This window comes from Sphingomonas panni, from assembly GCF_022664435.1.
Taxonomy (GTDB): Bacteria; Pseudomonadota; Alphaproteobacteria; order Sphingomonadales; family Sphingomonadaceae; genus Sphingomonas; species Sphingomonas panni.
This window is the reverse complement of the sequence record NZ_JAKREU010000004.1, coordinates 57,672-283,278: the sequence shown is the minus strand read 5'-3', so window position 1 is coordinate 283,278 and position 225,607 is coordinate 57,672. Positions and strand designations below refer to the sequence as shown.

The 225,607-nt window shown below is 66.8% G+C and carries 213 protein-coding genes, 3 tRNA genes, 1 other RNA gene and 1 pseudogene (1 of these 218 running past the window's edge); 94 read left to right on the top strand and 124 right to left on the bottom strand.

Annotation, left to right across the window (positions count from 1 at the left end; genetic code table 11):
• The first annotated feature begins 107 nt into the window (after positions 1 to 107).
• On the top strand, positions 108 to 650 hold the full coding sequence (locus MF609_RS10505) for a GNAT family N-acetyltransferase (RefSeq protein WP_242416263.1): 543 nt from the start codon (positions 108 to 110) through the stop codon (positions 648 to 650).
• 395 nt (positions 651 to 1,045) lie between these two features.
• Here MF609_RS10505 and MF609_RS10500 read toward each other — a convergent pair whose 3' ends face one another.
• The gene (locus MF609_RS10500; RefSeq protein ID WP_242416262.1) at positions 1,046 to 1,243 is read right to left on the bottom strand and encodes a hypothetical protein; all 198 of its coding nucleotides are present in this window, start codon (positions 1,241 to 1,243) and stop codon (positions 1,046 to 1,048) included.
• A gap of 39 nt (positions 1,244 to 1,282) precedes the next feature.
• Positions 1,283 to 2,146 carry a metal-dependent hydrolase gene (locus MF609_RS10495; RefSeq protein ID WP_419723094.1) on the bottom strand — a complete coding sequence of 288 codons (864 nt, stop codon included), beginning with the start codon at positions 2,144 to 2,146 and terminating at the stop codon, positions 1,283 to 1,285.
• A gap of 32 nt (positions 2,147 to 2,178) precedes the next feature.
• Here MF609_RS10495 and MF609_RS10490 point away from each other — a divergent pair, with 32 nt between their 5' ends.
• From MF609_RS10490 to MF609_RS10440, 11 genes are all read left to right on the top strand, one after another.
• Complete coding sequence (locus MF609_RS10490) at positions 2,179 to 2,769, top strand: TetR/AcrR family transcriptional regulator (protein ID WP_242416260.1); 591 nt, start codon at positions 2,179 to 2,181, stop codon at positions 2,767 to 2,769.
• Positions 2,763 to 3,245 carry a GNAT family N-acetyltransferase gene (locus MF609_RS10485; protein WP_242416259.1) on the top strand — a complete coding sequence of 161 codons (483 nt, stop codon included), beginning with the start codon at positions 2,763 to 2,765 and terminating at the stop codon, positions 3,243 to 3,245. The genes MF609_RS10490 and MF609_RS10485 overlap by 7 nt, the downstream gene beginning before the upstream one ends.
• A 45-nt stretch (positions 3,246 to 3,290) precedes the next feature.
• Positions 3,291 to 4,337, top strand: coding sequence for a GTPase ObgE (gene obgE, locus MF609_RS10480; RefSeq protein WP_242416258.1), 1,047 nt, complete (start codon positions 3,291 to 3,293; stop codon positions 4,335 to 4,337).
• On the top strand, positions 4,322 to 5,461 hold the full coding sequence (gene proB / locus MF609_RS10475; RefSeq protein WP_242416257.1) for a glutamate 5-kinase: 1,140 nt from the start codon (positions 4,322 to 4,324) through the stop codon (positions 5,459 to 5,461). The genes obgE and proB overlap by 16 nt, the downstream gene beginning before the upstream one ends.
• 5 nt (positions 5,462 to 5,466) lie before the next feature.
• Positions 5,467 to 6,357 carry an NAD-dependent epimerase/dehydratase family protein gene (locus MF609_RS10470; protein WP_242416323.1) on the top strand — a complete coding sequence of 297 codons (891 nt, stop codon included), beginning with the start codon at positions 5,467 to 5,469 and terminating at the stop codon, positions 6,355 to 6,357.
• Between the two features lie 33 nt (positions 6,358 to 6,390).
• Positions 6,391 to 6,636 carry an acyl carrier protein gene (locus tag MF609_RS10465; protein ID WP_242416256.1) on the top strand — a complete coding sequence of 82 codons (246 nt, stop codon included), beginning with the start codon at positions 6,391 to 6,393 and terminating at the stop codon, positions 6,634 to 6,636.
• Between the two features lie 31 nt (positions 6,637 to 6,667).
• A complete protein-coding gene (gene spt, locus MF609_RS10460) occupies positions 6,668 to 7,927 on the top strand; it encodes a serine palmitoyltransferase (protein ID WP_242416255.1) in 1,260 nt (419 codons plus the stop codon).
• 182 nt (positions 7,928 to 8,109) lie between these two features.
• The gene (gene lptF / locus MF609_RS10455; protein WP_242416254.1) at positions 8,110 to 9,303 is read left to right on the top strand and encodes an LPS export ABC transporter permease LptF; all 1,194 of its coding nucleotides are present in this window, start codon (positions 8,110 to 8,112) and stop codon (positions 9,301 to 9,303) included.
• Positions 9,303 to 10,394 (top strand): LPS export ABC transporter permease LptG, encoded by a 1,092-nt coding sequence (gene lptG / locus MF609_RS10450; RefSeq protein ID WP_242416253.1) that lies wholly within the window; start codon positions 9,303 to 9,305, stop codon positions 10,392 to 10,394. The genes lptF and lptG overlap by 1 nt, the downstream gene beginning before the upstream one ends.
• A 96-nt stretch (positions 10,395 to 10,490) precedes the next feature.
• Positions 10,491 to 11,249 (top strand): sterol desaturase family protein, encoded by a 759-nt coding sequence (locus tag MF609_RS10445; RefSeq protein WP_242416252.1) that lies wholly within the window; start codon positions 10,491 to 10,493, stop codon positions 11,247 to 11,249.
• Between the two features lie 76 nt (positions 11,250 to 11,325).
• Entirely contained in the window at positions 11,326 to 12,474 is a 1,149-nt protein-coding gene (locus tag MF609_RS10440) for an N-acetyltransferase (RefSeq protein ID WP_242416251.1), read from the top strand.
• A 40-nt stretch (positions 12,475 to 12,514) separates the two neighbouring features.
• Here the strand turns inward: MF609_RS10440 and MF609_RS10435 are convergent, their stop codons facing one another.
• From MF609_RS10435 to MF609_RS10405, 7 genes are all read right to left on the bottom strand, one after another.
• A complete protein-coding gene (locus MF609_RS10435; protein WP_242416250.1) occupies positions 12,515 to 12,769 on the bottom strand; it encodes a hypothetical protein in 255 nt (84 codons plus the stop codon).
• 185 nt (positions 12,770 to 12,954) lie between these two features.
• Positions 12,955 to 13,713, bottom strand: coding sequence for a transporter (locus MF609_RS10430; RefSeq protein ID WP_242416249.1), 759 nt, complete (start codon positions 13,711 to 13,713; stop codon positions 12,955 to 12,957).
• Positions 13,710 to 14,480 (bottom strand): exodeoxyribonuclease III, encoded by a 771-nt coding sequence (xth, locus tag MF609_RS10425; RefSeq protein ID WP_242416248.1) that lies wholly within the window; start codon positions 14,478 to 14,480, stop codon positions 13,710 to 13,712. The genes MF609_RS10430 and xth overlap by 4 nt, the downstream gene beginning before the upstream one ends.
• 1 nt (position 14,481) lies before the next feature.
• Positions 14,482 to 14,808 carry a HesB/IscA family protein gene (locus tag MF609_RS10420; protein ID WP_242416247.1) on the bottom strand — a complete coding sequence of 109 codons (327 nt, stop codon included), beginning with the start codon at positions 14,806 to 14,808 and terminating at the stop codon, positions 14,482 to 14,484.
• 62 nt (positions 14,809 to 14,870) lie between these two features.
• Positions 14,871 to 16,055, bottom strand: a complete 1,185-nt coding sequence (locus MF609_RS10415; RefSeq protein ID WP_242416246.1) for a M23 family metallopeptidase — start codon at positions 16,053 to 16,055, stop codon at positions 14,871 to 14,873.
• A 257-nt stretch (positions 16,056 to 16,312) separates the two neighbouring features.
• On the bottom strand, positions 16,313 to 16,768 hold the full coding sequence (locus tag MF609_RS10410) for a peroxiredoxin (protein WP_242416245.1): 456 nt from the start codon (positions 16,766 to 16,768) through the stop codon (positions 16,313 to 16,315).
• The gene (locus tag MF609_RS10405) at positions 16,755 to 19,433 is read right to left on the bottom strand and encodes a bifunctional [glutamine synthetase] adenylyltransferase/[glutamine synthetase]-adenylyl-L-tyrosine phosphorylase (protein ID WP_242416244.1); all 2,679 of its coding nucleotides are present in this window, start codon (positions 19,431 to 19,433) and stop codon (positions 16,755 to 16,757) included. Before MF609_RS10405 ends, MF609_RS10410 begins: the two co-directional genes overlap by 14 nt.
• A gap of 88 nt (positions 19,434 to 19,521) precedes the next feature.
• On the opposite strand from MF609_RS10405, the gene MF609_RS10400 reads away from it, so the two are divergent.
• Entirely contained in the window at positions 19,522 to 19,698 is a 177-nt protein-coding gene (locus MF609_RS10400; protein ID WP_242416243.1) for a hypothetical protein, read from the top strand.
• A 6-nt stretch (positions 19,699 to 19,704) separates the two neighbouring features.
• Here the strand turns inward: MF609_RS10400 and MF609_RS10395 are convergent, their stop codons facing one another.
• The 3 genes from MF609_RS10395 to MF609_RS10385 form a co-directional block, all read right to left on the bottom strand.
• Complete coding sequence (locus MF609_RS10395; RefSeq protein ID WP_242416242.1) at positions 19,705 to 20,340, bottom strand: sigma-70 family RNA polymerase sigma factor; 636 nt, start codon at positions 20,338 to 20,340, stop codon at positions 19,705 to 19,707.
• Positions 20,341 to 20,449: 109 nt separating this feature from the next.
• Entirely contained in the window at positions 20,450 to 20,587 is a 138-nt protein-coding gene (locus MF609_RS10390; protein WP_242416241.1) for a hypothetical protein, read from the bottom strand.
• A gap of 39 nt (positions 20,588 to 20,626) precedes the next feature.
• Positions 20,627 to 21,433, bottom strand: a complete 807-nt coding sequence (locus MF609_RS10385) for a response regulator (protein ID WP_242416322.1) — start codon at positions 21,431 to 21,433, stop codon at positions 20,627 to 20,629.
• Between the two features lie 245 nt (positions 21,434 to 21,678).
• Here MF609_RS10385 and MF609_RS19980 point away from each other — a divergent pair, with 245 nt between their 5' ends.
• Together MF609_RS19980 and MF609_RS10375 are read left to right on the top strand one after the other, a co-directional pair.
• Positions 21,679 to 21,852: a NepR family anti-sigma factor gene (locus tag MF609_RS19980; protein WP_242416240.1), complete on the top strand. Its 174-nt coding sequence runs from the start codon at positions 21,679 to 21,681 to the stop codon at positions 21,850 to 21,852.
• A gap of 91 nt (positions 21,853 to 21,943) precedes the next feature.
• On the top strand, positions 21,944 to 23,443 hold the full coding sequence (locus MF609_RS10375) for a sensor histidine kinase (protein WP_242416239.1): 1,500 nt from the start codon (positions 21,944 to 21,946) through the stop codon (positions 23,441 to 23,443).
• Between the two features lie 6 nt (positions 23,444 to 23,449).
• Here the strand turns inward: MF609_RS10375 and queE are convergent, their stop codons facing one another.
• From queE to MF609_RS10340, 7 genes and pseudogenes are all read right to left on the bottom strand, one after another.
• The gene (queE, locus tag MF609_RS10370) at positions 23,450 to 24,085 is read right to left on the bottom strand and encodes a 7-carboxy-7-deazaguanine synthase (RefSeq protein ID WP_242416238.1); all 636 of its coding nucleotides are present in this window, start codon (positions 24,083 to 24,085) and stop codon (positions 23,450 to 23,452) included.
• Positions 24,082 to 24,792 (bottom strand): annotated as a pseudogene (gene queC, locus MF609_RS10365) (7-cyano-7-deazaguanine synthase QueC); the annotation flags it as partial. The gene queE and the pseudogene queC, both read right to left, overlap by 4 nt.
• Before the next feature lie 144 nt (positions 24,793 to 24,936).
• Positions 24,937 to 25,353 (bottom strand): hypothetical protein, encoded by a 417-nt coding sequence (locus MF609_RS10360; RefSeq protein ID WP_242416236.1) that lies wholly within the window; start codon positions 25,351 to 25,353, stop codon positions 24,937 to 24,939.
• A 23-nt stretch (positions 25,354 to 25,376) separates the two neighbouring features.
• Entirely contained in the window at positions 25,377 to 26,306 is a 930-nt protein-coding gene (hslO, locus tag MF609_RS10355) for an Hsp33 family molecular chaperone HslO (protein ID WP_242416235.1), read from the bottom strand.
• 165 nt (positions 26,307 to 26,471) lie between these two features.
• Positions 26,472 to 27,389 carry an ornithine carbamoyltransferase gene (argF, locus tag MF609_RS10350; protein WP_242416234.1) on the bottom strand — a complete coding sequence of 306 codons (918 nt, stop codon included), beginning with the start codon at positions 27,387 to 27,389 and terminating at the stop codon, positions 26,472 to 26,474.
• 142 nt (positions 27,390 to 27,531) lie between these two features.
• Entirely contained in the window at positions 27,532 to 28,722 is a 1,191-nt protein-coding gene (locus tag MF609_RS10345; RefSeq protein ID WP_242416233.1) for an aspartate aminotransferase family protein, read from the bottom strand.
• A 99-nt stretch (positions 28,723 to 28,821) separates the two neighbouring features.
• Positions 28,822 to 29,658: an ABC transporter permease gene (locus tag MF609_RS10340; protein ID WP_242416232.1), complete on the bottom strand. Its 837-nt coding sequence runs from the start codon at positions 29,656 to 29,658 to the stop codon at positions 28,822 to 28,824.
• 85 nt (positions 29,659 to 29,743) lie between these two features.
• Here MF609_RS10340 and MF609_RS10335 point away from each other — a divergent pair, with 85 nt between their 5' ends.
• Complete coding sequence (locus MF609_RS10335; RefSeq protein WP_242416231.1) at positions 29,744 to 30,493, top strand: GcrA family cell cycle regulator; 750 nt, start codon at positions 29,744 to 29,746, stop codon at positions 30,491 to 30,493.
• A 104-nt stretch (positions 30,494 to 30,597) separates the two neighbouring features.
• On the opposite strand, the gene MF609_RS10330 is transcribed toward MF609_RS10335, so the two are convergent.
• Positions 30,598 to 31,422, bottom strand: coding sequence for an outer membrane protein (locus MF609_RS10330; RefSeq protein WP_242416230.1), 825 nt, complete (start codon positions 31,420 to 31,422; stop codon positions 30,598 to 30,600).
• Positions 31,423 to 31,577: 155 nt separating this feature from the next.
• On the opposite strand from MF609_RS10330, the gene parE reads away from it, so the two are divergent.
• The 3 genes from parE (at position 31,578) to MF609_RS10315 (ending at position 36,167) form a co-directional block, all read left to right on the top strand.
• Positions 31,578 to 33,557, top strand: a complete 1,980-nt coding sequence (gene parE, locus MF609_RS10325; protein WP_242416229.1) for a DNA topoisomerase IV subunit B — start codon at positions 31,578 to 31,580, stop codon at positions 33,555 to 33,557.
• Between the two features lie 56 nt (positions 33,558 to 33,613).
• The gene (locus tag MF609_RS10320; RefSeq protein WP_242416228.1) at positions 33,614 to 34,840 is read left to right on the top strand and encodes a hypothetical protein; all 1,227 of its coding nucleotides are present in this window, start codon (positions 33,614 to 33,616) and stop codon (positions 34,838 to 34,840) included.
• Positions 34,841 to 34,958: 118 nt separating this feature from the next.
• Positions 34,959 to 36,167, top strand: a complete 1,209-nt coding sequence (locus MF609_RS10315) for a serine hydrolase (RefSeq protein WP_242416227.1) — start codon at positions 34,959 to 34,961, stop codon at positions 36,165 to 36,167.
• On the opposite strand, the gene ffs is transcribed toward MF609_RS10315, so the two are convergent.
• From ffs to tpiA, 3 genes are all read right to left on the bottom strand, one after another.
• Positions 36,167 to 36,261: signal recognition particle sRNA small type (ffs, locus tag MF609_RS10310), an RNA gene on the bottom strand. The genes MF609_RS10315 and ffs overlap by 1 nt on opposite strands.
• Positions 36,262 to 36,299: 38 nt before the next feature.
• Positions 36,300 to 36,716: a hypothetical protein gene (locus MF609_RS10305; RefSeq protein WP_242416226.1), complete on the bottom strand. Its 417-nt coding sequence runs from the start codon at positions 36,714 to 36,716 to the stop codon at positions 36,300 to 36,302.
• Between the two features lie 86 nt (positions 36,717 to 36,802).
• The gene (gene tpiA, locus MF609_RS10300) at positions 36,803 to 37,549 is read right to left on the bottom strand and encodes a triose-phosphate isomerase (protein WP_242416225.1); all 747 of its coding nucleotides are present in this window, start codon (positions 37,547 to 37,549) and stop codon (positions 36,803 to 36,805) included.
• Between the two features lie 55 nt (positions 37,550 to 37,604).
• Between tpiA and MF609_RS10295 the strand changes: the two genes are divergently transcribed.
• The 3 genes from MF609_RS10295 (at position 37,605) to MF609_RS10285 (ending at position 41,724) form a co-directional block, all read left to right on the top strand.
• A complete protein-coding gene (locus MF609_RS10295; RefSeq protein WP_336944608.1) occupies positions 37,605 to 39,632 on the top strand; it encodes a peptidylprolyl isomerase in 2,028 nt (675 codons plus the stop codon).
• Complete coding sequence (gene trpE, locus MF609_RS10290) at positions 39,629 to 41,125, top strand: anthranilate synthase component I (protein WP_242416223.1); 1,497 nt, start codon at positions 39,629 to 39,631, stop codon at positions 41,123 to 41,125. Before MF609_RS10295 ends, trpE begins: the two co-directional genes overlap by 4 nt.
• 161 nt (positions 41,126 to 41,286) lie before the next feature.
• Entirely contained in the window at positions 41,287 to 41,724 is a 438-nt protein-coding gene (locus MF609_RS10285) for a GNAT family N-acetyltransferase (protein ID WP_242416222.1), read from the top strand.
• Positions 41,725 to 41,854: 130 nt separating this feature from the next.
• On the opposite strand, the gene MF609_RS10280 is transcribed toward MF609_RS10285, so the two are convergent.
• The 7 genes from MF609_RS10280 to MF609_RS10250 all read right to left on the bottom strand — a co-directional run bounded on the left by MF609_RS10280 (position 41,855) and on the right by MF609_RS10250 (position 48,525).
• On the bottom strand, positions 41,855 to 42,190 hold the full coding sequence (locus MF609_RS10280) for a DUF423 domain-containing protein (RefSeq protein WP_242416221.1): 336 nt from the start codon (positions 42,188 to 42,190) through the stop codon (positions 41,855 to 41,857).
• A 315-nt stretch (positions 42,191 to 42,505) separates the two neighbouring features.
• Positions 42,506 to 44,290: a cation:proton antiporter domain-containing protein gene (locus tag MF609_RS10275; RefSeq protein WP_242416220.1), complete on the bottom strand. Its 1,785-nt coding sequence runs from the start codon at positions 44,288 to 44,290 to the stop codon at positions 42,506 to 42,508.
• Positions 44,290 to 44,727 (bottom strand): iron-sulfur cluster assembly scaffold protein, encoded by a 438-nt coding sequence (locus tag MF609_RS10270; RefSeq protein ID WP_242416219.1) that lies wholly within the window; start codon positions 44,725 to 44,727, stop codon positions 44,290 to 44,292. The genes MF609_RS10275 and MF609_RS10270 overlap by 1 nt, the downstream gene beginning before the upstream one ends.
• A 52-nt stretch (positions 44,728 to 44,779) precedes the next feature.
• Positions 44,780 to 45,301 carry a CvpA family protein gene (locus MF609_RS10265; RefSeq protein ID WP_242416218.1) on the bottom strand — a complete coding sequence of 174 codons (522 nt, stop codon included), beginning with the start codon at positions 45,299 to 45,301 and terminating at the stop codon, positions 44,780 to 44,782.
• A 213-nt stretch (positions 45,302 to 45,514) separates the two neighbouring features.
• Entirely contained in the window at positions 45,515 to 46,882 is a 1,368-nt protein-coding gene (gene radA, locus MF609_RS10260) for a DNA repair protein RadA (protein ID WP_242416217.1), read from the bottom strand.
• Positions 46,883 to 47,019: 137 nt separating this feature from the next.
• Positions 47,020 to 48,120: an acyltransferase family protein gene (locus MF609_RS10255; protein ID WP_277991165.1), complete on the bottom strand. Its 1,101-nt coding sequence runs from the start codon at positions 48,118 to 48,120 to the stop codon at positions 47,020 to 47,022.
• A gap of 192 nt (positions 48,121 to 48,312) precedes the next feature.
• Entirely contained in the window at positions 48,313 to 48,525 is a 213-nt protein-coding gene (locus MF609_RS10250) for a hypervirulence associated TUDOR domain-containing protein (protein ID WP_242416215.1), read from the bottom strand.
• Positions 48,526 to 48,619: 94 nt separating this feature from the next.
• Between MF609_RS10250 and MF609_RS10245 the strand changes: the two genes are divergently transcribed.
• The 4 genes from MF609_RS10245 to MF609_RS10230 all read left to right on the top strand — a co-directional run bounded on the left by MF609_RS10245 (position 48,620) and on the right by MF609_RS10230 (position 52,695).
• Complete coding sequence (locus MF609_RS10245) at positions 48,620 to 49,762, top strand: glycosyltransferase family 4 protein (protein ID WP_242416214.1); 1,143 nt, start codon at positions 48,620 to 48,622, stop codon at positions 49,760 to 49,762.
• Between the two features lie 392 nt (positions 49,763 to 50,154).
• On the top strand, positions 50,155 to 50,295 hold the full coding sequence (locus MF609_RS10240) for a hypothetical protein (RefSeq protein WP_242416213.1): 141 nt from the start codon (positions 50,155 to 50,157) through the stop codon (positions 50,293 to 50,295).
• The gene (locus MF609_RS10235; RefSeq protein WP_242416212.1) at positions 50,288 to 51,643 is read left to right on the top strand and encodes a DUF5935 domain-containing protein; all 1,356 of its coding nucleotides are present in this window, start codon (positions 50,288 to 50,290) and stop codon (positions 51,641 to 51,643) included. Before MF609_RS10240 ends, MF609_RS10235 begins: the two co-directional genes overlap by 8 nt.
• A complete protein-coding gene (locus MF609_RS10230; RefSeq protein WP_242416211.1) occupies positions 51,640 to 52,695 on the top strand; it encodes an acyltransferase family protein in 1,056 nt (351 codons plus the stop codon). The genes MF609_RS10235 and MF609_RS10230 overlap by 4 nt, the downstream gene beginning before the upstream one ends.
• A gap of 139 nt (positions 52,696 to 52,834) precedes the next feature.
• Here MF609_RS10230 and MF609_RS10225 read toward each other — a convergent pair whose 3' ends face one another.
• The gene (locus MF609_RS10225; RefSeq protein WP_242416210.1) at positions 52,835 to 53,389 is read right to left on the bottom strand and encodes a type 1 glutamine amidotransferase domain-containing protein; all 555 of its coding nucleotides are present in this window, start codon (positions 53,387 to 53,389) and stop codon (positions 52,835 to 52,837) included.
• Positions 53,390 to 53,579: 190 nt separating this feature from the next.
• Between MF609_RS10225 and MF609_RS10220 the strand changes: the two genes are divergently transcribed.
• The 4 genes from MF609_RS10220 (at position 53,580) to MF609_RS10205 (ending at position 57,489) form a co-directional block, all read left to right on the top strand.
• Positions 53,580 to 54,548: a DNA topoisomerase IB gene (locus tag MF609_RS10220; protein ID WP_242416321.1), complete on the top strand. Its 969-nt coding sequence runs from the start codon at positions 53,580 to 53,582 to the stop codon at positions 54,546 to 54,548.
• 9 nt (positions 54,549 to 54,557) lie between these two features.
• Positions 54,558 to 55,712 carry a mechanosensitive ion channel family protein gene (locus MF609_RS10215; RefSeq protein ID WP_242416209.1) on the top strand — a complete coding sequence of 385 codons (1,155 nt, stop codon included), beginning with the start codon at positions 54,558 to 54,560 and terminating at the stop codon, positions 55,710 to 55,712.
• A 124-nt stretch (positions 55,713 to 55,836) separates the two neighbouring features.
• Positions 55,837 to 56,292: a MaoC family dehydratase gene (locus MF609_RS10210; RefSeq protein WP_419723092.1), complete on the top strand. Its 456-nt coding sequence runs from the start codon at positions 55,837 to 55,839 to the stop codon at positions 56,290 to 56,292.
• An 18-nt stretch (positions 56,293 to 56,310) separates the two neighbouring features.
• Complete coding sequence (locus tag MF609_RS10205) at positions 56,311 to 57,489, top strand: acetyl-CoA C-acyltransferase (RefSeq protein ID WP_242416208.1); 1,179 nt, start codon at positions 56,311 to 56,313, stop codon at positions 57,487 to 57,489.
• 468 nt (positions 57,490 to 57,957) lie between these two features.
• Here the strand turns inward: MF609_RS10205 and MF609_RS10200 are convergent, their stop codons facing one another.
• The gene (locus MF609_RS10200; RefSeq protein ID WP_242416207.1) at positions 57,958 to 59,046 is read right to left on the bottom strand and encodes a branched-chain amino acid aminotransferase; all 1,089 of its coding nucleotides are present in this window, start codon (positions 59,044 to 59,046) and stop codon (positions 57,958 to 57,960) included.
• A gap of 58 nt (positions 59,047 to 59,104) precedes the next feature.
• Between MF609_RS10200 and MF609_RS10195 the strand changes: the two genes are divergently transcribed.
• Positions 59,105 to 59,605, top strand: coding sequence for a MarR family winged helix-turn-helix transcriptional regulator (locus tag MF609_RS10195; protein WP_242416206.1), 501 nt, complete (start codon positions 59,105 to 59,107; stop codon positions 59,603 to 59,605).
• 314 nt (positions 59,606 to 59,919) lie between these two features.
• Here MF609_RS10195 and proC read toward each other — a convergent pair whose 3' ends face one another.
• The 5 genes from proC to MF609_RS10170 form a co-directional block, all read right to left on the bottom strand.
• Positions 59,920 to 60,726, bottom strand: coding sequence for a pyrroline-5-carboxylate reductase (gene proC / locus MF609_RS10190; protein ID WP_242416205.1), 807 nt, complete (start codon positions 60,724 to 60,726; stop codon positions 59,920 to 59,922).
• On the bottom strand, positions 60,723 to 61,223 hold the full coding sequence (locus MF609_RS10185; protein WP_242416204.1) for a type III secretion system chaperone family protein: 501 nt from the start codon (positions 61,221 to 61,223) through the stop codon (positions 60,723 to 60,725). Before MF609_RS10185 ends, proC begins: the two co-directional genes overlap by 4 nt.
• Positions 61,224 to 61,288: 65 nt before the next feature.
• Positions 61,289 to 61,585, bottom strand: a complete 297-nt coding sequence (locus MF609_RS10180; RefSeq protein ID WP_242416203.1) for an accessory factor UbiK family protein — start codon at positions 61,583 to 61,585, stop codon at positions 61,289 to 61,291.
• Between the two features lie 46 nt (positions 61,586 to 61,631).
• Entirely contained in the window at positions 61,632 to 62,186 is a 555-nt protein-coding gene (locus MF609_RS10175; RefSeq protein WP_242416319.1) for a TspO/MBR family protein, read from the bottom strand.
• A gap of 39 nt (positions 62,187 to 62,225) precedes the next feature.
• A complete protein-coding gene (locus MF609_RS10170; protein ID WP_242416202.1) occupies positions 62,226 to 63,014 on the bottom strand; it encodes a TlyA family RNA methyltransferase in 789 nt (262 codons plus the stop codon).
• A 179-nt stretch (positions 63,015 to 63,193) separates the two neighbouring features.
• Between MF609_RS10170 and MF609_RS10165 the strand changes: the two genes are divergently transcribed.
• Positions 63,194 to 63,862 carry an RBBP9/YdeN family alpha/beta hydrolase gene (locus tag MF609_RS10165; RefSeq protein ID WP_242416201.1) on the top strand — a complete coding sequence of 223 codons (669 nt, stop codon included), beginning with the start codon at positions 63,194 to 63,196 and terminating at the stop codon, positions 63,860 to 63,862.
• Here MF609_RS10165 and MF609_RS10160 read toward each other — a convergent pair whose 3' ends face one another.
• From MF609_RS10160 to MF609_RS10120, 9 genes are all read right to left on the bottom strand, one after another.
• The gene (locus MF609_RS10160; RefSeq protein WP_242416200.1) at positions 63,863 to 64,261 is read right to left on the bottom strand and encodes a PIN domain-containing protein; all 399 of its coding nucleotides are present in this window, start codon (positions 64,259 to 64,261) and stop codon (positions 63,863 to 63,865) included. It abuts the gene before it with no gap.
• Complete coding sequence (locus tag MF609_RS10155) at positions 64,258 to 64,473, bottom strand: AbrB/MazE/SpoVT family DNA-binding domain-containing protein (protein ID WP_242416199.1); 216 nt, start codon at positions 64,471 to 64,473, stop codon at positions 64,258 to 64,260. The genes MF609_RS10160 and MF609_RS10155 overlap by 4 nt, the downstream gene beginning before the upstream one ends.
• Before the next feature lie 24 nt (positions 64,474 to 64,497).
• Positions 64,498 to 64,917 (bottom strand): hypothetical protein, encoded by a 420-nt coding sequence (locus MF609_RS10150; protein ID WP_242416198.1) that lies wholly within the window; start codon positions 64,915 to 64,917, stop codon positions 64,498 to 64,500.
• On the bottom strand, positions 64,914 to 66,836 hold the full coding sequence (gene dxs / locus MF609_RS10145; RefSeq protein ID WP_242416197.1) for a 1-deoxy-D-xylulose-5-phosphate synthase: 1,923 nt from the start codon (positions 66,834 to 66,836) through the stop codon (positions 64,914 to 64,916). Before dxs ends, MF609_RS10150 begins: the two co-directional genes overlap by 4 nt.
• 86 nt (positions 66,837 to 66,922) lie before the next feature.
• Positions 66,923 to 67,384, bottom strand: a complete 462-nt coding sequence (locus tag MF609_RS10140) for a Fur family transcriptional regulator (protein WP_242416196.1) — start codon at positions 67,382 to 67,384, stop codon at positions 66,923 to 66,925.
• A gap of 40 nt (positions 67,385 to 67,424) precedes the next feature.
• Positions 67,425 to 67,805 carry a MerC domain-containing protein gene (locus MF609_RS10135; RefSeq protein WP_242416195.1) on the bottom strand — a complete coding sequence of 127 codons (381 nt, stop codon included), beginning with the start codon at positions 67,803 to 67,805 and terminating at the stop codon, positions 67,425 to 67,427.
• A 105-nt stretch (positions 67,806 to 67,910) separates the two neighbouring features.
• A complete protein-coding gene (locus MF609_RS10130; RefSeq protein WP_242416194.1) occupies positions 67,911 to 68,177 on the bottom strand; it encodes a UvrB/UvrC motif-containing protein in 267 nt (88 codons plus the stop codon).
• 31 nt (positions 68,178 to 68,208) lie between these two features.
• Positions 68,209 to 68,526: a DUF2218 domain-containing protein gene (locus MF609_RS10125; RefSeq protein ID WP_242416193.1), complete on the bottom strand. Its 318-nt coding sequence runs from the start codon at positions 68,524 to 68,526 to the stop codon at positions 68,209 to 68,211.
• On the bottom strand, positions 68,523 to 69,053 hold the full coding sequence (locus MF609_RS10120) for a PadR family transcriptional regulator (RefSeq protein WP_242416192.1): 531 nt from the start codon (positions 69,051 to 69,053) through the stop codon (positions 68,523 to 68,525). The genes MF609_RS10125 and MF609_RS10120 overlap by 4 nt, the downstream gene beginning before the upstream one ends.
• Before the next feature lie 109 nt (positions 69,054 to 69,162).
• Between MF609_RS10120 and MF609_RS10115 the strand changes: the two genes are divergently transcribed.
• From MF609_RS10115 to MF609_RS10105, 3 genes are all read left to right on the top strand, one after another.
• Positions 69,163 to 70,470 (top strand): replication-associated recombination protein A, encoded by a 1,308-nt coding sequence (locus tag MF609_RS10115; RefSeq protein ID WP_242416191.1) that lies wholly within the window; start codon positions 69,163 to 69,165, stop codon positions 70,468 to 70,470.
• A complete protein-coding gene (locus MF609_RS10110) occupies positions 70,470 to 71,333 on the top strand; it encodes a hypothetical protein (RefSeq protein ID WP_242416190.1) in 864 nt (287 codons plus the stop codon). The genes MF609_RS10115 and MF609_RS10110 overlap by 1 nt, the downstream gene beginning before the upstream one ends.
• Before the next feature lie 42 nt (positions 71,334 to 71,375).
• Positions 71,376 to 71,449: transfer RNA gene (locus MF609_RS10105), tRNA-Thr, on the top strand.
• Positions 71,450 to 71,505: 56 nt separating this feature from the next.
• Here the strand turns inward: MF609_RS10105 and MF609_RS10100 are convergent.
• The 14 genes from MF609_RS10100 to MF609_RS10035 form a co-directional block, all read right to left on the bottom strand.
• On the bottom strand, positions 71,506 to 73,581 hold the full coding sequence (locus tag MF609_RS10100) for a TonB-dependent siderophore receptor (protein WP_242416189.1): 2,076 nt from the start codon (positions 73,579 to 73,581) through the stop codon (positions 71,506 to 71,508).
• 192 nt (positions 73,582 to 73,773) lie between these two features.
• Positions 73,774 to 74,835 carry a LacI family DNA-binding transcriptional regulator gene (locus tag MF609_RS10095; protein ID WP_242416188.1) on the bottom strand — a complete coding sequence of 354 codons (1,062 nt, stop codon included), beginning with the start codon at positions 74,833 to 74,835 and terminating at the stop codon, positions 73,774 to 73,776.
• The gene (locus tag MF609_RS10090; RefSeq protein ID WP_242416187.1) at positions 74,835 to 76,316 is read right to left on the bottom strand and encodes a tryptophan halogenase family protein; all 1,482 of its coding nucleotides are present in this window, start codon (positions 76,314 to 76,316) and stop codon (positions 74,835 to 74,837) included. Before MF609_RS10090 ends, MF609_RS10095 begins: the two co-directional genes overlap by 1 nt.
• Positions 76,313 to 77,320, bottom strand: a complete 1,008-nt coding sequence (locus tag MF609_RS10085; RefSeq protein WP_242416186.1) for a cupin-like domain-containing protein — start codon at positions 77,318 to 77,320, stop codon at positions 76,313 to 76,315. Before MF609_RS10085 ends, MF609_RS10090 begins: the two co-directional genes overlap by 4 nt.
• Entirely contained in the window at positions 77,313 to 78,020 is a 708-nt protein-coding gene (locus tag MF609_RS10080; protein ID WP_242416185.1) for a SapC family protein, read from the bottom strand. The genes MF609_RS10085 and MF609_RS10080 overlap by 8 nt, the downstream gene beginning before the upstream one ends.
• The gene (locus MF609_RS10075; protein WP_242416184.1) at positions 78,013 to 79,548 is read right to left on the bottom strand and encodes a tryptophan halogenase family protein; all 1,536 of its coding nucleotides are present in this window, start codon (positions 79,546 to 79,548) and stop codon (positions 78,013 to 78,015) included. Before MF609_RS10075 ends, MF609_RS10080 begins: the two co-directional genes overlap by 8 nt.
• A 70-nt stretch (positions 79,549 to 79,618) precedes the next feature.
• Positions 79,619 to 82,627: a TonB-dependent receptor gene (locus tag MF609_RS10070; RefSeq protein ID WP_242416183.1), complete on the bottom strand. Its 3,009-nt coding sequence runs from the start codon at positions 82,625 to 82,627 to the stop codon at positions 79,619 to 79,621.
• A 298-nt stretch (positions 82,628 to 82,925) separates the two neighbouring features.
• Positions 82,926 to 83,777, bottom strand: coding sequence for an archaetidylserine decarboxylase (gene asd, locus MF609_RS10065; protein ID WP_242416182.1), 852 nt, complete (start codon positions 83,775 to 83,777; stop codon positions 82,926 to 82,928).
• A gap of 115 nt (positions 83,778 to 83,892) precedes the next feature.
• Positions 83,893 to 86,112 (bottom strand): TonB-dependent siderophore receptor, encoded by a 2,220-nt coding sequence (locus MF609_RS10060; protein ID WP_242416181.1) that lies wholly within the window; start codon positions 86,110 to 86,112, stop codon positions 83,893 to 83,895.
• A gap of 386 nt (positions 86,113 to 86,498) precedes the next feature.
• Positions 86,499 to 86,993 carry an Lrp/AsnC family transcriptional regulator gene (locus MF609_RS10055; protein WP_242416180.1) on the bottom strand — a complete coding sequence of 165 codons (495 nt, stop codon included), beginning with the start codon at positions 86,991 to 86,993 and terminating at the stop codon, positions 86,499 to 86,501.
• Between the two features lie 41 nt (positions 86,994 to 87,034).
• The gene (locus MF609_RS10050) at positions 87,035 to 88,411 is read right to left on the bottom strand and encodes an aminotransferase class III-fold pyridoxal phosphate-dependent enzyme (protein ID WP_242416179.1); all 1,377 of its coding nucleotides are present in this window, start codon (positions 88,409 to 88,411) and stop codon (positions 87,035 to 87,037) included.
• A 137-nt stretch (positions 88,412 to 88,548) separates the two neighbouring features.
• Entirely contained in the window at positions 88,549 to 89,616 is a 1,068-nt protein-coding gene (locus MF609_RS10045) for a tartrate dehydrogenase (protein ID WP_242416178.1), read from the bottom strand.
• On the bottom strand, positions 89,613 to 91,079 hold the full coding sequence (locus MF609_RS10040; protein WP_277991164.1) for an NAD-dependent succinate-semialdehyde dehydrogenase: 1,467 nt from the start codon (positions 91,077 to 91,079) through the stop codon (positions 89,613 to 89,615). Before MF609_RS10040 ends, MF609_RS10045 begins: the two co-directional genes overlap by 4 nt.
• A complete protein-coding gene (locus MF609_RS10035; protein WP_242416177.1) occupies positions 91,079 to 91,927 on the bottom strand; it encodes a GNAT family N-acetyltransferase in 849 nt (282 codons plus the stop codon). Before MF609_RS10035 ends, MF609_RS10040 begins: the two co-directional genes overlap by 1 nt.
• 392 nt (positions 91,928 to 92,319) lie before the next feature.
• Here MF609_RS10035 and MF609_RS10030 point away from each other — a divergent pair, with 392 nt between their 5' ends.
• The 5 genes from MF609_RS10030 to MF609_RS10010 are packed head-to-tail and all read left to right on the top strand — an operon-like array spanning position 92,320 to position 98,660.
• Positions 92,320 to 93,600 carry an NAD(P)/FAD-dependent oxidoreductase gene (locus MF609_RS10030; RefSeq protein ID WP_242416176.1) on the top strand — a complete coding sequence of 427 codons (1,281 nt, stop codon included), beginning with the start codon at positions 92,320 to 92,322 and terminating at the stop codon, positions 93,598 to 93,600.
• A complete protein-coding gene (locus MF609_RS10025; RefSeq protein WP_242416175.1) occupies positions 93,597 to 95,123 on the top strand; it encodes an ABC transporter substrate-binding protein in 1,527 nt (508 codons plus the stop codon). Before MF609_RS10030 ends, MF609_RS10025 begins: the two co-directional genes overlap by 4 nt.
• Positions 95,120 to 96,079, top strand: coding sequence for an ABC transporter permease (locus tag MF609_RS10020; protein ID WP_242416174.1), 960 nt, complete (start codon positions 95,120 to 95,122; stop codon positions 96,077 to 96,079). The genes MF609_RS10025 and MF609_RS10020 overlap by 4 nt, the downstream gene beginning before the upstream one ends.
• A 5-nt stretch (positions 96,080 to 96,084) precedes the next feature.
• Positions 96,085 to 96,873 carry an ABC transporter permease gene (locus tag MF609_RS10015; protein WP_242416317.1) on the top strand — a complete coding sequence of 263 codons (789 nt, stop codon included), beginning with the start codon at positions 96,085 to 96,087 and terminating at the stop codon, positions 96,871 to 96,873.
• Positions 96,870 to 98,660 (top strand): ABC transporter ATP-binding protein, encoded by a 1,791-nt coding sequence (locus MF609_RS10010; protein ID WP_242416173.1) that lies wholly within the window; start codon positions 96,870 to 96,872, stop codon positions 98,658 to 98,660. Before MF609_RS10015 ends, MF609_RS10010 begins: the two co-directional genes overlap by 4 nt.
• 58 nt (positions 98,661 to 98,718) lie before the next feature.
• Here the strand turns inward: MF609_RS10010 and MF609_RS10005 are convergent, their stop codons facing one another.
• Both MF609_RS10005 and MF609_RS10000 read right to left on the bottom strand, forming a co-directional pair.
• Positions 98,719 to 99,417, bottom strand: a complete 699-nt coding sequence (locus MF609_RS10005) for a cupin domain-containing protein (RefSeq protein ID WP_242416172.1) — start codon at positions 99,415 to 99,417, stop codon at positions 98,719 to 98,721.
• A 2-nt stretch (positions 99,418 to 99,419) separates the two neighbouring features.
• Positions 99,420 to 100,082 carry a haloacid dehalogenase type II gene (locus MF609_RS10000; RefSeq protein ID WP_242416171.1) on the bottom strand — a complete coding sequence of 221 codons (663 nt, stop codon included), beginning with the start codon at positions 100,080 to 100,082 and terminating at the stop codon, positions 99,420 to 99,422.
• Positions 100,083 to 100,390: 308 nt separating this feature from the next.
• Here MF609_RS10000 and MF609_RS09995 point away from each other — a divergent pair, with 308 nt between their 5' ends.
• From MF609_RS09995 to MF609_RS09975, 5 genes are read left to right on the top strand one after another with little or no spacing between them, the layout of a single operon-like run.
• On the top strand, positions 100,391 to 101,818 hold the full coding sequence (locus MF609_RS09995; protein WP_242416170.1) for an aldehyde dehydrogenase family protein: 1,428 nt from the start codon (positions 100,391 to 100,393) through the stop codon (positions 101,816 to 101,818).
• A 19-nt stretch (positions 101,819 to 101,837) separates the two neighbouring features.
• The gene (locus tag MF609_RS09990; protein ID WP_242416169.1) at positions 101,838 to 103,019 is read left to right on the top strand and encodes a DSD1 family PLP-dependent enzyme; all 1,182 of its coding nucleotides are present in this window, start codon (positions 101,838 to 101,840) and stop codon (positions 103,017 to 103,019) included.
• Positions 103,019 to 103,417, top strand: a complete 399-nt coding sequence (locus MF609_RS09985; RefSeq protein ID WP_242416168.1) for a RidA family protein — start codon at positions 103,019 to 103,021, stop codon at positions 103,415 to 103,417. Before MF609_RS09990 ends, MF609_RS09985 begins: the two co-directional genes overlap by 1 nt.
• Before the next feature lie 30 nt (positions 103,418 to 103,447).
• Positions 103,448 to 104,656: an acetyltransferase domain-containing protein gene (locus MF609_RS09980; RefSeq protein WP_242416167.1), complete on the top strand. Its 1,209-nt coding sequence runs from the start codon at positions 103,448 to 103,450 to the stop codon at positions 104,654 to 104,656.
• A gap of 51 nt (positions 104,657 to 104,707) precedes the next feature.
• Positions 104,708 to 106,033 carry an NAD(P)/FAD-dependent oxidoreductase gene (locus tag MF609_RS09975; RefSeq protein WP_242416166.1) on the top strand — a complete coding sequence of 442 codons (1,326 nt, stop codon included), beginning with the start codon at positions 104,708 to 104,710 and terminating at the stop codon, positions 106,031 to 106,033.
• 317 nt (positions 106,034 to 106,350) lie between these two features.
• Here MF609_RS09975 and MF609_RS09970 read toward each other — a convergent pair whose 3' ends face one another.
• From MF609_RS09970 to MF609_RS09910, 13 genes are all read right to left on the bottom strand, one after another.
• Complete coding sequence (locus MF609_RS09970; protein WP_242416165.1) at positions 106,351 to 109,554, bottom strand: efflux RND transporter permease subunit; 3,204 nt, start codon at positions 109,552 to 109,554, stop codon at positions 106,351 to 106,353.
• Between the two features lie 3 nt (positions 109,555 to 109,557).
• The gene (locus tag MF609_RS09965) at positions 109,558 to 110,721 is read right to left on the bottom strand and encodes an efflux RND transporter periplasmic adaptor subunit (RefSeq protein WP_473829127.1); all 1,164 of its coding nucleotides are present in this window, start codon (positions 110,719 to 110,721) and stop codon (positions 109,558 to 109,560) included.
• Positions 110,718 to 111,980, bottom strand: coding sequence for a TolC family protein (locus MF609_RS09960; RefSeq protein ID WP_242416164.1), 1,263 nt, complete (start codon positions 111,978 to 111,980; stop codon positions 110,718 to 110,720). Before MF609_RS09960 ends, MF609_RS09965 begins: the two co-directional genes overlap by 4 nt.
• 56 nt (positions 111,981 to 112,036) lie before the next feature.
• The gene (locus tag MF609_RS09955) at positions 112,037 to 112,366 is read right to left on the bottom strand and encodes a hypothetical protein (protein ID WP_242416163.1); all 330 of its coding nucleotides are present in this window, start codon (positions 112,364 to 112,366) and stop codon (positions 112,037 to 112,039) included.
• A 45-nt stretch (positions 112,367 to 112,411) separates the two neighbouring features.
• The gene (locus tag MF609_RS09950) at positions 112,412 to 112,819 is read right to left on the bottom strand and encodes a hypothetical protein (protein ID WP_242416162.1); all 408 of its coding nucleotides are present in this window, start codon (positions 112,817 to 112,819) and stop codon (positions 112,412 to 112,414) included.
• 332 nt (positions 112,820 to 113,151) lie between these two features.
• Positions 113,152 to 113,763: a TetR/AcrR family transcriptional regulator gene (locus MF609_RS09945; protein WP_242416161.1), complete on the bottom strand. Its 612-nt coding sequence runs from the start codon at positions 113,761 to 113,763 to the stop codon at positions 113,152 to 113,154.
• Positions 113,764 to 113,806: 43 nt separating this feature from the next.
• Positions 113,807 to 115,273: a glycoside hydrolase family 125 protein gene (locus MF609_RS09940; protein ID WP_419723091.1), complete on the bottom strand. Its 1,467-nt coding sequence runs from the start codon at positions 115,271 to 115,273 to the stop codon at positions 113,807 to 113,809.
• Positions 115,274 to 115,310: 37 nt separating this feature from the next.
• The gene (locus MF609_RS09935) at positions 115,311 to 116,819 is read right to left on the bottom strand and encodes a tryptophan halogenase family protein (protein ID WP_242416160.1); all 1,509 of its coding nucleotides are present in this window, start codon (positions 116,817 to 116,819) and stop codon (positions 115,311 to 115,313) included.
• A gap of 100 nt (positions 116,820 to 116,919) precedes the next feature.
• Complete coding sequence (locus MF609_RS09930) at positions 116,920 to 119,982, bottom strand: TonB-dependent receptor (RefSeq protein ID WP_242416159.1); 3,063 nt, start codon at positions 119,980 to 119,982, stop codon at positions 116,920 to 116,922.
• Between the two features lie 141 nt (positions 119,983 to 120,123).
• Positions 120,124 to 121,758, bottom strand: a complete 1,635-nt coding sequence (locus MF609_RS09925; protein WP_242416158.1) for an endo-beta-N-acetylglucosaminidase — start codon at positions 121,756 to 121,758, stop codon at positions 120,124 to 120,126.
• Positions 121,755 to 124,160 carry a beta-mannosidase gene (locus tag MF609_RS09920; protein WP_242416157.1) on the bottom strand — a complete coding sequence of 802 codons (2,406 nt, stop codon included), beginning with the start codon at positions 124,158 to 124,160 and terminating at the stop codon, positions 121,755 to 121,757. Before MF609_RS09920 ends, MF609_RS09925 begins: the two co-directional genes overlap by 4 nt.
• A complete protein-coding gene (locus MF609_RS09915) occupies positions 124,157 to 127,156 on the bottom strand; it encodes a GH92 family glycosyl hydrolase (RefSeq protein ID WP_242416156.1) in 3,000 nt (999 codons plus the stop codon). The genes MF609_RS09920 and MF609_RS09915 overlap by 4 nt, the downstream gene beginning before the upstream one ends.
• On the bottom strand, positions 127,153 to 129,039 hold the full coding sequence (locus MF609_RS09910) for a sodium:solute symporter family protein (RefSeq protein ID WP_242416155.1): 1,887 nt from the start codon (positions 129,037 to 129,039) through the stop codon (positions 127,153 to 127,155). Before MF609_RS09910 ends, MF609_RS09915 begins: the two co-directional genes overlap by 4 nt.
• A gap of 190 nt (positions 129,040 to 129,229) precedes the next feature.
• On the opposite strand from MF609_RS09910, the gene MF609_RS09905 reads away from it, so the two are divergent.
• The 3 genes from MF609_RS09905 to MF609_RS09895 all read left to right on the top strand — a co-directional run bounded on the left by MF609_RS09905 (position 129,230) and on the right by MF609_RS09895 (position 133,540).
• Complete coding sequence (locus tag MF609_RS09905) at positions 129,230 to 130,222, top strand: LacI family DNA-binding transcriptional regulator (RefSeq protein WP_242416154.1); 993 nt, start codon at positions 129,230 to 129,232, stop codon at positions 130,220 to 130,222.
• Between the two features lie 79 nt (positions 130,223 to 130,301).
• Positions 130,302 to 131,192 carry an ROK family protein gene (locus tag MF609_RS09900; RefSeq protein WP_242416153.1) on the top strand — a complete coding sequence of 297 codons (891 nt, stop codon included), beginning with the start codon at positions 130,302 to 130,304 and terminating at the stop codon, positions 131,190 to 131,192.
• A 14-nt stretch (positions 131,193 to 131,206) separates the two neighbouring features.
• Positions 131,207 to 133,540, top strand: coding sequence for a GH92 family glycosyl hydrolase (locus tag MF609_RS09895; protein ID WP_242416152.1), 2,334 nt, complete (start codon positions 131,207 to 131,209; stop codon positions 133,538 to 133,540).
• A gap of 10 nt (positions 133,541 to 133,550) precedes the next feature.
• On the opposite strand, the gene MF609_RS09890 is transcribed toward MF609_RS09895, so the two are convergent.
• From MF609_RS09890 to glmM, 7 genes are all read right to left on the bottom strand, one after another.
• Positions 133,551 to 135,890, bottom strand: coding sequence for a hypothetical protein (locus MF609_RS09890; RefSeq protein WP_242416151.1), 2,340 nt, complete (start codon positions 135,888 to 135,890; stop codon positions 133,551 to 133,553).
• Positions 135,891 to 136,062: 172 nt separating this feature from the next.
• Positions 136,063 to 137,139 (bottom strand): dihydropteroate synthase, encoded by a 1,077-nt coding sequence (folP, locus tag MF609_RS09885; protein ID WP_242416150.1) that lies wholly within the window; start codon positions 137,137 to 137,139, stop codon positions 136,063 to 136,065.
• Complete coding sequence (locus tag MF609_RS09880) at positions 137,139 to 138,272, bottom strand: site-specific DNA-methyltransferase (protein WP_419723090.1); 1,134 nt, start codon at positions 138,270 to 138,272, stop codon at positions 137,139 to 137,141. Before MF609_RS09880 ends, folP begins: the two co-directional genes overlap by 1 nt.
• A 198-nt stretch (positions 138,273 to 138,470) precedes the next feature.
• Positions 138,471 to 139,064: a ribonuclease HII gene (locus tag MF609_RS09875; RefSeq protein ID WP_242416149.1), complete on the bottom strand. Its 594-nt coding sequence runs from the start codon at positions 139,062 to 139,064 to the stop codon at positions 138,471 to 138,473.
• Positions 139,057 to 140,211, bottom strand: a complete 1,155-nt coding sequence (thiD, locus tag MF609_RS09870) for a bifunctional hydroxymethylpyrimidine kinase/phosphomethylpyrimidine kinase (protein ID WP_242416148.1) — start codon at positions 140,209 to 140,211, stop codon at positions 139,057 to 139,059. The genes MF609_RS09875 and thiD overlap by 8 nt, the downstream gene beginning before the upstream one ends.
• Positions 140,212 to 140,389: 178 nt before the next feature.
• Positions 140,390 to 140,566, bottom strand: a complete 177-nt coding sequence (locus tag MF609_RS09865; RefSeq protein ID WP_242416147.1) for a DUF1272 domain-containing protein — start codon at positions 140,564 to 140,566, stop codon at positions 140,390 to 140,392.
• Entirely contained in the window at positions 140,566 to 141,906 is a 1,341-nt protein-coding gene (gene glmM / locus MF609_RS09860; RefSeq protein WP_242416146.1) for a phosphoglucosamine mutase, read from the bottom strand. Before glmM ends, MF609_RS09865 begins: the two co-directional genes overlap by 1 nt.
• Positions 141,907 to 141,977: 71 nt before the next feature.
• Here glmM and MF609_RS09855 point away from each other — a divergent pair, with 71 nt between their 5' ends.
• Entirely contained in the window at positions 141,978 to 143,243 is a 1,266-nt protein-coding gene (locus tag MF609_RS09855; RefSeq protein WP_242416145.1) for a dicarboxylate/amino acid:cation symporter, read from the top strand.
• Positions 143,244 to 143,386: 143 nt separating this feature from the next.
• On the opposite strand, the gene gorA is transcribed toward MF609_RS09855, so the two are convergent.
• Positions 143,387 to 144,736 carry a glutathione-disulfide reductase gene (gene gorA / locus MF609_RS09850; protein ID WP_242416144.1) on the bottom strand — a complete coding sequence of 450 codons (1,350 nt, stop codon included), beginning with the start codon at positions 144,734 to 144,736 and terminating at the stop codon, positions 143,387 to 143,389.
• On the bottom strand, positions 144,733 to 146,223 hold the full coding sequence (pgi, locus tag MF609_RS09845) for a glucose-6-phosphate isomerase (protein WP_242416143.1): 1,491 nt from the start codon (positions 146,221 to 146,223) through the stop codon (positions 144,733 to 144,735). Before pgi ends, gorA begins: the two co-directional genes overlap by 4 nt.
• Positions 146,224 to 146,389: 166 nt before the next feature.
• Between pgi and MF609_RS09840 the strand changes: the two genes are divergently transcribed.
• From MF609_RS09840 to rnc, 3 genes are all read left to right on the top strand, one after another.
• Positions 146,390 to 146,677, top strand: coding sequence for a GIY-YIG nuclease family protein (locus tag MF609_RS09840; protein WP_242416142.1), 288 nt, complete (start codon positions 146,390 to 146,392; stop codon positions 146,675 to 146,677).
• Between the two features lie 239 nt (positions 146,678 to 146,916).
• Entirely contained in the window at positions 146,917 to 147,756 is an 840-nt protein-coding gene (gene lepB, locus MF609_RS09835) for a signal peptidase I (RefSeq protein WP_419723089.1), read from the top strand.
• Complete coding sequence (rnc, locus tag MF609_RS09830) at positions 147,705 to 148,421, top strand: ribonuclease III (protein ID WP_242416141.1); 717 nt, start codon at positions 147,705 to 147,707, stop codon at positions 148,419 to 148,421. The genes lepB and rnc overlap by 52 nt, the downstream gene beginning before the upstream one ends.
• 261 nt (positions 148,422 to 148,682) lie before the next feature.
• Here rnc and MF609_RS09825 read toward each other — a convergent pair whose 3' ends face one another.
• Together MF609_RS09825 and MF609_RS09820 are read right to left on the bottom strand one after the other, a co-directional pair.
• The gene (locus MF609_RS09825; protein WP_242416140.1) at positions 148,683 to 149,132 is read right to left on the bottom strand and encodes a hypothetical protein; all 450 of its coding nucleotides are present in this window, start codon (positions 149,130 to 149,132) and stop codon (positions 148,683 to 148,685) included.
• A gap of 71 nt (positions 149,133 to 149,203) precedes the next feature.
• The gene (locus MF609_RS09820; protein WP_242416139.1) at positions 149,204 to 149,887 is read right to left on the bottom strand and encodes a phosphatase PAP2 family protein; all 684 of its coding nucleotides are present in this window, start codon (positions 149,885 to 149,887) and stop codon (positions 149,204 to 149,206) included.
• Between the two features lie 62 nt (positions 149,888 to 149,949).
• Between MF609_RS09820 and MF609_RS09815 the strand changes: the two genes are divergently transcribed.
• Positions 149,950 to 150,483 (top strand): DUF3617 family protein, encoded by a 534-nt coding sequence (locus MF609_RS09815; RefSeq protein ID WP_242416138.1) that lies wholly within the window; start codon positions 149,950 to 149,952, stop codon positions 150,481 to 150,483.
• Positions 150,484 to 150,517: 34 nt separating this feature from the next.
• Here the strand turns inward: MF609_RS09815 and MF609_RS09810 are convergent.
• Positions 150,518 to 150,593 (bottom strand) — tRNA-Lys (locus MF609_RS09810).
• A gap of 15 nt (positions 150,594 to 150,608) precedes the next feature.
• Complete coding sequence (gene folK / locus MF609_RS09805; protein WP_242416137.1) at positions 150,609 to 151,085, bottom strand: 2-amino-4-hydroxy-6-hydroxymethyldihydropteridine diphosphokinase; 477 nt, start codon at positions 151,083 to 151,085, stop codon at positions 150,609 to 150,611.
• A 22-nt stretch (positions 151,086 to 151,107) separates the two neighbouring features.
• On the opposite strand from folK, the gene MF609_RS09800 reads away from it, so the two are divergent.
• Together MF609_RS09800 and MF609_RS09795 are read left to right on the top strand one after the other, a co-directional pair.
• A complete protein-coding gene (locus tag MF609_RS09800) occupies positions 151,108 to 151,782 on the top strand; it encodes a uracil-DNA glycosylase (RefSeq protein ID WP_242416136.1) in 675 nt (224 codons plus the stop codon).
• A 62-nt stretch (positions 151,783 to 151,844) separates the two neighbouring features.
• Entirely contained in the window at positions 151,845 to 153,614 is a 1,770-nt protein-coding gene (locus MF609_RS09795; RefSeq protein ID WP_242416135.1) for a DUF885 domain-containing protein, read from the top strand.
• A gap of 25 nt (positions 153,615 to 153,639) precedes the next feature.
• Here the strand turns inward: MF609_RS09795 and MF609_RS09790 are convergent, their stop codons facing one another.
• The 5 genes from MF609_RS09790 to MF609_RS09770 form a co-directional block, all read right to left on the bottom strand.
• Positions 153,640 to 154,356, bottom strand: coding sequence for a DUF4163 domain-containing protein (locus MF609_RS09790; protein WP_242416134.1), 717 nt, complete (start codon positions 154,354 to 154,356; stop codon positions 153,640 to 153,642).
• A gap of 63 nt (positions 154,357 to 154,419) precedes the next feature.
• Positions 154,420 to 155,649 (bottom strand): dihydrolipoamide acetyltransferase family protein, encoded by a 1,230-nt coding sequence (locus MF609_RS09785; protein ID WP_242416133.1) that lies wholly within the window; start codon positions 155,647 to 155,649, stop codon positions 154,420 to 154,422.
• 5 nt (positions 155,650 to 155,654) lie between these two features.
• Positions 155,655 to 156,659, bottom strand: coding sequence for an alpha-ketoacid dehydrogenase subunit beta (locus tag MF609_RS09780; protein WP_277991176.1), 1,005 nt, complete (start codon positions 156,657 to 156,659; stop codon positions 155,655 to 155,657).
• A 10-nt stretch (positions 156,660 to 156,669) separates the two neighbouring features.
• Entirely contained in the window at positions 156,670 to 157,962 is a 1,293-nt protein-coding gene (locus MF609_RS09775) for a 3-methyl-2-oxobutanoate dehydrogenase (2-methylpropanoyl-transferring) subunit alpha (RefSeq protein ID WP_242416131.1), read from the bottom strand.
• Between the two features lie 140 nt (positions 157,963 to 158,102).
• Positions 158,103 to 160,235: a M3 family metallopeptidase gene (locus MF609_RS09770; protein WP_242416130.1), complete on the bottom strand. Its 2,133-nt coding sequence runs from the start codon at positions 160,233 to 160,235 to the stop codon at positions 158,103 to 158,105.
• Positions 160,236 to 160,336: 101 nt separating this feature from the next.
• Between MF609_RS09770 and MF609_RS09765 the strand changes: the two genes are divergently transcribed.
• Positions 160,337 to 160,798 (top strand): hypothetical protein, encoded by a 462-nt coding sequence (locus MF609_RS09765; protein WP_242416129.1) that lies wholly within the window; start codon positions 160,337 to 160,339, stop codon positions 160,796 to 160,798.
• A 108-nt stretch (positions 160,799 to 160,906) separates the two neighbouring features.
• Here MF609_RS09765 and MF609_RS09760 read toward each other — a convergent pair whose 3' ends face one another.
• Genes MF609_RS09760 through MF609_RS09750 form a run of 3 tightly spaced genes read right to left on the bottom strand, consistent with a single transcriptional unit; the run spans position 160,907 to position 163,511 of the window.
• On the bottom strand, positions 160,907 to 161,554 hold the full coding sequence (locus tag MF609_RS09760; RefSeq protein WP_242416128.1) for a DUF4893 domain-containing protein: 648 nt from the start codon (positions 161,552 to 161,554) through the stop codon (positions 160,907 to 160,909).
• Positions 161,555 to 161,561: 7 nt separating this feature from the next.
• Positions 161,562 to 162,347, bottom strand: coding sequence for a 3-hydroxybutyrate dehydrogenase (locus MF609_RS09755; protein ID WP_242416127.1), 786 nt, complete (start codon positions 162,345 to 162,347; stop codon positions 161,562 to 161,564).
• Positions 162,348 to 162,350: 3 nt separating this feature from the next.
• The gene (locus tag MF609_RS09750; protein WP_242416126.1) at positions 162,351 to 163,511 is read right to left on the bottom strand and encodes a patatin-like phospholipase family protein; all 1,161 of its coding nucleotides are present in this window, start codon (positions 163,509 to 163,511) and stop codon (positions 162,351 to 162,353) included.
• A 128-nt stretch (positions 163,512 to 163,639) separates the two neighbouring features.
• On the opposite strand from MF609_RS09750, the gene ypfJ reads away from it, so the two are divergent.
• Genes ypfJ through MF609_RS09730 form a run of 4 tightly spaced genes read left to right on the top strand, consistent with a single transcriptional unit; the run spans position 163,640 to position 165,621 of the window.
• Positions 163,640 to 164,515: a KPN_02809 family neutral zinc metallopeptidase gene (ypfJ, locus tag MF609_RS09745; RefSeq protein WP_242416125.1), complete on the top strand. Its 876-nt coding sequence runs from the start codon at positions 163,640 to 163,642 to the stop codon at positions 164,513 to 164,515.
• Complete coding sequence (locus tag MF609_RS09740; protein WP_242416124.1) at positions 164,515 to 164,982, top strand: GreA/GreB family elongation factor; 468 nt, start codon at positions 164,515 to 164,517, stop codon at positions 164,980 to 164,982. Before ypfJ ends, MF609_RS09740 begins: the two co-directional genes overlap by 1 nt.
• Positions 164,979 to 165,431, top strand: a complete 453-nt coding sequence (locus MF609_RS09735) for a YaiI/YqxD family protein (RefSeq protein WP_242416123.1) — start codon at positions 164,979 to 164,981, stop codon at positions 165,429 to 165,431. Before MF609_RS09740 ends, MF609_RS09735 begins: the two co-directional genes overlap by 4 nt.
• 10 nt (positions 165,432 to 165,441) lie before the next feature.
• Positions 165,442 to 165,621 (top strand): hypothetical protein, encoded by a 180-nt coding sequence (locus tag MF609_RS09730; RefSeq protein ID WP_242416122.1) that lies wholly within the window; start codon positions 165,442 to 165,444, stop codon positions 165,619 to 165,621.
• A gap of 142 nt (positions 165,622 to 165,763) precedes the next feature.
• Here MF609_RS09730 and MF609_RS09725 read toward each other — a convergent pair whose 3' ends face one another.
• Together MF609_RS09725 and MF609_RS09720 are read right to left on the bottom strand one after the other, a co-directional pair.
• Positions 165,764 to 166,753 (bottom strand): NADP-dependent oxidoreductase, encoded by a 990-nt coding sequence (locus tag MF609_RS09725; protein ID WP_242416121.1) that lies wholly within the window; start codon positions 166,751 to 166,753, stop codon positions 165,764 to 165,766.
• A 106-nt stretch (positions 166,754 to 166,859) separates the two neighbouring features.
• On the bottom strand, positions 166,860 to 168,074 hold the full coding sequence (locus MF609_RS09720; protein WP_242416120.1) for a DUF2171 domain-containing protein: 1,215 nt from the start codon (positions 168,072 to 168,074) through the stop codon (positions 166,860 to 166,862).
• A 219-nt stretch (positions 168,075 to 168,293) separates the two neighbouring features.
• On the opposite strand from MF609_RS09720, the gene MF609_RS09715 reads away from it, so the two are divergent.
• From MF609_RS09715 to pyrF, 7 genes are all read left to right on the top strand, one after another.
• Positions 168,294 to 168,369 (top strand) — tRNA-Ala (locus tag MF609_RS09715).
• A 195-nt stretch (positions 168,370 to 168,564) separates the two neighbouring features.
• A complete protein-coding gene (locus MF609_RS09710; protein ID WP_242416119.1) occupies positions 168,565 to 168,813 on the top strand; it encodes a hypothetical protein in 249 nt (82 codons plus the stop codon).
• A 111-nt stretch (positions 168,814 to 168,924) separates the two neighbouring features.
• Complete coding sequence (gene epsC / locus MF609_RS09705) at positions 168,925 to 169,842, top strand: serine O-acetyltransferase EpsC (protein ID WP_242416118.1); 918 nt, start codon at positions 168,925 to 168,927, stop codon at positions 169,840 to 169,842.
• A gap of 66 nt (positions 169,843 to 169,908) precedes the next feature.
• Positions 169,909 to 170,604 (top strand): endonuclease/exonuclease/phosphatase family protein, encoded by a 696-nt coding sequence (locus tag MF609_RS09700; RefSeq protein ID WP_242416117.1) that lies wholly within the window; start codon positions 169,909 to 169,911, stop codon positions 170,602 to 170,604.
• Positions 170,601 to 172,904 carry a patatin-like protein gene (locus MF609_RS09695; RefSeq protein ID WP_242416116.1) on the top strand — a complete coding sequence of 768 codons (2,304 nt, stop codon included), beginning with the start codon at positions 170,601 to 170,603 and terminating at the stop codon, positions 172,902 to 172,904. The genes MF609_RS09700 and MF609_RS09695 overlap by 4 nt, the downstream gene beginning before the upstream one ends.
• Positions 172,905 to 172,982: 78 nt before the next feature.
• Complete coding sequence (locus tag MF609_RS09690; protein ID WP_242416115.1) at positions 172,983 to 173,303, top strand: lipopolysaccharide assembly protein LapA domain-containing protein; 321 nt, start codon at positions 172,983 to 172,985, stop codon at positions 173,301 to 173,303.
• Complete coding sequence (gene pyrF, locus MF609_RS09685; protein ID WP_242416114.1) at positions 173,300 to 173,977, top strand: orotidine-5'-phosphate decarboxylase; 678 nt, start codon at positions 173,300 to 173,302, stop codon at positions 173,975 to 173,977. The genes MF609_RS09690 and pyrF overlap by 4 nt, the downstream gene beginning before the upstream one ends.
• Here pyrF and MF609_RS09680 read toward each other — a convergent pair.
• Complete coding sequence (locus MF609_RS09680; protein ID WP_242416113.1) at positions 173,944 to 174,240, bottom strand: hypothetical protein; 297 nt, start codon at positions 174,238 to 174,240, stop codon at positions 173,944 to 173,946. The genes pyrF and MF609_RS09680 overlap by 34 nt on opposite strands.
• Positions 174,241 to 174,443: 203 nt before the next feature.
• On the opposite strand from MF609_RS09680, the gene MF609_RS09675 reads away from it, so the two are divergent.
• The 8 genes from MF609_RS09675 (at position 174,444) to MF609_RS09640 (ending at position 181,771) form a co-directional block, all read left to right on the top strand.
• Positions 174,444 to 175,211, top strand: a complete 768-nt coding sequence (locus MF609_RS09675; RefSeq protein ID WP_242416112.1) for an SDR family NAD(P)-dependent oxidoreductase — start codon at positions 174,444 to 174,446, stop codon at positions 175,209 to 175,211.
• Positions 175,208 to 176,164: a glycoside hydrolase family 130 protein gene (locus MF609_RS09670; protein WP_242416111.1), complete on the top strand. Its 957-nt coding sequence runs from the start codon at positions 175,208 to 175,210 to the stop codon at positions 176,162 to 176,164. Before MF609_RS09675 ends, MF609_RS09670 begins: the two co-directional genes overlap by 4 nt.
• A gap of 160 nt (positions 176,165 to 176,324) precedes the next feature.
• Complete coding sequence (locus MF609_RS09665; protein WP_242416110.1) at positions 176,325 to 176,960, top strand: phosphoribosylanthranilate isomerase; 636 nt, start codon at positions 176,325 to 176,327, stop codon at positions 176,958 to 176,960.
• Positions 176,961 to 177,000: 40 nt separating this feature from the next.
• Positions 177,001 to 178,230: a tryptophan synthase subunit beta gene (gene trpB / locus MF609_RS09660; RefSeq protein ID WP_242416109.1), complete on the top strand. Its 1,230-nt coding sequence runs from the start codon at positions 177,001 to 177,003 to the stop codon at positions 178,228 to 178,230.
• A gap of 59 nt (positions 178,231 to 178,289) precedes the next feature.
• The gene (locus tag MF609_RS09655) at positions 178,290 to 178,670 is read left to right on the top strand and encodes an endonuclease domain-containing protein (RefSeq protein ID WP_242416108.1); all 381 of its coding nucleotides are present in this window, start codon (positions 178,290 to 178,292) and stop codon (positions 178,668 to 178,670) included.
• Positions 178,667 to 179,467, top strand: a complete 801-nt coding sequence (gene trpA, locus MF609_RS09650) for a tryptophan synthase subunit alpha (protein ID WP_242416107.1) — start codon at positions 178,667 to 178,669, stop codon at positions 179,465 to 179,467. Before MF609_RS09655 ends, trpA begins: the two co-directional genes overlap by 4 nt.
• A complete protein-coding gene (accD, locus tag MF609_RS09645) occupies positions 179,464 to 180,315 on the top strand; it encodes an acetyl-CoA carboxylase, carboxyltransferase subunit beta (protein WP_242416106.1) in 852 nt (283 codons plus the stop codon). The genes trpA and accD overlap by 4 nt, the downstream gene beginning before the upstream one ends.
• 151 nt (positions 180,316 to 180,466) lie before the next feature.
• The gene (locus MF609_RS09640) at positions 180,467 to 181,771 is read left to right on the top strand and encodes a bifunctional folylpolyglutamate synthase/dihydrofolate synthase (RefSeq protein WP_242416105.1); all 1,305 of its coding nucleotides are present in this window, start codon (positions 180,467 to 180,469) and stop codon (positions 181,769 to 181,771) included.
• A gap of 228 nt (positions 181,772 to 181,999) precedes the next feature.
• Here the strand turns inward: MF609_RS09640 and MF609_RS09635 are convergent, their stop codons facing one another.
• Positions 182,000 to 183,631 carry an AmpG family muropeptide MFS transporter gene (locus tag MF609_RS09635; RefSeq protein ID WP_242416104.1) on the bottom strand — a complete coding sequence of 544 codons (1,632 nt, stop codon included), beginning with the start codon at positions 183,629 to 183,631 and terminating at the stop codon, positions 182,000 to 182,002.
• 129 nt (positions 183,632 to 183,760) lie between these two features.
• On the opposite strand from MF609_RS09635, the gene lnt reads away from it, so the two are divergent.
• From lnt to MF609_RS09620, 3 genes are all read left to right on the top strand, one after another.
• Positions 183,761 to 185,278, top strand: a complete 1,518-nt coding sequence (gene lnt, locus MF609_RS09630; RefSeq protein WP_242416103.1) for an apolipoprotein N-acyltransferase — start codon at positions 183,761 to 183,763, stop codon at positions 185,276 to 185,278.
• Between the two features lie 74 nt (positions 185,279 to 185,352).
• Positions 185,353 to 186,564 carry a methionine adenosyltransferase gene (gene metK, locus MF609_RS09625; RefSeq protein WP_242416102.1) on the top strand — a complete coding sequence of 404 codons (1,212 nt, stop codon included), beginning with the start codon at positions 185,353 to 185,355 and terminating at the stop codon, positions 186,562 to 186,564.
• 99 nt (positions 186,565 to 186,663) lie between these two features.
• On the top strand, positions 186,664 to 187,743 hold the full coding sequence (locus MF609_RS09620; protein WP_242416101.1) for a hypothetical protein: 1,080 nt from the start codon (positions 186,664 to 186,666) through the stop codon (positions 187,741 to 187,743).
• A 295-nt stretch (positions 187,744 to 188,038) separates the two neighbouring features.
• Here MF609_RS09620 and MF609_RS09615 read toward each other — a convergent pair whose 3' ends face one another.
• Positions 188,039 to 188,632, bottom strand: coding sequence for a phosphatase PAP2 family protein (locus MF609_RS09615; RefSeq protein WP_242416100.1), 594 nt, complete (start codon positions 188,630 to 188,632; stop codon positions 188,039 to 188,041).
• An 83-nt stretch (positions 188,633 to 188,715) separates the two neighbouring features.
• Between MF609_RS09615 and trmB the strand changes: the two genes are divergently transcribed.
• Entirely contained in the window at positions 188,716 to 189,396 is a 681-nt protein-coding gene (gene trmB, locus MF609_RS09610; protein ID WP_242416099.1) for a tRNA (guanine(46)-N(7))-methyltransferase TrmB, read from the top strand.
• A 6-nt stretch (positions 189,397 to 189,402) separates the two neighbouring features.
• Here the strand turns inward: trmB and MF609_RS09605 are convergent, their stop codons facing one another.
• From MF609_RS09605 to MF609_RS09595, 3 genes are read right to left on the bottom strand one after another with little or no spacing between them, the layout of a single operon-like run.
• Positions 189,403 to 189,558, bottom strand: a complete 156-nt coding sequence (locus MF609_RS09605) for a hypothetical protein (protein ID WP_242416098.1) — start codon at positions 189,556 to 189,558, stop codon at positions 189,403 to 189,405.
• Between the two features lie 55 nt (positions 189,559 to 189,613).
• Complete coding sequence (pncB, locus tag MF609_RS09600; RefSeq protein ID WP_242416097.1) at positions 189,614 to 190,918, bottom strand: nicotinate phosphoribosyltransferase; 1,305 nt, start codon at positions 190,916 to 190,918, stop codon at positions 189,614 to 189,616.
• Between the two features lie 3 nt (positions 190,919 to 190,921).
• Positions 190,922 to 191,611: an NUDIX hydrolase gene (locus MF609_RS09595; RefSeq protein WP_242416096.1), complete on the bottom strand. Its 690-nt coding sequence runs from the start codon at positions 191,609 to 191,611 to the stop codon at positions 190,922 to 190,924.
• A gap of 56 nt (positions 191,612 to 191,667) precedes the next feature.
• On the opposite strand from MF609_RS09595, the gene MF609_RS09590 reads away from it, so the two are divergent.
• On the top strand, positions 191,668 to 192,255 hold the full coding sequence (locus MF609_RS09590) for an isochorismatase family protein (RefSeq protein ID WP_242416095.1): 588 nt from the start codon (positions 191,668 to 191,670) through the stop codon (positions 192,253 to 192,255).
• 103 nt (positions 192,256 to 192,358) lie between these two features.
• Positions 192,359 to 192,988: a response regulator transcription factor gene (locus tag MF609_RS09585; RefSeq protein ID WP_242416094.1), complete on the top strand. Its 630-nt coding sequence runs from the start codon at positions 192,359 to 192,361 to the stop codon at positions 192,986 to 192,988.
• Between the two features lie 6 nt (positions 192,989 to 192,994).
• Here the strand turns inward: MF609_RS09585 and MF609_RS09580 are convergent, their stop codons facing one another.
• Complete coding sequence (locus tag MF609_RS09580) at positions 192,995 to 196,237, bottom strand: ATP-binding protein (protein ID WP_242416093.1); 3,243 nt, start codon at positions 196,235 to 196,237, stop codon at positions 192,995 to 192,997.
• 64 nt (positions 196,238 to 196,301) lie between these two features.
• Positions 196,302 to 197,405: a GNAT family N-acetyltransferase gene (locus MF609_RS09575; RefSeq protein WP_242416092.1), complete on the bottom strand. Its 1,104-nt coding sequence runs from the start codon at positions 197,403 to 197,405 to the stop codon at positions 196,302 to 196,304.
• 113 nt (positions 197,406 to 197,518) lie between these two features.
• Between MF609_RS09575 and MF609_RS09570 the strand changes: the two genes are divergently transcribed.
• The 3 genes from MF609_RS09570 (at position 197,519) to MF609_RS09560 (ending at position 200,635) form a co-directional block, all read left to right on the top strand.
• Positions 197,519 to 197,980 carry a DUF2721 domain-containing protein gene (locus MF609_RS09570; protein ID WP_242416091.1) on the top strand — a complete coding sequence of 154 codons (462 nt, stop codon included), beginning with the start codon at positions 197,519 to 197,521 and terminating at the stop codon, positions 197,978 to 197,980.
• The gene (locus MF609_RS09565; protein ID WP_242416090.1) at positions 197,977 to 198,396 is read left to right on the top strand and encodes a DUF4345 domain-containing protein; all 420 of its coding nucleotides are present in this window, start codon (positions 197,977 to 197,979) and stop codon (positions 198,394 to 198,396) included. The genes MF609_RS09570 and MF609_RS09565 overlap by 4 nt, the downstream gene beginning before the upstream one ends.
• A 340-nt stretch (positions 198,397 to 198,736) precedes the next feature.
• On the top strand, positions 198,737 to 200,635 hold the full coding sequence (locus tag MF609_RS09560) for a ribonucleoside-diphosphate reductase subunit alpha (protein WP_242416089.1): 1,899 nt from the start codon (positions 198,737 to 198,739) through the stop codon (positions 200,633 to 200,635).
• Between the two features lie 157 nt (positions 200,636 to 200,792).
• Here MF609_RS09560 and MF609_RS09555 read toward each other — a convergent pair whose 3' ends face one another.
• Positions 200,793 to 201,068 (bottom strand): DUF2171 domain-containing protein, encoded by a 276-nt coding sequence (locus MF609_RS09555; RefSeq protein ID WP_242416088.1) that lies wholly within the window; start codon positions 201,066 to 201,068, stop codon positions 200,793 to 200,795.
• A gap of 53 nt (positions 201,069 to 201,121) precedes the next feature.
• On the opposite strand from MF609_RS09555, the gene MF609_RS09550 reads away from it, so the two are divergent.
• The gene (locus MF609_RS09550; RefSeq protein WP_242416087.1) at positions 201,122 to 201,322 is read left to right on the top strand and encodes a hypothetical protein; all 201 of its coding nucleotides are present in this window, start codon (positions 201,122 to 201,124) and stop codon (positions 201,320 to 201,322) included.
• A 132-nt stretch (positions 201,323 to 201,454) separates the two neighbouring features.
• Positions 201,455 to 202,504, top strand: a complete 1,050-nt coding sequence (locus MF609_RS09545) for a ribonucleotide-diphosphate reductase subunit beta (RefSeq protein ID WP_066689483.1) — start codon at positions 201,455 to 201,457, stop codon at positions 202,502 to 202,504.
• Positions 202,505 to 202,952: 448 nt separating this feature from the next.
• Here MF609_RS09545 and MF609_RS09540 read toward each other — a convergent pair whose 3' ends face one another.
• A complete protein-coding gene (locus MF609_RS09540) occupies positions 202,953 to 203,288 on the bottom strand; it encodes an HNH endonuclease family protein (RefSeq protein WP_242416086.1) in 336 nt (111 codons plus the stop codon).
• A gap of 126 nt (positions 203,289 to 203,414) precedes the next feature.
• On the opposite strand from MF609_RS09540, the gene MF609_RS09535 reads away from it, so the two are divergent.
• A complete protein-coding gene (locus tag MF609_RS09535; RefSeq protein ID WP_242416085.1) occupies positions 203,415 to 203,726 on the top strand; it encodes a hypothetical protein in 312 nt (103 codons plus the stop codon).
• A gap of 57 nt (positions 203,727 to 203,783) precedes the next feature.
• Here MF609_RS09535 and MF609_RS09530 read toward each other — a convergent pair whose 3' ends face one another.
• Positions 203,784 to 204,245, bottom strand: coding sequence for a hypothetical protein (locus tag MF609_RS09530; RefSeq protein WP_242416084.1), 462 nt, complete (start codon positions 204,243 to 204,245; stop codon positions 203,784 to 203,786).
• A gap of 111 nt (positions 204,246 to 204,356) precedes the next feature.
• The gene (locus MF609_RS09525; protein ID WP_242416083.1) at positions 204,357 to 204,986 is read right to left on the bottom strand and encodes an outer membrane protein; all 630 of its coding nucleotides are present in this window, start codon (positions 204,984 to 204,986) and stop codon (positions 204,357 to 204,359) included.
• A 305-nt stretch (positions 204,987 to 205,291) separates the two neighbouring features.
• Between MF609_RS09525 and MF609_RS09520 the strand changes: the two genes are divergently transcribed.
• Complete coding sequence (locus MF609_RS09520; protein WP_242416082.1) at positions 205,292 to 206,596, top strand: NAD(P)/FAD-dependent oxidoreductase; 1,305 nt, start codon at positions 205,292 to 205,294, stop codon at positions 206,594 to 206,596.
• Positions 206,597 to 206,875: 279 nt separating this feature from the next.
• Here the strand turns inward: MF609_RS09520 and MF609_RS09515 are convergent, their stop codons facing one another.
• Both MF609_RS09515 and MF609_RS09510 read right to left on the bottom strand, forming a co-directional pair.
• A complete protein-coding gene (locus MF609_RS09515) occupies positions 206,876 to 207,178 on the bottom strand; it encodes a hypothetical protein (protein ID WP_242416081.1) in 303 nt (100 codons plus the stop codon).
• An 11-nt stretch (positions 207,179 to 207,189) separates the two neighbouring features.
• Positions 207,190 to 210,039 carry a M16 family metallopeptidase gene (locus MF609_RS09510; RefSeq protein WP_242416080.1) on the bottom strand — a complete coding sequence of 950 codons (2,850 nt, stop codon included), beginning with the start codon at positions 210,037 to 210,039 and terminating at the stop codon, positions 207,190 to 207,192.
• 150 nt (positions 210,040 to 210,189) lie between these two features.
• Here MF609_RS09510 and MF609_RS09505 point away from each other — a divergent pair, with 150 nt between their 5' ends.
• Both MF609_RS09505 and MF609_RS09500 read left to right on the top strand, forming a co-directional pair.
• Complete coding sequence (locus MF609_RS09505) at positions 210,190 to 210,378, top strand: hypothetical protein (RefSeq protein WP_242416079.1); 189 nt, start codon at positions 210,190 to 210,192, stop codon at positions 210,376 to 210,378.
• A gap of 74 nt (positions 210,379 to 210,452) precedes the next feature.
• The gene (locus MF609_RS09500; protein WP_242416078.1) at positions 210,453 to 210,911 is read left to right on the top strand and encodes a hypothetical protein; all 459 of its coding nucleotides are present in this window, start codon (positions 210,453 to 210,455) and stop codon (positions 210,909 to 210,911) included.
• A gap of 4 nt (positions 210,912 to 210,915) precedes the next feature.
• Here MF609_RS09500 and MF609_RS09495 read toward each other — a convergent pair whose 3' ends face one another.
• A complete protein-coding gene (locus MF609_RS09495; protein WP_242416077.1) occupies positions 210,916 to 211,914 on the bottom strand; it encodes a hypothetical protein in 999 nt (332 codons plus the stop codon).
• Positions 211,911 to 212,687: a glycosyltransferase family A protein gene (locus MF609_RS09490; RefSeq protein WP_242416076.1), complete on the bottom strand. Its 777-nt coding sequence runs from the start codon at positions 212,685 to 212,687 to the stop codon at positions 211,911 to 211,913. The genes MF609_RS09495 and MF609_RS09490 overlap by 4 nt, the downstream gene beginning before the upstream one ends.
• Before the next feature lie 78 nt (positions 212,688 to 212,765).
• Here MF609_RS09490 and MF609_RS09485 point away from each other — a divergent pair, with 78 nt between their 5' ends.
• Both MF609_RS09485 and MF609_RS09480 read left to right on the top strand, forming a co-directional pair.
• Positions 212,766 to 213,821, top strand: a complete 1,056-nt coding sequence (locus MF609_RS09485) for a glycosyltransferase (protein WP_242416075.1) — start codon at positions 212,766 to 212,768, stop codon at positions 213,819 to 213,821.
• Complete coding sequence (locus MF609_RS09480; protein ID WP_242416074.1) at positions 213,818 to 214,588, top strand: glycosyltransferase family 2 protein; 771 nt, start codon at positions 213,818 to 213,820, stop codon at positions 214,586 to 214,588. The genes MF609_RS09485 and MF609_RS09480 overlap by 4 nt, the downstream gene beginning before the upstream one ends.
• A gap of 263 nt (positions 214,589 to 214,851) precedes the next feature.
• On the opposite strand, the gene MF609_RS09475 is transcribed toward MF609_RS09480, so the two are convergent.
• The 9 genes from MF609_RS09475 to MF609_RS09435 all read right to left on the bottom strand — a co-directional run bounded on the left by MF609_RS09475 (position 214,852) and on the right by MF609_RS09435 (position 222,972).
• Positions 214,852 to 215,334 (bottom strand): HEAT repeat domain-containing protein, encoded by a 483-nt coding sequence (locus MF609_RS09475; protein WP_242416073.1) that lies wholly within the window; start codon positions 215,332 to 215,334, stop codon positions 214,852 to 214,854.
• A 7-nt stretch (positions 215,335 to 215,341) separates the two neighbouring features.
• The gene (locus MF609_RS09470; RefSeq protein WP_288413033.1) at positions 215,342 to 215,539 is read right to left on the bottom strand and encodes a sulfurtransferase TusA family protein; all 198 of its coding nucleotides are present in this window, start codon (positions 215,537 to 215,539) and stop codon (positions 215,342 to 215,344) included.
• Complete coding sequence (der, locus tag MF609_RS09465) at positions 215,536 to 216,909, bottom strand: ribosome biogenesis GTPase Der (protein ID WP_242416071.1); 1,374 nt, start codon at positions 216,907 to 216,909, stop codon at positions 215,536 to 215,538. The genes MF609_RS09470 and der overlap by 4 nt, the downstream gene beginning before the upstream one ends.
• A gap of 179 nt (positions 216,910 to 217,088) precedes the next feature.
• Entirely contained in the window at positions 217,089 to 218,420 is a 1,332-nt protein-coding gene (locus tag MF609_RS09460; protein ID WP_242416070.1) for an outer membrane protein assembly factor BamB family protein, read from the bottom strand.
• 28 nt (positions 218,421 to 218,448) lie between these two features.
• Positions 218,449 to 219,147 (bottom strand): tetratricopeptide repeat protein, encoded by a 699-nt coding sequence (locus tag MF609_RS09455; protein ID WP_242416069.1) that lies wholly within the window; start codon positions 219,145 to 219,147, stop codon positions 218,449 to 218,451.
• A gap of 252 nt (positions 219,148 to 219,399) precedes the next feature.
• Positions 219,400 to 220,260, bottom strand: a complete 861-nt coding sequence (gene panB / locus MF609_RS09450; RefSeq protein WP_242416312.1) for a 3-methyl-2-oxobutanoate hydroxymethyltransferase — start codon at positions 220,258 to 220,260, stop codon at positions 219,400 to 219,402.
• Between the two features lie 23 nt (positions 220,261 to 220,283).
• Positions 220,284 to 220,724, bottom strand: coding sequence for a hypothetical protein (locus MF609_RS09445; RefSeq protein ID WP_242416068.1), 441 nt, complete (start codon positions 220,722 to 220,724; stop codon positions 220,284 to 220,286).
• 65 nt (positions 220,725 to 220,789) lie between these two features.
• Positions 220,790 to 221,143 carry an ArsC family reductase gene (locus tag MF609_RS09440; protein ID WP_242416067.1) on the bottom strand — a complete coding sequence of 118 codons (354 nt, stop codon included), beginning with the start codon at positions 221,141 to 221,143 and terminating at the stop codon, positions 220,790 to 220,792.
• An 80-nt stretch (positions 221,144 to 221,223) separates the two neighbouring features.
• Positions 221,224 to 222,972 carry a methyl-accepting chemotaxis protein gene (locus MF609_RS09435; protein ID WP_242416066.1) on the bottom strand — a complete coding sequence of 583 codons (1,749 nt, stop codon included), beginning with the start codon at positions 222,970 to 222,972 and terminating at the stop codon, positions 221,224 to 221,226.
• Positions 222,973 to 223,152: 180 nt separating this feature from the next.
• Between MF609_RS09435 and MF609_RS09430 the strand changes: the two genes are divergently transcribed.
• Both MF609_RS09430 and MF609_RS09425 read left to right on the top strand, forming a co-directional pair.
• Entirely contained in the window at positions 223,153 to 223,581 is a 429-nt protein-coding gene (locus tag MF609_RS09430; RefSeq protein ID WP_242416065.1) for a hypothetical protein, read from the top strand.
• Between the two features lie 9 nt (positions 223,582 to 223,590).
• Positions 223,591 to 224,409, top strand: a complete 819-nt coding sequence (locus tag MF609_RS09425) for a ferredoxin--NADP reductase (protein ID WP_242416064.1) — start codon at positions 223,591 to 223,593, stop codon at positions 224,407 to 224,409.
• A 189-nt stretch (positions 224,410 to 224,598) separates the two neighbouring features.
• On the opposite strand, the gene MF609_RS09420 is transcribed toward MF609_RS09425, so the two are convergent.
• A protein-coding gene (locus tag MF609_RS09420; RefSeq protein ID WP_242416063.1) for a TonB-dependent siderophore receptor crosses the window boundary here: on the bottom strand, positions 224,599 to 225,607 show its final stretch. The gene runs 1,106 nt beyond the window's last position; the window shows 1,009 of its 2,115 coding nt (coding positions 1,107-2,115); its start codon lies beyond the right edge, outside the window — the gene reads right to left on this strand; it ends in the stop codon at positions 224,599 to 224,601.

Genomic DNA, 225,607 nt, shown 5'->3' with positions numbered 1-225,607 from the left:
GAACCAGCCAACAAGAGGGAGGCGGGTCACCCCGGCTCCCTTTTTTATTGCTCTCTCCGGCCCCTGCCCGCTTCTTCGCGGAGGCGTGGCGCATTGGAGAGACGCTGATGTTCGCCCGTACCGAACGCCTGACGCTGCGCCCCGGCTGGTCCGAGGACGCCCCCGCATTGCTCGCCGCGATCGGCCATGAAGTGGTCGCGCGCAACCTGTCGCGCGTGCCGTGGCCGTACACGCTGGCCGATGCCGAGGCGTTCCTGACCAACTGGCAGGGCGACGCTAGGCCAACCTTCCTGATCTTCGCCCATGATGGTGGGCGTTGCGCGCTGATCGGCGGGATCGGAATCGGGCCGCTGCGTGATGTGCCGCACATGCTGGGATATTGGCTGACACCCTCCGCATGGGGTCGCGGCTATGCGACCGAAGCAGGGCGTGCCGCGCTCGACATCGCCGCGACACTCGGCATCGGCCGGGTCGAGGCCGGCCATTATATCGACAATCCTGCATCGGGCGCGGTGTTGCGGCGGCTGGGCTTTGCACCGACCGGCACACGCAGCACGATCCATTCGCGCGGGCGGGGCATGACGGTCGAGACGATCGACTATGCCATCGACCTATCGGCTCGCCGGCTCGCACCGAGGCTTGCGGCCTGAGGCACGCGGGAACGCGGCGCCCGTCCGGCTGGTTACAGCCGGACGGCGCTGCTGCCGTGCGAAAGGATGCCCCCGATGATCGATCCCGAAACGCCCGCCGAGCAGGAAGAGATGGAAGAAGTACAGGAAGAGGCCGCCGAGGAACGCGAGGAAGAAGGCGGCTATCAATAATATGGTCGGGGCGGATGCCCGGCACTACGGCGCATCCGCCTCGATCTGGCAGAGGGCCACCCGACGACTGGTCATATGTTGCGGCCGATGTAGCTGACCGGGAAAATAGTCCGAGCAGAGGCTGTGAGACGTCCGGGGAATGAGATGCCCCCAGCTTACAGCAGCACGTGCGCTGTCACCGTCGCCGATGAAGGTTGGATACGCCGCAAGTCCCCCGGGATTCCCTATCCATCCAGCAAGTCGAGATAGCCGACCACGTCATTGCTGGTCTGTAGATACAGTCCGGCCTGTACCTCCTCCGGCTCCCGCGCCGCCGCCGCCATCGCTTCGGTCAGCGTGCCGTAGAGGATCGTCGTTGCCACCCCGCCCTCGTCGTCGAGGTGGTAGAGCCGGACCGACGCGTCTTCCGATACCGTTCGCATCGCAACCTCCTGCCCCGCGCCAACGCGCGGGGCAAGGTGTCAGGCACCGGCCAGCCGGGCGGCTTCAAACTCGCTGTCGACCAGCCCGATCAATGCGCGATCGTCATGATTCCACGGGTGGAAGCCGGGCAGGAAGAAGGCGAGCCACAGCCCCAGGACCTTGCGCGCCATACCCGGCCGGCCAAAGGCATAGGCGAACAACCGCCATTTGACGCCCGGCCCCCGCAACCCGTCCTGCGCCAACAGGTCGAGCATCCCCGCCGTCCGCCCGCGAAAGAATTTGGCGGTGACGATCAGCATCACCAGCGCCTTCACCCGCCAGCGCTTGAAGCGGCCCCAGTGGCGAGTCGCGTGGAGCCAGGTGTCATAAGCGACGCCCTTGTGCTCGATCTCCTCGATCGCGTGCCAGCGCCACAGATCGGCGGCGGCCTGGTCGCCGCCCGCCAGATGCGCCGGGTTCGCGACCAGTTCATGGGCGAGAATGGCGGTAAAATGCTCGAGGCACATCGTAGCCGCCAGATTGGCGATCGGCGGTTTTCCCCGCGTGATCGCCAATTCGTGATCGACCCGCGCCTCCAGCCGGGACGTGTCATAGCCCTGGTCGGCGACATGGCGATTGAACGCGACATGTTCGCGGGTGTGAATCACTTCCTGCTTGATGAAGGCGCGGATTTCGGCGGCGAGGCGCGGCGGCGCGCCGTCGCGAAACTGACGCACGCTGTCGATGAAAAAGCCTTCGCCCTTCGGAAAGGTCACCGACAGCGCGTTGTAGAAGGCGGTCGCAATCGGATCGTCATTCAGCCAATAGCGCCGATATCGCCCGTTCCGCCCGAACCGCAGGTCGCGCGGCGTGATGGTCAGATCGGCGGGAGTCTTTGCTTTCGACACGGTTCTGCTCCACATCATCCCATGCAAGCTGCGAATTACTTACACAAATGTCAATAGCCCGCCGCCGCCTTTCCCCCGAAGCGTCGCGCGATGCCGCGCTCGATGCCGCGCGCGAATTGCTGATCGAAGCGGGGCCGCAGGCGGTCACGTTGAAGGCGGTGGCGACGCGGATCGGGCGGACCCATGCAAATCTGCTCCATCATTTCGGCTCGGCCGCAGGGCTGCAAAAGGCGCTGGCGGAGCGGATGGCGACATCGATCACCGCGACGATCGGTGCAGCGGTGCTGCGCGCGCGCGACGGCGACCATGATCCGCGCGAGATCGTCGACCTGACCTTCGACGCATTCGATCGCGAAGGCGCGGGCGCGCTGGCCAGCTGGATGATCCTGTCGGGCAATGACGATGCGCTCGACCCGATCCTCGATGCGATCCACGCATTGGTCGACCGACTGGGCAGCGAGAACAGCCTCAGCGGGATGCCGCTGGCGGACGAGACGCTGCAACTGGTACTGATGGCGCTGGGCGATGCGCTGCTGGGCGGTGCGATGGCGAAGGCCCTGCGACTACCGCGCGAACGGGCGCGCGAACTGGCGATGCGCAGCCTGATCGCGGTGCGCGACGAAGCGCCGCCATGCTGATCCGCGCGGCGACGCCCGCCGATGGCGCGGCGATCGCCGACATCCTGCTGCCGGTGATCCGCGCGGGCGAGGCCTATGCGCTCGACCGCGACATGACCGCCGAACAGGCGCTGGCCTATTGGTTCGGCGCCGGCCATTCGGTGTTCGTCGCCGAGGTCGAAGGGCGGGTGCTGGGCAGCTATTACTGCCGTGCGAACCAGGCGGGCGGCGGCGGCCATGTCGCCAATTGCGGCTATGCGACCCACGAAGCGGCAACCGGACGGGGCATCGCGCGGGCGATGGGACTGCATTCGTTCGACCATGCCCGCGCCGCCGGATTCCGGGCGATGCAGTTTAATTTCGTCATCGCGACCAATGTCCGCGCGGTGCGGCTGTGGCTCTCGCTCGGCTTCGAACAGGTCGGGCGGCTGCCGGGTGCGTTCGACCATCCGACGCTGGGCGAGGTCGATGCACTGGTGCTGCACCGCCGACTATAGCATAATCCCCTTCCCCCTTGGGGCGACTCCGACTAAGCGCACGCAATGCATTTTCTCGATCAAGCCAAGATCTTCGTCCGTTCGGGCGGGGGCGGCCCCGGCGCCGTCAGCTTTCGCCGTGAAAAATTCATGGAATATGGCGGTCCCGACGGCGGCAATGGCGGCAAGGGCGGCGACATCATTTTCGAAGCCGTGCCGGGCCTGAATACGCTCATCGATTTTCGCTATACGCAGCATTTCCGTGCCCCGCGCGGTTCCGGCGGCGCGGGCGCGAACCGTACCGGTCCCGGCGGCCGCGACCTCGTCATCCGCGTACCGGTCGGGACGCAGGTGCTGTCGGAGGACAAGGAAACCGTCCTCGCCGACTTCACGCGTGCTGGCCAGCGCGAGGTGTTCCTGCGCGGCGGCGACGGCGGGCGCGGCAATGCCAGTTACAAGACGTCGACCAACCGCGCGCCGCGCCAGCACGGCACCGGCTGGCCGGGCGACGAGGCTTGGGTATGGCTGCGGCTGAAGCTGCTGGCCGATGCCGGGCTGGTCGGGCTGCCCAATGCCGGCAAATCGACCTTCATCAACGCGGTGACCAACACCAATGCCAAGGTCGGCGCCTATGCCTTCACCACCACCCGGCCGCAGCTGGGCGTGGTCAGCCACAAGCAGCGCGAGTTCGTGGTCGCGGACATTCCCGGCCTGATCGAAGGCGCGGCGGACGGGGCCGGGATCGGCGACCGGTTCCTAGGGCATATCGAACGGTGCCGGGTGCTGCTGCACCTGATCGACAGCCATGCCGACGATCCGGTCGCGGCCTATCGCATCGTCCGCGGCGAGCTGGAGGCGTACGGCGCCGACCTCGCCGAAAAGCCCGAGGTGATCGCGCTCAACAAGGCCGACCTGCTCGACGACGAACTGACCGAGGCGCTGATCGCCGAACTGGAAGCCGAAAGCGGGGCGAAGGTGCTGCCGCTGTCGGGCGCGACCGGTCAGGGGCTGGAGGCGGTGCTCGACCGGCTGATCGAGGCGATCGGGCCGAGCGAGATGCACGCGCAGGACACGGGCGAGGACGAGGAACCGCGCGAATGGTCGCCGATCTAGGGGCGAATGACCTGTTCAGCCCGGCCGCCTGCCCGCGCCTGATCGTGAAGGTCGGGTCGGCGCTGCTGGTCGCGCCCGATGGACAGGCCCGGCGGGAATGGCTGGCGTCGCTGGTCGCGGACATTGCCGTGCGCGTGGCGGCCGGGCAGCAGGTCGTCATCGTCTCGTCCGGTGCGATCGCACTGGGTGCGCGACGGCTGGGCTTGTCCAAAGGCGGGCGAGCGAGCCTCGAGGATGCGCAGGCGGCGGCGGCGACCGGACAGATCGCACTGTCGAGCATCTGGGCCGAACTGCTCGGGCGACACGGCCTGACCGCCGCGCAGCTGCTGGTGACGCTGGACGATCTGGAGGATCGGCGGCGCTACCTCAACGTGTCGGCGACGCTTGGACGGCTGCTGAAGCTGGGCGTCGTGCCGGTCTTCAACGAGAATGACAGCGTCGCGACCGAGGAAATCCGCTTCGGCGACAACGACCGGCTGGCCGCGCGGGTCGGGGCGGCGGCGCGCGCCAACGGCGTGGTGCTGCTGTCCGATATCGACGGGCTGTACGATTCGAACCCGCACGGCAACCCGAATGCCCGGCTGATCCCGCACGTGGCGCAGATCGATGCCGTGATCATGGGCATGGCCGATGGCAAGTCGTCGTCCGGCATGGGGTCGGGCGGGATGGTGTCGAAGGTGGAGGCGGCACGGATCGCCACCGCCGCCGGCGCGAACCTCGCCATTGCAACCGGACGGATCGACCATCCGCTCGCCCGGTTCGGCGATACCGGTCATGGCACGGTGTTCGCCACCGCCGGTCAGGCGCCCGCGCGCAAGGCGTGGCTGTCGGGCGGGCTGACCGATCGCGGATCGATCCGCATCGATGCGGGCGCGGCCCATGCGCTGTCGACCGGACGCAGCCTGCTGCCCGCCGGAGCGACCGAGATCGCGGGCGATTTCGCACGCGGCGACCTCGTGCGGATCATCGATGGCGCGGACCGCGTGGTCGCACGAGGCCTGGCCGAATATGACGCCGCCGATGCCGCGCGGATCGTCGGGCGACGCAGCGAGGAACTGGCCGACCTACTGGGCTATGCCCCCCGCTCGGCGCTGGTCCATCGCAACCATATGGCCTTGCTGTGAGGACGATGGCGCTGACCGGCGGGACCGGTTTCGTCGGTCGCCGGGTGATCGCGCAGGCGGTCGGCCATGACTGGCACACCCGCGCGCTGACCCGCCGCGCGCAACCGGTCGAACCCAACGTGAACTGGGTACGCGGCGCGCTCGACAAGCCGGACAGCCTCGTTGAGCTGATGGCGGGCGCCGATGTCGTGCTGCACGTCGCCGGTGTCGTGAGCGCGCCCGACGTCGCGGGCTTCGCCGCCGGCAATGTCGCGGGGACGCAGGCGGTGCTGGACGCGGCACGGGCGGCCGGGGTGCGGCGCTTCGTCCATGTCTCCTCGCTGTCGGCGCGCGAGCCGCAGCTTTCGGCCTATGGTGCGTCGAAGCGGGCGGGCGAAGATCTGGTGCGGGCAAGCGATCGCGACTGGACCATCGTCCGGCCGAGCGGCGTCTATGGCCCCGGCGATACCGAGATGCGCGACATGTTCCGCATGGCGCAGATGGGCCTCGCCCTTCTCCCTCCGCCGGGCAAGGTCGCGCTGGTTGCGGTCGACGACCTCGCCCGGCTGCTGCTGGCGCTGGCCGAACGCGATGGTCCGCGCGATGTGCTGGAGGTCGACGACGGCAATCCGCTGAGCCATGCCGACCTCGCCCGGTTGATCGGCAATGCGGTAGGGCGGCGGGTAATGCCGATGCATCTGCCCGCCGGCCTCTTGCGGCTGGGCGCACGGATCGACCGCAAGCTACGCGGTGCAGGCGCGAAGCTCACACCCGACCGGGCCAGCTATCTTGCCCACCCCGACTGGACCGCCGATCCCGCACGGCGTCCACCGTCCGACCTGTGGGAGCCACGGATCGACACGGCGCGCGGCCTTGCCGACACCGCGGCGTGGTATCGCGCGCATCGTCTGCTATAGCGCCGCGCAACAACGTATTTTGGAAAGACCCGCATGAGCGACCGCGCCGCCACCCTCGCCACGATCACCGACCTGATCGAACCGTTCAACAAGAAGGGCGTCGAACTGACCGAGACGACGACCTTTGCCGGCGATCTCGAATGGGACAGCCTGACCGTGATGGATTTCGTCGCGGCGGTCGAGGACGAATTCGACATCGTCATCACCATGAACATGCAGGCGGACATCGAAACCGTCGGCCAGCTGGCCGATGCCGTCGAGAAGCTGAAGACCGCCTGATCCCCCTGCCCGGCCCCGAAAGACCGACATCATGACCGAAGCCGCCGCCACCCCCCACGCCCTGCCCGCATCGCCGGAAACGGTCGCGCCCGAACGCGACCTGTTCAGCAAGTTCGATGCGCTGATCGCCGAACGCGAGGCCTTGCTGGCGACGGGCGTGCGCGATCCCTTCGCGATCGTGATGGACAAGGTGACGTCGCCGACCCAGGCGGTAATCCGCGGCAAGGACACGATCCTGCTCGGCACCTACAACTATATGGGGATGACCTTCGACCCCGACGTCGTCGCGGCGGGCAAGAAGGCGCTGGACGAATTTGGTGCGGGCACGACCGGCAGCCGGGTGCTGAACGGCACCTATGATCCGCACAAGGATTGCGAAGCTGCGCTGCGCGAATTCTACGGCACCGACCATGCCATGGTGTTCTCGACCGGGTATCAGGCCAATCTCGGCATCATCTCGACGCTGGCCGGCAAGGGCGAATATATCATCCTCGACGCCGACAGCCATGCGTCGATCTATGACGGCTGCTCGCTCGGCAATGCCGAAATCGTCCGCTTCCGCCACAATTCGGTCGAGGATCTCGACAAGCGGCTGGGCCGTCTGCCCAAGGACCCGGGCAAGCTGGTCGTGCTGGAGGGCGTTTATTCGATGCTCGGCGACATTGCCCCGCTGCCGGAAATGGTCGCGGTCGCGAAGAAGCACGGCGCGATGGTGCTGGTCGACGAAGCGCATGGCATGGGTTTCTTCGGACCCAATGGCCGTGGCGTCTATGAGGAACAGGGTGTCGAGAAGGACGTCGATTTCGTCGTCGGCACCTTCTCCAAATCGGTCGGCACGGTCGGCGGCTTCTGCGTGTCGAACCATCCGAAGTTCAACGTGATGCGGCTGGTATGCCGTCCGTACGTCTTCACCGCGTCGCTGCCGCCCTCGGTCGTCGCGACCGCCGCGACGTCGATCCGCAAGCTCCGCTACGCCGGCGACAAGCGCGCCCATCTGTGGCGCAATTCGAAGCGGTTGCATGGTGGCCTCAAGGACCTCGGCTTCAAGCTCGGCACCGACACCCCGCAATCGGCGATCATCGCGGTGATCCTCGAGGATCAGCAACAGGCGGTGCTGATGTGGCAGGCGCTGCTGGAGGGCGGCCTGTACGTCAACATGGCCCGCCCGCCCGCGACGCCGGCCGGCACCTTCCTGCTGCGCTGCTCGCTGTGCGCGGAACATACCGCCGAGCAGGTCGAGACGATCCTCGGCATGTTCGAAGCCGCCGGCAGGGCGGTGAGGGTTATCTGAAGCTCCTCCCCGCTTGCGGGGAGGGGGACCGCCACGCAGCGGTGGTGGAGGGGGCTGGCCGCGCAACGCAACGGTCCCGCATGCCGCCCGCCCCCTCCACCAGCTTCGCTGGTCCCCCTCCCCGTGCCGGGGAGGAGTGTAAGGGCTAGCTTCGGGCGTATCCTTCGCTATAGCCTTGGCCCATGCCATCGATCGATCGCTACATGGCCCGGCTGATCGCGGTGCCGCTGTTCTCCACGCTGCTGATTTCGGCGATGCTGCTCGTCCTCGACCGGATGCTGCGGCTGTTCGATTTCGTCGCGGCGGAAGGCGGACCGGTCAGCGTCGTGTGGCGGATGCTCGCCAACCTGCTGCCCGAATATCTGGGGCTTGGCATCCCGATCGGGTTGATGCTCGGCATTCTGCTGGCGTTCCGCAAGCTGGCGACCAGTTCCGAACTCGACGTGATGCTGGGCGTCGGCATGAGCTATTGGCGGCTACTGCGCGTGCCGTTCATCTATGCGACGGTGCTGGCGGCGGCGAACCTGGCGATCGTCGGCTTCGTGCAGCCCCTTGCCCGCTATAATTACGAAGCGTTGCGCTTCGAACTGCGCACCGGTGCGCTGGGCGCTTCGATCAAGGTCGGTGAATTCACGAAGCTCGGCGAACGCATGACGCTGCGCATCGAGGAAAGCCGCGATTCGGGTGCCGATCTGCGCGGCATTTTCGTGCAGGCAAGCCGCCCGAACGGCCAGTGGCTGGGCGTCACGGCGGAGCGCGGACAGTTCCTGCGCACCGACGATCCCAACACAATCATCTTCCGCCTGACCAACGGCACGCTGATCCACAACGCGCCCGATTTCCGGGTGCCTCGCACTCTGACCTTCACCGCCCACGACCTGCCGATCGACCTGCCGAAATTCGGTAGCTTCCGTCCACGTGGCGGGCGCGACCTCGAACAGACGTTGCCGCAGCTGGCGATCACCGGCCGTAACCCCAATGTCAGCGAAGAGGATCGCGACGCGGCGCGCGCGAACTTCCACTTCCGCCTGGCGGAGGTGGCGACGATGTTCCTGCTGCCGATGCTGGCGCTCGCACTGGGCGTGCCGCCGAAACGCTCGTCCTCCGCGCTCGGCGTGTTCCTGTCGATCGTGATCATCGTGACCTATCACAAGGTCAATGAATATGGCGAAGCGGTCGGCGGGCTTGGACGGATCGACCCGATCATCGCGCTCTGGGGGCCGTTCCTGCTGTTCACTGCGCTGGTGCTGCGGTTGTACTGGGTGATCGCTCGGGTGCCCGGCGGCGAGCCGATCGGCGGGCTGGAACGCGGCGCGGCGAAGATCGGCAAGTTCATCGGCCGCTACCTGCCCGGCCGGCGCAAGGCGGCGGCGTGATGCGCGGCTTCTTCCCCTCCTCGACCGTTGCCATCTACATGGCACGGCTGTTCCTCGTCCGCACCTTCGCGATCCTGTTCGCGCTCGTGCTGGTCCTACAGGCGCTCGACCTGTTGAGCGAAAGCGGCAAGATTCTCGCTGTACCGGGCAACGGGCAGGCGGAAATCCTGCGCTACGTCTCGCTGCGCACGCCGCAGATTATCGCGCGGTTCCTGCCCTTCTCGGTCCTACTCGGCACGATCCTGACGCTGACCCAACTGAACCAGAACAGCGAGATCATCAGCCTGAAAGCGGCTGGTCTGTCGGCGCACCAGGTGCTGGCGCCGCTGATCCTCGCCAGCTTCGGCGTGGCGGCACTGTCATTCGCGTTCAACGAACGGGTCGTCGCGCGGGCGACCGCGACGCTAAGCATCTGGGACAATGTCGATTACGGCCCGCTGCCGGTTGATCGGGGAGAGCGGACCAATGTGTGGGTGCGCGACGGCGACAATCTGATCCAGGTCGCTCGGGTCGCCGGTCGCGGAGAGGCGACGCGGCTGCGCGGCATCACGGTCTATAACCGCGAGGGGAGTTCGTTGCGCGAACTCGTCACCGCCAGCAGCGGCTGGCGCGAGGGCGGCGCGTGGCGGATCGACAATGCCGAGCGCTTCACCGTGGCGACCGGCGTTCGCGAACGTCTGGGATCGCTCAAGATCGCGGGCGGGGTTCGTCCGGACCAGTTCACGCTGCAGAATGTCGACCCCGACGGCCTGTCCTTCGGCCAATTATCGACCGCGATCGGCGACCTGACCGAAGCCGGTCGCCCGACCAAGGCGCTGGAAGGCGCGCTGTGGCACAAGCTGTCGGGGCCGTTATCGGCGGTGCTGATGCCACTGCTCGCGGCGGTCGCGGCGTTCGGCGTTGCCCGTTCGGGCAAGTTGTTTGTACGTGCGGTCATTGGCATGGCGCTGGGGTTCACCTATTTCGTGGCGGACAATTTCGCTCTCGCGATGGGCAACCTTGGGGCCTATCCGCCGTTCCTTGCGGCATGGGCACCGTTCCTGCTGTTCTTCCTGATCGGCGAGGCGGTGCTGATCCGGACCGAGGAATAGCCCAAGGATCGTCGCACTTTGGCCGCAAAGCGCGGGCAGAGCGGGAAAGATGGGCGAATCGTCCGGTTGAAGGAATGGATTAAGGAAGCTAGGCCGATGAACGCGATCACCGAGAAGCAGGGCTTCTGGAAAAAGTCGCACCATCTCGACAAGATGACCTTCAAGCAGCTTGTCGTTGCGTATTTTCAGTATCCGGCGATCATCGCCTATATCGCGCTGTCGTTCGTCGCGATCGGCCTGTTCGCGTGGCGTCCGGCGCCGCTGGTCCCGACCCTGGCGTCGGTCGGCGTCGCGGTCCTGGCCTATCCGTTCGTGTGGTATGTGCTGCATCGCTGGGTGCTGCATTCCAACTGGATGTTCAAGTTCGCGCCGCTCGCCGCGACGTGGAAGCGTATCCATTACGATCATCATCAGGACCCCAATCACCTGGAGGTGCTGTTCGGCGCGCTGCACACGACCCTGCCCGCGATCGCCGTTGCGACCGCTCCGGTTGGATATCTGATCGGTGGCTTCGGCGGGGCGATGGCCGCGCTGGCGACGGGTCTGCTGACGACCTGTTTCTACGAATTCTGCCATTGCATCCAGCATTTGGCGTACAAGCCCAAGAACAAGCTGCTGGTCGAATGGAAGCGCAAGCACATGGCGCACCATTTCCATGACGAGCATGGTAATTTCGGCATCACCAACTTCTTCTGGGACAAGATTTTCGGCACCCATTACGAGCGTTCGGAACGCCCGGAAAAGAGCCCGACCGTCTTCAACCTCGGCTATACCGAAGAGGTCGCCAAGAAATATCCGAAGGTCGCCGAACTTTCGGGTGGTGTCGCGAAGGGGCATCCCCGTTATCGCGGATGATGGGATGACCGATTTGTCATTTGAAGTTTGACACGGGGCGGCGCATTGCCGCCCCGTTGCTGTTTGGGGGATAGCCATGTCGATCACCGTCCGTCCGGTCCTGACCGCTGCCGACCGCAAGGCGTTCATCGCCCTGCCCTATCGGCTGTACGCCAACGACCCGCACTGGGTCCCGCCGCTGAAGAGCGAGGTCGCCGCGCAGATCGATCCCAAGAAGAATGGCTGGTTCAGCCATGCCGAAGCGCAACTGTACATCGCCGAGCGCAACGGCGCGGTCGTTGGCCGGATATCGGCGCATCTCGACACCCTCGCGCTGACCATGCCGACAGACAAAGGCTTCGGCCCGGGCGTCGGCTTTTGGGGCATGTTCGAAGCAGCGGACGAGGCAACAGGCAAGGCACTGATCGCGCAGGCCGAGCAATGGTTGCGCGGCAAGGGCATGATCCGCGCCATCGGCCCGTGCAGTCTGTCGGTGTGGGAAGAGCCTGGACTGTTGATAGAGGGTCATGACCACAGCCCGACCGTGCTGATGGGCCATCACCTCCCCGCCTATCGTGGCTGGATCGAGGGGGCGGGCTACGCCCCGGCCAAGCAGATGATCACTTACGAGCTGGACATCACCAAGGATTTCCCCCCGATCGTCCAGCGGATCGTGGCGGCGGGCGAGAAGAACCAGCGCATCCATATCCGCCGGGTCAACAAGGCGAAGTTCGCCGACGAAGCCGAGATCATCCTGCGCATCCTGAACGATGCCTGGTCCGATAATTGGGGCTTCGTACCGTTGACCCAGCCCGAAGTCGACGATGTCGGCAAGAAGCTGAAACCGCTGGTGTTCGAGGACCTGATCCGCATCGCCGAACTGGACGGCGAGCCGGTGGCGTTCATGATTACCCTGCCGGACATGAACGAACCACTGAAGCCGATGGGCGGATCGTTGCTGCCCTTCAACTGGCTGAAGCTGCTGCTGTGGCTGCGTGCGCCGAAGGCGCGGACGATGCGCGTGCCGCTGATGGGCGTGGTCAAGAAGCTGCAGGCATCGCGCATGGCGAGCCAGCTGGCCTTCATGATGATCGAATATATCCGCCGCGATGCGGTTGCGAAGTTCGGCGCGTCGCGCGGCGAGATCGGTTGGGTGCTGGACGATAATCAGGGCATGAACGCCATCGCCACCACGATCGATAGCAAGGTCAACCGCGTCTATCAGATGTACGAACGCACCCTGTAACCGATACCGCCGGGCCGGGACCCGGCGGTAACCCGGCAGGTCAGAGTTGGCCGATCGCGACCAGCGGATCGAATCCCCGCGCGCGCCAGTCATCGCGGGTCCGGCAGATTTTCGGGCGACGCGGCGCACCTTCGCGGCGGTCGCTGATGCAATAGCGGCGGAGACGTACGGGTGCTGCCGGTTGCGCCTGTTCGATGGCGGCGATTGCGGGGATCGGCGAAACCGTGACCGGGTCGGATGCTTGAACCGCCGATGCGGCGACGATGCCCAAGGCCGCGAAGAGAATGGTCGTCATGGTAGGAGCTCCCTGTGGTGTCCGGCGATGATCGCGGACTTGTCAGAGACTCTGCAGCGACCGTGCCAAACCGCCGATCGACCGGAAATCAACACCTTAGCGCGACAGCCCCCCCGAACATTGTGTTATACACTACTAACACACTGCACATTGCGCCACATATTGGCGTTCGATGAAGCCGGATGTCAGAACCGCCGGGACAGACCACTATAGAGGCGCAAGCCGGGCGTATGGTCGTCCAGCCCAGCAACGCCGCCAGCATCGATGAAGAAATCGTCCGACACTTGCCAAGCAACCGCGAGGGCCAGTCGATGCTCGGCAGCATGGTCCGCCCGCTGCCACTGAAGCTCACTAGTCAACTGGCACGCCTTGCTTAGCAGGAAGCCCAGCCCCAGCGTACCGGTCGCGACCACGGCATTACCGCCCCGATCCTCACGCGGCATCCAGGCAAGTTCGGGCGAGAATTGCAGGTTGATCGTATCGCTCAGGTCGTAGCTGACCGGTGCCACCATCGCTGCGCCCCAGCCGCCCTGCCCGATCGGCGTCCGCCCGACCGGCACGACGATCGAGGGCTGCACGCCATAGGACAGTCCCTTGCCATCGGGATTGCGCAACGCGATGCGGGTGCCGATCTGCACATCGCCAGTCCGCGCGTCGTTTTGACCGCCGGGGCGATCGCGTGCGATGCCGAGCGGCGTCCATTCGACCTGCAACTCGGTCGCGTCGGTCAATCCCAGCCGGAGGAGCGTGTCACCGAACAGCACGGTGTCGCTGTCGCTCGACCGCTCCCAATCGGACAGCGCCGTCTCGAGCGCGAAACGCCCCGGCTCGATCGTACAGGCCGACTGGCCGAGGCTTGGTCGGGTCGGACAATAGTCACGCGCGTGCGCGACGCCCGGTGCCAGTAGCGCCATGCCGACCATGGCCATCGCGAGGCGGTTCAACGCAGGCGGACCCAGGTGGGCGCGTGATCGCTGGCCTTTTCGCGGCCGCGATGCGCCTTGTCGACGCCGGCATCGACGAACCGGTCAGCCGCCACCGGACTGAGCAGCAGATGGTCGATCCGGAACCCCGCGTCGCGTTGCCATGCGCCGGCCTGATAGTCCCAGAAGGTCCACACCCCGCCCTTCGGAAACCGCGTGCGCAGCGAGTCCGTCCAGCCCTGCGCCAGCAACGCACGATAGCCCGCGCGTGATTCGGGCTGCATCAGGGCGTCGTCCTGCATCGCGCGAACCGAAAAGACATCGTCGTCGTTGGGAATGACGTTATAGTCACCGGCGAGCACCACCGCGCGCTCCTCCGTCAGCAGTTCGGCAGCGCGTGCGCGCAAGCGGTCGATCCAGCGCAGCTTGTAGTCGAATTTCGGCCCTGGCCGGGGATTGCCGTTGGGCAGATAGATCGAGGCGATAACGACACCATCGACCTCCGCCTCCAGATAGCGGCTATGCTCGTCCTCCGGTTCGCCCGCCAGGCCGCGCTGACGCTCGACCGGTTCAGCCCCGCGTGCCAGGACAGCGACGCCGTTGAACCCCTTCTGGCCGTGCCATACGGCACCATAGCCTGCCGCGCGGATATCCGCCTCGGGGAACGTGTCGTCACTCGACTTCAGTTCCTGAAGGCAGACCACATCGGGCTGCTCCTCGGTCAGATACTCGATCAATCGCGGCAGACGCGCCTTGATACCGTTGACGTTGTAGGAGACGATCCGCACGTCAGACCGCGAAGCTGGTGCCGCAGCCGCAGCCGGACGCCGCCTGCGGATTGGTCACCCGGAATGCCGCGCCACCGAGCGATTCGACGAAATCGACCTCGCTGCCGCGCACCAGATCGATGCTGACCGAGTCCACGACCAGCTTGACGCCGTCGGTTTCCGCGATGCTGTCATCGGGTTCGATCCCTTCGGCCAGGCCGAAGCGGTATTGGAAGCCGGAGCAACCGCCCCCCTCGACCGACAGGCGCAAGATGGCGGGCTTCGCCTGCTTTGCGGCAATGGCGGCAACGCGCGCCGCCGCCGCGGCGGACAGGGTGACATCGGTCATGGTCGTATCCATCCCGACCAGATAGGCGCAGCGTCGCCCCACGGCAACGGCGCCCGAGCAGCTTACTCGGCGACGGCGGGGCCACCCATCGCCAGACGCTGGCGCTGTGCACGGTCGGCAGCCAATGCCAGCTGCCCCGCCTGCAAATACGGCGCAGGATTCACGGCCGATCCATCGATGCGGACTTCGTAGTGGAGGTGGCTGCCGGTCGAACGGCCGGTCGATCCCATCAGGCCGATCAGCTGACCGCGCTTCACGCGTTCATGGTCGCGCACCAGGATTTTCGACAGGTGGCCATAGCGGGTCGCGATGCCCTTGCCGTGGTTGACCTCGATCAGGTTGCCATAGCCACCGGCGCGCTCGGCGCGCGAGATGATGCCGTCGGCAGTCGCATAGATCGGCGTGCCGATCGGACCGGGAATGTCTACGCCGGCATGCATCGCGGCGGTACCGCGGAACGGGTCGGAACGGACGCCGAAATTGCTGGTGAAGGACAGGCTCTGCACCGGTTGATAGGACGGGATCGAGATCGCGGCCTGTTCGATGGTGTCGAGCTTCTTCCAGCTCATGAACAGTGCGCGGAACTGGGCATCAGCCTGTGCATCCGCCGTCGCGGCACCGGCAGCCGCCGCAGCGGCGGTAGCCGCATCGACCGGTTCATAGGGACCACCCATAGCCGGCAGCACCCGGCGCGGGTTCAGGCCCAGCTTGCGGAGCGAACCGGCGGTCTGGGCATAACGGGCATCGGCGATCGCCTTTGCCTGTGCGGCCATCGCCGCCTGCTGCCGCGCAACGCGATCGAACGGACGCGTCACGCTGTTGGTGGCACCGGCAGGCTTCTGATCGAGGGCGGCGAGCGCAAGGGTCTTCGCGTCTTCCGATCCGGTGAGCACGGCGGCGAGCGCCGCCTGTCGCTTGTCGAGCCGTTCGGCATGGGCGCGGGCGTCGGCGTGCAGACGGGCGACATCGGCGCGCATCGCGTTGACCTGCTGCTGCATCACCGCAACCTTGTCATCATCGGCGACCCCGCCCGCCATCGCGGTGCCGATGGTCGCCTGGCCCATGCCATAGGCGGAAAACGCGATGGTGATGGCGGCGAGACCGGCGGCAGTAGCCTGATTCCGGCCGGAAATAGTGTGACGGCGCAGTTGCTTGCCATCGTGCAGGATAAAATGGCGGGTCCGAAAGATCGAACGGAACCCCGTGATCGGAGCGACGTTATTTTTCCATACGGAGGTAATCGACATTATGTCCCGCTATCCGAGCGTTATGCGCGCCGGACGAGCCGACACGAACGATGAACCCCAATGTCTTGACGGTATGCCCCACCGCGTTGACCGAGGCCGCACTTGCCGGAAATTTGTTATGCCATGCAAGGGCTGGCCCCGTCGGCCGCGTTAAACCGTCGTACAGGTACGGCGAGCCGTTTAACCACATAACGCTACTGGGAAAATGAAACCGGCCCTTGCCTGTCGATGAAAGGACTGCAACCGATTCGGTGAGGTCAGGACGGCAGCGCCGACAGGACGGCGGCCGCGTGCCCCGCCACCTTCACCTTGCGCCACTGGCTGACCAACGTTCCGCCGGCGTCGAACAGGAAGGTCGCCCGCTCGATCCCCATGTAACTGCGGCCATACATCTGCTTTTCCACCCACACGCCGAACGCCTCGCACACCGATCCGTCCTCGTCGCTGGCGAGGTCGACACACAGCGCATGTTTCTGGGCAAAGCGCAGCAGCTTCGCCGGCGTATCGCGCGAGACGCCGATCACCGCCGCGCCGCGCGCGCGGAATTGCTCAGCCAGTGCCGAAAAATCCTGTGCCTCACGGGTGCAGCCGGTCGTGTCGGCCTTGGGATAGAAATATAGCACCAGCGGCTGGCCGGCGAGGTCCGCCAGCGCGAAGGGTGTGCCGTCCGCCGCCGTCAGCGTGCCCGCCGGCAGCGTATCACCGATCTCCATCCTGTTCTCCCGTCGCAATGGCGGCCCAAGTCGTGGCGACGATCTGCCGCACCTCGTCCAGCCGGGCAAGCGCCGCCGGCCAGTCGGCACAGCCAAGCGCAGCGGCAAGGATCGGCTGGGTCGCATCGGAGGGAACCTGCCCGTCCGGCGCGACCAGCCGCATCGTCACCAGCAACCGTGTGAGGAAGTCGTGCGCCGGCCGCAGCGTGTCGGGCAACAGCCCCTCCCCAGCCAACACATCAATTGCGGCCCCCAGTTGCGGTGCCAGCCCGCGCCCGGTCGCCAATTGCGTGACATGTACCGCGAACTCGAGGTCGACTAGGCCACCGGGTGCCAGCTTTGCATCGAGCGGACCCGATGGCGGCTTGTGACGGGCCATGTCCGCCCGCATCGTCGCCGCCTCCGCCGCGATGTCGCGCGGGGGACGGTCGCCGCCCAGCACACGCGCGATGATCTCGGCCGCCTCGGCCTGACCCGTGGCGGATCCGACGATCGGCCGTGCGCGCGCCAGTGCCATATGCTCCCACGTCCACGCGTCCTCGCGCTGATAGCGTTCGAACCCTGCGAGCGAGACGACCAGCGGCCCCTGCGCGCCGGAGGGACGCAGCCGCGTGTCGACTTCGTAGAGCGGCCCCGATGCGGTCTGCACCGACAGCGCCGCGGTCAATCGTTGTGCCAGACGGTTATAGTAGAGGACGGCGCCCAACGGCTTCTCGCCATCCGATTCCGCCGCGAAATCGCCGGTAAAGCAATAGATCAGATCGAGGTCGGACGCATGGGTCAGCGCGCCCCCGCCCAGTCGCCCGAGCGCAAGGACGATCAGTTCGCTGCCAGGTACGTGACCGTGGCGCTGGGCGAATTCGTCGACCGTAGCGGCCGCCAAGACACGAACCGCCGCTTCCGCCACCCGCGCATAGCCCGCCGCGACCGCCAGCGGATCGCTGGTGCCCGCCACGATCTGAACGCCCAGCATGAAGCGCTTTTCGTTGACGACATCGCGGACGTGATCGAGCAGGCGTTCATAGCCATCGCCTGCGCGTTCGCGCATCTCGGCAACCAGTTCGTCGACGCTGCCGACCGGTTCGAGGGCGCGGGCATCGATCAGCGCGTCGAGCAGCACCGCGCGCCGCGCCAGCGCCTCGGCAAGGGTCGGCGCATGGCACAGAATCGTGCTGAGAAGACGTGCCAGGGCCGGCTGTGCCTCCAACAGGCGGAACAGGTTGATCGCGCTCGGCAGGCGGGCCAGCATCGCATCCAGCCGCATCAGCGCCGCGTGCGGATCGGCTGCGGTGGCGAGACCCGCGACCAGTCCGGGCAGGCTGTCCTCCAGCGCCGCGCGCGCCGCCGGGCTGCGCAGTGCCGGATACGCCCCGCCCCGCCAGTCGGCAATCCGCCGGGCACCCTGTTCGCCCGAGGCGAAGCCCATCGCCTCCAGCCGGTCCGCCAGCGATTGCGGATCGACCGGCAACCGCGAGGTCTGCGCGCCGTCCAGCCGGTCATAGATCGCACCGACCGCGGCGACATGCGGTGCCAGCAGGTCGAGCAGCGCGCCACCGTCCTCGACGCCGTGGAGCCGGGCGACCCGGTCGAGCGCCTCACCATGGTCCGGCAGGCTGTGAGTCTGCCGGTCGTCGACCATCTGCAACCGATGTTCGATGGTGCGGAACAGCGTGTAGGCCGCGTCCATCAAGGCTGCTTCTTCCGCCGCGATGCGACCACCGGCCGCGAGCGCCGCCAGCGCGTCGCGGGTGGCGGGTGCACGCAGATCGGCATCGCGGCCGCCATGGACCAGTTGATGCACCTGCGCGAAGAATTCGACCTCGCGGATGCCGCCTCGCCCGCGTTTCAGGTCGTATCCCGGGCCGAACGCCTGCCCCTGCGCATAATGTTCGCGAATGCGGCGGGTAATATCGCGGATTTCACCGATCGCACCGTAATCGAGCGCGCGGCGCCACACGAACGGCCGGATGGCGTCGAGGAAACGCCGGCCTAGCGCGACATCACCAGCGACCGCACGCGCGCGGATGAAAGCGGCGCGCTCCCATGGCAGCGCGGCGGACTCGTAATAGGAAACCGCGGCATCGACCGGCAGCGCGATCGGCGTGGCCTCCGGTGAAGGGCGCAGCCGCAGGTCGACCCGCAGGACATAGCCGTCGCCATCGCGCGCCTGCAGCAGCTCGACCGCCCGCTTGCCGATCCGCACTGCCGCCTCGGCCGGCGAATCCTTCTCACGACGGGGCAGGATCGCCGGATCGTAGAGCAAAATCGGATCGATATCGGATGAATAGTTGAGTTCGTGACTGCCCTGCTTGCCCAGCGCGATAGCGGCAAATCCGACCGGCTCCGCGCCCGGCGTCCGCTCCTCAATCGCCTGCAAGATCGCGCGGTGCAGCGCGTGATCGGCAAAGTCGCTGAGCGTTCGCGTAACCCGGGTCAGGTCATAGGCGCCCGCCAAGTCACCGAGGGCGACGAGCAGCGCGACCCGCCGCCGCTCGATCCGCAACCGGCGAGCGAGCGGCATGTCGGGGTCGGCGACCGCTGCGGCCAGCACATCGATGTCGAAGCTATCGATGCGGTTCAGGCAATCCGCCTCGCGATCGATCAAGGTCGACAGGAATGGCGACCCGGCACGCACCCGTTCCAGGAAATCAGGCAAAAACTGCATCATATCCCCCGAGCTATCCACGCGACCGAGCGTGACACCTATCGCTTGGGGAAATGAAACGAAACTCCGATGCGCTCGTTGGACGAATATGGCACCCCATATTCCCTCTCGCGGCGAACGCACTTTTGCCGGGCAGGTCGTGCGGCCGCCCAGCCCTGCCGAAGGTGTGGGTCAGGCGTTGCGTCGGGTGTTCGATCGTGATGCAGCATTGCCACGCGACTGGGACGATTATCTCCGGTCGCTCGACGATCTGCCGAAGCAGTAAGCGACCTCAGCGTTCCCGGCTGAGGTCGTCGACTTCGCCCATGATCGTGTCCAGTACAGTCTGCCCATTATTGTCGGGCTGTTCGGCGCGCGATGGCAGCTTGCCCTCCGACATGAGCGCTTCCAACGCGACACGACCGCGTGCGACGCGGCTTTTGATCGTGCCGACTGCGACGTTACAGATTTCCGCCGCTTCCTCATAAGCGAACCCGCCAGCACCAACGAGGATCAACGCCTCGCGCTGCGGCTGCGGCAGGTGAAGCAGCGCGCGCTGCATGTCGGCCAGTTCGACGTGGCGGTCCTGACTTGCCGGGGCGGCGAGAATCCGGTCGGCGACCAAGTCGTCCCACTCGCCCTTGAACCGGGCGCGGCGCATCTGCGACAGATACAGGTTGCGCAGGATGATGAAGGTCCATGCCCGCATGTTCGTGCCGGCCTGGAACCGCTGACGCGCAGCCCATGCCTTCAACAGGGTTTCCTGCACCAGATCATCGGCCAGATCGCGACTGCCCGATAGCGAACGGCCAAAGGCGCGCAGGTGCGGAATGACCTGTGCCAGCTGCTTCTTGAACTCGGGATCCGGCAGCGCGACATGCTCCTGCACCTCGCCTGCCACATCCTCGCTGATATCGGATTCAGTCATTCTTATCCGTTCGATACGTGGCCGACCCGGTGTGGGACGGCCCCGAACATAGGGTTGCCTATGGCCGATTGCCAGTGACGGTACGCCCGCGTCGGGCGCACCGTCCGCTTTAGGTGAGGAGGATATAAGCCATGACCGCGATCGCCGCGATCAGGGACACCATAAGCACATAACGGGTAACCCCGGGCGTTGCGCCGGCCCGCGCCTCGGTGGCGCTGACATGGATGCGTTCGTTATCGTCTGCCATCGCCTATCAACCCCCGAAGTTCGTTTTGGGTCCGTACCGTTATGCCACCGTTTCCGGCACGGTAGCTTCGTCGAAGAACAGCGCCTGGCTGATTGCGGCCTTCACGGTCGACCGCTGGAACGGCTTGGTGATGAGGAAGGTCGGTTCCGGTCGTTCGCCGGTCAGCAACCGCTCCGGGAAGGCAGTGATGAAGATCACCGGCACGTTGAATTCCGACAGGATGTCCTTGACCGCATCGATGCCCGAGCTGTCGTCCGCCAGCTGGATATCGGCCAGCACCAGCCCCGGCCGGTCCTGCATCGCCAGGGCGACGGCCTCGTCCCGGGTCACCGCCACGCCGGTCACGTCATGCCCCAGGTCGCGAACGATCTGTTCGAGGTCCATGGCGATCAGCGGTTCGTCTTCGATGATCATCACGCGCGAACGGGTCTGCTGCTCGATCTCCCGCAGGGCCTCGGCAACCAGTTCCTCGACCTCGTCCGGGCTGGCCTCGATCAGATAGGCCGCATCCTCGGTGGTGAAGCCTTCCATCGCGGTGAGCAAAAGCGCCTGACGCGACAGCGGCGCGATGCGGGCAAGCCGGGCCTGCGCGATCGCTTCGTTTTCGGTACCCGACGCGCTGGCGGCGCCGAACGCCTCAGGCTGCGACGACGCCCAGATCGCCTGGAAGGTGCGATAGAGGCCGAGCCGGGGATCGACGTCGCGCGGAAATTCTTCCGGCGCGGCGACGATGGCTTCCAGCGTCGCGCGAACATATTGGTCGCCCTCGGTCTGGCTGCCGGTAAGCGCCCGGGCATAGCGCCGGAGGAAGGGAAGGTGCGGCGCAAGCTGCTGTCCGAGCGACATGGTCAGGTAATTCTCCTTCGGTGCGCCGACGGTGTGGCCGGCGGCGCGAATCTCAAAATGTCCACGATGCACTGAGGGAAACGACGCCTCCCCCGAGTTCGCGTCAGGTCATGGAACCAACGAGCGCGTCTTTAGTTTCATGTGCGCCCGACGTGCTGTCGCAAGGTCGTCTTGCACGCGTCGGCACAGGTTTTTCAGTTTCGTACCGGCGATCTGGTCCGGGTATCGGGGGAAGGCATTGCTTCGTGAAGGATGGTGAACAGGCGGCCCGGCAGTCGAGTGCGAAACAAGCGGTGACGCCTGCATCGGACAAGAAGGATTCGTCTAACCTCGGCAATGCTCTGCGCGCGGTCTATCATGACGCCGCCAGCGAAGCGGTGCCCGATGAGATGCTCGACTTGCTTAGCAAGTTGAAATAGCTCGCACGGTGTGACGACACCCTTCCCCGTTCGACGGACATCGCCAAACCCTGCCGCCGTACTGCGGCGCGCGCCTACCGGCGCGAAGGTCATGCTGATCCTGAGTGCCGCGTTGCTGCCGCTGGCGCTGATCGCGCTGTTCGCGACGTTGCAGACGTCGCGCATCGCCGATGTCGACCTGCGCGCGCGGTTGCGCGTGGCGGCGACCGAGGCTTCGCGCGCGCTGGCGATTGAGCTGGTCGGCGACATGACCGCGCTCCGCGTCGCGATGACCGCCATGTCGGCCGATCCTGCGAACGCGCCAAGCTGTGCCCGCGTCGAGGGGGTATTCGCCCAGCAGACGTCGATCGGCGCGCGCTTTGGCATTTATTCCGCCGATGGCCGCCTCGTATGCGGAACGGCGATTCCGGTTCGCATGGTCGGTGCCCCCGATGCCGGCGGTATACGGGCACAGGTCGTGCCGAACGGTGGTTTGGTGCTGGACATCAGCGGGGTCGGCTCGGCCCGGGCCGTCGCCTTCTTTCCGGTCACCATGTTGCGCGAACTTGCCCAACCCAGCGGGTTCGCCACGCCGTTCGAAGGTGGCGTGCTGCACGGTTCCGAATCCGAACTGACGCTGACGCAGTTGCCGGCGCAGGGCGGGATCGACCGGCTGGAGCGGGTCGATATCCCGCTGGGGATCGACGACCTGACGTTCAGCATGGCGGTGCGCCGTGCCCCCTTCACCTCCTCGGCGATCATCGCGATGCTGTTGCCGCTGGTGATGTGGATCGCGGCGACCGGCATCGGCTGGTTCGTCGTCGACCGACTGTTGATCCGGCCCCTGCGGCGGCTGCGCGACGATATCGAACGCTATCGCCCTGGGCACCCGATGGCCGACGTCAACCTGGGCGCGATACCCGCACAGGAAATCGCCGATCTGGGTGAGACGTTCCAGGAACTGACCCACACGGTCGAGCGGCACGAACAATCGATGGCGGACGGACTGGTCCGACAGACCAAGCTGACCCGCGAAGTGCATCACCGCGTGAAGAACAACCTGCAGGTCATCGCCAGTCTCATTAATTTCCACGCCCGCAGCGCCCATGGCGCAGCGGCCACCGATGCCTATGCCACGATCCAGCGACGCGTGGACGCGCTAGCCGTCGTCCATCGCCATCATTATGCGGAGATGGAGGAAAATCGCGGTCTGGAACTCAAATCCGTGATCGGCGAACTGGCGTCGAACATCCGGGCGACGGCATCCGGTTCCGCGACCAAGCTCGGCATAACGCTGCATGTCGAGCCGGTGCTGGTGACGCAGGACGTGGCGGTTGCGGTATCGTTCCTGCTGACCGAGCTGATCGAACTGGCCGTGTCGGTGAACCCGGACGCGCAGATCGGCGTCTCGCTCCGCCAGGTCGCGGGCACCGATACCGCGGTTCTGCGAGCAACCTCACCCGCGCTCGTCGAGAGCGAAAACCTCGAGTCGCTGGTCGCCAGCCGCTATGGGCGCATCATCCTCGGCCTGTCGCGGCAGCTGCGCGCGCCGCTGCATCACGATCCGCTGACCGGAGCCTATGAGATAACGATCGCAGCCCGCGCCGCGTGAAACGGGTCAGCGCAGGCCGAGCAGCTTGTGCGTCTGGAGCGACAGACGCCATTTCGGACGGGCCATCGCGAAGTCGATTGCGGCGTCGCGGTGGATCGCTTCCATGCCGATCGCGTCCATCGGCTGGACCAAATGATGGGCGAAATCCCATTGCTCGACCGCATCGACATCGATGCCGTCCTGCGGCCAGACCAGCTTCAGTTCATCCCCGGAACGTTGCATGACCTCACTGCCCGCCTTGGGGCTGATACAGATCCAGTCGATACCGGGATGGGCGGCGATGGTGCCATTGCTTTCGATCGCGATCATGAAGCCAGCATCGTGGAGTGCGGCAACCAGCGCGTCATCGATCTGGAGCATCGGCTCGCCACCGGTCAGCACCACGAAGCGGCGGGTGCGATCACCGTCCCACAATGCCGTTACCTCCTCCGCCAGCGCGGCTGCGTCCGCAAACTTGCCGCCGCCCACGCCATCGGTGCCGACAAAGTCGGTGTCGCAAAATTGGCAGACCGCCGTCGCGCGATCCTGTTCGCGTCCGGTCCACAAATTGCACCCGGCAAAGCGGACGAACACCGCACGCCGGCCGGCATGAACCCCTTCCCCCTGCAGGGTCAGGAACATTTCCTTGACCGAATAGGTCATCGGCCGGTGTCGGGCTGTTCCGCATAGCGGGTGGGGTCGGGCAAGCCTGCCTCGACAAAACCGCGCGCGCGCAGCCGGCAGCTGTCGCATTTGCCGCAATGCAGTTCGCCGACCGGGTCGTAGCACGACCAGCTCATGCCGGCATCGATGCCCAGCCGATGCGCCTCGCGGGCGATGTCGGCCTTGGTCATGTGCTGCAGCGGGGCATGGATGCGGAACCGCTCGCCCTCGACGCCTGCGCGGGTGGCCAGTTCCGCCAATCCTTCGAAGCCGGCGATGAATTCCGGGCGACAGTCGGGATAGCCCGAATAATCGAGCGCGTTGACGCCGATCCACAGGTCGCGCGCCCCCGCCGCCTCTGCCCAGCCGAGCGCGAGGCTGAGGAAGATGGTGTTGCGCGCCGGGACATAGGTGACCGGGATCACATCTTCCTCGACGCCGTCCTTCGGCACTGCGATCGCCGTATCGGTCAGCGCCGAACCGCCAAAGGCCGATAGGTCGAGCGGCAGGACGACATGGCGTTCCGCGCCCAACGCCTGCGCGATCCGCCGCGCCGACGCCAGTTCGACCAGATGCCGCTGGTTGTAATCGATCGAGAGCGCCAGCAGCCGGTGGCCTGCCTCTCGCGCCAGCGCCGCCGACACCATCGAGTCCAGTCCACCCGACACCAGCACCACGCTGAGGGGAGTATTCGTCATGCTGCGCTCGCTAAGGCTTTCGCGGGATCAGGGCAACCGCCCGACAAAGAACGGGCCGCACAGGGGCGGCCCGAGGGGTTTCATGCTCAGGGATAACATGCATGTCCCGCAAGGACATGCCCCCTGCCTACCCCGGTTTCGTTAAACAGGCGCTTAACGGCCGCGCCCCGTGCAGTTGCGCAGCCGGCGCGCCTCATACGCATCGGCAAAGGGCATTCCGTCGACGATGCCCTCGCTCTCGATGCGCAGCGCGCGCGGCGTATCGACATGGATCGTCGTGCGGACATGGCCAGCACCGGGACAGGTATAGTGGACCGTCGCGATGCGCGGGGTATCCTCGATCACGAAGCGGCTGCATTCCGCCGCGCGCAACCGCAGTCGGAACAGCACCGCGGTATCCGCAACGCAACTATCGCGCGCCGCTTCCGGCGAACCGGTGGAGCGCAACGCCCAGACCCCGGGGGCAACACTGCGCATCGCCTGCAACGTCGGCGCGCCGGCCGGTTGCGCGACCGCCGCCGACCCGACGACCAGCGCGACCGCCGTCGCCCATTGCCACAGTCCCCCCATGTCGTATCCCCCTTCGGCGCGCGTCAGGCCGCGATATCGGCCAGCGCGAGCCGAAATTTCGTTGCGCAGAATGCGCAGTCGACCGTGATAATCCCCTGCTCATCCGCCATCGCTGCACGCTCTTCTTCCGGAAAGCGGGAGATCACGCCCGCAATATAGTCCCGGTCGCAGCGGCAGCCGCGGGTCAGCATGGTCGTTGCGAGGACGCGGACTTCGCGCTCCTCGTTGAACAGGCGCCACACCAAAGTTTCCAGCGGCAACATCGGGTCGGCAAGCTCATCCGCGCCCATGGTCGCGCCCAGTGCCTCGACATGGTGCCATTCGGGATGGTCGAGCCGCGTGTGCAGCCGCTCGCGCCCCTCCTCGCCTTCGGGAAGATGCTGGAGGAAGATGCCGCCGGCGATACGATTGCCATTGTCATCGACACCAATCCCCAGCCGGACCAGCGACGGAATCTGTTCGGACTGCAGGAAATAGCTCTCCGCCGCCTGCGCAATCGATTCCCCGTCGAGCGGCACGATGCCCTGATAGCGCTCGCCCGAGGTCACCTGATCGAAGGTGATCGCGAGATAGCCTTGCCCGAACAGCGCGAACAGTGACGGGTCTTCGCCCAGTTCGGCCAGCCGGTCGGCGTCGTAATCGACATAACCGCGCAGTTCGCCATTCTTGTAATCGCACACCATCAGGCGGATGATTCCGCCTTGCGTCTGCGCCTGCAGCGTCAGCTGGCCTTCGGCCTCTTTCAGCGTCGATCCGAGTAGCGCGGTCAGCGCCAGCGATTCGGCCAGCAGCTTCTCGATCGGTGCCGGATAGGCATGGGCCGCCAGGATCGACTGGGCGACCGGCCCCAGCCGTACGACACGGCCGCGCGCGTGATGGTCGGGCAGCGTGAACCCGATCGCGCGATCGAGGTCGGGCAGGCGGACGGTATCGGACAAACGAAAGCTCCTCATGCCCCGCGCGGGGGCAAACTGTGATCGATCACTCACATGGTAGCGCGCGACAGATTCCGCAAGCGCTTTGCGTCGGCCAGCGTTCGCACATGCAAAAACCGGGCGGCCTGCATCCCGATACGGAACGCAGGCCACCCGGCCGCTTTGCCAGACGTGATTGCGGGATCAGCCGATCAGGCCGAAGCACCAGCGCAATACCGCCTTCTGTGCGTGGAGGCGGTTCTCCGCCTCCGGCCAGATCAGCGACTGCGGCCCGTCGATGACGTCGGGCGTAACTTCCTCGCCGCGATGCGCCGGCAGGCAGTGGAGGAATACCGCGTCCGGCTTCGCATGGCCCATTAGCGCCGCGTCGACCTGATAAGGGGCCATCGCCGCCAGCTTCTGCTCGGCATGCGCCTGCCCCATCGAAATCCAGGTGTCCGTGACGATCACATCGGCATCGCGCACCGTCGCGACCGGATCGCGGGTGATCGTCGCACGACCGCCGGTTGCCTCGATCACCTTCGGGTCGGGATCATAACCTTCCGGGCAGGCCGCGACGACATCGAAGCCCATCAGCGCGCCCGCCTCGACGATCGAATGCAGCACGTTGTTGCCATCGCCGAGCCATGCCCATTTCAGGCCCGGCAAAGCCTTACCCGCCTCGATCACGGTCAGCAGGTCGGCGACGATCTGGCAGGGATGCGATTGGTCGGTCAGGCCGTTGATGACCGGAACCGATGCATAGCGCGCCATTTCGTCCAGCTTGGCCGGATCGTCGGTGCGCACCATGATCGCATCGCAATAGCCCGACAGGACGCGGGCGGTATCGGCGACCGTCTCGCCCCGCCCCAGCTGCGACGTGCCGGCATCCAGCACGAGGGCCGATCCGCCCAGCTGGCGCATCGCCATGTCGAACGACACGCGCGTGCGGGTCGATGATTTTTCGAACACGCAGGCGAGCGTATGTCCGGCGAGCGACGCGTCGGCGTCGGCGCGGCCCTTCGGCCAGCCCTTACGCGCGGCCTTGGCGTCGAGCGCGTCGTTCAGGATGGCGGCGATGCCATCGGCTCCGGCCGAGGCGAGATCGAGGAAATGGCGCATTCTAGGTAAATCCTCCCCTGCAAGGGGAGGGGGACCGTCCGCAGGACGGTGGAGGGGGTTCTCCACCGGCGCTGCGTTCCGGGGCGGGCCCCCTCCACCATGCTTCGCATGGTCCCCCTCCCCGTATCGGGGAGGAAATCAATCAATCGTCGGCGACCGGGACGTAGACCCGTGCCGCCGCCGACAGCTTCTCCACCGCTTCCGCGATATGGCTCTCGTCGATCACCAGCGGCGGCAGAACGCGGACGACATTGTCGCCGGCCGCCACCGTCAGCAGATTGTGATGATCGCGCAGATGCGCCACGAAGCGGCGGCTGTCCGACTTGAGCTTGAGGCCCAGCATCAGCCCCATGCCCCGAACCTCCTGAAACAGGTGGTCGTGGTTCGGAATCATCTGTTCGAGGCTGGAGCGCAGGCGGTCGCCCATCGTCTTCACATGCTCGAAGAAGCCGGGCTCAAGCATGACGTCCAGCACCGCCTGCCCCGCCGCCATGGCGAGCGGGTTGCCGCCATAGGTCGAACCATGGGTGCCGAACACCATGCCCTTGGCCGCTTCCTCGGTCGCGAGGCACGCGCCGAACGGAAAGCCGCCACCGATGCCCTTTGCCGCCGACACGATGTCGGGCTTCACGCCATATTGCTCATGCGCGAACAGCGTGCCGGTCCGGCCGTAACCGCACTGCACCTCGTCCAGCACCAGCAACAGACCGCGTTCGTCACATGCCTTACGCAGGCCGGTCAGGAATTCGGGCGTCGCCGTGCGCAGACCGCCTTCGCCCTGCACCGGTTCGACCAGAAAGCCGGCAGTGTTGTCGTCGATCAGCGCCAACGCGCCTTCGAGATCGTTGAACTCGGCATATTTGAAGCCCGGCAGCAGCGGCTCGAAGCCGTCGCGCATCTTGGCCTGATTGGTGGCCGAAATGGTGCCGAGCGTCCGCCCGTGGAACGCCTGGTTGAAGGTAATCAGCGTATGCCGTTCGGGGTTGCCGTTGGCGAAGTGGAAGCGGCGCGCGGTCTTGATCGCGCACTCGACCGCTTCGGCACCCGAATTGGTGAAGAACACGGTATCGGCGAAGCTGTGATCGACGATCCGCTGCGCCAGCGCCTCACCCTGCGGCGAGCCGTAGAGGTTGCTGACATGCATCAGCGTCGCGGCCTGCTCCTGGATCGCCTTGGTCAAATGCGGGTGGCCATGGCCCAGCGCATTGACGGCGATGCCGGCGGCGAAGTCGAGATATTGCGTGCCGTCTTCACCATAAAGATAGCAGCCCTCGCCTCGGACCGGACGCACGCCGCACCGTGGATAGACGGGCATGAGCGCGGGGGTCGTCATCGAACTGCTCCTTCATGAGAAATATCGGCGTTCAAAACGCAAAAGGGCGGCCAACCCGGCCGCCCGGAGCGGCGCTGTACCGCCCCTTGGACGGATTCGTCAATTCTTGAGCTTCCACCCCGACCGCAGCAGTGCGTAGCAGCCGATCGCCATCGCGACATCGACCGCGAGGATCACCGCGCCGCCGAGCAGCACCGGCGAGTCGGCGCGCTCGAGAAATCCGTAGCGGAACCCCGAAATGATGTAGAAGAACGGGTTCAGGTGGCTGATCGAGCGAAAGGCCGGGGTCAGCGCCTCGACCGAATAGAAGGTGCCCGACAGCAGCGTCAGCGGCCCGATTACGAAATTGGTGATCGCGGCGGCATGATCGAACTTCTCCGCCCAGATCGAGGTCATGACCCCGGCGAGCGCGAGGAAGGTCGATCCGAACAGCCCGAACCATAGCACGGCTCCGGGATGACGGGGCATCACATGGACGCCGGGATAGAGCAGCATCGCGCCCCACAGCACCAGCCCGACGAGGAACGCACGCGTCACCGCGCCGCCGACGAGTGCCGCAAGCAGCTCGCCGGTCGACAGCGGCGGCATCAGGTAATCGACCACCGTCCCCTGAATCTTGCCGACCAGCAGCGCGAAGCTGGAATTGGCGAAGGCGTTGTTCAGCATCGCCATCGCGATCAGGCCCGGCGCGACGAAATCGGGGAAGGGCACGCCGAGCACGGTGCGCCCCGCGCCGCCCATCGCGACCGAAAAGATCACGAGGAACAGCAGCGTCGTGACCGCCGGTGCCCAGATGGTCTGAAGCTGCACCTTGAAGAAACGGCGCACCTCCTTGATATAGAGCGTGCGCAGCCCGCCCCAGTTGACGTTTCGGATGACCGGCACGCCGGGGTCGGCGATGATGATTTTTGCGCGCGACGGGGATTGTTCCTGCATGGCTGTGTCGCCTAATCGCTGGCGCGCGCGGCGGCAAGGATCATGGTCGTCGGCGCACGTGACGAAGCGAAGGACGAAGACGGGCATGAGTTGGACCGAAGAACGCATCGCGACATTGGCCAAGATGTGGGAATCGGGGATGACCGCCAGCCAGATCGCCGAGGAGCTGGGCGGGATCAGCCGCAATGCGGTGATCGGCAAGGCGCATCGCCTGGGCCTGCAGTCGCGCCCGTCGCCGGTGAAGTCGAACGACGCGGCCAAGGCGGCGGCACCCGCGCCGAAGCCCGCAGCGCCGGAGCCGGCACCGGTCGTCGCCGCACCGCCGCCGCCTCCCCCGCCCGCTCCGAAGCCGGCACCCGCGCCCGAACCGAAGCCCGAACCTGTCGCGGCCGCCCCGGTCGAGAACGACCCGTTCACACCGCTTCCCGAAGAGGATCAGGCGGACGACGAGGAAGAAGAGGACGACGACGCACCGGTCGCCGCCCCGCGTCGGGCCGAGCCGGTCATGCGCTCGGTCGGCCCCGGTGGCTTCCTGCGGCAGAATCCGGGTGAACAGAGCGCGCCGCTGACCCCCGCCCCGCCCCGCCGCCTGGTGCCGGCGCGGCCGAGCGACGCGATCGCGGGCAAGACGACGTTGCTCGACCTGAACGACCGCATCTGCAAATGGCCGATCGGCCATCCCGGCGAGCCGGACTTCCATTTCTGTGGTGAGAAGGTGAACCCCGGCTTCCCCTACTGCGTCGACCATTGCGGCCATGCCTATCAGGCGCAGCTGCCGCGTCGCGATCGCCGCCCGCCGCCCCCGCTGCCCTATGGCGGCCCGCGCGTCCGCTGATACGAAAAGAGCCGCATCGGTCGCCCGATGCGGCTCTTTTGCTGTCGGAACGGTGATCCGACACGGTGCCGGCCCTCCATCGAGCCGACACCATCCACCCTGTCTTAGAAGCGGAAGCTCGCACGAACGCGGGCACTGTGCCAGTCGAACCGGTCGTCGCTGCGACGCATATCGGTTCCGTTGGCATTGACCAGCAGGAACGGGTTGTTCGCCAATGCCGTGCCTGGTCCGACACGAACCGTCGGCGAACGGTCGTTGACGCTGGTATAGGTGTACAGCACGCCGATCGAGAAGTTGTCCGACACGCGCTGTTCGACACCGCCGCCCGCCGTGTAACCCCAAGCATTGCGCTTGTCGCGATCCTGGGTGAAGCTGTTGGCACCGTTGCTGGTTTCGAACCCGTGATCGATGCGCGCCAACGCGGCACCACCCGTCACATAGGGCAGCGTATCGCCGATCGCATAGCCGGCACGCAGGCGTCCCTGCGCATTCCAGTCCATCGTCCGCACGAACGCGTACCGCGCTGGCGTGGTGCTGTAGGCGCTGGATGAATCGACAATGTTGCTCTTGCCGAATTCCCCGACCGCACCGACGACGATGTTGCCGAACTGAACGTCATACCCGACATGGCCGGCATAGCCCAGGCGATCGCTGTCGCGCTGACATCCGGTGGGGTTCGGACCGAGTGCCCGGCCGCCGCAGAAACCACGCGAGAACGCGTCGGCATTGGCGGTGGTGCGCACCGTATCCCCGAACGTCCCGTCAAGGTTCGTGTCGAATTCGATCGGCGCATTGCTGTCGCGCCCCTGGAAATCCAGCCCCGCGCTGATCCCGGCATAGCCGCCGTTCCACGTCCGCCCCTCCTGCGCTGCAGCGGGTACCGCCGCCATCGCCGCCACCCCGGTCATCACGAACATCGAAAAACGCATATGCTATACTCCAACACGCTGTACGCCCCTGCCCAACGGTCGGTGGATCGGGTCGCTCCCGCGATGCAGCGTAACATTTCGTTGCCGGTAACCGACGCTGCGATCGACACGCGACGCGCTTTGCGGATGACCCCGTTTCGTTCTATACGCCAGCCATGGCCGAAAATCTGTTCGAAGCGAACATTCCTACCCCGCCCGCCTATGACGCATCCTCGATCGAGGTGCTGGAGGGACTGGAGCCGGTCCGCCGCCGGCCGGGCATGTATATCGGCGGTACCGACGAACGTGCGCTCCATCACCTCGCCGCCGAAGTCCTCGACAATGCGATGGACGAGGCGGTCGCGGGTCACGCGACCCGGATCGAAGTACAGCTGGATGTCGGCAACCGGCTGACCATCATCGACAACGGGCGCGGCATTCCGGTCGATCCGCACCCGAAATTTCCCGACAAGTCCGCGCTGGAGGTCATCCTTTCGACATTGCACTCCGGCGGCAAGTTCGCCGGCAAGGCCTATGCGACGTCGGGCGGGTTGCACGGCGTCGGCATCTCGGTCGTCAACGCATTGTCGGTCGATACGGTGGTCGAGGTGGCGCGCGACCGGCAACTCTATCGCCAGCGTTTTTCGCAGGGACAGACCATCGGCCCGCTGGAACATGTCGGCGCGGCACCCAACCGGCGCGGCACGCTGGTCGCGTTCACGCCCGATACCGAAATCTTTGCGGACCTGCAATTCAAGCCGGCGCGGCTGCACAAGCTGGTGCGGTCGAAGGCGTATCTGTTCGCTGGCGTCGAAATCCGCTGGAAATGCGCGTCCGCACTGGTCGAAGGCACCGACGTTCCGGCCGAAGCCGTGTTCCAGTTTCCCGGCGGCCTGGCCGACCATCTGCGCGAACAGGTCGGCGGCCGCGAATGCGCGACGGCCGACTTCTTCACGGGAACGCAGGATTTTCCGGGCGAGGCAGGCCGGGTCGAATGGGCGGTCGCCTGGCCGCTATGGAGCGACGGCAGCTACAGCTATTATTGCAATACCATCCCGACGCCCGACGGCGGCACCCACGAACAGGGATTGCGGCAGGCGCTGGTGCGGGGCCTGCGCGGCTTTGCCGATCTGGTCGGCAACAAGCGCGCGAAGGACATGACCGCCGACGATGTGACGGTCGGCAGCGAATTGATGCTGTCGGTCTTCATCCGCGACCCGCAGTTCCAGAGCCAGACGAAGGACCGGCTGACCAGCGTCGAGGCCGCCAGCCTCGTCGAAAAGGCGGTGCGCGACCATTTCGACCATTTCCTCAGCCATAATATGGACCGGGGCAAGGCGCTGCTCGGCCTCGTCCTCGACCGGATGGACGAACGGCTGCGGCGCAAGGCGGAGCGCGAGGTCAAGCGCAAGACCGCGACGTCGTCGCGCAAGCTGCGCCTGCCGGGCAAGCTGACCGACTGTGCGTCGGACGATCCCGCCGGCACCGAACTCTTCATCGTCGAGGGCGACTCGGCGGGCGGGTCGGCGAAGCAGGCGCGCGACCGCAAGACGCAGGCGATCCTGCCGATCCGCGGCAAGATCCTGAACGTCGCCTCGGCGACCAGTGCGAAGATTCTGGCGAATCAGGAGATCGCCGATTTGATCCTCGCCATGGGTTGCGGCACGCGCAAGGACTGCCAACCCGATGCGCTGCGCTACGAACGCATCGTTATCATGACCGATGCCGACGTCGACGGGGCGCATATCGCGACGCTGCTGATGACCTTCTTCTTTCAGGAGATGCCGGAGATCGTCCGGCGCGGGCACCTCTATCTGGCGCAGCCGCCGCTCTACCGCCTGACGGTGGGCGCGAAATCGCTCTACGCGCGGGACGACGCCCACCGTGCCGAGCTGGAACGGACCGCGTTCAAGGGCAAGAAGGTGGAAGTCGCACGCTTCAAGGGGCTGGGCGAGATGAACCCCGGCCAGCTGCGAGAGACGACGATGGACCCCAATTCGCGCAGCATGATCCGCATCACCCTGCCCAAGGAATATGAAGAGCGCGCGGCGGTAAAGGACCTCGTCGACCGGTTGATGGGCACCAATCCGGCGCACCGCTTCGCCTTCATCCAGGAAAATGCCGCGCGACTGGATGACGAGGTCATTGACGCCTGACGAAAGCGAGCGCAGCATCGGATGTGGGGACGGAAACCGGAAAAGGGTCCGCAAAGATGCAGTCGATGTTCACCGCGTTACTGGCGCTCGTCGCGCCGGTCCCGCCGCAGGAACCAGCGGCTAAGCCAGCTCCCGAAATTGTTGTTACGGGTACTCGCCTGAGTGACTCGGAAAAGGCATTGAGCGCCTGTATTGCGCGTCATTGCCCGCCGAAGGAAGATATTGCCGCCACGTTGGCACATGCCGAAAACCTGTTCGTCGCCGGTAAGTATGAGAACGCGCAGAACACTGCGGCGGCAGGCATCCGGCGCAATCGCGGTTATGCCGCCGAGCTACCCCGGGAAGTCGCCAGCCTGTTCCGTGCCCATGCCCGACTGTCCGCGCATCTGGGCGAAGTCGCGCTAGAGCGTTCGAGCACTATCGATATGGTATCCTCGTTGCGTGCCGGCCTTGGCAATGACAACCCGGATGTGTTGGTCGGGCAGATCGAACTTGCCGACGTTTATGCCAAAGTTTTCAATGTCAGGATCGCCGAGAGTAATTATCGGGAGATCGAAAAGGCTGCGCTGGCGATCGGCAATCGTAAGGTTGAAGGCTACGCCCGCTTTCGCCGGGGAATCCTGCTCGCCTCACTCGCCAAGCCCGATTATGCCTACACCTTCCGGGCGCGGCAGGTGTTCCGCGAGCTGGCTGCTAGTCCCGTGCCCGAACATGCAGCCTTCGCGGCGGCCGCACGGCAAGGTCTCGAGCGGATGTCGCTGCGCGGTGCATCGCCCGAACGAATTAACCAAATGCTGGCATCAATCCGCTCAGCTCCGCCGACCGCGCGACCGACCTTGCTATACGGTGAGCCGGTCGATCTGAACAACGCCCGCACTGCGACCAACGCTCAGTCGGAGGGGGCAGTAATGTCAGGCACATCGATGATGTCAGCCGATCTGGTTGAAGATCAATGGATCGACGTTGCGTTCTACATTGATGCCAACGGCTTGCCGCAGGAAATAGAAACGATCCGAACCAGCGACCATTACAGCGGCGATTGGGCCAAGGCGGTTGCCAAATCCATCGCCACGCGGCGGTATGCCCCGCTGACAATCGTGAACGGTGAACCAGGTGTGTTTCGGGTCGAGCGCTATACAAAGACTGCGTCGCTGCAGGTAACGACTGGATCACGACTGGCTACGCGGTCGCCGATAGCGCGGATCGAGATGACGGACCTGTCGGTGGAGCCTACCGCTTCCGCTGGCGCGGGTTCCGCGAACGTTCCCCGTCCGATAGTATGAAGCCTTGTTGCTTCTAATCTCATTACAGGCGGCGGCACCGCTCGTGTCGCCGCAGCCGTCTGTCACCGTACAACTTCCAACCGCAGTTACACCCGAACTCAGCGATCGTGCGCACCAGGTGGTACGACTGCTAGGCGGAGACGGCAATTACGCAACGCTGTTTTCGCCCGCATTCAAGGCAGCGGCGTCCGAAGCAAAGCTGATTGCGATCAACGCGCAACTGGCGAACGCACTGGGCAAGCCGACCGGGATCGAAGCGATCAAGGCCATCACGCCATGGACCGCGCAGCTTCGCATCGGGTTCGAGCGCGGAACGCTAAACGCCGAAATTGCGGTGGATCCGGCGGGACCGCACACCGTCACCGGGCTGCGCCTGCTCGGCGCGGTCCCATCGCGCAACACCGCCGGTTCGATCGCGATGGTCGTCGAGCAATTGAAGGCGTTTCCTGGCTCGACCGGTTTTGCCATTGCCCGGCTGAGCGCTAAAGCACCGGTTACGACGAATTCGCACGACGCCACCACCCCCATCGCTATCGGATCGGCCTTCAAGCTCGTCATCCTAGCCGAACTGGTGCGATCGATCGAGGCGGGGGAGCGCAAGTGGAACGACGTGGTGACGCTTGATGGATCGGCGCTGCCCGGCGGTGGCTATGCGCAACAGCCGAAGGGCACACGCATAGCGCTGAAGGAGCTGGCGGAGCGGATGATATCGGTCAGCGACAATAGTGCGACCGATATCCTGCTCTTCCACCTTGGCCGGAAAAAGGTGGAGGCGATGCTGCCGGTCGTTGGCTTCACCGATGGCGGCGCGCGCAATGTCCCGTTCCTCGGCGCGCTGGAGCTGTTCAAACTGAAAGGTGTCGACGGTGGTGCGCTCGGCAGCCGGTATCTGGCGCTCGACGCCAAGGGGCGGCGGGCGCTGGTCGACGGGACCGTGCTCGAAACGCCGATCGCCGCGATCCCGCGCGACCTGTTCCAGAACGGCAAGCCGTTGCGCATCGCCGAACTGGAATGGTTCGCCAGCCCGAACGACCTGATCCGTGCGATGGACTGGCTACGGCGGCACATGGACGGCCCGGCGGGTGCGGAACTGCGTGCGGTCCTGTCGAAGAACCCGGGCATTCCCGACGCCACCAAACACTGGCGCTATGTCGGCTATAAGGGCGGCTCGGAACCCGGCGTTCTGACCATGGCGTTCCTGCTACAGGCACAGGACGGCAGCTGGTACGCGATGGCAGCAGGCATCAACGACCCCGCAAGGGAGGTCGACACGCTGCAATTCACCGGGTTGATGACCCGCGCGCTGGAGCTTGCCGCGCCGCGATAGAGGTGGGAGCCGGACGACCCGCTGCGAAATCGTTGCGGCTGCTTCCTTCCGGACCTGACCGGGTTGGCGACGGCATCGTCCGCCCGACTCCCGAGCGCCATATGGGCGAAGCCGCGCCCGGGCGCAAGGGGATCAGTTGCGCGGTGGCAGCTTCGAATAGGGTACGAAATCCCCAAGCGAAACCGACCCGCTGGTCATCCGTGAATTGCGGTCGAGCAGGTTGACGATATCGATCCGGCACAAACGCGTGCCGATGGTCCGCGTGACCAGAATGTCGTCATAATCCAGAAACGCCCCGCCCTGCGGCCGGTTCACGAACAGCGTACCGTTGTTCATGCGATAGACGATGGCGGTATTCGGCACGATCTCGCTCGATCGGATATCGCGCAGGTTGATGCAATCGACCGGCTTGCCGGCATCGCGCCGCTCGGTGATGCGGGATAATGCCGCCTCCCCGGCCGCATTGTCGCGTTCGCGGGCGATCGACGGGGTCGCGCTCAGGGCGACCAGGGCAATCGGCAACAGGCTTGATAGACGCATGATCGTCATCCCGGTTGGAGCAATATGCCGCCATACCACATCCAGGATGAACCGACACTGACGCGGGCTGTTCCACCTGCTTCGGCGGCGGGCGGTCACAGGCCGGCTGCGGCTTCGATGATCGGTACGAACTTCTCGGCGGTCAGGCTCGCTCCGCCGACCAGTGCGCCGTCGACATCGTCGATCGACAGGATCGATGCGGCATTGGCCCCGGTGACCGACCCGCCGTAGAGGATGCGGATGCCATCGGCGGCATCGCCGACCATCTGGCGCAGTTTGGCGCGGGCAATCGCATGGACCTGCGCGATTTCGTCGGCGGACGGCGTGCGACCGGTGCCGATCGCCCAGCGCGGCTCATAAGCGAGCGTGAACCAGTCGCCGCTCGCCCTCTCCGGCACCGACTTTTCGATCTGGGCCTGTACGACGCGTTCGGCGCGACCGGCATCACGCTCCGCCTCGGTCTCACCGCAGCACAGGATGACGTTCAGCCCGTGACGGCGCGCAGCGGCGGCCTTGGCCCAGGCGTCGTGGCTGGTTTCGTTCTGGTCGGCGCGGCGCTCGCTATGGCCGACGATCACGATGGTCGCTCCCGATTCGACCAACATCTCGGCCGAGACGCAACCGGTATGGGCGCCGCGATCATTGGCGTGGACATCCTGTCCGCCGATCTGCATCGTCGTCGCGATCTCCGACGCCGGGTGGACCAGCGTGGCCGGGACGCAGAGCGCCACGTCGACGCCGGGCGCGGCCGCGGCGGCGGCATCGATCGCGGCCACCTCGGCCAATTGCCCGCGCAGCCCGTGCATCTTCCAATTGCCGGCCACCAGCTTGCGACGACTCATACCCACGGCTCCCCGAAGCGTTTTACATGTTCTACAGCCGATAGCGCATGTGGCGATGCGCGCAACCTTGAAGCGGGCGCGACCGCCTTCTAAAGCGGCATCCTTTCATTCCTTTCGATCGGTTGCACGGATGCTCGGTTTCTTCAGGCGCATGACCAAGTCGAAGGTCGGCATCTTCGTCGGCCTGCTGTTGCTGGCGGTCATCGCCATCGGGTTCGCCATGGCCGATCTCAACGGCCTGCGTCCGTCGTCGCTCGGCGGCAGCGGCGCGACCGTGGCGACGGTCGGCGACGACAAGATCACCGACACCGCGCTGACCGAACGTATCCGGGGCGACGTGCAACAGGCCGCGCAGCAGCAGCCGGGGCTGGACACCGCGCAGTATATCGCGCGCGGCGGGTTCGAAGGGTCGCTGAACCGCGCCATTTCCGACGCCGCGCTGCGCCAGTTCGCGCAGGATCACGGGCTGGTCGTGTCCGACCGCTATGTCGATGGCCAGATCGCCAGCCTGCCCGCGTTCCAGGGGCTGGACGGCAAGTTCGACCAGCGGACCTTCGAACAGGCGCTGGCCCGCGCGCGCATCACCCCGCAGCAGCTGCGCGACGATATTCGCCGGGCGACCCTCACCCGGCTGATGCTCGCCCGCACGCTGGAGAGCAGCTACATGCCCGCGCAGCTGGCGCTGCCCTATGCATCGCTCGCCAAGGAAGCGCGCAGCGGGCAGGTCGCGATCGTGCCGACCGCCGCGTTCCCGGCGCCGGCCGCCCCGACCGACCAGCAGCTTCAGGCCTATTACAACGCCAACCGTGCGCGCTACACCGTGCCGGAACGCCGGGTGATCCGCTACGCCATCGTCACCCCGGCCAGCGTCGCGGCGCAGTCGGCCCCGACCGATGCCGAACTCCAGGCCGCCTATCGCAGCAACGCCGCCCGCTTCGCCCCGTCGCAGACGCGCAGCGTGTCGCAGGTCGTCGTCGCCGATCAGGCCGCGGCGAACAAGCTGGCGCAGGCGGTTCGTGGCGGGCAGGCGCTGAACGCCGCCGCCAGCGCGATCGGCCTTGAAGCGACCAGCTTCGCCGGGCAGACGAAGGGGCAGCTGGCAGGCAAGACATCGGCCGCCGTCGCAGATGCCGCCTTCGCCGCACAGCAGGGCGCGGTCGTCGGCCCGGTCCAGTCACCGCTGGGCTTCGTCGTGCTGAAGGTCGACGCCGTCACCCAGATTCCGGGCAAGACGCTGGCACAGGCACGTCCCGAACTGGTCGCCGAACTGAGCAAGACCAAGGGTGCGACCGCGCTCGGCGCGATCCAGGAAAAGATCGACGGCGGCATCACCGATGGCGCGACGTTCGACGAGATCGTCAAGGATGCCAACCTGTCGGCGCAGGCGACCGCGCCGGTCACCGCACAGGGCATCGATCCGCTGAAGCCTGCCCAGCCCGATCCGACGCTGGCCCCGGTCATCGAAGCAGGCTTTGCCGCCGAGGCAGGCGACGCGCCGCAGATCGTGCAGACTGCAGCCGACGGCACCTTCGCCCTGGTTTCGACCGGCGACGTCACCCGCGCCGCACCGCGCCCGCTGGCCGAGATCCGCGAACAGGTGATCGGCCAGTACAAGCAGGACCAGGCGCTGAAGGCGGCGCGGGCGATCGCCCAGCATATCCTGAACAAGGTCAATGGCGGCACGCCGCTCGGCACCGCCGTCGCCCAGTCGGGTGCTCGCCTGCCGGCTCCGCGTCCGGTCACCGCGTCGCGCGCGCAGCTGTCGCAGCTGGGCGCGCAGGTTCCCGCCGCGCTGCAGCTGATGTTCTCGATGGCTCCCAAGAAGGCCCGGCTGACCGCCGCGCCCAATGGCGAGGGCTGGCTGATCGTCTATCTCGACAATATCCAGCGTGGCGATGCGACCAACGACAAGGCCGCCATCACCGGCGTCGGTCGCGAGCTGGGTCGCCTGAGCGGCAGCGAATATGCCGAACAGTTCGTCGAGGCGGTCCGTCGTCAGGTCGGCGTGAAGCGCAACGAACAGACCATCAACCGCGTCCGCAACGAGCTGGTCGGCGGGGCCGTGCCCGCACCGGCACAATGAACGGTATCGAGGGGGTAGACGCCGCCCGCACCGCGCTGGCCGAGGGCCGGCCGGCCTTGCTGTGGACCACACGCGTTGCCGATACCGAGACGCCGGTCGCCGCTGCGCTGAAACTGATCCAGCCGGGCCGCGGCGACTTCCTGCTCGAATCGGTCGAGGGCGGGTCGGTGCGCGGTCGCTACAGCCTGTTGGGGCTGGCTCCCGATCTGGTGTTTCGGGCGCAGGGGCATGATGCCGCGATCAATGCGCGTTGGCTGACCGATCGCGACGCGTTCCAGCCCTGCGGCGAACCGACGCTTGCCGCGCTGCGGACGCTGGTCGGCCAATGCCGGATGGACGTGCCGGCCGCGCTCCCCCGCGCCCTCGCCTGCCTTGTCGGCTATTTCGGCTATGAGACGGTCGGGCTGGTCGAGACGCTGCCGCGGGCGGCGGAGGATGCGCTGGGCCTGCCCGACATGATGTTCGTGCGGCCGACGGTGCTGCTGGTGTTCGACCGGCTGTCCGATACGCTGTTCGTCGTCGCGCCGGTGTGGCCCGGTGCGAGCGTCGAAACGGCGGCAGACCGGATCGAGGCGACGGCCGCCGCGCTGGACGCCGCGACGCTGCCGGCCGCCGCCCGACTGGCGGAGGTGCCCGAACTGGCGCTGACCCCCACCCTGCCCGCCGGCCGCTATGGCGAGATGGTCGCGGCGGCCAAGGAATATATCGCGGCGGGCGATATCTTTCAGGTCGTGCTGGCGCAGCGTTTCACCGCGCCCTTCCCGCTGGAACCGTTCGAACTCTATCGCGCGTTGCGGCGAATCAACCCGTCGCCGTTCCTCTATCATCTCGACCTGCCGGGCTTCGCGCTGACCGGGTCCAGCCCGGAAATCCTGGTCCGGCTGCGCGATGGCGAGGTCACGATCCGCCCGATCGCGGGCACGCGCCCGCGTGGCGCGACGGCGGCGGAGGATGAAGCGAACCGGACCAGCCTGCTCGCCGACCCGAAGGAACGCGCCGAGCATCTCATGCTGCTCGACCTGGGCCGCAACGATGTCGGACGGGTCGCATCTGCCGGCAGCGTGCGGGTGACCGACAGCTATACCGTCGAGCTATACAGCCACGTCATGCACATCGTGTCGAACGTGGTCGGCGGGCTGCGGCCCGACGCCGACGCACTGGACGCGCTGTTCGCCGGTTTCCCGGCCGGCACGGTATCGGGCGCGCCCAAGGTGCGGGCGTGCCAGATCATCGCCGAACTGGAGCGGGAACGGCGCGGAGCCTATGCCGGCGGCGTCGGCTATTTCAGCCCGGACGGATCGATGGATTCGTGCATCGTGCTGCGCACCGCCGTGGTCAAGGACGGCATGATGCATGTCCAGGCGGGCGCGGGCATCGTCGCCGACAGCGATCCCGCCTATGAGCAGCGCGAGTGCGAGGCGAAGGCCGGCGCGCTGCTGGCCGCCGCGCGCGAGGCGGTGGCACAGGCCGGAACGGTTCGTTTCGGACAATAGCGCGGAAGTTGGCGAAGTTTGCGGTAGGTTCATGTTGCAGCGTTAGGATGTTTGGCGGCGATCGGCGGCCAAGCATTTGAACCCGCATGATTCGTCCAGAGTGGATGGTTGTCACGGACGCGCGGAAGTTGGCACCGTCGTCCCGATGCGCGAGGAAGGCCATGGTGCAGATTTGCCGTGCGACGTTGCAGCATATCGACCGGATCGTTCCGTTGTTCGACGCCTATCGCCAATTCTATGGGCAAGACAGTGACCTAGACGGTGCGCGCGCGTTCCTGACCGAGCGGATCGCACGCGAGGAATCGGTGATCCTGCTGGCCGGCGACGGCGCGGGCTTCACGCAACTTTATCCGTGCTTCTCGTCGGTGCGGATGCGGATGACGCTGATCCTGAACGACCTGTTCGTGGCCCCGGAGGCACGGTGCCAAGGGGTCGGCGAGGCGTTGCTGGCGGCTGCACGGGACCATGCGCGATCGGTGGGCGCGGCGCGGATGACGCTGTCGACCGCGGTCGACAACAGCGCGGCCCATGCGCTGTATGTGCGGGCGGGATGGGAACGCGATGCGCAGTTCCATACCTATACCATCGCGGTCGATTGAGGCGGTTCACCGGGGGAAAGAGCGGTGGCAGGCTATGGCGTGGGACCGCTGTAGGAAAGGCTTTCGTGGTGCCGGCGCGGGGAAGAAGGAAGAAGCGGGACCCCGGATCGAGTCCGGGGTGACGATGGGATCAGCGGCGGAGCGCGATCCAGCCGAGCCAGAGCCAGCCGATAATCATCGCGAGGCCGCCGAGCGGCGTGATCGGCCCCAGCACCCCGCGCGGACCGCCGAGCGCCATCGCGTAGAGCGACCCGCCGAACAGCAGCCCGCCGGCGACGAACAGCCAGCCCGGCCCCCGCGCGCCGAGGTTCAGCGCGACCAGCGCCGCGATGGCGTGGGCAAGCTGATATTGGCCGCCGGTCTTGAGCCATTCGGCCGCCGGACCCGAGGCTCCGTGCGCGCCGAACGCTCCGGCAGCGACCGCCATGGCGCCGGAGAGGGCCGCGGCGAGGAGGAGGACGTTCATCGGGTTGGCTCCGTGGTTCGACGGCGTGAGGGGAATGTACCGATCGGGGTTTGCGCTGGTTCGCTTGCGATTTTTGGGTCGTCGGTGGGAGGCTGATATTCGTCCCTGTCTTCGTCACCCCGGACTTGATCCGGGGTCCCGCTTTCTCCCCGACCTGACAGAAGAAGCGGGACCCCGGATCAAGTCCGGGGTGACGTGGGAGGCGGGACGTTACCGGCAAATGCTCCCATAATGTCCTTCAGGACGATCGTAGCGGCGTGACGGTCACTCGTGGCGTACCGCAGATGCGATGTTACGGCTGTCCACACCGCCCCTTCACCCCGCATCGTCCGCGACGGTGCCCGATGCTGCACTGACACGGGCATGGGTGAAGATCATGTCGCGCCCCTGCCGCAGGTCGCCGGTTTCCGACTGCTGCGACAACCGCTTGGCGTCGGTCTTGCGGTACAGATCCTCGGTCCGGTCGATCTCGCCATCGTCCACGCCGACACAGGTCATCGCCGCGCGGGCCATGGTGACGGCGGAATCGAGGACTTCGCGGAACACCCCCTCGACCGGGGCACCGGCCAGCTTGACCACCGAGCGCCGGTCATAGGCGCGCACGAAGATGCCCGGATCGGGAAAGGCCTGGTGGATCGCCTCGATCATCTCCGCATCGAACGGGTCACCATCGGTACAGAACAACAGCAGTTCGGCATCCTGCGCGCCCGCGAGACGCAGCATGTCGATCCGCGTGCCGTCGCCATAATAGACCTTCATGCCGAAGCCGCCGGCGATCTCGATCATCTCGACGTCGATGTCGATGACGGTGACGCTGATCCCCTGCGCCAGCAGCATCTGCGCGACGGTCTGTCCGAAGCGGCCATAGCCGACGACGACCGCGCTGGCGCCGTCGTGGCGCGGGCCTTCGGGGGTCTTGCCGTCTTTCTTCTCCGGTTCGGCGCGGAATTTGCGCGTCGCCATCATCAGGAACGGGGTGGTGGCCATCGACAGGGTGACGATCGCGCCGAACACGCTGGCCGCTTCCGGCGCGATCAGCAGCGCGTTCTGCGCCTGCGCGAACAGGACGAAGCCGAATTCGCCACCCTGGCTGAGCAACAGGCCGAGCGCGAGTGCGCCGCGCCACGGCATCCCGAACAGCCTGCCGAGACCGAAGATCACCAGCCCCTTGGTCGCGATCAGCGCGATCGCCATGCCGATCACGAACACCGGCCGTTCGACGATCGCCCCCAGGTCGAGCATCATGCCGACCGCGAGGAAGAACAGCCCGAGCAGGATCGAGCGGAACGGCTCGACATCGGCCTCCAGTTCGTGGCGATACGGACTGTCGGCCAGCATCACGCCGGCGATGAACGCGCCCAGTGCGGTCGACAGGCCCAGCGACTGCATCACCGCCGCGCTGGCGATCACGGTGAACAGGCCGGCGAACACGAACATCTCGCGCTCGCCCATATTGCCGATCAGCCGGAACAGCGGACGCAGCAGGAAGCGCCCGGCAAGGATCAGCCCGACGACCGCGCCGACGGTCCACAGCGCCAGTTGCCAGCCCGGCGGCCCACCGGCATCGGCCGGATTGCGCGACAGCGCGGCGACGATGGTGATGAGCGGGACGATCGACAGATCCTGAAACAGCAGGATCGCAAAGGCGCGCTCGCCGAACGGCGTCTTCATGCGACCGGCCGATTGCAGCATCGGCAGCACCTGCGCGGTCGACGACAGCGCCAGCGGCAGGCCGAGTGCGATGGCGGCGGCCCAGCTGAAATGTGTGGCGAGCCAGACGACGCCGGTGATCGCGACACCGCACAGCACGACCTGCATCAGGCCGAGGCCGAAGATATCGCGCTTCATCCGCCACAGGCGCGACGGGCTGAGTTCGAGGCCGACGAGGAACAGCAGCAGCGTGATGCCGAGTTCGGCGATGGCGAGCTTGGATTCGGCGTTGCCGACCAGCCCCAGCACCTGAGGCCCGACCACCGAGCCGGCGACGAGATAGCCGAGCGTGGCACCCAGCCCCAGTTTGCGGAAGATCAGCACGAATATCAGCGCCGCGCCCAGCAGCGGCGCGAAATCGTGGAGGAGCGACGCGGTACCGTGTTCCATCAGGCGGCGGCCCCCTGATCGGCGGCCTGCGCGGCGGCCTCGGCAGCGGCTTCGAAGGCGAGGCGGATCGAAGCATGGCGGGCGCTGTGCGGGCGGGCCGGTTCGAACAAGGTCAGGCCGGGCCAGTCGGGCAGGCCGCCCTCCCCCGCCAGCCATGCGGTGAGCATGTCACGGGCGGCGGCAAGCTCGGCGGGAGTTTTGCCGACGATCTCGCGCGCCAGCAGCGCCGACGACGCCTGCCCCAGCGCACAGGCCCGGACCAGCATCCCGACGGCCCCGACCCGGCCATCGTCGCCGAGCGCGATATCGACCGTCACGCGGCTGCCGCAGATGGGCGAGCGTTTTTCGATGGAGGCTTGCGGGTCGGAAAGACGGACGGCCTGCGCGGTTTCGGCGGCAAGGCGGAGGATTTCGGTGTTGTACAGGTTTGCGCTCACCGGCCCGATGTAGGGCGGGTTCGTGACGGTGGCGAGTCGGCGCCGGGAATTTCTATTCGCCGAACACCGGTTCGCCCCGGCGGCGGCGATCGATGAAGTCCACCGCGCTGGTGCTGGTCGCATTGAGCAGCGGATAGGTGCGCGCGTCCTTGATCCATGCCGGTCGACGCGTCGGGCCGCCGCCGATGAAGTCGGCCGCGAGCAGCAGGAGGAGGAAGGCGAGGCTGACGAGGATCAGGCCCTTGAGCGCACCGAAGCCGAAGCCCAGCGCACGGTCGACCGGCCCCAGCACCGATGCGCGGGTGCGCGCGCCGATGCCGTTGGCGACCAGCCGCCCGGCGAAATAGCCGATGCCTGCGATCAGTGCGAAGGCGAGCGTCGCCGCGCCGCCCGCCGTACCGGTCGGCCCGACCAGCGCTGCGGCGACCGGGGTGTGGAACAGCTTCAGCAGCAATACGACCAGCGCCCATGCCGCGAGCGAGAGCACCTCGGTCACGAATCCGCGCAGGAAACCCAGCACGGCCGCGCCGCCGACGGTGATGAGAACGGCGATGTCGAGCGAGGTCAGGCCCATGGGCCGGCTATGCCGGGCGGCGGGGGGATTGTCGAGACGGCGGGGTGGCGCCTTATCCTCACCATGGCGGACAGATGAGTCGTTTGATCGATCTCGCGAAGAACGTCGCCCCAGCGAAGGCTGGGGCCTCAAGCGGCTCTTGTCCCGTGCTATCATCGAGAGATCCCAGCCTTCGCTGGGATGACGCCTCGTTCAAGCGGCGTGGATCGGAATCTAGCGGCCGAGCATATAGTCGACGAACCTCGGCAGGTCCTTGAACCCGGACAGTTTCACCGCCCCGCCCTCCGCCTGTGCCGCCGGGGCCAGTGCGCGCGAGAAGCCGAGCTTGCCCGCTTCCTTCAGCCGCAATGCGCCGTGGGCGACGGGGCGAACCTCGCCAGACAGTGCAATCTCGCCGAAGACGATGGCGTCGGACGGCACCGGGCGTTCGGACAGCGCCGAGACCAGCGCCGCCGCGACGGCGAGATCGGCGGCGGGATCGGTCACGCGGTAGCCGCCGGCGATGTTGAGATAGACTTCGGCAGTGGCGAAGGCCAATCCGCACCGCGCCTCCAGCACGGCGAGGATCATCGCGAGGCGGCCGGAATCCCAGCCGACGACCGCGCGCCGCGGGGTCGCGCCGGACGCCAAGCGGACGGTCAGCGCCTGCACCTCGACCAGTACCGGGCGGGTCCCCTCCAGCGCGGGGAAGACGACCGTGCCGGTAACGTTCTCGTCACGGCTTGTGAGGAATAGCGACGAAGGATTTGACACTTCGGACAATCCTTCGCTTTCCATCGCGAAGACGCCGATTTCGTCGGTGCCGCCGAAGCGGTTCTTCACGGCGCGCAGGATGCGATACTGGTGGCTGCGCTCGCCCTCGAACGCCAGCACCGTATCGACCATATGTTCGAGGACGCGCGGGCCGGCGATCGACCCGTCCTTGGTGACATGGCCGACCAGCACGACGGCGGTGCCGCGTTCCTTGGCGAAGCGGATCAGTTCGCCCGACGACGCGCGCACCTGGCTGACGGTGCCGGGCGCCCCTTCGATCAGGTCGCTGTGCATCGTCTGGATCGAATCGATGATGAGCAGGTCGGGCGCGGCCGATCCGCCGAAGGTCGTCAGGATGTCGCGGACCGAGGTCGCGGCAGCGAGTTGCACCGGGGCGTTGCCCAGCCCCAGGCGGCGGGCACGCAGGCGGACCTGATCGGCGGCTTCCTCGCCCGAGACATAGGCGACGCTCTTGCCGGCGAGCGCGAGCTTGGCCGCCGCCTGCAACAGGAGCGTCGATTTGCCGATGCCGGGATCGCCACCGATCAGCGTCGCCGATCCCTCGACAAAGCCGCCCCCCAGCGCGCGATCCAGTTCGGCGATCTCGGTCTTCAGCCGTTCGGGCAGCGCGATGTCGGTGTCCAACCCAGACAACAGGATCGGCCGCCCCCCGCTCTGCAGATTATGCCGCGCCGAAAAGGGCGTGACGACCGCGCCGGCATCCTCGACCAGCGTGTTCCAGTCGCCGCAATCGGCGCATTGCCCCGCCCATTTCGAGGAAACCGATCCGCATTGCTGACAGACGTAGCGCTTCTGGGGTTTTGCCATGGCGCCCGCCTAGCAGATGCGGAACGAAAGGGGAATATTTCAGATCATGCGAGGTTCTCAACATTCCAGTGGCATGCAACGGAGCAGAACTGCAAGGCGTCGTACGATCTGCACAGTGTTCCTGCCGGACCTTTCGCTCAACGAACCGGCAGGCTTCCGCGATCCACCTCTTCGTGATTGGGTTGTAGCGTTGCAGTCAGCGCTGCGCCGGCGGAGATGCACGGCTTCTCGACGAAGAGATACGTCACAAGCGACAGGACATAAGTGACTATGATTGTCGAAATAGCGATCATAAAATGCGATATCACTCCGTCAAACCCATTCACCAAGCAGAGATAGGCCGTTCCATAGAGCGGAATCATATGCAGTAGGTAAACAGAGTAAGATATTTCACCCAAATGATACGGAATTTTTGCAGCCAGAACACGGGCGAGAACGTGTCCTGCGCTATGCAATGGACAGATCGAAGAGATGACAACAAGCGACCAAATTCCCAGAGGAACTAGCTGGTAGAAGCCATCTACAAGGATGGTCAGCCCACCGCACAGTAGAGCGACTACCAAATATATTCTTGAACCGTGATAGTGAACGCTAAGGTATGATCCGATACCTACCAAAAAAAGTAGTATTTTTGAACCAATAAACGCGTCACCAAACCAGCGTGACAAAAAGGAAAGTAACAATACCAATATTATAACGAACAGCCACTTTCTATGGATTAAAAGTGATAGAACGAGCGGAGCAATCAGGTAGAATTGCCATTCCAAAGATATGCTCCAAGCTTGGCCAATTACGGTGTAAGCCGCGCCCTGCCCGAGACGATTCGGAACTAGTCCCTGCAACAGGGGAATGTGGGTCGCCAAATGAAACGGTAGGTTCGCCAAAGCCTCATTCGCCAACGTTATCCTTACGCTATTGGTGGCATTGGCCGGCAGACTCCGCCACGCATCCAATTGAACAGGAAGCAGTAGAACAGATATCGCCAAGGTAAGCAAATATAGCGGAAAAATACGAAATCCGCGTCGGATTAAATAGGCTACGTACGACTCACCCTTACGAACGACGAGCAAAGCTATTACGAATCCAGACAATATGATGAAAACATCAACAGCCAACTTGTTGTTGTCTATGATCGGCAATTTCCAGCCGAGCGCCAGCGAGAGATGGCCGATCACGACCCACCACGCCATTAGTCCCCGTAGACCATGAAAGGAACGGATCTTGGCGGTGACTGGCATAGGCTGCATTCACTATTTTCATTCACCCTAAGAAAATATACTATCATCCTTTTGTATGAAGGCTACCTGGATTGATGTCGCCCGAAGGTTGATTTCAGCAGAGTTCCCGTACCGGTCGAACTTGGCTCGGCCCGTACTGGAAGATATTATTTTTGCACCAGAATCTTGCCAATTAATAATAGCGCTCATTCGCTATTCCAGTTCGCTGCCGCGCTTCAGAACCTTGGTGCCGTCGTCCTGTTCGATCAGATAGGCTGGGTTGTCCTTGGTGCCGTTCTTGGTGATCTTGCTGCCCTTGATCGTGCGCTGCACGCGGCGGTCGAAGCGTTCCTCAACCTTGCCCTCCGCCGTACCGTTGCCCCACGACCATTTGACGGTCTGGCCCTTCTTGTAGCTGTCGCTCATGGTGTCCGCTCCTGTTTTACCGGCGGGGTCAACCCGTTGGAGCGGGCAAGCGTTCCGGTGGCGTACGGAGCGTTCCGGCGCTATGGGCACGCGGATGAGGCCTTCCCAGCTCCGCGTCGCGATGTTCAGCGGAAACTATAATTATGTCCGCGATGGCGCCAACCAGGCGCTCAATCGTCTGGCGCGTCACCTGCTCGACCATGGCGTGACGCTGCGCGTCTATTCGCCGACGACCGACAAGCCGGCCTTTCCGCCGACCGGCGATCTGGTCAGCGTGCCCGCCTATGGGATGCCCGGCGGGCGGGGCGAGTATAAGCTGGCGCGCGGGCTGACCGCGAAGACGCGGGCCGACCTGACGGCGTTCGCGCCGAATATCGTCCATGTTTCCGCACCGGATATTCTCGGGCATCGCGCCTTGAGCTGGGGCCGGGACAAGGGGATCGCGACCCTCGCCTCGCTGCACACGCGGTTCGAAACCTATCCGCAATATTATGGCATCGGGTTTCTGGAGCCGGTCGCGGTCGCGCTGTCGAAGCGGTTCTACAATCGCGCCGATCAGGTGATGGTGCCCGGACGCGGCATGGCCGATCTGCTGCGCGAATGGGGCGTCACCTCCCCCATCGGCATCTGGTCGCGCGGGGTCGATCACCAGCGGTTCAGCCCGGCGATGCGCGATCTCGACTGGCGGCGCTCGCTGGGCATCGGCGATGACGAGGTAGCGGTCAGCTTTCTCGGGCGGCTGGTGCTGGAAAAGGGGCTGGACGTCTTTTCGGACGTCGCGACCGAATTGCAGCGGCGCGGGGTCAAGCATCGCATCCTCGTGATCGGCGAAGGCCCTGCGCGCGACTGGTTCGCCGAACGCGTGCCGCACGCGGTGTTCGCCGGGTTCCAGGCGGGCGACGATCTGGGCCGTGCGGTCGCGTCGATGGACGTGTTCTTCAACCCGTCGATCACCGAGACGTTCGGCAACGTCACGCTGGAGGCGATGGCGGCGGGCGTGCCGGTGGTCGCCGCGCGTGCGACCGGAGCGGTCGGCATGGTCGAGGATCGCACGACCGGCTTCCTGGTGCCGCCGCGCGACGTGGCCGCCTATGCCGATGCGATCGCGCGGCTGTGCGAGGATGCCGACCTGCGCTGGCGCATGGGTCTGGCGGGCCATGAGGCGGCGAAGGGCTATCGCTGGGATACGGCGAACCAGTCGGTGCTGGATGCGTATCTGGGGATCGTTCGGGGGTAAGTCCACGCTCCGTTGAAGCGTCGCCCCAGCATAGGCCGGGGCATCCCGCGGAGAGGAGCGCGCTCCGTTACCGGGAGATCCCAGCCTTCGCTGGGATGACGTTTTTGGCGTGCGATGTTGGCGGTAAGCCTGGGCTTCGTTCAAGCGTTGCCCCAGCGTAGGCTGGGGCATCCCGCGGCGAGGAGCGCGTTCCCTTACCGGGAGATCCCAGCCTTCGCTGGGATGACGTTTTTGGCGAGGGACGCGGGTGGCGCGCGACGTTGGTGGCGACGGACGTTAGCGGGCAACCGCTACCGGATCGTACCGCGCTCGACCCCTGCCCCGCCAATCGCTTAACGTCGCATCAACCGGTGTCCGCTATCGCTGCGGAAGACGTTAGGGGCCCCACGCCGATGATCGACAATTTCTCGCTGGGGCTGACCCACCTCCTGATGCTGATCGCGGCGTGGCGATTGTTGCGGCGGCCGGACCTCGACGACGAGCGGGTGCGCGACGATAGCCCGCGTAAAGGCCGGGATCGCTTCGGTGCGTGACCTCGTCTTCGTCGCATTCCTGGGTTTGTTGTTCGCGGCAGGGTTTCGCAAGCCGTTCGTGTTCGTGCTGACCTATGTCTATATCGACATCGTGTCGCCGCAGCGGCTGACCTATCTGCTGCTCAATTCGGTGCCGATCTCGCTGATCGCCTGCGGCCTTGCCGTGCTGGCATGGGTCGCGGTGGACGACAAGCGCGACACGCGGATGGCACCGCGCCAGTTCCTGATGCTCGCGCTGCTGCTCTATTGTTTCTGGACGACCAAGACCGCCGATTTCCCGGTCGAGGCGCAGTTCAAATGGGAATGGGTGTGGAAGGCGCTGGCCTTCGCCATCTTCCTCCCGCTGACGCTCAGGACCAAGCTGCGCATCGAATCGCTGCTGCTGTTCATGGTGCTGTCGGCGGCGTCGATCATCATCGTCGGGGGCATCAAGACGCTGGGATCGGGCGGCGGATATGGCGAGCTGAACCTGATGGTGTCGAACAATGCCGGCCTGTACGAAGGGTCGACGATCTCGACGGTTGCCATCGCGATCATCCCGCTGATCCTGTGGTTCAGCAGGTTCGGCACGGTGTTCGCCCCCGACTGGCGGGTGCGAGCATTTTGCTACGCGCTGGTCTTTTCCTGCCTGCTGATCCCGGTCGGCACGTCGACGCGGACCGGGCTGTTGTGCATCGTGCTGCTCGGCGTGCTGATGCTGCGCGACGTGAAGCGGCGGCTGACCTATCTCGCGCTGGCGGGCGCGGCGGGGTTGATGGCGGTGCCGTTCCTGCCGTCGGCCTTTACCCAGCGGATGGAGACGATCGGCACCTACCAGTCCGACGCATCGGCATCGACCCGCCTCGCGGTGTGGATGTGGACGCTCGACTATGTGAAGCAGAACCCGTTCGGCGGAGGCTTCGTCGCCTATCTTCAGAACCGCATCCGCTATGAAAAGGTCGCGGTGGTCGGCGAGGCGGGCAACCAGACGGTCGAGCGCAGCCTGGAGGTCGATGCCGGGCGTGCCTATCACTCGGCCTATTTCGAGATGCTGGGCGAACAGGGCTATCCCGGGCTGCTGATGTGGCTGGCGATCAATCTGGGCGGGCTGTTCCGTATGGAGGTGCTGCGCCGACGCTATGCCAAGGCGGCGGAGGGCGAGGCGTGGGTCGTCCCGCTGGCCGCCGCGCTGCAGAACGGGCATATCGTCTATCTGTTCGGCGCGAATTTCGTCGCCATCGCCTTCCAGCCGTTCGTCTTCATGCTGATCGGCGCGCAGATCGGCCTCGACACCTATCTGGCGCGCAAACGGGCCGATCAGGCCTGGGCTCCGATCCAGCGGCGCAAGAAGGGGGCGGTGACCGCATGAACGAATTGAAGGCGCTGACCGGTGCGCGCGGCCTTGCCGCATGGTGGGTCGTGCTGTTCCACCTGCGCGGATCGATGGCGGAGATGCATCCGGCGGTCGAATCCGCCATCGCCAAGGGCTATCTGGCGGTCGATTTCTTCTTCCTGCTATCGGGTTTCGTCATCTGGCTATCGTGGGGCCGGCGCTTTGCGGAGGGCGGCTTTCCGGTCGCGGGGCGGTTCCTGTGGAAACGGATGGCGCGCATCTGGCCGCTACATCTGTTCGTGCTGGCCTGTGCGGTGATGCTGGCGAGCGTGCTGGCGGCGACCGGGCGCAATATCGACCGCTTTCCCTTTGCCGAACTGCCGCTGCATATCGTGCTGCTGCAAAGCTGGGGGTTCGTCGATCCGCTGAAATGGAACGATCCGGCATGGTCGATCTCCGCCGAATCCGCCGCCTATCTGCTGTTCCCCCTGCTGGCGGTGGCGGTCGATTGGCGGAAGGTGCCGAGCGTGGTGCTGATCGGGTTCGTCGCGGTGCTGTTGTTCGGCCTGCTGCCGATGGCCGGACAGGACGGGCTGGGTAGCGACCTGCAACGCTTCGCCGTCATCCGCTGCGTCATACAGTTCGCCGCCGGCACCGCGATCGGCGCGCTGTGGCTGCGCTGGCAGGGGCGGGACGGAATTGCGGTCGTCGCGGTGGTGATCGCGCTGGGGCTGGCGGCCTGCTGGGGGCTGAAGCTCTTGTCGGAAGGACATTCGCTGCCGGCCGCGCTGGCGTGCCTGTTGCTGGCCGCCGGGATCACGTCGAACCGGCGCGGCAACCCGCTGGAATGGCGGCCGATCTATCGGCTGGGCGAGATCAGCTATGCGACCTATCTCGGCCATTTCCTGCTGTGGTTCGTGTTCAAGCTGCTGCTGGTGCAGGATGCGACCGATGCGCCCTTGTGGGTGCTGGCGCTGTATGTCGTGGCGGTGATCGCTTCGTCGGAGCTGCTGTATCGGGGGGTCGAGCGGCCGGCGCAGACATGGTTGAACCGGATGGGGGATCGGCGGCGGGTGGCGGTGGCGTAAGTCAGAGTCGTCGCCCCAGCGAAGGCTGGGGCCTCGTGCGGCGAGGAGGGCGCTCCATTACCGGGAGATCCCAGCCTTCGCTGGGATGACCATTTCGGTGGGGCGAACGGGGCGGGTCTGGACCCGCCCCGCCCTCAGCTCACGCTTCGGCGAGTTCGCTCTGCAGCGCCTCGATCACCGCTTTCGAAAAGGCGGGGATGTCGTCGGGCTTGCGGCTGGTGATGAGGTTGCCGTCGATCACGACCTCTTCGTCGACCACATCGGCCCCGGCATTCTCTAGGTCGGTGCGTACCGACGGCCAGCTCGTGACGCGGCGGCCGTCGACGACGTCCGCTTCGACCAGCAGCCACGGGGCGTGGCAGATGGCGGCGACGATCTTGTCGTCGTCCATGAATTCGCTGACGATCTCGACCGCGCGTTCCTGAATACGCAGGGCATCCGGGTTGCCGACGCCGCCGGGCAGCAGCAGCATGTCGAATTCTTCGGTATCGACCGCATCGAGCGTCAGGTCGGGGGTGATCGTCCGCGCCTTTTCGCTGTCGTTGACGACGCCCTGGATCGGGTCGGTCTTGATCGATGCCAGCGTCACGGTGGCACCGGCGTCCAGCAGCGCCTGACGCGGATCGAACAGTTCGGATTCCTCGAACCCGTCGGTGGCGAGGATCAGCACGCGGGCATTGGCGAGGTCGGCCATGGGGGATTCTCCTGTGCGGGGTGGTCCCGTCGTAACCGGCTCGACCCATGTCGGTTCCGCTGGCCACGGACGGTTGCCGGAACGAAGCGACGAGCCGAACATTGATCGGGACATGCGCAGGGACAGCCCGACCGAGTCCGCCGACGACGACCTCCCCTGCCCCGCCGGCTGCGTGTTTTCGGACTGCGAGATGCCCGGCATCACGCGGCGCAAGCTGACCAACGGCTGGGGCTATTACGACCCCGACGGCGACCGGATCACCGACAAGGAAGAAATCGAGCGGCTGAATGCCATCGGCCTGCCGCCGGCCTATCGCGATGCATGGTTCTGCCCCGATCCCGCCGGCCATATCCAGGCAATCGGCTGGGACGAAAAGGGCCGCAAGCAATATCGCTATCACGCCGATTTCCGCGCCGCGCAGGAAAGCGCGAAGTATGACCGCTGCGCCGCCTTCGGCCATGCGCTGCCGAAACTGCGTGCGCAGGTCGAACGCGACCTCGCCAAGCGTGCACTGTCGCGCGACCGGGCGGTGGCGGCGGTGGTGCGGCTGCTCGATCTCGGCCGGGTGCGGGTCGGGAACGAAGGCTATGCCCGCGTCAACAAGAGCTTCGGCGCGACGACGCTGCGCAAGCGGCACGCCAAGCTGACCGGTACCCGCCTCAAGCTGCAATATCGCGCCAAGTCGGGCAAGATGCGCGTGCTGACCATCACCGACCGGTCGCTCGCCAGTTTCGTGCGGAAATGCCAGGACCTGCCCGGACAGCATCTGTTCCGCTGGGTCGATGCCGAGGGGGAAACGCATCCGGTCACCTCCAGCGACGTCAACGCCTATATCCGCGAGGCGATGGGCGGCGACTTCACCGCCAAGCATTTCCGCACCTGGGGCGCGAGCGTGCTGGCCTTTGCGACGCTGGCCGAGGCGGACGAGGATATCAGCCTGAAGACGATGCTCGGCCCGGTGGTCGATGCGCTAGGCAATACGCCGGCGATCGCGCGTAAATCCTATGTCCATCCGCTACTGATCGATCTGGTCAAGGACGGACAAGGCGCGTTTCGCGATACGCTGCGCCTGCCGCGTTCGGCGAAATATCTCAGCCGCCACGAACGCGGGCTGATCGCGCTGCTGGAGGCGCAGGACGGCGTCGCTGCCGCAGCCTGAAAGGACGTCATGAGTGTAAAGAACAGCGCATCGCCCGCCGCGACGGTCGAACAGGGATTCAATGCCGGACAGGCGCAGGCCCAGGCCCGCTTGCTGCTGCAGGACAGCGCGCGGTGGATCGCCGAGAACTGGCTGCAGGTGCTGATCGCGCTGGGCGTCGGCGCACTGATCGTCGTCGTTCTGCTGGTGCTTCGTCGCTGGGCGATGAAACTGGCGCAGGACGAGCGCGCCGGCTGGGGCAGCGTGGTCGGTCGTGCCATCGGGCGGACCGGACTGTTCTTCATGGTGATGCTCGCGGCCAAGCTGGTCGACGGCTATGCCAGCGCGCCGCCGATGGTGACGGCGACGATCGAGTTTTTGTTCACCGTCGCTGCGGTGTTCCAGGCGGCGATCTGGGCGCGCGAGGTCATCCTGGGCGCGGTCGAGCGGCGGACGGCGAGCAACAGCTATCATGGCGAGGCGCTGGCGTCCGCCATGGGGCTGATCCGGCTGCTGGTGACGTTCGCGCTGTTCGCCATCGCGCTGATCGTGGTGCTGGACAATCTGGGCGTGAACGTCACCGGCCTCGTCGCGGGGCTGGGGGTCGGCGGCATCGCGATCGGTCTGGCGGCGCAGGGCATCTTCGCCGACCTGTTCGCCGCGCTGTCGATCATCTTCGACAAGCCGTTCCGGCGCGGGGACAATGTCAGCTACGACCAGACCAACGGCGCGATCGCCGAAATCGGGTTGAAGTCGACCCGCATCCGCTCGGTGACCGGCGAGGAGCGGATTATTTCGAACAAGAACCTGCTCGACAAGGAAATCACCAACAACACCCGCCGCGCCCATCGCCGGGCGTCTTTCGTGATCGGCGTCACCTATCAGACCGATGCCGAAACCTGCGCGCGCATTCCGGCGATGCTGCGCGAGGTGGTCGAGGCGGAGGACCGGGTGTTCGTGCGCTGCGGCCTGATCGGCTTCGGCGCGTCGAGCATCGATTTCGAGCTGCTGTTCGATTCCGCCGGTGCGGATTACGTCGCCTTCTATGACGGGCGGACCGCGGTCGGCGTCGCAATCCTGCGCCGCTTCGCCGCCGAGGGAATCGAGATCGCCTATCCGACCCAGGTGAATCTGAACGCACGGGCGGATGGCACGATCGTCGATCCGGTCGAAGCCCATCCCTGATTTCGAAGATCAGGTTTGCCTTACCAATCCCGATATACGGCACTTTTAGATTTTCCGGTGCGTCACGCCTTGCGGGGCGTCGCCGCTACGCTATGATCGCCCGAAAGATCGGGAGAGGATCGTGGTGGCCGAGATTACGGCAACGGAGATGGCGGCGCAGGTCGGTGGCGTATGGCGGTCGGACTGGATCGTGCTGGACCAGGCGATGATCGACGCCTTTGCCGACGCGACCGGCGATCGCCAGTTCATCCATGTCGACCCGGTCGCCGCCGCCGCGACTCCGTTCGGCGGCACCATCGCGCATGGCTTCCTGCTGCTGTCGCTCATGCCCCGGCTGGCAGCGACGACCGACCTGCCGCGTGTCACCGACGCGCGGATGGAGGTCAATTATGGCGGCAACCGTACCCGCTTCCTCAGCCCAGTCCGTTCGGGATCGCGCATTCGTGGCCGCTTCACGCTGCTGGAGCTGGACGAGAAGCGTCCCGGACAATGGCAGCGGACGACCGAATATGCCGTCGAGGTCGACGGCACCGACAAGCCCGCGCTGATCGCCGAATGGATCAGCCAGTTCTTCACCTGAAGCCGTCAAGGAATTTCCATGCGCTCTGCCGTCATCGTATCGACCGCCCGTACGCCCATCGGCCGCGCCTATCGCGGGGCATTCAACAACCTGCCGGCACCGACGCTGGCCGCCCATTCGATCCGCGCCGCCGTCGAACGCGCCGGAATCGATGGCGCGGAGGTCGACGACGCGCTGCTGGGGGCGGCGATGCAGCAGGGGCATCAGGCGAACAACGTCGCCCGCAACGCGTCACTGCGCGCCGGACTGCCGATCAGCGTGTCGGGCATGTCGATCGACCGGCAATGCGCGAGCGGACTGATGGCGATCGCCACCGCCGCCAAGCAGATCGTCCATGACCGGATGGACATCTGCGTCGCGGGCGGCGTGGAGTCGATCAGCCTGGTGCAGACGCCGCAGATGCGCATTGCGCCCGACCCGGAACTGCTGGCGATGCATGGCGACATCTACATGCCGATGCTGCAGACCGCCGAGATCGTCGCCCAGCGCTACGGCATCTCGCGCGAGCGGCAGGACGCCTATGCGCTCCAGTCGCAGCAGCGCACTGCCGCGGCGCAGGCGGCCGGGCTGTTCGATGCCGAACTAGTGCCCGTGACCGCGACGATGAACGTCGTCGACAAGGCGACGAAAGAAGTGTCGAGCCGTGAGGTCACAATGACCAAGGACGAGGGCAACCGCGCCGATACGACGCTGGAGGGGCTGCAATCGCTGAAGCCGGTGCTGGGCGAACAGGCGGTCATCACCGCGGGCAATGCCAGCCAGTTGTCCGACGGATCGTCGGCCTGTGTGGTAATGGAGGAAACGGTCGCGGCGGCGCGCGGGTTGCAGCCGCTCGGCCGCTATGTCGGCATGGCGGTGGCGGGCACCAAGCCGGACGAGATGGGCATCGGCCCGGTCTATGCGGTGCCCAAGCTGCTCGAACGCTTCGGGCTGAAGACCGACGATATCGGCCTGTGGGAATTGAACGAGGCATTCGCGGTGCAGGTGCTGCATTGCCAGGACGTGCTGGGCATTCCGAACGACCGGCTGAACGTCAATGGCGGTGCGATTTCCATCGGCCATCCTTATGGCATGTCGGGTGCGCGGATGACCGGCCACGCGCTGATCGAGGGCAAGCGGCGTGGGGTGAAATATGTCGTCATCACCATGTGCGTCGGTGGCGGCATGGGTGCCGCGGGGTTGTTCGAGGTGTTGTAAAGCGGTCAATCCGTCATCCCGGCGCAGGCTGGAATGCGATTTGGCGGGTGCTGGCGATGGAACCGCGACGGTGCCGCGTCCATGGATTCCGGCCTGCGCCGGGATGACGGGTTCGGTGGGACGGACAGCGCCCTAAACGTCCGAGGAAGCGCGCCTTACCCACCCCGTTCGGTTCGAGCAGCTTCGAGCTTGTCGAGAAGCGGCCGTCGAGAACTTCGGCGTTTGAGGCACCGCCTTCTCGACTGCGGTTCTCGACAGGCTCGAACCTGCGCTCGAAGCAAACGGGGGGGGGTAAAGAACCGAGCGGGTGCGAGATGAGGCGCGATCAGCGCTCGCCTTGCCCATCAGCCGCATACCACCACAGCCCCCTCTCCCAACCCGTTTCGGGTCGCTTATGCCCCCGGCATGGGCCGAACAGTGCGGGGCACTGTTCACCCGAAACGCCCCGGAAGGGGGAGAGCTTTGGGATCACCCGATACGCTGCATCCAGCCATGCGGATCGTTGCTGCGACCGCGCTGGATATCGGTCAGCTGCTTGAGCAGCGCCTGCGTCCGCTCGCCGGGCTGGCCGTCGCCGATCTGGAAGCTGAAGTCCGCCGACGACACCTTCCCGATCGGGGTCACGACGGCGGCGGTGCCGCAGGCGAACGCCTCGACCAGGCGACCGCTGGCGGCGTCGGCCTGCCACTGGTCGATCGAATAGCGTTCCTCGCGGACCTCGATCCCCTGATCGCGTGCCAGCGTCAGGATCGAATCGCGGGTGATACCGGGCAGGATCGTGCCGGTCAGCGGCGGGGTCAGCATCGTGCCGTCGTCGAACACGAAGAAGATGTTCATGCCGCCCAGTTCCTCGACCCAGCGACGTTCGGTCGCATCGAGGAACACGACCTGGTCGCAGCCCTGCCGGATCGCTTCCGACTGGGCGAGCAGGCTGGCGGCATAGTTGCCGCCGCACTTGGCGTCGCCGGTGCCGCCCGGCGCGGCGCGGGTGAATTCCTTCGACACCCACAGCGACACGCTCTTCGCGCCGCCCGGCCAGTAATTGCCGACCGCCGAGGCGATGACGCAATAGAGATATTCGGCCGAGGGCTTCACGCCGAGGAACGTCTCGCTCGCGATCATGAACGGGCGGAGATAGAGCGCGCTGCCCTCGCCCGCCGGAATCCAGTCACGCTCGGTCAGCGTCAGTTCGCGGCAGGATGCGACGAACAGCTCCTCGGGCAGTTCGGCCATGGCGAGGCGCTTTGCCGAGCGACGGAAGCGCGCTGCGTTCTGTTCGGCGCGGAACAGCGAGACACCGCCATCGGGCAGCGCATAAGCCTTCAGCCCCTCGAAGATTTCCTGCGCATAGTGAAGGACGGCGGCGGCCGGGTCCATGACGATCGGTGCGCGCGCGGTGATCTTCGCGTCGTGCCAGCCCTTGTCCTCCGACCAGCGCATTGTCGCCATATGGTCGGTGAAGACGCGGCCGAAGCCCGGATTGACGATCCGTGCGGCCCGCTCGCTCGCCGCGACCGGAGTCGCATGGGGTTCGAAGGCGAAGCTCGGCTGCGTCATGGCGTCCTCTTGGATGAATGCTTGCGGTGGCGTAGGCCGGATGGCACAAATGGTCAACATGACTGCCCCATCTTCCGCCCAGCCGATGACCGCCTCCGCCCTGTTCCTGCGCGAGGCCGAGGTGCGGCGCGGGATCGAGCTGCTCTATTTCGGCTATAGCCATCTGACGCGCAGCATCGACGAGGAGCTGGCGGCGCAGAGCCTTGGCCGGGCGCATCACCGTGCGCTGTATTTCATCGCGCGGCGGCCCGACCTGTCGGTCAGCGAGCTGTTGCGGTTGCTGGCGATCACCAAACAGTCGCTCGGGCGCGTGCTGAACGACCTGTCGGGACGTGGCCTGGTCGAAAGCCGCGCCGGCGACCGCGATGCGCGGCAACGGCTGCTGAAGCTGACGCCCGAAGGGCAGACGCTGGAGGCGCGGCTGTACGAGATGCTGAACGCTAAACTGTCGCGGGCCTATTCGGGCGCGGGGCAGGATGCGGTCAGCGGCTTCTGGGCGGTGCTGGAGGGGCTGATCCCGGCGGGGGACAAGGCGGCCGTGGCGGCGCTGGGGCGATAGTTCGCGCCAAAACACCGTCGTCACCCCGGACTTGATCCGGGGTCCCGCTTTTGTTGGCGATCGAAGAAGAAGCAGGACCCCGGATCAAGCCGAAGGTGACGATGCTGGCTGGAGCGGATCGACAATCAGCGACAATCGTGGATGTTCGTCACTCCCGCGCAGCCGGGAATCCATAAGCGCTGACGTCTCAGCTGGATTCGCGACCTTGGCGCATATGGACTCCCGCCTGCGCGGGAGTGACGATAGGGGATAGAGCAGTCGGCCGGCATCCAGCGAACTGCATGTCGATCGGACCTGGGCTCGATCAAGACGAGCTACCCCCGCGCCGCGGCCGCCATTTCCGCGTTGCGCCGTTCCGACGCCGCCAGCGTTGCCGCCAGCAGGCGCTTGAGCGCATCGCCTTCGTCCAGCACGTTCAGCCCCTGCCGCGTCGAACCGCCGGGACTCGCCACCCGGTCCGCCAGAGTTGCGGGCGATGCGTCCGACCCGGCTGCCATCATTGCCGACCCCTGTACCGTAGCGATAGCGAGACGCTGGGCCTGATCGGCGGGCAGGCCGAGTGCGGTGCCGGCAGCGGCCATGGCGTCGATGAAGCGGAACACGAAGCCCGGCCCGCAGCCGGACAGCGCCGTGACCGCATCGAACAGCGCGGCATCGTCGATCCATTCCACCAGCCCGAGCGGGGCCATCAACGCTTCGGCAGTCGCGCGGGCAGCATCGTCGCGCCCGTGCGAATGGAGCGCGACCACCCCCTGCCCGATCGCAACCGGCAGGTTGGGCATCGCGCGGACGATGGTGGCAGCATCGAAGCGCTGGGCCAGCGCCGCCTCTTCGACCCCGGCGAGGATCGAGACCAGCAGCGGCACGCTGGCGATCCGCGGAGCGAGATCGGGCGCGACGGTATCGAGCTGCTGCGGCTTGATCGCCAGAACGACGACGGCCGGCGGACCGTCCTGCGGGATCGCGGTCGCATGGGTCACGCCGGCCGGCACGTCGCGGGGCGAGCGAGTGACGACGGTGATCGCCGCCGGATCGATGCCGTCGGCGATCCACCGATCGAGCATCGCGCCGCCCATATTGCCGCAACCGATCAGCCACAACGGTCCGGGCAGTGCGCTCATGCCTCGCCCTGCGTCTCGATCATGGAGGCGGCGATCGCTTCCTTGGGGCTTTTGCCGCCCCACAACACGAACTGGAACACCGGGTAGAAGCGCTCGCATTCGTCGATCGCGGCATCGATCATCATCTCGGCCTGATCGATCGTCAGCACAGGCTCTTCCGGCAGCATCGCGGCATGGCGATAGAGCAGGATGCCGCTCGACGACCACAGTTCGAAATGGCCGATCCACAGCTGTTCGTTGATGAGACCGATGGTTTCGTAGATCGCCGCGCGCCGTTCGTCGGCGACGCGGACGTCGGGCAGCGCCAGGAATTGCAGTACGCCGTCCTCGCCGCGCCAGATCGCGCGCAGTTCGAACTCGGTCCAGCTTCCCTTCACATGCGCGACGATCTCGTCGCCGTCGCGCTCATGCTTCCAGCCGTGCGCCGCGAAATAGCGCTCCAGCGTATCGATCGGCACGGCGTCGTCGCCGTCCTCTTCCACTTCGTCCAACATCATCCCCAGTGCTGTAGCCGCTTGCGTGCCCTACGTCACGCATCGCGGCGCAGGACACGGGCGTCGGATCAGAGCGCGCCTTCGCCCGCGCCGGTGCTGTCGATCGGCGGCGCGGCGGTCGTCACGGCCTTGCCCTCCAGCGCATCGAGGCGCGCGCGCAGGGCGTCGGCCTCGTCGCGTGCGGCGACGGCCATCGCCTTCACCACTTCGAATTCGTCGCGGCTGACGAAGTCCATCCCGCCGAGGAAGGTCTTGGCCCGCTCGCGCGCCGCAGCCTCGCCCTCGCGGGCCATGCCGGCGAGGGTGCCGGCGGCCCCGTTCACGAACTTGGCGAAATCGTCGAACAGGCGGTTGTCGGACTGCATGGGAAATCCTTCCGGTTGGCCGCGCGACCGTCGCGCCGACCCGATTCTAAAGCGTGATTTGGGTGGAATGGGCCGGCGGCACAAGGGCTTCCGCATTCGGGTTGCGCCGGTCGATCTGCCAGTTGAGCGCCGAGGCGATCACCAGCCACACCAGATAGGGCACCAGCAGCCACGCGGCGAGCGGCCGGATGCGGTCGAAGGCGAAGGTCGTGGCCAGCGCGGTCAGGAACAGCGCGACGATCAGATAGAGCGCCAGCGTCACCTGATGCGCGCCGAAGAACAGCGGCGACCAGACGAGGTTCATCGCCAGCTGCACGACGAACAGCGCGACGGCGATCCCCCGCCCCCGCGCACCACGCGCATTCAACACCACCGCCAGCGCGACACCCAGCAGGACGTAGAGGATCGTCCAGACGACCGGGAACGCCCAGTTGGGCGGGCGGATCGCCGGCAGGTCCAGCAACCGGTACCAGCCGTTCGCATCCCCAGCGACGACCAGCTGTCCCGACGTAAATCCCAGCAGTAGGATTAACGGCACGCACACCACTGCACGCCGCAGAAATCCTGATCGCAACTGCCACTTCGACGCGATCTCGTTCATCCCGCACCCCAGCCCCGACAGCGCCCGTTGCGCCACCGTTCAGGGCGCATTGCTTGCTGTGTGCAGTGCATCATTGCAAGCCAAACCGCTCGATTCCGGTGCGTGGGCACCGATCAGGAACTCGATATTGCCCTCCGGCCCGGTAATCGGGCTGGGATCGACCCCCTCGACCCGCCAGCCGAGGCCGGTGAGCCAGTCGGCCACGTCTTTACATACGCGCGTATGGACCGCGGCATCGCGCACCACGCCGCCCTTGCCCACTTCCTCGCGCCCCGCCTCGAACTGCGGCTTGATGAGCGCGAGCAACCGCCCGCCGGGCTTCACGAAGGTCAACGGCACTGCCAGCACCTTGGCCAGCGCGATGAAGCTGGCGTCGCACACCACCAGATCGATCGGCTCGGGAATATGGGCTTCGGTCAGCAGGCGGGCGCTGAGTTGTTCGTGGACGATGACGCGCGGGTCCTGCCGCAGTTTCCACGCGAGCTGGTTGGTACCGCTGTCGACCGCATAGACACGGGCCGCGCCGCGCGTCAGCAACACGTCGGTAAAGCCGCCAGTCGACGACCCGACGTCGATCGCCACCATATCGCGCACGTCCCAGCCGAAATGGTCGAGGCCATGCGCCAGCTTGATCCCGCCGCGCGATACCCAGGGATGATCGCGCCCGCGCACGTCGAGCGCGGCATCGGGTGCGAGCTGCTGCCCCGGCTTATCGACCTTGCGATCGCCGACGAACACCAGTCCCGCCATGATGAGCGCCTGTGCCCGCGTCCGGCTTTCGGCCAGGCCGCGATCGACGAGCATCTGGTCCGCACGTTGCTTTGCCATGGCCCCGCATGGCGCGGCTTTCGACCAGTCGCAACCCTTGATCGACTGGTCGATTGGCTATTGCCTATCTTTTAAGTAGGAATAGATTGGTCGCAGGAAGCCGCCTGGACCCGATCCCTGTCCCTGAGCCTGGCCAGCGGCTTCCGACCCGTTGAACACCCATGAGCAGGAGCGTGACGATGGCACAGTTTTCGACACCCCAGAATGGCCTGCCCACGGTGTTGACCGTGCCCGGCCTGAACGGTTCCGGCCCGTCGCACTGGCAGACGCTGTGGGAGCAATCGCGTCCCGACACCGCGCGGGTCGAACTGGGCCTGTGGTCCCGACCCTTGCGCAATGCATGGGTGACGAAGCTCGACCAGGCGATCCGGCAGGCACAGGCACCGGTGGTGCTGGCGGCGCATTCGCTCGGCTGCCTTGCCGTCGCATGGTGGGCGCAGCTGTCGGGGCAGCCCTATGGCTGGCCGGTGGCGGGTGCGCTGCTCGTCGCGCCGGCGGATGTCGATCGCCCCGGCGCACCCGCCGAGTTGCAGGGCTTCGCCCCCACGCCGCGCTTCGCCCTGCCCTTCCCCTCGCTGGTCGTCGCGTCGACCGACGATCCGTGGGTGTCGATCGAACGCGCGCATTCGATGGCGGTCGATTGGGGCAGTCACTTCGTCGATGCCGGCACGCAGGGGCATCTCAATGCCGCCAGCGGCATCGGCTGGTGGGAGGAAGGGCAGGAACTGCTCGACCGGGTGATCGCGGCGTCGGGCGACGGCCATGGCCATGTCCGCCCGCCGTCCGAAGCGCGATCGGTGCTGGCGGTGAACGCTACGGACGCGGCGCAGGGGCAGTTCCTGCGCTAGTCAGCGGAACGGGTTGGCGACCTCCAGCCGGGCGTCGATGACCAGTCCGTGATGGAGGTCCTCGCTCCATAGCCGATCGCAGCCGGCCGAAAGCGCGGCGGCAACGATCATGCTGTCATAGATCGACAGGCGGTAGCGCTCCGCAATGCGCAGCCCGTCGCGGTGGATGGCGTCGGTTAGCGGAACGATGTGCGGACACAGGACGCGCAACGCAGCAAGCGCTTCGTGGAGTGCCGGCCAATCGTAGCGCAGCTTGCGCCGGGTAACGGTCGCAAACTCGTTGAGCGACTGCACGCTGATGAAACCGCCGTCCGCCAAAAGCGACTGCGCGCGTATCGCCTTGTCATCCACGCCCAGCGCATAGATGAGAATGTTCGTGTCGAAGAACGCGACGCTCAACGCGCGTTCGCCTCCTCGCGCTCGAATTTGTATCCGGGCGGAAGTGGACGTGCCAAAGCGCGGATCGCGGCAATCGCTTCCGTACGGGTCATTGGCGCAGGATCGCTACGCCGCCGCACTTCGACGCTATCCCCTTCATGCAAACCGAGGGTTTCGGCCACATCCTGCGGGATGACGATAGCGAGCTGGTCACCGATCTTTTCGACCTTCACCACGCTTCTCCTTCGCCGCGCAAATTACGCCAGCGTGCGGTGGCTGACAACCGACTGCAGATACACCGCAAGGTCGCGGACATCCTTCATCGGCGGGAGGTCGACCGGATGGGCCGGGGTTGGCGGTACCAGCTCCAGCCGGCCCCAAGCCGTCTCGACCAGATCGGCGGCTTCCTCCTCATCGATCATCAGAAAGCGGGCGAAGTCGTCGTCGGGATGCGGGACGACGCCCTGCCCGTAACAGGGCGCGACCAGTTCGCGGGTCAGTGCGGCGATGGCGGGCGACACGCCGTTATCCGCCACCATCGCGTCGAAATCCGCCTCGCTCCAACCGGCGCGATAGGCCTTGGCGGCGCTGAATTGCCGCCACATCCGCCAATTGAACCAGGCAAGCGCGACCACCGCGAGCGCGATGATCGCCGCCGCCTTCTGTCCGCCGGTCATGCGCGGACTTCGGTCGCTCCGCTCTCGTTCCAGCGAAGCGCCTGCAACACCGTATCGACGATCTGCGGCGCATTGAGGCCGGCTTCGTCATATTGCTTCTGCGGGCTGTCCTGATCCTGGAACGTATCGGGCAGACGCATCGTGCGCAGCTTCAGCCCGGCGTCGATCAGGCCGGTATCGCTGGCGAAGGTCAGGACGTGGGCGCCGAGGCCGCCGACCGAGCCTTCCTCGACGGTCACGGCGACCTCATGCGTCGTCAGCAGGCGGCGGATCAGTGCCTCGTCGAGCGGCTTGGCGAAGCGCAGATCGGCGACCGTGGTCGACAGCCCCTTCGCCTCCAGCGCATCGGCGGCCTTCAGCGCTTCTTCCAGCCGGGTGCCGAGCGACAGGATCGCGATCTTGCTGCCTTCGCGGACCAGGCGCCCCTTGCCGATCTCCAGCTTCTGCGGAACCTCCGGCAGGGCGACGCCGACGCCATTGCCGCGCGGATAGCGGATCGCGATCGGCCCGGCGTCATATTCGGCGGCGGTATAGGTCATGTGGACCAGCTCCGCCTCGTCCGCCGCCGCCATGACGACCATGTTCGGCAGCGTGGCCAGATAGGTCACGTCGAAGCTGCCGGCATGGGTCGCGCCGTCCGCACCGACCAGCCCGGCGCGGTCGATCGCGAAGCGGACCGGCAGGTTCTGGATACAGACGTCGTGCACGACCTGATCGTAAGCGCGTTGCAGGAAGGTCGAATAGATTGCGCAGAACGGCCGCATCCCCTGCGCGGCGAGGCCGGCGGCGAAGGTGACGGCATGTTGTTCGGCAATGCCGACATCGAAGAAGCGGTCGGCATGTTCCTTGGCAAAACGGTCCAGCCCGGTGCCCGACGGCATCGCAGCAGTGATCGCGCAGAGCCGGGTGTCGCTATCGGCCAGCTTGCTCAGCGTATGGCCGAACACGTTCTGATATTGCGGCGGGCCGGCGGGCGCCTTGACCTGCGTACCAGTGATGACGTCGAATTTCTGGACGCCATGATATTTGTCGGCCGCCGCCTCCGCCGGAGCATAGCCCTTGCCCTTCTTGGTCACGACATGGACCAGGATCGGACCTTCGGCGGCGTCGCGGACATTTTCGAGGACTGGGATCAGATGGTCGAGATTGTGACCGTCGATCGGGCCGACATAATAGAAGCCCAGTTCCTCGAACAGCGTTCCGCCGGTCGCCATGCCGCGAGCGAATTCGTCGGTCTTGCGCGCGGCGGTGTGCAGCGGACGCGGCAGTTTGCGCGCCAGCTTCTTCAGCGCATCGCGAATCCCCAGGAATTCACGGCTCGACACGATCCGCGAGAGATAGGCCGACAGGCCTCCGACCGGCGGCGCGATCGACATGTCGTTGTCGTTGAGGATGACGACGAGGCGATTGCCGGCCTGTTCGGCGTTGTTCATCGCCTCATAGGCCATGCCGGCCGACATCGCGCCGTCACCGATCACGGCGATACCCTTGCCCGGCGTGCCGGCGATCTTGTTGGCGACGGCAAAGCCCAGCGCCGCCGAGATCGAGGTCGAACTGTGCGCCGCGCCGAACGGGTCGTATTCGCTCTCCGACCGCTTGGTGAAACCCGACAGCCCGCCGCCCTGACGCAGGGTGCGGATACGGTCGCGGCGGCCGGTCAGGATCTTGTGCGGATAGCATTGGTGGCCGACGTCCCACACCAGCCGGTCGGACGGCGTGTCGAAGACATAGTGGATCGCGACGGTCAGTTCGACGACGCCCAACCCCGACCCCAGATGGCCGCCGGTGGTGCCGACCGCGCTGATCGTTTCCTGCCGCAGTTCGTCGGCGAGTTGCCGCAGGTCGCCCGGGGCGAGCTTGCGAAGGTCGGCGGGCGTCTGAACGGTGTCGAGCAGCGGCGTGCTAAGTGGATCGGCCATCGGGCCTGACTAGCGCAGGCGGAACCCAGTGTCGATTGCCGGCGCGCGCAAGTACCGACAAACCCTGCATATGGTTCAGTTCAGGTTCAATCCTGCGCACAATCTGCACAGGTTCCGCGCACTTCGATGACTGGGCGCACCGGCTTGAACCCCGCCCCCGACGCCGCGGCACGCACGGTTCCGGTGATCTTGTCGTCGTCGATATGCGTCGTCTGTCCGCATTTGTCGCAGACGAGGAAGATGCAGTCATGCACGCAATCGGGATGGGTGTTCGCCAGATAGGCGTTGGCGCTCTCGACCCGCCGGGCGAGGTTCGCGTTCACGAACAGGTCGAGGATGCGATAGACGCTGTTGGGCGCGACCCGACGCCCCTGCGCCTTCGACACGGCATCCGCGATGTCATAGGCGGAAGCGGGTTTGTCGAACGATGCCAGCACGTCGAAGATGCTGGCGCGCATCGCGGTCCATTGTTCGCCGGCGCGGATCAGCGCGGCTTCGGCCGCCTTGTTCCAGGCGGCCCCGTGATGTTCGTGATGTTCGTGCGGCATGTCAGCGAGATAAGCGCAGCACGGCCCAGCGGCAAGCCGGTCAGCAACCCGCCCGGCGGTTCAGGTGATGACCGAACGCCAGCAATCCGACACCGCTGAGCGTCGCGATCGCCTCCGGCACGCCATGTGGCAGGGTCAGCGCCAGCGCCATGATAGCGAGGCCGGCCCCGCCGATCAGCGTCGGCAGCTTGCGGCCATGGCGCAGATACCCCGCCCCTAGAGCAACGATGCCCAGCAGTACGGCCAGCCCCAGGCCGATCTCGTGGATCGCGGGATGCAGTAACGTGCCGCCGACCGATGCCAGCAGCGCCATCACCGCAATCGTCGTGACGCAATGCACCGCGCACAGCCCGGACAGGATGATCCCGGCGCGGTCGAGTCGGCCTTCATGCAACCAGGAACGGGCGGCGGTACTGCGCATCGCCATCCTATGCCCGGTTTCGCGCGAAGTTACAACATATCGCTTCATGGAAGGTGAAACACCGCGCGCGCCATCCGGTTCGCCGGCCGCGAAAATATCGCGATATCAGCGTTTGCGCGTGACCATCAGATCGGGTTTCCTGGGCGGGGTCCAGCCGGGCGGCGGTTCGACGCGCTGCCGGCTGGTGCCAAGCCCCATCGCGCCCGGCCGCTGCCGGGTCAGCCCGCCGGTATCCGCCGCCTGTGCCGCGTCCGGCTCCGCACCGCCGCGCAACAGGTTGATCCGGTCGCGCAGTCGCGATGCGGTTTCGAAGTCCATCGCCGCAGCGGCGGCCTCCATCTGGGCGCGCAGGGTCTCGATCGTATCGGTCATGTCAGCCGAACGCACGACACCCTCGGACGGATCATTGCCAGTCGAACGTCAGCGGTGCCTCGCGAAACGCAAACCGGTCGAGGTGCCGCGCGACTGCACCTTTCAGCCCGTCGAGCTGTTCGGCGGACGTGGCGTCGATCCGTACGTTGAGCGCTTCCCCCGCCGCATCGAACGTAACCAGCGCATCGCCGGGATGGCTGGCACCGCGCCCGTCGCGCGGAAAGACGACCGTGCCATGGTCGGCGTCGAACTCGACGGTCAGATTGTGCTGCCAGTGCTTGCACAGTTGCTGGAGATAGCGGCTGGCGTTGGCGGTCGGCACCGCGGCATTGCTCGTGAAATCGCTCATAGACGTTCTACCTTCTGGGCGGCTTCATCTAGGATCGCGGCGATGGCGTGGAGGGTGTCGGGTTCGACGTCCGGCCCGGCAAGCCGGTGGTGGAGCGCGGCGCGCAAGTTAGCGCGGGCGCGGTGGATCGGACCGGCATCGGTCCGGGCGCGATGTTCGCCCAGTGCCGCCAGCCGCGCGAACAGGTCGCTTACCTGTTCGGCATCCTGCGCCAGCTGCGCAGTGCCCGCTTCGGTCACGGCGAAGAGCTTGCGCGTGCCTTCGCTCGCCTGCTCCTTGATCAACCCCATGTCGGTCAGCAGCGTCAGCGTCGGATAGACGACGCCGGGGCTGGGCGCATAGGCACCGCCGGTCTTCGCCTCGACTGCACGGATCAGGTCGTAACCGTGGCGCGGCGCTTCGGCGATCAGGGCCAGCAGCACCAGCTTCAGTTCGTCGCCGCCCAGCACCCGGCCGCGCGGCCCCCCGCCATGGCGACCACCGCGACCGCCCGAACCCGGTCCGCCGGTCCATGATGCATATCCCATTCCAAATCGCATTCTCATTCTCCGATATATCTTGACCCACTAGATATATCTTGGAACGATTCGCGCAAGAGGTGTTTGGCGGTTTTTTGCGAGAGCCTATATTCGCCCCATGTCCGACCTGTTCGCCGACTTCGCACCGCCCGCGCCCCAGACCCCGACCGGCGGACCGCTGGCCGACCGACTGCGCCCGACCACGCTTTCCGACGTCGTCGGACAGGGCCACCTGACCGGTCCCGAAGGGGCGATCGGGCGGATGGTCGCGGCGGGGAAATTATCGTCGATGATCCTGTGGGGGCCGCCCGGCACCGGCAAGACGACCATCGCTCGGCTGCTCGCCGACGCGGTCGGCCTGCGCTATGCCCAGATTTCGGCGGTCTTTTCCGGGGTCGCCGATCTGAAAAAGGTGTTTGCCGAAGCGCGCGAACATGGCCGGCTGGGTCGCCGGACGCTGTTGTTCGTCGACGAGATTCATCGCTTCAATCGCGCCCAGCAGGACGGCTTCCTCCCCTATGTCGAGGACGGCACCGTCACCTTGGTCGGCGCGACGACCGAGAACCCCTCGTTCGAACTGAACGCGGCGTTGCTCAGCCGGTCGCAGGTGCTGATCCTGCACCGGCTGGGGGCGGAGGCGCTGGACGAATTGCTGTCGCGCGGCGAAGCGCTGGAGGGCCGCCCCCTGCCCCTGACCGACGCGGCACGGGCGGCACTGGTCGCCAGCGCCGATGGCGATGGCCGCTTCCTGCTGAACCAGGCGGAGACGCTGTTTTCGATCGACCTGCCCGAACCGCTCGATCCGGCCGGGCTGTCGGCGCTGCTGCAACGCCGCGTCGCGGTGTATGACAAGGACCGGGAGGGGCATTACAACCTCATCTCCGCGTTGCATAAATCGCTGCGTGGATCGGACCCGCAGGCCGCGCTCTATTATATGGCGCGGATGCTGACGGCGGGTGAGGAACCGCTGTACGTCCTGCGCCGGCTGACCCGCTTCGCCAGCGAGGATATCGGCCTCGCCGATCCGCAGGCGCTGGTCCAGTGCCTCGCCGCCAAGGACGCGTACGAGTTTCTGGGTAGTCCGGAGGGTGAACTGGCGATCGTGCAGGCGTGCCTCTACCTCGCCACCGCGCCCAAATCGAACGCGGCGTACAAGGCGCAGAAGGCCGCGTTCCGATCGGCGCGCGAGACGGGGTCGCTGATGCCGCCGCCCTCGATCCTGAACGCGCCGACCCGGCTGATGAAGGATATCGGCTATGGCAAGGGCTATGCCTATGACCATGACCGGGAGGACGGGTTTTCGGGCGCGAACTATTGGCCGGAGGAGATGCCGCCCGCGCGCTTCTACGAACCGACCGGGCGCGGCTTCGAACAGCGGATCGCGGAACGCATGGCGTGGTGGGACGAACGACGGCAGACGTCGTGATGCGGCGCTTCACCCGGTTCGCGGCGATCGACTGGTCGGGACAGGCGGTGGCGCGGCCGGCGGGACTGGCGGTGGCCGAGGCACGCGACGATGGTCCGGCGCTGGTCACACGGGACGGCGGGTGGTCGCGCGAGGCCATTCTGGAATGGCTGACGATGCTCGCCGACGATGGCGCCGACATGCTGATCGGGCTGGACCTGTCGCCCGCCCTGCCCTTTGCCGATGCCGGCAGCTATTTCCCCGGCTGGGCGCAGTCGCCCAACGATGCGCGCGCGCTTTGGGGGATGGTCGAGAATATGGCGGCGGACGACCCGCATCTGGCCGCGACCTCGGTGGTGAACGAGCCGGAACTGTCGCGCCATTTCCGCCGGCACCGGGCGCTGGGCGACCGGTTCGGGCAAGGGCGCGGGCGGCTGCGGCTGTGCGAGGAGCGACAACGGGCGGCCGGCTTTTCACCGACCAGCTGCTTCAATCTGGTCGGCGCGGCACAGGTCGGCAAGTCGAGCCTGACCGGAATGCGCGTCCTGCACCGGCTGGCGGGCCGGATACCGGTCTGGCCGTTCGATCCGCTGCCGGCATCCGGTCCGGCGATCGTCGAAATCTACACCACCATCGCCGCGCGGGCCGCCGGGGTGCGTGCCGGGCGGAGCAAGCTGCGCGACGCGGAACAGCTGGATGCGGCACTGGCGGCACTGGGCAGCCCGCCCCATGCCCCCTCACCGCGCTATGACGACCACGCCACCGATGCGCTGCTGAGCGCGGCATGGCTCCGTCACGTGGCGCACGACCCTGCGCTTTGGTCCCCGCCCATGCTGACAGCGCACATCGCCCGGACCGAAGGCTGGACCTTCGGCGTGGTTTGAGATTGTGGTTCGACACGCCGCTTGATAGACGGCTGACAGCGTGCCCCGTTACGTTAATGGTAAACGGCTTCCTTTGTAACGAAGAGACGCGGGTTCGATTCCTGCACGGGGCACCACTTCCTCTCTGACGGGACGTGCGACAGCGTTTCGTCGCTTCGCGTGCCGAACCTCGTCAAATGTCCAGCCGGAGTGACGCGCGGACCGTCCGCGGCGCACCGGGATAGATCCACAAGGCGCTGTAGGAGCTGGCGGCATAACGCTGGTCGAGCAGATTGTCCGCTTCGAGGCGAAAGCGCAGCCCGTCGACCAGCGGCGTTTCGATCGCCGCCTTCACCTTCGCATAGGCCGGCAGCACCACCGGCCGCGCCGTCAGCGATCCGGCCCGGTCGCCGACATAGGCGACGCCGCCGCTGAACTGCCAGTCGCCGCGTGCGGTCGGAATGCGATGCACGACCAGCAGCGTGCCCGAATGCTCCGGCACGTTGAGCACGTCGGGCGTCGGAAAGGCCGCATCGTCAGCCTTCGCATCGACCCAGGCATAGTTGGCGACGACCTGCCACCGGTTGCCGAGCCGCGCCGATGCGTCGAATTCGATGCCGCGGCTGACCATGCTGCCTACCGGCGCGAGGAAATTGGCATCGACCGGGTCGGTCGTCAGGATATCCTGCTTGCGAATGTCGAACCAGGTCGCGGCGAGGTCGATGCCGGGCAGCTTCGCTGCGATCCCCACTTCATAGCCGCGTCCCGTTTCCGGGCCGAAGCCGGCACCGGTACGATCGGTGCCGGTATTGAGCGAGAAATTCTCACCCCAATTGGCGTGGACCGCGATGGCATCGGTCACACGGTAGCGCGCGCCGACCCGGAAGTTGACCGGCTCGGCGATGTTGCGGCCGATGCCGCCGGTATTGTTGTTCACGATCTTCTGCCGGTACGGATCGATCCGGGCACCGCCGACCAGGGTCAGCCGGTCCGTGACGTCCCACATATCCTGGACATAGAAGGTGCCCGCCCATCGGCTTTCGTCATTATTGGTGAAGGGGCGGAGCGCGGCAGCCACCGCGCCATAGGCCGGGTCGTACAGATCGATCGCATAGGGTGCGGCGGCCGACGGATTGATCCGCATCCAGCGCTCGCCATAGAAGAAGCGATAGCCCTTCACGCCCATGCTGACGCGGTGCCGCCCGACCTGTCCGGCGAGTTCGAGGCGGGCGGACAGGTCGTCGACGCTGAAATCGCGCGAGCGACGCTGCCGCCACAGTGCGTTGCCGACGATACGCGACTGGTCGGCGGACAGGCCCTTCAGCGTTCCCGTGCGCCAGACCACGCCCCCGTTCAAGGTCCAGCCGGCACCCAGTTCGGCAAGGCCGGTCAGCTGGTGCTGGTCTTGGCGCGACCGGGTGATGCCGTTCGACGGCTCGCCATAATAGTTCGACCTTGGCAGGGCGTTGGCATCGCCGTTGATCGCCGGGATGCCGCGATCGAACGGGGTATCGAACTGGCTGAATTCGCCGGCATAGGTCAGGCGCAGCGCATCGCTCGGCTGCCAGGTGAGCGATGGCGAGACGATACGCCGCCGCAGGGTGACGGTATCGCGCCACCCGTCGCTGTCCTCACCCGCAACGACGATCCGCGCGGCCAGCGTGCGCGACAGCGGGCCGGTGGCGTCGAGTTCGACACGCCGGGTATCGAACGACCCATAGCTGACCATGGCCGTCGCATGCGGCGCGAAGCGCGGCGTCTTCGTCACGATATTGACCCGCCCGCCGGGATCGACATCGCCGAACAGCGCGCCCGCCGGCCCTTTCAGCACCTCGATCCGTTCGGTCGTGGCCGGATCGCGCGGCGGTGCCATACCGCGATTGGCGAGGAAGCCGTTCAGATAATATTCCGCGCCGCCATCGGGCGTGCCGAGGAACCCGCGCACCGCGAAATTATCGATCACCCCGCCACGATTATTCTGCTGGCTGAACCCGCTGACCAGCTCGAGCGCGTCGCTGAGCCGATAGGTCCCCGCCGCGTCCAGAATGTCGCGCTCGATCGACCGGCTCGACTGCGACATGCGTTCGGTCACCCGATCCGACGACTGTGTGCGATCGACCGTGTTGCGGGTGCCGAGAACGACGATGTCGCCGGTTTCCTCGGTTGCTTCCACCTCCTGTGCGTCGGCGGCAACGGGCATCAGGCCGATCGCGAGGGTATAAAGGACGGCGGACGTGAACAGTCGTGAACGCAGGGCGGGAACAGGCATTGCAACTCCGGAATGAGGGACGCCGACAGGCTTCATTAGCCATGGTATGTTGCAACGTCTCATACGGGTATTATGCTGTAGTGCAACCGCTACCGCGCGTTCGGGAACCGCGCGCGGCTTGCCCCTGTCATTAGCGGTGATGAGGCCGATGCCGGATTCCCGAACCCCGTTCGGGAGGACCGTGCCGCCGGCTTACCCCCGATTACGCTCCGGCGGCGGGGCGGTCGATGCGCGCAGCGTCAGTTCGGCGGCGACCGATTGCGGCTCGGCAGGCTGCCCGCCATCGGCCTGCTCGGCGATGATCCGCTCGACCGCCAGCGCGGCGACCGCGGCGATCGGCTGCGTCACTGCGGTCAGCGGCGGCTGGGCGAAGCGGACGATCGGCGTGTCGTCGAAGCTGATGATCGACAGGTCGTCGGGCACCGACACCCCCCGCTCGCGCGCGAGTTCGAGCGTGGCGATCGCCATCTGGTCGCTGCTGGCGATGATCGCGGTCGGCGGGTCGCCCGCCGCCAGCAGGGCAGCCGCCGCCGCCCGCCCCGATTCATAGTCGAACTGGCCCGGTGCCAGCAGGTCGTCGGCCAATCCCGCGTCCGCCAGCGCCGCGCGCCACCCGGTCACGCGCCAGCCGCTGAGTTCGTAATCGCTGGCCCCGGCGATAAAGCCGATCCGGCGATGGCCGAGCGCGATCAGATGCTCGGTCGCGCGGCGCGCGGCGTCCTCGTCGCCCATGGTCAGCGAGAATCCCGGCCCCGGCGTCAGCGACCCGATCCGCGCGATGCTGATCCCCTGCCGTTCGAGCAGGTCGAGGATGGCCGGGTCCTGCGAATGCGGCGGGGTCAGGATGACGCCATCGGGCCGCAGCGCACCGATCGCGCTCAACAGTTCGCGCTCGATATGATCGCTATGCGTGTCGACCAGTTCGAGGATCAGGCGATAGCCGTGCCGCCCGCAGGTCAGCATCCCGCCCAGCAGCATCTGGTCGACCCAGTCGGTGCCTTCGCGATTCTGCCAGCCGGCGATGGTGCGGTCGCGGTCGTTCAGCGACAGGATCAGGCGCGACTTCGACCCGCCCATGCGCTGCGCCGCGATCAGGGGGACATAGCCCAGGCGGTTGATCGAGCTGCGTACCCGCTCCGCCATTTCGGGGCGGACATTGGGTTCGTTGTTGATGACGCGGCTGACCGTCTGCAACGACACGCCGGCATCGGCCGCGACATGCTTGATCGTCACCGCCTGACGACGGCGTGGCATCAGGGACGATCCGCAGGGCAGTAGCGCGCGACATAATCGCCATGCGGCGGCATCGTCGCGATGGTGTCGGCCACCTGCCGCCGGATCATCGACAACAGCCGGTCGAGTTCGCCGTCGCTCAGCTTGCCGGCGATCGGATGATGCCCCTCCGGTACGATCCCCTGCCCCATCATCACCTGCACCCAGCTATTCTCGCCGAACAATTCCTCGTTCCGGCGGAATACCCGTCCGCTCTGGCGGAACAAGTCGATTTTCTGTTGCAGGCTGTCGGGCACGTCCATCGCCGCGCATTGCCGCCAGAACGGGGAATCGCGGCGGTCGGTGACCTTGTAGTGCAGGATCAGGAAGTCGCGAATCTGCTCCATGTCCTGCAATTGCTGGTCGTTGAACTCCGCCACGTCGGCCGGCTTCACACCCCCTTGCGGGAACAGGCGGAGCAGGCGCAGCACGGCGCGCTGGATCAGGTGGATGCTGGTCGATTCCAGCGGCTCCATGAAACCACCCGACAGGCCGATGGCGAGGCAGTTGCGATGCCACTGTTTCCGCCGCGCGCCGGTCGTGAAGCGCAGGAAATTCGGCTCGGTCCGCACCGCCCCCTCGACATTGCCGAGCAGCCGGTCGAGCGCGGCGTCGCGCTCCAGATAGCGGCTGCAATAGACGATGCCGTTGCCGACCCGGTGCTGCAGCGGGATGCGCCATTGCCACCCCGCATCATGCGCCATCGCGCGGGTATAGGGCAAAGGCGGGCCGACGCTCTCCGTCTGCACCGCGATCGCCGCGTCGCAGGGAAGCCAATGGGTCCAGTCGTCATAGCCGGCGTGCAGCGCCCCTTCGATCAACAGCGCGCGAAAGCCGGTACAGTCGAGGAACAGGTCGCCCTCCACCCGCCGATCGCCGTCGAGCGTCAGCGCGGCGATGTCGCCGGTCTCGCCGTTCAGCTCGACTCGGGCGATCCGCCCCTCGATCCGCTTTGTGCCGTCACGCTCGGCCATGGTGCGCAGGAATTGGGCGTACCGGCCGGAATCGAGCTGATAGGCATAGTTGGTCGCGTCGTTCGGCAGATGCGCGAACCTGCCCTGCAACGCCGCGACCAGTTCGGTGCAATAATCGTCATAGGGCTGGTCGTGCCCACGCGTGCGCCCGTTCAGCCAGTAATGCTGAAACCCCGCCGCCCAGTGATCGCGCCCTGTGGTGCCGAACGAATGGAAATAGCGGCTGTCGGGGGTGTGCCAGCCATCGAACAGGATACCCAGTTTGAAGGTTGCGGCGGTCGCGGCCATGAACTCGGCCTCGTTGATGCCGAGCAGCCGATTATAGGTGACGAGCGGCGGGATGGTCGACTCACCGACGCCGACCGTGCCGATCGCTTCGGATTCGACCAAAGTCACCTCGACCATGGCACCCATCGTCCGGGCGATGGCGGCGGCGGCCATCCATCCGGCGGTGCCGCCGCCGGCGATCACGACACGGGTGACGCTCATTTCGCCAGCTGCCGCAGCAGGAAGTTGCGCAGCCGCCCGGCGCTCTCGGCGGTCAGCGGGTCGAGCACGCCCCGCCCGCCCTCCGGGATATGCGCGGTCACCGCGTCGTCATTGGTAAAGACATAATGGTCGAACACCGCGCGCCAATGCGCCTTCTGATCGTCGGGCAGGTCACGGATGGCAAGGATCGCATGGTGCAGCGCGTCCTGCGGCTGGCCCAGCCAGCGCGGCTGATCACGCCACCAATAGTTGACCAGGATGTTGAACGGCGCCAGCCCCTCGACATGATGCCACCACAAAGACGGGATGTGGATCGCATCGCCGGGGCCGAGTTCGGCGACCTGCGCATGGGCCAGCGCCTCGGCGAAGCGCGGATGGCGATCGACGTCGGGCGCGCTGAAATCGACCATCGAAACCGCCCGTCCGGCCGGCGTGTTGTCGAGCGGCCCGAGGTGGAGATTGGCGAACTGGTCGGGCGGGAACAGCGTGAAGCGCCGCCGCCCCGCCGCGACACAGGCGAGGTTCGCCGGCAGGTCGTTATGCGCGGCGATACGGGTGCGCGTACCGATCCAGATGCTGGCCAGCGGTTCGCGCGTGCCGAGGTCGACGCGGTTGGCTTCATCCAGCCCTTCGAAAAATCCTCGCATGTCGATCGAGGCGAGATAGATCGGACGTGGATCGGCGGATTGTTCGACCCGACCCATTTCGCCAAGGATGTCGGGCAACTTGGCACGGACGGTCGCGAAGTTCATCGCCATCGCTTCGTCGTAGAACAGCCGCCCGCCGCTACCCGACTGGCCGACCGATACGGTGAAGGGGATGTCGCGGTGATGCCGCACCAGATAGTCGCGTGCCGCCTGCGACGACTGCTGCGCCGCCTGTACCAGCGGCCAGTCGGACACCAGCCCGCGCACCACGAACGGCGCGTTGGCTTCGCAAAGCAGCCGGTCGAGCGTGGCGGCGTCGGCCGCCTCGACCTCGGCGATGGGGGGCAGATCAGCCATGCCGGTTCTTGCGCGCGATCAAAGCCGGCAGGTTCGCCAGCGACGCGATCGCCATATAGATCGGCAGCAGATGCCCGTCGGCATTCAGTCGGCCGAGCGTCGCGGCATCCAGTTCGGCGACCCGTTCCTCGGCGATGGTGTCGAACCCGACCAGCCGATTGGTCGATCCGTCATCCAGCGTCACTTCCAGGGTGAACGGTTCGAGCAGGCCGTAGCGATCGAGCGCCTCCAGGAACGCGGCCGATCCGCGATAGCCGGCGTCGAGCGCCCCCAGCCGTTCGAGGATCACGTCGAGATAGGGCGACGGCCGCCCTTCCCGATCGAAGATGCGGACACCGTCGTCGGTCGAGATGCGCGGGCTGGCGAGGTCGATCACCGCCTTGGGCGTCGCGTCGGCACCCGGCGCGCCGCCGATCAGGAACGGCTGGATATCGATCGACAGCGGGAGATAGGGTGCGTCCCAGCGGCCATCGGCGAGGAACAGATTCTCGCCCGCATCGAACCCGAACAGGGCGAGCGCGACGAAGCCGTCGCGTTCGCGGTTCTGCCGGAACAGGATCGGGTAGCTTCCCTGCACCTGCCGGAACTCGTCGGGCACGATCAGCGCGGTCATCACCCCGTCGCCCAGTTCGACCGATCGTTCGCGGCGGACCCGCAGGTCGCGGTGCGCGGCGACGTTCAGCAGTTGATGGTCAGACATGGGCAATCCCGGCAGGAGGGGTCAGCGCGCGCAGACAGGCGCGGTTGGTCGGCAGGCTGGCGGCGAGCGTACGGGCGCGCTGCCGCATCTGATGCAGGGTGGCCTCCGCACCGGGCACGGCACGCAACGGTCCGGGCGGCGGCGGTGAAAACCCCATGCCGTACAGCACATATTGGTGGCTGGCGGCCGGGAACACTTCGTCGGCGTAGGCGAAGTCGGCCGGCGATGGCGGTTGCGTCCGCCACAATTCCAGCCGTTCGTGCAGCGACGCGGGCCAACTCGCCGGGTCGCGATGCGCCTGCCAATAGGGGGCGCCGCGTTCGCTCGGCACATAATGCAGCTTGAGGAAATCGACGATCCGGTCCCAGCGATAGCGGAACAGCGCGTTGAACCGCCGGGCATGGTGCGCCATCGCACTCCGGTCCGCCGGAAAACCGTCCAGCAGGGCATCGATCGACAATTCGATCAGGACGATCGCCGATGCTTCGAGCGGTTCGAGGAAACCGGCGGACAGGCCGATGGCGAGGCAATTGCCCTGCCAGAACCGCTCGCGATGGGCGGAGCGGAACCGAAGCTGCCGGAACGACAGGCTGTCGGGATCGATGCCCGGCGCGGTGCGCGCCAGATAGCCACGCAGCGTCGCCGCCGCCGCATCGTCGCTCAGAAAGGTGGACGCATAGACGCAGCCGATCCCGCGCCGGCTCGGCAGGCCGATGTCCCAAATCCAGCCGGCATCGTGCGCAGTCGCATTGGTCTGCGACGCGATCGGGCTGTCGGGGGCGACAGGCACCTGCACCGCCAGCGCCCGGTCGTTGAACAGGATCGGCGTGCGGTCGACCGTCCCGACCCCCAAATGACCGCCGATCAGCAACCCGGCATGTCCGGTGCAGTCGAGAAACAGGTCGCCCGCGATCCGCCCGGAATCGCGCGTGACGACAGCGGCGATATCGCCATTCTCCGCCGCCTCGACCGCGGTCACATGGTCGCGGACATGGGCGACGCCCAGCCGGTTGCAGGCGGTCTGGCGCAGCAGTTCGGCGAACTTGCCGGCGTCGAGGTGGTAGCCATAGTTGAGCGCCCCGGCATAGGGCGGCATCGCCGGCTGGCGCGGGGCGAGATCATCGGCACAGACCGCCGGTTGTGCGCAGACGGCTTCGGCGAAACGCCCTGCCGTCCATGCCCGCATCAGATCGGCCGCAGGCAGGTCGGCGGGCGCGGTGAAGGGATGGTAATAGATGTCATTGGGCGCGCCGCTACGCCATCCGTCGAAGCGCGATCCCTGTTTGAACGACGCATCCGCCGCTTGCAGGAAGACCGCCTCATCGATCCCGATGCGTGCCAGCGTGCCGCGCATCGTCGGCCACGTCCCCTCGCCCACGCCGATCGTCGCGACATCGGGGGATTCGACCAGGGTAACCGACAAGGGGGCATCGGCGGACGGGTCGGCCGCAGCGGCGATGCGACACGCCGCCAGCCAGCCGGCGGTCCCCCCGCCGACGACCACGATCCGTCTCACCCGCTGCGTCACGCGATACTGGTCCCGTATTCGGTGGCCGGGCGGCACATTGCCATGCGCCGCCCCGCCCCTTCCCGTGCGATCAGAAGGTGAAGCGCACGCCGCCGGTATAGCGCGCGAAGCCCGGCTGCGCGAACGTCACGAAGTTTTCGTTGCGGCGATGGCCGCGACGCCCTTCGCCGGTCAGGTTGATCGCTTCGGCGAACAGCGTCAGCCCCTGGCGGAACTCGTAGCTGACGCTGGCATCGATCTGGCCGTACGCTTCGACATAGGTCGGGTTCGGGTTGCCCCCGGCGTAGAATTTGTCACGCCAGTTATACGCGACACGCCCCTGCAGCCCGGCCTTGTCATAGAACAGCACCGCATTGGCGCTGTCGCTCAACCCTGCCAGCGCAAACTGGCCGATATTGGGATCGAGCGCGTTGTTGAACTTCGCGTCGCCGCGCACGATCGTATAGTTCAGGATCGTGCCGAAGCCGGTGTTCCAGAAGCTGTGCTGGATCGCGAATTCGAACCCGTCCAGCGTTGCCGTCTGGTCCGAATTGAACGGCGTGCCGACCCGGAAGTCGACCAGCCCGTCCTCCGGTAACCCGAGGATACGGCCGGTATAATAGCCGTTCACATCGAGGATCGGCTGACCCGCCGCATTACGGGCGACCTCCACGCCCTGGGTGAAGTTGCGCAGGATATAGTCGCGGATGCGCCCGGTATCGGTGGTGCCGCCCAGCGCCGCCTGTGCCGCGCGGAAGCGGGGACCATCGGCCGGATCGCGCAGGTCGAACGCCGAACGCTGCACTTCCTGCGAATTGATGAAGTTGCTGACCTTCTTGCGGAAATAGCCGGCCGACACATAGCTGGTCGGGGCGTAATACCATTCCGCCGACACATCGATATTCTTCGACAGGAACGGCACCAGGTTCGGATTGCCCTGCAAGCCGCCGCCGCCGGCGATGCCGAACTGGCGGTTCAGCGTCAGGCCACCCTGCAGGCTGTTATAGTCCGCGCGGGTGATGGTGTGGCTGTAGGATGCACGCAGCTTGACGTTGTCGAGCGCTTCGATGTCGAAATCGATCGCCGGCAACCAGTTGTCGTAGCTGCCCTTGCTGGTCAGGAAGTTGCTCTGTGCAGAATAGAGGACGTTGAACTCGCCCTGCGCGACCCAGGCGGTCCCGATGGGGATCGGGGTCAGCGACGACGAGCTGACCGTCGTCTGGTCATAGCGGACGCCCGCGATCAGGTGCGAACGGCGGCCGAGCAGGTCGAAGGTGTTGTTGACCTGAACGAACGGCGAGATCGTCTTTTCGGTGATGCGGCGATCGGCCTCGAACGGGGCCAGGCAGTTGCCGTCGCCGCCGCAGATGCCGAACTTCTGGTCGAGCAGGTCGACCATCCGTTCGAAATCGAACTTGTAATAGGCCGGGATGATCCCGTCCTTCGCGCCGCTGACGCCGCGGAACTTGTCGGGCAGCGACACGCGGGTGAACAGGTCGTCGGGCAGGTCCGCCGGGGTGCCGACGCCGCCCCAGGTATCGTTCTGCACGAAACCATAGGCCGAGCGGACCTTGTTGTTGACGTAGGAGAATCCGAAGTCGATCGAATCGAGGAAGTCGCCGTCATGGTCGTAATGACCGTTCAGCTGCACCTGATTGATCTCGTCGCGGAAATACGCGTTGCGGAACGAATTGCCGGTCGCGTTGATGTTCGCGGGGTTCAGCGCGTCGATCCCCGGCTGCATCACATAGGAGATGACCGGCAGGTCCTTGGTGAAGTCCACCGTCTGCGACGCGACGCCGAAGATCGCCGAGCCGACCGAGGTGCTCGAGCCGAAGCGGTTCGTCGGCTTCGATTCCGCGGTCGAATGATGCGCGTCGAGCGTCACGGTGACGCCGCCCGGCGCCTCCCACTTCAGGTTACCGCCCAGCGACTTGTTCTCGCTGACGTTCGCGGTCAGCGATCCGCTGTACGACAGGTCCTTACCCGGGCCGAATCGTTCGGTGTAGAAGACCGGGCCGGCGGCGGGGCCATCGGTCCATTCGCTCGACGTGTCGCCGAAGTTGAACCAGATGCCGACGCTGCTGTCGCGTGCCTCCACCTTGTTGCGCGAATAGGTGAAGTCGACCGTCGCGGTCAGCGATTCGACCGGGCGGTACTGCAGCACGACCTGCCCGTTGATCCGTTCACGACGAATGTCGGTCAGGTTGTAGGCCGCGCTCTGCGGAACTTCGTAGACGTCGGTCGGACCCGGACGGTTGATGACGTTCGGCCCTTCGGCGCCCAGCGTCCCCCAGTCATTCTCGGTGCCGAGGAACGAGTTGCCGAACCCGACCGATCCGGTGTTCACGCTGGCGTTGCGCTTCTGATAGCTGCCCGACACCAGGAACCCGAACTGGTCGTCGCTGCCGAAGGTGCTGCTGAACACGCCCGACAGTTCCGGCGTGATCTGATCCTTGCCGTTCTGCGAGGTGTCGATCATGCCCTTGGCCGCGACCGATCCGCGGATGCCGGGACGGTCGAGCGGACGCGGCGTCTTGATGTTGATCGTCGAGCCGATGCCGCCCGACGGCACGGCGGCTCGGCCAGTCTTGTAGACCTCGACCCCGGCGATGCCTTCCGATGCGATGTTGGCGAAGTCGTACGAACGCGAGGCCGGCGCGCTGGCCCCGTCGCCCAGCGTCGAGGTCGGCAGCTGGCGGCCGTTCAGCACGACGAGGTTATATTCGGGACCGAAGCCGCGCACGGTGACGGTCGAGCCTTCGCCGTTCTGGCGGTCGATCGAGACGCCCGTGATGCGCTGGAGCGATTCGGCGAGGTTGGTGTCGGGGAACTTGCCGATATCCTCGGCGCTGATCGCGTCGACCACGCCCTGCGCGTTGCGCTTGATGTTCAGCGCGTCGCGAAGGCTGGCGCGGATACCGGTGACGAGGATTTCGTCGCCCTCGCCTTCCATGGCGGCGGTCGCGCCCTGTCCATCGGCGGCGATGGGCGTTGCGGTCGGGTCCTGCGCGAACGCGGGTGCCGATACGGCGGCCAGAGCGCCGGCCGATGCTCCGATCATCCAACGCGAAACGGTGCGAGTGGCGGTGCCACGCATGTCTTTCCTCCCCTTTAAGCCTGCGCATCCCTAATTGTGCGCATATTGATAACGTTCACTCAAACAGGGGGTGGAACGAGTCAAGTCAAACGCAAGGATTCATGTGAACATTCTCAAAGGTGATGCCGGAAGGCCACGTTGACCGCGTTGTCAGACGGTTAGCCCATCCGGGCGTCGTGCGAATCGTGGACAGGTCCGACGTAAACCGCTCGTCCGGCGAGACCGAGGATGCCCGTAAACGCTCCGCGTTACGCGAGGCGGCATGAGCCGACGTCGCGCAACCTGGAAACCGCTGACGTCAGTTCGGCCGGTCGCCCATCCGCTCACCCAGCCGCACGGTGCGCTCCGGCACCCAGTCGGGCGTGAAGGCGATGCGGTCGCGTTCGAACAGCATCACGACGGTCGACCCCAGCAGGAAGCGGCCCATCTCCTCCCCCTTGGCAAGGGTGATATCGCGATCGGCATAGTGCCATTCCGTCAGTTTGCCGGTGCGCTTCGCGTTGACGACGCCATGCCACGGGGTGACGATGCTGCCGACGATGGTCGCCCCCACCAGTACCATCACGAACTGGCCATGTTCGGCGGAATCGAACACGCACACCGCGCGCTCGTTGCGGGCGAACAGGTTCGGCACGCCGCGCGCGGTGACCGGGTTCACCGAAAACAGCGCGCCCGGCACATGGATCATCCGCAGCAGCCGTCCCGTGCAGGGCATGTGCAGCCGGTGATAATCCTTGGGACTGAGATAGAGATTGGCGAAGCTGCCATGGCGGAACCGTTCGGCCAGCGCGGCATCGCCGCCGACCAGATCGGTCGTGGTGAAGCGATGCCCCTTCGCCTGCACCATATGGTGATCGTCGATCGCCCCCAGCTGGCTGATCGCGCCATCGACCGGGCAGATGAAATCCGCCGTCGCCATCGGCCGGACCCCGGCCTTTAGCGGGCGGGTGAAGAAGTCGTTGAAGCTGGCATAGCTGGCGATATCCGGGTTCGCCGCCTCGCCCATGTCGACGCCGTAGCGGGCGACGAACCAGCGGATCAGCCGCGTGGTCAGCGCGCCGCCCCGCGCCCCTGCGACCCGACCGGCAAGGACGGTCAGCCCCTGCTTGGGCAGTATGTGCTGGAGCATCACCTTCAGGGTATCGGACATCAACTTCTCAACGAAAACGGGCGGATAATCACCCTTGTACGGGGATTATCCGCCACGTCGATCCTTTCGGATCGCGGCCGCCCCCTCCGACGGGGAGGAGGCAGCCGCCGGTCGATCAGTAGGAATAGCCGAGGCGCACCATGAACTGCCGCGGCGCGCCGGGCAGCGTCCACAGCCGCGAATAGGAGCTGGGGAAGTAATCGACGTCGAACAGGTTGGTGACCTCGCCCGAGATGCGCAACCGGTCGCTCGCCTCGAACGCCACCGTCACGCGGGTCAGCGTATAGGCGGGCAGGTAATAGAAGCTGCCATTGCCGAAGCGGAAACCGGTCTCGCCCAGCCGCTTGCCGACATAATTGACGCCGGCCCCCAACGTCAGGCGCTGGTCGCCGATATCGAAGTCCTTGAACACCAAGGCACTGCCGCTGTTCTTGGCGATGTTGAGCAGCGGATCGCCCTCGCGCAGGCCGAACCCGAAATTCGGATCGAGCGCGTCCTGCGCGACTTCGGCATCGATATAGGCATAGTTCAGCTGGACCCGGAACCCGGCGGGCAGGTTGCCCGACAGTTCGGCCTCGACGCCCTTGCTGCGCGCCTTGCCGACCGCCAGCGAGAAGTTGGCATTGATCGGGTCGGCGGTCAGCACGTTGTTCTTGGTCGTCTTGAAGGCGGCGAGCGTACCGGTCAGCCGGTTGCGGAACAGCGAAACCTTGGTGCCCGCTTCGTATGAGACGGTGCGTTCCGGCTCGAACGCATTGTTGTTGGCATCGGTGCCGTTGTTCGGGCGGAAACCGCGGCCGTAATTGGCGTAGATCGAGACATGGTCGCCGAACACATAGGTCGCGCCGACCGACGGGCTGAACGCCGTCTTGGACTGCATCGTCCGGCGCTTCGCGATGCGATCGTCGACAATCTGTTCGAACTGGTCGTAGCGGCCACCGAACCGGACCTTCAGCGCATCGGTCAGGTCGACCTGATCCTGCAGATACACGCCATAGCTGTTCTGCCGCTCCAGATAGCTCTGGAACACGCCGGGCGTCGGCAGCTTGCCATAGACGGGTTCGAAGATGTTGATCCGGTTGCCCGCGACCAGATTGCCGGCGGTCTGCGACGCGACGGCAGGCGGGCGATAGCGGTTCTGGATCACGTCGAGCGCGTAATCGTCCCAGTCCGCGCCGATAATCATGTGATGCCCGACCGGACCGGTCGCGAACTCGCCGCTCAATTCGCCGCGGAAGGTCAGGTCGGTCGTCGAATAGTCGCGATCGCGGCGCTGGCGCGACAGCGTCGTGCCGTCGGTATAGAGCCGCTGACGACCGGCCGCGAGTTCCGCCTCGGTCGACACGCCGCGGAAGAAGGTGTCACGATAGCCGACGCCCAGCACCAGCGACCAGTCGGGGCTGAAGTCATGCTGCAGCTGCGCCTGATGCCCCATGGCGCGGACATGGACCGGGCCGTCGCCGGGTTCACCGAAGAAACGGGTCTTGGGGACCAGCTTCAGGTCGCCGGTCGGGGCGATGATGCCGCGGTCGAACACCACCTTCTGGTCGATGAATTCGAATTCATAGCTGATCGAGCTGTCCTGCCCGAGCTTGGCGAGGAACGACGGGGTGACGGTCACCTTCTCGCTCGACCCGAAGTCGCGGAAGCTGTCGGCCGATTCCGCCGCGCCGGTCACGCGTACTGCGACCCGGTCCGACAGCGGCACGTTGATGTCGCCTTCGCTGCGGAAATTCTTGTAGCTGCCCGCCGACAGGATCGCGCCGCCGTGCAGGAGGAAGCCCGGCTTCTTGGTAATGATGTTGACGGTACAGCCCGGTTCGCCGCGCCCGAAGAGCGAGGAGTTGGGACCTTTCAGTACCTGTACCTGCTGCACGTTGGACGTGTCGCGCGCGCCGCCATAGCCGCGCGCGGCGTTGAAGCCGTTGACCAGATAATTGCTGCCCGCGCCTTCGTCGCCGCTGAACCCGCGACAGGCGAACACGTCGAACAGCCCGCCGAAGTTGTTCTGCCGCGCGATGCCGGTCGCGAAGTCAAGCGCATTGTCGAGCCGGGTGATTCCGGCATCCTTCAGCGTCTCCATCGACAAAACCTGGATGCTCTGCGGCACCTCGATCGTCGGCACATTCGCGACATATTGCTGGCGGACGCCCTGAACGACGATCTCGGACTGCTGGGCATCGCCGGCCTGCGCATCCGCTGTGGGATCAGCCGTCGGGTCGATCGCCCCGCCTGCGACCTCCATCGCCACCGGCACGGTCTGTGCCCCGGCACCGGCAGCGGCCGTGACGGCCAGCCCGGCGACACTCAACGATAGCAGATGTCGGTAGCGCATAGGATCCCCCAAGAATGTAAAGGTTGTCGCGTCGCCCTCTGTCGAACGGCGTCCTGGCCTTCGTTCCGGTCGCTCTCGACCGGCGGGTCCATGTGACGCCCTCTCTGCGGTGGATGCATGATGGGGGGTGGCCGGAAGCATTTTATTGCGAAGCCATGACAGGATCGGAACGAAATGCGGATTTGCGCGTGTCGGACCGACACGATCTTGCCGGACGGCCTTGCCGATGGTCCGCCGCGTCGGACGGCACAGGACGGGCGCAACGGACGCCAGTCCCGTCGTCGGAGCGGCAACGCGTTCAGGCCGGCAGGACGCCGGTCGCGAACGTCTTCGGTGAAAGGGAAAAATGACGGCGGGCGACCCGGCCCGCCCGCCCCGCTACGGCGTCAGCCGCGATCCTCGAACAGGGTCTCGATCGGGTCGTACCGCTTCACGATCGGCGATTTCAGCACGATGTAGCTGAAATATTTCTCGATCCCGAAATCGCTGTCGAGAATCGACTCGATCAGTTCCTGATATTGCGACACGTTGCGCGTGATGAACTTGATGAGATAGTCGTATCCGCCGCTTACCAGATGGCATTCGACGATTTCCGGCACGTTGCGCGCGCGCTGTTCGAACCGGGAAAAGTCGCCGGTGCGGTGATCCTTCAACGTGACTTCGGTAAAGACGGTCAGCGTCTCACCCAGCTTGGCGAGCGCGACATGCGCGCCATAGCCGGTGATATAGCCGGCCTTTTCCAGCCGCTTCACGCGCGACAGGCACGGGCTGGGCGACAGGCCGACGGCATCGGCCAGATCGACATTGGTGATCCGCCCGTTGCGCTGCAGTTGCGCCAGGATGCGGAAGTCCAGTCGATCCAGTTTCGGCGCTGACGTCATGGCGGCGGCCCTACCCCTTCCTTCCCCGTGCGCACAAACGATTATCGCAGTGCGGCACGCACGTCCGGCTGCGCGGCGACATCATCCAACGTGGCGGTCAGCCGCGCAAGCAATGTCGCCATGTCCTCCTCGTCGCAGCTGATCGCCGGAGCAAGGCCCACCGTGCCATCGGCAAAGGCGCGGAAGATGATGCCGTTGGCATATCCGGTGCGCGACAGGCGGTCGGGCAGACCCAGCGCAGGATCGAACCGCGCCTTGGTCGCCTTGTCCGCGACCAGTTCGATCCCGGCGAGCATCCCGGCCTGTCGCACGTCGCCGACCAGCGGATGGTCGGCAATCTTGGCCAGCCCGGCCGCCAGTTGCGGCGTGCGTGCGATGCCGTTGGCCATGATGCCACCCTCGTACAGATCCAGCACGGCCAGGCCGACGGCTGCTGCCACCGGATGCCCGGAATAGGTCGCGCCATGTCCGATCGGCAGGTGATTGTCGGGACCATCGGCGATGCCGGCATAGATCTCCGCCGACATCAGCACTGCACCCATCGGCACATAGCCGGCGGTCAGCCCCTTCGCCAACGTCATCAGGTCGGGTGTAACGCCTTCATGCTCGCACGCGAACATCGGGCCGGTCCGGCCGAAGCCGGTAATGACCTCATCGACGACCAGCAGGATGCCGAGCTCGGTGCAGGTGGTGCGCATCGCTGCCAGCCAGCCACGCGGCGGCACGATCACGCCGGCCGACCCCTGCACCGGTTCGGCAAAGAAGGCCGCGACATTGTCCGCACCCAGTTCGGCGACCTTGTCCTTCAGCGCGGCGACGCTGGCGGCGATCACCGCCTGCGGATCGTCGCCGACCGCATGGCGATAGGGATAGGGTGCCGGAATATGATGCTGCCAGCTGTGCGGCAGATCGAACAACCGGTGGAACGCCGGCAGGCCGGTGATGCCCGCGCCGTTCGACGACGATCCGTGATAGCCCTTGTCGAGCGCAATCACGTGCTTCTTGGTCGGCCGCCCCTGGGCATTCCAGTAGTTGACGATGAAGCGCAGCGCGGAATCGACCGAATCCGACCCCCCTTGGGTGAAATAGACCCGCTCCAGCCCCCTGGGCGCGAGGCCCGCCAGCCGCTCGGCCAGCCGGATCGCGGGTTCGCTGGCATAGGAGAAATAGCCGGTGGCATAGGGTAGCCGCCGCATCTGTTCGGCGGCGGCTTCCACCACGCTGTCATGGCCATAGCCGATATTGACGCACCACAGCCCGGCAAAGGCGTCGAGCAGGCGATTGCCCTCGCTGTCGGTCAGGTACATGCCCAGCCCATGGGTCAGCACGGTCGCGCCGCGCGCCTCATGCCCGCGCCACGCCGACACCGGGTGGATGAGGTGGCGACGATCCGCCTCGATCAGCGAATTGGAAAACATGACACGCCCTGTCTGCTGGTGATGCCGCTATCGTAGCGGCGACGGGCGGCGGGGAAGCATGATGCCATCCCGATCGGCCGCCCCAAGCTGCCGAACTTTACGGCCGAGCAGCAGATTATGCCGCACGGCCGCTCGCGCTATCCGATGGCGGCGGCGACCGCCTTGCCGCATTGTTCGGTATCGGCAGACCCTTTGAGGTCGCGGGTGCGGCCGGTATCGCTGGCCAGCACGGTCTCGATCGCCTTCACGATCGACGCGGCGGCGGCATGTTCGCCGAAATGGTCGAGCATCATCGCCGCGCACCATATCTGGCCGGCAGGATTGGCGATCCCCTGCCCCGCGATATCGGGCGCGGAGCCGTGGACCGGTTCGAACAGCGACGGCACGCTGCGGTCGGGGTTGATGTTGCCACACGGTGCGATGCCGATCGTGCCGGTGCAGGCCGGCCCCAGGTCGGACAGGATGTCGCCGAACAGGTTGGAGGCGACCACCACGTCGAACCGGTCGGGGTTCATGACGAACTGCGCGGCCAGAATATCGATGTGGTATTTGTCGGTCCGCACGTCCGGGTAGTTCTTCGCCATCTCGGCAACCCGGCCGTCCCACCATGGCATGGTGATCGCGATGCCGTTCGACTTGGTGGCCGAGGTCAGGTGCCGGGCGGGCCGTTTCTGCGCGAGGTCGAAGGCATAGCGCAGGATGCGATCGGTGCCGGTGCGGGTCATAATCGTTTCCTGCAGCACCACCTCGCGGTCGGTGCCGGGAAAGGCGGTGCCGCCGATGGCGGAATATTCGCCCTCGGTATTTTCCCGCACGATCATCATGTCGATATCGCCCGGCTGCCGACCGGCCAGCGGGCACGGCACGCCCGGCATAAGCCGTGCGGGCCGCAGGTTGACATATTGGTCGTATTCCCGCCGGAACTGGATCAGCGAATCCCACAGCGAGATATGATCGGGCACCGTGTCGGGCCAGCCGACCGCGCCGAAGAAGATCGCATCGACATTGCCGATCCGCGCCTTCCAATCCTCCGGCATCATCCGGCCGTGGCGGAGATAATAGTCGCAGGAGGCGAAATCATGCCATTGCTGCTCGACGGTGAAGCCGAACGCCGATGCCGCGGCCTCCAGCGCGCGGATACCCTCGGGCACCACTTCCTTGCCGATCCCGTCGCCGGGGATCACCGCGATCCGATATTTTGTCACAGGCCCTGCAATCCCCCCCAATGGAACGCCTTCGTTTCCAGATATTCCTCGATGCCCTCGCGCCCGCCTTCGCGGCCGAGGCCCGATGCCTTGATCCCGCCGAACGGGGCCATCTCCATCGCCAGCGCGCCGGTGTTCAGCCCGACCATGCCGAATTCCAGCGCCTCGCCCACCCGCCACGCTCGGTGCAGGTCGTCGGTGTAGAAATAGCTGGCGAGACCGAACGGCGTGGCGTTCGCAAGCGCGACCGCCTCCGCCTCGTCGCGAAAGCGGAAGACCGGGGCGACGGGGCCGAAGGTTTCCTCCGACGCCAGCCGCATCCCGGCGGTCGCACCGGTCAGCACCACCGGTCGTGCGAAGCGCGCGTCGTCCGGCGCACCGTCCGGCGCGGCGGCGATCCGTGCACCCTGCCCAAGCGCATCGGCGACATGCTCGGCCACCTTGGTCGTGGCGGCGGCGTTGATGAGCGGACCGATGGTCACCCCCTCCGCCCGGCCGTCGCCAACCCGGAGCGCACGCACCGCCTCGCCCAGCTTCGCGACGAAGCGGTCATGGATGCCGTCCTGCACCAGCAGGCGGTTGGCACAGACGCAGGTCTGTCCGGCGTTGCGGAATTTCGACACCATCGCGCCGGCCACCGCCGCATCGACATCGGCATCGTCGAACACGATGAACGGCGCATTGCCGCCGAGTTCGAGGCTCAGGCGCTTCAGCGTATCCGCCGATTGCCGCATCAGCAGCGACCCGACCCGGGTCGATCCGGTGAAGGACAGTTTGCGCACCACCGGCGATGCGGTCAGCGTCTCGCCGATCGCCTGCGGCAGGCCGGTGACGATGTTCACGACCCCGGCCGGCATCCCGGCCTGCTGCGCCAGCTTGCCGATCGCCAGCGCGGTATAGGGGGTCAGCTCCGACGGCTTGATGACCACGGTGCAGCCGGCCGCCAGCGCCGGCGCGACCTTGCGGGTGATCATCGCCGCCGGAAAATTCCACGGCGTGATCGCGGCGCACACCCCGACCGGCTCGCGCGTCACCAGCACGCGACGGTCGGCGGTCGGTGCGGGGATAGTGTGGCCGGCAACCCGCCGCCCCTCACCCGCGAACCATTTCACGAAGCTGGCGGCATAGGCGATTTCGCCCTTCGCCTCGGCCAGCGGCTTGCCCTGTTCGGCAGTCATGATCGCGGCCAGCGCATCGGCATGGTCGAGAATCAGCCGGTGCCACGCCTCCAGGAGGTTGGCGCGATCATCGGCGGTGCGCCGTCGCCATCCGGGCAGTGCGGCGGCGGCGGCGGCGATCGCCGCCTCGGTATCCGCCGCGCCCGCCGCCGGGATCGTCCCGATCGTCTCTCCGGTGGCGGGATCGGTGACGTCGAGCGTCGCACCGTCCGCCGCGCCGGTCCACGCCCCGTCGATCAGCATGGTTTCGACCAGCAGCCCGGTCGCGCGCAGGTCGATGTGCATCAGCACAGCGCCTGGCTGACGATGGCGAAGCCGGTGCCCGGCGCGGTGGCGGGCGGTTCTTCTCCGCGCACCATCGTCACCACCCGTCCGACCCGGACCAGCCCCAGCTCCTCCAGCCACGAGCCCAACCCGCTATTGCCATGGATGTCGAGCCGGATGAATTCGCCGCTGCGCGACCCGATCCACTGCGCGATCAGTGCCTTGGCGCGGGTCGCATCGGGCGCGATCACCGGCCCCACGACATAGCCGCGCCCGAACCGGCGGAACAGCGCCACGCCGGTGATATCGTCGCCATGGGTCAGCATGACGCCGTGCGCCTTTTCGCGCAGCAGTGCCATAACCGGCGGACGGTCCAGCCCCGTCGCGCCGAGGACCAGCGCGTCGACGGCTTCCCCGTCGCGGTCCCCCATCGGCCGGATGCGCTCGCCCGCCTCCAACGGTACCAGTGGCGCCTGAAAGGCGGCACCTTGATGCTGGAGGATTTCGCCGACCCCGCGAAAGCCGAGCTTGCGATAGAGCGGAAGCCCCTCCTCGGTCGCGTTCAGCATGATCGCGGCATTGGGGCCAAGCTCGGCCGTAATCTGTTCCAGCACCGCGTCCATCACGATCCGGCCGATGCCCGCGCCCCGGTGACGGCGGGAGACGATGACCATGCCGAGCGTCGCGGTAGCCGGCCCCGCGCGCCACCACATCGTCGTACCGACGATCTCGCCTGCCAGGTCGGCAACCGTCCCGGTCCCGACCGCCAGCATGTCGGCCAGATCCTCCGGCCGGTGCGGCCATTGTTCCGCCTTGGCCAATGCGTGCAGCGCGCCGATGTCATCAGGCGTCATGGGACGCAGGCGCATCGTGCGGGCCTCGGTCCCGGCGGGGGGCGTAACAACACTCGTCGGCATGGTCTGGCGTTCCATCGAAATCCTCTCAACCCATTCTACCGTTCGATATGGCGCAGGAGGTGCCGCACCCGATGGCCGGAGACGGCATTCGCGCCCGATTTACCGGTCGACGCAGAATATCCTGCTGTTGTGGCAACCGGGCCATTTGCCGTTCCCCCTTCGCAGGACACCCCTGCGGCCCGCCCTCAATCGACCCAGACACGGTATGCTGTGCGGTCATTCGGGGACGGATCGGCACATATGACCGGCGGATGACACAACTAAAGCGAGACGATGCCGACGCCGCGTAGCATTCTATGCTGCATCGGGACGGTCAGACGCCCGGGGGGACACGAAACCGCATCATGATGCTCGAATCCTATTGGCTCGATAGCGGCGAACGCTTTGCGCAGGACGGGACGGCCCCGCTTCCTGCACGCGCCAGCGTCGTGGTCGTCGGCGGCGGCTTCACCGGCCTTGCCGCCGCGCGCCAGCTGGCGATGGCCGGAACCGACGTCGTGGTGATCGAGGCGGGTCGCATCGCGGGCGAGGCATCGGGACGCAATGGCGGCCAGTGCAACAACGGCATCGCCGGGGATTTCGCCGCGCTCTCCAACCGTTTCGGCTGCGAACGGGCGACGGCGATGTACCGCGCCTTCGACACCGGCGTCGACCGGGTCGAAGCGATCGTGGCGGAGGAAGCGATCGACTGCGACTTCACCCGCAACGGCAAGCTCAAGCTGGCCGACAAGCCCGAACATGTCGCCAAGCTCGCCCGCGCCGCCGACCTGCTGTCGAAGACGGTCGAACCGGACATCCGCCTGCTCGACCGGGATCAACTGGCCGGCGAAATCCGGTCGGACGCGTTCCACGGCGGGCTGGTCTTCCCGCGCAGCGCCTCGCTGCATATGGGCCGCTTCGCCGCCGGGCTGGCGCGGGCGGCGGTGCGGCATGGGGCCAGCCTGCACGAACAGACGCCGCTGACCGGACATAGCCGCATGGTGGACGGCCGGCACAAGCTGGTCACCCCGCGCGGCACGATCGTGGCGGATGCGGTACTGCTGGCGACGGGCGCATCGATGCGCGGGCCGTTCGGCTGGCTGCGGCGGCGGATCGTGCCGATCGGCAGCTTCATCATCGCGACCGAGCCGCTGGGCGACCTGGCGAACCGGATCATGCCGGGCCGGCGCAACGGGACGACCACGCGCAACATCGGCAATTATTTCCGCCTGACCGCCGACAATCGCCTGATCTTCGGCGGTCGCGCCCGCTTCGCCCTGTCCAGCCCGCGCAACGACATGCGCGGCGGCGAGGTGTTGCAGGCGCGGATGCTGGAAATCTTCCCCGAACTGGCCGGCGTCCGCATCGCGCACAACTGGGGCGGGGTCGTCGACCTGACCGCCGACCGCCTGCCCCGCGCCGGGGTCCGCGACGGGGTTCATTACACCATGGGCTATAGCGGTCACGGCACGCAGATATCAGTGCTGATGGGCGAGGTCATGGCCCGGATCATGACCGGCGCCGACCCGGTCGAGGCCAATCCGTTCCACGGCATCGACTGGCCCGCCGTGCCGGGGCATTTCGGACCGCCGTGGTTCCTGCCGTTCGTCGGTGCCTATTACCGCTATCAGGACTGGCGGCATTGATCGGGCGGCGCGATGCGATCCGCCTGATCGGCGGCGGCGGGCTTTCGCTCGGGCTGGGTGCGTGCGGCTTCACCCCGGCGCGGCCCGAGCCGGAGGGCGGCCGGTTGCGGGTCGCGGTGGCGGTCAGCTCGACCGCCGACACGATGGACCCGGCGCGCCAGACGGTAGTGTCGGATTTCTGCCGCTGCGCGATGGTCTATGACGGGCTGACCCGGCTGGATGCCCGGTCCCGCCCGCAGCCGGCGCTGGCGGAGGCGATCGAGAGCCAGGATGCGCGCGACTGGTCGGTCCGGCTGCGGCGCGGGGTGCGCTTTCACGACGGAACGCCGCTGACGGTCGCCGATGTGGTCTATTCGCTCAACCGCCATCTCGACCCGGCGGTCGGATCGAAGGCCCGCGTATTCGCCGACCAGTTCGCCTCGGTCCGCGCCGATGGGCCGGATCATGTGCGCATCGTCCTGAAAAGCCCGAATTCCGACCTGCCGACGATCCTCGGCATCCCGCAGTTCCAGATCGTCCGCGACGGCACCCGCGACTTCAGCCAGCCGATCGGCACCGGGCCGATGCGCATGGTCGAATTCATGCCGGGCGTACAATCGATCGCGGCGCGCTGGGGCGATTACTGGCGGCGCAAGGTGCGGCTGGGCGAGGTCGAGCTGTTCGCCATTTCCGACGACAGCGCACGAATCAACGCGTTGCTGTCGGGCGATGTCGACCTGATCCATGCGATCAACCCGCGCATCGCCCGCCACCTCACCGCCGCCGGCTTCGACCTGCTGGTGACCAAATCGGGCGGCTATACCAACCTGATCGCGCGGATGGATCAGACGCCGACGAACAATCCCGATTTCGTGGCGGGACTGAAGTTGCTGCTTGACCGGGAGACGATGCGCAACGCCATCTTCCGCGGCTATGCGACGATCGGCAACGATCAGCCGATCGCACCGACCAACCCCTATTTCGACCCGAGCGTGCAGCAACGCCCCTTCGATCCCGACCGTGCGCGCCATCATTTCGAGCGCGCCGGAATGATCGGCGCGCGCCTGCCCATCGTCACTTCGACGGCGGCCGACAAGTCGGACGACATGGCGGTCCTGATCCAGAATGCCGGGCGTCGCGCGGGCGTCCATTTCGACATTCGCCGCGTGCCGGCGGACGGCTATTGGACCAACAGCTGGATGAAGGTGCCGCTCGGCTTCGGCAACATCAACCCGCGCCCGACCGCCGACATCATTTTTACCCAGTTCTTCGCCTCCAACGCACCGTGGAACGAAAGCGCGTGGAAGAACCCGCGCTTCGACAGGCTGCTGGTCGAGGCGCGCGGCGAAACGGACGAGGCACGCCGCAAGTCGCTGTACGGCGAGATGCAGCATCTGGTGCATGACCATTCGGGCATCGGCATCCCGCTGTTCCTCAGCCTGCTCGACGCGCACAGCCCCCGGCTGAAGGGGCTGCAACCCATGCCGCAGGGGGGATTGATGGGGTTCGATTTCGCCGCCGACGCATGGCTGGAGGGCGCATGACCGTCCCTCCCCTGCTCCTGCTGATCGGCCGCCGGGTCGGGGCGGCGCTCATCACGCTGGTCTGCGTCTCGCTCGCGGTGTTCGCCATCGCGCAGCTGATGGAAGGCGACGTGGCCGAGGCGATCCTGGGCCAGAGCGCCACGCCGGAGGCACTGGCCGGCCTGCGCAAGGCGATGCACCTCGATCAGCCTGCCTGGGAACGCTATGTCGACTGGGCGGGCGGCGTGCTGACCGGCGACCTCGGCCGGTCGCTCATTACCGGGCTGCCGATGCGGGAGATGATCGGCGCGCGGCTGGGCAATTCGCTGACGCTGGCCGGGCTGACCGCCCTGGTGTCCGTGCCGCTGGCGCTGACGCTCGGCATCGTCGCGGCGGTCAAGCGGGGCACGCGGTTCGACCGGGCGATCAGCATCGCGACGATCGGCATCGTGTCGGTCCCCGAATTCCTGATCGCGACGCTGGCGGTCATGCTGTTCGCGGTCACGCTGCGCTGGCTGCCGGCGCTGTCGTCGACGCGCGACATTCATTCGGGCTGGGACATGGTGCGCGTGTTCGCGCTGCCGGTGTTCAGCCTCGCCTGTTTCGTGATGGCGCAGATGGTGCGGATGACCCGCGCGGCGGTGATCGACGCGCTCGACACCTCCTATTGCGAGGCCGCGCGGCTGAAGGGCTGTTCGCCCGCCCGCGTGGTGCTGCGCCATGCGCTGCCCAATGCCATCGGGCCGATCGCCAATGCGATCGCGCTCAGCCTGTCGACCTTGCTGGGGGGCGTCATCGTGGTCGAGATCATCTTCAACTATCCCGGCGTCGCGCGACTGATGGTCGACGCGGTCGCCACCCGCGACCTGCCGCTGGTACAGGCGGTCGCGATCATCTTCTGCACCGCGTACCTGATCCTGGTCACGACCGCCGACATCGTCGCGATCCTGTCCAACCCACGACTGCGCCACCGGTGAAGGCGATGGCGCTCAGCGGCCGGATCGGCCTTTCGCTGGTGGTGGCGTGGATCGTCGTCGCGCTGCTCGGCCCCAGCGTCGCACCGCATGGCGTCGGCGATGTCGTCAATCTCGACGTGTTCGATCCGGTCAGTGCCCGCTTCCCGCTCGGCACCGACTATCTCGGCCGCGACATGCTCAGCCGCGTGCTGTACGGCGCGCGCTACACCGTCCTGATCGCCTTCGTCGCGACGAGCATTGCGGCGGTGTCGGGCATCCTGCTGGGCCTCGCCGCAGCGGCCGGCGGGTGGGTCGACATCGCCCTGTCGCGCACGTTCGATATTGTGATCGCGATCCCCAGCCTGATGCTGGCGCTGGTGGTGATCGCGGCGACCGGCGCGTCGATCCCGGTGCTGATCGGGACGCTGGCGGTGATCTATACGCCCGGCGCGTTCCGTACCGCCCGCGCGCTGGCGATGGGGGTGATGGCGCTGGATTTCGTCGCCGCCGCCCGCGCGCGTGGCGAGCGCCTGCCCTATGTCGTGGTGCGCGAGGTGCTGCCCAACGTTACCGGGCCGCTGGCCGCCGATTTCGGCCTCCGCTTCGTCTTCGTCGTCCTGCTGCTCAGCGGCCTGTCGTTCCTGGGTCTGGGCGTCCAGCCGCCGGATGCCGATCTGGGCGCGCTGGTCCGCGAGAATATCGCCGGCCTCGGTTTCGGTGCGCCGGCAGTGCTGTTCCCGGCGGTGGCGATCGCTTCCCTCACGATCGGAATGAATCTGGTGATCGACTCCCTTCCCGGACGGCGGCGGCGATGACCGGCGCACCGCTTGCCCGTATCGAGCATCTGCGCATCACCGCCACTGGCGAGGACGGGCGCGAGATCGTCATCGTGCCCGACGTCAGCCTGTCGGTCGCCAAGGGCGAGGTGCTGGCCCTGATCGGCGAGTCCGGGTCGGGCAAGACGACGATCGCGCTGGCGCTGCTCGGCTATGCCCGGCCGGGATGCCGGATCACGGGCGGCACGATCGAGGTCGCGGGCCAGCGGCTCGACGGCGCTACGCCCGAGCAGCTGCGTCAGGTGCGCGGTCGGACCGTCGCCTATGTCGCGCAAAGCGCCGCCGCTGCGTTCAATCCGTCGCTGACGATCATGGCGCAGGTCATCGAACCGGCGCTGATCCACGGCACGCTCGACCGTGTCGCTGCGGAGGAAAAGGCGAAGGCGCTGTTCCGCCGCCTCGCTCTGCCCGATCCCGAGGGGGTCGGCGCGCGCTATCCGCATCAGGTGTCGGGCGGGCAGCTCCAGCGATTGATGGCGGCGATGGCGCTCATCACCGATCCGGCGCTGGTGATCTTCGACGAACCGACCACCGCATTGGACGTGACGACCCAGATCGAGGTGCTGAAGGCGTTCAAGGACGCGGTGCGCGATCTGGGTACCACGGCCGTCTACGTCACGCACGACCTGTCGGTCGTCGCGCAGATCGCCGACCGGATCGCGGTGCTACGCGGTGGCGAGGTGCAGGAACTGGGCACGACGCCGCAAATCCTGTTCACGCCGAAGCATCCCTATGCGCGGGCGCTGGTCGCCGCCGCCGCACCGCGTTCGCCCGCCATCGCTCCGCCCGGCGACGATGCGCCGCTGCTCGACATGTGGGGCATCGTTGCGGGCTATGGCGGGATCGGGCCGGACGGCGGCCCCCGTACGCGAATCCTCGACGGGATCGACGTTTCGATCCGCCGGGGGCAGGTGCTGGGCGTGATCGGTGAATCCGGCTGCGGCAAGAGTACGCTGGCGCGCGTCGCTGCCGGGCTGCACGCGCCGTCGTCCGGGCGTATCCTGCTGAACGGCAATCCGCTGGCCCCGCTGGTCCGCCACCGGTCGCGCGACGAACTGCGCCGGGTGCAGATGGTGTTTCAGAGCGCCGATACCGCACTCAATCCGTCGGTCAGCATCGGTGCCGCCATCGCCCGCCCCCTCGCCTTCTACCACGGCATGGACCGGCGCTCGGCGCGAGCGGAGGTGACCCGCCTGCTCGACCTCGTCCGCCTGCCCGCGGCGCTGGCCGACCGGCTGCCCGGCGAATTGTCGGGCGGACAGAAGCAGCGCGCCAACCTCGCCCGCGCATTGGCGGCGCGGCCCGACCTGCTGCTGTGCGACGAGGTGACCTCGGCGCTCGACCCGGTGGTGGCGGAGGCGGTGCTCGACCTGCTGATCGAGCTGCGCCGCGAACTCGGTCTCGCCTATATGTTCATCACCCACGACCTGGAGATCGTGCGCGCGATCGCCGACGATGTGCTGGTCCTCTATGCCGGGCGCGTCGCCGAAGAGGTGACGCGCGACGGCCTGCGCCACGGCGCGCACCATCCTTATACCCGGCTGCTGACCGCGTCGGTCCCCGAACTGCGGCCGGGCTGGCTGGAGGAGACGCCCGCGCGCGAAGCCGGGGCGACCGGCGCGCGGATGTCGGCGACCGGTTGCAGCTTCCACCCGCGCTGCATCCATGCGCAGCCCGTCTGCCGCGAATCGATGCCACCGCGCCTGCTGGAGGATGACCGGCAGATCTTCTGCCATCGGTCGCTCGACCTGCTGGCGATCCCTTGAACGACAAAGGGGCGATACCGCTGCCGGTATCGCCCCTTCACCGGATCAGGCGACGGGATCAGGCGACTGCCGGCCGCCAGATCGCATAGACCTTCTTCACATGTTCCTGGCTGTCCCACGAACATTGCGCGGCATGTTCGAGCAGGAAGATGTCGCCCTTGCGGAACGTGCGGCTGGCCCCCGCCTCGTCCTCAAACGTCACGCTGCCGTCGAGCAGATGCATCAGTTCATGATGGCGATAGCGCATCGCGGTGCGGTGATAGGGCGTCGAATCCCACGTCCCGCAGATGAATACCCCGTCGCTCGACAGATAGTCGGTATGGTTGCGGCACGCCGGCGTCGGCCCGACCAGCAGCTCGGCAAGCGGCGGATTGGAGGGGGTGAGTTCGGCGCTCTCGTCGATCGGCACGATCCGGTCGGCGGCGGGCGTGTCGATGACATAGCGCATCGCCAGCGCGCGGGTGCCGGGTGCGGCCTGCCAGTCGAACGCGACGCCGCGCGGGATCACCGCGCACGCATCCGCCGCCAGCGTGACCTCACCCAGTTGCAGCGACCCCGCCAGGACGATGACGAACTCGTCGCCCGGCAGGCCACCGTCCGACCCGACCCCGCCGTCGAGCGCGAGCAGGTCGACGCTGCACGGCCCCTCGGCCAGCGGCAATGCCGTGCGCGCGGTGCGATAGTCGCCGGCCGCCGGCACCTTCGCCGATGCGGCAAAATCTCGCAGGTCGATGAACGACCGCACGTCGCTTGCCACGTTCACAGCCCCACCAGCCCCGGCAGACCCGCGATGCTCGGGATATCATGCACCTGATAATAGCTGTTGAGCGGTTCGTGCCCGCGATTGACGAACGCCTTGTTCTTGATGCCCATGTCATAGGCGGTCATCAGGTCGTAGCGGAAGCTGGACGAGACGTGCAGCACGTCCTCCGGCCCGCAGCCGAGCTGGTCGAACATATATTCGAACGCCTGCATCCGCGGCTTGTAGGCCTGTGCCTCCTCGGCGGTATAGGCGGCGTGGAACGGCGCTTCGAGGTTGCGGACGCTGTGCGGGATCAGGTCGACCATCGAATTGGACAGGATCACCAGCGGATATTCCGCCGCGACGCGCTTGAGCGGTTCGACCACGTCTGGGTGCGGCCCCCAGGTCGGCACGGCGGCATAGACGTCGGCGGTGTCGCTGTCGCGATACTCGATGCCCCATTTGGCGCAGGTCCGGCGCAGCGATCCCTCGACCACGTCGCGATAAGGTTTCCATGCGCCGAGCACCTCGTCGAGGCGATAGGCGGAGAAATCGTCGCAGAACCGGTCCATGTCCTCGGCCGCGATACGGTCGGCGTAGAGGCGGCGCGCGACCGGCGCCATCTCGAAATAGATCAGCGTGCCATAACAATCGAACGTGATGTACTTTGGACGAAGCACGATCGGCCCCCTTGCTGTAGTGATATTGCCGGACATGGTGATAGCCCCCGACCGGCGGCAGAATTGCTCGTTGCGCCGGTGCCGATGGGGCGCGGCGCGCGACCTTTGCGTCGTTGCAGCATAATATGCCGCCCGTTTCGCGCCCCGAAACGGTGTTGTCGGCCCCAGAGCGGGTGAAATCGCTTGCCGCGACCGCCGCATCGCTCCGGGAATGCCGTTTACGACCCCGTTTTCGGAAGCGTCTGCCGACATGCCGTCGCTAGAATGGCGCAAGAGCCGATGACGCATCGGTACCGGGACGGGTGGATATGACGAACGACAAGGCGGGATATTTCTACATCGATGGCGACTGGTGCCTGCCGGTGGCGTCGTCTCCCGCCATCACCGTGATCGACCCGGCGACCGAGAGCGAGATCGGCACTATCGCGGCAGGGTCTGCCGCCGATGTCGACCGCGCGGTTGCCGCCGCCGCCCGCGCCTTCCCAACCTTTGCCGTCAGCCCGGTCGCCGACCGGATCGCGCTGCTCGGCCGGATCGTCGCGCTGCTGGAGGAACGCGCCGAAGCCTTCGCTCAGGCGATCGCGACCGAAATGGGCGCGGCGATCGGCTTCGCCCGCGCGTCGCAGGTGCCCTTCGCCATCGCCCATGTCCGGGCGCAAATGGAGGTGCTGGCCGACTACCGCTTCGAACGGCCGGACGCCGGGTTCACCTTGCACAAGGAGGCAATCGGCGTCTGTGCGCTCATCACCCCGTGGAACTGGCCGCTCTATCAGATCACCGCGAAGGTCGCGCCGGCTATCGCCGCCGGTTGCCCGGTCGTGCTGAAGCCCAGCGAATTGTCGCCCTATAGCGCGCTGCTGTTCGCACAGGTGATGCATGACGCCGGTACGCCGGCGGGTGTCTTCAACCTCGTCGGCGGAACCGGCGAAGTCGTCGGCGCGGCGCTGGCGGCGCATCCCGATGTCGCGATGATCTCGATCACCGGATCGACCCGCGCCGGCGTGCTGGTGGCACAGGCGGCGGCGGTCAGCGTGAAGCGCGTGGTGCAGGAACTGGGCGGCAAGTCACCCAACATCCTGCTGCCCGATGCCGATTTCGCGCTGGCCGTCACGCGCGGCGTCATGGCCGGGATGCGCAATGTCGGCCAGTCGTGCAGCGCCCCCACTCGGATGCTGGTCCCTGACGACCGTCTGGCGGAGGTCGAGGCACTGGCGGCGGCCGCCGCCGACGATTGGTGCGTCGGCTCGCCTATGGACGAGGCGACGACGATGGGTCCGATCGCCAATGCCGCGCAGCACGCCCGCGTCCAGGACATGATCGCGGCGGGGCTGTCGGACGGCGCACGGCTGATCGCGGGTGGCCCCGGCCGTCCCGCCGGGCTGAACCGCGGTTTCTATGTCCGCCCGACCGTCTTTTCCGGCGTGACCCGCGACATGCGTATCGCACGCGAGGAGATTTTCGGCCCTGTCCTCTGCATCATGCCCTATGCAGATGAGGAAGAGGCGGTATCGATCGCCAACGACACCGTCTATGGACTTGGCGCGCATGTGCAGTCGGGCGATCCGGCCCGCGCAAGGGCCGTCGCCCGGCGCATCCGGTCGGGACAGGTGCATATCAACTACCCCGCATGGACCGCGCACGCGCCGTTCGGCGGATACAAGCAATCGGGCAATGGCCGGGAATATGGCGTCCACGGGTTCGAGGAATATCTCGAAACCAAGGCGATCCTGGCCTGACCCCGGCATGGAGACCAAGATGACATATGCCGACACGCTCACCGCCCCGGTGACGGCCCCCGCGACGGAGACGCTGGCCACGGTCGAGACCCCGTGCCTCGTCCTCGACGCCGACCGGATGGATCGCAACATCGCCCGGCTGAAGGCGCATCTGGCGCCGATGGGCGTGACGCTGCGCCCGCATCTGAAGACGGGCAAGTCGGTCGAGGTCGCGGCGCGACTGATGGAAAGCCCGGCGGGGCCGGCGACCGTCTCGACGCTGCGCGAGGCCGAACAGTTCGCCGATGCTGGCGTGCGCGACATGATCTATGCGGTCGGCATCGCGCCCGACAAGCTGCCCCGCGTGCTGGCACTGCGCGCCCGCGGCGTCGACCTGGCGGTGATCCTCGATACCGTCGAACAGGCGGAAGCGGTCGCGGCGGCCTCGCGCGAAGCGGGCACCGCGATCCCCGCGCTGATCGAGATCGATTGCGACGGCCATCGGTCGGGCGTCCTACCGGGCGACACCGCCCAACTGCTGGCGATCGGCCGGGCGCTGGCGAAGGGCGGCGAACTGCGCGGCGTGCTGACCCATGCCGGTGGCAGCTATGCCGCGCGGACCCCGGAAGAACTGCGCCATTATGCCGAGATCGAGCGCAAGAGCGTGGTCGACGTCGCCGAGGTGCTGCGCGCCGATGGCCATGCCTGTCCGGTCGTCAGTGTCGGATCGACCCCGACCGCGCATTTCGCGACCGACCTGACCGGCGTGACCGAAGTGCGTGCCGGCGTGTTCGTATTCTTCGATCTGGTGATGCACGGCATCGGCGTCTGCGCGATCGATGATATCGCGCTGTCGGTGCTGGGCACGGTCATCGGGTTCCAGCGGGAAAAGGGCTGGATCCTGATCGACGCCGGCTGGATGGCGATGTCGCGCGATCGCGGGACGGCCAAGCAACCGGTCGACCAGGGCTATGGCGTCGTCTGCACGCTGGACGGCACGCCCTATCCCGACCTGATCCTGGCCGATGCCAATCAGGAACACGGCATCATCACCGTGCGGCCGGGTTCGGGCGGCACCCTGCCCCCGCTCGCGATCGGCGACCGGGTCCGCGTCCTGCCCAACCATGCCTGTTCGACCGGCGCGCAGCATCCCGCCTATCACGTCGTCCACGGCAAGGAGCCGCAGGTCGCCGCGACGTGGCAGCGTTTCGGAGGATGGTAATGACCGACACCCGCATCGACCCCGTGCTGACCCACGACGCGCCGCTCCCCGCCGGGCATTATTCGCAGGCCGTACGCGCGGGCGACCAGCTCTACATCTCCGGCCAGTTACCGATCCGCGCCGATGGCGCGCCGCTCGACGACATGGCGTTCGAGGCGCAGGCGGCACAGGCGATCGACAATATGCTGGCGATCCTGACGGCGGCGGGCGGCACGCCCGACCGGCTGGCGCGGGTTACCGCCTATATCGTCGGCGTGGACAACTGGCCGCGCTTCAACACCGTCTATGCCGCCCGGCTGGGCGATGCCCGGCCGGCGCGGACGGTCGTGCCGGTGCCCGAGCTGCATTATGGCTATCTGGTCGAAATCGACGCCGTCGCGCACCTGACACGCGACTGATTTCCTTCTTATCCGGCGGAGTCCATCATCATGGCGAGCATTACGACGGCGGGCTTCCAACCGGATCGCACCGCATCCCCGCCAGGGGCAGCCGGCGCGGTCCCGCGCGCCGCCGCCCGGCTGGTCAGCATCGACGCGTTGCGCGGCTTCGTGATGGTGCTGATGCTGCTCGACCATATTCGCGAAGCGTTCCTGCTATGGGTGCCGATCGGCGACCCGGTGGACGCGCTGACGGTCGATCCGTCGTCGTTCTTCAGCCGGCTGACCAGCACGGTCTGTGCGCCGGTATTCGTCGCGCTGACCGGGCTTGGCGCCTATCTTTACGGGCAGAAGCACAGCCGGGCGGAAACCAGCGCGTTCCTGTTCAAGCGTGGCGCGCTGCTCGTCCTGCTCGAACTGACCGTCGTCAACTTCGTGTGGCGCGCCGAATTCCCGCCGACGATCCTGTATCTGCAGGTCATCTGGGCGATCGGGCTGAGCATGATCGTGCTGTCGGCACTGATCCGCCTGCCCCATGCCGCGATCCTGGCGATCGGCGTCGCCATCGTCGCCGGGCATAACCTGCTCAGCCCGATCGACATTCCCGAAGGTGCGCCGTTCCACACCCTCTGGGCGTTCCTGCACGATCGCGGCACGGTCAGCTTCGGCGGCTTCCCGGTGCGCTTCAGCTATCCGCTGCTGCCGTGGATCGGCGTGATCTGTCTTGGCTGGGCGATCGGCCCGTGGTTCGCCGGTGGCGATCCCGCCACGCGCCAGCGGCGGCTGCTACAGGCCGGTGCGGCGATGCTGATCGGCTTCGTCGTCCTGCGCGCGATCAACGTCTATGGCGACACGCCGTGGTTCGTCGTCCCCGGATCGCCGATCCGCACCGTCATGAGCTTCCTCGCGCTCACCAAATATCCGCCCTCGCTGCTGTTCGTGCTGGCGACGCTTGGCGTCGGCCTGCTGCTGCTGGCATGGTTCGACCGTGTGCAGGACAGCCGGGCGATCGGCTGGCTGGCGATATTCGGTGGCGCGCCGATGTTCTTCTACCTGTTCCACCTCTACGTCCTGCGCGTGATGTATCTCGCCGCCGTCGCGATCTGGGGCATCAATCACGACACGGTGTTCGGCTTCCCCTCGATCCAGTGGATCTGGCTGATGTGGATCGCGATGATCGTGCCGCTCTATTTCCCGACGCGCTGGTTCTCGAACCTGAAGAAGCGCCGCAAGGACATTGGCTGGCTCAAATATTTCTGAGCCGGCCTGCCCACCCCACGCCTGTCAACCCGGACCCGCTGGAGCCCCGGAATGCCCGCACCGCTTACCCTTGTCGATTCTAGCCCCGCCCTGCCCGAAAGTGCCGATGTCGTCGTGATCGGCGGCGGCATCGTCGGCAGCTTCACCGCTTATTATCTGGCGAAACGCGGGTTGAAGGTGGCGCTGATCGAAAAAGGCCGCGTCGGCGCGGAACAGTCCAGCCGCAACTGGGGCTGGTGCCGGCAGCAGAACCGCGACGCGCGCGAATTGCCGATGGCGACCAAGGCGCTCGACCTGTGGGAGCAATTCGCCGCCGACACGGGGGAAGCGACGGGTTTCAGCCGCTGCGGCCTGCTCTATCTGAGCGATAACGAGGCGGAGATCGAAGGCTGGGCCCGGTGGCGCGACTTCGCGCAGACGGCCGGCGTCACCACCCATATGCTCTCCGCAGCCGAGGCCAGCGAACGCGGCCGGTTCAGCAACAAGGCGTGGAAGGGCGGCGTCTTTTCTCCCACCGACGGCACCGCCGATCCGTCGCGCGCCGCTCCTGCCGCCTCGCGCGCGATCATGGCTCTGGGGGGCACGGTGCATCAGAATTGCGCGGTACGCGGGCTGGAGACGGAGGGCGGTCGCCTGTCGGCGGTCGTCACCGAACAGGGCACGATCCGCACGCGGATCGCGGTACTGTCGGCCGGGGCGTGGGCATCGTCCTTCTGCTACCAATATGGCATCCGCTTTCCACAGGCGACGATCCGTCAGACGGTGATGGCGGTGGCACCGGGCGAGGATATCTTCCCGGCTGCGATGCACAGCGACTATATCTCGATGACCCGGCGCGGCGATGGCGGCTATACCCTGTCGATCAGCGGTAGCGGCAAGGTCGATCCGACCCCGCAATTCCTGCGTTTCTCGACCCAGTTCCTGCCGATGTTCCTGCGGCGCTGGCGCAAGCTGTCGCCCGGCGGGCTGGAGGGCGTGCGCTCGGGCCACGAACAGGTCGGTCGCTGGAAGCTCGACCAGCCGACGCCGATGGAGGCGATGCGCATCCTCGATCCCACACCCGACCCCGCGACCGTCAAGCGCACCCATGCCCGCGCGCTGGAGCTGATGCCGCGCCTGGCCGAACGCGCCGTGACCGGGGCATGGGCCGGCTATGTCGACAGCACGCCCGACGGCGTGCCCGGCATCGGCGAGACGGAAGAAGTTCCCGGCCTGGTGTTGGCGGCGGGGTTCAGCGGTCACGGCTTCGGCATCGGACCCGGCGCGGGCCATCTGATCGCCGATATCGTCAGCGGCGCCGCACCGATCGTCGATCCCAAACCCTATCACCCGAGCCGCTTCCGCAGCTCGTCCTGGGGCAAGGTCGCCGAGTTCTGAGGCGGGTTGAGGGGTAACGATGGCGAACTCCCCGCCGTGACGAGAGGCGGATGGCCTTCAATGACCGCAACGGCATGTACGCCCGCCCGTAGCCGACCCATCCCCGCCCCCCAATTGTCACGGAGGGGGCGGGCAGCGCCGGTCCCGCGACCTCTTCCATCGCGACCAAACCGTCGCCCCAGCGAAGGCTGGGGCCTAAAGCGGCTCTGGTCCCGCCCTTGTAGGGGGAGACCCCAGCCTTCGCTGGGGTGACGATCGGTTGATATAAGCGTCCGACGCCCGCCCGGCCCGAACCCATGTTCGGGCCGGACCTCGTTTCAGGCCAGCTGCGGCAACTCCCCTTTCCCCGCCACCGCGCGCTGCCCGAACCGCGCATACAGCGTCGGCAGAACGAACAGCGTCAGCAGCGTCGCGGAGATCAGCCCGCCGATCACCACCGTGGCAAGCGGCTTCTGCACCTCCGCCCCCGCCCCTTGCGAGAACGCCATAGGCACGAAGCCGAGGCTGGCGACCAGCGCCGTCATCACCACCGGGCGCAGGCGCTGCATCGCGCCGATCCGCGCCGCCTCCGCCCGGTCCATGCCGCTGCGGACCAGCGCCTGGATCGAACTGACCATCACCAGCCCGTTCAGCACGGCGATCCCCGACAGGGCGATGAACCCGACCGCCGCCGACACCGAAAAGTCCATGCCGCGCACGAACAGCAGCAGCACGCCGCCCACCAGTGCGAACGGCACGCCGGTAAAGACGATCGCCGCATCGCGGACCGCACCCAATGCACCGTAGAGCAGCAGCAGGATCAGCACGAAACAGACCGGGATCACCAGTTGCAACCGCGCACTGGCCGAAGCCAGATTTTCGAACTGCCCGCCCCATTCCAGATAGGTGCCCGCCGGCAGCCGGATGTCGCGGGCGATCGCCGCCTGCGCCTCCGCCACGACCGAGCCGACATCGCGGCCGCGCACATTGGCCTGGACGACGACGCGACGCTTGCCGTTCTCGCGGCTGATCTGGTTCGGACCGTCGGTCACGCGGATTTCGGCCACGCTGGCGAGCGGCACATAGCCGCCGCCCGCCACCGGGACCTGCACCTGCCGCAGCACGCCCATGTCCGCGCGCTGGTCGTCCGACAGGCGGATGACGACCGGGAAGCGGCGATCCCCTTCGAAGATCATCCCCGCCTCGCGCCCGCCGATCGTGGCGGTAATCGTGTCCTGCACATCCTGCGCGGTGATGCCCAGCCGCGCCATCGCGTCGCGATCGACGCGAATGTCCAGCATCGGCAAGCCGGTCGTCTGCTCCACCTTCACATCGACCGCACCCGACGTGCGGCGCAGGACCCCGGCGATCTGCTCCGCCGTGCGGTTCATCGCCGCGAAGTCGTCGCCGAACACCTTCACCGCGATATCGCCGCGCACGCCCGCGATCAGTTCGTTGAAGCGCATCTGGATCGGCTGCGTGATCTCATAGGCATTGCCGGGGATGGTAGCGAGCTGCCCCTCGATCCGCTCCACCAGCGCTTCCTTGGACAATGCGGGGTCCGGCCAGTCGGCGCGTGGCTTCAGGATGACGAACATGTCGGTCGCGTTGGGCGGCATCGGGTCCGATGCCAGTTCCGCCGTGCCCGTCTTGGAAAAGACGAACTTCACCTCCCCTTGCCGCGACATCATCCGTTCGATCGGGACCTGCATCGCCTGGCTCTGCTGGACCGAGGTCGCCGGGATGCGCAGCGCCTGGATCAACAGGTCACCCTCGTCCAGCTGCGGCAGAAACACCGAGCCCAGCGAGGCGAATGCCAGCGCCGCGACGCCGAAGCTGGCCACGCCCGCGCCGATGGTCAGCGTCGGCCGCCGCATCGCCCGGTCGAGGCCGGGGGCATAGCGGCGCTTCAGCCATGCGACGATCAGCCCGTCCTTTTCCTCGACCCGGTTCGACAGCCAGATCGCGATCAGCGCGGGGACGAAGGTCAACGACAGGACGAAGGCGAAGGCGAGCGCGATGATGACCGTCAACGCCATCGGCACGAACGTCTTGCCCTCGACGCCGGTCAGGGTCAGCAGCGGCACATAGACGAGGATGATGATCGCCTGTCCATAGACCGATGGCCGCGCCATCTCCTGCGTGGCGGCGGTGACCGTCGCCAGCCGCTCCTGCACGGTCAGCAACCGCCCCTCGCGATGCTGATATTCGGCGATGCGGCGCAGGGCGTTCTCGACGATGATGACCGCGCCGTCGACGATCAGCCCGAAATCCAGCGCGCCCAGACTCATCAGATTCGCCGAAACCCCGGCGCGCAACATGCCGAACCCGGTCAGCATCATCGTGATCGGAATGACCAGCGCCGCGATCAGCGCCGCCCGGATGTTGCCGAGCAGCAGGAACAGCACGGCGATGACCAGCAACGCGCCTTCGGTCAGGTTCTGCGCCACCGTGCGGATCGTCGAATTGACCAGGTCGGTGCGGTTCAGCACCGGCTGGATGATGACGTCGGGCGGCAGCGACGCGTTGATCTCGCCCAGCCGTCGTTCGACGTCGCTTGCCACGGTACGGCTGTTCTCGCCGACGCGCATGACCGCCGTGCCGACCACGACCTCGGTCCCGTTCTCCGATGCCGATCCCATGCGGATCGCCTGTCCGGTGCGAACGGTCGCGACCTGGTCCAGCGTGATCGGCACCCCTTCGCGGGTCGCGATCACCGTCCGTCCCAGTTCCGCCGCATTGCGGATCAGCGCGTCGGACCGCACGGCCAGCCCCTCGCCATTGCGGTTCACGAACCCGCCGCCGACACTGGTGTTGTTGCGCTCCAGCGCGGTGGCGAGATCGGTCAGCGTCAGGCGCAGCGCCGCAAGCTTGGCGACGTCGGGCACCACCAGGAACTGCTTCACATAGCCGCCGATCGAATCGATCCCGGCCAGTCCCGGCGTATTCTTCAGCAGCGGGGCGACGATCCAGTCCTGTGCTGTCCGCAGATAGGTCGCCTTGTCCTCCTCGCTGGTCAGCCGCTCGCCCTCGGGCGTGATATAGCTGCCGTCGGGCTGCTGCCCCGGCTCGCCCGGCTTGTGCCGGTCGTCGGCGCGATGTTCGAGATGGACGGTGTACATATACACCTCGCCCAAGCCGGTCGCGATCGGTCCCATTTCGGGGTTAACCCCGGCGGGCAGGTTTTCGCGTACGCCCTGCAACCGTTCGCCGACCTGCTGGCGCGCGAAGTAGATGTCGGTCGCATCGGTGAAGACGGCGGTGATCTGCGCGAAACCGTTGCGGCTGAGCGAGCGGGTATATTCGAGGCCCGGCACGCCCGCGAGCGCGGTTTCGATCGGGAACGAGACCTGTTTCTCGACCAGTTCGGGCGACAGCGCGGGCGCGCGGACGTTGATCTGCACCTGATTGTTGGTGATGTCGGGCACCGCATCGATCGGCAGCTGATAGAGCGAATAGGCGCCGATAGTGGCGGCGATGGCGGTGAGCAGCAGGACGAGCCAGCGCTGCGCGACCGCCCAGGAGACGATACGGGCGATCATGGCTCAATCCTCATGCGTCGCTTCGCCCTTGCCGAGTTCGGCCTTGAGCGTGAAGCTGCCGGTGGTGGCGATCTGTTCGGTGCCGGTCAGGCCGGAGCGAACGATCACGGTGTCGCCCGATGCGTCGCCCAGCGTGACCGGCGTTACCCGGAACCCCTTTGGCGTCCGCACGAACACGACCGATTTGCCGTCGTTCGTCTGGACCGCGGTCGTCGGCACGCGGACCGATGCCGCCCCGCCGCCGCCGGCCAGCTGCACCGCCGCCGTGACGCTCTCCCCCACGCGCCAGAGGCCGCCGCGATTGTCGAGCGTCGCCAGCACCGGGACCAGCCGCGTCTCTGGATCGAGGACCGGCGACACGAAGTCGATCCGCGCCGTCGCCTGTCGCCCGGCCGCCGTCACCGTAACGCCCCCGCCCGGCGCAACCCGGCCGGCATCGGCGGGCTGGAGGTTCAGCGACAGCGCGACCCGACCGAGATTGGCGATGCGGTAGAGTTCGGCATCCGCCGCCACCGTCTGCCCCAGCATCACCGGCCGGGCGATCACCTGCCCGCCGATCGGAGCGACGATGCCCAGCCGGTTGAGGCCGCCGCCGCTCACCCCCGCCGCCGACACCTGACTCTGCGCCTGGGCCAGCGCGATCCGCGCCTCGGTCGCGGCGGTCCGCGCCGCGACCAGATCCTGTTCGGGCGAGACGCGCTGCGCGAACAGCCGCTGTTCACGCGCGAGATTGGTGTTGGCGAGGTGCAGCCGGGCGCGCGCCGCCTCGACCTCGCCCTTGATCTGCGCCGCCTCGCGGCTTTCGACGACCGCCAGCACCTGCCCGCGCCCGACCGACTGGCCGAGATTGCGATGGAGCGCGACGACCCGGCCGGCGATCGCCGCCGACACGACCTGCGTCCCCTGCGGATCGCCCGCAATCGTCGCGGGAAGCTCGATCGTCCCGGCCCCGCCCACGATCGGTCGAGCCAGCTGGACCCCGGCGGCGCGGATCTGGTCCGGCGTCAGCGTCACCATATCCTCTGCGCCATGCCCGCCCTCGGTATGCCCGCCCTCGGCATGGCCCGCCTCACCGGCCTCCGCCCCGTTGCCGCCATCGCTGCCACCGCACGCGGTCAGCAGCAGCGCGAGCGCGCCTGCGCCCGCCCAATGAACGTTCCGCATCATCGAATTTCCCCCGTCATGGGTGCAGGCACCGGGGCGGTCAGCCGCGCCAGTCGTGCCCGTGCAGTGTGATAGTCGGCCAGCGCGTCGATCGCGGCCAGCCGCGTGTCCGCCAGCGTGCGTTCGGCATCGAGCAGGTCGATCTGCCCGAACTTCCCCTCGCGATAGCCGATCCGCGCGATCCGCGCCGCCTCCTGCGCGGCAGCCAGGGCGGGAACGGTCGTCCGCGCCGCCGTATCGGCATTGGCCAGGTCGGCCTGCGCATCGGTGATCGCCTGTTCGAGGTCGAGCGCGGTCATCCGCCGCTGGGCATCAGCCTGCAACCGCTCAGCCTGCGCCCGCGCCACGGCGGCGCGGCCATTGTCGAACAGCGGGATGGGGATCGACACGCTGAACACCGCCGCCATGTCGCGCGTCGCCTCCAGCCGGCGCAGCGCCGGCCCGATATTGAGGTCGGGCACGCGGTTCGCTCGCGCCAATCGCACGCCGCCCTCGGCAATCGCGAGATCGGCATCGGCCGCCGCCAGCGCCAGCATCGCTGTCGGCGCTTCCGCTGCCGTACCATCGACAGGCGGCAGCCGGTCGAGCATCGCCATATCGAGCGCGCCGATCGTCGGCATCGCGATCCGCCGGGCGAGATTGGCGCGCGAGGCCTCTGCCAGCCGCATGAAGCGTTCGACCGTCGCATCGGCGGTCAGACGGGCGACCTGTGCCCGCTGCTCCTCCAGCGGCGATGCCCGCCCCGCCTGCACCCGCACCGTCGCCGCGCGCAGCACATCGGCGGCGATGCGCGCCTGATCGCGCGCGGTCGCCAGCCGCCGTTCGGCAGCGACGGCGGCGACATAGAGTTGCGTCACCTGCAACCGGATATCCGCCGCGACGACCGCCGCCTGCACTTCCGCCCGCGACAGCTGCGCCTGTGCGACCGCCAGCCGCGCGCTGCGCTTGCCGCCCAGTTCGATGGGGATGGCGACGCCGAGCGTCGTCTCCGCGCTGTTCAGCCCGCTATACGGCCCGGTGCCGACGACATTCTCGATCTGTCCCTGTGCGACGGGATTGGGGCGGAGGCCCGCAACGGTACGGGCGGCCTGCGCCGCTTCGATCGCCGCGCCGGCAGCGTCCGCCGCCGGCGCGGCACCACCCGCCGCGACGACCGCCTGTTCGAGCGAAAGCACGGGCGTGGACGCCGGTGCCCCGCTTTGCGCCTGCGCCACACCGGCACAGGACGCCGCAGCCACGCAGGCTGCAAAAATCATCTTCATGGAATGGGGTTCCTGACCTGGTTCCGAGTGCCGGGATCACCGGCGGGCGGACAGGATCAGGCGCGTGGCGGGCGCGGCAGGACGCGGGCGAGGATACCCGCACGGTCGTCGGCGCGCCGGTCGATGCGGAGTCGCAGGTCGGTGCCTGACACCATACCCCCGACATTGGTCGCGGGCGTGCCGACATCATGGCCGTGACAGGTTGCGTGATGATGCGGCAGGGCGTTGTCATCGTCGCCCACCACTTCGTCGGCATCGCCCCGCGTATGAATACCGAACTCGATCCCGGCGATGCTGCCGCCCGCTGCCTCGGCCGCATGAGCCATGCTCGCCCAGCCGGTCAGGACCAGCATCAGGCAGGCAAGAAAGGGCAGCAGGTGACGCATCGCCGCAACCCTATCAGCTGCGGGCCGCCCTGTAACCCCTTCGGATCAATGACGCTCCGGTCGCGTCGGACGGGCTGCGCCGATGCTCGCCTGCATCGTTTCATATTGTTCGATCGTGAAGCCCGCCCGCAGGAACGCGGTCAGTTCGTGCGTCGGGACCGCGAAGCCGCGATGCCAGGCGTGTACCGCCATGCGGCGCAGCGCCTCCAGCCGGGGATCGGCGAGGGTCGGCGACCGCCCGCCCCGCCCGAATACCTTGCCCAGCGCGATCGACAGCGGCGACGGTTCGCGCAGCGACGACATCCGGTCGCCCTGCGCCAGCGCGACGACCGACCATTCCAGTGCGGTCAGCCCGGTCGCCGCGGCCTGCTTGGGCGTCGCATCGGGTGCGACGACGTCCGCGCCGATGAACGGCGACAGGATCGGATCGCTCGAAAAGTGAAGATAGGCCATGGAATTCCTCCCTGTTTTACAGCCGCGCCCGACCGTCGGCGGACACGATGGTGCCGCCGCCAAACCCTGTTCGGGGCCGTGCCGCTTGATTGGATGACGCGGATCGACGCTCGCCCGTGCGCGATCGCCGGGCGGATATCGGTCTGCCGGTAATGATTAGCTTGTGGTTGCGCGCCGCCGGTTACGGACGCGGCGGGCGGAAAGCGGGTTCGGGCATGGCGGCATCCTTGCGAAGGCCGGGAGCAACCCCCTTGGCCACCCCTTCTATACTGACTGGTATATTAATGCCGAAACGAGTCGTCAACGACTTTTGTACCGATCGGTAATTTATACTATCGCCCCGGCCACATCATCAGCCCGGTCGCGACCACCCGCTCCAGATCGGCGCGGGTCGCGCCCGATCCGGCCTGCACCGCCATTCCCTGCAGCATCGCGAACAGATAGCCGGTCAGGCCCGCGATATCGACATGGTCGGGCAGGTCGCCGTCGCGCTTGGCCTGTTCGAACCGCTCGACCAGTGCCGCATGGGACGATGCCCGGCGCTGCATCACATCGGCCTTGATCGATGCCGCCTCTGCGCCGCACGCGGTCATGCTGATGACGCCCAGGCACCCTTTGGGATCGCAGTTGCTGGTCTGCGCATCGATCGCGCCGCGCAGGATGTGTTCGGCGACGCCGCGCGCCGTCGGCTGCTGCAACGCCTGCCGCATATATTCCAGCTTCTCGGCCTCATAGAGGTCGAGCGCCTTGTGGAACAGCGCCTCCTTGTTGCCGAACGCCGCGTACAGGCTGGGCTTGGTAATGCCCATCGCCTCGGTCAGGTCCGCCATCGAGGCGCCTTCATAGCCTTTCGACCAAAAGACGCCGAGCGCCGCCGCCAGCGCTTGCGCGGTGCAGAATTCCCTGGGGCGGCCCTTGGCAGCAGTCGCAATGGTCTTTTCCATAACGACTGGTACATATTGCTTTCGGCGGCGGGTACAACCCCGCTTAGACGACGATGCGGTCCAGCGGTGCCTTCAACAGCTGGGGCCGGGCGGCCGCCAGATGCAGGATGAACTCGCCGAACAGGCCGTTGGCCCAGGCGAACCAGTCGCGGGTGAACTTCGCCGGATCGTCCTTTTCGAACGCCTCATGCATGAAACCGGTACCGGCATGGGTGCGCTTCAGTGTCGCCAGGCACTTCAGGATCGTGGCGTCGTCGGTCGCGGTCAGGCCGCGCACGATCAGCGACATCGGCCAGATATAGTCCATGCCCTGATGCGGACCGCCGATCCCCTCACCTGCCTTGCCCCTGAAGAACCACGGGTTCGCCTCGCTCCATGCCGCCGCCGCGGTGCGCCGCCACCGGGCGTCGGTAGGCGACACGCAGCCGAGCCACGCGAGGCTGGACAACGAGGGCACGTTCGCATCGTCCATGAAGATGGCATTGCCATAGCCGTCGACCTCATAGGCCCACACGTCGCTGCCATCGGGCAGACGCATCGTCCCGTGCTGCGCCACGGCGGCGGCGACTTCGTCGGCGAGCGCGGTGGCATCGTTGGCGAGCGCGCTGTCCTTACGGGCTTCGTTCGCGACCTGCGCCATTTCGCGCAACGTCGTGATCGCGAACATATTGGCCGGCACGAACAGCGGATATTGGCAGGCGTCGTCGGACGGGCGGAAACCCGAATGGATCATGCCATTCTTGCGCGTCGGTGCGCCATAGCCGGCGAGCAGCGTCTCGGTCGGCTGGCGGCTCGCGCGCTGGAATTTATAGGGTCCCGGCCCTTCCTTGCGCTGCTGCTCGCGGAAGGTGCGTACGATCGCGCGCATCGCCTCCGCCCAGGTCGCATCGAACGGCGCAGCATCACGGGTCGTCGTCCAATAGCCATGGCTCAACCGCATGACGTAGCAGAGCGAATCGATCTCCCACTTCCGTTCCGCGACACCCGGCTTCATCTCGGTCTCGTCGACCTTCGCCCATTCGAGCGAGGTCTTCGCCGTCGGGTCCTCCATGAAGGCATTGGCATAGGGATCGATCAGGACCGAGCGGGCGTGGCGCGCGATCAGCCCGCGGAACAGCTCGCGTAGCTTCGCGTCCTTGGGGGCGAGATGGAGGTAGGACTTCACCTGCGCCGCCGAATCGCGCAGCCACAGGCAGGGTATGTCGCCGGTAATGACGAAGCTGTCAGCCTTGCCGTCAACCATCCCCATCCGCACCGTGGTGTCGAGCGTGTTGGGATAGGCATTGGCGAACAGCCAGGCGAGTTCGGGATCGGCGATCATCCGGCTGACGCGGGCGATCTCCTGCTCGACGGCCTTGCTGACGAAGCGGCGGTCGGCCGGTGCGGGGCGCTTGCTGGGGAAGGCGGTCGCCTTGCCCTGCGCCATCGCCAGCGGGGCAACGCCGCCCATCGCCAGTCCCGCGCCCAGCAGCGCGCCCTGCGTCATCAACGTGCGGCGGTCGGTCGGCATCGGGCAATCTCCATGGATAAGCGGATCGGGTAACACATCAGGCGGCCATCGCCTTGCAATGGCGGTCGATGAACTGGTGGTGCGGCGGCATCGTGGCGACGGCGGCGGCAATGTCGCCCCGCACGCGTGCCAGATACTGGTCGAGATGCCCCTCCGGCATCGCATCGACGATCGGGTGGTAATCGGCGGGCAGGATCCCCTGCCCCACCATCACCTGTACCCAGCTGGGCAGTGCGAAGAAATCCTCGCCGTTGCGGAAATAGCGGCCATCGGCGCGAAACAGCTCCATCGCCTCGCGCAGGGGATCGGGTACGTCCATGGTGCGGCAATAGCGCCAGAACGGCGTGTCGTCGCGCGTCGTCGCCTTGTAATGCAGCACCAGGAAATCGCGGGTCCGCTCATATTCGAACGCGGTCTCGCGGTTGAACCGGTCGGCCAGCGCCGGGTCGAAATCGCGACCTGGAAACAGGCCCAGCAACCGGCGGATACCCGCCTGCGCCAGATAGATGCCGGTCGATTCCAGCGGTTCGAGGAACCCGGCGGCAAGGCCCAGCGCCACGACATTGCCGTTCCACGCCTTGACCCGCCGCCCCGCGGTGAAGCGCAGCTGGCGCGGCACGTCCAGTGCCTGCCCCTGTACCGTGCCGAGCAGGGTCGCAATCGCCTGCTCGTCGCTCTCATAGGCGCTGGAATAGACATGGCCGTTGCCGACCCGATGCTGCAACGGGATACGCCATTGCCAGCCGGACGGGCGCGCCGCCGCTTCGGTATAGGGCATGGCCGGACCGACCGATTCGGACGGCACCGCGAACGCCCGGTCGCACGGCAGCCAGTGCCGCCAGTCGAGATAGCCGGTCTTCAGCGTCTGTTCGATCAGCAGCCCGCGAAAGCCCGAACAGTCGATGAAGAACTCCCCCTCGACCCGCCGGCCATCGGCGAGGGTCAGGGCGGTGACATGACCTGTCTCGCCCTGCTGATGCACCTCGACGACCTTGCCCTCGATCCGCTCCACGCCGCGCCGCTCGGCCAGTTCGCGCAGGAACCGGGCATAGAGGACGGCGTCGAGATGATAGGCATAGGCGATGTCGGACAGCGGCGTGCCCGGCGGGCCGTCCCATTGAAACCGGCCGGCGGGCGCCGCTACCGTCTGCAGCGAATAGTCACCCAGCGGCGCGGCCTTGCCGGCAAGGAACCGGCGGAGCCACAGCTGGTGGAACGGCAGCGGCCCCAGCCCCTGTCCGATCGTGCCGAAACCGTGGATGTAGCTGTCGCCGACCCGGCCCCAGTCGGTGAAGCGGATGCCGAGCTTGAACGTGGCGTTGGTGCGCATCACGAACTCGCGTTCGTCGATGCCCAGCGTCTCGCTGTTGAACGTCTTCATATGGGGGACGCTCGATTCCCCCACCCCGACGATGCCGACCTCTTCGGATTCGACCAGCTGCACCGCCACGCCGCGGCCGAGATAGGTGGCGAGCGCCGCCGCCGCCATCCAGCCCGCACTGCCGCCACCCAGCACGACGATCGAACGGATGCGGTTGTCGGTCATGCGGATCAGGCTCCGTTACGCGCGTCGGGCGAAGGTCGTGGCGCGCGTCCTATCGGCGAATTCGGTCCCGTGCGCGAGGGGGCACACGGGACCGGACCGTTCAGAATTTGAAGGTCGCGCCGGCGAACAGGATGCGTCCCGAATAGCCGTTGGTCCAGAACCGGGCCTTGGTATCGTCGCCCAGATGCTGGCGCAGTTCCGATTTGGTCAGGTTCAGCACCGATGCCGACAGCACCAGCTGCGGCGTCAGGTTGTACGCGACGTTCAAATCCACCTGTTCATAGGGTTCGGTATAGATGGTCAGCTGGTTGTGCGTCCCGTTCACCACCTCGCCCCGGCGGTTGTACGATGCACGGGCCAGGAACGTGTCGTTTTCATAGAACAGCGTGAAGTTCGCCTGATTCTCCGCGCTGCCGACCAGCGGAGAGCGGGCGACCTCCCGCCCGTTCAGCACCACGGCGGCAAGGTTCGTATCGTTGAAGGTCAGGTTGGCCTGATAGCCCACACCGAAGTCGAACGTATGCTGGGCATAGAATTCGATACCCTGCGACACGCCGTCACGCCCATTGGCCTGGGTCGAGAAGTTGCGGACGTTGACCGTCTCTCCGCCGATCGTGACCGCCTGATCCTGCGACACCGGCACGACGAAGTTCTTCACGTCCTTGCGGAACAGGCCGACGCCGATCACCGACCCGCGATGATAATACCATTCGAGGCCGATGTCGTACTGCCATGCCTGGAACGCCTCGAGGTCCTTGTTCGACCCGCTGCCGGTCCAGCCGGGCTGGCTGGTGCCGCCGCCGGCCACGCGGTCGCTGCTATATTCCTCCGACACGAAGTTCAGCGCGCCGGGGAAGGCGAGATTGGTGAAGGCCGGCCGCGCGATCACCTTCGCCACCGCGCCGCGCGCGACGAGGTTCGGGGTCACGTCGAACGCGACGTTCAGGCTGGGCAGGACGTCGGTATAGGTCTTTTCCAGCGTGTTCAGCTCGAACGTCTTCTGCCGCACCTCGGCCCGGACGAAGCCGCTTTCGCAAATCTGGTTCGCAGCCCCCGGGGTACAGGCGAGCGGACGGCCATCGGGACCATCGGCGAAATAGTCGAGGAAGCGTTCGACCGCATCGGTCGATTCCGCGCGCTGCTTGGTATGGACGACCCGCACGCCCCAGTTACCGCGCAGGCGGTCGCTCTTCACATTGGCCTGCAGGTAGCCCGACCAGATTTTCTCACCCACATTGTAGATGAAGTCCGGCTCCTCGAACCGCACCGATCCGCCATAGCGATCGTCGAGATAGCTCAGATAATTGGTGAAGTTGATGCCGGGGAACACGTTCGCCGCGAAACCACCGGGAATGTTGGTGATCGGGTTCGACAGGAAGAACTCCGGCCGCGCGGTGCTGGCCGTCGTATCGCACTGCTGATAGCGGGTGGTCGTGCCCGGGCAGTTCCAGATGGTGTTGCCGGTGTTGCGATGCACGCTACCGTCACGATATTTCACGCCGAACTGCAGGGAGTCGAACGCGCCGTTCGACACCAGCCAGGTGCCGTCGGCCTGACCGTAATATTGCGAGATGCGGGTGTTGATCCACGACGAATCCGTCGATCCCACGTCGATCTCGGCAAGGCCGCCCAGAATGCGATCCTGCAGGTCGGGCGAGAAGGTCATGGTCGGCGTGCCGGTCAGGTCCCATGCGCTGAAGCGGTTGCCGGGCTGATAGGCACCGTTCACCGCCACGCGCGGCTTGGCCGACATGCGGAAGTTGATCGACGGCCCGCCTTCCGACCAGGTCCGGCCGAGCTTCACGACCCCGACGAAATTGTCGCTCTTATATTCGGCCTCGAAATCGGCGGTCTGCGACAGCGCTTCCTCGCGGCTGTAGCCGCCGGTCAGCTGCGGGGTGGGCACGGTGCAGTCGTCGGGACCCCAGCCGCCGGGCCGCTGGCCACCGGCCGCCGCCTCGGCCTCGCTGCAATAATATTTCTTGCCGTTGACCAGGCTGAACTGCGCGCCGGTCACGATGGTCCCGCTCGGGTCGAAGGTCAGCTTGTCGAGCAGACGCCCGCCCGCCCAGTTGCCGTCGCCATTATAGCGGGCGATGTTCCACTCGGGGATCTTCAGCGAATTGTTGACGTAATCGCCGGTCAGGTTGAACCGGAAATAGTTCGCGGTCAGCGTCAGCCCGTCGGTCGGCCGCCATTGTGCCGTCGCCTGGATGCCCAGCCGTTCGCGATTTTCGTCACGGATGCCGAAATTGACGGCGGTCGGCATGAAGAAGCCCGAATAGAGCCGGCCATTCTGGTCGTTGAAGCCCGACTGCCCCCACCATTCGCTCGGCTGCGGGGAAAAGGGCGTGCCATTGACGTCGACGCCGCTGCGCGACGGGTTCTGATCGTACCACAGCCAGTCCTCGGTCGTGGCGCTCATTGTGCGCGTCTGGCGCTTCTGCCACGTCGCGCTGACCAGCACGCCGAACGTCTCGTCCTTGTTCTTCCACGACAGCTGGCCCGACAGTTGCGGGTCGACGCCCTTGGTCGTGTCGGCATAGGTACCCTCGGCGGTCAGGAAGCCCGACCATGCCGGCAGGTCGAGCGGACGGCGGGTGTGCAGGATTACCGTGCCGCCGATGCCGCCTTCGTCGATGCGCGCCTCGGAGGACTTGAACAGCTCTGCCTTGCCCAGCAGGTTGGAGGGCATCAGCAGGAAGTTGAACGAGCGGGTCGCCTCGCTGTTCGTCTCCGACGTTGCGATATAATTGCCGTTGAGCAGCGTGAGCGTCAGGTCGGGCTGAAGCCCGCGCACGCTGACCGTGCGCCCTTCGCCGCCGTCGCGGGTGATGACCACGCCGGGCACACGCTGCAAGGCGTCGGCGACGTTGCGGTCCGGGAACTTGCTGATGTCCTCGGCGGTGATGACCTCGACCACCGCAGCCGAATTGCGCTTGTCGCGCAGGTTGCGATCGATCGACGAGCGATAGCCGCTGACGACGATCTCACCCTCGGCCTGTGCATCGTCGCTGCTGGTGATCGGTGCGTCGGTCCCGACCGGATCGGCACCGACCGTCGCCTGCGCCTGCGCGATTCCGGCGAACCCGATCATCCCGGCAACCGCGACACCGGTCATCAGCCCGGCCCGAACGCCACGCCCCATGCGAAACTTCTTCATCCCGTCCTCCCCTTTTGCAAGGGCGACCCTGGCCGCCCGCTTCGCTCCGGCGCGCTCGATCGGTCTGCTGCCGATTCGAGCTACCGTTAATGATGTAATCGATTACATGCATCGCGCATGGTGATTATGTCAAGCGTCTTTCTAATTTCTGCAGCCGGCCTCGATCGTCAGCTGGCCAAGGTTCAGCGGCAGGCGGGCGGCGGGACGTACCGCGACCGACAGGCGCACGTCGCCCGTCCCCGGTCGCACGCACCAGCGTGTCTGCTGCCAGCCGCTACTGGCGGCAATCGACCGACCCGACCGTCCGACACGAAGGGCATAGCCCGTCCCACCCCGCGTGATCGCCGTCACCGTGACCGCCTGGTTCAGTCGCAGGCTGTAGAGCGGCACCTCCGCGCGCCGGCCCGCCCCCTGCGGGGCGATGCGCAGCGACGACCCGCCTTCGAAAGGTGCGTCGAAATCATAGTCGACGACGACCTGCCGCGTGCCGATCGTCGCGAATTGCCATGTCGGCAGCGCATCCTGTCGGGCCATGTCGTGCCACGGCCCGCCGACCACGGTCCCCTTACGCGCTTCGACCCGCCCATGGCCGGTGTTGAAGCTGGTGGCGAAGGGCAAGGCGGGGATCAGTCCTCTGGTCGGCGCGAGCGACGCGACGCCCGGCCAGCCCGCTCCGCCTGCCGTCGCCAGATCGCGCCCGTCGCCCGCGAACAACCGGCGCTCCGCATCGTAGAAGCGGGCGACGTCCCCGGCATCGCGGTCGAAATTGCTGAAGCGCGGCGTGCGGGCGTCGCCGGGCCAGCTGTAATTGAAATGCGGCGCGAACAGCGCGATCGATCCGAACGCCGGTCCGCCGGGCCGCTCGCGCAGCGCGTCCAGCCAATGGCTATTGCGAAACGCCGGCTGCGCATCGCGCGCGGGCCACAGATCGGCACCGACGAACACGTCGTACCGGTTGCGCCCCATCCGCTCGGCCAGTGCCGCGCCCTCGGCCAGCCCCGCCCTAGTCCAGTCGTAATTGAGGAACATCGCGTCCGCCGTGCGCCGCGTTCCATCCTGCAGGAACCGGGCATTGGCCGGGGTCAGCGCATTCTGCCAGCGGACGCGGCCATCGGGCAGCAGCGCGTCATACCAGTGGATCGTCATGCCCGCCGGCGCGATGGCGCGCAGTTCGGCCATGAACTCGATCATCGCCACGCCGTCGGCACCGGCGGTTTCGGCGTTCACGAACCAGCCGTCGAAGCCGTAAAACTGCGCGATCCGCACCAGCTGCCGTGCCACCGGGAAATGCCCCTGCGCATCGCGCCGCAGGACGGACGCGACCGTCTTCGGCGATCCGCCCCAGGCGACAGGTGCGAAGAACAGCGTGCCGATCACCTCGACGCCGTTGCGATGCGCCGCCTCCACCCAGTCGCGCGAGGGCAGGTTGACGCCGCGATCCGCCGTGCCGGCGAACCAGGCAAGCGTGTCGATCTGCGGCCAATGGGTGAAGACATAGCCGTTGAACCGCGCCAATCGCCCCCGCCGCCCGCCCAGATCGTTCATCCCGTCCGGGGCATAGAGAACGCGGACCTTCGGATCGATCGCCGCCCCCCGCCGCAGCGGCCGGGCGATGAAGCGCCGCGCCCTCGCCACCCGCGCGACATTGCCGGCGTCTGCCGTCGCCCCGTCCGGGGTCCAGCGCAGCAGTTCGTCGATGGTCAGCGATAGCGGCGCGCCCTGCGCCATTGCCGGTGCGGACGCAAGCAGCGCAGCGGCGACAGCGACGCCCCTCATGCGATCCAGTCCGCCAGACTGGCAACCGCGACCGGTGCATCCTCCCCCAGTCGCCCTTCGCGCAGTGTCAGGCGCCGTTCCTCACCCGGCAGCAGGTCGAAATAATTGTCGGAAAAGTTACCTGTATCGACCACGATCTTCACTGCCCGCGCGAAGTTGTCCGCACGCACGACCACGGCACCATCTTCGATCCGCGCCGACAGCCCCGGATCGGGCAAGCGGCGCGCGGTGGCATCGCCTACCATCCGCACGTCGCGGGCCATGTCTCCGGCCGCGCCGACGATCCGGCTGACCAGCACGTCGCCGGCCGCCACCGGCACCTGCGCCACGATGGCGGCGGTGTTGGCAGCGACCGTGACCTGCTCCACCGACCGCCAGCGCACCGCGCCGTCGAAGTCGATCAACTCGACCACCAACTCACCCTCGACCGGATCGCGCAGGTCCGACACGGCATGGATCGCAAAACCGTCCTCGACCGGTTCCGCCGACAGGATCAGCGGCGCGAACGACCGTGCCGCCTGATAATGCAACGCCTTCCAGCGGCCATAATAATCGATGCTCGACCACGAGATCGCGGGGAAACAGTCGTTGAACTGCCAGTAGAGCGAGCCCATGCAGCGCGGCATCGCCCGGCGATGCGCCTCGAAAGCGATGCGCAGGCCATCCGCCTGGGTCAGCTGGCTGAGCGTGCAGAAAGCGGCGAAATCGCGGGGTTCGCCATAATGGTGCCGCAGGAAGCGTCCGATGATCGCATCGCCGCGCGGATGCTTCTGGTGCAGCGCCAGCACTGCCGATCCCACCACCCGGTCGGCCGGATCGGTAAAGCGTTCGACCGAGGCGATGTCGGGATAGGACTGGAACCCATATTCGCTCATGAAGCGCGGCACCCGTTCGGCATAGGCGCTGAGCGGCTCCTCGCCATGCCACACGCCCCAGTAATGATTGTCGCCGCGGGCGTCGTCGGCAGGATCGTTCCAGAAACCGATCGGGGAGGACGGCAGGTAGAAACGGTCCGGGTCATGCTCCGCCACCAGATCGCGCAGCACTCGTTCGAACAGGTCGCGATTGGCCGCAACCAGCCGCTCGAACAGTTCGGGCGGGTAGCCGAAGGTCGTCGGCCAGTTCCAGTGCGCGATGCCCAGCGACACCTCGTTATTGCCGCACCAGAGCGCCAGCGAAGGATGCCGCCGCAACCGCCGTATCTGCTGCCGCGCCTCCTGCGCGACATTCGCCAGAAACGCCGGGTCGGACGGGTAGAGCGTGCAGCTGAACATGAAATCCTGCCAGATCAGGATGCCATGTTCGTCGGCCAGATCGTGGAACAGGTCGCTTTCGTACGTCCCGCCGCCCCACACCCGCAGCATGTTCATGTTCGCGTCGACCGCGTCGCGGAAGAGCTGGCGGTAGCGTTCCGGCGTCACCCGTTCGAGGAAGCTGTCCGATGGGATATAGTTCGCGCCCTTCATGAAGGTGCGCCGCCCGTTGACCTCGATCTCGAAACATTCGCCGATCGCGTCGGGTTCGTTGCGCACGCGGATGGTGCGCAGGCCGACCCGCGTCGTCGCCCGATCGATGACACCGGCATCGTCGCGGAGCGTCGCGGTGAAAGGGTATAGGAACGCCTCGCCGAGGCCATTCGGCCACCACAGGCGCGGATTGTCGATCACCGCACGCTCCGTCGCGCCAAGCACCGGTGCGATGCCAGGAACGTCGCATGTGATCTCGACCTCGCCCGCCCCCTCAATCTCGACATCGAACGCGACGACTGCCTGCGCCTCGCTCAGCGCCTCGATCCGATACTGCACGTCGACGATCCGGCCGCGCCGCACCACGTCGAGCCACACCGGCCGCCACACGCCCGACGGCACATATTTCGGCCCCCAGTCCCAGCCAAAATGATAGGGCGCCTTGCGGACATAAACGCTGGCATGGGCGTCGGTCTTGTCGTTCTCCGCCGGATAGGTGAAGCCGTCCGCCGCCTGACGCGCCTCTCCGTACAGGACGGGCGAGCGGAAATGGAGCGCCAGTTCGTTGGCACCGACACGCAGCCGGTCCTTGACCTCGACCCGGTGCGACCGGAACATGTTGTCGCTCGACAACAGGTCCGCACCGTTCAGCCGCACGTCGCACAGCGTGTCCAGCCCGTCGAACACCAGCGCCACGCTATCGCCCGCAAGTTCCTCGGCGGTCACGTCGAAGGTACAGCGATATTCCCAGTCCGCCCGCTCGATCCATTGCAGGCGCGGTTCGGCGTCGCCGAAATACGGGTCCTCGATCCGCCCGGCGCGCCAAAGGTCGGTGAAGTTCGACCCCGGCACCTGCGCCGGCAGCCAGTCCTCTTGCCCGAACTCGCGAAAGGTCCAGCCGCTGTCGAGTTCGCGGCGGGTCGTAGCAGGCATCATTGCAGGTTGATCTCGTCGAGGAACAGCCAGGCCGGCTTGCCCGGCGGCTTGAGGGAGGCGGGCATGTCGCCCCATGCGACCGCGCGAGCGCGGTAATAACGGTACGGACGACCGGGCAGCGGGATGGCGATCCGCTCGACCTGGCGCGTCACGCCCCGCCAAGCGCCAATGTCGCGCGTCGCGATCGGGGTCAGGCGGGCGGGATCGTCACCGGCCAGCACCTCGAACCGGCGCGGCGGCATGATGCCGTTCATCGCATCGTCGAGATAGCCGATGGTCAGCATCCGCGCGGGCTTCGGTGTGCCGAGGTCTATGGTCGCGGTGATGTCGCCGACCCGCCCGGTCCAGCGTTTGTCGCCATAGGCCTGCCCGCCGGTGATGCCGTCGATCAGCATCGCGCCGTCCTTCGCGCCATAGCCGATGCCGTCCTCCGCCACCGCGATGCGCGGGAAACCCGGGGCCAGCCCCTTCAGCAGACTGCGGACATAGCGCCGCTCCAGCGTCACGCTCCGCCCAAGCGACGGATCGAACGCCGCCGCGCGGATGACGGTATCGCGGTCGATCCGCAGCGGCGCGGCATAGCGGGTGGAAGCCGGCGTAGGCTCCCCACCATCCCGCGTATAGCGGATGGTGCCACCCGCAGCGCGCAACGTGACGTCGCGCGTCACCGCGAAACGCGGATCGTCGACCGGGTCATAGGGTGCCCACGGCGCCCGCTGGGTGACCCGCACCGGCGCCCGGTCGTCGAACGCGCCGAGGCTGGCATCCTCCGGCTTGGTGCCCCAGCGCGACGGCTGCGCCCCCATCACGAACCGCAGCGTACCGCCCGCCAGCAGTTGCGCGTGCGTCAGATAGCTCTTGGTCAGCGGACGTCCGTCCAGTGTCGCCGACTGCACATAGATGTTACGCGGCGACAGTCCCTCCGCCTCGACGGTAAAGGTCCGCCCGCCGGGCAGCGTCAATGTCGCCCGGCGGTGATAGGGCGCACCGATCTGATAGGTCAGGTCACCCGGCGCGACCGGATAGAAGCCCAGCGTGCTGAACACATACCAGGCCGACATCTGCCCCAGATCGTCATTGTTGACCAATCCGCCGGGCCGGTCCGCATACATTTCGCGCACCACGCGGTTCACATAATATTGCGTCCGCGCCGGCTGTCCGGCGAGGTTGAAGAGGTACGGCATCTGGTGCCCCGGCTCATCGCCATGACCATAGCGCCCGACAAAGCCCGACAGGTCGACATGCTGTTCGCCCCCGATCGGGGTCGTGTCGCGAAAGATCCGGTCGAGCCAGTTGCCATAGGCCGCCCGCCCACCATGCAGCCGGATCGCCGCCGCCATGTCATGCGGGGTATAGGCCGAATAGGCCCAGATATTGCCCGACACATAATGGCGGTTCAGGTCACCCCAATCGTCCCGCCGCATCGGCGCGAACCGCCCGTCGGCCAGCCGCGGCAACAGCCAGCCACTGGCCGGATCGTACAATTGCCGCCACCCGGTCGCCCGCTCGACGAACAGCCTGGCATCGTCGGCCCGGCCAAGCTTCGCCGCGACCTGCCCGATGGTCCAGTCCTCGTAATTCTGCTCGGTCGTCTTCGCCACCGAACTGGCGACGTCGGCGGGCACGAAACCATAGCGCAGATAGCCGTCCATGCCGTTCAGGTCATAGACGTTGCTGTGCTTGGTCCGGTCGAACGCGCTCGCCCGGATCGCGGCATAGGCGCTGGCCGGATCGACCCCCGGCAGCCCCTTGATGACCGCATCGGCGATGATCGACACGATCGGATAGCCGATCATCACCCGGTTATCATGCCCGACCGCTTCCCAGCTGGGCAGGATCAGCCCGGCATCGCGGTGGCGCGACACCATGCTGGCGACGATGCCGCCTGCCTTCACCGGATCGACGATCGTCAGCAGCGGATGGACCGCGCGGTACGTGTCCCAGTTCGAAAAATTGCTGAACTGCGGGATGGTCGAGCGCAGCACGCGGCCCTCGACGCGATACGCTCCGGTCACGTCCGACACCAGGTTCGGCGCGATCGCGGCATGATAGCTGGCGGTGTAGAAGATGCGCTTCTTCGCGGCATCCGGCTCCTCGATACGGATCGCCGACAGCCGCTGTGCCCACGCCGCCTGCGCCGCGCGGCGCACCGTGTCGAAGTCCTTGCCCTCCGCCTCCGCCCGGAAATTGGCCAGTGCGCCCTCTGCCGAAGCGTGGGAGATCGCCACCGCAACCTCGACCTGCCCGACATCCTTGCCGAAGCGGACATAGGTTCGCCGCGCCGCGCCCGTGCCGCTGCGCCCGGCGACCGGCCGATCGGCTTCGGTCAACTGCGCCGTTTCGAACGGTTGCGAGAAGCGCGCCACGAAGTAGACGGTGCGCCCGCCGGCCGACGACCCGATGGTCCGCCGCCAGCCACGGATTTCGCGGTCCGACACCACCTCGATCCCGCTTTCCAGCGCATGGTCGTCGCCGACCGCATGGATCGGATCGACCACGACATAGCGATCGCCCGCCCCGTTGAAGCGATAGCGGTGGAAGCCGGTCCGCAGCGTCGCGGTCAGCTCGACATCGACATCGGCATCGTCGAGATGGACGCGGTAATAGCCCGCCTGCGCCTTTTCCCGATCATGCGAGAAGCGCGAGCGATAGCCGCTGCCGGGCCGGTCGAGCGCGCCCATCGCCGTGCCAGCGACCCGCGTCGGCATCAGCAATATGTCGCCCAGCGCGCCCAGTCCCGCGCCACTGATATGGGTATGCGCGAACCCGTCGATGACGGTGTCGCTGTAATGATAGCCCGAGGTCCATTTCCACCCGTCGCGGCTGTTCGACGGGCTGAGCTGCACCATCCCGAACGGCAGTGTGGCACCCGGAAAGACATGACCGTCGCCATCGGTGCCGATCATCGGATCGACCCACGCCACCGGATCGTCCGCCTGCTGCGCGACGGCCGGAACCGCCAGCGCCAGCAGCATCGCCCCTGCGAACGGCCTCACGCCGCGCGCTCCACCGGCCCGCCGCTCAGATCCTCGGGCCAGTCGGCCAGTCGCCGATACCAGGTCCGCCACAAAATCCCTCCGCATACCAGCACGACGACCAGACACGCAGCCATCGCGGCAAAATTCTTGACCACCAGGAACACCGGCGTCGCCACCAGCGCGGTCTGCATCAGCGTGCCGACCACGATGTTGAAGGCGTTGCGCGGCAGCTCGCGATTGGGCTGCGCTGCCGGGTTCTCCGCCTGCAACAGTGCCTGCACCGGCCCCCAGAAGCCCCAGGGCCGCACCTGCCGATAGAAACCGAGCAATACCGCCGGATCGGTCGGCTTCGTCATCAGGCTGGCCCCGATCGCCACCGCGCCTGACACGAGGATGATGAGCGGAAACAGGTACAGCGGCAGGATCGCCCCCGCCTGCGGCAGCAGCGGGCCGAACACGAACGGGAAGCTGAGCGAACAGGCGATGCCCGCCACCATGCCGGCGAAATAGCCCTCGCCGTTGAAGCGCCACCAATACCATTTGATGACGTTCGACACGGTGTATCCGCCCCACAGGCCCGACACGATCCATTGCAGCGCATCGTTGATCGACGCGACGAACAGCCCGATCCCCATCGCCAGCAGCACGACCGCGATCGAGACCGCATAGCTCAACCGCACCAGCAGCCGCTGCGACGCTTGCGGGTTGACGTACCGGCGGTACACATCGTTGACGATGTAGAGCGGCGCGGCATTCAGGCTGGAGGCGAACGTCGCCATGAACGCCGCCAATAGCCCGGTGACGATGACCCCGCGCACACCCGCGGGCATGAACGCCTGGATCGCGGCGGGCAGCAGGTTCTCGAAATCGACCTTGCCGCCCGAGGCCAGGTCCAGCCGGTCGGCGAACACCAGCGCCAACACGGTGAACCCGGCGATCATCAGGTACCGGATCGGCATCAGCACGACCGAAACGAAGCCGGTCACCTTCGCCGCATCGCGCGGGGATCGCGTCGCCAGCACGCGCTGCATGTCGTAACTCGGTGCCGGCCCCGCCGCGCTCTTCAGGATGCCGGAGAACAGCATCATCATCATCAGCGCGGTGAACAGTTCGTACCCGTCGCCCGCGATCTTCGGCGCCGCCTCCGGCCGGATCGCGCTCCAGTCGAGTCCCAGATGCCAGCCGAAGCCCGGACTCATCCACCCGTCGGGCGTGGCGGCGGCGATCTGCGCCGGGGTCACCATCGTCATCGCCATGCCCGCGACGAAGAACGCGGCCAGCGTCATGATCCCGAATTGCAGCACGTCGGTCCACACGATGCCCGGCAACCCGCCCAGCACGACATAGATCGTCACCAGCGTCGTGAAGAACACCGCATAGGCGACCGGCACCTGCGCGGGGCTGAGCGTCAGCCCAAGCGCCGGGCCGATCGATTCCCATGGCAGGAACAATTCCATAAACTTGCCGATGCCGACGAACGCATAGACGAGGAACCCGACGACGCAGATGACCGAGAACAGCACGACCGACAGATGCGACAGCCGGCTGCCGCGATTGTCGCCGAAGCGGAACAATATCCACTCCGCCCCCGACCGCACGTTCGACCGCCGCAGCCAGACGGCGAGATACGCCATCAGGAACACCTGGTTGAACACCGGCCACAGCCATGGCAGCCAGATGCTCTTCATCCCGTACAGGAACAACAGGGTCGACAGCCACATCGTCCCCGAAATGTCGAACATGCCGGACGCATCGGACAGGCACAGCAGATACCAGGGCATCTTCTTGTTGCCGAGATAATAGCTGTCGATGCTCTCCGCCGCCCGCGCCCGCACCTTCAGCGCGATCGCCAGTGTCGCCACCAGATATGCGAGGACGATCAGCCCGTCGATCGGCGCCACGCCGCATTCCCCCCTTGCCGGGTCCGCGTCGGGACCGCTTCGTTGGCCGCAAGCCTAGGCAGCACGACGCAAGCCCGCAAGCGAATAATGTAATGGATTACATAACCCGTTCGCGCTATCGCCGCGTCCTGCCCGCCCGCTTGACTCGCGGCCGACGCTTGGCAGAGTCCGGCGCGGGGAGCATCACGCCATGAGCAGTATCATCGATGTCGCGAAGGCGGCGGGCCTGTCGACCGCGACCGTGTCGCGCACGCTGCGCACCCCCGAGAAGGTGACCGAGGCGACGCGCGCCCGGGTGATGGCCGCGGTGGAGGCGGTCGATTATCGCCCCAACCTGCTGGCGCGCAACCTCCGCTCCGACCGGTCCTTTTCGGTGCTGGTGCTGGTGCCCGGCATCGCCAACCCCTTTTTCGCCAACGTCACTGCCGGCATCGAATCGATCGCGTGGCGGCGCGGTTATTCGGTGTTCCTCGGCGACACCCGCGACTCCCGCGACCGGGAGGCGCATTATGAACAGCTGGTCGAAACCCGCCTTGCCGATGGCGTGATCCAGCTGTCGCCCGATTACGGCTTCAACGCGCGGCAACGGGCGGCGACCTATCCGATCGTCCATGCCTGTGGCTGCGAACTGACCCAGGCCCCCTCGGTTCGCATCGACAATGCCGGTGCGGCCCGTGAGATGGCCGACCATCTGATCGCCGCCGGCCATCGCCGCATCGCCACGATCAGCGGTCCGGCGGCCAACCCGCACGCGGTCGACCGGATGAAGGGCTATCGCGCCGCGCTCGACGCAGCCGGCATCGCGTTCGATCCGGCGCTGTTGCGCTTCGGTGACTGGTCGATGGGGTCGGGACAGGCGGCGGCCAACGAGTTTCTTGCCCTGCCCGACCGACCGACCGCAATCTTCAGCATGAACGACGAAATGGCGATCGGCGCGATCCAGGCGGCGACCGCGCACGGGCTGCGCGTGCCGCACGACCTCGCCATCACCGGCTTCGACGATATCAGCTTCGCCGCCCATTCCACCCCCTCGCTGACCACCATCGCCCAGCCTGCCGAAGCGATGGGCGCCAAGGCCTGCGAAATCCTGATCGACCGGATCGAGGGCAAGGGCGATGACGACACGGTCCATATTCTCCCTCACGAACTGATCGTCCGCCAAAGCAGCGCACCGCCAAATTAAGCTTGGTTTTGGCCGATGTAATGGATTACACGGCCGATACAGGCGATGACAAATCCGTCGCGTCGGACAGGGAGGGCGGATGCCGATGATCGTCGGAGTCGACATTGGCGGGCATCACGTCGCAGCCGCTGCGGTCACACAAGGCGCGCTCGTCCCCGACAGCTATCGTCACGTCGCCTGCACCCCGGCGGATGAACGCGCCACGCTGATCGCGGCATGGGCCGGGGCGATCGACGCGGTCACCGACCATGCCGGCCCCGAACGGGTAGCAGGCATCGGGATCGCCATGCCTGGCCCGTTCGACTATGCCGCCGGTATCGCCCATTTCGCGGGCAACGCAAAGTTCACCGCGCTGTACGGCGTCGACGTCGCACAGGCACTGACCGAAGCGCTGCGCCATCCCCGCCCGATCCGCTTCCTCAACGACGCCACCGCCTTTGCGATCGGAGCGGTTCCGGTACGGGGCAACGTCGTCGGCGTAACGCTCGGCACCGGGCTGGGGTCGGCGTTCCTGCGCGACGGCATTCCCGCGATCGATGGCGACGACGTACCGCCGCATGGTTCGCTATGGCACCTGCCCTTTCGCGAGGGCATCGCCGACGACCATGTCTCCGCCCGCTGGCTGACCGCGCGTATCGCCCGGCGGCTGGACGGTATCGCCACGGTCGTCGCCGCCGCCGAAGCGGCCCGCGCCGGTAACGGAACCGCCGTCACGATCTTCGCCGATTATGGCGACAATCTCGGCACTATCCTCTCGCCTTGGGTCGAGTGCTTCGGTGCCGGAACCGTGATGCTCGGCGGTCGCATCTGCGGCGCGTTCGACCTGTTCGGCCCGGCGCTCCGCCGGCACCTGCCCGCCACCCATATCGCGGTCCATCCCGATACCGAACGCGCCGCGATCCTCGGCGCCGCTCGCACCTTCGACGCGTCCTTCTGGGACCGCGCCCGCCACCACCTGCCGACCCGTTGAGAGAGGACCGCCGCATGGCCCTGCCCCGCCTGACCGCCACCGCCACTGCAATGGCGCTGATCCTTTCGGCCGTGACGCCGGGCATCGCGCAGGAACGGCGTGCCGATCCGGTCGATCTGGTCAACCCGCTGATGGGCACCGATTCGACCTATGAGCTGTCCTACGGCAACACCTATCCGGCGATCGCGCTGCCCTGGGGCATGAATTTCTGGACGCCGACCACCAACAAGGCCGGCGACGGCTGGGCGTACCGCTATCGCGACACCAAGCTGTGGGGGTTCAAACAGACCCATCAGCCCAGCCCGTGGATGAACGACTATGGCGCCTTCTCGCTGATGGCGATGACCGGCGCGCCGAAACTGGCCGAGGCCGATCGCGCGTCGTGGTTCTCGCACAAGGCGGAGGTGGCCCACCCCTATTATTACAGCGCCTATCTCGCCGATTATGACACCACCGTCGAAATCGCCCCGACCGAACGCGCCGCGCAGTTCCGCTTCACCTTCCCTGACAGCGACCAGAGCTGGATCCTGCTCGACGCGTTCGACAAGGGGTCGGCGGTCACGATCCTGCCGAAACAGCGCCGCATCATCGGCTATGCCAGCAACAACAGCGGCGGCGTGCCTGCCAATTTCCGCAACTGGTTCGTGCTGGAATTCGACCACGACTTCACCGTCGCCGACACGATCGGCGACGGCTTCAAGCGCCAGAGCGGCGTCACGCAGGCGCAGGGCAAGCGCGTCGGTGCGCTGGTCGGGTTCCGCACGCGCAAGGGCGAACAGGTGAACGTCCGCGTCGCCTCCTCCTTCATCAGCGCGGAGCAGGCGCAGCTGAACCTCGACCGCGAACTCGGTCGCGACGATTTCGACACGACCAGGGCCAAGGCCCGCGCCGCATGGTCCGCACTGATGGGCCGCTACAAGGTCGACGATCCCGACCTCGACAATGTCCGCACCTTCTATTCCGCGCTCTACCGCACGCAGCTCTTTCCCCGGCGCTTCCACGAATATGATCGCGCGGGGCGGATGGTCCATTACAGCCCGTATAACGGGAAAGTTCTTCCCGGACCCATGTTCACCGACAACGGCTTCTGGGACACCTTCCGCGCCGTATTTCCGCTATTCACGATCATGGAGCGCAAGCTCGATGGCGAAATCATGGAGGGGTTGGCCAACACCTATCGTGAATCGGGCTGGCTGCCCGAATGGGCCAGCCCCGGCCACCGCGACGTGATGATCGGGTCGAACTCGGCAGTGAACATCGCCGATGCGTATCTGAAGGGCATTCGCGGCTACGACATCGAAACGCTGTACGAGGCGATCAAGAAGAACGCGACGACCAGCGTCGGCCGTCCCAAATCGGCGGAGGGCAAGACGATCAGCGCGGTCGGGCGTGAAGGCGTCGAATATTACAACCGCCTCGGCTACGTCCCCTATGACGTCGGCATCAAGGAGAACGCCGCCCGTTCCCTCGAATATGCCTATGCCGATTTCACCATCGCGCGGCTGGCGGAAGCATTGGGCAAGAAGGACGACGCCGCGATGTTCCGCGCACGGGCGCAGAATTATCGCAAGCTGTTCGACCCGACGGTCGGCTGGATGCGCGGCCGGAATCAGGACGGGACGTTCCAGACGCCGTTCAACCCGCTGAAATGGGGCGATGCCTTCACGGAAGGCAATTCGATGCATTACAGCTGGTCGGTATTTCAGGACGTACGCGGCCTGATCGACCTGATGGGCGGCGACCGTGCCTTCGTTGCCAAGATCGACCAAGTATTCGACAGCCCGCCCAAGTTCGACGAAAGCTATTACGGGCAGGTCATCCACGAAATCCGCGAGATGCAGATCGTGAACATGGGCAATTACGCCCATGGCAACCAGCCGATCCAGCATATGATCTATCTCTACGACTATGCCGGCGCGCCATGGAAAACCCAGTGGCACGTTCGCAACGTCATGCGCCGCCTCTATGCCGCGCAGCCCGACGGCTATCCGGGCGACGAGGATAACGGTCAGACCTCGGCATGGTATGTGTTCAGCGCGCTGGGATTCTATCCGGTCACCCCCGGCGCGAACCAGTATGTCATCGGATCGCCGCTGTTCCGCCGCAGCGAAATGGCGCTCGAAAACGGCAGGCGTTTCGTGGTCGAGGCGCCGGGCAACAGCGCGGCCAATGTCTATATCCAGTCGGCGACGCTCAACGGGCGCAAGCTGGATCGCACCTGGATTTCGCAGGACGAGATCATGGCCGGCGGCACGCTGCGCTTCGTGATGGGGCCGACCCCGAACAAGGCCTGGGCGACCGGCCCCGCCGCCGCGCCCTATTCGATGAGCCAGCCCGCGGCGCGGTGATCCGGGCGGGTCACTTCACCCGCAGCACTGCGTCGCCGGCATCGTGGAGCTTGAGGTAGAGCGTCCCGTCGCTGCCGCGCGGGACCGAAACCGACGTGCCGACGAACCCGCCGGGCAGCGTGACCGCCCCGGCCATGTCGCGGGACGTCCCGATCGCCGCGATCAGGAACAGGTCGCGGCCGGTCACGGTGCAGCTGTCGCGACACTCGATTCCGGTCAGCACCGGCAGCCGCACCAGCCTCGCCAGCGTCTGCCAGTCGCCCGCCGCACCGCCGCGCCACGCCCGGACGCGCAGGTCGCCCGACACGGCCGGCCCGAACGCAGCCTGCGGCGCGATGCTCGTCACCAGCACATCGTCACCGACCCGCTGCACCGCGCCCGACGCGATGGTCAGCCGCTTGGTCGCAGCGCCCGCCGCGATCTCGATCCCGTCCTCTGCCCCACGCACCCCGTCCGCGATCCTTGCCGAGAAGGTCAAGGTGGCGGTCGTCGGCACCAGCCCGTCGGGCAGTTCGATCGGTCGCGCGCCAGCCGGCGGGTCATACGCCACCCGCCGGTCGAGTAACTGCACCACCGGCCGCGCCGGCGCGACCGTCGCGGGTACGCTGGCGCTGCGCCCGTCACGCAGTTGCACGCTGGCGGTCGTATCGGCCATCTCACCCAGCGGCGCGTCGGTTGTCAGGACCAGCCGGTCACCCTCGCCGACCCGCGTCAGCGCGCCGGCGGCAAAGCGGGTGCCGCCCAGCGTCAGTCCGGCCACCTGATCCAGCCGCGCGCCCTCCAGCACGCCGTCCTTGTCCCCCCGATGGACGGTGAACCGGTCGAGCCGGCTCGGCTCCGCCCGCCCGGTCAGCGCGATCTGATCCGGGGCGACCGCCCCGTGGCGCACGACCGTCAGCGTCAGCGGCCCCGGTCGCGTCTTGCCCAGCGGCAAGGTCGCTTCGATCCCGTCCGCGCCCGCCGCCTTCCAGCTGAGCGACCGGCTCAACCCCCCCGCATCGCGCAGCGTCAGCCCGGACACGCAGGCTGATGCCCCGCCGCGCAGCACCAGTGGATGATCGCGCCCGACGATCACGTTCGCATCGGGCTGCGGAGTCCATGCGCCGGGTCCGTCGATCTGCGCCGGCACGCGCGGCCCGCTGAACCGGTCGAAGCCCCAGTTGCCCTGAACCACCGCGTCACGGATCGGCCCGGCGACCGCAGCCCCACCGCCCAGCACCAGCCCGCCGCGTTCGGCATCCGGGGTCAGCTTCAGCAGCGACACCTCGCCATCCGCCGCCGTGACCTTCAGCGTCAGGTCGCGGGCATAATCGGTCGCGAACAACAGCGCCGCATCGTCCAACGGCAGCACGAGATCGGGCTTGGCAAGGCACAGCGCCCCCTGTGCGGCCGACCGCCACAGAGGCGGCGGCGCGTCGCCGATCGGCGGCAACGGCGCGACCAGCACCGATCGCGGGTTCTGGAACGACGGCGCGCTGTTGAGTTGCAGGTGGATCGCCTTGCCCTGCCCCAGCGCCAGAGCCGGAAGGTACTGATATTGCGCGCTGCGAAACGCACCGAACAACCGGGCAAGGTCGCGTGCCAGCCCGATATAGGGGCTGTAATAGCCCGCCCCGCCCTCGCGCGTCGCCGCCACGCGGTACGCGATGTCGACCGGCGCACCGGTCAGCGTCTCCGTCAGCGTCGCACCGCGCTGCGCCTGCAACACCAATGCGTCGCGCTGCTGTGTCAGGCACGCGGCCTGCAGTGCGCGCTGCTTCAGCAGGCAGTCGGCATTGAGTTTGATGCGGAGCGCCTCGGCCAGCACCGGTGCGGCGGTGGCCAGTCGTTCGGGCGCGGCGTCGCCGATCCGTCCGATGGCTCCCACGAACGCGTCCAATCGCTGCCGGTCGAGCGATGCCTGGTACAAGTCCTGTGCCGCGCGGACGAACACGCCCGGCCGCCCGCGCACCGCGCCACGGACGGCGGAAAAGCCACCGCCGGCTTCGGGCGCAAGGAACAGGATCGCCTGTTCCGCACCCTCCGGCACGGTGACGGTCAGCACGTCCTTCTTCGGCTTCCAGGTCTCGACCGAGAAGAACCAGTTCTTGGGCGGCGGATTGGTCGCCCCGCGCAGGAACGCGACGACCAGCAGGTAGCGTGCCGACTGGTCCGCCGGCAGCAGCGCGCGGGCGGTCAGCCGGTCTCCGCCCCTGAGCGACGGCACCGTCGCGACCGGCAGTTCGACCTCGCCCCGCGTGACGCTGACCGCGACTTCCGGTCCGTCGAGATCGAACCCGTTCTGCTGGGCAAGCGCCGGACCGGCGAACAGCGCCGACAGCGCGGCGAGGAACAGGAATACGCGAACCATGGCGGGCGCTATAGCGGATGGGCAGCGGGTTGATCCACCGGCTTCCCCACCTCCCGAAACGGCTATGGTCGTCATTCCCGCGAAGGCGGGAATCCATAGCCGCCAGCATTTCGATCAAGCCGGCGCAGTTGCGTGTATGGACTCCCGCCTGCGCGGGCGTGACGAGTGTCGCCTACCCCGCCACCAACGCCGCATCCCGCAAGCCCCGCCACACGCGGATCGCCTGCACCGTCTCCGCCACGTCATGCACCCGCACGATCTGCGCCCCGCGCTCGACCCCGGCCAGCGCCAGCGCGACCGACCCGCCCAGCCGCTGGTCCGCCGGTGCCTCGTTCGACAGCGCACCGATGATCCGCTTGCGACTAGCCCCCAGCAGCACCGGGCACCCCAGCCCGTGGAACAGCGCCAGCCCGTTCACCAACGCCAGATTGTCCGACAGCGCCTTGCCAAAGCCGATGCCCGGATCGACCACGATCTTCGCCCGGTCGACTCCGCCCGCGACCACCGCCTCGACCCGCGCCTCCAGCCAGTCGAACACGTCGAGCAGCGGATCGCCATAGCCCTCCCCCCCATGCGGCCCCTGCGCGGGCGCGGGCGAATGCATCAGCACCACCGGACACCCGCTCGCCGCGACCACGGCGATCGCGCGCGGGTCGTACGCCAGCGCCGCGACGTCGTTGACGATCTGCGCCCCGGCGTTCAGCGCCGCGTCCATCACCGCCGCCTTGCGCGTGTCGACCGACACCGCAACCCCGGCCGCCGCCAGCCGCTCGGCCACCGGCACGACGCGCGCGATCTCGTCGCCTTCCCACACGGTGGCGGCACCGGGCTTGGTGGACTCACCGCCCAGGTCGATCAGCGCCGCGCCTGCCGCCGCCATCGCGACGCCCGCTGCTGCCGCGCCCGCCGGATCGCCGACATGAGCGCCGCCATCCGAAAAACTGTCGGGCGTGACGTTGAGTATCCCCATCACCTGCGGCTGATCGAACCGCACCACCCGCTCGCCCAGCGTCAGCGGCGGACGGGCGCTCGTGATCCGCTCATGGAGCAGCCGCGCCCGATCGGCACCGTCCGCCGACAGGGTGGCGACCCACGCGTCAATGCGCTCGACCGGCACCGTGACGCGCAACCCGGCCCGGTTGCGCACCTCATAGGCCGCGAACCACAGCATCCCCCCCGCCAGCCGCGCGACACTGCCATCGGGCAGCCCGACCGGCGTATCGACGAAGCGGACCGGGCGAAGGTACATCAGGGCTGGGTCGCGAGCAGCCATTGCTGGCGCAGCGCATCGATCTGCACCAGCCCCTTCGCCCCTTCGGTATGCCAGAAGGTCCAGCCATTGCACGACGGCGCGTTCTGCAGCGTCGACCCCAGCTTGTGGATCGACCCCGCCGCCCCGCAATCGGACAGCAGCGACCCGTCGGCCAGCACCGTCGCGCGGAAGCGCCGCTTGCTGTCCGTCACCACCGACCCCGGCGGCAACAGGCCGTTTTCGACCAGCACGCCGAACGCCACGCGCGGCGGCTTGGTCGGCGCCCGCATCGCGCGGATCGCCGATTCATCCAGCGGCAGCGCCGCCTCAATCCGTGCGGTCGCCGCCTCGACATAGGTCGCGTCGCGTTCGATCCCGATGAAGTGCCGCCCCAGCCGCTTGGCGACCGCGCCGGTCGTGCCGGTGCCGAAGAACGGGTCGAGCACGACATCGCCCGGCTTGGTCGACGCCAGCAGCACCCGGTACAGCAGTGCCTCGGGCTTCTGGGTCGGATGGACCTTCGTCCCGTCCTTGCGCAGCCGCTCCTGCCCGCCGCAGATCGGGAATTCCCAGTCCGACCGCATCTGCAATTCGTCGTTCAGCGTCTTCATCTGGCGATAGTTGAAGGTGTAGCGCGCCTTCTCCCCCATCGACGCCCAGATCATGGTCTCATGCGCATTGGTGAAGCGCGTGCCCTTGAAGTTCGGCATCGGGTTCGACTTGCGCCACACGATATCGTTCAGGATCCAGAACCCCTGGTCCTGCACGATCGACCCGACGCGGTAGATATTGTGGTAGCTGCCGATGACCCAGAGCGTGCCGTCGGGCTTCAGGATGCGGCGTGCTTCCTTCAGCCACGCCTTGGTGAAGCGGTCATAGGCGGCGAAACTGTCGAACTTGTCCCAGTCGTCGTCGACCGCATCGACCTGGCTGCCATCGGGCCGCAACAGGTCGCCACCCAGCTGTAGATTATAGGGCGGGTCGGCAAAGATACAGTCGATCGACTTGGCCGGCAGCGACCGCATCGCTTCGATGCAATCGTCCATCAGGATCCGGTCGAGCGGCAACGCAACCGTCTTGGTCGTCGTCGCCCTTTTCCGCCGGGTTTTCACTGCCACCATCGTCGTCATTCCCCTTGCATTGCCGCCATCTCGCGGAATCCACGAGTCGCGGTCAAGCGGAAATGCTTGACTCTGGTGAAGAGGCAGATTCGTTGCGACGACGAATCGAGTCGGGACAGGGCAGATATTGAGTTCCCGGTGCCGGCACGGACTCCATATCTGGTAGCACTCAACTCACCGCAAATCCCCTCCGCACCGGCAAGGAATTTAACGAAGCAGTGCTTTCGCGACCGGCGCGAAGCTTCGCCGGTGCAGCGGCGTCACGCCCAGCGTGCGCAACCCCTCCATATGCACCTTCGCGCCATAGCCCTTGTTCGACGCCCAGCCATAGCCGGGATAGGCCCGGTCCGCATCGACCATCATCGCATCGCGCGTCTCCTTGGCGACGATCGACGCGGCGGCGATCGACAGGCTGATCGCGTCACCACCGACCACCGCGACGCTCGGATAGCGCCAGTTCGGGCAGCGATTGCCATCGACCAGCACCATGGCCGGCGCGATCCCCAGCGCGTCGACCGCACGCTCCATTGCCAGCATCGTCGCCCACAGGATGTTCAGCCGGTCGATCTCCTCGACGCTGGCGATCCCGACACCGACCGTCGCGCATTCCAGCAGCTGGCCATGCAGCGCCGCGCGCCGTTTCGCACTCAACTGCTTGGAATCGTTCAACCCGTCCGGCACGCAATCGCGGTCGAGGATCACGGCGGCGGCGACCACCGGCCCGGCGAGCGGTCCGCGCCCCGCCTCGTCCACCCCCGCCACCGGCCCGGCATGGCGAGCCTCGTGGCTGAAATCAGGCATCGGCGATGCGCCACGGCGGGAAGCGCCGCATCTCGCCCGCCTGATACAGACACACTTCGTTGCCCGCCGGATCGAACAGCCGCGCCTCGCGCCAGCCCCATGGCCGGTCGATCGGCTCCTGCGCAAAGGACAGCCCCTGCCCCTTCAGATAAGGGACCACGACGTTCAGGTCGCCGACCTCGAAATAGACAGCCGGGACCTTGCGCTCCTCGGTCATCTCGATCGAGAAGGTCGCACCGCCCTCGCTCTCGAACCGGGCATAGCGGCGACTGGAGCGGACGATCGCCTTGAGGCCGAGCAGGCGGTAGAAATGCTCGCTGGCCGGGACGTCGGTTGCCGGCACGGTCACCTGGTTCAGCATCGGCGACCAGCGCGACTGGTTCAGGTCGAGCCGGACGCCCTGCTGCGCCATCGGCCCCGCGCCGCGCCCCAGTTCCTCGGCATCCAGCATCGCGATCCGCACGAAGCTGCGCGCCCGGCCGATCGCCTCGACCAGCGTCCATTCCTTGGCCAGTTCGCACGCGATCGCGGTCGACAGGGTGCAGCCGGTGCCGTGCGTCGCCATGCCGTCGATACGCGGGGACGACCATTCGACCCGCGGGGCCGCGCCGCTTCCGCGCTGGTGCAGCCGGTCGACCAGCACCTCGCCCTCACCATGGCCGCCCTTTTCCAGCACGGCGCAACCGCGCGACAGCACCTCGCCGACGCCCCCTAGTGCGGCCAGTTCGGGCAGGTTTGGCGTTGCGACGGTAGCCACCGCCATCAACCGCTCGAACGCCGCGACCGTCGCTTCATCGGCCAGCAGCGCGCCGCTGGTCGAGATCATCACCGGATCGAACACCACCGGGACGCCTGGCAGGTCGCGCAACCGGTCGGCCAGCGCGTGGGCGGTGCGCGCCGATCCGATCATCCCGATCTTCACCGCATCGACGCCGATATCGCGCACGACCGCATCGATCTGCGCCATCACCATGTCGGTCGGGATCGGGTGGACCGCATCGACGCCCAGCGTGTTCTGCGCGGTGACCGCCGTGATCGCCGTCATCGCATGGGCGCCCAGCATCGTCGCGGTCTTGATATCCGCCTGGATACCGGCGCCCCCGCCGGAATCGGAACCGGCGACGATCAGGATACGGGATATGGTCATGGGCCGGGGTTAGCCGTGCGATGCGAACGCTACAAGCTCCTCCCCATATCATGGGGAGGGGGACCGTCCGCGCAGCGGATGGTGGAGGGGGCTGACCACGCAACGAAACGGTTCCGTATGCGGACGCCCCCCTCCACCAGCTACGCTGGTCCCCCTCCCCGCGGAGCGGGGAGGATCGTTACTTGCGTCTGGTCGGCCGATCCACCAGCTCACCCCGACAGTTCGGGCAAACTTCGTCCAGCTCGTCCGCACAATCCGCGCAGAAGGTGCATTCGTGCGAACAGATGAACGCCCCATGCGCCGCCGCGGGCAGCGATGCGTCGCACCGTTCGCACGCCGGTTTCATGGCAAGCATCAGCCCGCCGCCTGCCGCACGGCGTCGCAGATGCGGTCGACGACCTGTTCGACATGGGCGGCATCGTCGCCCTCCGCCATCACGCGGATCACCGGCTCGGTACCCGATGCGCGCAGCACCAGCCGCCCGCGCCCGGCCAGTTCCGCCTCGACGCCGGCAACCACGTCCTTGACCCGCGGGTCGTCAAGCGGCTTGCCCCCGGCGAAGCGGACATTCTTGAGCAGCTGCGGCAGCGGATCGAAGCGGTGCAGCACCTCGCTCGCCGGAGCGCCCGCGCGCTGGATTTCGGCCAACACCTGCAACGCCGCGACCAGCCCGTCGCCGGTCGTCGCATAATCGGACAGGATGATATGCCCCGACTGTTCGCCGCCGACATTATAGCCGGCGCTGCGCATCTTCTCGAGGACGTGGCGGTCCCCCACAGCGGTCCGCACCAGCCCCAGCCCCTGCGCCGCCAGATGCCGCTCCAGCCCCAGGTTCGACATTACCGTCGCGACCAACCCGCCGCCCTTCAGCCGTCCGGCGCGCGCCCAGCTGGCGGCGATCGTCGCCATCAACTGATCGCCATCGATCACCTTGCCTGCCTCGTCGACGACGATCAGCCGGTCGGCGTCGCCGTCCAGCGCGATGCCGACCTGCGCGCCCGATGCCACCACCGTCTCCGACAGCGTTTGCGGTGCGGTGGATCCGACGCGGTCGTTGATGTTCTTGCCATTGGGGGTCACGCCGATCGCGATGACCTCCGCGCCCAGCTCCCACAATGCCGAAGGGGCGACGTTGTACGCGGCACCGTTCGCGCAATCGACGACCAGCTTCATCCCGTCGAGCCGCAGATTTTCCGGGAAGGTCGACTTGGCGAAGTGGATATAGCGCCCGCGCGCATCCTCGATCCGGTTGGCGCGGCCGATATCGCCCGGCGCCGACAGCTCGATCTCGCTGTCGATCAGTTCCTCGATCGCCAGTTCGTCGGCATCGGATAGCTTGTATCCGTCCGGCCCGAACAGCTTGATGCCATTGTCCTGATACGGATTATGGCTGGCGGAGATCATCACCCCCATGTCGGCGCGCATCGAATGGGTCAGCATCGCCACCGCCGGGGTGGGCAACGGGCCGACCAGCACCACGTCCATGCCGACCGAGGTGAAGCCCGCGACCATCGCATTTTCGAGCATATAGCCCGACAGGCGCGTGTCCTTGCCGATCACCACGCGGTGACGATGGTCGCCCCGGCGGAAGTGCGCGCCCGCCGCCATGCCGATGCGCATCGCCATCTCGGCGGTCATCGGCTTGGTGTTGGTCAGCCCGCGTATACCGTCGGTACCAAAATATTTCCTTGCCATCGTCACATACGCCTTCAGGTTGAGCGTTCGGTTGGGCGGGGTATTACCGCCACTTTATCAAAAGGGCGAGCATGTCGCAGGCGACACGAATTTTGGCGGGATTGGGTGCGGGGCTGGCACTGGGCGTGGTGCTGGCGGGGCAGTCACCCGACACCGCCGTTTCGGGGATTGCCATCGCCGAACCGATCGGCACCGCGTGGCTCAACGCCCTGCGCATGACCATCGTCCCGCTAGTGGTGTCGCTGCTGATCACCGGCATCGCCCAGACGGCGGAGGCCGCACGCGCCGGGCGGATCGCCACCCGATCGCTTTTACTGTTCATCGTCATTTTGTGGACGTCGTCGGCGCTGGGGGCATTGTTCACCCTGACGCTGCTCGACCTGTTCCCGCTGGGCAATACGGCGGCTGAGGCGTTGCGATCGACCTTCGGCACCGCCGCCCCGGTCGACAAGGTGCCGCCCTTCACCGACTTCCTCGTCGCGATCGTGCCGACCAATCCGGTCTCGGCGGCGGCGAACGACCAGTTTTTGCCACTGATCCTGTTCACCCTCGTCTTCGGCTTTGCGCTCACCCGCCTGCCGCAGGACAATCGCGGCGTGCTGGTGCGGCTGTTCCAGGCGATTGCCGACACGATGCTGATCGTCATCAACTGGGTCTTGTGGCTTGGCCCGATCGGCGTGTTCGCATTGGGCTATGTCGTCGGCGCACGCGCGGGCACGGCGGCGTTCGGCGCGCTGATCCATTATGTGCTGGTGCTGATGAGCGTCGGGCTGGGCATCTGGCTGCTCGCCTATCCGCTGGCCCGCTTCGGCGGTCGCGTACCGATCGGTCGCTTCCTGAAGGCGACGGCGCCGGCACAGGCGGTCGCGATCTCGACGCAAAGCTCGCTCGCCTCGCTGCCCGCGATGCTGAAGGGCGCGGGCGATGTCGGGGTGCCGGTGGCGACGTCGGGCGTGGTGCTGCCGATGGCGGTGGCGCTGTTCCGCGCGACGGGACCGGCGATGAACGTCGGCGTCGCGCTGTACGTCGCGCATGTCTTCGGCGTGCCGCTGGGCGCCGGGCAGATTGCGGCGGGGATCGCGGCAGGCGCGATCACGACGATGGGCGCGGCCAGCCTGCCGGGGCAGATCAGCTTCGTCTCCTCCATCGCGCCGATCGCAGTGGCGATGGGTGTGCCGGTCGAGCCGCTGGCACTGCTGGTGGCGGTGGAAACGCTGCCGGATATCGTGCGGACGCTGGGTAACGTCACGATGAACGTCGCGGTCACGGCAACGATCGGCGAACGGGTCGGCGGGGCAGCGACCAGCGAGGCGGATGCGATCCTGGCGGAGGGCTGAAGATCCTCCCCGCTCCGCGGGGAGGGGGACCAGCGAAGCTGGTGGAGGGGGATCGCTGCGCAACGCAACGGTTCCGTATGCGGCCCACCCCCTCCACCATGCTGCGCATGGTCCCCCTCCCCATGAATGGGGAGGAGCGGGAATTACTTCATCAGCACCAGTTCTTCGGCCATCGTCGGGTGTAGCGCGACCGTCTGGTCGAACTGCTCCTTGGTCAACCCGGCCTTCACCGCGATCGCCGCCGCCTGCAAGATCTCCGGCGCGTCCGGACCGATCATATGCAGGCCCACGATCCGCCCGGTCGTCTCCTCGCAGATCATTTTGTACAGCGCGCGTTCGTTGCGGCCGGCCAGCACGTTCTTCATCGGGCGGAAATCGGACAGATACACCTTGACCGACCCGAGCTTGGTCTTCGCCTCGCCCTCGGTCATGCCGACGCCCGCCATCGGCGGATGGCTGAACACCGCGCTCGGAATGCAGTCGTAATCGAGCGTCACATCCTTGCCCCCATAGGTCCGGTCGGCAAAGGCCTGCCCCTCGCGGATCGCGACCGGGGTCAGCTGCACGCGGTTGGTGACGTCGCCCACCGCGAAGATCGACGGGCAGGTCGACTGCGCCTTGTCGTCGACCTTCACCGCGCCCTTGTCGTCCAGTTCGACGCCGGCACTCTCCAGCCCCAGCCCTTCGGTATTGGGCACGCGGCCGGTCGCGAACATCACCATGTCGACCGTCACCGGCTCATGCCCCGACATCTTGACGGTCAGGCAGCCGTCGTCGCCCTTCTCGATTCCCTCGAACTCGGCATGGAAGCGGAACTCGATGCCCTTGGTCATCGAAATCTGCAGCAGCCGGTCGCGGATCGATTCATCATAGCCGCGCAGGATGACGTCGGTGCGGTTGATGAGGATGACGTGCGCGCCGAACTGGTGGAACACCCCGGCAAACTCGTTGGCGATATAGCCCGCGCCGGCGATCAGGATGCGCTTGGGGATCGCGTCGAGATGGAACGCCTCGTTCGAGGTGATGCCGAACTCCGCGCCCGGGCACGACGGCACCGCCGGCTTTGCCCCGACCGCGATCAGGATGCGCTCGGCCGTCACTTCACGCCCGCCCGACAGCTTCACCGAATGCGGACCCGTGACGGTCGCGCGCTCGTGAATGATATCCACGCCATGGTTTTCGAGCGTGCTGGTATAGGCACCGTTGATCCGGTCGACCTCGCTCAGCACATTGTCGCGCAGCCGCGGCCAGCTGAAGTCGCATTGCGGCGGCACGTCCCAGCCGAACGCGTTCGCGTCGCGCAGGTCCTCGGCGAAGTGCGCGCCGTACACCAACAGCTTCTTGGGCACGCAGCCACGGATGACGCAGGTCCCGCCGACGCGATATTCCTCCGCCACCGCCACCTTCGCGCCATGCGCCGCCGATACGCGGGCGGCACGGGTGCCGCCCGATCCCGCGCCGATGACGAAAAGGTCGTAATCATAATCGCTCATGCAAGTCCTGCCCGTGCCAGAAGGTCGTTGGTCGACGCATCGAACGTCTGACCGCCCGCATCGGCTGCCTTCGCCATTTCTTTTCCAAGCTCGACCCCGAACTGGTCGAACGGATTGATGCCCAGCAGCGCCGCATTCACGAACACCCGCGCCTCATAGAAAGCGATCAGCGCGCCCAGTGTGCGCGGGTCGAGGTCCTTGAGCAGGATCGTCGACGACGGCCGGTCGCCGGCATAGGCCCGTGCCGGATCGGCATTGGTCTTGCCCGCCATCAGCGCCGCCCCCTGCGCAAAGGCGTTCAGCAGCAGCTGCCGGTGATGCGACGGGTCGAGCGTATCGCCCGCCTCGATCACTGCGACGAATTCCAGCGGCACGATGCGCGTGCCCTGATGCAGCAGCTGGAACACCGCGTGCTGCGCATCGGTGCCGACGCCGCCCCAGGTGATCGCCGCCGAATTGCGCCCCAGCGGTTCACCCGCCGCCGTCACCGACTTGCCGTTCGATTCCATCTCCAGCTGCTGGAGATAGGAGGGCAGCAACCGCAGCCGCTCGTCATAGGCAAAGGTCGCCCGCGTCTCGCAACCCTTCACCTGCGAATAATAGAGGTCGGCAAAGGCGGCCAACACCGGCGCATTCTTCGCAGGGTCAGTCAGGCGGAAATGCCGGTCCATCTCGGCCGCACCTTCCAGCAACTCCTCATAGGCCTGGAACCCCAGCGCCAGCGCGAACGGGAACCCCAACGTCGACCATAGGGAATAGCGTCCACCGACCGACTCGGCGAAGGGCAGCACGCGGGTTTCGTCGACGCCCCATTCGACCGCCTTGTCCGGCGACGCGGTCAGCGCAATCACGCGGCCGAACGGGTCCTCGACCCCGCCCTCGCGCATCCACGCCATCGCCGACTCGGCGTTCAGCATCGTCTCGGTCGTGGTGAAGGTTTTCGACGCGACGACCAGCAATGTGGCGGCGGGATCGAACCCCTTCACCGCCTCTTCCATCGCCACGCCGTCGACGTTCGACACGATCGCCACGTCGTACTTGTCCTCGTCACGCCCGAGCGCGTCGAAGATCAGGTCGGGGCCGAGCGCCGACCCGCCGATGCCGACATGCAGGATGTGGCGGACCGGACCGAACGCATCCGCCTCGATCGCGTCGATCACCTGCCGCATCCGCGACTGGAACGCGCGCGCCTGCGCCACGTCGTCCGGGCTGCCCTCGCCGCGCTCGGCGGTATGGGTCGCGGCGCGACCTTCGGTGACGTTGACCACCGCGCCGGAAAACAGCGCATCGCGCTTCGCGGCCAGTTCCATGGTGGTGGCAAGACCGGTGAACGCGGCGATCGCGGCATCGTCGAGATGCGTCTTGGCGAAATCGAAATGCAGTCCGCCGACATCGACGGTCAGCTTGGCCAGCCGGTCGGGATCATTTGCGAACAATTCGGTCAGCTTCGTGCTGCCAAGCCCTTCGATCGCGGACCAGTCCTGCATCGCCATATCGTCCCTCGTGCTGTCGTCGGTTAGGATGCGCGCAGCCCTAGAGCGGGGACCGGGGGGAGGTCCACTGTCTTCTACCCTGCTCTGCCTACCGCCGTTCCAAAGAACGTCATGCCAGCGCAGGCTGGCATCTCCCCCCGCAGCACGATACGCCCGTCACATGCGCGGGGGCTGGACCTACATCATGGCAAATCGCCCGTTCGGCATGACCTATGTCGGCGTGACGGCCAACCTTGCTGCACGGGTGTGGCAGCACCGCCGCGACGAAGGCTCTGCCTACTGCCGGAAATACGGGATCAGGACGCTTGTTCTGGCCGAACGACACGACGACATCGAGAGCGCGATCCGTCGCGAAAAGGCGCTGAAGGCATGGCGTACCGAATGGAAACACCGGTTGATTGCTGAGTCGAACCCGGAATGGCGGGATCTGTTCAACGACATCGTTTGAGCCGAGAGAGACCCCAGCCTTCGCTGGGGTGACGTGCTTGGCTGTGACGCGACGGGACCCATTATCCCCTCTACAAGCACGTCACCCCAGCGCAGGCTGGGGTCTCCCCGTGGGACCCGCAACGCCCGCCCCAAGGATGCTTCAGCCTGCGTTGAAGCGACACGGTTGGCGAAGGAGCGAAGGACCCACCTACCCCAACCCGCTTGACGCCTCGCCCCGGCGCAAGCATGGCTCGTTCCATGGCTCTCGACCCCGTACCGGCAACTCCGACGCCGACTCCGCCCGCGCCCGCCCCCAAGCCGAAGCGTTCGGAAGGGGCCGACCTGATGGTCTTCCTGCTGAAGCTCGCCATCGTGGTGTTCATCATCCGGTCGTTCCTGTTCTCGCCCTTCTCGATTCCCTCGGGGTCGATGCAGCCGCGGCTGATGATCGGCGACTATCTGTTCATCACCAAATGGAACTACGGCTATTCGCGCTATTCGCTGCCATGGGGTATCCCGCTGATCCCTGGCCGCATCCTGCCCAGCACGCCCGCCCGCGGCGACGTGGTGGTGTTCAAGGCACCACCGACGGCAAAGCAGGACTATATCAAGCGCGTGATCGGCATCCCCGGCGACACGGTGCAGATGCGCGGTGGCCAGTTGTTCCTGAACGGCAAGGCGATTCCGAAGCAGCGTATCGCCGACTGGATCGCGCCGGTCTCGCCCAACACCGACTGCGACTACAGCTTCCAGAAGGTCGTCGCCGACAAACCGGTCTGCGCCTATCCGCAGTTCCGTGAGACGCTGCCGAACGGCAAGAGCTATAACGTCCTCGACCTCGGCACGACCGAGGCGGACGATACCGGCGTGTTCACCGTGCCGGCCGGCCATGCCTTCCTGATGGGCGACAATCGCGACGACAGCGCCGACAGCCGCTTCCCGGCACGCGAAGGCGGCGGCATCGGCATCGTCCCGCTGGAGAATATCGAGGGCAAGGCCGTCGTGAACTTCTTCTCGACCGATGGCTCGGCGCAGTGGCTGCTGCCATGGACCTGGGTGTCGGCGGCGCGCTGGAACCGGATCGGGGAAGGCTTCTGAGCGACGCACTGGAGGGCTGGGTCGCGCAGGCGCTGGGCCGCGCACCGACCCGGATCGACGACTATGCCCGCGCGCTGACCCATGGCAGCACGGCGAGGGCAACCTATGAGCGGCTCGAATTTCTCGGCGACCGCGTGCTGGGCCTTGCCGTCGCCGAATGGCTCTACGAACGCTTCCCTTCGGAAAGCGAAGGCGCGCTGTCGAAACGGTTCAACGCACTGGTGACCGGCGCGGTCTGTGCGGAGATCGCGCGCGACATCGGCGTGGTGCCGCACCTGAAGCTCGGCAAGCAGGCGCGCGACGATGGCGCGGGCGACAGCGACAATGTGCTGGGCGACGTGATGGAGGCGCTGATCGGGGCCTTCTATCTCGACCATGGCCATGACGCCGCGCGGGCGTTGGTGCGCGCGCTCTGGGGCACCCGGATCGATGCGCAGCTGCGCGTGCCGCGCCATCCCAAGTCGGCGTTGCAGGAATGGGCCGCCGCGAACAACCGCCGCCCGCCCGAATATGCCATCGTCGACAAGAGCGGCCCCGGCCACGCCCCGCGCTTCACCGTCCGCGTGACCATCGGCAAACTTGCGGCGGCCGAAGCCACCGGCACGTCGAAGCAGGAGGCCGAGACGCTCGCGGCCAAGACGTTGCTGGCGCAACTGGGCGGGTAGAAGCGCTGGCCTGTGCGCATATCCCCGCGAAGGCGGGGATTCAGAGCCACGAACGCCGTACTGCCGTTACTCTGCCCCTTTGCCTGCGCAAGGGTACGCAGCTCTTGGCTTGCGTGCGAAACCGCTCACCGGATCTCGCCAAGCCGCCGGCACCGCCAGCCCCGCAGTTGCCGCCCAAGCGAGGGTTCGCGCCTCACGCAGCTCTTCCGGCATACCGTCCTTGCAGGAACCCACCCTTCGCCGGCACGACATCCGGGTAAATCAGCGTGCGCCGCCGGTCTGCTGCACGAACTCCGCCTTCGTCACGTTCAGCACCAGCTGTCCGCGAATCTTGCCGAACACATCCGCCGGCACCATCGCCCGCGAACTGCCCGCCAGCAGTTGCACGCCGTCCGGCTTGACCGCCTCGATCGTGCCCAGCGGCGCGCCGGTCTTGTCGAACACCGAAGCGCCGACGGTCAGGTCGGCGGCGGTCGCGGCGACGATCGTCTTGGAACTGCGGCGCGATGCGCGGGCGTCGACCGTGGTCCCCGCCTCGTCGCGAATGCGGTCGAGCGCGAATTGCTGGTCGCGGTCGCTGCCGACGCCGCGCGTCGTATCCTCGGCATTGGGGACGGAACTTGGCGGGCCGCCGGTCGGCGCGACCTGCGCCTGCGCGCTGCCTGCGCTCACGAGCAACGATGCCAATACCAGGGCGAGCCGCTTCGTCATCCATCCCTCCATCATGTCGTTGTTTGCGCTAACGTACCTCGCCGGACCGACGCTCGCAAAGGTTTCCGTCGTTACCGCCCGCCCAGCACGCGCAGTTCGATCCGCCACCAGCCGATCGCCCACAGCGCGCCGAACAGCCACCCGGCCAGCACGTCGCTCGGCCAATGCACGCCCAGATAGACCCGGCTCATCCCGATCGCGACGACCAGCAGCGCGGCCGCGGCCATCGCGAACGCCCGCGCGGCAGGCTGGCGGAGCAGCGGCCAGGCAAGCGTCGCCAGCGTCAGATACACGATCGCCGAATTTGCGGCGTGGCCGCTGGGAAAACTGTTCGACGTCTCCGCCATCAGGTGCGGGACCAGATCGGGACGCGTGCGGGCAACGGCGTGCTTGAACAGGACATTGGCCCAGCTGCCGCTGGCGCACGCGGCCGCCACCAGCGCGCCGGTCCGCCACCGCCCGGTACTGGCCAGCAGCAGCGCGACGAAGACGACGACCAGCGTCAGGACCGTCGTGCTGCCCAGCGCCGTGACGTCGCGGACCATCGAGCTGAATTTCTCCGACGCGACCGGCGCGCCGTCGGTCCCGCGCAGCGCCAGCAACAATCGCCGGTCGAACGCGAAGCTGCTCCCCTGCACCACCCGGTCGGCGAGGAAGAACAGCGCCAGCAGGACGAATCCGGCGGAGGCGATGCCGATGATGCTCCACGGGACGCGGCGGGATGGGCGGGGTTCGGGACGAAATGTGTCGCTCATGGCGCTTGCAACGCAGGACGGGGCTAAACTGTTACTCGCAAATCATAGCAGGAGAGCGATGCGTGCAGAAACTGATCCCGTTCGTGGCGCTGGGTGCGCTGGCACTGTCGGCCTGTGGCGACCAGAAGACCGGTTCGACCACGCTGACCAGCAATTCGGCCACCGGTGAGGTGGTGTCGTCCGAAACCGGATCGGGTGCGGAAGCGCCGAAGCTGCAGCCAGGCAAATGGGAAGTGCGGACGCAGGTCAGCGACCTGAAGATGGAGAACATGCCCGCCGGCACGCCCGCCAACCCGCCCGCACAGACCGCCACCGTCTGCATCACGCCCGAACAGGCGGCGAAGGGACCGGAGGAAATGCTTAAGCAGTCGGGCGCGGACTGCAACGTCACCAACAACAGCTTTACCGGCGGCAAGATCGAGAGCGAAGTGAGCTGCAAATTGCCCGGCGACACGCAGATGACCGGCAAGACAACCGGCACCTTCACCCCGACGAGCTTCACGACCGATCAGCAGATGGAGATGACCGGCAAGACGACCATGTCGCAAAAGGTCCATGTCGAGGGCAAACGCATCGGCGAGTGCGACGCCAAGTAACGGCGAACGCTGATGAATCCCGGCGGTGCGGATGTGGTGAGCCCGTCGGGATTCGAACCCGAGACCTACAGATTAAAAGTCCGTTGCTCTACCAACTGAGCTACGGGCCCACGAAGCCCCCGCCCCTAATCCCGCGGGCGGGCGCGGTCAACCAGTTGGTGCAGCTGGCGCACCGTGCGTCCCGTCACCGGATCGCGCCAGTCCGGCGCGACCTGCCGCAGCGGCCGCAGGACGAACGACCGCTCGCGAAACGCGATATGCGGCACGCACAGGTTCGGGCCGTGCCAGCAGCCCCCCGACCACAGGATGATGTCCAGGTCGATCACCCGCGATCCCCAGCGTCGCCCGCGCCGCCGGCCGAAAGCCCGCTCGATTTCCTTCAACTGCGCGAGCATATCGGGCGGCGACAGTGACGTATCCAACAAAAGCACGCTGTTGGCGTAACGCCTGAGCGACGGCCCCAGCGGTGCGCTGGCGATGATCGGAGCGACCGCGCGCACCCCGTCCAGCGCGGCGATTGCGGCGCGTATTTCGGCCGCCGGGCCACCATGCCGGCCCCAGCGGTTCGATCCGAGCGCAATCGCATAGGTTGAGGTCGCCATCGGCTGCGCCTATCGGCTGGCGATGGAAATCGCTACCCCCACCGCCGCCGCCCCGTCCGACACCGCCGAGCCCTCGCGCGATTGCCCGCGCTGCCCGCGCCTCGTCGGCGTACGCGAAAGCCTCCGGATCGAACATCCCGCGTGGTGGAATGCGCCCGTGGCGCCCCTGGCCGATGCCGATCCCTGGCTGGCGATCATCGGCCTCGCTCCCGGCTTGCAAGGCGCCAACCGTACCGGACGACCGTTCACCGGCGACCGGTCCGGCCCGCTATTCTGGGATACGCTGATCGCCGCGGGCCTGGCCGACGGTTCCTACACCGGAAAAGTCGACGACGCCCCCGCGCCGAAGGGGATCGCGATCATCAACGCCGTCCGCTGCCTGCCGCCCGAAAACAAGCCGACGCCCGAGGAACTCCGCACCTGCCGCCCGTTCCTCGACGCCGATCTGGCCGCGATGCCTTCGCTGCGGGTCGTGGTCGCGCTGGGCGCGCTCGCGCATCAGTCGGCGGTGAAGGTACTGGGCGGTCGCCTGCCCAAGGCGCGGTTCGCCCATCTGGCCGAACATGTCATGCCGAGCGGCATCACGCTGATCGATAGCTATCATTGTTCGCGCTACAACCAGAATACCGGGCGACTGACGCCCGAAATGTTCGCGGCGGTGTTCGCCCGCGCGATCGAACTGCGCGACGCCGCCTGAATCCGCTTGTACCGCGCCACGCGCGCGATAGCCTGCGCCAACGACCTTGGGGGAATTTTACGATGTATCGTCGCCATTTCGTCGCGCTGATGGCGCTTGTCCCGCTCGCGGGCAGTTTTCCGGCGCTGGCGCAGAGCGGGCCGGCGGGCGACTTCGCGCGGCTGGCGAAGCGCTACCTCGACGGCATGGCGCGGCTGCATCCGGGCTATGCCACCGCGCTCGGCAACCATAGCTATGACGATCAGGTCGAGGATCTGTCCGCCGCAGGGCGCGAGCGCGATGCGGCCTTCCTGCGCGCGACGCTGACCGAACTGGAAGCGATCCCCCGCGCATCGTTGTCGCGCGACGATCAGGTCGATGCCGCGCTGCTCGACAACGAATTGCGCTATCAGCTGTGGACGCTGGAGGTGCTGCAACCCTTTGCGTGGGACCCGCAGGGCGCGGCCGGCACCATTTCGGGCGGGCTCTATGCGCTCGCCGCCCGCGACTTCGCGCCGTGGCCGCAGCGGCTGCGCAACGCGACGAAACGGATGGAGCAGGTGCCGACGATGTTCGCCCAGATGCGCGAAAGCATCGTGCCCGAGCGGGTGCCGGCCATCTATGCCACGACCGTCGCCAAGCAGAATGCCGGCGTGCTGCAGATCGTCGACACCATGCTGGCCCCGCACCGCACGACGCTCGGCCGCGCCGATCGCGCCCGCTTCGACCGTGCCGTCGCCACGCTGAAGGCTGCGACGGCGGAGCAGCAGCGCTGGCTCGACACCGTGCTGGTCCCGGCAGCCAAGGGCGACTTCCGTCTTGGCTCCGAACTGTACGATCAGAAGGTGAAGTTCGCCCTCCTCTCCCCCCTCTCGCGGACCGAGATCAAGGCGCGCGCCGTCAAGGCCGCCGCCGAGACGCGGGCGGAGATGTACGACCTCGCGCGCCTCGTCCTGCGCGGCCGGCCCAAGGCCCCGGCAACGCCCGCCAGGCCGACCCCGGCGCAGCAGCAAAAGGCGATCGAGGCAGCGCTGGAGATGAGCTACGCCCGCCGTCCGACCCGGTCGCAGGTGATGGGCAAGGCCCGCGCGACGCTGGAGACCGCAACCGCCTTCGTCCGCGAAAAGAAGCTGGTGCGCGTGCCGACCACGCCGGTCCAGATCATCGAGATGCCCAAGTTCCAACAGGGCGTGTCGGTCGCCTATTGCGACAGCCCGGGGCCGCTGGAGAAGCATCTCGGCACCTTCTACGCCGTGTCGCCGATCCCGGCGGACTGGACCGAGGCGCAGACGACCTCGTTCCTGCGCGAATATAACGACTATATGATCCACGACCTGTCGATCCATGAAGCGATGCCGGGCCATTACCTCCAGATCGCGCACAGCAACGAGAACAAGTCGGTACTGCGCGCGGTGCTGTCGTCAGGTCCGTTCGTCGAAGGATGGGCGGTCTATGCCGAGCGGCTGATGGCGGACGCCGATTATCTGGACGGCGACCCCCTGTTCAAGCTGACCGTGTTGAAGATGCGGATGCGGTCGATCACCAACACGCTGCTCGACATCGGCATCCATACCGAGGGCCTGACCGAGGCACAGGCGATGAAGCTGATGATGGAAGGCGCGTTCCAGCAGGAGCGCGAGGCGGCGGGCAAGTGGACCCGCGCCCGGCTGGGCTCGACACAGTTGCTCAGCTATTTCGTCGGTTACAGCGAGCATATGGACATGCGCCGGGAAGCCGAACGGCGGGCGGGCGCGAAGTTCGACCTGATGCGCTATAACGACGCGGCAATCTCGCACGGATCGCCGCCGGTGCGGTTCGTTCGCGCGCTGATGTTCGGGGAAGCGATCGTCTGAAACTCCTCCCCGTGCCGGGGAGGATTCAGCGCACCGCGAACGCCCCGCGATATTCGGGCTTCACCGCGCGCAGCAGGGCGGGCGTTACCGGCAGCGTCACCTCATACGGCCCCTCGGCATAGGAGCCGGCAACATATTGGTCGGCGATCAGGCCGATCCGGTCGAACGCCTTGCCGGTCGACGACCCCAGCAGAACCGTCAGTTCCTTCACCCGCGGACACTGACCGAAAATATCGTCGGTCTCGATCGGAGCGCCCAGCCGCCGCACCCGCTCGCGCTTCAACCAGTCGCACCATGGCTTGCGCAGCGCCGCGTCCAGCCCGGCGAGGGATACGAACACCGCCTTCGGCTCGACCCGCTGTGCTGCGCGCTTGTCCCACAACAGCCCGCCGGACGCGCCATAGCCATGCGCCCCGCCCGAATAGCCATAGGTGGTAACCGACAGGCTCAGGAAACGCGGCGTGTCCGCGACGACCTCCCAATCCTTCGACGCTTCATATTTGCGGAAGGGCGATCCGTCGCGCTGCGTCTGGCGTCGGAATTCCGCCGCTTCGCCCGCAACCTTGGCCCGCAGCTTCGCCTTGTCCGTGTCGAGCCACGCCTTCAGCGGCGCGATGCGGGCGGCCTGTTGCGGGTAGGAATAGGTGAAATCATAATTCGCCGATCCCCGTGGCGCCTGCGCCGGCACCGCCGACGCCGCACCCACCGTCAGCACCAGCCCCACCAAAATCCCTCGCATCATCCGTACAGCCTCCCGTTCCGGCAATCCTGACGCCGGAAGGCTGTACGGGCGATGACCAGAGGGTCAGTCGGCGAACAGCAGCACCGGCGTTTCGATCAGCCGCTTCAACGCCTGAACATAGCTGGCGGCGTCATGGCCGTCGACGACGCGGTGGTCGCAGCTGATCGACAGGTTCATCAGCTTGGCCTTGACGATCTCCTCGCCGCCGCCGGCGCACGCGCGGAATACCGGGCGTTCGACGATGCGGTTCGGGCCGATGATCGCGACTTCGGGACGGTTGATGACCGGCGTGGTCGCGATGCCGCCCAGCGGACCGAGCGAGGTGACGGTGATCGTGCCGCCCGACAGTTCCTCCGACTTCGCCTTGCCGGTCCGCGCGGCTTCGGCGAGGCGGGTGATCTCGCCGGCCAGCTGCCACGGGTTCATGTCCTGCGCGTCGCGGATGACCGGCACCATCAGCCCGGCATCGGTCTGTGCCGCCATGCCCAGATGGACGCTGCCGAAGCGCGTCACCACGCCCGCTTCATCGTCATAGCGGGCGTTGAGCATCGGGAAATCGGGCAGCGTGCGACAGACCGCGACGATCAGCAGCGGCAGCATGGTCAGCTTCGGCCGAGACCCACGCGCCGCATTCAGGTCGGCGCGCATCGCCTCCAGCGCCGTCACGTCGATTTCCTCGACATAGGTGAAGTGCGGGATGTGGCGCTTGGCCGCCGCCATGTTCTCGGCGATGCGGCGGCGCATTCCGATGACCTTGACGGTTTCGTCCGGGCGGGCGCGGCTGGCATGCGGCGCACGATAGCCCTGCGCGCTGCCATAGCGGAGATAGGCGTCGAGGTCGGCATGGCGGATGTGCGGGCCGTCGTGGTGGACGGCCGAGAGGTCGATGCCGAGGTCCTTGGCGCGAGCACGCACCGCAGGCGAGGCAAGCACCTTATCCTCCCCGTGCCGGGGAGGATCTTCGCGTTCCGTCTGCGGCGAGGATGCTACCTCCTCGACCCCTGGATTCTCCACCTCGACCCGCTCCGGTTCGGCCGGCTGCACGACCTCGCCTTCAGTCTCGATCACGACCAGCGTCGCGCCGATCGCGACCTGGTCGCCCGGCTCGCCCGCCAGTTCGACAACGGTACCCGCGACCGGGCTTTCCATTTCGACCGTTGCCTTGTCGGTCATCATGTCGGCCAGCCGGCCGTCTTCCTCGACGCGGTCGCCCACGGCGACGTGCCACGCGACGATCTCGGCCTCGGAAATGCCTTCGCCGATGTCGGGCAGGCGGAAAGAGAAACGTGCCATGGCGGTCAGTCCTGCATGATCTTCTTGAGCGCCTGTCCGATGCGGACCGGCCCTGGGAAATACGCCCATTCGAGGCTGTGCGGATACGGCGTGTCAAAGCCGGTCACGCGCTCGATCGGCGCTTCGAGATGGTGGAAGCAGCGTTCCTGCACCAGCGCCGACAGCTCGGCACCGAAGCCGCCGGTGCGGGTCGCTTCGTGCACGATCATGCAGCGGCCGGTCTTCTTCACCGACGCCTCGATCGCGTCGATATCGAGCGGGACCAGCGTGCGCAGGTCGAGAATTTCGGCATCGATCCCGGCCGCTTCCACGGTCGCCTGCGCGACATGGACCATCGTGCCATAGGCAAGGATGGTCAGGTCGCTGCCCTCGCGCACGACCTTCGCCTTGCCCAGCTCGATCCGGTAATAGCCCTCGGGCACTTCGCCGCCGGGGTGTTTCGACCAGTTCTGCGCCGGCTTGTCCCAATTGCCGTCGAACGGGCCGTTGTAGATGCGCTTGGGTTCGAAGAAGAGGACCGGGTCGTTATCCTCGATCGCGGCGATCAGCAGCCCCTTGGCGTCGTACGGCGTCGACGGGATCACCGTCTTGATGCCGCTGACGTGCGTGAAGATGCCCTCGGGCGACTGGCTGTGCGTCTGCCCGCCGAAGATACCGCCGCCAAATGGCGAGCGCACGGTGATCGGCGCGGTGAAGTCGCCGGCCGAGCGATAGCGCAGCCGTGCGGCCTCGCTGACCAGCTGGTCGAGCGCGGGGTAGATGTAATCGGCGAACTGGATTTCCGGGACCGGACGCAGGCCATAGGCACCCATGCCGACCGCGACGCCGATGATGCCGCATTCGGTGATCGGCGTGTCGAACACGCGCGTCTTGCCATATTTGGACTGGAGTCCGGCAGTCGCGCGGAACACGCCGCCGAAATAGCCGACATCTTCCCCCATCACGATCACGCTGGGGTCGCGGTCCATCACCACGTCCATCGCGGAATTGATCGCCTGGATCATGTTCATCCGCGCCATGTCAGTGGCCCTCCTTGCGTGCCCAGGGGCGGCCGGAGGCTTCCTCCTCGGCCATCATCTGCGCCCGTTGTTCGCGAAGGTGCCACGGCATGTCCTCGAACACGCCGTCGAACAGCGTGTCGAGTGGTTGGTGGAGGCCATGGCCGAGGATGCCGTTGGCCTCCGCCGCCTTCTGTGCGGCGCGGACCTGTTCGGCGACGTCGCGGTCCATTTGCGCGTGGCGATCGTCATCCCACTCGCCGATGTTGACGAGGTGTGCCTTCAACCGTGCGATCGGGTCGCCCATCGGCCATGCGGTCGGTTCCCCGGCCGAGCGATATTGCGAGGGGTCGTCGGAGGTCGAATGCCCCTCCGCACGATAGGTGAAATGTTCGATCAGCGTCGGCCCCTGATTGGTCCGCGCGCGTTCGGCGGCCCAGGCGGTGGCGGCATAGACCGCCAGTGCGTCATTGCCGTCGACCCGCAGCCCGGCGATGCCATAGCCGATGGCGCGCGCGGCAAAGGTCGTCGCCTCCGCCCCCGCAAAGCCCGAAAAGCTGCTGATCGCCCACTGGTTGTTGACGACATTGAAGATCACCGGCGCACGATAGACGGTGGCGAAGGTGAGGGCGGAGTGGAAGTCACCCTCCGCGGTACTCCCCTCCCCGCACCAGGTCGCCGCGATGCGGGTATCGCCCTTCGACGCCGACGCCATCGCCCAGCCGACCGCCTGCGGATATTGCGTGGTCAGGTTGCCGGAGATGGAGAAGAAGCCATAGTCCTTCGACGAATACATGATCGGCAACTGCTTGCCCTGCAGCTTGTCGGCCGTGTTCGAGTAGATCTGGTTCATCATCTCGATCAGCGGATAGTCACGCGTGATGAGGATGCCCTGCTGGCGATAGCTGGGAAAGGTCATGTCGTCGCGGTCGAGCGCCATGGTGCCGGCAACCGCGATCGCCTCTTCGCCGGTGCATTTCATGTAGAAGCTGGTCTTGCCCTGCCGCTGGGCGCGGAACATGCGTTCGTCGAACGCACGCACCGTCGCCATCTTGAGCAGCATCCGGCGCAGCATGTCCGGGTCGAGCCGCGGGTTCCACGGGCCGACCGCCTGCCCCTGTTCGTCCAGCACGCGGACCAACGTGTAGCTGAGGTCGTGAAAGCTGTCGGGCGCGGCGGCGGTGTCGGGTCGCGCCTGCGCACCGGCCGGCGGCACCGCGACGTCGGCGAAATCCACCGCGTCGCCGGGACGGAATTTGGGTTCGGGCACGTGCAGCGCGAGGCGCGGCAGATTCGTGCGGCTGTCGCCGGTCATGCACTCTCCATGTCCGCTGCGTCGACCGATCGGCCGCGCAGACTCGTTACAAACGCTTGTTATATAATTTCAACGCGCTTGGCGAGAGGCTGGTAGCAATTGATACGAGTTTTCCCCCGGCATTCGCCGGGGGAAAAAGGTCACTTCGTCGGAAAGCCGCGCCGCTTGAACAGCGCGGTCACGTCCGGATCGCGGCCCCGGAAGGCACGATAGGCATCCTTGCGATCCGTTTCGTTGCCGGTCGACAGCAACGTCTTGCGGAAGCGATCCGCCGTCGCCTTGTCCCACACATTCCCCGTGGCCGTGAACGCGGCCCAGGTATCAGCATCCATCGTTTCCGACCAGAGATAGGAATAATAGCCCGCCGAATAGGCGTCCGAGGAGAACAGGTGATTGAACTGCGGCAGGCGGTGCCGCATCACGATCTCCTTCGGCATACCGAGCTTCGCCAGCGTGTCGCGTTCGAATGCCGCGACATCGGTCACCGGCGTCTCGCGGTCGTGCAATTCCATGTCGACGATCGCCGAGGATAGATATTCGACGGTGTCGAAGCCCTGGTTGAAGGTCGACGACTTCTCGATCTTGTCGACCAGCGCCTGCGGCATCGCCTGTCCGGTCTGGTAATGCTTGGCATAGCGATCCAGCACGTCGCGGGTCAGCAGCCAGTTCTCGTTTACCTGGCTCGGATATTCCACGAAGTCGCGCGGCGTGCCGGCAAGGCCGGGATAGGTCACGTCCTGCAGCAGCGAATGGATCGCGTGGCCGAATTCGTGGAACAGCGTCGACGCGTCGTCGATGCTGATAAGCGTCGGCTGCCCGGCCGCGCCCTTCACGAAATTATTGTTGTTCGACGCCAGCACGTTCGTCTCGCCGCCCAGCTTCTGCTGCCCGCGATAGCGCGTCGCCCATGCGCCCGACCGCTTGCCGCTGCGGGCGAAGCCGTCGAAATAGAACACGCCGACATTCCTGCCGGTACGCCCGTCGGTCACGACGAAGGTGCGGACATTCTTTTCGAACACCGGAATCTGCCCGGTATTCTCGGTGAACTTCAGGTCGTACAGACGCCCGGCCGCATAGAAGGCACCGGCGAGGATGTTGTCGAGCTGGAGATACGGCTTCACCTCGCTTTCATCGAGGTCGTATTTCGCCTTGCGCACCTTCTCCGCATAGAAGCGATAGTCCCACGGCTCGATGGTGAGGTTCGCGCCGTCCTTGGCGGCAAGCGCCTGCATATCCGCCACTTCCTCGCGCACGCGCGCCACGGCGGCGGGCCAGACGCGCATCATCAGCGCCTTCGCATTGGCCGGCGTGCCGGCCATCGTGTCGTCCATGCGCAAGTACGCATGGTTGCGGAAGCCGAGCAGCTTCGCCCGTTCCTGCCGCAGCTTCAGGATGGTGGCGATCGTCGCCTTGGTATCGTTGGCATTGCCATTGTCGCCGCGCATGACGAACGCGCGCCAGACCTTCTCCCGCAAGGCGCGGTCGGTGGCATAGGTCAGTACGGGCGCGACCGACGAACGCGTGTTCACGATTGCCCATTTGCCAGTCAAGCCCCGCTCGTCCGCCGCCGCCTTCAGCGAGGCGACGAAGCTGTCGGGCAAGCCGGCCAGCTGCCTCGCATCGTCGACGACGATCCACGTCTCCTCGTCCGCCAGCACCTTGCGGCTGAAGTCGTTATAGGCGACCGACAATTGCTGGTTGAGACCGGTGACCTGCTGACGCTGCGCGTCGGTCAGCAGGCTCCCGCGCCGGACGAAGCTGCGATAGGTCCGCTCCAGCAGGCGCAGCTGCTGCGGGTTCAGCTTCTGCGTGGCGCGCGTGTCGTACGCCGCCTTCACCCGCGCGAACAATTTGGGATCGAGGAACAGTTCGTCGTTGAACGCCGACAGCTTCGGCGACCATTCGCGGTCGATCGCCTGCACCTCTTTCGTCGCGAGGTTGCTGGTATAGACGCCCCACATCGACCCGACCCGGTCCATCATGTCCCCGGCCAGCTGCAGCGGTTCGATGACGGTCTTGAAGGTCGCGGGTCGTTTGTCGTCGCGGATCGCGTGGATTTCGCGGCGCATCTCGGCCATCGCCACCGGGAAGGCGGCGGGGAACATCGCCGGCGTCACCTTGTCCCACGGCGGCACCCCCTGATACGGCCCGGGCCATTTCGCGGTCAGCGGGGTCGCATCCACGGCGGCGACGGGTGCCTGCGGCATCGACGCCGCCTGTGCCAGGGGAACGAACATCGTGGTGGCGAGCAGCGAGCCGATACGCAGGATCATGCAACTATCCGTTTTCTAGGCAGATTCGTAACTAGCGTAACCATCGGGAGCCGCTTGGCAAGATCGGCGTTGATGCGGCAACGAAACGATACGGGGCTTCCATGAAGATCACTTCGCTGACCGAACTCGACCGCGTGCGCGACGAAGCGCGCAAGCTGGTAACCAAGCGCGCACTGGTATCGGCGGGGGCGTCCGCCGTGCCGGTACCCGGTGCGGACCTGGTCGTCGACGCCAATATCCTGACCAAGCTGCTGCCGGAGATCAGCAACCGGTTCGGGCTGGACGAGAAACAGGTCAACGCGCTGGAGCCGGATCGGGCGAAGCAGATATTGTTGATCGCCGCCAATCTGGGGAACGGCGTGATCGGCCGGTCGATCACCAGACGCATCGTAACGATGCTGATCCGCAAGGTCGGCGCACGCTATGCCAGCAAGTCGCTGCTGCGCTTCGTGCCCTTCGCCGGACAGATCGCCGCAGCAGGCATCAGCTTCGGTGCGATGAAGCTGGTCGGCAATTCGCATATCGACGATTGCTACGAAACGGTGCGGCGGACGCTGGCGTAATCTTTTCCAACAGCGTCACCCCAGCGCAGTCTGGGGTCTCCCGCGGCTCCTGCTGCGCGCTATCACGACGAGATCCCAGCCTGCGCTGGGATGACGTGCGTGGCCAAGCTACTCCGCCGGCACCAGTTCGATCACGTCCAGCATCGATTCGAACCGGGGATAGGGCAGTACGAGCCGCCAGCGGCGCTCCCCTACCCGTTCCAGCACGCCCGCCATATCGCGGTCGCGGTCCTGGCCATATTGCAGCGCCGCCCGTTCGTTGCCCAGCAGCAGCGTGCCGAGGAACACCGTCCGGTCGCCATCGGGGAACAGCAGCCCGACCGGCCGCTGCGACCCGCTTTCCTTGTAGAAGCTGCGGACCCGGCCTTCGTCGGCGATCCGGCAGTCGAACGCGGGATAGGCGGTAAAGTCGCGCATCGCGCTGCCAAGCCCGCCCAGCTTGAACACCCGGCAATGATAGCGACCGGCGGGCGCTGCCGGGCCGGCCAGTGCCGCGTCGGGCGCGAACAGGGCGCCCTCCGCCGCCACGCCCTTCGCATCGGCCGCCCGCGCCCGGGGCAGTGCCGCCAGCCACGCATCGCGCCAGCGCCGCAACCGGTCGCGGTCGGCCGGGGTGGCTACCCGCCGCCAATCGTCCGCACCGGCGACAGGCGTCGTCGCAGATGCCTTCGACGCCGAGGACGCGACCCGCACCCCGCCACAGGCCGCGAGCGCGCAGCCGGCGAACACCGTCGCCAGCGACAACAGGCGGATCATGCCGCGATCACGCTGCGGTCCAGCCGCCGTCGATCGACAGGTTCGCACCCGTGATCGCCTTCGCCTCGTCCCGGCACAGATACAGCGCGAGGCTGGCGACCTGTTCGGCGGTGACGAACTCCTTGGTCGGCTGTGCCGACAGCAGGACGTCGTTCATCACCTGCTCGCGCGTCAGGCCGCGCGACGCCATCGTATCGGGAATCTGCTTCTCGACCAGCGGCGTCCACACATAGCCGGGCGAGATGCAGTTGGCGGTGATGCCGCAGGTCGCGACTTCCAGCGCGACCGTCTTGGTCAGGCCCGCAAGGCCGTGCTTGGCGGTAACATAGGCCGATTTGTTGGGGCTGGCGACCAGGCTGTGCGCCGAAGCGGTATTGATGATCCGGCCCCAACCCGCCTTCTTCATATGTGGCACGGCGGCGCGGATCATGTGGAACGCCGACGACAGGTTGATCGCGAGGATCGCGTCCCATTTGTCGATCGGGAATTCCTCGATCTTCGCGACATGCTGGATACCGGCATTGTTGACGATGATATCGACCGATCCGAACTCGGCCGCCGCCTTGTCGACCATCGCCGCGATCTGGTCCGGCTTGGTCATGTCGGCGGCGTCGTAGCGCGCCTCGGCACCGCTCGCCTCGGCCAGTGCGGCGCGTTCCTTCTCGATCGCGTCCGCGTCGCCGAAGCCGTTGATGACGACGCAAGCACCCTCGGCCGCGAACGCCTTTGCATAAGCGAGGCCGATGCCGGACGTGGAGCCGGTGACGATCGCGGTCTTGCCTTTGAGGAACATCGATTATCCTTGGCGTTGATGAAGGTGATGGGTGAGGTCGAACGCGGCGGTGCGCCCATCCAGAATGTTCTCGGCGACGACGCGGGCATTGGCCATGGTCTCGGCAATGGCGGCACGGCCGGCGGCCCAATGCTCCTCCATCGCGCGCGCCGAAAATTCGAAATCGCGCGCGCCGCCTTCCCAGCGGTTCGCGCGGTAGATGAGATGGACCAGGCTCAAGGGATGTTCGTCCGCCAGCGCCTCCAGCGCGCGGACATCGGCATCGTCGCGCAGCTCGACCGGCAGCTTGGCGACCAGTCGGCGGATCAGTTCGCGTTCCTGGCGCAGGCGCAGCCGTTCGGCGGTCACCTGTCGCGTGCGACTGGAAAAGCGGATTTCCTTTTCGCGCGCCACGACGTCGCCGATGGTGCGCGGCAACTCGGCCTCGGCGGAAAACAGGTCGACCTGGAACACCAGCATCGGATCGCGCTGATGGTCGAGGATATGGGTCAGCGGCGTATTGCTGACGAGGCCACCGTCCCAATACCAGCGGCCGTCGATCTCGACCGGGGGCAGGCCGGGTGGCAGCGCGCCCGACGCCATGACGTGCCGCGCGTCGATCCGTTCGCGGGCGCTGTCGAAATAGGCGAAATTGCCGCTCTGAATATCGACCGCGCCGACCGACAGCCGCACCGGGCCGTCATTGACCAAGTCCCAGTCGACCAGCGCGTCCAGCGTCTCGCGCAGCGGTTCGGTATCGTAATAGCTGAGCGCGCCCGGCGTCCCCGGTGCGGCGAATTGCGGTGCGATCCCGCGCGGGCGGAAGAAGCCGGGCACCCCGGTCGCCAGCACGACGCCGGCCGACCATTCATGCACCCATTCGCGCACCCGGTCGTCGGGCAGGATCGGGAACCACGGCAGCACGCCCGCCGCCGTCTGCCAGAAGTGTCGCAGCCGTTCGATCCGTCGTTCGGGCGGGTTGCCGGCAAAGATCGCGGCGTTGATCGCGCCGATCGAGATGCCGGCGACCCAGTCGACCTCGATCTGCGATTCCCCCAGGCGTTCGATGACGCCGGCCTGATAGCTGCCCAATGCGCCGCCGCCCTGCAGCACCAGCGCGACACAGTCCGGCAGGGGCAGGCCGGCGGGCGATTGTCGGCGCAAACGGGGATCAGCTTCGGCCATCGACGATACTTTGCGGATTATACGGACCGGGTTCAACGCCCCTTCAACCGATTTCCTGCATCGTAGTTGCAACATCGTGACCGTTTCGCGCATTTCAGTACGCAGCTTCAACGATTGGACCGCCGCCCATGCGCCTCGACGATCTCGATCCATCCAGCAATGTCGACGATCTCGGCCGCGGCGGCGGCGGACTGGGCGGCGGCGGGTTCAACCTGCTCGGCCTCCTGCCGCTGCTGCTCGGGCGCGGCCTGGGCTGTGGGACCATCGGCATCATCGCGATCATCGGCGTCGCCTTCCTGATGTTTTCGGGCGGTGGCGGACTGGTCGGTGGCGGATCGCAGGCACCGACGACGCAGCAGGGTTCGGCGCAGAACGTACCGTGCGACACTGCCGAGGAGTTGTTCGCCTGTCGCGTGCTGAAATCGACCGAACAGGTCTGGGGACAGATCTATGCAGAACAGGGCGCGCGCTACACCCCGCCGCGCCTGCGCTTCTATCAGGACCAGAACCAGTCCGGCTGCGGCGTGGCGCAGGCGGCGATGGGACCGTTCTATTGCCCGCCCGATCGCGGCGTGTACCTCGACACGAACTTCTTCCGCGAACTGTCGCAGCGTTTCGGTGCCGGTGGCGACTTCGCGCAGGCCTATGTCGTGGCGCACGAGGTGGGCCATCACATCCAGAACCTGACCGGACAGGCCGAAGCTGTCAGCCGTGCGCAGCAGACGCTACCCAAGGCGGAGGGCAATGCCCAGTCGGTGCGGCTGGAGTTGCAGGCCGACTGTTATGCCGGCGTGTGGGCCAAGCGCAGCGGCCGGATGGAACCGGGCGATATCGAGGAAGGGCTTCGCGCCGCCGAAGCGATCGGCGACGACCGGTTGCAGGGTAATCGCGCTTCGCCGGAAAGCTTTACCCATGGCACTTCGGCCCAGCGCGCCTATTGGCTCAAGCGCGGCTATGAGACGGGCGACCCCGCCCGCTGCGATACGTTTTCAGGGACGATTTGATGAGTGTTGCGTTTCGAAGAGAGGATGACGACGAGCATAAGGAGCCGCGGTTCGAACTGCCCTTACCCCCCGGCCCGAACCTGGTGACCCGGCGCGGGCTGGCGGCGATGGCGGAGCAGGTCGCGCGGCTGGAAGGCGAGCTGGACGCGGCGGGCGAGGATGCAGAGCGGGTAACGGCAATCAAGCGCGACCTGCGATACTGGCGGACCCGGCATTCGACGGCCGAGATCGCCCCCGCCCCGACCGACGAGGTCGCGTTCGGATCGCGCGTTACCTACACGCTGAACGGGCAGCGCAAGACGATCGAGCTGGTCGGCAGCGACGAGGCCGATCCGGCGGAGGGCCGCGTTCCGTTCACCGCGCCGCTCGCGCTGGCGATGACCGGGCTGATGGCGGGCGAAACCGCCGATTTCGGCGGGCGCAGCGACGCGATCGAGGTGATCGAGACCGGCCCGATCGAACCATGACGCGAATCCTGGTCGATGCCGACGCCTGCCCGGTCAAGGACGAGGTGTACCGTGTCGCCGAGCGGCACGGCGCGAAAGTATCGATCGTCAGCAACAGCCATTTCCGCGTGCCCGTGCTGCCATGGGTCGAGCGGATCGTCGTGTCGGACGGGTTCGATGCCGCCGACGACTGGATCGCCGACGCCGCCGGAGCGGATTGCGTGGTCGTCACCGCCGACATTCTGCTGGCGGATCGCTGCCTGAAGGCTGGCGCGACCGTCCTTGCCCCCAATGGCAAGCCCTTCACCGGCGCGTCGATCGGCGGCGCGATCGCGACCCGCGCGATCATGGCCGATTTGCGGGCAGGCGGCGAGCAGCTGGGCGGGCCGCCGCCGTTCGCCAAGGCGGACCGGTCGAAGTTCCTGCAGGCGCTGGACACGGCGCTAGTCCGACTTGCCCGTCATCGATAGGAGAAGCGCCATGGCCGAAAAATTCGAACGTCACCGCCAACCGTGGCGGCCCGATGAAATCCAGAAGCTCCACCAGCTGGCCGGCAAGGGCATTGCGTTGAAGGCGCTCGCCAAGGCGCTCACCCGCAGCGAAGAGTCGATCAAGGACCGTGCGAAGGAAGACGGGCTGAAGATCGCGAAGTTGCGGTAGTTTGTTCCTCCCCGGCACGGGGAGGGGGACCAGCGAAGCTGGTGGAGGGGGCGGGCCGCTGACGCCACGATTGCGTATGCGGACAGCCCCCTCCACCGTCCTGCGGACGGTCCCCCTCCCCGCGCAGCGGGGAGGATGCTGGTTACAGCTTCACCAGCATCTTGCCACGATTCTGGCCGCTGAACAGGCCGAGGAACGCGTCGAGCGTGTTCTCCAGCCCCTCGACGATGGTCTCCTCGCGCTGGAAATTGCCGCTGGCGACGATCTCGCCCATGCCCTGCTGGAATTCGGCGATCTTTCCGAGATAATCGCTGACGATGAAGCCCTGGATGCGGATGCGCGCAGCGATGACGCGCATCAGATAGCGCAGGCTGGTCGGCTGCGACGCGTTATAACCGTCGATCATGCCGCAGATGGCGAAGCGCGCATTCTGGTTGGCATGGGCCAGCGCCGCATCGAGATGGTCGCCGCCGACATTGTCGAAATACACGTCGATCCCGTTCGGGGCCGCCGCGCCCAACGCCTTCGCCAACGGCACGTCGCCCTTGTAATCGATGACCTGATCGGCACCGAGCGACCGAACCCATTCGACCTTTTCCGCACCGCCGGCCGAACCGATCACGGTCATGCCCTTGACCTTCGCGATCTGTACCACGACCGACCCGACCGCCCCGGCCGCCGCCGACACGAACACCGTGTCACCGGGCTTTGCTTCGGCCACGGTCAGCAGGCCGAACCATGCGGTCATGCCGGTCAGGCCCAGCGCGCCGAGAAATGCCTGTTCGGGCACGTCGATGTCGGGAATCTTGTTCACGCCCTTGGCGGGCACGATCGCCTCGTCGCGCCACCCGGCCATATGCTGCACGCGGGTGCCGACCGGCAGGTCTGCCGCGCGGCTCTCGATCACTTCCCCGACCGCGCCACCGTCCATCGGCGCGTCCAGCTGGAACGGCGGGACATAGCTTTTCACGTCGTTCATCCGCCCGCGCATATAGGGGTCGACCGACAGCCAGCGATTGGCGATACGGACTTCCCCGTCGGCCAATTCGCGCCGGGGCAGGTCTCGAAACGCGAAATCCTCCATCACCGGCATTCCCTGCGGCCGCCGTACCAGATGCCACGCCTTTGCCATGCTACATGCTCCATATCAGTTTCGGACCGCAACCTAGTATGCCGTCCCCCAAAAGCAAAGGGGCCCGGTTTCCCGAGCCCCTCCGCCTGTCGCCGCTGCGAACCGATCAATAGGTTCCGGGAAAGCTGCGATTGAGATTGGTGTCGTTGTCGGTCGTGCTGCCCGACACACCGGTCCCGGCCGTGGTCGAGGTGCCGGCACCCAGCGACTGGCCGGTCGTGGTCGACGCGCCATAGCGGTTCGCTTCACGAGTGCGGTCGTCGTTGTTGCCCTGGCTGCCGAAGCGGTCGCTGCCGTAACGCTGTTGCGACTGGTTGCCGAACATCGCCTGCTTCTCTTCCTCGTCGCGCCATGCCTGCTTGGCTTCGGCGGCGGACTTGCGCAGCTTCACCTTGTCATCGACCGACGATACCCAGCGCGACGGGATCGAGTGGTGATGGCCACCGGCGTCGGGATCGTTCTTGGTCAGGATGATGCGGTCGCCGCGCACCTTGTCGACCGTGCCGACATGTTCGTCGTCCGACCCGACGACTTCCATATGTTCGGTCACGCGGGTCAGGCTGTCGCGCTGGGTCTGCCGTTCGGTGCGAAATGCGCTGAATTCGCTCTGGAAACGCTGCGAGTTTTCCTGGCGATATTCGTCATAGTCGCGGTCGAACGCGCTGACCTGCGTATCGCGCCACGACCGATAGGCATGGTCGCTGTGGCGGTCGTCATAGCGCGCCATCTGTTCGTCATAGCGCTGGTCGCGCTCGCGGCGGCGCTCGGCATCCTCGTCACCGAACCACGAACGGACCTCGTCCCCTGCGCGGGCGAGGAAGCCGCGATCGGCGGCGTCATAGTCCCGGTCGTCGCGCGAGCGGTCGCGATCGTTGCGGAAGCGGTCGCCACGGTAACGATCGTTACCGTAGCGCGCGTCGCGCTCGCCCTGGTCGGCGAAGCGGTGGCCATCGCTCGCATAGCTGCCGCGATACGTGCCGCCCTGCCCGCCATAGGCGCTGGAACCCCGGTCGTTATGGTCGAAATCGCGGCTGCCATAGCTCCGGTCGCGGTCCGCGCCATAGCTGCTGCCATAGCCGCGGTCGCGGTCCACGCCATAGCTGGAGCCGTAGGAAGACTGTCCGCCATAATAGTCGCGATTGCCGCGATCGTCGCGCTGCTGCGACCCGCTGCCATAACCCCGTGCACCATAGCCATAGGCGCCCCGTCCGCGATCGTCCCGGTCGCGCGAGCTGCCATCGTCGTTCCGGCTGTTGCGCGACCAGTCATCGTCACGCGAATAGCGATCATAGGCCATGAAAATCTCCTGCAGATGGTTCATGTTTTTCGCGGCGCAGCAGCGGCTTGCTGCCATGTCGTACCCAGAGAAGCACCGACCCGAAGGATGGTTCCGACCCATTCGCACCGCGCACGACGAAGGGGCGTGGCGCAGCGACCGGTTGCGGCAAAAGGATTTTGATGGCGAAAAGCGCCGAGACCCGTTGCATCCGCATTTTCGGGCCGCTAAGGGAACGGCCCCGGCACTGTCCGGGAACGGGGCGGGGCTGTAGCTCAGATGGGAGAGCGCTGCAATCGCACTGCAGAGGTCAGGGGTTCGATTCCCCTCAGCTCCACCACCCCGCCGCCACCCTCGACATCGTTGGCCTGACAAGCTGGGTACGCCCCGGCCGACGCACGTGCGCCCGGCCCTCGTTGATAGCGGAACAATACCCCACTAAAGTAATGGGATTATTCCCAGTCCCCGCCGATGCCCTACAACGGCGTTCGACACCGCCGATCGCGGCGGTTTTCGGAAACGGGGGAGACCGGGTTTGAAGTCATATCTTGCACCGCTGGCGGCCGTCGCCTTGCTGGGCCTTGCGGCATGTTCGGGCAACACGCCCGCCGAGAACGCCGCTGCCGAAAATGCCGTCATCGAAACGAACCTGACCTCGCTCGACGAGCCGCTGGCGAACGACGTGACGCTCGGCAACGATGTCGCGCTGCCCGGCGACAATGTCGTCCTGAACGAAACGGCGTCGAACGCGGCCGACCCGGCGACGAACGCCACGGCATACTGAGTTTCGCCGCGCCCCGGCGCGGCATCCGCAACGCTTTGGTTAGCTCCCTAAGCGCAACTCGGGCCGGTCGGCAGCTGCCGCCCGGCCCCTTTCATGTTCGGAGCATGTTGCATGACCCAGCCCGATGACGACCGCCGCCGGGCGATTGACCATGCCACCCGCGCGCTCTCGACCGCCCGGCTCGCATGGCGGCAGGCGCAGCCGAGCCGGCGACACCCCGCCGACTTTCCGCGCCGCGCCGAACTCGCGCGCGCCGTCGCGCTGCTGGCGGAGGCGCTGTTTCCGGCGCGCATCGGCGGCTTTGGCGGGGACGCGGCGACCGAGGACGGCTTCGTCGCCGGACGGCTGACCGAGGCTTTCGCGCTGCTCGATGCGGCGATCGTCGCCGAATTCGCCTATTGGCGCGATGCGGCGGGGATCGAGGCGGCGCCCGACCGTCCGGCGGAGATCGTGCGCCTGTTCGCCGGCACCCTGTCGCGGGTGCGCGCGTTGATCGATACCGATGTCGCGGCGATCTTTCGCGGCGATCCGGCGGCACGCAGCGTCGACGAGATCCTGATCTGTTATCCCGGCGCGACCGCGATCCTGCACCATCGCCTGGCGCATGAGCTGGATTCGCTTGGCGCACCGATCGTCGCGCGGATCGTGTCGGAGATCGCCAACGAACGCACCGGGATCGACATCCATCCCGGCGCCACCATCGGGCCGGGCTTCTTCATCGACCATGGCACGGGCGTCGTCATCGGCGAGACGGCGGTCATCGGCGCGCGGGTGCGATTGTACCAGCATGTGACGCTGGGCGCGCGGACCCCGCGCCGGTCGCAGCCGCGCGAGGGTGCAGGCCCCTTTGCCGAGCGCATCCCCCGCCACCCGATCGTCGGCGACGATGTGGTGATCTATGCCGGGACGACGATCCTCGGCCGGGTGACCATCGGCGACCGCGCGGTGATCGGCGGCAATGTCTGGCTGTTGAAGGACGTGCCGCCCTCCACCGTGATCGTGCAGCCGGAGGCCGTCGTCGCCGGCTGACGATTTGCGCCGCGTCCGCTCCACAGGCGAAACGAAACCGGGCATCGCGACGTTGTGCGATGAACGATGATAAAGGTAGCCAGCTATAACATGCGCAAGGCGATCGGGACCGATCGCCGCCGCATGCCCGAACGCACGCTGGAAGTGCTGCGCGAGGTCGATGCCGACATCATCGCGCTGCAGGAATGCGACCGCCGGCTGGGCGAGCGCGCCGGGGTGATCCCACTGCACATGCTCGACGATCATAGCCCGTGGAAGGCGGTGCCGGTCGCCATCCGCGCGCAGTCGATGGGCTGGCACGGCAATGCGCTGCTGGTGCGCAAGGACGCGACGGTCAGCGCCCCGAAGCGAATCGACATCCCCGCGCTGGAACCGCGCGGCGCGGTGCGTGCGGACGTGACGCTGAACGGCATTACGATCCGGGTGGTGGGCATGCATCTCGACCTGTCCGGCCTCTGGCGGCGCAAACAGGCCCATGCGATCCTGCACGAGGTCGATGGCTGCCAGCCGCCGCTGCCCAGTGTCCTGATGGGCGACCTGAACGAATGGACGCCGCAGTCGGGCTGCCTGCGCGATTTCGGGCGGACGCATTGCTTTGCCGAAACCGGACCCAGCTTCCATGCGCGGCACCCGGTCGGGCGGCTCGACCGGATCATGGTGTCGAGCGAGCTGCGCATCGTCGATTCGGGCACGCACCAGAGCGCGGCGGCGCGCAAGGCATCGGATCACCTCCCCATCTGGGCGACGCTCGCCACGGGATGAGCGACGCCCCCTCCCCGCCCCCGCTGCACGACCGCGAACTGCGCCTTGCGCTCGTCTGCTACGGCGGGATCAGCCTCGCGGTCTATATGCACGGCGTGGTCAAGGAGGTGTGGCATATCGCCCGCGCCAGCCGCGCGATGCAGGACGATGGCGAGACGCTGGGCGGCAGTGCCGGCGTGTACCAGCAGATGCTGCACGAGCTGGCGACGCTGAGCGGCATCCGGCTGCGGGTGCTGGTCGATATCGTCGCCGGGGCGAGTGCCGGCGGGATCAACGGCGTGTTCCTGGCCCATGCGGTCGCGACCGGCCAGTCGCTCGACCCGCTGACCGAATTATGGCTGGAGGGCGCGGATATCGAGGCGCTGCTCGACCCGGCACAAGCCCCGTCGAGCGCGCTGTCGCGGCCCTGGGCGCGGCCGGTCGCGTGGATGGCGCTGGGTCGCGAGGGCGAGGATGTGTCGAGCGTCGACATCGCCGCGCGCGACGAACTGCGCACCAAGCTCGACCGCTTCGTGCGCGCCCGCTGGTTCGAGCCGCCGTTCGGCGGGCGGGCGATGGTCGACATGCTGCTGAACGCGTTCGAGGCGATGGCGGCGGGACCCGTCGGCCCACGCCTGCTGCCGCCCGGACAACCGCTCGACCTGTTCGTGACCGTCACCGATTTTGCCGGGCATCCCGAACTGCTGCGGCTCAATTCGCCTAGGGAAGTGGTCGAGACCGAGCATCGCATCGTCATCGGCTTTTCCGACCATGGCGACGGACCGCTGGCCGACCCGGCGGAGCTGGTGTTCGCGGCGCGGGCGACGTCGAGCTTTCCCGGTGCCTTCCCGCCGTTCCGGGTCGGCGAACTGGATGCGGCGCTGCAGGATCGCGGCACGCAGTGGCCGGGGCGCGAGGCGTTCCTGCGCCGGGTGCTGCCGCGACAGGCGGCGGTGGGCATGGTCGAACAGGCGGCGCTGATCGACGGATCGGTGCTGGCCAATGCCCCGTTCCGCCCTGCGATCGACGCACTGCGCGAACGCCCGGCGCGGCGGCAGATCGATCGGCGCTTCGTCTATCTCGACCCCGCGCCGAACCATAAGTTCGGCTTCGGCACCGAATCCAAGGGGCCGCCGACCTTCTTCCAGACGATCTTGGGCGCATTGTCTGAACTGCCGCGCAAACAGCCGATCCGCGACAATCTGGACGCGATCCAGCGCCGGTCCGAGCGGATCGAACGGATGCTGGCCATCGTCGAGCGGCTGCGCGCCGGGGTCGAGGCGGAGGTCGAGCAGCTGTTCGGCTATACGCTGTTCCTCGACTGGCCCACCCCGTCGCGGCTGGCCGGCTGGCGGCAGCGGGCGCAGGTACAGGCGGCGAAGCGCGCCGGATATGGCCATGCCGCCTATGGCCTGCTGAAGATCGATCAGGTGCTGGACCGGCTGGCCGATCGCATGGCGACACTGGCCGACGATCCCTCGCCCGAACGGCGGCGACGGCTGCGCGCGGCGTTCCACCGGATCGTGGTGGAGCGCGAGGCCGACCGGTTCGACGGCGACGGCGCATCGCCCGCGACGATCGAGTTCCTGCGGGCGCACGATCTGGCCTTTCGCATCCGGCGGCTGCGGCTGCTGGTCCGCACCATATCGGCGATGGAGCCGGAACAGGACGCGGCGGCACTGGCTCCGGTGCGCGAGGCGATCTTCGCCAGCCTCACCCCCTATCTCGCCTGCGAACATGCCGATCATTTCGCCGCTGTCCGCGCCGCCGCCGCCGACAAAAGGACCGCGCCCGCCGATCTGCTCGCAGCGATGGCGCAGGCGATGGACCTGACCACGCTCGACGCGCAGGCCGAGGAACTGCTGTCCGCCGCCCTGTCGGCCGCGCCGCGCGAGATTCGCCGGCCGGTGCTGCTGACCTATCTCGGCTTTCCCTTCTTCGACATCGCGACGCTGCCGCTCCTGGGCGGCGAGGGGCTGGACGAGTTCGATCCGGTACGGGTCGACCGCATCGCGCCGGACGACGCCCCCTCGATCCGTGCGGGCGGTGCCGAGGCGACGCTGAAGGGCATTCGCTTCAACAATTTCGGGGCGTTCTTCAGCCGGTCGTACCGCGAGAACGACTATCTGTGGGGGCGGCTGCACGGGGCGGAGCGGATGATCGACATCGCGCTGTCGACCCTGCCCGCCGAGGTCCGCCTGCCCCCCGGCTGGATCACGCGGCAGAAGCGTGCCGCGTTCCTCGCCATCCTCGACGAGGAACAGCCCCGGCTGACGACCATCCAGCCACTGTTCGACGAACTGCGCGCCCAGATCGGCTGAACCGGCGCTATTGGAAATTCCGCGACGACCGGCGTAAGGATGGTGCCCAAGCGAGCATAATGACGAAGGCGCCTCCCCATGCAGTTCCTGAAAACCCTCTTCTGGGCCTTGCTGGTCGGGGTCATCGTCGCCTTCGCCCTCAATAACATGACGATGGTGCCGCTGAAGCTGTGGGGCTCGCTCTATGCCGATGTGAACCTGCCGCTGCTGCTGCTGGTCACGTTCCTGGCAGGCTTCCTGCCGACCTTCGTCGCGCTGCACCTGACGCGGTGGCGGCTGCGGCAGCGGATCGCGGCGACCGACCGGACGCTCGCCGACCTCAACCGCGTCGAGCCGGTGTCGGTCGTCGCCGATCCCGCCCCGATCCCCGCCCAGGTTACCACCGGAGCCGTATCGTGAGCCGTTCGCCCATCTATGTCGCCATCGACACGCCCGACCTGGAGCGCGCCAAGGCGCTGGCGCAGCAGGTGCGCGGCCATGTCGGCGGGCTGAAGCTCGGCCTCGAATTCTTCATGGCCAATGGACGGGCGGGCGTCAGGACCATGGCGGACCTCGGCCTGCCGATCTTCCTCGACCTGAAATTCCACGACATTCCCAATACCGTCGCCAAGGCGATCCAGGCGCTGGGGCCGATGAACCCGGCGATCCTGACCGTCCATGCCACCGGCGGGCGGGCGATGCTGGAGGATGCCAAGGCCGCCGCGCCGGTCGGGACCAAGGTCGTCGCGGTGACGATGCTGACCAGCCTCGACGCGCACGACCTGTCGTCGATCGGCCTTGCCCCCGATCCGCATGAGCAGGTGGTGCGGCTGACCGAACTGGCGAAGAGCGCCGGGATCGACGGCGTGGTGTGTTCGGGGGCCGAGGTGGCGGCAGCGAAGAAGGCGTGGCCGCAGGGGTTCTTCGTGGTGCCGGGCGTCCGGCCGGCGGACGGGCCGAAGGGCGACCAGAAGCGGGTGGTGACCCCGCGCGCTGCGCTCGATGCCGGAGCGTCGGTGCTAGTGATCGGGCGGCCGATCACGCAGGCGGAAGACCCGGATCAGGCGGCACGGGCGATCGAGGCGACGCTGTAGGACGCGCCGGGCAAGGTCGAGCGAAGCTCGACCGAGCCGTACGAGGCGCGTCCGGCCGGCGGCGCGAACAGCGCCGTCCGACGGGCTTCGAGGTGCGGACTGCCCCGCAGTCCGCAGATCGTGCCGGGGGCACGATCGACCCCGAAGCCGGCTTTGCCCGCGGCGGGGCCATTGCATCGCACCGAAGAAGAAGCGGGACCCAGGATCAAGTCCGGGGTGACGAGCCATGCGGCTGTTTCGAAGAAAAAATCCCACCACGCCACGTCCAAAGTTCACAAAGTTCACACTCGCGACGTTTTCGCGCGGGGCGTGGCATACCCCCATTCCAACCATGTCAAAGAGCCTGCCGCACAGCCGCGACGATCCTCACCCACCCTGCCCGTTCGTCTCTTTGTAGGAAAGCCGTTCCGCCCCTGAACCAACCTGCCCGCCCGACGTTGCCCGACCGAGCAGCATTGGAGGAATCATGGACCGGCGAACCATCTTTGTAACCGGGGGAGATTCGGGCATCGGCGCAGCCTGTGTCGCGGCGTTCGGGGCGTTGGGCGACCGGGTCGCGATCGGCTATCATTCCGACGACAAGGGCGCGAAATCGGGCGCAGACGCGGTGCGACAGGCCGGCGGCGAGGCGATGACGCTGCACGTCGACGTGGCGGACGAAGGATCTGTCGATGCCGCCTTTGCCGCGATCGAGCAGGCCTGGGGCCCGGCGTCCGTATTGGTCAATTCCGCCGGCATGAACATGTCGGGGGTCAGCGTGCGCGACATGTCGCTGGACCAGTGGCGGCGGTTGATCGACACCGACCTGACCGGTGCGTTCCTGACGTCGCGCCGGTTCCTCAGTGGGCGCGGCACCGAACCGGCCGATGCGACGATCCTGCAGATATCGTCGATCCATGCCTTTGCCGTGCGCGCGGGCGGAGCGGACTATTGCGCGGCCAAGGGCGGATTGTCGAACCTGGTCGAGACGCTGGCGATCGAGGAAGCGCCGCGCCGCATCCGGGTGAATGCGATCGAACCGGGCATGATCCTGACGCCGATGAATGCGAAGGCGAGCGCGGACGCCGCCTATCGCGCGACGCTGGAACGCAACATCCCGCTGGGGCGTGCGGGTGAGGCGAGCGAGGTCGCCGACCTCGCCGTGTTCCTCGCGTCGGACAAGGCGCGCTATATCACCGGGGCGCGGATCGTGATCGATGGCGGGCTGTCGCTGATGCAGGCGCTGGGCGCATGATCTCGTCCGATTCGCCGGTCGCCGACCCGCATCGCAAGGACGCCGTGGTCGACAGCCCGATGGCGCTCGACTTCAACGTGAAGGCGATCGAGGACGTCACGATCGAAGGGCCGCCGGCGCTGATGGCGCGCGACCTGATGAGCCCCTATGTCTGGCGCGAGCCGGACGGACGCTATGCGATGATGGTCCGCGCGGTCGTGCCGCCGGGGCAGGAACTGACCGATACCGGGGTGATCTGGGCCGGGTGGAGCGATGACGGGCGGCATTTCACGATGCTCGGCCAACCGTCGATCGTGCCGGGACCGGGCGATCACGACGCAGGCGGTGTCGAGGACCCGACGGTGGTGCGGACCGATAAAGGCTATGTCGTCTATTATTCGGGCGTGCTGTCGGACCATTCCCACGGCGAATTGTCCTATGCCGCCGGGCCGACGCTGGATGCGCTGACCAAGAGCGGGGTGGCGCTGGCATCGTCCAAGTCGGAGGGGAATACGAAGGAGGCGACGGTCGACCGCACCCCCGATGGCGGCTGGCGGCTATTCTACGAATATGCCGCCGACGAGGCGTCGCGGATCGGGCTGGCGGTCGGAGCCGATGTCGCCGGGCCGTGGGACGAACAGCCGACGCCGTTCACGCCCCGCGCGAACAGCTGGGACGACTGGCATTTGTCGACGGGGCCGCTGCTGACCGACGATCCGGCGCGGCCGGTGATGTTCTATAATGGCGCGACGCGCGATGCGCGCTGGCGGATCGGGTGGGTGGCATTCGATGCCGACTATACCCGCGTCGTCGCGCGCGGCATCCAGCCATTGGTGACCCCGCCGCCGGTCGATGACCGCAGCGCGACGGACATCGCCTTCGCCGCGTCGGTGGTCGTCGTGGATGGGGCGATCTGGCTCTATTATTCGCTGGAGGACCGGCGGCTGGCGCGGGCGTTGATCCGGCGGAGTTGAGCCTCGCTTCGTCACTCCCGCGCAGGCGGGAGTCCATAAACGCCGGTGTTGCGGATCATGCGTTGACGGTAGTGTGTATGGATTCCCGCCTGCGCGGGAATGACGACTATGGCCGGAGTCCGGTTCTCTTTCCCCCCACAACCCTCTACATCCCCGCGCCATGACGCTCATCAAGATCTGCGGCCTGTCGACGCCCGATACCCTGTCCGCCGCGCTGGGTGCGGGGGCGAGCCATGTCGGCTTCGTGTTCTTCCCGCCCTCCCCCCGCCATGTCGGGTTCGACGTGGCGGCGGGACTGGCGCAGGCGGTGCCGGGCCGCGTGGCCAAGGTCGGGGTGTTCGTCGACCCCGACGATGCGCTGCTCGACGCGGCGATGGCGGCGGCGCGGCTGGACGTGGTGCAGTTGCACAAGACCGCGCCCGATCGCATCGCCGCGATCCGCGCGCGGACGAGGCGCGAGACCTGGGGCGCGGTGGCGGTCAAGACGCGCGCCGACCTCGACGGTGCGCGGGCGCTGAGCGGAGCGGCGGACCGGGTGTTGTACGATGCCAAGACCCCGCCGGGCGCGGCGCTGCCCGGCGGCATGGGGTTGCGCTTCGACTGGGGGCTGCTCGACGGATTTCGCCATCCCCTCCCCTGGGCGCTATCGGGCGGGCTGGATACGGGCAATGTCGCGGAGGCGATCCGGGTCACGCGCGCGCCGCTGGTCGATGTGTCGTCGGGCGTCGAGAACGCGCCGGGCGTCAAGGATGCGGGCCGCATCCTGACCTTTTGTACAGCCGTCCGCGACGCCTGATCGCTCGACATGGGCGCGCGTGCGGCGTAACGAGCGCACCATGAACGCCCCCAATAGCTATCGCGCCCAGCCTGACGAGCGTGGGCATTTCGGCGATTTCGGCGGCCGCTATGTCGCGGAAACGCTGATGCCGCTGATCCTCGACCTCGACCGCGAATATAAGGCGGCAAAGGCCGATCCGGCCTTCGCCGCGCAGTTCGACGATCTGATGACCCATTATGTCGGTCGTCCCAGCCCGCTCTATCATGCCGAACGGCTGTCGGAGACCCTGCGTAGCGGGGCCGAGCCGGGCATGGGCGCGCAGGTCTGGTTCAAGCGCGACGAGCTGAACCATACCGGCGCGCACAAGATCAACAACTGCATCGGCCAGATTCTGCTGGCGATCCGCATGGGCAAGACCCGGATCATCGCCGAGACGGGCGCGGGCCAGCATGGCGTGGCGACGGCAGCGGTCTGCGCGCGCTTCGGCCTGCCCTGCGTTATCTATATGGGTGCCAAGGACGTCGAGCGGCAGCAGCCGAACGTGTTCCGCATGAAGCTGCTGGGCGCGGAAGTCCGCCCGGTGACGAGCGGGGCGGCGACGCTGTCCGACGCGATGAACGAGGGCCTGCGCGACTGGGTCGCGAATGTCCACGACACCTTCTACATCATCGGCACCGCCGCCGGTCCGCATCCCTATCCTGAACTGGTGCGCGATTTCCAAAGCATCATCGGCCGCGAGGCGCGCGCGCAGATGCTGGAGCGGACCGGCCGTCTGCCCGACCTGCTGGTCGCGGCGATCGGTGGCGGATCGAACGCGATCGGGCTGTTCCATCCGTTCCTCGACGATGCCGATGTCGCGATGCTGGGCGTCGAGGCGGCCGGCCACGGGCTGGACAAGGACCATGCCGCGTCGCTGGCGGGTGGCTTCCCCGGCATCCTGCACGGCAACAAGACCTACCTGCTGCAGGACGAGGACGGGCAGATCGCCGAGGGGCATTCGATCTCGGCGGGCCTCGACTATCCCGGCATCGGGCCGGAACATGCCTGGCTGCGCGATATCGGTCGCGTCGAATATGACAGCGCGACTGACAGGGAGGCGCTGGACGCGTTCCAGCTGCTGTGCCGGACCGAGGGGATCATCCCCGCGCTGGAACCGGCGCACGCGATCGCGGCGGTGGCGCGGCGGGCTAAGACCATGCAGTCGGATCAGATCATCCTCGCGAACCTGTGCGGGCGCGGCGACAAGGATATTTTTACCGTGGCGTCGGCGCTGGGGGTCGATATCTAAAGCCGGAAAGCCCTCTCCCCTTCAGGGGAGAGGGTTGGGAGAGGGTTGGGAGAGGGGCAGTGCGCGACGCTCGTTTGACGGAACGCGCCAAGGCAGCGCGCAAGGCTCCTACCCCGGCCGAGCAGAAGCTGTGGTTTGCGCTCAGGGCGGAACGGTTCGCCGGCGTCAAATTCCGCCGCCAGAAGGTGATCGGGCCGTTTATCGCCGACTTTGCGAGCAACGCGCCGAAGCTGGTGGTCGAAGTCGACGGGCACTTGCACGGCGATACCGTCGAGTATGACGCCGAACGCACCGCCTATTTGACCGAGCACGGCTATCGGGTAGTGCGGTTCACCAATGCTGACGTGATGCATAATTTGGAAGGCGTGTTGCGCTTGTTGGAAAGTATCGTGACTCATCCCCTCTCCCAACCCTCTCCCCTGAAGGGGAGAGGGCTTTGAACCGCCTCGCCGCTGCCTTTGCGAAGGGCCGCCCGGCGCTGGTGTGCTTCGTCACCGCCGGCGATCCGACGCCCGATGCCACGCCCGCCATCCTCGACGCGCTGGTCGCGGGCGGGGCGGACGTGATCGAGCTGGGCATGCCGTTCACCGATCCGATGGCGGACGGTCCCGCGATCCAGGCCGCCAATATCCGCAGCCTGAACGCCGGTACGCGCACCGCCGACGTGCTGCGCATCGCGACGGCTTTCCGCGAACGCCACCCCGACGTGCCTTTGGTGCTGATGGGCTATGCCAACCCGATGGTGCGGCGCGGGGCGGAGTGGTTCGCGCAAGGCTGCGTCGCAGCCGGCGTCGACGGCGTGATCTGCGTCGATATTCCACCCGAGGAAGACGACAGCCTCGGCACGACGCTGCGCGCGCACGGCATCGCGCCGATCCGCCTCGCCACGCCGACCACCGATGCGGCACGCCTGCCGCAGGTGCTCGAAGGGGCCGGCGGCTTCCTCTATTATGTCTCGGTCGCGGGGATCACCGGCAAGCAGCAGGCGGTGCAGGCATCGATCGACGAGGCGGTCGCCCGGCTGAAGGCCGCAACCGATCTGCCGATCGCAGTCGGATTCGGCGTGCGCACCCCCGAACAGGCCGCCAATATCGCCCGCGTGGCGGACGGCGTCGTCGTCGGATCGGCGATCGTCGAGATCGTCGCTACACATGGCGCCAATGCCGCCGAACCCGTCCGCACCTATATCGAAAGCCTCGCCACGGCCGTCGCCGCCGCGAGCAGGGAACCCGCATGAGCTGGCTCAACCGCGTCCGTAACGCCCTCCCCTTCGTCGCGCGCAAGGAAACGCCCGACCATCTCTGGCACAAGTGCAAGGGATGCGGGCAGATGATCTTCTCCAAGGAATGGGAAGAGAATCTGCACGTCTGCCCGAAATGCGACCATCATGGCCGCATCGGGCCGAAGGAGCGCTTCGAGCAGCTGTTCGATGCCGGCAGCGTCGAAATTCTGCCGAACCCGAAGGTCGCCGAAGACCCGCTGAAATTCCGCGACAGCAAGCGCTATGTCGACCGGCTGAAGACCGCGCGGACCGACACCGGCGAGCAGGACGCGTATCGCAACGCCTATGGCAAGATCCAGGGCAAGGGCTGCGTCATCGGGGTCCAGAATTTCGCGTTCATGGGCGGGTCGATGGGCCAGTATGTGGGCGAGGCGTTCATCGCCGGCGTCGAGGCGGCGATCGCGCGCGGCGTGCCCTATATCGTCTTCACCGCCAGTGGCGGCGCCCGGATGCAGGAGGGTATCCTCAGCCTGATGCAGATGCCGCGCACGACGGTCGCGATCGAGATGCTGCACGATGCTGGCCTGCCCTATCTGGTGGTGCTGACCGATCCGACCTCGGGTGGGGTCATGGCGGCCTATGCGATGCTGGGCGACGTCCAGATCGCCGAGCCGAAGGCGACGCTGGCCTTCACCGGACGGCGCGTGATCGAAAGCACGATCCGCGAAAAGCTGCCCGACGATTTCCAGACGTCGGAATATTATCGCGACCACGGCCTGATCGACCGCGTGACGCACCGGCGCGACCTGCCGGGCGAACTGGCGCAGCTGATCGAGTTTCTGGGGCGCAAGGAAGCGGCCTGACGCTTAAGCTCCTCCCCGCCCGCGGGGAGGGGGACCGCCGCGAAGCGGTGGTGGAGGGGGACCGCCCCCGCAACGCAACGGTGGTGGAGGTGGATGCCCCCCTCCACCATGCTGCGCATGGTCCCCCTCCCCGTGCCGGGGAGGATTTGGTTTGCCCGATTTCGCTGTCTCGACCGATCCCGCCGTACAGGCGCAGCTCGACCGACTGGTCACGCTATCGCCCGGTGCCGATATTCTCGGCCTCGACCGTATTACCCGGCTGCTGGCGCGGCTGGGCGATCCGCATCTGCGCCTGCCGCCGGTGTTCCACGTCGCCGGCACCAACGGCAAGGGATCGACCTGCGCCTATCTGCGCGCGGCGCTGGAGGCGGCGGGCCAGCGCGTCCATGTCTATGCCAGCCCGCATCTGGTGCGGTTCAACGAACGCATCCGGCTGGCCGGCACGCTTATCGACGATGCCGCGCTCGCCGCCCTGCTGGGCGAAGTGCTGGACGTGGCCGAGGGGATCGGCGCCAGCTTCTTCGAGATCACCACCGCCGCCGCCTTCCTGGCGTTCGCACGGACTCCGGCCGATGCGTGCGTGATCGAGGTGGGGTTGGGCGGGCGACTGGATGCGACCAACGTGCTGCCCGCGCCCGCCATATGCGGCATCGCGGCTCTGGGTATCGATCATGAGGCGTTTCTTGGGTCGTCGCTGATCGGCATTGCGGGCGAAAAGGCGGGCATCGCCAAGCCCGGCGTGCCGGTCGTCACCCTCGCCTATCCCGACGATATCGCGGCGCGGGTGGCGGATACGGTCGCGGCGGCGGGCGGATCGATCGTCGCGCGCGGCGTGACGTGGGACGCCATCAATGGCCAGTATCGCGATGCGCGGGGCAGCGTCGCCCTGCCCGACCCGGCACTGGCCGGACTGCACCAGCGCGACAATCTGGCGCTCGCGACCGCAATGCTGCGGCACCAGTCGGCGGTGGCCGTGCCCGACGACTCGATCGTTGCCGGGGCACGGGCAGCGCGCTGGCCGGCGCGGATGCAGCGGCTGCGCAGCGGCGGGCCGCTGACCGGGCGGGTCGATCCGCGCCACGGCGTGTGGCTGGACGGCGCGCATAATGAATCGGCGGCGATCGAGGTGGCGCGGGTGTGGCCGCGGATCAGCCGGGGCGAACGCTCCGCGCTGGTGCTAGGGATGCTCGCCAACAAGGATGCCGGCGCGGTGCTGCGCCATCTGGCCGAGGCGGTCGACCATGTCGTCGCGGTGCCGGTGCCGGGCCATGCGCATCACGCGCCGGCCGATCTGGCGAAGATGGCGCGGGGCCTAGGTCTCACCGCCGATGTCGCGACCGATCCGGCGGCGGCACTCGACCTGCTCGCCCGGTCGGAGCCGGAGGCGGTGCTGATCGCCGGGTCGCTCTATCTGGCGGGCACCATATTGTCGGCGAATGACGAGGTGCCGGTCTGAATTGGTTCAAGCGGAGGCGCGAAGGCGCAGAGAAGAAGGGGTAGTTTTCGCGCAGAGACGCAGAGGCGCAAAGAGGTTGCGAACCCGGCGAGTGTTACCGATCCGGCGAGGCCTGCTCCTACCTGCGCTCCAGGAACGAGAGCCGCTGTCGCGGCAGGTACAACCTCTCTGCGCCTCCGCGTCTCTGCGCGAACCACGCTCTTCCTGGACTTCGCGCCTCCGCGTGAATCATTCCTTCCGCAGTTCCCGCTTCCACCGCACCCATTCGAGCAGCACGAACACCACCGCGACCAGCCCCAGTGCGGCAGTGAAGCGGAAGACGGGGGCGTAGCCCATCTGCTCGACCGCCTCGCCCAGCCCCGCACGCCCGAGCGATCCGACCAGCAGCGTCAGCGACGACAGCAGGGCGTACTGCACCGCGCTATATTCCTTGCTGGCGATGGACGAGAGATAGGCGACGAATGCCGTGCTGGCCAAACCGCCCGCGATATTCTCGCCCGAGATCGCGATCATCAGCCGCACCATCCGCGCATCGACGCCCAACCCGTGCAGGCCGAGCATGCCCGCCACCGCATCGATCACCGGCGCTCCTGCGGCCAGATCGGCATAGAGCAGGTTGCTGGCCGCCGCGACGATCGCGCCGATCAACAGCGTCGGCATCCGCCCGAGCAGCGCGAACGACACGCCCCCCAGCGATACGCCGAGGATCGTCATGCCGACGCCGAATATCTTCGACGCGAACGCGACCTCGTCGTTCGTGTACTTCAGCTCCTCGAGATAGAAGGGATAGGCGAACGGCCCCCAGATCGAATCGCACAGCCGATAGCTGAGGATCAGGCCCAGCACGATCACCACGCCGAAGCCCAGCCGCCCGACCAGCTCGACCATGGGCAGGATCAGCGCGCGATAGCCATGTTCGACGACACCGGTCGCGGGCGCGGCGTCCTTCGCTTCCCAGCCGAAATAGGCGGCGTTCAGCGCGCGACGGTTGAGCCATGCCGCGACCAGTGCCGGGACCATCACCGTAGCGATGACGATCCACGGCCCGGTCAGGCGGGTGAAATCGCCGACGCTGGGCGGCGTCTCGCCCACCGCCGTAGCCAGCACCCGCGCCATGAACGCGCCGATGGTGACGATCGCCCAGCCCCAACATAATCCGACGATGATGAGGCCGGTGCGCTTGTCCCGCGCACTGGGTCCCGCCACCGCCACGGCATCGTCCTGCACCGCCGGGCGCGGCGTATCGGGCGCGATGAGCGTCACCAGCAACAGCACGGCCATCAGCCCGCCCATCGCGGCATAGACCATCGGCCACCCGATCCGCGCCGCCAGCACCAGCGCCAGCGCGCCGCCGATCAGCGCCGCGAGCCGGTATCCCAGCTGGTAGCTCGACGACAGGATGCCCAGCGTGGCGCGTTCGTCGGCGACATCAATCCGCCAGGCGTCGATCACCACGTCCTGCGTCGCGGCGGCAAAGGCCCCGATCACCGCGACCAGCGCGAACCAGCCGATCGCGCTCGCCGGATCGCTGACGGCGAGCAGCAGGAAGGTCGCGACCAGCCCCGCCTGGCACAGCAGCAGCCACGACCGCCGCCGCCCGAAGCGTTCGAGCAGCGGCAGGCGCAGCCGGTCGACCAGCGGCGACCACAGGAACTTGAACGCCGATACCAGCCCGATCCACGACAGCAGGCCGATGGTGGCAAGGTTGATCTTCGCCTCGCCCAGCCACGCGTTCAGCGTGCCGAGCAACAGGGTGAAGGGCAGCCCCGCCGCCAGACCGAAGGCGAACATCACGCCGGTCTTGCGGTTGTTCAGCCCCATATGGATCAGCGCCAGCCCCTTGGGCGCGGCTTCGGTCATGCAAATACTCCAGGAAGGGGCGCGACCGTAGAAGGGGTTGCGGGTGGCGGCAAGACGGCCCGGCGCGTCGGGCGGCCGGGCGAACGCGCCCTCTTGCACCCGCTTCGCGCACCGGGGATATGCAGCGCCGTGCCCGCTCTCCTCGCCCTGCTCGCCGGCCTGACCTCGGCCCTTGGTTTCGCACCGCTCGGCTGGTGGCCGGTCACGCTCGCCGCGCTGGCGCTGTGGCTGTGGGTCGTCCACCGCGCGCCGACGCTGAAGGGCGCGTTGTGGCGGTCGTGGCTGTTCGGCGTCGCGCACTTCACCATCGGCAACAACTGGATCCAGCACGCCTTCGATTTCCAGGACCGGATGCCGCCGGCGCTGGGCTATGTCGCGGTGGTCGGGCTGGCGCTGTACCTGGCGATCTACCCGATGCTGGCCGGCGGGATCGCGTGGAAGCTGGGGCGGCGGAGCGATCGCCCCGACCTCGCCTATGTCGCGATCGCCGCCGCCGCCTGGCTCGCGACCGAATATGCGCGCGCCGTGGTCTTCACCGGCTATGCGTGGAACCCGATCGGCGTGATCTGGGTCCCGACCCCGCTGCGGCACGTCGCCGCGCTGACCGGTACCTATGCGCTGTCGGGCCTGACCGTGCTGCTCAGCGCGGCGATCCTGCTGCCCCGGTTCAAGGTCCGCGCGGGCGTGATCGTCGTCCTCGCGCTGCTGATGCTGGTGCCCGGCGACCTTGCGCAAACGCCGCCGGCCGTCGCCGCCACCGCGCCGCGCGTCCGCGTCGTGCAGCCGAACTTCCCGCAGGAGGCCGTCCGCAGCCCCGGCTATGACGAACGCCTGCTCGACAAGCAGATCGAGCTGTCCGGCACGCCCGGCCCCGCCCCGCGCCTGGTGGTGTGGCCCGAAGGCACCGTCAATTTCTATCTCGAGGACGGCTATCCCCTCGACTGGTATCGCCAGTCGCCCGTGCTGCTGCGTGCGCGCATCGCCAGCGTGCTCGGCCCGCGCGACGTCGCGCTGGTCGGCGGCACCGCGCTGAACTTCGCGCGCGATGGCCAGCTGGTCGGGGCGGGCAATTCGGTGTTCGCGCTCACCCCCGACACCCGCATCGCCGGCCGCTACGACAAGGCGCATCTGGTGCCGGGCGGCGAATATCTGCCGATGCGATCGATCCTCCAGCCGCTCGGCCTCTCGCGCCTCGTCATGGGCGATATCGACTTCGCCCCCGGCCCCGGTCCGGCGACGCTCACCCTGCCCGGCTTCGGACAGGTCGGGATGCAGATCTGCTACGAGATCATCTTTTCGGGACAGGTCGTCGATCGCGCGCATCGCCCCGCCTTCCTGTTCAATCCGTCGAACGACGCATGGTTCGGCACCTGGGGTCCGCCGCAGCACCTCGCCCAGGCACGGCTCCGCGCGACCGAGGAAGGACTACCGATCCTGCGCGCCACGCCGACCGGCATCTCGGCGGTGATCGACGCCACGGGCGCGCTGGTCGCGACGATCCCGGCGAACCGCGCCGATGCGATCGAGGTCCCGCTGCCCGCCCCCCATGCCCCGACGCTGTTCGCGCGGGTCGGCAACTGGATGGCGCTGCTGGCGATAGTTTTGCTGTCTGCCCTCGCGATTGCCATCCGCCGTCGCGCGCGCTAGGGCAGTGACATAAGGAAAGCTTTATATGCGGCATGGCAACGGCCGCACGCTTTCCCTCTAACCAGAGGAAGTCCATGCGTTCCAATTATCTCTTCACCTCGGAATCGGTATCCGAAGGCCATCCCGACAAGGTCGCGGACCAGATTTCCGATTCGATCGTCGACCTGTTCCTGTCGAAGGACCCCGAAGCGCGCATCGCCTGCGAAACGCTGACCACGACCCAGCTCGTCGTCCTCGCCGGGGAAATCCGCTGCAAGGGCGTGTTCGAAAACGGTGCCTGGGCCGACGGCGCCCAGGAAGAAATCGAGCGCACCGTCCGCGAAACCGTGAAGGCGATCGGCTATGAACAGTCGGGCTTCCACTGGGAAAGCTTCCGCTTCGAAAACAACCTGCACGCGCAGTCGGCGCATATCGCGCAGGGCGTCGACGCGTCGGGCAACAAGGACGAAGGCGCCGGCGATCAGGGCATCATGTTCGGCTTCGCCTGCGACGAAACGCCGGACCTGATGCCGGCGACGCTGGACTATAGCCACAAGATCCTCGCGAAGATGGCGGCCGACCGCCATGCCGGCACCGCGCCGTTCCTCGAACCCGATGCCAAGAGCCAGGTCACGCTGCGCTTCGAAAACGGCAAGCCGGTCGCCGCGACCGCGATCGTCGTCTCGACCCAGCACGCAGCCGGCTATGACAATGGCGACAAGGAAGCCGAGCTTCACAACTATGTGAAGTCGGTCGTCGCCGACGTGCTGCCCGCCGAGCTGCTGTCGGATGCCACCGAATATCACATCAACCCGACCGGCAGCTTCGAAATCGGCGGCCCGGATGGCGACGCCGGCCTGACCGGCCGCAAGATCATCGTCGACACCTATGGCGGCGCGGCCCCGCACGGCGGCGGCGCGTTCAGCGGCAAGGACCCGACCAAGGTCGATCGTTCGGCCGCGTACATCACCCGCTATCTCGCGAAGAACATCGTCGCCGCCGGCCTCGCCAAGCGCTGCACGATCCAGCTCGCCTATGCGATCGGCGTGTCCAAGCCGCTGTCGCTCTACGTCGACACGCATGGCACCGGCACCGTCGCCGACGACGCGATCGAAACCGCGATTGCCGGCATCGAGAAGCTGGGCGGCCTGACCCCGCGCGGCATCCGCACGCATCTCGGCCTCAACAAGCCGATCTATCGCCCGACCGCCGCCTATGGCCATTTCGGCCGCAAGCCCGAAGGCGACCTGTTCCCGTGGGAAAAGACCGATCTGGTCGACGAGCTGAAGGCCGCACTCGCCGCCTGATTGCCCTCGACAGGGTGAAGGAAATGCGGGAGGTTCGCCCAAAGGGGCGGACCTCCCGTTTTCATGTCCGTCCCATTGGGGGGATGGATGCGATACAGGATGAAGCGGCTGCTCGTCGGCGGCCTGTTGGCGACGATGCTGGCTCCGGCGCTGCCGGCGACCGCACAGATGCAGAAATCGGAACTTCGCGCCTCGGCCGGCAAGCCCTATCGATTTCGCCATAGCAAGCTGGTCGTACCCGCGACCCTCGACGGCATTCCGCGCACCTCGATCGAACAGTTCGGCACCGACGAACTCGACGTATTCGCCCGCTACGCCCGCGACAGCGATCTCATCACCGTCTACGTCTATCGCAAGGTCGGTGGCGCGGTGCCGGTCTGGTTCGATCGCGCGCGGGCGTCGATCGAGGGACGCAGCGAGATGTTCGGTACGGTGACGCCGTCGGTTATGCCCGCCGCCTTCACGCCCCCCGGACAGGCGAACGCCAGCGGCCTGGTCGGCGGATGGACGGTGACGAAGCCGCCCTATCGCGGGACTGCGCTGGCATTGTTGCCGATGGGCGATTGGCTGGTGAAGACCCGCTACAGCTCGACCACGCTCGACGGCCCGGCACTTGTCGCGCGGATGCCGACGCTGCTTGCCGCGCTGGATTGGACGCGGACGCCCGCCGCTACAGCACCGGCTGCGGCTCCCGTCACCGACTGCGCGACGCCGCTCGCTTTCCCGGTCACCGCCCAGGTCGTCCGCGACGAAAAGATGCTGTCGATGGCGGCACTGACTGCGGGGCTGCTGTCGTCGGCGGCCGCACGCGCCAGTGCGAAGCTGGCCACCCCCGCACCGGTCCCGCGCTGGTGCCGCGACACCGGCCCGGCCCCGGTCGGCGGTGTCTATCGCCCGGACGCGGCGATGGACCGGTATCTGCTGGCATTCAGCGACTCGGGGCGTGGCGTCTGGGTCGCGCCTGACGAGCTGGGACCGCTGCTGAGCGAAGGATCGTCGCCACAATGGTCGATCCAGTTGCTGGACATGGGCCAGACCACCGCCTTCCCGCCGATGACGGCCCTGCCGCGCCCCGATCAGGTCGCCACCGCGCTGGAAGGCCCGATGCTGTCCAGCACCACGACCTGGGGCCGCAAGACGCAGGTGAACGTCAATTCCGACTTTATGAAGGGTTCGTGATCGGGGCGTGCGCTTTCCTACACGCCGCCATCCTGCCATGCTCGACGCGGTTTGTCGGACAGGGCGAACCGCCCGGTCGTGGCGATATCTGCACTCGCGCGCAAAATGCGGCGAGTGTGAACTTTGTGAACTTTGACCGATCAGATGTGCCTAGGATACTGTAAAAAAACGATATCTTATGGCGGATCATGCGCGGACCGGCGGCGCGACATGTCGACACGATAATCCATATCGATCGGTTCGGACCGGCTCCAGGGCGACGCCGAAGCAGGACGAATTGCCGAAGCTGGGAGCGCTACTTGCCGCCCGGCAACACCCGCGCGACGATCGCCTCCGCTGCCCAGCCGATCACGGCCCCTGCCGCGACGTCGATCGGGAAGTGCGTGCCGCGCGGGACCTGGATCGCGGCGATGCCGGCCGCCGCCGCCTGTACCGGGCCGGCTGCGCCGGGATATTCGCGGGCAACTGCCCGTGCCACCGCGACGGCGCCGGCGGTATGGCCGGACGGGAAGGAGTTTTGCGGCCCTTCGTCCCGGTCACCGGGGGTCGGGCGATGCTCCTGCCGGCTGGCGAACAGGTTCGGCCGCGCCCGGTCGACATGATGCTTGATTGCCGCCTTGGCCAGCGTGGCCAGCCCGTGTGCCGCCAGCATCCTGACGCCGGTCCGCGTCAGCCGCCGGTCCTGCGCGATCAGCCCGGCGGCGATGGTGATCAGGTTGATCGCGACCATAGGCGGCTGGTCGGCAACCTCGCTGATCGCCCCGGCGAGCTTCACGACCGGATGATGCCGCAGCTCCGCCGCGACGCCATGGCCGACATCGATATCGGCATCGACCAGCTGCTTCGCCCCGCGTTTGGCCTCGCGCCTGGCCTGCTTCTTCTTGCCCATCGCGCTCCAACCCGCGGCGACCGGGGAAGCTCCCCGTCGACACGACTTGTCGACACGTCATCCGGGCGGGTAGGAGCGCGGCGATGAACGATCCCACTACCATCCGCCGCCTCTATGGTCGTCGCCAGGGGCACAAGCTGCGCCTGGGGCAGGCCGCCCTGGTCGAGGAACTGCTGCCGCAGGTCTCGGTGCCGGAGGACGGCCCGCTCACATCGCAGGTCCTGTTCGGCGACGACCGCCCGGTCGAGGTGGAAATCGGCTTCGGCGCGGGCGAGCATCTGGCGGGACAGGCCGGCGCCCGGCCGCATCATGGCTTTGTCGGTTGCGAACCGTTCCTGAACGGCGTCGTCGGCGCGCTGAACCACATCCGCGACGACGCACTCGGCAATGTCCGGCTGCACATGGGCGACGCGCTGGAGGTGATCGAACGCTTCCCCGATGCCGGGCTGGAACGCGTCTATCTGCTCCACCCCGATCCGTGGCCCAAGGCGCGCCATGCCAAGCGACGGATGATGAACCACGGGCCGATGGACCTGATTGCGAAGAAGCTGCGGCCGGGCGGCGAATTTCGCCTGGGCACCGACGACCCGACCTATTGCCGCTGGGCGATGATGATCATGGACCAGCGCCGCGACTTCGTATGGCAGGCACAGACAGCGGCCGACTTCCTCACCCGCCCCGCCGACTGGCCCGAAACCCGCTACGAACGCAAGGCCCGGCGGCAGGGGCATGAGGTCTGGTATTTCCGCTACGTGCGGGTCTGATCCGGCTCAGGTCAGCGACGACTTGCGCGGCGGGTAGTCCTCGCGCGCGTCATGCGGCTGATCGCGGTCCAGCGTGTCGCCGGGACGGCGGGCATCACCGTCCTGCTGATGATCGACGGACAGGTTGGCGTCGCCGTCGGTCGGGGTCTCGGGATCGGGCATGGTCACTCTCCTCATCCCTCCAATGCGCGCGGCGCGGCGGACGTTCCCTTGCCCGCTATACCGCGACCGGGCTGGCGACCCGGCCGCCTTCGCCGAAGATGCGGAGGTAGCGGGCAATATCGGCAGGATCGCCGGTCGCCTTGGCCGGATTGTCCGACAGCTTGACCGCCGGGCGGCCATTGGCGCCGATGACCTTGCACACCAGCGAGATCGGCTCCAGCCCCTCGCCGCCCAGCGGATCGCAGCCGCGGAAGTCGTTGGTGAGGTTGGTGCCCCAGCCGAAGCTCATCCGCACCCGGCCGTGAAAATGGCGATAGGTCGCAAGGATGCTGTCGACATCCATCCCGTCGGAGAAGATCAGCAGCTTCGACCGGGGATCGACGCCCTGTTCCTCCCACCAGCGCAGGATCTGTTCGCCCCCTTCGATCGGCGGCATACTGTCGGGACGGAAGCCGGTCCACTCGGCCAGCCAGTGCGGCGCGTTGCGCAGGAAGGCGGTGGTGCCGAACGCATCGGGCAAGGCGATCAGCAGGTTGCCGCCATAATGCCGCCGCCATTCCTCCAGCACCCGGTACGGCGCGGCGGCGATGCCGGCATCGTCGTCGGCCAGCGCCGCCTCCACCATCGGCAGTTCGTGGGCGTTGGTGCCGATCGCCTCGACGCCGGCCTGCATCGCCAGCAGCACGTTGGAGGTGCCGACGAACCGGTCGCCCAACCCTTCCTGCAACGCCTCCACGCACCAGCGCTGCCACAGGAAGCCATGCCGCCGCCGCGTACCGAAGTCGGACAGGACGAGGTCGGGCAGCTCCGCCAGTCGCTCGACCTTGTCCCACAGCCGCGCCTTGGCCCGGGCATAGGTCACGTCGAGCGCGAACCGGCCATGGTCGCGCAGCGCCGCCCGTGCGCGCAGCTCGTTGAGGATGGTGAGCGCCGGGATTTCCCATAACGACGTCTCCGCCCATGGCCCCTCGAAATGCAGTTCGTACTGGCCGTCGCGGACCGACAATTCATAGGGCGGCAGGCGAAAGCGGCTGAGCCAGTCGATGAAATCCGGCGCGAACATGCGGTCGACACCGTAGAAGCTGTTACCCGCCAGCCAGATCAGCTCCTGCTTCGAGAAGGCGACGGTCCGGGCATGGTCCAGCTGCGCGCGGAGTTCGCCTTCGTCGATGACCTCGGCCAGCCGCACCGACTTGCTGCGGTTGATGACGGCGAAGGTCGCGCGGACGTCCGGGTGGACGTGGCGGATCATCTGCACCATCAGCAGCTTGTAGAAATCGGTGTCGAGCAGGCTGCGCACCACCGGGTCCAGGCGCCAGCCATGATTCCACACCCGGGTCGCGATATCGGTCATTACCATCGATCAGCCTTTCGAACGGCACACATATAGTTCAGCCGGACGGAATGCCCGCCCCGCCTCATATTCCCCCGTGCCATGCAGTTCGCCGCGCTCCAGCATCCGGCGACGGAAGCCGGGCTTGTTGAGCGGGCGCCCCGATACCGCCTCATGCACCTCCTGCAACTCGCGCAGGGTGAAGCGATCGGGAAGCAGGGCGAAGGCGGCATCGTCGATCGTCGCGCGCAGCCGCTCCAGCGTCAGTCCCACGATAGCGGCATGGTCGAACGCCAGCCGTAGCGGCTGGTCCGCCAGCTGGATGGCGCCCGTCGGGGCGATCGTCGCAAGGCACTGCCCCTCACCCGGTCGCAGCGCGACCATCGCCGCCGGGTCGAGCAGGACGCGATAGGCGATGGTGATGATCCGCATCCGGGGATCGCGGTCGACCGCACCGAAGCAATGGACCTGTTCCGGCGCGACCCCGACCAGCCCGGCCTTGTCGCGCAGCACCCGCTCGGCCGCGACCTCCGGCGATTCGTCCATCCGCACGAAGGTGCCGGGCAAGGACCAGTCGCCGAAAAATGGGTGCTGATACCGCCGCGAAAGCAGGACGACCAGTTGACCGTCCATCATGCCGAAGGTGACGCAATCGACCGCCACCGAGGGTCGGTCATACCGATCCGGGTCGTAGCCATGCAGGAACGCCGCCTCTTCCATTCGCTTTACATATATCCTCTATACATATATGTAAAGCGCATGGAGGTGTACCGAAGATGCGTGATCTGATCCTCGTCGTGGATACCCAGGCCGATTTCATGCTGCCCGATGGCGCGCTTCCCGTGCCCGGTGCGGATTCGATCGTGACGCCGCTCAGCGAATGGCTTGCCCGGCGGACGCCAGCGGATACGGCCGCCATTGTGTTCACCTTCGACACGCATTTCGCCGACACCTATCCCGGCAGCGCCGAGGCCGCGCTGTTCCCGATCCATTGCGTCAAGGGAACAGACGGCTGGCGCAACCTGCTCGATCCGCAGTCGGTGCCGGCCGCCATCACGTGCCGAACACTCGAAAAGGGCGTGTTCGACATGTGGGCCGAGGACGGGTTGGTGCTGCGCGATGCGCATGGCAAGTCGCCGCCGGTGGCACGCGACCCGTTCTTCGACGAACTTCGCCGTCAGGGAGTCGAACGGGCGGTGGTCGTCGGGGTCGCTGCCGATTACTGCGTACGCTGGGCGATCGACGGACTGGTACGTCGGGGGTTTTCCGTCACCGTGCCGGAAAGCCTTACCCGCGGGATCGAACGCTCCATCGGTCAGGTACTTCTGGACGACTTTGCCGAACTTCCCGTTTCGATCCAGTAGGCCTCAATTACTTTCGCAATGGCAAGTCCTTGTTAGTGGCTACGACATAAGAGTGTGTTAGAAGCCGCCCTGAAACAGCAAGCACCCCAGCAAGGGATTGTGAATGCCTCATATTCTCGTCGCAGACGACCATCCGATGTGTGCGACGGCATTGGGGATGGCGGCACGGGCAGTCGATTCCGGCATCACCAAGGATTGCGTGACGACGCTGGCCGAGGCGGAAGCTCTGGTCCGCCGGACCGATTACGACCTGGTCCTGCTCGACCTGATGCTACCCGATGTGCAGGGGTTCGCCGGGCTGGCGATGTTGCGCGCGATCCGCCCGACCGCCGCGATCGCCATCGTGTCCGGCCGCGAGGAACCGGCCGTCGTCGCACAGGCGCACGCGCTGGGGGCCAGGGGTTTCATCCCCAAATCCTCGACCATCGACCAGATGATCGACGCGATCCGCAAGCTGCTCGACGGGCAGGACTGGATGCCTGAGGGGATCGCCGATGCCGCGCAGGAGGATCGTCGCGTCGACCTGGCGGAACGGATGGGCACGCTGTCGATCGCGCAGCTGCGCGTGCTGCGGGCGATCGTGAACGGGCATCAGAACAAGCAGATCGCCTATGATCTGCAACTGGCCGAACCGACGGTCAAATCGCACCTCTCGGCGATCTTCCGCAAATTGGGCGTCAGCAACCGGACACAGGCCGTACTGGCGTTGCAGGCATTCGACGCCGAGAACTGATCCCGGTCAGGCCGCGCTGCGCATCGCGGCTTCGGCTGCATCGATCACATCCTGCGCACAACGATCCAGACGGTCGATCACCGCCTGATCGACGGTGACGTCGTCCGCGATGCGTTCGATCTCCGCCAGCGCGGCGATCAGGTGCGCCGCACCCATGCTTGCCGCCGCGCCATGAAAGGCATGGGCCTCTCGCCGGGCGAGATTGTTGCGACCTTGCGCCAACAGTGTCCGCAACCGTGCCGGCACCCGCCGCGCATCGTCGATCAGCAGCGTCAGCAGGGTGTCGCGCTGTTCCGGTCCCAGCGCATCGGTCAGCGCCCGGATACGAACCGGATCGATGGCGTTGGCGGACCGCGTGGCCGGGGCGGGCCGGCTCGGCACGACCGCGGTCTGGTTCAGCAACGCGCTCAACTGCGCCATGTCGACCGGCTTGGTCAGCACGCCGTTCATTCCGGCCCGGGTGATGTCGGACCGCCGGTCGTCCGACAGGTCGGCGGTGATGGCGTGGATCGGTACCGCCGCCCCCGCCCCGCCCCATGCCCGGATGGCGCGGGCCGCGGCGATACCGTCCATCACCGGCATCTGGACGTCCATCAGCACCAGATCGACCGGATTGCCGGCAGGTGCCGTGACATATTCGACGGCACGCGCACCATGTTCGACCGTCACCACCCGATGCCCCAGCCGCCGGACGATTTCCGCCAGCAGGTGGCGGTTGACGTCATTGTCCTCCGCCACCAGCACGGTCAGCGCTGGCCGATTCCCGGCTTTCACGGCTGCAGCGGTATCGAACGGTCCCGCCGCCCCGACACCGACCCCGGTTCTGGCAGGGGGCAGCGGAATGTCGAACCAGAACCGGGACCCCGCACCGGGGCGGCTGGCGACCTGGATCGTGCCGCGCATCGATTCGACCAGCATCCGGCTGATGCTGAGGCCGAGGCCGGTGCCGCCATAGCTGCGCGTCGTCGACGCATCGGCCTGTACGAAGGGTTCGAAGATCGCCTCCAGCCGGTCGCTGCGGATGCCGACGCCGGTATCCGCGACCTCGAAATGCCACAGGTCACCGCTGCCATGCGATGCGGCGATCCGGATCGAGCCGGCGCGGGTGAACTTGATCGCATTGCCGACCAGGTTGGTCAGCACCCGCTGCAACCGCGCCGGATCGCCGATCACCTGGCCCGGCGTCGCTGCCACTTCAACCGACAGCGCGTGGTTGCACGCTTCGGCAGCGAACAGGTCCGCGACCGTCCGCAGCAAGTCCCGCGGCTCGAACGCGATCGCCTCCAGACTGCCATGTCCACCCTCCAGTTTCGAGAAGGTCAGCACGTCGTCGACGATATCCGACAGCGTGCGCCCGGCAGTCTCCAGCGAATCGAGATGCCGCATCCGTTCGGCACGGTCCGGCGTGTCGCGCAGCAGCTGTACCGCCGCCAGGATCGAGGTAAGCGGTGTGCGGATTTCGTGGCTGATCGTCGCGGTGAAGGTCGCCTTGGCCGCCAGCGCGCGTTCCGCCTCCTCGCGGGCCGCACGCAGGTCGGTGATTGCCGCAACATGTTCGGTAACGTCCTGGAATACGCCGAACAGCCCGACGATGCCCGCGCCCGGCGCGGTTTCCGCCTGTCCCCGCGACCGGACGTAGCGGATTTCGCCCGTCGGCCGAACGATGCGGGCGTCGAATTCGAACGTACCGCCGTTGGCGATCGCCATGCTGATCCGGTCGCGGACCGCGGCGCGGTCGTCGGGATGGTAAGAGCGGATCGCGGCGGCGATCCCGGGTTCCCTGTCCCCGTCATAGCCATGAATGCGAAACACCTCGGGCGACCAGAACAGCCGCCAGTCGGCGAGGTTCAGCCGCCAGTGGCCGATACCGGCGGCACTTTCGGCCATCGACAGCAACCGCTGCTGCTCTTCCAGCTCGTCCAGCGATGTGACCGCGACGCGCTCCGCCGAGCGCCGGTCGGCGATGTCGCGGATCGATCCGATCACCTCGGCCGTCGCGGGATCGTCGCCGACCAGCCGGAACGCCCCTTCCAGCCAGAGATAGCGGCCGTCGCTATGCCGCATCCGGTATCGCACGACGACGCTGCCCCCGGTCGGGACCAACGCCGCGAGGCTGCGCCGCACCCGGTCGCGATCGTCTGGATGGATCAGCTGGAACGGGCTTTGGCCCAGCATCTTTTCGGGCGGATAGCCAAGTAGCCGCTGCGAACCGGAAGACGCATAGCGCCGCAGTCCATCGGGGCCGAGGCGGATGATGAGATCGGTCGAATGATCGGCCAGCAACCGCAGATGCCGTTCGTTGTCGCGAATCTCCTTCAGGCCCCGCGATTGTTCATACACCAACGCGGCGACGGGAAAGGCGGTCAGCGTGAAGGTGCCGACGAACAGCTGAAGATACAGGATGCGGACGGTGTCCGAAACCTGCAGGTCGGCGATCGGCCCGATGCCGTTCAACGTGCAGATGGTGGCCACGATGCTGACCGCCACGGTCGATGCCGCCGCTCCGACGAAGCGATACAGCAACGCTGAAAATACGCCACAGGGCAGGAGCAGGAACAGGATCGGATAGCTGCTCATCGTGAAGATGGCGCCGGCCAGCGTGGTGGTCAGTGCGATCCCTGCGACGACGGCGGGGGACAGCAGCCTTATCTCCTCCGCCAGCGCCTGCTTGGTCGCCTTCAGTGCCGGCAACAAGATGATCAGCCCCATCGCGTTGGCGGCGAACCATTGCAACACCCCGGTCGACTGGACCGCACCGAACATCAGCAACTGGAACTGCACGAACAGCGCCGTGATCAGTCCCGCTCCGCCCAGCGCGATCAGGACGATCGTCGCATAGCCGCGCAACAGGCGCGGATCGGGATGGGCAAGGCGGATCATCGATGCGACGACGGTGATGCTCACAAGGTCGACCAGCCCATAGCCGACCATCAGCGCCGGCGTGGCATAGCCCCACCCATTGGCGAGAATGAGGGCGACCGCCGTGACGGTCAGCAGCGGCGGCCATTGTGCGCGGGGCCGTCGGATCAGCGTGGCGATGGCGATGGGGTTGGCCACCCATATCAGCTCCGCGCCGTCGAGCCATTGGCGGGCACACAGCATCAGTGCGGCAAGCAGATAGATCAGCAGGCCGTAGGCGACCAGCAGCGCCGCCTTTCCCATCGGCGTAAGCCGCTGGAACGAGGACGATATTGCCCATGCGTGCCGCTGCGACGCCATGGCATCGGATGTTCCTGATTCGCCGGTCATGCGCAATGCTACTTAGGATGCAGGTGGTGGGCGATCCGGTGTCGGCAGCGGCGGTTCGAGCGCGTCACTCCGCCGCCGACGGATCGCCCTCCGGCTGCGCGGCGTGCCCGCTCTTCTCCCAACGCCGTGCCAGCACCCGCCCGGCCAGTGCCGGCAGGCCCGGCGGCAGGAACAGCCAGTCGCGGATCGCCGGACCGCGATCGGCCCCGATCGTCCGCTTGTAGCCGCTATCCCCCGCGCCCCAGTCGACCCGGCGCATCCCGTCGTCCAGCGCGCGGACGAGGTTGCGATAGTAGAGCAGCCGTCCCGGCGAATGCTTAGCGAAACGGACGTCGTAGCTGTTGGCGATCGCATATTTCAGCGTGCCGGCGTTAAGGTCGAACGAGAATGCCGCCGGTTGCCCGTCCATGTGCAATAGCGCCGCCCACAACATGTCGGCGATGACCGGGTCGGTCGCCGCGCTGCGCCAGAAACGCCCATGGCCACCGGCGGTGAACTTGGCATCGCGTCCGTCGGTGCGCTCGGTGATCCAGCTTGCGTCCTCGATCGTCGCCAGCGCGTCGAACAGGTCCGGCGTCCAGTCGCGGCCGGATACGAAGGACCATTCGGGCACCCCGTTCGTCGCCAGATGCTTTTCGTTGAAGCGATTCTTGCGCAGCGTCGAATTGCGCGGCCACGCCCCATCCGCGCGCAATGCCGCCATGTCGAGCAGATAGCTGTCGGCGATGAACCGCGGCATCGCCCGCCAGCCCGCGCGCGCGGCGGCACTCCGCAGGCCTTCGAGCAGCGGATCGCCATCATAGACCGGCCCCAGCCGGAAACCGCGAGTCGCGCGACGGGCGCCGTCCAGCAGCGCGGCGAAGTCGGCGGCATCCGCGTCCGCCGCGACCGGGGCACTGCGGAACGGCCAGTAACAACCCGGCACCTGCCGCAGGCCCAGCCATGCCGGCCCCAAAGCGATCAGCGGCAGCGCGATGACCGCCGCGCCGGCACGGTCGACCACCAGCGTGCGCGCCTCGCCCCCATAGCTCTCCACCGCCGCCACGAACCATTGGCGGCGCAGGAAGCGATGCGTTTCCGCCGCCATGGCGGCCACGGCGTCGAGCGAGTCGGCGAGGCCGTCGACGACGCGAACGGAGGGAGCGGTAACGACGGGCGGGGACAGCATGAAAGTGCTTTGCCACGAACCTGTTACGATCCGGTAGCCGTAACGACGTACCGTCCGCGACCGACCCGGCCCGTGGCCTTGCTCCCATCGGGTACGCACGGCATATCTGCCGCGTGGAATTCGAACCTGTCCTGTCGACCGTCGCCAAGACGATCCAGACCGCCATCGCCCCGGTCTTCCTGCTGGCCGGGATCGGTGCGATCCTGAACGTGATGGTCGGTCGGCTCGCCCGGATCGTCGACCGCGCCCGTGACCTCGAAAGATTGCATCCCAGTTCGACCGGTCCCGAACATGCGCGCCACGTCTTCGAACTGCGCCTGCTCGACCGGCGCATCCGCATCATCAACAATGCGGTGTTCCTGGTCGTATTGTCGGCGGTCGCCAACTGCACCGTCGTCGCGATGCTGTTCATCGCCGAGTTGCTCGACCTGGGACTCGGCAAGGCGGTCGCGATCAGCTTCGTGCTGTCGATGGTGCTGCTGATCGGCGGGCTGGTCTGGTTCCTGTTCGAGGTCCGGCTGTCGGTCCACGCCATCCGCGTGCGCTCCGAACTCCTCGAGCGCGAACGCGGGTGACGCCCCGGCGCGAACGTACCCTGTTGCAGGCAGTGGTCGCGCTGGTCTGCATCGTGCCGTTCGGCGCATCGCTGACCGGCATCCTGCTGGGCGCGGCGTGGCTGCAACCGGCACCGGCCACCGACATGGACAGCCATTTCCGCTATCTCTCCGGCTTGTTCCTCGCCATGGGCATCGCGTTTGCCAGCTGCATCCCGAGGATCGAGCACAAGGGCGGCCGGTTCCGCCTGCTGGGGATGATGGTCATCTTCGGCGGATTCGCGCGACTGTTTTCGCTGTCTTCGGTCGGAGTGCCGTCGACCGGGCATGTCGTGGGCCTGTGCATCGAACTGATCGTCGTGCCGCTGGTGCTTGCATGGCAGACGCGAGTGGCGGCGCGGTGCCGGAGCGACGCGCGGGACACGCATCGAAGCTGAATCGGTTCCGCCCGGCGGGGGGATTGCCACGCTCCAAATTTTTCTACGTTCGGCGAATGTTCGCTTGCATTTCTCGAACCCGGCCTTTCCCGCCGCGTCGCGCCCGATCCGGTCGCGCACCAGCCCCTTCGGGCAATCGCATGACGGATTTAGCGACTTGCGCGTCGGTCCGTTTGCTACAATTAGTAGCGCCAGACGCGGGTAACGCCCCACAATTAGTATGCGACCCGCTTTCCCCGGCCGGACGCTCCCGGATACCAAATCCGGTAGAACAGGCTGGCGGACAGGACGAAATCAACCGGGGCATTGCCCCGTGACAGAACACATGAGGAACGGGACGATGACCTTTCAGGATAGTCAGGACGCCCAGATGAACGAGCTGCAATTCGCCGATCCGGCCCCCGCCACCCCGGCCCCGGAGCGTACCAGCCGCACGGTCGATGCGCTGCTGCACGCGGTCGAGGTCGACCATTCGCGCGACGCGCTGCTGACCGATTTCGGCAAGGATACGCTGAAGGACCGCTATCTCCTTCCCGGCGAATCCTATCAGGACCTGTTCGTCCGCGTGGCGTCGGCCTATGCCGACGACGCCGCCCATGCGCAGCGGCTGTACGACTATATCTCGAAGCTGTGGTTCATGCCCGCGACGCCGGTCCTGTCGAACGGCGGCACCGGGCGCGGCCTGCCGATCAGCTGCTATCTCAACTCGGTCCCCGACAGCCTGGAAGGCATTGTCGAGACGTGGAACGAGAATGTGTGGCTGGCGTCGCGCGGCGGCGGCATCGGCACCTATTGGGGCAGCGTGCGCGGCATCGGCGAGCCGGTCGGCCTGAACGGCAAGACCAGCGGCATCATCCCGTTCGTCCGCGTCATGGATTCGCTGACGCTGGCCATTTCGCAGGGCTCGCTGCGCCGCGGGTCGGCGGCCTGCTATCTCGACATCAGCCACCCGGAGATCGAGGAGTTCCTCGAAATCCGCAAGCCCAGCGGCGACTTCAACCGCAAGGCGCTGAACCTGCACCATGGCGTGCTGATCCCCGACGCGTTCATGGAAGCGGTGCGCGACGGCGCCGAATGGGAGCTGAAGAGCCCCAAGGACGGGTCGGTGCGCGGCAAGGTCGACGCGCGCTCGCTGTTCCAGAAGCTGGTCGAGACCCGCCTGGCGACCGGCGAGCCATACATCGTGTTCAGCGACCATGTGAACAACACGATGCCCAAGCATCATCGCGACCTGGGCCTGAAGGTATCGACGTCGAACCTGTGCAGCGAGATCACGCTGCCGACCGGTACCGATCACCTCGGCAAGGACCGCACCGCCGTGTGCTGCCTGTCGTCGCTGAACCTCGAAACCTGGGACGAATGGAACGGCGACAAGCGGTTCATCGAGGACGTGATGCGCTTCCTCGACAACGTGCTGACCGACTATATCGAGCGTGCGCCGGACGAAATGGCCCGCGCCCGCTATTCGGCGAGCCGCGAGCGGTCGGTCGGCCTGGGCGTCATGGGCTTCCACTCGTTCCTGCAGGCGCGCGGGCTGCCGTTCGAGGGCGCGATGGCGAAGGCATGGAACCTCAAGATCTTCCGCCACGTCAATGCGCAGGTGAACGAGGCGTCGATGCACCTCGCCAACGAGCGCGGCCCCTGCCCCGACGCGGCCGACATGGGCGTGATGGAGCGGTTCAGCTGCAAGATGGCGATCGCGCCGACCGCGTCGATCAGCATCATCTGCGGCGGCACCAGCGCCTGCATCGAACCGATCCCGGCGAACATCTATACCCACAAGACGCTCAGCGGCTCGTGGTCGGTCAAGAACCCGTATCTCGAAAAGCTGCTGATCGCGAAGTCGAAGAACAGCGATGCGGTATGGAATTCGATCCTCGAGCGCGGCGGATCGGTGCAGCATCTCGATTTCCTGACCCAGGAAGAGAAGGACACTTACAAGACCAGCTTCGAGATCGACCAGCGCTGGCTGCTCGAACTGGCCGGCGACCGTGCGCCGTTCATCGATCAGGCGCAGTCGCTGAACCTGTTCATTCCGGCCGATGTCGAGAAGTGGGACCTGCTGATGCTCCACTATCGCGCGTGGGAGCTGGGCATCAAATCGCTCTATTACCTGCGGTCGAAGTCGGTGCAGCGCGCCGGGTTCGCCGGTGGGGTCGAGGCGGACAATACGTCGGAACTGGCCAAGTTCGATCTGGGCGAGAGCACGGACTATGATGAGTGCCTGGCCTGTCAGTGAGCGGACCGCCGCCCGTTGCGCAAGCAACGGGCGGACAGGTCACGGCGGGCAGCAGGGTCGCGTAGCGATCCTGTCTGACGGCGTGACTGCCATGGCGGAACGGGCCACGAAAAAGGGGGCCAGAAGCCCCCTTCCCCGTCGCGACGACCGCGATCGATCAGATGGCGCTGCCATCCTCTTCGGTTTCGAACGTCACCGCGACATCGGCGTTGGCCGACAGGCGGACGGTGTTGCCCTCGACCTCGGCGACGAGGCCGCCGTCGATATAATGGTGATGCCCTTGATGGCTGCTTTCGGCTCCTTCGACCTGCGCACCGCTGTCCTTCTTGGTCAGCTTGATGCGGTCGCCTTCGACGCGGTCGACGGTACCGACATGGACGCCATCGGCGCCGATGACTTCGGCATGTTCCTGGATGTTGCTCAGATCGGCCATGGTTCTTCTCCGTTGGGGGCGGCGGTGAAACGCACGTCCCGGCAGTTGGTCGCATGACCGCGAACGTCGTCATCATGTTGTCGGTCGCTCTGGTGTCGGGCGTGGCCGGCCTGTGGCTGCTGCTGCGGCTCCGGTCGCGCGCCACGCCGCAGAGCCGCTATGCGCACGGCATGGTCGGCGTCATGGCGATGGCGCTGGGGATCATCCTGACGATCTTCGGGATCGCGCAATGGTCGTGGAACAGCACGCCATGAACCGGTCCGACCGTACCCCCGCGAAGGCGGGGGTCCAGAGCCACAAGCGACGACGTTCGCAACCCTAGGCTCCCGCCTGCGCGGGAGCACCGCAAGTTTTCAAGCCTTCTCAAGTTTCCCCGGAGTAACCCCATGTCGCTCACCGAAGCCCGCAAGCAGTACAAGCCGTTCGAATACCCCTGGGCGTTCGATTTCTGGAAGCGCCAGCAGCAGATCCACTGGATGCCCGAAGAGGTGCCGTTGGGTGAGGATTGCCGCGACTGGGCGCAGAAGCTGACCCCGCATGAGCGCAACCTGCTGACGCAGATCTTCCGCTTCTTCACCCAGGCCGACGTCGAGGTGCAGGACTGCTACCACGAGAAATATGGTCGCATCTTCAAGCCGACCGAGATCAAGATGATGCTCGCCGCCTTCTCCAACATGGAGACGGTACATATCGCGGCGTACAGCCACCTGCTCGACACCATCGGGATGCCCGAGAGCGAATATGGCGCCTTCCTCGAATATAGCGAGATGAAGGACAAGCACGACTATCTGCAGAATTTCGGCGTCGATACCGACGAGGACATTGCCAAGACGCTGGCGATGTTCGGCGGGTTCACTGAAGGGCTTCAGCTGTTCGCGTCGTTCGCGATGCTGATGAACTTCCCGCGCTTCAACAAGATGAAGGGCATGGGGCAGATCGTGTCGTGGTCGGTCCGCGACGAGAGCCTGCACTGCGAAGGCATCATCAAGCTGTTCCACGCCTTCTGCAAGGAACGCGACTGCATGACGCGCGCCGTGCGCGACGACATTGCCGACATGTGCCAGACGACGGTGCGGCTGGAGGATAATTTCATCGATCTCGCCTTCGAAATGGGGCCGGTCCACGGCATGACCGCGAAGGAGATCAAGAAATATATCCGCTACATCGCCGACTGGCGGCTGGGGCAGTTGGGGATGAAGCCGATCTACCTGATCGATGAACACCCCCTGCCATGGCTCGCCCCGCTGCTGAACGGCGTGGAGCACGCCAACTTCTTCGAACAGCGCGCGACGGAGTATTCGAAGGCGGCGACCCGCGGCAACTGGAACGAGGTCTGGGACGGCTTCGACAAGCGTCAGAAGGCCAAGGTCGCCGCCCCGGCGAACGAGGAAGCGACCGGCATGGGCGATATGTTCGGGGGCGTTGCGGCGGAATGAGCCGCGCCGGGCAAGGGGTAGCGTAAGCTACCCCGAGCCGGACAAGGCGCGGGCGGCCGGCGGCGCCCAAAGCGCCGTCCGACGGCATGGGCTTTGCCCATGCCGGCCGCCCAAAGTTCACTAAGTTCACACTTGCGCGCTGTTGCCCAACGCGTGCGATCCTTGGGGGCACAGTGCCCCGTCGACACCGGAAACACTGCTCGACACGATGCGCTGCACCCCTGCCGGCGGTCCAAAGTTCACTAAGTTCACACTCGCCACGCTCATCGCGCGTGCTGCGTTCGAACCGTTCAAAGAGCATGGGGCGTGACGTCCCGGCAGCACGATGGCGAAGGTCGGTCGTGTAGGACAGCGGGAAACGCCTCTCCGTATACCGGACCCGGCTACCTCCCGGCCGTGGAGAAGAAGCGGGACCCCGGGTCAAGCCCGGGGTGACGCATGGGGCACGTCAGCGTCCGCGTCGCACCGGCACGCGGAAGTCGGCGGGTTTGTCCGCCACCCATTTCACGAACTTCGCCACCGCCGGGACCGCGCGCAGCGTGTCGAGGTCGGCCAGCGGGCCGGCGAGTTCGGCGTTGGTCGCGCTGGCATGAATGGTGCGGTGGCAGATCGGGTGGACCGGCACCGTTTCCCGCCCGCCCTCGCTCTTGGGCACGCGGTGGTGCCATTCGACCTGCGTGCCGATCGGCCGGTCGCATAATGCGCAGGCGAGCGGTACCTCCGTACGGGCCGCCAGAGCCTCCGCCGCTGCCAGCCCTGCCTTGCGCTTCACCCGTCCTGCCATGGCAACTATATCGGAAGCAGGACGACAGTCCGCAAGCACCGCTGCCGAGGTGAACCCCAGATGAAGGAACCGCCATCGACAGATGCGGGTTATGTCCCGGCAAGTTCAGGCAAAGGGAGAACCCCCATGAACCGCACGACTTTGTTGATCGCCGCCGCCGCCACTGCGGTCATCGCGACGCCTTCGCTGGCCAAGGACCGCCGCACGGTCCCGGTCTATTCAGACTACAATCCCTATTATCTGGATTACAAGACCGACATTTCGGAGGCGAAGCGCGAGCTGCGCAAGGACCTCGCCCGCGCCGACGATGCCGCCAGCCGCGAGGATGCCTGGGCGGAATATCGCCGCGAGATCGCCGACGCCAAGCATGATTTCCGCAAGGAAATGGCCGAGCGCGGCATGATCGTCCGCAACGGGCGGGTAACGGTCGAGGAATAACCGCCGCACAGCGGTCCTACGGAGAACAGGCCGTCGGGTTAGCGCCCGGCGGCCTGTTCAGTATAGGTCGACATTCCAGCCCGTAAGCCGCACCAGCGCTTCTCCGGCAGCATGGATGCCACCCCTTTCCGGGCTGTGTTCGATCCCCACCGTGTAGCATCGGCCGACGGCACGTTCGACCAGCCACTGCGCACCATCCAGCATGGCGACGGCACCATGCGGTTGCGGAGCGAACAATGCCCTTGCGTCCAGCAACGGGCGGATCGCCGTCACCTCGTCCCGTGTCAGCCGCCGGTCTACCTTCGCACCCACGCCGGCCGATCCGTGTCCGCCGCCTTCCGTCCCCTGCTCTGCGATCAGTCGGGGTGCGGCCGATGCCAGCCCCTCGATCCGCACCTTGATCGCAGGATGGAAGCTCGGCACCCAAACGAAGCGAACGACGTCGGCGTTGCCGGTCCGGGCAAGGGCGTAGAGCGATGCCTTTCCCGTCGCGGCCAGTTCCCGTTCCAGCCAAGCCACGCAACCGCCCAAAACAAAAGGCCCCGGACGAACCCGTCCGGAGCCTTTCGCGCTACGCATTTACGGGGGCGGGTCCCGATACGCCGGACCCGCCCGAAACTGGCACGATGCTTAGAAGTGGGTCGTCAGACCCAGCATCGGGCGGAAGCTGTGGGCCGAACCGAAGGTCGACACTTCACCGCGCAGGCGAACGCCCGAGTTGCCGGTGATGCCGCCCAGGCCGATGTCCTTCGGGCCGACTTCGAAACCGGCGCCATAGGTCATTTCGTGATAGTCGCGGCTGTCGTTGCCGAACCGGTCGAAATTGACCCAGCGATAGCCGACCTTGCCGTAGATCAGGCCCGAGTCACCCGCGCGGACGCCGAAACGGCCGGCTGCGCCGTAATCCCAATCGATGTCGCCCGACACGCCCTTCGAGACGCTGCCTTCGGCACCGACGAACACGGGGCCCAGCGGCACGTTGAAACCGACGATGCCTTCAACCAGGGCGCCGTTCAGCTTGTCGTTGCGCGGGACCAGCGGGATGCCGGCATCGGTGCGCTCCGAATCGAACTGCTCCCAGCCGCCCATGATCGCGACATAGGGTTCGAAGCCGATGCCGCTGGTGCCGTCGGGTGCGGTCACGGCAGGGGCGGGTTCGGTCGTGGTCGTGTCCTGCGACGTGGTCGACATGTCCTGCGCGAAAGCCGGGGCTGCGACGAACGCGACCGCGGCGGCGGCGACGGTGAAAAGCTTACGCATACAAAACCTCATCAGCGTTTACGGTCCCGGCGTCGAACGCGCGCCGGTTTATCCGTGGCCCCTCTGAACCCGAAACCGCGCAAAGTGTTGCATCGCATTGCAACATGGATGTCACGAAATTGGATACTGTTGCCTTCCGGCAACGGTATCTGTCGGTTGGATGAACGAACCGTGGCGGGGCCGCCCGGACCGTGGTGGGAATGTGGCAAGGGCGGCGCGAAGGCGGGGCAGAGCGAACGCAACGATTGGCGGTGCGAACGGTTAGGAAAGACGACACCACCCGCGAATCGGAGGATGAACGGCGTATGCGACCGCGGATCATCATCGTCGGATCAGGCTTTGGCGGCATCGCCGCGGCGCAGGCACTGCGCAAGGCGGATGCCGAGATCGTGCTGATCGACCGCACCAACCATCATCTGTTCCAGCCGCTGCTGTATCAGGTCGCCGGGGCCGCGCTGTCCCCGGCCGACATCGCCACGGCCAACCGGGCGCTGCTGCGGCGCAACAGGAACACGCGGATTCTGATGGCAGAGGCGAGCGGGGTCGATGCCGATGCGCGCGAACTCTGCCTTGCCGACGGGCGCCGGTTGCCGTTCGATTACCTGATCCTGGCGACCGGCGCTGCGTACAGCTTCTTCGGCAACGACCAGTGGCGCGACCATGCCTATGTCCTGAAATCGATCGACGATGCGCTGACGATCCGCGCCGCGTTGCTGGGCACGTTCGAGCGCGCGGAACAATGCGACGACCCGGACGAATTGCGCCGATTGCTGACCTTTGCGGTGGTCGGTGGTGGACCGACCGGCGTCGAACTGGCCGGGACGATCGCCGAACTCGCCCGCACCACGCTGGCGCGCGACTTCGCATCGATCGATCCACGGCGTGCGCGGGTGCTGCTGTGCGAGATGGGGGATCGCATCTTGACTGCGTTCGACCCGCCGCTGTCGCAGGCGGCGCGCAGGATGCTGGAGTCGCTGGGCGTCGAAGTGCGGACCGGGGAGGCGGTGCGCGCCATCGACGCGCACGGGCTAACGGTCGGCGACCAGCGGATCGATGCCGCCGCGGTGCTATGGGCGGCCGGGACGCAAGCCCGGCCGGCGGCGCAGTGGTTGGCGGCCGATGCGGCGAAGAACGGCGCGGTGGAGGTCGCGGCCGATTGTTCGGTACCGGGTCATCCGACCATCTTCGCGATCGGCGATGTGGCGAGCTTCGACGGCGGGGATGGCCCCCTGCCCGGCCTCGCCCCGGTCGCCAAGCAGCAGGGCAAGTTCGTCGGCAGGGTGATCGCCGCGCGGGTCGCAGGACGATCGGCACCGGAGCGGTTCCAGTATCGCGATTATGGCACGATGGCGGTCATCGGCCGGTCGCGGGCGGTGGCGGAGATTGCCGGACTGAAGCTCAAGGGACTTATCGCGTGGCTGGCGTGGTCGCTGGTCCACCTGATGCTTCTGGTCGATTTCCGCAGCCGGATGTCGGTCTATGTCCACTGGGCGTGGTCGTGGTTCACCTATGGCCGGGGCGCGCGCCTGCTGACCGGCTATGCCCCCGAACCGGGGGAGACGCCGCGCACGGCCGGCTTGCCGGAGATCGAGGCGGAGGCGGCGGAGTAGCGCCCCGCCCTTCCGCCGCCCATCACCCCGGACTTGATCCGGGGTCCCACTTCTTCTGGCGGCGGGAAGAAGCGGGACCCCGGGTCAAGCCCGGGGTGACGATGTTGGTGAGGGTTCAGCCAGACTAGCAGACCCCGTACCCCCGCGCAGGCGGGGGTCCAGAGCCGAGAGCGTTGCGCTCCGTTACCCTGGATCCCCGCCTGCGCGGGGATACGATTTAAACGAAACGGCCCGCCCGCATCGCCTGCGGACGGGCCGTCTCCCTTACGTCAGGACAGTTCAGCCGACGCGGTTGCCCGCCATCGGGAAGCTGCCGAACGCACCCGCCCCGACCGTGCCGGAGATGGTGTCGCCGTCGACGGTCGCTTCGCAGTCGAGCGTCATCGGCATCGGCACGACGATCGCGACCTTCCACGACAGCTTGTCGCCATCGACCTTGCCGTCGGTGATCTCGGTCGATCCCATCGCGCCGGAATAGGTTCCGGTGAAGGTCGTGCCCTCACTCTTGACGTTCAGGGTCGCCTGCTGGTCGCCCATCGGCGATTTGGTGATCGTGTTCCAGCTGCCATCGACATTCGCCATGTTCGCTCTCCTTACTTCGCCGGGGTGGGGGCGGTTGCCGGCGTTGCCGACACCACCTCCACCGGCAAGCCCAGCCCGTCAAGCTGCGGACGCACGACCTTGGCGTCGCCGACCACCACATAGACGAAGCGATTGGGGTCGATTGCCGCCCGTGCCGCAGCGTCAAGCTGCGCCGTGGTCAGCGCACGATATTTTTGCGGCAGGGTCGCCTGGTAATCATCCGGACGGCCGAGGAAGTCGTTGTTCCGCATGGCGGCCAGCACCGCGCCCGACGTTTCATAGGTCCCGGCCAGCTGCCGCGTCTCACCATCGATCGAGCGGCGGAATTCGACCGGCGTCACGCCGTTCGGCCCCAGGAAGCCGTTGATCTGTTCACGCAGCGACGCGATCGCCGGGCCGGTCTTGTCGGCCTGTACCGGCGCGTTGATGACATAGGGGACGGCGTTCTGCATCAGCTGGAACCCGCCACGCGCGCCATAGGACCAGTGCTTCGCCTCGCGCAGGTCCATGTTGATGCGGCTGAGGAAGCCCGAGCCGAGCACGGTGTTGGCGGTGGTCGCCGCCAGCGTGTCCGACTTCGCCTGTACCGGCGTCATCTGTCCGGCGACGATCAGCGACTGCGGCGAATTGGGCCGGTCGACCAGCACGATCTTCGGCGTGGTGGTGGCGCGCTGTGCCGGGAAGCTCTTGGTGCCGGCCGCGCCGGTCGCCTGCCAGTTGCCGAGCGAGGCGTTGAGCGCCGCTTGCACTTCGGCCAGCGGACGGTCGGACACGACGAACACCTTCGCCTTGTCCGGACGCAGCCATGCGTTGCGCCACGCGACCAGGTCCTCGCGCTTCATCGCCATGACCGCCGCCGGATCGCCCACGCCCGCCGCCAGCTTCGCATAGGGGCTGTCGGTGCCATAGAGCAGCGGCGGCAGCGTCATGTCGGCCAGTCCCTGCGGGTTGGTACGCTGCTGCCCGATCTGCGCCAGTACCTGCCCGCGCACCCGCTCCAGTTCGGCCGCGTCGAACGCCGGGTTGCGCAGCACGTCGGCGAACAGCATTGTCGCACTGTTCAGATTGGCGCTGGGTGCTTCGAAGCCGATCGTGGTCTGATCGGCGGAATTGCCGCCGCTCATCTGCATGCCGAGCTTTTCCTTGGCCTCGGCCATCGCGATCGAATCACGGGTGGTGGTGCCTTCGTCGATCAGCGACAGCGTCATGCCGGCGGTGCCGAGCTTGCCCGTGACATCGGCGGCGGTGCCGGCGTCGAACACCATCGACACCTGCGTCACCGGCACGGCGGTCCGCTGGGCATAGACCAGTTCCATGCCGTTCGACAGGCGGCTGCGCGTGACCTTCGGGAATTGCAGCGTGGTGCCGGTGTCGGCGACACCCGGCATCGCGCCGCGCGTGCCCTTGAACGGCGTTTCGGGCGCGGCCGGCGTGGCGGGAGCGGCGGCAACGGCCTTGGCCTCCTCATAGCCCTCGCGCTCGCCCTTCTCGACGATCAGCGTATAGGCCGGGCGCGACATCCACTTCTGCGCGGCGGCACGGGCGCGCTCCGGCGTCATCGTCGCCAGTGCGTTCAGCTCCTTCTTGTAGAAGCCCGGATCGTTCGAATACAGCTCGCCCGACGCCAGCGTCACCGCCTTGCCGCCGAAGCCGCCGACCGATTCGAGGCCGCCGATGGTGCCGGACACCTGCGTCGTGGCGACGCGCGACACTTCTTCGGCGGTGGGACCGGTACGGATATAATCGGCGATCATCTGGTCCAGCTTCGCCTCGACCAGCTTTTCATCGACGCCCGGCCGGACGATCGCGCGGACGATCACCATGCCGGCCTGTGCCAGCGACTGGACGCCGGCCGACACCTGCACCGCCAGCTTGTCCTTCTTGACCAGTTCATTGTCGAGCCGCGACGAGGCGAGGCCGCCGAACGCGCTCATCGCCACGTCGAGTGCGGGCGAATCGGGATCGTTCAGGCCCGGCACCGGCCAGACCTTCATGATCATCGTCGCGGCGACATTGTCCTTCATCACCTCACGCACCGGCGCGGCGAGGGTCGGCACCTCGATCTTCGGCAGGACCGATTCCGGCCCGCGCGCGATCTTGCCGAAATATTTCTCGACCAGCGGGCGCGCTTCGCGGGCATCGATGTCGCCGGCCAGCACCAGCACCGCATTGTTCGGGCCGTAATGGCCGCGGAACCAGTTCTTCACGTCCTCAAGGCTGGCGGCGTCGAGATCGGCCATCGAGCCGATCACCGAATGGCGATAGGGGTGCCCGACCGGGAAGATGCCCTCGGTCATCTTGTAGCGGACGAGGCCATAGGGCTGGTTGTCGCCCTGCCGCTTTTCATTCTGCACCACGCCGCGCTGTTCATCCAGCACGCCCTGCGTCACCGCGCCGAGCAAATAGCCCATGCGGTCGGATTCGAGGAACAGCGCGCGGTCGAGCGCCGCCTTCGGCACGGTTTCGAAATAATTGGTGCGGTCGTAGCTGGTTGTGCCGTTCAGGTCGGTCGCGCCGATCGAGCGCAGCGGATCGAAGAAGTCGCCCGGCGCATTTTCCGACCCGTTGAACATCAGATGCTCGAACAGATGCGCGAACCCGGTCTTCCCCTCCGGCTCATGCTTCGACCCGACGTCATACCATACCGACACCGCGACGATCGGCGCCTTGCGGTCGGTATGGGTGATGACGGTCAGGCCGTTGGGCAGCGTGAACTTTTCGTACGGAATGTTCACCGGCGCGACGAGCGCCGACAGCGGTGCGGCCTTCACCGGCGGGGCGGTGCGAGCGGGCGCCTGCGCCTGGGCCGTCCCGGCGAGCGCAGTGGAGGCGAGCAATATGGCAGCGACGGTACGAAACATGGAACCCCACCCATTATCGATAAACGGAATGCAGGTGTATGGCGGTAGCCAGCGCCGCGCAAGCCGCTTCCATTGCCCGAACGGCACGCCCGGCTTGCCCTCCTGTAACATATCATGTCCTCGGACCGATCCGTCCGATTGGCTGTTTTCATGATGCTTTCAGTGATTATGTTGCAACGCGCCATGACGATATTCCATGAAACCTTCCGCGCGATGTTTCCGCATTCCGACCGGCTCGACCGCCTGATGGCGATCGGGTGGGAGGATGTCGGCGGTGTCGTTCTTGCCATGAGCGCCTTTGCGTTCATGACGGCCGTGGCGGCCCTGCGCTCGCGCTAGGCCTGCCGATCCGTACATTGCTGCGTAGCAACATTTCCTGAGACCGTATCTCTCGAGGAACAAGGGTTTTGCGTATGATCCGATCGACTGTCGCCCTGTTGGGCGGTGCGCTGCTGGCTGCCTGCGGCAATTCCGCCGCTCCCGTGCCCGAGGCGACGAGCAACACTGTCGACCTGCGCCACCTGGTCGAGACCGAGGTGGCCGGCAACGGCATCGAGCGCTATCCGCTGGAGGGCGTCGAGATCCCGACCCCGTCCGATCCGCAATCGCGCTATGAGGTGCTGCGCCAGCGCAAGACCGCCGCCGGCACGATTATCGCGATCCTGCGCCAGCAGCGCGGCGACCGCTATGTCTATGCCCGCACCGAACTGGATTGCGAGCGCAACCTGTTCCACGTCGTCGGCGTAGCCGACACCCGCGCGCATGTCGAAACCCATGTCGCGCATGACGGTCCGCTGCGCCCGACCAGCGGCCTGCCGCTGCGGCAGGAACTGTCGAGCTTCATCTGCCAGCGGGCATCCGCCCCGGCCTGACGCGCTATTCGCCCGCCGGCGGCACCGCCGGCGTGGCGACTTCCGCTTCGAAGGCGGGATCGACCTCGGCGACGGGCAAGGTGCCGCGTCGCCGCTGGAAGCTGGTCAGCAGGAAGAATAGCAGGTTCGACCCCTGGGTCAGCGCCCCGCCGGCCAGCAGCAGCCCGGCCATCGCCGCGCGCGGGCCATCGACGATATGGCTCATCTCCAGCGCGGCCGACAGGAACAGCAGGTCGCGATTGGGCACGATCGGCAGGCGGCTGATGACCATCTGTACCGTCAGGAACGTGACCCACACGCTCCAGGGCTCGGCCGGCAGCACCACCGCCCATTGCGTCGCCTGCAGCAGCACCACGATCAGGATGCGCGCGATATGGATGCCCAGCACGGCACCCGCGACCCGCCAGCTGACCGACAATATCTGCTTGCGCAGGCGGAGCAGCAGCGGGGTCAGGAACGCTGCGACCAGCAGTCCGGCGAGCAGCATCCCGCCCGCCGAATGCAGCCAGTCGGCGATCCATTTCGCGCGGCCGGTCCCCATGAAGACGACCAGCAGGATCGAGGTGATCGCCGCCGATGCCAGCGCGGAGAGGATCGCATTGTCCTTGATCGCCAGCAGCAACGTCTTGGACGCAATGCCCAGCCGCTGGCGCGCCCAGACGAACAGATAGACCTCACCCGAATAGCCGACGAACGCCGAATTGAAGACGCGCTTGCGGACGAAGACGGGCAGGCTGCCGGGTAGCGGGCGGCCGAGCAGCAGGCGGAAGATCCAGACCTCCGACACCGGCAGCGCCAGGAACATCACGACGAACAGGATGTAGAACCACGGCGTGCGCGGGAGCGCGGCGGCGACGTTGCTCCACCCGATCGCGCGCACCTTCAGCACCAGCCACAACAGCACGCCGACGAAGAACAGCGCGCGAAAGACCTTGCCGAGACGCGCCGCGGCGGGGGTCTGCGACCAGTCGTGCAGCCGCTGCGCACGGTCGGAGAGGGTCACGCGAACACCCCGGCCGAGCGGGAATCGGCAACGAAGGCCACGAAGGCGGCACGGGTTTCAGGGTCGAGGCGGAAGCGCGAATGACCCCACACCCCGCCCGGCAGGAACCGGCGCACGGCATATTCGATCGCGGCAAGCGGCGTATTGCGCACCCGCCGTTCGAAATGGGTCCGCTCCCAGGTGTTGGCTCCGTGGAACGCGCGGACGAACAGGCCCGGCGCGTCCAGCACGCCGATCCGCTCCGGCGGCCAGTGACCGAGGAAATCGGTATCCTCGCCGCGGCGCTTTTCGGGGTAGCGCGCACTTGGGTCGGCACGGTGGACGATGCTGCCCGGCACGCCCGGCTCCAGCGTGCCGACATAGGGATGGTCGAACCATTCGGGCGCATCGAGGTGCATCAGCGTTCCGCGCAGGACGCAGGCATCCTTGTCGCCGTCCAGCACCGCCACCTGTCGCACCAGCCGGTCGGGATGATACCAGTCGTCATCGTCCCATTGCGCCACGATGCTACCCCGCGCGAGGTCGAGCGTGCGGTTGCGTAAACGCCCCAGCGTCGTTTCCGGCGTCTTGGCGACCCGATCATAGATCAGCCGGTCGGCGGGAATGTCGGCGAAGAGCGGGGTGTAATCCTGATCGCCGTCATCGACGACGACCAGTTCGCGATTTGCCCAGCGTTGCGCCAGGAAACAGTCGACCGCCCGCCGCGCCAGGCCGGCACGGTTCGCGGTCACCATCACGCAGCTCACCCGCGCGCCGTCATCCGACCAGTTCATCGCCAGCGCCTTAGCGGCAGTCGGGCACCTCGACAATCGGGTGGCGCAAGCGCGCGCGCGCTGGTAGCCGGGCGGGCGATGCGGATCGTCTTCGTCCTGACCTACCCCACCCATCACGGTATCGCCGACGTGCGCGAGTGGCTGCGCTGGGACAATCGCGACCGGCGGATGCCCGGCATCCTGACCGAACTGGGAGTCGAGACCGAGCTTTGGGGGCTGGCGCGCGAGCCGCTGGACACCCTGTCCGACCTGAGCGGCATCGCCCCCTACCCCATCCGCCTGTTCGCGCCGTCCAATCCGGCGGCGAAAACGCGCAAGCAGAAGAGCGACGCCATGATCGCCGCCGCGCGGATCGATCCGGCAGACCTGTTCGTGCTGATCGGCAGCAATGGCGGCGCGGGGTTCGACCTGTTCGACCGGGTGCTGCGGCCCGACAGGCGGCGCTTCGCGGTCATCATCGGTGGCGACTGGTGGAGCCGGATCGTGCCGCATGCCGCCTTCCTGTTCCCCGAATCGGCGGTGCAGGAGGCGAAGCTGACGCAGCCGGGCTGGCGGTTCTGGCGGCGCGCGATACCCGAAACGCGGATGCAGCGGCTGCCCAAGACGATCGACACCGACCGCTTCGCGCCGTTGCCGACGGAGAAACGGTTCGACCTTATCGCGACCAGCCGGCTGACGCCGTACAAGAAGTTCGACGAGATCGCGGCGCTGGGGGAAACCCACCGGGTCGCGGTGATCGGCGACGGTCCGCAGGGCGACGAGCTGCGCCGCCGTTTCCCGCAGGTCGCGTGGCTGGGCCATGTGCCGAACGCGGAGGTTCCGGCGGTGCTGGCGCAGTCGCGGCTGTTCTTTCACGCCGGGCGGCGCGACTATTTCCCGCGCGCGATTCCCGAAGCGATGGCGTGCGGGCTGCCGGTCATCGCGTTCGACGACCGGATCGGGCCGGACGTGATCCCGCGCGATTGCGGGTTGCTGGTCAAGGATAACGATTATCGCGACAAGGTCGCCGCGCTGCTCGCCGATCCGGCGGCGGTCGCGGCGATGGGCGCGGCGGCGCGTGTCCATGCGGTGGCGACGCACGGTCCGCGATCGTCGGAAGCCGCCTGTCGCCGCTTGATGGAGCTGGCCGCATGACCCGCTGGACCTTCGTCATCGCCTATTACAACGAGGCCGATTTCCTGCCCGCTACGCTGGCGGCGCTGGCGGCGCAGACGGTGCCGTTCCGGCTGGTGCTGGTCGACAATGGTTCGACCGACGGATCGGACGCGATCGCCCGCGCCTTTGCTGCGCCCGGCGTCGAGGTCGTGCACCTGTCGGAGGCACGGCCAGGCAAGATCCACGCGCTGGAAACCGCGATGGACGAGCTGACCACCGAGTTCTGCGCTTTCGGTGATGCCGATACCTACTACCCGCCGCATTATCTGGCGGAGGCGGAGCGGGCGTTCGATGCCGATGCGCGTACCGTCGCGGTGATGGCGCTGGGCGTCGATGCGTCGGGGCAGACGCTCAGGCGGGCGATCTATTCAGGCGTCGTCACGAAATTGCTGTCGAAACAGACACATACCGGCGGCTATGGACAGGCGTTTCGAACATCCGCGCTGGTCGAGGCGGGCGGCTTCTCCGAAAGGCTCTGGCCCTATGTGCTGCTCGACCACGAAATCATGCAGCGGGTCGCGAAGCTCGGCCGCGTCGTCTATCCCTTTGCTTTCTGGGCAAAACCCTCGCCGCGCAGGTCGGACCGGCGGCGGGTGCGCTGGACGCTCGGCGAGCGGATTTTGTACCATGCGACGCCGTTCGCCGCGAAGGACTGGTTCTTCTACCGCTTTCTTGGACCACGGTTGAAAGCTCGTGGCATTACCCATCTGAATTTGCGGGATAAACCGTGGGAAGCGAAGCCGTGACGCGTTCCAAAGTTCACTAAGTTCACACTCGTGCACGGTTTGCGCACCGTGCGGTTTGCGCCATGTCCGGCACGCGTTGTCTCAGCGATGCGAAAGAGCCGGACGGAGCATGGCATGTCTGGACGGTTGTAGGAAAGTCCTGACAGACGGTTGCCTTATCTGATCAGGCGCGCCTGGCCCCAGTAAAGGCAGGGGCCTCCAGCGGCCCCTGCTGTCGTGCTGTCACAGAGAGATTCCAGCCTTCGCTGGAATGACGTTTTGCGTCATGCCGCCTTGCCGCGTTCGCAAGCGGCAATAGCCGCCGCCACCAGTCCGTCGAGATACGGGTCGTCCGACGGATCGGACCATGGCCGCAGCGCATCGACCAGCGACGGATCAGCGATGATCTCCGCCGCTTCGAAGACGTTAACTAGAACATTGTCGGCGGACAGAGCTTGGTGGACATGGGGCAGTGCCAGCGCCGGTGCCATCTGGGCAAGACCGCGCAACGCCTCTGCTCTTACGCGCGGCGAGCAATCCGTCGTCGCGGCCGTTAGCAACGCATCGCGTATCATCGGGGTATCCCGGTCGGCATTGCCAAGGATGAACGCCGCCCAATCCCGATTCACCGCCTCCGCATCCGCCAGAAAGGCAATAACGCGCTGCAGATTGTGGTCGGCAAACTCGCTTCCGGATAGCGGCACGGTTTCATTCAGCACGTCGATCAGGAAGCCTGACGTCGGTTGGTAGGGGGCGTTGTCCGTCATCGCAACGTCATCGCGCCACCCGGAACACGCCCTCGCTCACGACCTCCAGCCGCGCGCCGACCGCCGTTGCCGCACTGGCCAGTTCGCCGGCAGCGCGCGGGTCGTCGGCCGCGATCTCCACCACCTCCGCCCCGTCGCGCAGCGCCCGGGCCAGCCGGATGGCTGGCCAGGGGCAGCGCATCCCGCGAGCGTCGATGCGGGTCACTTCGAGTGATCGAACGGGTTCTTCGGCGCGCGCAGGTTGAGCCGGACCGGGACGGCACCGAAGCCGAATTCCTTGCGCAAGCCATTGATAAGATACCGCTTGTAGCTTTCGGGTAGCTGGTCGACGCGGGTGCCGAACAGCACGAAGCTGGGCGGGCGGGTCTTGTTCTGCGTGATGTAACGCATCTTGATCCGCTTGCCGCCGGGCGCGGGTGGCGGGTTGGCTTCCAGCGCGCGGTCGAACCAGCGGTTGAGCTGTCCGGTCGATACGCGGCGGCCCCATGCCTCCCGCGTTTCGAAGGCCGCCTGCATCAGCACGTCCAGCCCCTTGCCGGTCGCGGCGGAGACGGTCAGCAGCGGCACGCCCTTGGCCTGCGCCAGCCCTTCGTCGAGCGCGCCCTTCACGCCGTTGAACAGCGAGGAGGCGTGTTCGGCAATGTCCCATTTGTTGAGCGCGATCACCAGCGCGCGGCCCTCTTGCAGCACGCGGTCGGCGATCTTGATGTCCTGCAGCTCGAGGCCGCGGGTGCCGTCGAGCAGCAGCACGACGACCTCGGCAAAGTCGATCGCGTGCAGTGCGTCGGCGACGGAAAGCTTTTCAAGCTTTTCCTGCACCCGTGCCTTCTTGCGCATCCCCGCCGTGTCGATCAGCCGGACCGGGCGGACACGGCCATCGGGCGCGGTCCAGTTCCAGTCGACCGCGATCGAATCGCGGGTAATGCCGGCTTCGGGACCGGTGATGAGCCGGTCTTCGCCGAGGAAGCGGTTGATGAGCGTCGACTTGCCCGCGTTCGGACGGCCGACGATCGCCAGCTTCAGCACCGCGGTTTCGGGGTCGAATTCGCCCTCTTCCTCCGGCTCCGGCTCTTCGTCGCGTTCGATATAGGGCTGGAGCGCCTCGAACAGGTCGGCGACGCCCTCGCCATGTTCGGCCGACAGTTGCACCGGATCGCCGAACCCGAGCGCCAGCGATTCCAGCACGCCGTTCTCGCCCGCGCGGCCCTCCGCCTTGTTGGCGACGAGGACGACGGTGCCATCGGCCGAGCGCAGCCAGCGGGCGATTTCCTCGTCCAGCGGCGTGATGCCGGCACGCGCGTCGATCATGAACAGCGCGACATCGGCCATCTCGACCGCCGCCTGGGTCTGCATCCGCATCCGCCCCGGCAGGGTCGCGGCGTCCTCATCCTCGAACCCCGCCGTGTCGACGATGGTGAAGTCGAGCCCGAGCAGCGTCGCCTGCCCCTCCCGCCGGTCGCGGGTCACGCCCGGCTGATCGTCGACCAGCGCCAGCCGCTTGCCGACGAGGCGGTTGAAGAGCGTCGACTTGCCGACATTGGGACGGCCGATGATGGCGACGACGGGTAAGGGCATGGGGATTCCTGGGGTGCGGGGTTGCCGCCGAGTGTAGGGGAATGGGGTCGGGGGGTCGAGGGCTTACCCCTGGTCGTCGTTCCCGCGCAGGCGGGAACCCATATACGCCGACGCAGCGCCTCTATCCGAAGCGCTGCGTCTATGGATCCCCGCCTTCGCGGGGATGACGATGGTAAAGACTACTTCCAGGCGGTCAGCTGCCCGGCGTCGTCGAGGAGGTACAGCATCCCGTTGGCGACGACCGGCGACAGGTTGTAGCCCGCCTTCGACCGGGTTTCCTGGGTGGAGGTGATGCTGCCATCGGCGGGCGACGCCGATACCAGCTGTCCGTCCGAATTGGCGAGGATCAGGCGGTTGCCGGCGAGGATCGGGCCGACCCAGCTGATCGGGTTCTTGCGCTTCTTGACGTTGCGGAAGCCGGGCAGCTGCTGGACCCAGCGCAGCTTGCCGCTGCCGCGCGAGATGCACAGCAGGCGGGCGTCGTCGGTCACGACGAAGATCCATTCGCCCGCGACCCATGGCGTCGAGATGCCGGCGAGATTCTGTTCCCACAGACGCTGGCCCGACACGAGTTCGAGCGCGACCATGCGACCGCCCTGCCCGACCGCATAGACGCGGCCATTGTCGATCACCGGTTCGGCGTCGATATCGGCCAGCGCCGACACCGAGGTCGAGGCCGAGGTACGCGACAGGCTGTCGCCCCACACCGAACGGCCGTTTTCGTAGCGATAGGCGTTCAATTCGCCCGACGAGAAGCCGGCGACGACCGTTCCCTGCGCCGAAGCGGGCGCGGCGACGCCGAATACGCCCTGCGCCTCGATGCTGCCCGACTGAGTCCACACGACCTTGCCGTCGCTCTGGTCGAGCGCGAACAGCTGGTTATCCTGGCTGACGACATAGACCTGCCCGTTCGACAGCGACGGCGCACCGCGCAAGGGGCCGCCGGGCTTGGCGCGCCACACTTCCTTGCCGTCCGCCGTGTCGAACGCGACGACATCGCCCAGTCCGTCCGTCGCGAAGGCGCGATTGCCCTCCACCGACACGCCGCCGCCGAAGCGGGCGCGCGGATTGCCCTCGCCCTTCACCGTCTGCGCGGTCCACACAGTCGCGCCGTTGCTGGCGTCCATCGCGGTGACCATGCCGTTCACGTCGATGACGTACAGCCGGCCGCCGACGACCACCGGTGCGGCCGCAAGGCGGGTGCGGGTGTTACCCCCCTCGATCCGCGCGCTCCATGCCTGAGTCAGCGTGTCGCCGAGCGCGACATGGCCCATCGACTTGGCCGCATTGCCGCCGGGCTGCGACCAGTCGGCATTGGTTTCGGCGAGCGGCAGCACGACCTGCAGGTTCGCGAGCGCCGGATCGACTTCCGCGAGGTTTTCCGAGGCGAGGATCGGCACGCGCTGTCCGACGACGGGCGTGCGGGCCGGGCCCTTGCCCTTCAGGGCGCCGCAACCGCCCAGCAGCGCCAACGCCGCAACCGCTGCCGAGAGTTTCAGATGCGTCTTCATGGGAAAGGGGTTCCGGTATCGAAAGGGGTTATTGCGCGGCGGTCGCGCCGGCGGGCGCGGCATCGACGCCGAGCGAGCCGGCCATCTGCACGGCACGGGCGCGCACGCTTTCCGGCACGCCATCGGTCCGCGCGATCAGGGCAAAGGTCTGTCCGGCCTGCTGCAGCTTGTTCTGGCGGAGATAGGCGACGGCGACCATCTCGCCCGCGCTGCCGAGCCACGGGCTGCCCTTGTCCGCCAGCCCGCGCAGCCGGTCGATGACCTGCTGGGGCTGCAGCGAATCATATTCGACGGCGGTCTGACGAACGAGCGCCATGTCGCGGAACGGCTGGGCCAGCGTTTCGTCGGCGGCGACCTTGCCGAAGGCGGCGGCCGCGCCCTTGGTATCGTTCTTCGACAGCAGCATGTCGGCCTGGGTCAGCAGCGCGGTCGCGCGTACCGCGTCCTTGTCCGAGCTGGTCAGCTTGCCGACGATCTCGGTCGCCTGCGCGACGCGGCCCTGCTGGATATCGTCGAGCGCGGTGGCGAGCTGTTCGCCCTGTTCCCCGGCCAGCGTGTTCTGGTGATGGTTCCACCATGTCCAGCCGCCGAACGCCGCCAGCGCGACGAGGACCGCGACGATGATCCACAGGCCATAGCGTTTGCCGATGTTCGACATCTGCTCACGGCGCAGCTCTTCATCGACTTCGCGGATGAAGGCTTCGTTGTTCTGCGGGGTCAACGCCAAGGGAACAGCTCCAGGGGATAGATCAAGCGCGCTCCTTTAGCCGAGCGCCGGACGAAACGAAAGCGATTGGTCGTGGGGCCGGTGCCGGGGCGGGACCATGGGCGCGCGAGGCTGTGCGGGGGATGAACGACGCTCTCACGATCGTCATCCCCGCGCAGGCGGGGATCCATAGACGCCGACGTTTCGGCAGGATGCGCTGGCGTTGCGGCTATGGATTCCCGCCTTCGCGGTAATGACGAAGACGGATCAGGATCAATCCTTCGGCGCGTAGAGTTGCGCCGGGCCGGGGAAGGTCCGCGCGCGCACCTCTTCGGCATAGGTCGCGACCGACGTGGCGATCTGTCCGGCCAAGTCGCCATAGGTCTTCACGAAGCGCGGGGTGCGTTCGAACAGGCCGAGCATGTCCTCGGCCACCAGCACCTGTCCGTCGCACTCGGCCGATGCGCCGATGCCGATGGTCGGACAGGCGATGCGGCGGGTGATGTCGACCGCGATCGGTTCGACCACGCCCTCGATCACGACCGAGAAGGCGCCCGCCTCCGCGACCGCCACCGCGTCGGCGACGATCTTTTCCGCCTCCGCCGCACTTCGCCCGCGCGCGCCATAGCCGCCGAGCTGGTTCACTGCCTGCGGCGTCAGGCCGACATGGCCCATCACCGGGATGCCCCGTTCAGACAGGAAGGCGACGGTTTCGGCCATCGCCGTGCCGCCCTCCAGCTTCACGGCGGCCGCGCCGGTCGCCTTCAGCAGCATCGCCGCGCTTTCAAAGGCCTGCTGGGGGCTGGCCTCATAGCTGCCGAACGGCAGGTCGATGACGACCAGCGCATGATAGGAGCCGCGCACCACGGCCGCGCCATGCGCCGCCATCATGTCGAGCGTGACCGGCACGGTCGAAGGGAGGCCGTAGATCACCTGCCCCAGGCTGTCGCCGACCAGCAGCATGTCGCACTGCGCGTCCATCAGCTGCGCCATGCGCACGGTATAGGCGGTGAGCATCACCAGCGGGGTCTTGCCCTTGGCGGCGCGGATCGCGGGGATGGTCAGCCGCTTCATCGGCGCCGGAGTGGGCGTCGCGCGGCTGGTGGCGGTGTCGAGGGTGAAGGTCGTGGACATGGAGGCGCTGTAGCGGACGCCGATCAGCGAAGCCACCCGCGCGCGATCCCCTGCCGCGCCACCGCCAGCTGCCACAAGGCGATGGCGAAGATCACCAGCGGGAACGGCACGGTCGCCGCCGCGCCCTTTCGCGCGACCAGATCGGTCGCGGCGAAGACCCAGCCGAACTGGATCGCGACCGCCAGCAGCGACGCGGCGAACAGCCCCCCTGCCCAGCGCCGCCCGAGCAACAGCGCGATACTGCCGAACAACCCGCTCCAGGTGGCGATGCCATAGACCCAGGCGAACCAGTGCGGCAGCGAGGCATGGAAACGCCGGTCGGCCTCCCCCATCGCGGCCAGTGCCGCCGGGCCGAGGGTGACCTGGCTGTAGAAGGCGAAGACGCCGGCGACGCCCCACAGCAGGAACAGGATGGCGACGATACGGAACCAGGGCGGCGGGGTTCGGACGAACGTCGGTGCCATGCTGCTCCCCATCCCGATTCGATACGGCATCGCAATGATACCGGTGGGGATGGGTAACCCAGTTGCTACGCCTTGGCGAATCGGTCCGCATAAAGATCAGGCTTGAACCCGGTTTCGATCCAGCCGTCCCCGACCAGCACCGGGCGGCGGATCATCGACGGCTGGGCCAGCATCAGATCGATAGCCTTTGCCGCGTCCAGATCGGCCTTGTCGGCATCGGGCAGCTTGCGAAAGGTCGTGCCGCTACGGTTCAGCAGCGTTTCCCAGCCGAGCGCATCGACCCAGCCGGTCAGCGTCGCGCGGTCGATCCCGGCCTTCTTATAGTCGTGGAAGCTGTAGGCGATGCCGTTGGCCTCAAGCCAGGTACGGGCCTTCTTCATCGTGTCGCAGTTGGGGATGCCGTAGAGGGTTGCTGGCATGAAGGAGGCTCCGGTTCGAAATCGGCGCGGTGCTAGCGCAGATGCCGGCCGGAGCAAATCGTCGCTCCGGCGGAAGCCCCTCACGCCGCCGCGCGATAGGGCAGCGATTTGCGCGAGTCCGCCGACAGACGGAAGCGTTCGACATGATGGGCGAGTGCGGCGGCCTGATCCGCCAGGCCGCGGGCGGCGGCGTTGCTCTGTTCGACCATCGCCGCATTCTGCTGCGTCACCGCGTCCATTTCGCCGACCGCGATATTGACCTGTTGCAGGCCCGACGACTGTTCGTCGGCCCCCTTGGCGATCCGCGCGACCAGTTCGGCCAGCTCGCCGATCCGCCCGACGATCCGTTCCAGCGCGTCGCCGGTCTCCCCGACCAGGGTGACGCCGATCTCGACCTGGCTGCCGCTGGCGAGGATGCGGCCCTTCACGTCGCGCGCCGCATCGGCCGAGCGCTGGGCGAGCGCGCGGACTTCGGAAGCGACGACGGCAAACCCCTTGCCCGCATCCCCGGCCCGTGCAGCCTCGACGCCGGCATTCAGCGCCAGCAGGTTGGTCTGGAACGCAATGCCGTCGATGACCGAGATGATGTCGGAAATCTCGTCCGAGGCGCGCTTGATCCCGCCCATCGCGTCGACCGCCTGGCGGACGATCCGCACGCCGTCCTCGGCATCGCCGCGCGTCGCCGCCATGGTCGTATTGGCCTGTGCCGCGCCGCTCGCGGTGCTGCGGACCGTCGCCGTGATCTCGTCGAGCGCCGCCGCCGTTTCCTCGAGGCTCGCCGCCTGCTGTTCGGTGCGCCGCGACAGGTCGTCGGACGCGCTGCTGATGTCGGCCGCGCCGTTGCTGATCCCGCCGGTCGAGGCGACCACCGCGCGCATCGCATCGCCCAGCGCCACCATCGCCGAATCGAAATCGCTGCCCAGCTTGCGGAACGATCCGGTCAGCCGGTCGCCGATCCGCACGTCCAGATGCCCGCGCGCCACCTCGGCCAGGCCATCGCCCACGGTGTCGACCACGCGCTGCTGCTCCGCCTCGCGCTCGGTCGCGACGATCGCTGCGTCGCGGAAGGTTTCGAGCGCGGTCGCCATCTCGCCGATTTCGTCGCGACGGTCGCGCCCGGGAATGGCCGACGCGGTGTCGCCCGCTGCCAGCGCGCGCATCCGACCGGCCACCGCCTCGACCGGAAGCGAGATCGACCGACCGATGCGATAGGCGCAGAACGCGACCAGCAGCATCACCGCCAGCGCGAGCGCGCTGAGGTAGAGCGCGGCGTCGAAGATGGCGCTGTTGATCCGGTCGATGAACACGCCCGACCCGATGACCCAGCCCCATGGCGCGAAGCCGGCCACATAGGACAGTTTCGGCTGCGCCTCCGTCTGCCCCGGCCTGGTCCAATGATAGCTGAGGAAGCCCGCGCCCTTCGCCTTCACGATCTGCGCCATCTCGACGAAATGAGTCCGGCCGGTCGCGTCGCGATAGTTGTTCAGGTCGGTGCCGTTCATTTCCGGCTTGGTCGGATGCATCAGCATCGTGGGATGCAGGTCGTTGACCCAGAAATATTCGGTGCCGTCGTAGCGCATCGTCTTCAGCGTGCTCAGCGCGGCGCGCTGCGCCTCGGCCCTGGTCATGCGCCCGGCGACCTCTTCGTCATGATAATGGGCGACGACCGATCGCGCCGTCTCCACCGCCTGTCGCGTGCTGCGTTCGACGTCGCGGTGCATGACCGACGACAGATGGAACAGGCTGATGACGAGCAGTATCACCAGCCCGAGTGCCGCCACCCCTCCGATCAGGTTGATCCGGCCGCGAACCTTCAACTGCACCATCATCCCCTCATGCGTCGTTCGCGCCGGGTTTCGGGGAAAAGACTGAAGATCGCGTTTAAACGTCGCGCCTATTCCAGAAAATCGCGTGTCCCGTTTCCGCCCGTCGCTTTCGGTGCTGCGAGCGATTGACGCCCCGTCCGATCCGCGATAGCCAATGCGAATGAGTATCAATAGCGAGGCTCTATGTACGATCTGATCGACCGGCCGGTAACGGCCCTGTCCCCCGGCGACCGTTTCCTGATCGATGCGATCCGGTTGTGGGTGGCGGCGCGCGGTGCCTGCCAATGCCCCGCCGCGCTGCTGGCGGCACGCTTCGCACAGTCGGGCGCGCTCGACGCGCTCGGCGATTTCGACGGGTGGATGACGCAGCTGTCGACCCATGCCCGCGTACCGATCCAGATCAATTGTAAATGCGGGCTTGTGACCGACGATGAATCTGTTCTGTTGACCTTGGCGCGCGATCTCGTAACGGGACGCGATGCGAAGGCGCGGACCACGCTTTCGCTGCTGGTCGCCGAAGAGGCGATCGCCCCCACTTTTTGTGCGCTGGCCCGGACGGCGGCAATGCTCGGACAGGTCGGGCTGCCGCCGGGGACCAACGTCAGAACGTAAGGATTACCGATGACCGACCGCACCGCCGTTGTCCACGGCCTCGAACCCACCAACGCGCTGAGCGTCGAGCGCGTGCGTTCGGTGCGCCACTGGAACGAGCATCTCTTCAGCTTCACCATCACCCGCCCGCCGAGCTTCCGCTTCCGCTCGGGCGAGTTCGTGATGATCGGCCTGCCCGGCGACAACGGCAAGCCGCTGCTGCGCGCCTATTCGATCGCCAGCCCCGCCTATGCCGAGGAACTGGAGTTCCTGTCGATCAAGGTGCCGGACGGCCCGCTGACGTCGAAGCTGCAGCAGATCGTGCCGGGCGATGAAATCTTCCTCGGCAAGAAGCCGACCGGTACGCTGGTCACCGACGCGCTGAAGCCCGGCGAGCGGCTGTTCATGCTGTCGACCGGTACCGGCCTCGCGCCGTTCCTGTCGCTGATCCGCGATCCGGACGTGTACGAGATGTATTCGTCGATCGTCGTCGTGCATTCGGTGCGCCGCGTGTCCGACCTCGCCTTCCGCACCACGCTGGAATCGAACCTTGCCGGCGATCCGCTGGTCGAGGATCAGGCGGCGGCACAGTTCACCTATGTGCCCACCGTCACGCGCGAGGAGTTCCACACCACCGGGCGCATCGACGCGCTGGTGGAGAATGGCACGCTGTTCTCGGCACGGATCGGCGGCGCGCAGGCATTCGACCCGGCGACCGACCGCATCATGCTGTGCGGGTCGACCGAGATGATCCGCGACTTTTCGGAATATCTGGAAGGGATCGGATTCGAGGAAGGGTCGAACGCGAAGCCGGGCGATTATGTGATCGAACGGGCGTTCGTGGGGTAATCCCTTACCTACCCTCCCCCGTTTGGTTCGAGTAGCGATCGAGCTTGTCGAGAGCGCGTATCGAGAACGGGGTTCCGCTGGGCAGGAAGTTCTCGACGGACGCTTCTCGACTTCGCTCGAAGCTGCTCGAACCGAACGGTGGGACATAATAAGAGGGGGCGGCCATCACCGCCCCCCCCCCTTTTCGCATCAGTAGCTGACCCGCACCGTGCCCAGCACCGTGCGCGGGGCGTTGAAATAGCCCTGGTCGAAATTCAGTGCGCTGATTGCCTTGGCATTGTTGACGTTGCGGACATTGGCGCTGAGCGACACGCGCGGCGTCAGTTCGTAGCGCGCCATCAGGTCCACCGTGGCATAGCCGTCCTGCGTGATCCGCACCTGTTGCCCGGTGGTCGACGACAGGATGTCGAGCGGTTCGAGGTAGAAGCTGCTCTGATACTGGCCCGACACGCCGAGCTTGAGCGCAGGCAGCGACACCGGCGCCCAGACGATGTTCAGCCGCCCCGTGTTGCGCGGCACGAAGGTCCGCACCGCTTCGTCGCGTTCGCCGCGGATGCGCATCGCGGTGAAGCCGCCGGTCGCCTGCAGGCCGGGCGCCAGTTGTCCGCTGACCTCCAGTTCGATCCCGCGCGAGGTGGCATCGACGCCGCGATAGGCGAACTGGCCGATATCCTCGTTGAAGCCGGTCGATTCCGCCGTATTCTTCTGTCGCGCCTGGAACAGCGCCACGCTGGCGTTCAGCCGGCCGCCGAGCCATTCGCCCTTCAGCCCCGCCTCCAGATTGTCGCCCTCGATCGGGTCGATGATGCGGGCGTCGGGACCGATCTGGTCCTGCGGATTGAAGATCGTCGCGAAGCTCGCATAGGCGCTGACATTGCCGGTCAGGTCGTAGGTCGCCCCGACGAACGGCAGGAAGCGCGCACGGTCGTAATTGGTCGGCGCGCCATAGGACACGCCCTCGCTGAACGCGCGGGTGGCGTTGGCGCCGATCATCACCTTCAGCTGGTCGGCGGGGTTCAGCCGGACGAGGCCGTACACCGTCTCGCGCCGGCTGTGCGTGTCGAGGCTGCGGGTGAAGGCGGGGAAGTTCGGTTCGGCGAAATTGCCGTCGAACACGGTGCCGAGCGGCAGCGATACGCCGACCCGCGAGAGATCATAGGCCGAATCCTGCGTATAGCGCTGCGCCGACCGGTTCACG

What these genes read in the sequence shown, in the direction of transcription:
- MF609_RS10505 (WP_242416263.1), top strand. Translation starts at nt 108, where the DNA reads ATGTTCGCCCGTACCGAACGCCTGACGCTGCGCCCCGGCTGGTCCGAG.
- MF609_RS10500 (WP_242416262.1), bottom strand. Translation starts at nt 1,243, where the DNA reads ATGCGAACGGTATCGGAAGACGCGTCGGTCCGGCTCTACCACCTCGAC.
- MF609_RS10495 (WP_419723094.1), bottom strand. Translation starts at nt 2,146, where the DNA reads ATGTGGAGCAGAACCGTGTCGAAAGCAAAGACTCCCGCCGATCTGACC.
- MF609_RS10490 (WP_242416260.1), top strand. Translation starts at nt 2,179, where the DNA reads ATGTCAATAGCCCGCCGCCGCCTTTCCCCCGAAGCGTCGCGCGATGCC.
- MF609_RS10485 (WP_242416259.1), top strand. Translation starts at nt 2,763, where the DNA reads ATGCTGATCCGCGCGGCGACGCCCGCCGATGGCGCGGCGATCGCCGAC.
- obgE (WP_242416258.1), top strand. Translation starts at nt 3,291, where the DNA reads ATGCATTTTCTCGATCAAGCCAAGATCTTCGTCCGTTCGGGCGGGGGC.
- proB (WP_242416257.1), top strand. Translation starts at nt 4,322, where the DNA reads ATGGTCGCCGATCTAGGGGCGAATGACCTGTTCAGCCCGGCCGCCTGC.
- MF609_RS10470 (WP_242416323.1), top strand. Translation starts at nt 5,467, where the DNA reads ATGGCGCTGACCGGCGGGACCGGTTTCGTCGGTCGCCGGGTGATCGCG.
- MF609_RS10465 (WP_242416256.1), top strand. Translation starts at nt 6,391, where the DNA reads ATGAGCGACCGCGCCGCCACCCTCGCCACGATCACCGACCTGATCGAA.
- spt (WP_242416255.1), top strand. Translation starts at nt 6,668, where the DNA reads ATGACCGAAGCCGCCGCCACCCCCCACGCCCTGCCCGCATCGCCGGAA.
- lptF (WP_242416254.1), top strand. Translation starts at nt 8,110, where the DNA reads ATGCCATCGATCGATCGCTACATGGCCCGGCTGATCGCGGTGCCGCTG.
- lptG (WP_242416253.1), top strand. Translation starts at nt 9,303, where the DNA reads ATGCGCGGCTTCTTCCCCTCCTCGACCGTTGCCATCTACATGGCACGG.
- MF609_RS10445 (WP_242416252.1), top strand. Translation starts at nt 10,491, where the DNA reads ATGAACGCGATCACCGAGAAGCAGGGCTTCTGGAAAAAGTCGCACCAT.
- MF609_RS10440 (WP_242416251.1), top strand. Translation starts at nt 11,326, where the DNA reads ATGTCGATCACCGTCCGTCCGGTCCTGACCGCTGCCGACCGCAAGGCG.
- MF609_RS10435 (WP_242416250.1), bottom strand. Translation starts at nt 12,769, where the DNA reads ATGACGACCATTCTCTTCGCGGCCTTGGGCATCGTCGCCGCATCGGCG.
- MF609_RS10420 (WP_242416247.1), bottom strand. Translation starts at nt 14,808, where the DNA reads ATGACCGATGTCACCCTGTCCGCCGCGGCGGCGGCGCGCGTTGCCGCC.
- MF609_RS10415 (WP_242416246.1), bottom strand. Translation starts at nt 16,055, where the DNA reads ATGTCGATTACCTCCGTATGGAAAAATAACGTCGCTCCGATCACGGGG.
- MF609_RS10410 (WP_242416245.1), bottom strand. Translation starts at nt 16,768, where the DNA reads ATGGAGATCGGTGATACGCTGCCGGCGGGCACGCTGACGGCGGCGGAC.
- MF609_RS10405 (WP_242416244.1), bottom strand. Translation starts at nt 19,433, where the DNA reads ATGCAGTTTTTGCCTGATTTCCTGGAACGGGTGCGTGCCGGGTCGCCA.
- MF609_RS10400 (WP_242416243.1), top strand. Translation starts at nt 19,522, where the DNA reads ATGGCACCCCATATTCCCTCTCGCGGCGAACGCACTTTTGCCGGGCAG.
- MF609_RS10395 (WP_242416242.1), bottom strand. Translation starts at nt 20,340, where the DNA reads ATGACTGAATCCGATATCAGCGAGGATGTGGCAGGCGAGGTGCAGGAG.
- MF609_RS10390 (WP_242416241.1), bottom strand. Translation starts at nt 20,587, where the DNA reads ATGGCAGACGATAACGAACGCATCCATGTCAGCGCCACCGAGGCGCGG.
- MF609_RS10385 (WP_242416322.1), bottom strand. Translation starts at nt 21,433, where the DNA reads ATGTCGCTCGGACAGCAGCTTGCGCCGCACCTTCCCTTCCTCCGGCGC.
- MF609_RS10375 (WP_242416239.1), top strand. Translation starts at nt 21,944, where the DNA reads ATGCTGATCCTGAGTGCCGCGTTGCTGCCGCTGGCGCTGATCGCGCTG.
- queE (WP_242416238.1), bottom strand. Translation starts at nt 24,085, where the DNA reads ATGACCTATTCGGTCAAGGAAATGTTCCTGACCCTGCAGGGGGAAGGG.
- MF609_RS10360 (WP_242416236.1), bottom strand. Translation starts at nt 25,353, where the DNA reads ATGGGGGGACTGTGGCAATGGGCGACGGCGGTCGCGCTGGTCGTCGGG.
- hslO (WP_242416235.1), bottom strand. Translation starts at nt 26,306, where the DNA reads ATGAGGAGCTTTCGTTTGTCCGATACCGTCCGCCTGCCCGACCTCGAT.
- argF (WP_242416234.1), bottom strand. Translation starts at nt 27,389, where the DNA reads ATGCGCCATTTCCTCGATCTCGCCTCGGCCGGAGCCGATGGCATCGCC.
- MF609_RS10345 (WP_242416233.1), bottom strand. Translation starts at nt 28,722, where the DNA reads ATGACGACCCCCGCGCTCATGCCCGTCTATCCACGGTGCGGCGTGCGT.
- MF609_RS10340 (WP_242416232.1), bottom strand. Translation starts at nt 29,658, where the DNA reads ATGCAGGAACAATCCCCGTCGCGCGCAAAAATCATCATCGCCGACCCC.
- MF609_RS10335 (WP_242416231.1), top strand. Translation starts at nt 29,744, where the DNA reads ATGAGTTGGACCGAAGAACGCATCGCGACATTGGCCAAGATGTGGGAA.
- MF609_RS10330 (WP_242416230.1), bottom strand. Translation starts at nt 31,422, where the DNA reads ATGCGTTTTTCGATGTTCGTGATGACCGGGGTGGCGGCGATGGCGGCG.
- parE (WP_242416229.1), top strand. Translation starts at nt 31,578, where the DNA reads ATGGCCGAAAATCTGTTCGAAGCGAACATTCCTACCCCGCCCGCCTAT.
- MF609_RS10320 (WP_242416228.1), top strand. Translation starts at nt 33,614, where the DNA reads ATGCAGTCGATGTTCACCGCGTTACTGGCGCTCGTCGCGCCGGTCCCG.
- MF609_RS10305 (WP_242416226.1), bottom strand. Translation starts at nt 36,716, where the DNA reads ATGACGATCATGCGTCTATCAAGCCTGTTGCCGATTGCCCTGGTCGCC.
- tpiA (WP_242416225.1), bottom strand. Translation starts at nt 37,549, where the DNA reads ATGAGTCGTCGCAAGCTGGTGGCCGGCAATTGGAAGATGCACGGGCTG.
- MF609_RS10295 (WP_336944608.1), top strand. Translation starts at nt 37,605, where the DNA reads ATGCGCGCAACCTTGAAGCGGGCGCGACCGCCTTCTAAAGCGGCATCC.
- trpE (WP_242416223.1), top strand. Translation starts at nt 39,629, where the DNA reads ATGAACGGTATCGAGGGGGTAGACGCCGCCCGCACCGCGCTGGCCGAG.
- MF609_RS10285 (WP_242416222.1), top strand. Translation starts at nt 41,287, where the DNA reads ATGGTGCAGATTTGCCGTGCGACGTTGCAGCATATCGACCGGATCGTT.
- MF609_RS10280 (WP_242416221.1), bottom strand. Translation starts at nt 42,190, where the DNA reads ATGAACGTCCTCCTCCTCGCCGCGGCCCTCTCCGGCGCCATGGCGGTC.
- MF609_RS10275 (WP_242416220.1), bottom strand. Translation starts at nt 44,290, where the DNA reads ATGGAACACGGTACCGCGTCGCTCCTCCACGATTTCGCGCCGCTGCTG.
- MF609_RS10265 (WP_242416218.1), bottom strand. Translation starts at nt 45,301, where the DNA reads ATGGGCCTGACCTCGCTCGACATCGCCGTTCTCATCACCGTCGGCGGC.
- radA (WP_242416217.1), bottom strand. Translation starts at nt 46,882, where the DNA reads ATGGCAAAACCCCAGAAGCGCTACGTCTGTCAGCAATGCGGATCGGTT.
- MF609_RS10255 (WP_277991165.1), bottom strand. Translation starts at nt 48,120, where the DNA reads ATGCCAGTCACCGCCAAGATCCGTTCCTTTCATGGTCTACGGGGACTA.
- MF609_RS10250 (WP_242416215.1), bottom strand. Translation starts at nt 48,525, where the DNA reads ATGAGCGACAGCTACAAGAAGGGCCAGACCGTCAAATGGTCGTGGGGC.
- MF609_RS10245 (WP_242416214.1), top strand. Translation starts at nt 48,620, where the DNA reads ATGAGGCCTTCCCAGCTCCGCGTCGCGATGTTCAGCGGAAACTATAAT.
- MF609_RS10240 (WP_242416213.1), top strand. Translation starts at nt 50,155, where the DNA reads ATGATCGACAATTTCTCGCTGGGGCTGACCCACCTCCTGATGCTGATC.
- MF609_RS10230 (WP_242416211.1), top strand. Translation starts at nt 51,640, where the DNA reads ATGAACGAATTGAAGGCGCTGACCGGTGCGCGCGGCCTTGCCGCATGG.
- MF609_RS10225 (WP_242416210.1), bottom strand. Translation starts at nt 53,389, where the DNA reads ATGGCCGACCTCGCCAATGCCCGCGTGCTGATCCTCGCCACCGACGGG.
- MF609_RS10220 (WP_242416321.1), top strand. Translation starts at nt 53,580, where the DNA reads ATGCCCGGCATCACGCGGCGCAAGCTGACCAACGGCTGGGGCTATTAC.
- MF609_RS10215 (WP_242416209.1), top strand. Translation starts at nt 54,558, where the DNA reads ATGAGTGTAAAGAACAGCGCATCGCCCGCCGCGACGGTCGAACAGGGA.
- MF609_RS10205 (WP_242416208.1), top strand. Translation starts at nt 56,311, where the DNA reads ATGCGCTCTGCCGTCATCGTATCGACCGCCCGTACGCCCATCGGCCGC.
- MF609_RS10200 (WP_242416207.1), bottom strand. Translation starts at nt 59,046, where the DNA reads ATGACGCAGCCGAGCTTCGCCTTCGAACCCCATGCGACTCCGGTCGCG.
- MF609_RS10195 (WP_242416206.1), top strand. Translation starts at nt 59,105, where the DNA reads ATGACTGCCCCATCTTCCGCCCAGCCGATGACCGCCTCCGCCCTGTTC.
- proC (WP_242416205.1), bottom strand. Translation starts at nt 60,726, where the DNA reads ATGAGCGCACTGCCCGGACCGTTGTGGCTGATCGGTTGCGGCAATATG.
- MF609_RS10185 (WP_242416204.1), bottom strand. Translation starts at nt 61,223, where the DNA reads ATGATGTTGGACGAAGTGGAAGAGGACGGCGACGACGCCGTGCCGATC.
- MF609_RS10180 (WP_242416203.1), bottom strand. Translation starts at nt 61,585, where the DNA reads ATGCAGTCCGACAACCGCCTGTTCGACGATTTCGCCAAGTTCGTGAAC.
- MF609_RS10175 (WP_242416319.1), bottom strand. Translation starts at nt 62,186, where the DNA reads ATGAACGAGATCGCGTCGAAGTGGCAGTTGCGATCAGGATTTCTGCGG.
- MF609_RS10170 (WP_242416202.1), bottom strand. Translation starts at nt 63,014, where the DNA reads ATGGCAAAGCAACGTGCGGACCAGATGCTCGTCGATCGCGGCCTGGCC.
- MF609_RS10165 (WP_242416201.1), top strand. Translation starts at nt 63,194, where the DNA reads ATGGCACAGTTTTCGACACCCCAGAATGGCCTGCCCACGGTGTTGACC.
- MF609_RS10150 (WP_242416198.1), bottom strand. Translation starts at nt 64,917, where the DNA reads ATGACCGGCGGACAGAAGGCGGCGGCGATCATCGCGCTCGCGGTGGTC.
- dxs (WP_242416197.1), bottom strand. Translation starts at nt 66,836, where the DNA reads ATGGCCGATCCACTTAGCACGCCGCTGCTCGACACCGTTCAGACGCCC.
- MF609_RS10140 (WP_242416196.1), bottom strand. Translation starts at nt 67,384, where the DNA reads ATGCCGCACGAACATCACGAACATCACGGGGCCGCCTGGAACAAGGCG.
- MF609_RS10135 (WP_242416195.1), bottom strand. Translation starts at nt 67,805, where the DNA reads ATGCGCAGTACCGCCGCCCGTTCCTGGTTGCATGAAGGCCGACTCGAC.
- MF609_RS10130 (WP_242416194.1), bottom strand. Translation starts at nt 68,177, where the DNA reads ATGACCGATACGATCGAGACCCTGCGCGCCCAGATGGAGGCCGCCGCT.
- MF609_RS10125 (WP_242416193.1), bottom strand. Translation starts at nt 68,526, where the DNA reads ATGAGCGATTTCACGAGCAATGCCGCGGTGCCGACCGCCAACGCCAGC.
- MF609_RS10120 (WP_242416192.1), bottom strand. Translation starts at nt 69,053, where the DNA reads ATGGGATATGCATCATGGACCGGCGGACCGGGTTCGGGCGGTCGCGGT.
- MF609_RS10115 (WP_242416191.1), top strand. Translation starts at nt 69,163, where the DNA reads ATGTCCGACCTGTTCGCCGACTTCGCACCGCCCGCGCCCCAGACCCCG.
- MF609_RS10110 (WP_242416190.1), top strand. Translation starts at nt 70,470, where the DNA reads ATGCGGCGCTTCACCCGGTTCGCGGCGATCGACTGGTCGGGACAGGCG.
- MF609_RS10100 (WP_242416189.1), bottom strand. Translation starts at nt 73,581, where the DNA reads ATGCCTGTTCCCGCCCTGCGTTCACGACTGTTCACGTCCGCCGTCCTT.
- MF609_RS10095 (WP_242416188.1), bottom strand. Translation starts at nt 74,835, where the DNA reads ATGCCACGCCGTCGTCAGGCGGTGACGATCAAGCATGTCGCGGCCGAT.
- MF609_RS10090 (WP_242416187.1), bottom strand. Translation starts at nt 76,316, where the DNA reads ATGAGCGTCACCCGTGTCGTGATCGCCGGCGGCGGCACCGCCGGATGG.
- MF609_RS10085 (WP_242416186.1), bottom strand. Translation starts at nt 77,320, where the DNA reads ATGGCTGATCTGCCCCCCATCGCCGAGGTCGAGGCGGCCGACGCCGCC.
- MF609_RS10080 (WP_242416185.1), bottom strand. Translation starts at nt 78,020, where the DNA reads ATGTCTGACCATCAACTGCTGAACGTCGCCGCGCACCGCGACCTGCGG.
- MF609_RS10070 (WP_242416183.1), bottom strand. Translation starts at nt 82,627, where the DNA reads ATGCGTGGCACCGCCACTCGCACCGTTTCGCGTTGGATGATCGGAGCA.
- asd (WP_242416182.1), bottom strand. Translation starts at nt 83,777, where the DNA reads ATGTCCGATACCCTGAAGGTGATGCTCCAGCACATACTGCCCAAGCAG.
- MF609_RS10060 (WP_242416181.1), bottom strand. Translation starts at nt 86,112, where the DNA reads ATGCGCTACCGACATCTGCTATCGTTGAGTGTCGCCGGGCTGGCCGTC.
- MF609_RS10055 (WP_242416180.1), bottom strand. Translation starts at nt 86,993, where the DNA reads ATGACGTCAGCGCCGAAACTGGATCGACTGGACTTCCGCATCCTGGCG.
- MF609_RS10050 (WP_242416179.1), bottom strand. Translation starts at nt 88,411, where the DNA reads ATGTTTTCCAATTCGCTGATCGAGGCGGATCGTCGCCACCTCATCCAC.
- MF609_RS10040 (WP_277991164.1), bottom strand. Translation starts at nt 91,079, where the DNA reads ATGCACATCGACCTGCGCGCGACCGGGCTGCTGGTCGAAACCATGCTG.
- MF609_RS10035 (WP_242416177.1), bottom strand. Translation starts at nt 91,927, where the DNA reads ATGCGCCTGCGTCCCATGACGCCTGATGACATCGGCGCGCTGCACGCA.
- MF609_RS10030 (WP_242416176.1), top strand. Translation starts at nt 92,320, where the DNA reads ATGATGCTCGAATCCTATTGGCTCGATAGCGGCGAACGCTTTGCGCAG.
- MF609_RS10020 (WP_242416174.1), top strand. Translation starts at nt 95,120, where the DNA reads ATGACCGTCCCTCCCCTGCTCCTGCTGATCGGCCGCCGGGTCGGGGCG.
- MF609_RS10015 (WP_242416317.1), top strand. Translation starts at nt 96,085, where the DNA reads ATGGCGCTCAGCGGCCGGATCGGCCTTTCGCTGGTGGTGGCGTGGATC.
- MF609_RS10010 (WP_242416173.1), top strand. Translation starts at nt 96,870, where the DNA reads ATGACCGGCGCACCGCTTGCCCGTATCGAGCATCTGCGCATCACCGCC.
- MF609_RS09995 (WP_242416170.1), top strand. Translation starts at nt 100,391, where the DNA reads ATGACGAACGACAAGGCGGGATATTTCTACATCGATGGCGACTGGTGC.
- MF609_RS09990 (WP_242416169.1), top strand. Translation starts at nt 101,838, where the DNA reads ATGACATATGCCGACACGCTCACCGCCCCGGTGACGGCCCCCGCGACG.
- MF609_RS09985 (WP_242416168.1), top strand. Translation starts at nt 103,019, where the DNA reads ATGACCGACACCCGCATCGACCCCGTGCTGACCCACGACGCGCCGCTC.
- MF609_RS09980 (WP_242416167.1), top strand. Translation starts at nt 103,448, where the DNA reads ATGGCGAGCATTACGACGGCGGGCTTCCAACCGGATCGCACCGCATCC.
- MF609_RS09975 (WP_242416166.1), top strand. Translation starts at nt 104,708, where the DNA reads ATGCCCGCACCGCTTACCCTTGTCGATTCTAGCCCCGCCCTGCCCGAA.
- MF609_RS09970 (WP_242416165.1), bottom strand. Translation starts at nt 109,554, where the DNA reads ATGATCGCCCGTATCGTCTCCTGGGCGGTCGCGCAGCGCTGGCTCGTC.
- MF609_RS09965 (WP_473829127.1), bottom strand. Translation starts at nt 110,721, where the DNA reads ATGATGCGGAACGTTCATTGGGCGGGCGCAGGCGCGCTCGCGCTGCTG.
- MF609_RS09960 (WP_242416164.1), bottom strand. Translation starts at nt 111,980, where the DNA reads ATGAAGATGATTTTTGCAGCCTGCGTGGCTGCGGCGTCCTGTGCCGGT.
- MF609_RS09955 (WP_242416163.1), bottom strand. Translation starts at nt 112,366, where the DNA reads ATGCGTCACCTGCTGCCCTTTCTTGCCTGCCTGATGCTGGTCCTGACC.
- MF609_RS09950 (WP_242416162.1), bottom strand. Translation starts at nt 112,819, where the DNA reads ATGGCCTATCTTCACTTTTCGAGCGATCCGATCCTGTCGCCGTTCATC.
- MF609_RS09945 (WP_242416161.1), bottom strand. Translation starts at nt 113,763, where the DNA reads ATGGAAAAGACCATTGCGACTGCTGCCAAGGGCCGCCCCAGGGAATTC.
- MF609_RS09940 (WP_419723091.1), bottom strand. Translation starts at nt 115,273, where the DNA reads ATGCCGACCGACCGCCGCACGTTGATGACGCAGGGCGCGCTGCTGGGC.
- MF609_RS09935 (WP_242416160.1), bottom strand. Translation starts at nt 116,819, where the DNA reads ATGACCGACAACCGCATCCGTTCGATCGTCGTGCTGGGTGGCGGCAGT.
- MF609_RS09930 (WP_242416159.1), bottom strand. Translation starts at nt 119,982, where the DNA reads ATGAAGAAGTTTCGCATGGGGCGTGGCGTTCGGGCCGGGCTGATGACC.
- MF609_RS09925 (WP_242416158.1), bottom strand. Translation starts at nt 121,758, where the DNA reads ATGAGGGGCGTCGCTGTCGCCGCTGCGCTGCTTGCGTCCGCACCGGCA.
- MF609_RS09920 (WP_242416157.1), bottom strand. Translation starts at nt 124,160, where the DNA reads ATGATGCCTGCTACGACCCGCCGCGAACTCGACAGCGGCTGGACCTTT.
- MF609_RS09905 (WP_242416154.1), top strand. Translation starts at nt 129,230, where the DNA reads ATGAGCAGTATCATCGATGTCGCGAAGGCGGCGGGCCTGTCGACCGCG.
- MF609_RS09900 (WP_242416153.1), top strand. Translation starts at nt 130,302, where the DNA reads ATGCCGATGATCGTCGGAGTCGACATTGGCGGGCATCACGTCGCAGCC.
- MF609_RS09895 (WP_242416152.1), top strand. Translation starts at nt 131,207, where the DNA reads ATGGCCCTGCCCCGCCTGACCGCCACCGCCACTGCAATGGCGCTGATC.
- MF609_RS09890 (WP_242416151.1), bottom strand. Translation starts at nt 135,890, where the DNA reads ATGGTTCGCGTATTCCTGTTCCTCGCCGCGCTGTCGGCGCTGTTCGCC.
- folP (WP_242416150.1), bottom strand. Translation starts at nt 137,139, where the DNA reads ATGTACCTTCGCCCGGTCCGCTTCGTCGATACGCCGGTCGGGCTGCCC.
- MF609_RS09880 (WP_419723090.1), bottom strand. Translation starts at nt 138,272, where the DNA reads ATGACGACGATGGTGGCAGTGAAAACCCGGCGGAAAAGGGCGACGACG.
- MF609_RS09875 (WP_242416149.1), bottom strand. Translation starts at nt 139,064, where the DNA reads ATGCCTGATTTCAGCCACGAGGCTCGCCATGCCGGGCCGGTGGCGGGG.
- thiD (WP_242416148.1), bottom strand. Translation starts at nt 140,211, where the DNA reads ATGACCATATCCCGTATCCTGATCGTCGCCGGTTCCGATTCCGGCGGG.
- MF609_RS09865 (WP_242416147.1), bottom strand. Translation starts at nt 140,566, where the DNA reads ATGCTTGCCATGAAACCGGCGTGCGAACGGTGCGACGCATCGCTGCCC.
- glmM (WP_242416146.1), bottom strand. Translation starts at nt 141,906, where the DNA reads ATGGCAAGGAAATATTTTGGTACCGACGGTATACGCGGGCTGACCAAC.
- MF609_RS09855 (WP_242416145.1), top strand. Translation starts at nt 141,978, where the DNA reads ATGTCGCAGGCGACACGAATTTTGGCGGGATTGGGTGCGGGGCTGGCA.
- gorA (WP_242416144.1), bottom strand. Translation starts at nt 144,736, where the DNA reads ATGAGCGATTATGATTACGACCTTTTCGTCATCGGCGCGGGATCGGGC.
- pgi (WP_242416143.1), bottom strand. Translation starts at nt 146,223, where the DNA reads ATGCAGGACTGGTCCGCGATCGAAGGGCTTGGCAGCACGAAGCTGACC.
- MF609_RS09840 (WP_242416142.1), top strand. Translation starts at nt 146,390, where the DNA reads ATGCGCGGGGGCTGGACCTACATCATGGCAAATCGCCCGTTCGGCATG.
- lepB (WP_419723089.1), top strand. Translation starts at nt 146,917, where the DNA reads ATGGCTCTCGACCCCGTACCGGCAACTCCGACGCCGACTCCGCCCGCG.
- rnc (WP_242416141.1), top strand. Translation starts at nt 147,705, where the DNA reads ATGGACCTGGGTGTCGGCGGCGCGCTGGAACCGGATCGGGGAAGGCTT.
- MF609_RS09825 (WP_242416140.1), bottom strand. Translation starts at nt 149,132, where the DNA reads ATGACGAAGCGGCTCGCCCTGGTATTGGCATCGTTGCTCGTGAGCGCA.
- MF609_RS09820 (WP_242416139.1), bottom strand. Translation starts at nt 149,887, where the DNA reads ATGAGCGACACATTTCGTCCCGAACCCCGCCCATCCCGCCGCGTCCCG.
- folK (WP_242416137.1), bottom strand. Translation starts at nt 151,085, where the DNA reads ATGGCGACCTCAACCTATGCGATTGCGCTCGGATCGAACCGCTGGGGC.
- MF609_RS09800 (WP_242416136.1), top strand. Translation starts at nt 151,108, where the DNA reads ATGGAAATCGCTACCCCCACCGCCGCCGCCCCGTCCGACACCGCCGAG.
- MF609_RS09795 (WP_242416135.1), top strand. Translation starts at nt 151,845, where the DNA reads ATGTATCGTCGCCATTTCGTCGCGCTGATGGCGCTTGTCCCGCTCGCG.
- MF609_RS09790 (WP_242416134.1), bottom strand. Translation starts at nt 154,356, where the DNA reads ATGATGCGAGGGATTTTGGTGGGGCTGGTGCTGACGGTGGGTGCGGCG.
- MF609_RS09785 (WP_242416133.1), bottom strand. Translation starts at nt 155,649, where the DNA reads ATGGCACGTTTCTCTTTCCGCCTGCCCGACATCGGCGAAGGCATTTCC.
- MF609_RS09780 (WP_277991176.1), bottom strand. Translation starts at nt 156,659, where the DNA reads ATGAACATGATCCAGGCGATCAATTCCGCGATGGACGTGGTGATGGAC.
- MF609_RS09775 (WP_242416131.1), bottom strand. Translation starts at nt 157,962, where the DNA reads ATGACCGGCGACAGCCGCACGAATCTGCCGCGCCTCGCGCTGCACGTG.
- MF609_RS09770 (WP_242416130.1), bottom strand. Translation starts at nt 160,235, where the DNA reads ATGATCCTGCGTATCGGCTCGCTGCTCGCCACCACGATGTTCGTTCCC.
- MF609_RS09765 (WP_242416129.1), top strand. Translation starts at nt 160,337, where the DNA reads ATGAAGATCACTTCGCTGACCGAACTCGACCGCGTGCGCGACGAAGCG.
- MF609_RS09760 (WP_242416128.1), bottom strand. Translation starts at nt 161,554, where the DNA reads ATGATCCGCCTGTTGTCGCTGGCGACGGTGTTCGCCGGCTGCGCGCTC.
- MF609_RS09755 (WP_242416127.1), bottom strand. Translation starts at nt 162,347, where the DNA reads ATGTTCCTCAAAGGCAAGACCGCGATCGTCACCGGCTCCACGTCCGGC.
- MF609_RS09750 (WP_242416126.1), bottom strand. Translation starts at nt 163,511, where the DNA reads ATGGCCGAAGCTGATCCCCGTTTGCGCCGACAATCGCCCGCCGGCCTG.
- ypfJ (WP_242416125.1), top strand. Translation starts at nt 163,640, where the DNA reads ATGCGCCTCGACGATCTCGATCCATCCAGCAATGTCGACGATCTCGGC.
- MF609_RS09740 (WP_242416124.1), top strand. Translation starts at nt 164,515, where the DNA reads ATGAGTGTTGCGTTTCGAAGAGAGGATGACGACGAGCATAAGGAGCCG.
- MF609_RS09735 (WP_242416123.1), top strand. Translation starts at nt 164,979, where the DNA reads ATGACGCGAATCCTGGTCGATGCCGACGCCTGCCCGGTCAAGGACGAG.
- MF609_RS09730 (WP_242416122.1), top strand. Translation starts at nt 165,442, where the DNA reads ATGGCCGAAAAATTCGAACGTCACCGCCAACCGTGGCGGCCCGATGAA.
- MF609_RS09725 (WP_242416121.1), bottom strand. Translation starts at nt 166,753, where the DNA reads ATGGCAAAGGCGTGGCATCTGGTACGGCGGCCGCAGGGAATGCCGGTG.
- MF609_RS09720 (WP_242416120.1), bottom strand. Translation starts at nt 168,074, where the DNA reads ATGAACCATCTGCAGGAGATTTTCATGGCCTATGATCGCTATTCGCGT.
- epsC (WP_242416118.1), top strand. Translation starts at nt 168,925, where the DNA reads ATGACCCAGCCCGATGACGACCGCCGCCGGGCGATTGACCATGCCACC.
- MF609_RS09700 (WP_242416117.1), top strand. Translation starts at nt 169,909, where the DNA reads ATGATAAAGGTAGCCAGCTATAACATGCGCAAGGCGATCGGGACCGAT.
- MF609_RS09695 (WP_242416116.1), top strand. Translation starts at nt 170,601, where the DNA reads ATGAGCGACGCCCCCTCCCCGCCCCCGCTGCACGACCGCGAACTGCGC.
- MF609_RS09690 (WP_242416115.1), top strand. Translation starts at nt 172,983, where the DNA reads ATGCAGTTCCTGAAAACCCTCTTCTGGGCCTTGCTGGTCGGGGTCATC.
- MF609_RS09675 (WP_242416112.1), top strand. Translation starts at nt 174,444, where the DNA reads ATGGACCGGCGAACCATCTTTGTAACCGGGGGAGATTCGGGCATCGGC.
- MF609_RS09670 (WP_242416111.1), top strand. Translation starts at nt 175,208, where the DNA reads ATGATCTCGTCCGATTCGCCGGTCGCCGACCCGCATCGCAAGGACGCC.
- MF609_RS09665 (WP_242416110.1), top strand. Translation starts at nt 176,325, where the DNA reads ATGACGCTCATCAAGATCTGCGGCCTGTCGACGCCCGATACCCTGTCC.
- trpB (WP_242416109.1), top strand. Translation starts at nt 177,001, where the DNA reads ATGAACGCCCCCAATAGCTATCGCGCCCAGCCTGACGAGCGTGGGCAT.
- accD (WP_242416106.1), top strand. Translation starts at nt 179,464, where the DNA reads ATGAGCTGGCTCAACCGCGTCCGTAACGCCCTCCCCTTCGTCGCGCGC.
- MF609_RS09635 (WP_242416104.1), bottom strand. Translation starts at nt 183,631, where the DNA reads ATGACCGAAGCCGCGCCCAAGGGGCTGGCGCTGATCCATATGGGGCTG.
- metK (WP_242416102.1), top strand. Translation starts at nt 185,353, where the DNA reads ATGCGTTCCAATTATCTCTTCACCTCGGAATCGGTATCCGAAGGCCAT.
- MF609_RS09620 (WP_242416101.1), top strand. Translation starts at nt 186,664, where the DNA reads ATGAAGCGGCTGCTCGTCGGCGGCCTGTTGGCGACGATGCTGGCTCCG.
- MF609_RS09615 (WP_242416100.1), bottom strand. Translation starts at nt 188,632, where the DNA reads ATGGGCAAGAAGAAGCAGGCCAGGCGCGAGGCCAAACGCGGGGCGAAG.
- trmB (WP_242416099.1), top strand. Translation starts at nt 188,716, where the DNA reads ATGAACGATCCCACTACCATCCGCCGCCTCTATGGTCGTCGCCAGGGG.
- MF609_RS09605 (WP_242416098.1), bottom strand. Translation starts at nt 189,558, where the DNA reads ATGCCCGATCCCGAGACCCCGACCGACGGCGACGCCAACCTGTCCGTC.
- pncB (WP_242416097.1), bottom strand. Translation starts at nt 190,918, where the DNA reads ATGGTAATGACCGATATCGCGACCCGGGTGTGGAATCATGGCTGGCGC.
- MF609_RS09595 (WP_242416096.1), bottom strand. Translation starts at nt 191,611, where the DNA reads ATGGAAGAGGCGGCGTTCCTGCATGGCTACGACCCGGATCGGTATGAC.
- MF609_RS09590 (WP_242416095.1), top strand. Translation starts at nt 191,668, where the DNA reads ATGCGTGATCTGATCCTCGTCGTGGATACCCAGGCCGATTTCATGCTG.
- MF609_RS09585 (WP_242416094.1), top strand. Translation starts at nt 192,359, where the DNA reads ATGCCTCATATTCTCGTCGCAGACGACCATCCGATGTGTGCGACGGCA.
- MF609_RS09580 (WP_242416093.1), bottom strand. Translation starts at nt 196,237, where the DNA reads ATGACCGGCGAATCAGGAACATCCGATGCCATGGCGTCGCAGCGGCAC.
- MF609_RS09575 (WP_242416092.1), bottom strand. Translation starts at nt 197,405, where the DNA reads ATGCTGTCCCCGCCCGTCGTTACCGCTCCCTCCGTTCGCGTCGTCGAC.
- MF609_RS09560 (WP_242416089.1), top strand. Translation starts at nt 198,737, where the DNA reads ATGACCTTTCAGGATAGTCAGGACGCCCAGATGAACGAGCTGCAATTC.
- MF609_RS09555 (WP_242416088.1), bottom strand. Translation starts at nt 201,068, where the DNA reads ATGGCCGATCTGAGCAACATCCAGGAACATGCCGAAGTCATCGGCGCC.
- MF609_RS09550 (WP_242416087.1), top strand. Translation starts at nt 201,122, where the DNA reads ATGACCGCGAACGTCGTCATCATGTTGTCGGTCGCTCTGGTGTCGGGC.
- MF609_RS09545 (WP_066689483.1), top strand. Translation starts at nt 201,455, where the DNA reads ATGTCGCTCACCGAAGCCCGCAAGCAGTACAAGCCGTTCGAATACCCC.
- MF609_RS09540 (WP_242416086.1), bottom strand. Translation starts at nt 203,288, where the DNA reads ATGGCAGGACGGGTGAAGCGCAAGGCAGGGCTGGCAGCGGCGGAGGCT.
- MF609_RS09535 (WP_242416085.1), top strand. Translation starts at nt 203,415, where the DNA reads ATGAACCGCACGACTTTGTTGATCGCCGCCGCCGCCACTGCGGTCATC.
- MF609_RS09525 (WP_242416083.1), bottom strand. Translation starts at nt 204,986, where the DNA reads ATGCGTAAGCTTTTCACCGTCGCCGCCGCCGCGGTCGCGTTCGTCGCA.
- MF609_RS09520 (WP_242416082.1), top strand. Translation starts at nt 205,292, where the DNA reads ATGCGACCGCGGATCATCATCGTCGGATCAGGCTTTGGCGGCATCGCC.
- MF609_RS09515 (WP_242416081.1), bottom strand. Translation starts at nt 207,178, where the DNA reads ATGGCGAATGTCGATGGCAGCTGGAACACGATCACCAAATCGCCGATG.
- MF609_RS09510 (WP_242416080.1), bottom strand. Translation starts at nt 210,039, where the DNA reads ATGTTTCGTACCGTCGCTGCCATATTGCTCGCCTCCACTGCGCTCGCC.
- MF609_RS09505 (WP_242416079.1), top strand. Translation starts at nt 210,190, where the DNA reads ATGATGCTTTCAGTGATTATGTTGCAACGCGCCATGACGATATTCCAT.
- MF609_RS09500 (WP_242416078.1), top strand. Translation starts at nt 210,453, where the DNA reads ATGATCCGATCGACTGTCGCCCTGTTGGGCGGTGCGCTGCTGGCTGCC.
- MF609_RS09490 (WP_242416076.1), bottom strand. Translation starts at nt 212,687, where the DNA reads ATGAACTGGTCGGATGACGGCGCGCGGGTGAGCTGCGTGATGGTGACC.
- MF609_RS09485 (WP_242416075.1), top strand. Translation starts at nt 212,766, where the DNA reads ATGCGGATCGTCTTCGTCCTGACCTACCCCACCCATCACGGTATCGCC.
- MF609_RS09480 (WP_242416074.1), top strand. Translation starts at nt 213,818, where the DNA reads ATGACCCGCTGGACCTTCGTCATCGCCTATTACAACGAGGCCGATTTC.
- MF609_RS09475 (WP_242416073.1), bottom strand. Translation starts at nt 215,334, where the DNA reads ATGACGGACAACGCCCCCTACCAACCGACGTCAGGCTTCCTGATCGAC.
- der (WP_242416071.1), bottom strand. Translation starts at nt 216,909, where the DNA reads ATGCCCTTACCCGTCGTCGCCATCATCGGCCGTCCCAATGTCGGCAAG.
- MF609_RS09460 (WP_242416070.1), bottom strand. Translation starts at nt 218,420, where the DNA reads ATGAAGACGCATCTGAAACTCTCGGCAGCGGTTGCGGCGTTGGCGCTG.
- panB (WP_242416312.1), bottom strand. Translation starts at nt 220,260, where the DNA reads ATGTCCACGACCTTCACCCTCGACACCGCCACCAGCCGCGCGACGCCC.
- MF609_RS09445 (WP_242416068.1), bottom strand. Translation starts at nt 220,724, where the DNA reads ATGGCACCGACGTTCGTCCGAACCCCGCCGCCCTGGTTCCGTATCGTC.
- MF609_RS09440 (WP_242416067.1), bottom strand. Translation starts at nt 221,143, where the DNA reads ATGCCAGCAACCCTCTACGGCATCCCCAACTGCGACACGATGAAGAAG.
- MF609_RS09435 (WP_242416066.1), bottom strand. Translation starts at nt 222,972, where the DNA reads ATGATGGTGCAGTTGAAGGTTCGCGGCCGGATCAACCTGATCGGAGGG.
- MF609_RS09430 (WP_242416065.1), top strand. Translation starts at nt 223,153, where the DNA reads ATGTACGATCTGATCGACCGGCCGGTAACGGCCCTGTCCCCCGGCGAC.
- MF609_RS09425 (WP_242416064.1), top strand. Translation starts at nt 223,591, where the DNA reads ATGACCGACCGCACCGCCGTTGTCCACGGCCTCGAACCCACCAACGCG.